Origin of the sequence: Enterococcus sp. MSG3290 (assembly GCF_050555565.1) — a bacterium.
Classification (GTDB): domain Bacteria; phylum Bacillota; class Bacilli; order Lactobacillales; family Enterococcaceae; genus Enterococcus_B; species Enterococcus_B faecium.
The window spans coordinates 230,686-435,000 of the sequence record NZ_CP187862.1 but is presented as its reverse complement, the minus strand read 5'-3'; the positions used below and the strand labels follow the sequence as shown (position 1 = coordinate 435,000).

Sequence of the window (204,315 nt, the reverse complement as noted above, 5' to 3'; positions counted from 1 at the left end):
ATCCCCGCACTTTTCAACGTACGTGGGTTCGGTCCTCCAGTGCGTTTTACCGCACCTTCAACCTGGACATGGGTAGATCACATGGTTTCGGGTCTACGACTACATACTCAAACGCCCTATTCAGACTCGCTTTCGCTGCGGCTCCGTCTCTTCAACTTAACCTCGCATGCAATCGTAACTCGCCGGTTCATTCTACAAAAGGCACGCCATCACCCATTAACGGGCTTTGACTTGTTGTAGGCACACGGTTTCAGGTTCTATTTCACTCCCCTTCCGGGGTGCTTTTCACCTTTCCCTCACGGTACTGGTTCACTATCGGTCACTAGGGAGTATTTAGCCTTGGGAGATGGTCCTCCCGGATTCCGACGGAATTTCTCGTGTTCCGCCGTACTCAGGATCCTCCTAGGTGTCTTCCACATTTCGTCTACGGGGTTTTTACCCTCTTTGACTGACTTTTCCAAGTCATTCGACTATCTGAAAGAACTACCATATTGGAGTCCTACAACCCCAACAAGCAAGCTTGCTGGTTTGGGCTTTTCCCGTTTCGCTCGCCGCTACTCAGGGAATCGAATTTTCTTTCTCTTCCTGCAGGTACTTAGATGTTTCAGTTCTCTGCGTCTACCTCGAATGTGCTATGTATTCACACAATCGTAACATCCTATTAAAGATGTTGGGTTCCCCCATTCGGAAATCTCTGGATCATAGCTTACGTACAGCTCCCCAAAGCATATCGGTGTTAGTCCCGTCCTTCATCGGCTCCTAGTGCCAAGGCATCCACCGTGCGCCCTTATTCACTTAACCTTATCAACCTTACGGTTGGGTTTTGATCCTTCTTCTAGCGATAGAAGTTAGATCAAGAAAATAAGCAATTGAACTTATTAAAAAACTCTATCCAGCTCACAAATCAGCCTGTACGGTAAAAAGATCGATCGTCTCATAAAATCAAAGATTTTATGGCCGTCCGCCTATTTTGCTTCAGGCTAAACAATTTGTTCAGCTTTCAAATTCAACGCGGTGTTCTCGGTTTGTATTACTTACATTTACTTCAAATATCCAGTTTTCAATGAACAAAAGTGTTTGAGAGTAAACCTCTCAAAACTGAACAAAGTAAAAACAAATTGTGTAGTCTCCGTAATATTCCTTAGAAAGGAGGTGATCCAGCCGCACCTTCCGATACGGCTACCTTGTTACGACTTCACCCCAATCATCTATCCCACCTTAGGCGGCTGGCTCCAAAAGGTTACCTCACCGACTTCGGGTGTTACAAACTCTCGTGGTGTGACGGGCGGTGTGTACAAGGCCCGGGAACGTATTCACCGCGGCGTGCTGATCCGCGATTACTAGCGATTCCGGCTTCATGCAGGCGAGTTGCAGCCTGCAATCCGAACTGAGAGAAGCTTTAAGAGATTAGCTTAGCCTCGCGACTTCGCAACTCGTTGTACTTCCCATTGTAGCACGTGTGTAGCCCAGGTCATAAGGGGCATGATGATTTGACGTCATCCCCACCTTCCTCCGGTTTGTCACCGGCAGTCTTGCTAGAGTGCCCAACTGAATGATGGCAACTAACAATAAGGGTTGCGCTCGTTGCGGGACTTAACCCAACATCTCACGACACGAGCTGACGACAACCATGCACCACCTGTCACTTTGCCCCCGAAGGGGAAGCTCTATCTCTAGAGTGGTCAAAGGATGTCAAGACCTGGTAAGGTTCTTCGCGTTGCTTCGAATTAAACCACATGCTCCACCGCTTGTGCGGGCCCCCGTCAATTCCTTTGAGTTTCAACCTTGCGGTCGTACTCCCCAGGCGGAGTGCTTAATGCGTTAGCTGCAGCACTGAAGGGCGGAAACCCTCCAACACTTAGCACTCATCGTTTACGGCGTGGACTACCAGGGTATCTAATCCTGTTTGCTCCCCACGCTTTCGAGCCTCAGCGTCAGTTACAGACCAGAGAGCCGCCTTCGCCACTGGTGTTCCTCCATATATCTACGCATTTCACCGCTACACATGGAATTCCACTCTCCTCTTCTGCACTCAAGTCTCCCAGTTTCCAATGACCCTCCCCGGTTGAGCCGGGGGCTTTCACATCAGACTTAAGAAACCGCCTGCGCTCGCTTTACGCCCAATAAATCCGGACAACGCTTGCCACCTACGTATTACCGCGGCTGCTGGCACGTAGTTAGCCGTGGCTTTCTGGTTAGATACCGTCAAGGGATGAACAGTTACTCTCATCCTTGTTCTTCTCTAACAACAGAGTTTTACGATCCGAAAACCTTCTTCACTCACGCGGCGTTGCTCGGTCAGACTTTCGTCCATTGCCGAAGATTCCCTACTGCTGCCTCCCGTAGGAGTTTGGGCCGTGTCTCAGTCCCAATGTGGCCGATCACCCTCTCAGGTCGGCTATGCATCGTGGCCTTGGTGAGCCGTTACCTCACCAACTAGCTAATGCACCGCGGGTCCATCCATCAGCGACACCCGAAAGCGCCTTTCAAATCAAAACCATGCGGTTTCGATTGTTATACGGTATTAGCACCTGTTTCCAAGTGTTATCCCCTTCTGATGGGCAGGTTACCCACGTGTTACTCACCCGTTCGCCACTCTTCTTTTTCCGGTGGAGCAAGCTCCGGTGGAAAAAGAAGCGTTCGACTTGCATGTATTAGGCACGCCGCCAGCGTTCGTCCTGAGCCAGGATCAAACTCTCATAAAAAGTTCGAACAATCTTGCGATTGTTAAGCTCAATTTGTTTGCTAGCATATTGCTTGCTTGTTAAAAATGTTTGTTGTCTTGAATTGAATCAAGACGCCCTACACATTTGGTTTGTCTTACTTTGTTCAGTTTTCAAAGGTCTACTTCATCAGGAGTGTTTCCCGATTCGTTTTTGGCTGCCGTAGCAACTTTTATATCATATCAGAGAGACAAGTAATTGTCAACTCTTTTTTAAAAGTTTTTTTGATTTCGTTTTTCGAAATCTTACAGCAACCCATTTATCATAACTTATCATTTGTTATTTGTCAAGAACTTTTTTGAAGTTTTTTTCGATAGAATCAAGCTTCGCAAGCGGTCCTTTTTTTAACGACTCAGTTATCTTATCATGTCATTTCTAACATGTCAACAACTATTTTATATGTTTTTTAAAATACTATTTTATTGCTTTGCTACTTAAAACAACAGAAATGAATATATCATGTAAATTTACACATGTCAATATATTTTTAACTCTATATCCCCACCTAGATTTGAATTTTGACCACATAAATTGAGCATGTCTCTATAGTAGAAAAATAAAGACAAAAAAAGAACACATAACACGCTTGATGCTAAGTGTTCGACTGTTACAACTGTATGGAATGCTCAGTGACTTGATTAAAACAGTTAAAGTCTATTTATTTAAGATAAGCTGTTCCATCAACTGCTCATTGTATCCAATAAATAGAACTTCATCGATAATAATCAAAGGACGTCTGAGGAGGTTGGTATGTTGTGTGCATAAAAAAATCAGTTGTTTTTTTTCTACACAGGAAAGGTCAATCGCAATGTTGTGAAAAGCCTCAGACCAAGTCGCAAATAGCTGTTCTGCTTGCACTTCTTCAAAACTGCATAATTCTTCTGCTTCTTCTGTACTTAGATCGCGTTCTTCTAAGTCAACAAATTGATAAGGCAATTGATGGTGTTCTAACCATTGTTTCGCCTTCAGACTTGTTACACAGTGCGCTGATCCATAGACTTTCACTTCCACGAAGGCTCCCTCCCTATGAATTTAAGATGTTATTGTTTTGTAAATAGATCAGATTTCTGGCAACACATCGAATTTCACGAGGGACAAATGACCGGATCTCATCTTCATTAAATCCGATTAGTATTCTTTTTTCATCAATCAAAATAGGTCGTCTCAATAATGAAGGATATTCTTTGAATAAGACGATCATTTGCTTTAAAGTTAATTCGTTAAAATCTATGCCCAGCTTTTCGTAAATTTTCGACCGAGTGGAAATAATATCTTGAACTCCTCCTTCAGTCGCTGCCAAGATCTTTTTGATCTCACTTTCTGTTAACGGTTCGGCAAAAATATTCTTCTCTTCAAATTCAAGTTGATTCGCTTGCAACCATGCTCTTGCTTTTCTACAGGAAGTACAGCTAGGCGAAGTATATACTTTTATCATTTTCTCACTCCTTTTTAATTATAATCCAATTCTACAGTAATTTCTTTTAAAATACCAATTATTAGCTAATAAAATATAAAAAAAAATCAAAATAACTGATTATTTACGTTTGAATAATGAGAATTATTCTATATATTCTCTATTTTGATAATAGTATTCTCATTTTCAAAATAAATAAGGGAGGTGTGACAAAATTCTTGTCACACCTCCTTTTTCCGAATAAACTGTGTTCCAGAAATAGCTTCTTCGAAAATAAGCTGAAATTTCACAAAAATTTGAGAAGCAATTTTCGTACATTCCTTCTTCTTTCTTGAAACTGACCACTTCTATCACTTTCCTTTTTTCACACGACTCCCGGTTTCTTTGATAAATCTCGATACTTTCAATTTTCTTGAATTTTTCATTTGAGGTACACATAGATACAGACGATTTCTTGCTCTAGTCATCGCAACATAAAATAGTCTTCGTTCTTCTTCTATCGTCGTCACTGGTTCTGCTTTTATTTCATTAAAGTCGATTACTTTCTTTTCTGTCGCTCCGTTATAAGGCAAACTTCCTTCGTTACAACCAATCAAAAAGACATTTCGGTAACTAAGACCTTTACTTTTGTGAATGCTCTGGATACATAGTGCATCAAGTTTTCCTTGTCTGTAAGCAATCAAGCGGGTTTTTAATTCTTTAGCTGTCGCTTGGGTTTCTTGCGATAAGGCTTGGAGTCTTCTGAAAGTAGCATGCTGCTTTACTTCTTCTCGTATCCATTCTTGATCACTCTGGTCGATTTCCTTAGCTATACGTGGCAGATGAAGATAGCTTTGAACAAGCGAATAGATTTCTTGATGCTGGTCTGTTTTACGCAACGCTTCCTCAAACTCTCGGATTTCTGCAGATTTCGATTTTAAATTGGGGCTTATCGACAAAATATAATCTGCAACGGCTATATTTTGATATTTAGGAGAAAAGTATTGATCGCATTCACTTTTTTTCAGGTAGCAGTCTGCCATCAGCTGCCGGAGCAATTGCTGGTAGGCCTGATTTTTCTTTTGCAGATTCAGTGCTGTTTGCCAATGAACAATTTTTTGATAGAAATGTTGGAAAGACTTGATACCAAAGATACCTTCATATGGACTATCTGCTTCCAGTACAAAAGGAATATTCGTTTTCAGCAGAGATTGGACAAGCTGCTGCGTTTGTGAAGCTGATCGGTATAATATGATTGATTCCTTATATTTCCCATTTTTTTGAATAAATGTCTGAATTTGTTTGATTAGCCACTGACTTTCTGCTTTAGTATCAGAAAACAAATAGGCTTCCATAACACCTGCTTCTTTTTGTGCTGGAATCATCGCCTTTGGTATCCGATCATTTTTATTATAGCTGATCAATCTATTTGCTCCTTGGACAATAGCTGCCCGAGAACGATAATTAGTTAATAAGAAAAGAGTTTTGGTAGGATATTCTTTTTCAAAGTTCTTGATGTATGCTGGCTCTGATCCTCTGAATCCATAGATACTCTGATCATCATCTCCAACAACAATCAACTTGATCCTGTTTTCCTTTGTCATCCGTTTCACGATTTCCCATTGAAGTGGATTAGTATCTTGAAATTCATCAATGAATAGATAATCATATTTTTGGCCGATATAATGCTGGATCTCCTCATTCTCCAAAGCGCTTTTCAGATTTTGGAGTACATCATTGAACTCTAGCAATTGCTGGCTTCTTTTTTGTTCTTGGAGTTCCGTGAGCAATCCATACAGTCGTTCTGATATCGGCTGTCGTGCATTCTTATCAATGGAATCATATTTTTCTTTAACTAACTGAACCATTTCTTCTACTGAAAGGTTCATATTCTGCCAATAGTCTAACCGAGAAGCAATCGTTTTTTCTCCATATTGATCAAATATATAAAGATTATATTTACGTATCAGCTGTTGCAAAACAGCATTCACTTTTTGTGCAGTATCCTTTGAAAAGTCTCCTTGTATTCCTTGCATTGCTACTTCAGGAAATTTTCGACAAATTTCATTGTATATCCTAAAAAAGATACTATGGAATGTTCCGATATGGACAGCGGTTTTTCTCTGGCTGAAATTATCTACTCGTTTTTTTAGTTCATTTGCAGCGTTCCTTGTAAAAGTGATCATTAGTATGCGTTCTTCGTCTACTTGTTTTTGCGTCATCAGATAAACAGCTTTTGCACAGATTGTTTGCGTTTTGCCGCTCCCAGCTCCTGCTATGATTCGAAGATGTTTCTTCATATCATATGTGATAGCTGCTTTTTGTTCTTGATTGAAGCGATTATAGGAACGTTTCTCCATCATTTTAAAGAAAGAGCTGTTTCCTTCACTTTCTTTTACTTGTACTTCTTCCTCAATAAGTCCGGGTGCTTCGCCATAAGCCGCTTCATAGGTAGCAATGATTTCTTCTTGTAGCCGAAAGACTTGTTGAAGCTTTTTATACTTGTTCTCCCAGCGTTTCAATTCTTTTTGTAATCGGAGAATTTCTTTTTCATTCAACTGATTGATTTCCTTCCCATCTTTCTTCTTTGAATTTGTTTATTTCAAGTTGGTTATTTAAAGTTTCGTTGTCTATTTTTTCTTTATACTAACAGACCTTTCTAAAAATGAAAATGGGAAGCGATATGATTTTAGTTTTCTGAAAATTTTTCCTTTTTTTCAATCGTTTATGCTAAGATAAGGAAGACAAAAATATTCATAAAAGGTGATGAAAAAAATGCAGACTTCCTTTCACGAGGGGCGTACAATAGGACTTTTGCTGACATTTATCGGAGGAGCCATGGACAGTTATACTTATATCCAATATGGTGCTTTTGCCTCTGCTCAAACTGGCAATATCATTCTATCGATCATCCAAGCATTTGACGGAGAATGGCTAAGTGTTGGTAAAAAAGTATTGTCTACCCTTTTCTTTTTCTTAGGGATTCTTCTAACAAAGTATCTAATTGATTATTTTAGAAAAAAAGAAAAACATTTCTGGCGCTTGTTTGTTCTATATTATGAAGCAGTGATTTTTTTCTTTGTTAGTTTGACACCCGTCCATGAGCATCCCGCATTAGTAACGATTTTGATTGCTTTTACTGCATCGATCCAGTGGGTAGCTTTTGATAAAATCAACGGGCGTGCCTACACTAATTTATTTACAACTGGAAATTTAAAAGGGGTAGCAACGAACTTATATGATTATTGTATTTCTAAAGAAAAAGCAGATTTTGATCGATTTTTCCACTATCTAAGTGTCGTTCTTGCCTTTATCGCAGGAGCTATTGTCCTTGTTTTCTGTCATCATCTGTTTGGCGCCCATTCGATTTTGATCGTTTCCATTTTATTTTTGATCATGGCCCTCACTCAGACATTTCATTTATGGCAATTTTATCATACGAATCGGTTCACTATTTGATCTCAATGAATCAAAAAAACTAAGCAAGATGCTGCTCACAGAGAAATATCTGCGAGTGAGCAATTTGCTTAGTTTTTATATTATTTAGTTGTAAAGATTCCCTTTGCTTTCGGGTTATTTGTAGTGTAGCGGATCGACTGGGCATCTGCCTCTTCTGTCATTTTCTTTGCCCGCATCTTGATTTCTTGTACGATTTGTTCTCCACATGCCGGATCGGCTACGAAATCATATTTGTCCCCATCGATCACTATTTTGGGACATATATCAAACTGTTCATACCACTCTTCGTATCGTCGATTGAGTTCTTTATAGTAGGAATAGAGTTCAGGATCTTGTTCTAGCTGTTCATATTCCCGGCCTCTTTTTTTGATTCTCGCTAACATAGTTTCAAAGGATACACGAATATAAACCAGTAGATCTGGTTTCTTTTGTGGCGAAATTTCTTCTAACTCCTTCAGCATCGTTTCTAAAAGACCTTCATACTGCTTTACTTCTACTTCAGAAACACGCCCTAAATCTGCATTCAAATGAAACAGCATACTATCTTCGTAGATGGAGCGGTCTAGTACGTTGTCATCATGGCTGAAAGCATCTTTGATTGCCAAAAAGCGTTTGTTCAAAAAGAAAATCTGTAATAAAAAAGTATACTTTTCTGGATTAGAATAAAATAGTGGCAATACTTCATTATCTTCCACGTTCTCATAAAAAGGTTTTGTTTCTAAATCTTGGGCAAGCATTTCAGTCAGTGTGCTTTTCCCTGCACCGATCGTTCCTGCAACAATGATCACAATTATCGGCATCCTTCCTGTAATAAAATCTGTTCTTCATTTTACTACTTCATTTATAGAAATAAAAGCCTTGACTTTATCTGCTCCTTAAAAGCTACTTCTCTAAAAGTAACCAAAAGTAACTCCTATTCATGAAAATAAAGGCTGTGACAAAAGTCTTGCCGCAGCCCTTTTTTCAAATAAACAGTATTCTCCTGCCAACACCTCGGTCACAAGGCAATATTCATAAAACATGAAAAGCTGTTTTTTAACATTATTCCTTGTAACTCAGAGCTAAACGGGAGACTCACAACCTCTTTATGCTCTCAACATTTTATCTGTTTTTATTCTTCTATTGTACTTGATTTGCGTACAACTAACTGCCAGTGCAGATTATGAGCGGTATCATTGTCTTCTACTGCGCATTTCATGACACGTATCATCACACTATTTTCATAGATTTTTTCTATTTTTCCTTTTATTGGTGATTCAAATAAATCAGATTTAAATGCATATGTTTCGCCGACTTCAAACAATTGTTCATTTTCCATAAGAATCCCTCCATCACCTTTTATAAGGTCAGTAATTTTTTTAACATAAATCACTCGAAAAAGCACAAACTTGTCATAAAAAGTACTTTTCGTATCAAAACTGTCACTTTTTTTGGTAAGGTTCTTGGAAAACGAAGATTTTTTTAGAAAATCATGACGGTTTTGATGTCAAAACCACTTTTTATGAAACAAAAGACGTTTTTTATTTTTTTTAGCATAAAATTTGTGGTGGAGGTACGTATGAGATGAAAGATAAAGTTGTGAACAAATTATTAGAAGCCTTATTCAGCGGAGACAAATCGGAAGAAGATATGGTGTATGTCCAAGTAAAATTTGCCTTAGAAGTTTTATTGAATAATCTTGGAAAACTAGCGGTCGTTCTAGTCTTTTCTCTGGTGACAGGCTCATGGGCGGAAACAGGAATCACCTTTCTTTCTTATATATGCATCCGCAGATATGCTTATGGATTGCATTCCGACTCTGAATTCGTTTGTCTGCTGTGGACACTACTTTATTTATGGGGCGTTCCCTTGGTGATGAAACATCTGCAATTGACTATCTCCTTCCCAATGATGGTCTTTTTGTTAATCAGCTGCTTTTTGTTACTGCTTCGCTATGGATCAAGAGGTACAGCAATCAATCCCATTGAACCCGAGAAACGTCCCCCATTATTAAAGAAGGCGATCAGCATGTTTCTAATTTTTTCTCTCATTACTTTATTTTTCTCAGCTTCTTACTTTTCTACCTATTTGCTACTTGGGATTGTTTTAGAAATAGCTACGTTGCTTCCTATTACAAACTACTTGATGAATTTTGGAGGAATCTTTCATGAAAAAAACAATCATTAAACAATTAACTAACTTATCTGACTTTTTTGTATCTGGCTGCTGCTTTGGTATGAGTTCTGAATTCAAAATCCCTGAAAAATTAAAAAAATAATACGCTAATTGTGCTATAATTTGGTAAAAATCAATGGGAGCTGTACTTTATGTTTTTATGGTCCATAGCGTTGCAATATTTGATTTACACAATTTGTATCTTATTGATTGACCATCACATCCGATACAAATATCTGTTTGCGGGAGTCATTCTGATTTCTTGTATTTTGATTGGATGGGTCTATTCGATTTTAGGGATTTTTACTGCTCTAATTGCTATAGGAATGCTGATGCTTACTTTTTTCTTCTTTTCGACTTCGCGTCAACAATTGGTTTACGCGCTTCCTTTTGGGTTATTGACGTCGCTTTTAGGAGATCACTTAACAAGCATCGGCGATTTTTTTGTTTTGAAATCTTCGGTTATTGAACCAGGAGATTCATTGCAGTATTTTCACATTGCCTTATCCGCTTTTTTATCTGCTTTATTAGCTTTTTGTTTTAAAAAATCGTTAGAGACTTGGTTTCACACTGTGGACCGCCGTATGATCGGTACGATCGGGACATTGATATTATTTACATACTATATCATTATTTTTTATACCCGTTTTTCTGGTGAAACACCTGATGTCTTAGCTTTGAATACGAGTTTTTTCATTCTATATCTGTGTGTTGGCCTGATCATCTTGGTTTATTATTGGAAAATCTCTAATAAGAAATTAGCTGATCAGTTATTAGAGCAACAAGTCAGGATGCAACAGGATTATATCAAAGATCTAGAAAAAAACTATCAAGACTTGAGAGAATTCAAACATGATTACCAAAATCTGCTTTTTTCTCTTCACAGCTATATTTCAGAAGGCGACTTAGAAGGATTACGGTCTTATTATGATCAAACGATATTACCTACACGCCAGATGATGAACCTTTTTCCGGCCAATCTAAGTATGTTGGATAATATGAAAGTTCCTGAGATCCGTAGTTTACTGTCATTAAAACTCATGATGGCACAGGAAAAAGGGTTGATCGTCCAGCTTCATTTTCCTGAGCCAATCGAACTGGATACGAAACATACGGTAAACCTTGTACGTATGCTTGGTATTATCTTGGACAATGCGATTGAAGGAGCTAGTGCTGCAAAGAAGAAAAAAATCGAATTGACCATACTCAAGAAGAATCATTCCGTGATGATTCGTGTGATCAATACAACAACAAATACATTACCGTTAAACCAGTTGAAACAAAAAGGGTTCTCAACAAAAACAAATCCAAAAAACGAAGGCCTTGGCTTGTTTATCTTGGATGAATTGACAAAGACCAATCCTTATCTTTTCCTTGAAACATCAATTGAAAACCAGCGTTTTTCTCAAACGATTTATATACAAATAAAATAAAGGAGTAATGATATGATTCCCATTTATATTTGTGAAGACGATCCAAAACAATTAGAAGTTTTATCAACGGTGATCAAAAATAGAATCATGATTGAAAACTTAGACAGTTATGTCCATATTTCTACCTCTGATCCGAAAGAACTTCTCAATGCAGCCAAGATCAGAACTTCTTCTTTTGGTATTTACTTTTTAGATATCGAACTAGAAGACAGTGAAATGGATGGTGTAGCGATCGGTAAATTGATCCGTGAATTAGATCCTTTAGGAAAAATAATCTATGTGACTTCCCATACGGAAATGTCGATGAAAATCTTAAAAAGCAACATTGAACCGACTGATTATATCGTCAAAGAAGATCTTTATGATTTAAAAGAAAATGTCGAGCATATCCTGAGCAAAATTTTCGAAGATTTTCAAATGTCCCAAATCCAAAAAGATATCTTCAAAATAGAGTTTAATGATGAGATCAAATTTTTACCGATCAAAGACATCCAATATTTTTCTACTTCGCTAGGAGCACCACATAAACTGGAAGTCCATTTGACTCATGCCCAATTACAATTCTATGAGAAGATCAAAGAAATCGAGAAAATGCATCGGAATTTTATCCGTTGTCATAAATCCTATGTTATCAATACACAAAATGTGCGGTCGATTAATAAAAAAACCAGAGAAGTCACGTTGGCAAACGGCGAGACTATCCCAGCCTCTATCCGTGGATTAAAGAAATTGATTTCATAAAAAGAACCGAATAGTTTGGACCGACTAAATGACCAGCCGATCCAAACTATTCGGTTCTTTTTTGCCTATCAGTGCAAAAGCATTTCCTGTGCAATTTCACGTCCATCCATTGTATCTGGATAAAATGTTGGCCAATTCTCCATTTCTTTCAGCAATGCTTCTTGACTTTCATTTCCTGCATATAAATGAAAATGTTCGGAGTCAGCCGGTGCAATCGTGTGATCACTGAATTGAATATATCTAAAAGCGCCACTTTCCTTATCTTCTGCTTCGAATAGATACCTTACGCCACGGTTTCCTGCCTCGTAGGTCAAGATTTCTTTCCCTACATAACGATAATTTGAACGTTTCGTTGTTCCATCCTTAAACGTAAATGCCATCTCTTTCTCACTGATCTTGATTGAAGCAATATCTGTTTGATAGCCCTTCGTATAATATTCTTTATATTCTTGTGCTGTCTTATCCTGATTCAATTTTTCTTTATATTCAAAAACAGGATCAAAAGTCCCATCTTCTACATACGTATCTACTGTTTGCCAAGTTCCTGCCCAATCTGAAAGAGAGCGATCTTGTACATCCTCGTCTTCAAAATAACCGTTGTAGACGCTCTTTTCTTTTTTGGGGGTCAAAGTATCTTCTAGCGGGTTTTCTGTCTCTGTCGTTTTTTTCAACGCTTCGAGGTTTGCTTCCATGATAGAAAGATAGTTTTCTCCATTTTCTATTTGTTCATTCGTCAATCCTTCCAAAGGATTCAATACTTCTAAAGATACACCTGCTTCGTTTGCTAACGTTCTGGCAATACTATCTTTGGCGTTTTCTTCAAAATAAATATAGTTGATTCCATGTTCTTTAACAAAGTGTTTCAGTTCAGCAATTCTCGCCGCAGACGGTTCTTCACTAGAAGAAAGACCAGCAATCGATACTTGATTCAATCCATATTCTAATGCCAGATAGTTGAATGCAGCATGTTGCGTGACAAAAGATCTTTGTTTTGCTTGCTTAAAGGTTTCTTGATAAAGCTGATGGAGTGCTTGAAGTTTCTCGGTATAGGCTGCTGCATTTTTTGTCCATACTTCCTGTTTTTCTGGGTAAGCTTCAATCAGCTGATCACGTATGTTTGCTACCTGCTTGATTGCTAAACTTGGAGCTAGCCATACATGTGGGTCTAGCTCATGTGTATGGCCTTCTTCCCCGTGTTCATGGTCATGATCATGTCCTTCTTCACTTCCCGGAAGTAAAAGCATACCTTCTGTCGCTTTTATCGTATGGACATTGCCTTCTTGTAATGTTTTTTGGATTGCGGGGACCCATGTTTCCATGTTTTCATCATTATAAACAAAGATATCTGTATCTTGGATCTTTGCCATGTCTTTAGCAGAAGGTTCATAATCGTGGGAATCAGTCCCTGCTGGAATCAATAACTCTACTTCTCCTTCATCCCCGACGATTGCTTTTGTAAAATCATACATAGGATAAAAGGTCGTCATCACGCTCAATTTTTCTTTACTGTCCTCGGCTTTCCCACTTGCCCCGCCGCAAGCAGTTAACATACCTGCTAAAACCAGCATGGCCAATATACCTATCAATCGTTTCATTTATGACACTCCTCTTCTCATCTTCTTTCATTTGAATGTTCCGATTCGCCTTTTACAAACCGTAATAGTTACGTTTTAGCAACAGGATTTAATTTATCATATGGTTAAAAGAACTGTCAAGCGTTTTCTTATTTTAATTGATGAGAAAGTTTATATGAATGATTGACGATATTTTTGCAATCAACCTCTATCATTTTCCTTTTATACCCGCTTTTGTCTATAATGAAGTTATAGATAAAGGAGGAAAAAGAGTGAAAAAAGAAACAGATACAACGAATCGTTTGATCCGCTTTTTAGGAGGAAAAACCTCTTACTATGTTTTAGGAATAGTTATCTTACTTGCGCTGATCATTTATTTTTTCCATCAGATCTCGTTTATATTCAAGCCTGTCGGAATCATTATCGCTACTATCTTGCCCCCATTATTGTTTGCACTGATCTTGTATTATCTTTTGGAACCAGTCATCAAACGTTTGAGCAAGCACCTTTCGAGGAACTTGTCAGTCATTATCGTTTATGTGATTATTTTATTTTTATTGGGGCTTGGAAGCGTATGGCTTGTTCCTTTTCTTGAAGAACAGGCAAAGACATTGATCAGTAGTTTGCCAGATTTGTTTCAAGATTTTCAAGAGAGTCTCCGACAATTTTTAGAGAAAACACCTTTTGCCGATTCATTTAATCAATTTTTCGCTTCTATTGACGACGTGACGTCTGATATAGCTGGATTTATTGGAAATTATTGGGAAAGTGGCGCACAACGGATCAGCAACATTTTTTCAACTGTTACAGCTATTTTTATTACTTTATTTACTGGTCCAATTGTCGCTTTTTTCCTTTTGAGAGATCCTCAAAAATTTTATCAGTCAGTTTTAGCGATTGTCCCACCAGCATTTCGTACAGATTTTAAAAATTTGACAAAGATTGCTAATCAACAATTGGGTTCATTTCTAAAGGGGCAAATCATTGCTTCATTTATCCTTGGAGCAGTCTACTGGGTTTGTTTCTTACTGATCGGATTAGAATTTGCTAGTGTTTTAGCTATTTCTGCTGGGTTGTTATGTATCATTCCATATATTGGGCCGTTTATCGCCTTCTTTCCAGGTTTGATCATTGCATTCCAAGACTCTACTTTTATGGCTGTCAAATTTGTCATTGTCTGGTTTGCCGTACAACTTCTCCACGGTGACTTGGTGATTCCTCGAGTAATGGGTGATCGTTTACAGATCCATCCGATTACGATCTTAATCGTTTTACTTGTCATGGGTGATCTAATGGGAATTGTGGGCGTTATTTTTGGTATTCCTATCTATACGTTAGTCAAATTACTCGTTACTTTTATTTTCCGTAAATTCAAACAACGCTACAATAAATTTTATGGCGATAAAGGAGAGTATGAAAACTCTTCATTTTCTGAAGAAGATTATTTTAAATAAAACACAAAACGTCGATCTTACGAGAATAGCTCGTAGGAACGACGTTTTGTGTTTTTGTTTTAATTTTTCAGCAAAGCAATTGCCTGGTATGGTTTTAGCTCCAGACTTTGATGAAGAACAGTATCGGAATAATTATCGATAAGAATATTGGCTTCTGTGAATCCTTCTGGGATGGTGATCCTTGTATCTTTATCATAGAAATTTGTTAATACAAGCAGCTGCTGTCCTTCAAATTGGCGAAGAAAGCCATAAACTTCCGGATGATTTGCTTCATAAGCATGATAATCTCCTTGTGCAACGATTGGATATGTTTTTCTCAGCCGAATCAATTTCTTGTAATAGGACAAAATAGAATCTTCAGAAGATAGTTCTTTTTCTACATTAATCTCTTCTAGCTTGCCTCCAACTTTTAACCAAGGTTTCCCTGTAGTAAATCCTGCTTGTTCTGTGTCTGACCATTGCATGGGTGTTCGAGAGTTATCGCGAGATTTTGCTTTGATCCGACGAAACGCTTCTTTTTCTGTGAATCCTTGTTCAAGGAGTAACTTATAAGCATTCAAACTTTCTACGTCAATATAGTCGGAAATCGATGAATAGTCTGGGTCGATCATGCCGATTTCTTCTCCCATATAAATATAGGGCGTCCCACGGTTCAAATGGATCATGGTTGCTAGCATCTCTGCTCCTTGTTTTCGATACTGATCGATAGCTACAAATCGATTGAGCGCACGTGGCTGATCATGATTATTAAAAAATAGAGCATTCCAGCCGTTACCCTCACTCATCTTTTCTCCCCATGTATGAAATAGTCGCTTTAATTCTGCAAAATCAAATGGAGGAGTAGACCATTTATTCCCATTTTCATAATCGACTTTCAAATGATGGAAATTAAAGACCATTGATAATTCTTCTCTACTAGGTTCTGTATACAAGATACAATTTTCGATCGTCGTAGAGCTCATTTCACCGACTGTGATGATAGTGGAATCCGTCCCAAACGTTGCTTGGTTCAATTCTTTTAGATACGTATGGGTGATTGGTTTGTCCGTATATTCAGGTTTGCCATCATTTTCTTTATTATTTTTCAATTGTTCGTCTTTACCGATAACATTGATAACATCGAAACGGAATCCTTTTACCCCTTTTTCCATCCAAAAACGAACAACTTTGAATAGTTCCTCTCTTACTGCTTGGTTCCGCCAGTTCAAGTCAGCTTGTGTCCGATCATATAAGTGCAAATAATATTTCCCCGTATCTCCAAATGGCGACCAAGCACTTCCACCAAATTTTGATACCCAATCCGTTGGCTCTTCTCTTAAAATGAAGAAGTCCTGATAATACTGGTCCCCTGCTAGTGCTTTTTTGAACCATTCATGTTCTGTCGAAACGTGATTCAGCACCATATCGAGCATGATTTCTATCCGGTATTTCTTTGCTTCGGCTATTAGCTGTTCGAATTCCTCCATCGTACCAAAGATAGGATCGATGGCTGTGTAATCAGAGATATCATAACCGTTGTCTTTTTGAGGGCTTGGATAAATAGGGTTTAGCCAAATCATGTCGATGCCTAGATCATTCAGATACGGGAGTTTTTCTTTGATTCCTTTTAAATCTCCAATTCCATCACCATTACTGTCTTTGTAAGATTTGGGATAGATTTGGTAAATGACTTTGTCTTTAAATGTCATGGATATTTACCTCCATTCAACTGATTTATTACCTACCGCAACTTATATATACAAGTTATCATTTATTATTATAACTGAACCGAAAGCGTTTGTAAAATTTATCTTTATACATTCTAAGAGGTCTGTTGCCCAATAAAAAACAAGAGATCAGACATGTATTTGTCTATCCTCTTGTTTAAAATAGCAAAATATTCTTGTTTCTTCTATAAATGGTGTTCAAAAGCTTTTATCTACGGCAATCAGTCTTCTCAAATGTAAAACATGAGGAGCTAATTTTATTTGAGTATTCTTTTTGCTCGATGCAGGACGGCTTTTTTACAACCTCTGATTCATGGTGTTCAATTAGCAGCTGTCCTTCGGTATTAGCTCAAAAAACGGCAAAATATGAGAAACTATTTTGCCGTTTGTTTCTCTAATACTCAGGTCAAACCGCTGATTTCACAACCTCTGTTTTTATTCATTCGATTTCAACGCATCAATCATATCGATATGCTTTAATTTGAAATGGGTAACAATCATCACAATAACCGTAAATACGATAGTTAATCCTGCTGATAAGACATAAGCCCACCATGTGATCACTAATGGAAAGATGACATTCTCCATAGACGCTTGTTGCAAGATGAAGTCAGTCAATATATATCCTACACCAAATCCTCCGATGATTCCTAAAAGAGTAAAGATGATATTTTCTCGAACAATGTACATCGTGACTTCTTTATCAAAAAATCCAAGGACTTTTATTGTAGATAATTCGCGTACACGCTCGGAAATATTGATATTAGTTAGATTATACAAGACGATAAAAGCCAGCAGTCCTGATAATACGACAAAGATTAAGACAACCGAGTCTAAGTTCGCCATTGATTCTTCTTGCGTTTCGATTTGTTTGGACATGAAAGACGTATTTGTCACAGCGTCTGTGGCAAGCAGTTTCTCGGAAAGCATTTCTTCTTCTTTTGTTGTCATCTTATCTGTACGCAGCAAAAATGCATTATCCATCATCGATTGATCAGTAACTGAAGCATAATATTCAGGGGACATATAAATAAAGCTACCTAGATAGTTTTTCACGATTTCTTTTACTTCGACTTTCCATTCTTTTTGATCTTCATCATAAAGCGAAATATGATCTCCTGTAGATAAGTCAAATAGTTCTGCTGCTTTTTGCGTAATAGCGATTCCTGTTTTAGGCAAGGAGCGTGGGTTCTCTTCAAGATCAGTTAAATGGATAAAACGATCCAAATCAGCTGTTTTACTTGGTACGATCACTGTCAGACTTTGCGAAGCATGTCCTTTTTTTCTCAATTCTACGGTTTGAGTATGAATAGCTAGGATCTCATTTACTTTTTCTTGCTTCTGCAGCATATCCGCTGCTTTTTGACGACTATCTTCCGTGGATGAATCCAATGTAACGATTGCTTGATAGTCAATGATCGGTCCAAATTGTTTGGCTGAGACAGAACTTAGAGAATCTTTCAATCCCACGCCTGCAACCATCAGCCCGGCACATCCAGCAATTCCGATAATCGCCATAAGCATTCTTGACTTATATCGGAAGAGATTTCGGTAACTGATTTTTTGATTAAAGCTAAGGCGTGACCACAGCGGAGTGATGTATTCAAGAAAAATGCGTTTCCCTGGCTTCGGTGCTTTCGGTTGAAGCAATGCAGCAGGCCGTTCTCTTAAATCTTTGAATAAAACGATCATTGCAGCGCCAAATGCGGCAATGAAGAATGCGGCAGCTGCTTGTAAAATCGGCGGCCAGTCATAAAAAATAAGCGCACTCCCAATATCATACCGCTCGTTAGACAGCTCAAAAATGATCCTTGGCAAAAGATTCGTTCCTAATATCGTTCCTAAAACAATGCCTATCCCTGAGGCTAGACTTGCATAGATTGCATATTTTTTTGCGATTTCAACTTTCGTATAACCTAACGCCTTTAATGTCCCGATTTCCCTGCGGTTTTCTTCTACCATACGTGTCATTGTCGTAAAGGTGATCAATGCGGCAATAAAGAAAAAGAAAACAGGAAAAACATTGGCAATCGCAGCGATACGATCAGACAGATCACCAAATTCTTGAAAACCGACATTTTCTGAACGTTCATTGTATAGGTATGATGGTTTAGTTAAATTTTCAATTTTTTCTGCATTTCGATTCAATTCTTCCTCTGCAGAGGCCAGTTCACGTTCTTTCTCAACTAATTGCCTTTCTTGTTCAGCAAGTTGAGCTTCTTGTTGAGATAATGTTTGAACAGCGATTGTTCGTTGCGCTTCAGGAAGCTGCTGGATAGTTGCTGACTGTTGCGCTAACTGTTTTTTAGCATCTTCTAACCGTGTTCTTGCTTGCGTTGTTTGTGCTTTGCCATCCGCTATTTTTTGCTGTGCCGGTTCTAATTCTTCGTTGGCCGATTTTTTCAGCTCTTCTAAGCGTTCTTCAGGGCGATCTTGTAAATACTTTTCTGCCTTTTCTTGATTTTGCTCCATTTTATCTTTGTAAGCTTTGCTGTACGTATTCAAATTCTTTACGTTTGTAAAATCAAGATATAAGACAGAATAAATATCTGTTTTAAAAACGGATTCAGGTAAATAGACAAAATAATCGACGCTACCATTTCCGACGTTCGCGTATCCTCTCTCCAAATTGTTGATGAACAATGGAGAACGGACAAAGCCCGTGATGGTATACTCTTTTTCTTTCAATTCATCTGAATCAATCTGATAAATATCACCGATTTTATACCCTTCATCTTCCGCTTTTTCATCCAATACAAGCTGGTTTGGTTTTTCCGGGAGTTTTCCATCAGTTAATTGTAGCTTGTTCTGCTTGTTATTTTTGTTATAAGAAAATATTTGAATCACTTCGTTTTTGCCAGTATTGGAATAATAGATCTGTTTTCCTGTTTCTACTTTTGCATCTGGGATCTTTTCTGCTTGAGCAATATCTTTTTGTGTCAAGCCACCAGTAGAAACGATTTGCAAATCAGAAAGTCCTGCTGTACCAACATAGTGATCCATCGTTTTTTGCATGACAGGTCCAGCAGTTTTGACACCTACAAATAAAAGTGTTCCTAGCATGACAATAAGGATGATTGCAATGAATCGTCCTTTAGATTGCCGAATTTCGCGAAAACCTGCTTTAAGATATGTTCTTGTTTTCATAAAATCCCCCTACCATACAATCTCATCAATGGATGAAGGATGATCATTTAATTCAACAGACCTTACTTTAGCATCATTAATGTGAATGACTCTATCAGCGATGGGCGCTAAAGCAGAATTATGTGTAATGATCAAAACGGTATTGCCGTGTTGTCTGCTAGCGTTTTGCAATAATTTCAATACTTGCTTGCCCGTTTCAAAATCCAGCGCGCCTGTCGGTTCATCACATAAAAGAAGTTTGGGATTTTTAGCTAGTGCACGAGCAATTGAAACCCTCTGCTGTTCGCCTCCTGATAATTGGGACGGAAAGTTATTCAATCGATGAGCTAGGCCCACTTGCCTCAATACCTCTACAGGATCAAGCGCATCAGGAGAAACTTCCGTTGCCAATTCCACATTTTCTTTTGCTGTTAGATTAGGAACAAGATTGTAGAATTGGAAAACGAACCCTACATCTGTTCGTCGGTAAGCAGTAAGCTGTTTATCTGAAAATTGCGCAATATCTGTGTCATCAATAATGATCTGACCTTCATCAGGCGTATCCATCCCACCTAAAATATTAAGAATCGTTGACTTTCCTGCTCCACTTGGACCAAGTATAATCACTAATTCGCCTTTTTCAATTGAAAAAGAAATATCGTCATTTGCTGTAATGGTCGTTTCTCCCATTTTGTATCGTTTGTATTCATTTTTTACTTCGACATACTTCACTCTGATTCCTCCATTTTCACGATATTTCTCGCTATATCTATGCATCGAATGCGTTTTCTCACACTTATTTATTTTACCACTGAATTTCTCTAGACTAAAGAAAGGAATCCTTTATTTAGTTGACAAATAAACGATTTATGATTTACTTACATAAAAAACATTGTTATTTGAAAGAAGGAACATCATGAATGATTTAAAGGAAAATATGATTTTTGATTTATCAAAAACTGCTTTTGTCGCGATCGACATGCAAAAAGGGATCGTAAATAACGGTACACTCTCTCCACACACTGCAGCATCTATTCTGACAAACAATGATTTGTTAGTAAGAACATTGAAACGTACCGCTGCCTTGAAAGTTTTAGTGAACGTAGACATCTCCACTTTCCCTTATTTGAGTCAACAAACTGATATGGGTGGAATGACTGCTTCTGTACCTCCAGAATTCACTGACTTGTTGTTGAAGGATTCCTTGAAAGATACAGATAATATGTTGACTATCACAAAATACAATCCAAGTGCCTTTTTTGGTACTTCTCTTGATCTTCAACTTCGCCGGCGTGGAATCGAAACTATCATTTTAAGCGGTGTAGCGACAACAAACGGTGTATATGCTACTGCATTAGATGCCTTTCAACATGGGTATCATGTCGTACTTGCTGAAGATGCTTGCAGTGATCGTGACAAAGAATCCCATCAATTGTTCATAAAAAAGATATTTCCGAAAACTGCACGAGTACGCTCAACGAAACAAATAATCGAAGCTATCCAACAAAGCAAATAAGTACTGGCACACGTGATTTCCATTTACTTCTTTTTGATTTCATGGGAAAATAACCACAGGATTTAGATAGGAGTATGAACATGGTGAAAAAAAAGATCACAATCAAAGAAGTCGCTAAACTTTCCGGCGTTTCAATCACAACTGTCTCCTTGATATTAAATGGAAATACGGAGAAATTCAGTCCGAAAACTGTTCAGAAAGTTTTAGCTGCCAAAGAAGAATTAGGCTATCAGCCTGACTATTTTGCTAGACAAATGATTACCAAGGAAACGAAAACAATTGGTGTACTCGTTCCTGATATCACGAATCCATTCTTCAGTACACTGATGCGAGGAATTGAGGATATCTTGTATAAGCAGAATTTCGTCACGATATTATGTAATGCTGATTCTGATCATCAAAAAGAAATCGAATATCTAGCCGAGCTCACACGTCGAGGTGTGGATGGATTCATTATCGCGACTTCTGCTGTCTCTACAGATGCAATCAACGAAAATTTGAAAAAACAAGGCCGGCCCTTCATTGTTTTGGATCAGAAAAAATCTGAAGGATTTAGTGATGCCGTACGAACAGACGATTTTCGCGGTGGTTACCTAGCGGGCATGCACTTGCTTAGTCTAGGTCATCAAACGATCGCCCTTGTCTATCCTGAAAATCCGCCGGAAAATGTCCACGCTCGGATTGAGGGGTTTAAATCTGCTCTTGATGTTTACCAAATCTCTCACGACCAACTGATCCTCTTACCTACACAGTTCTCAAAACAAGGTGGCTACCAAATCACAGCAGAACTTCTTGATTCTGCTGCAACTGGAGTGTTTGCTTTAAATGATGAATTAGCTTTTGGATTATATCGCGGATTAGAGGAATCTGGAAAAAGCATCCCTGAAGACTACAGCATTATTGGCTATGATAATATAGATATGTGCGAGTATATCAAGCCGAAACTGACAACGATCGCACAACCGATCTTCGAATTGGGACAAACATCTGCCAAATTATTGTTAGATCGGATCCAATTCCCAGAAAAAGAATGGGAAGAAAAAAGATTACCTGTACGATTAGAAAAAAGATTTTCAACTGCACCCTTGAAATAGCTTTCAAGGTGTGCTATATTTTTATCGAACTATTAAAACGTTTTACTAAAACGTTTTAAAAAATAATTTTTCCCATCAAAATAAATGAAATAGTTGGAGGTTTGTAAAATGAACACGGTTACAGTAATTGGAAGTATTAATATGGACACTACCCTTCGTTTAACCAACATGCCCAAGCCAGGCGAAACAATGCATGCGCATGAGATTTTTCACGCTGGCGGAGGTAAAGGTGCCAATCAAGCAGTGGCAGCCAAACGTTCAGGCGCACGGACATCTTTTATTGGAGGCGTTGGGGCTGACAGCGAAGGACAACAGTTATTAGATCTACTGACAAAAGAAAACATCGATACATCTGGGATAGCTGAAATCCAAGGCGCCACAACCGGACAAGCAATGATTATGGTAGACGCAGCAGGAGAAAATAGTATCTTGATCCATGCAGGTGCAAATAATGCTTTCCATGAACAAGAAGTCCTAAAAAACAAGCAACTGATTACAAACAGTGACTTTATTATTGCTCAGTTTGAAAGTAGCTTAGATGCGACGATCCTAGCTTTTTCTATTGCAAAAGACGCAGGAAAAACAACGATCCTGAATCCTGCACCAGCTCGTGAAACGATCCCTACTGAACTACTTGAAAAAACAGATATCATTATACCAAATGAAACAGAAACAGAAATCATTACAGGAATCAGAGTGACAGATCATAACAGTTTGGTCGCAGCAGCCGAAAAACTCCATGAATTAGGTATTGGAACAGTAATCATTACACTAGGCAGTGCCGGCGCTTTCTATCATACAGAAAAAGAACACGGTATCGTCCCTGCTTTTAAAGTGGATGCCGTTGACACAACAGCCGCAGGTGATACATTTATTGGCGCATTAAGCAGCACACTTCAGCCAGACCTTAGTAACTTGAAAGAAGCGATCCTTTATGGAAATCTAGCCTCTTCTGTTGCTGTGCAGTCTTATGGTGCGCAACCTTCTATCCCTTACCGCGAAGCTTTAGAACAATCAGCAGTCTAAAATTAACAATGAGAGGAAGAAACAAACATGAAAAAAGGAAAAGTAATCAATTCAGATATTTCACGAGTACTCGCACAAATGGGGCACTTTGATAAATTAAGTATCGGGGATGCAGGCATGCCTGTCCCCTTTGGTACTGAAAAAATAGATTTGGCTGTCTCAAACGGTCTTCCAAGCTTTTTATCTGTTTTAGAAAACGTTTTAGAAGAACTTGAGGTACAATCGATTGAATTGGCGGAAGAAATAAAGACAATGAACCCGGAAATATTGGAAAAAATCAAATTATTGTTACCAGATACACCGATTAGCTTTATCCCACATGAAGAAATGAAAAAAGAGTTGAATAACTGTCATGCATTTATTCGTACAGGCGAAATGACACCTTACGCCAATATTATATTAGTGAGTGGAGTGGTCTTCTAATGGAAACGACAATGAATCCTGAACAGATGGTACTGTCCGAGCAGATTCATATGCTGATTGAACAGTTGGGAGGAAAAGACAATATTGATTCTGTCCTTCCATGTGCGACTCGGCTTCGTATCAAATTGAAAAAACAGCCAGTAGCCAATGCAGAAAAATTAAAACAGCAAATCCCTTCCATTAAGTATTTCATTTTACTCGATAGATATGCAGAAATAATCATGGATCAGGGATTGGCTCCTGCTTACAAGGAATTAACGCGTCAAATCGATCATTCAGCTCCTAAAGAAAAGCTAAATCCGATCGAAAAACTATTTGGTTTGATATCGGAAATCTTTACGCCGATCATTCCGCTGTTTGCCGGTTCTGGTATATTAAAAGGTCTGGTTGTTTTAGCGACTACGATTGGCTGGCTTAGTGAAACAAGCGGAACTTATCATATTTTGTCTGCTGCGTCGAATGCCGTCTTTTATTTTCTGCCAATCTTTCTTGCTTTTTCTGCCGCCAAAACGTTTAAAGTGAATGGATATATTGCGGCTGTCATTGCTGCAGCACTGATTGAACCGAATCTGACCTCTTTACTTTCAGACAGTGGCAAAGCAGCTACTGATTTTCTGGGGATTCCTGTAGTACTGATGCAGTATACGTCTACTGTCATGCCGGCGATTTTAGGTATTTTCTTTTATTCTTTTGTTGAAAAATTCCTCAAAAAATATATTCGCGATAATATGCAATTAGTATTTGTACCTTTACTTTCATTAGTTATCACGGTTCCTTTGACGTTAATGGTATTCGGGCCTGCGGGTGTTTACCTTGGCGAAGGTTTAGCTGCCGCAATTACTTGGATGATGGATATTAACGGACCGATCAGCGGCGCAATCATCGCTGGTGGTTGGAATATTTTGGTAATATTTGGTATCCAATGGGCTGTAAACCCTGTCATGATCAGTAATATCTCTGCTTATGGGTTCGACCGAATCGTTCCGTTGACAGGAGCAGCCAATTTTGGAATGGCTGGTGCAGCTTTAGGTGTATTTCTACGAAGTAAACGTTCAAAAACTCGTTCGATCTCCGGTTCTGCTTTTGCTTCGATTTTACTTGCGGGAGTGACCGAACCAACTGTTTACGGAATTGCGATCCCATTGAAAAAACCATTTGTTGCTGCTTGCATTGGTGCAGCTGCTGGTGGAGCTGTAATGGGATTTGCCCAAGTGAAAGCGATCGCTTTTGTATTTGGTAGTCTGACCACATTGCCTGCATTCATTTCCGGTACTTTTTTCTGGTACTTAGCAGGACTGGCTGTTAGTCTAGTCGTAGCAATGATTACTACTCTCGTTAGCGGGTTTGATGAAGACCTAATGTCTTATGAATAGTTAATGAAAAAGACTGAAGTATGAGATGTTTATCACATATTTCAGTCTTTTTCTTTTTAGGATCATTATTTTTATAAATTTTTGTGATACTTTCCAAACTTTGGTATAATTTACATATGCATAACCATTTTTATCCCCACTTGTTTATCCCCAAACAAAGGTGGTCTATGCAATAAAATGAACGTCAAAGAAAAACGAATGAATGCTCGTTGCTTATTTACAAATTGTTTTATTTAGAATACACAGACAGATTTATGAAAAGAAAAAGCTTTTCGACACGATTATCTGTTCCAAAAAATGTCTAATGAATGCTGAATAAGACAGAAAATCAATGAAAGGAAAAGGACTAGTTTATTATGAAAAATAAAAAAACGATACGTTTGCTAGCTGCTACTTGGCTGATTGCTCCGTCTGTTTTGTCGACCAATACCGTATTTGCCGTAGATAATCAAATAGCTGATCAAACAGTCACAACAGATACGACTACATCCAGCTCAGCTACTAGTGAAACAACGGATTCTTTTACAGAAGACCCAACTGGAACAACTAACTCAACAACAGGATCGACCGAGCCAACTGAAATTGATCCGGCTGATCCATCAGAAAATGAAAAGCCAGCCGAGACATATTCCCTTACAATTGCTCCTTCTTTGATTGGTAAGATCCAACTGACTGCTTCGACAGCGGATTCCCCTGAACAGCAACCTTTGGATATTACGGAAAGTGGAACGGTAGAAGGTTTATTAGCGGAAACGAAGGTAACTTACACTATTACGCCAGCTGAAGGTGAACAAATTGCTTCAGTCGCTGTTAATGGTGCCAAAGAAGTAAATTATGATGCAAAGACCTTTACAGTAGGTACGAACAATTTATCTATTACTGCAGAATTTGAACCTGTACCGGATACTTCAACAGAGAAACCAACTGATCCTAGTGAAGAAGTCCCTAGTACACCAGATCCGGAAACGCCAAACAAACCAGATGTGGGTAATAACAACAATAATAATGGTTCAAATAATTCAAACAATAATAACAATAATTCGAACAGCGGGAATTCTTCGAATCAAACAAACCCATCTGGATCGAATAACAATGGAAATACTCAGAGAGAACCAAACCATCCAAACAATGGTTCATCAAATGGCGGAACGAACAATGCTTCATCTCGTCCAAATACAGCAAATCAAAGCGGTATAGAGAATCCATCTTCTGCTTCTTCTGATTTTGTTGTAAAATCACCAATTGATGCTGTATTGCCTACAAATACAACGAATGTCCAACAAGCAATCGTTCGAGAAGCATTCAAGCATCTTGGAAAACCATATGTATGGGGAGCAAAAGGTCCAAATACTTTTGACTGTTCTGGTTTGACTTATTACGTATATATGAAAGCAACCGGTCATTATATCGGTGGCTGGACAGGCGAACAGCAATATGCAGGTACACAGATTCCAGTAAGTCAGGCCCAACCTGGTGATCTCGTCTTCTGGGGACCTTCTTCTGGTGTTACCCACCACGTAGGTATCTATATTGGGAACGGACAATTTATCCATGCGCCTCAACCAGGAGATAAAGTTCGAGTAACTTCTATTTCAGATTTCACGCCTGATTTTGCTGTCCGAGTAAACTTAGCAGGTTTACCTGCTGCTTCAGGTTCGCTGACAGACGGCTCATCTATTTTAGATGGATTAGATGGCTCGTTCCATTTCAGTCAAAACCAAACAACTGATCAGTTCTTGAAAAAAATTGCAGATGATGCACAGGAAATCGGGCAAAAAGAAGGAATCTACGCATCAGTCATGATGGCTCAAGCTATCCTTGAAAGTGGATCTGGAAACAGCTTATTATCAAGCGAACCAAATCATAACCTTTTTGGTATCAAAGGATCATATAAAGGAAGCAGCGTGACCTTCAATACACTTGAACAAGATAGTTCCGGACAAAGCTACCAAATCCGCGCACAATTCCGTAAATATCCTTCTTACAAGGAAAGTTTGGAAGACTATGCCGACTTGATCAAAAATGGACTGACTGGCAATCCTGATTTCTACAAACCAACTTGGAAGTCGGAAACAAAAGACTACAAAGAAGCAACCAAATATTTGGAAGGACGTTATGCTACAGATCGCCAATATTCACAAAAATTGAACGCGATCATCGAAGCGTACGACCTGACAAAATATGATGAACCGAAAAAAGAAGCAGCAACAACTGAAGAAGCAAACGCTGAAATCCTCAATATGTCTAAGCGATTCGATGTGCCAATCAAATGGACAACAGATGGCGTGCCAATCACAGGATTAGAATTTTCAACGATAAAACGCGTCAACAACGCTTCTTCCATCTTCCGTGTCGCTTCAATCTGGGATTTGTGGAACAATTTTACGGCAAGACAGATACCAGAAACAACTACTCGTACAGTTAAAGCTGCAACTGTTCCTGTACTAACCTTGTTAAGTTTAGACAAATCATTCTGGCTTGATCTGCCTTTAAAGAAATAGAATAAATTAAAAAGGGGATGTGACACTGTCACACTCCCTTTTTAATTTATTCTATTTCTTTATATTTATTTTGTATTCCGTTACAAACTCGCGTACTTGGTTAGGTTCCAGAGTGACATCTCCAAAACTTTCAAGTCGCTCCGCTCCTGGCAGTTCTTGAGTCTCAAATGTGATACCGCCATGATTTACTAATTTATTCCCGCGCATTTCCGGTCCATCTTCTCCAAAATTTGCTGTAAAAATCACGATTCCTGAAGCATCTGTTTTTACTTGGATCGATACTTTTTCATCTGGGCTTGTCAATTCCGCAGCATTTAGTAAACCAGATTGTTTTTTCAACAAAAATGGATGATCGATACCGCCCACTATCATTGATTGGCGAAAATCACTGGCAAAGACCTCACCTAATTTTTTAGGACGTTGGAAGTCAAATGCTGTGCCACTTACTGAAACTACTTCTCCTGTAGGCGTTGTATCTTTATTGAGCGTAGCAAATAATCGGCTATTCAACCAAAGTATATGTTCGTCGATTGACTGTGCTGGATCACCGGTTAAATTGAAATAGACATGATTTGTAGGATTGAATACTGTTTTGCGGTCACTGATCCCTTGGACCGTCACTCGCCATGTATCATCGTTCGTCAGCGTATACCGTACTTCTACATCTAAAGTTCCAGGAAATCCGTTTTCCATGTCTGGGCTAGTCTGATAGAAAATAACCGATGCTTCGTTTTCACCATTGATGACTGTATAATGCCACTGCTTGGCTTCAAAGCTAGGTGCACCACCATGTAAACAATGACCAGTGTCCGGGTCTGTTTTTACTTCGAACGTTTCATCATCTAATTTGAATGTGCCATTCGTGATCCGTCCAGCCATACGTCCGATTGAAGCACCGATATAAGGGTCTTTTTCTAGATATTCTTTTGCTTCATCAAAACCTAAGATCAACTCTCGTTTTTCATTATCGATTATTGTTTGAAAATGAACAACCCGTGCCCCAAGATCACTGACAGACAAAGATGTCCCATTTTGATTCGTGATCGTAATCAAGTGATAGTTTTCGCCAAAATTTTGTTCATTGATTTCCATGTTCCTTGCACCCTCTTTTCTTTCATTTACACTGATTCCAGTATACATGGAAACCGTTTTCTTAACAGCTTATTCCGTGAGTAACGAGAAAAAATTTACTATATTCTAATAAAAGACCGCGAAAAAAGGTTGTGACAAAAATATTGTCACAACCTCTTTTTCCGAACAAACGGTGTTCAAAAGCTTGCATCTGCGGTAATAAGCCCAACCAAACGAAAAATATGAGGAGCTATTTTTGCTTGGCTGTTCTTATTACTTGATGCAGGACAGCTTTTTCACAATCTCTTTTTCAATACGATTCCAGTATATAACCATGTCGTCAGTACATAGTAGATGAAATACAATACGAAGAAGATCGTAAACGGAACCCAAATATCTTTGTATGGATTTTGCATGAATAGACCAAACATTTGTAATCCGAATAAGACATGGACTACACCTAAGATTCCTGGTGCTAAGAATAACACGCCTACTTCTCTACGGATCGATTGTTTAAGCAACCCGCGTCGTGTTCCTATCTTTTCAAGCATTTCATAACGAGCAATGTCACTCTTGCTTCCTGACAAGATCTTGAACATCAAACAGCTAGCAAGCATGGTCAAGAAAGCTAAACCTAGGAAGAATCCCATAAATTCAAAACCAGAGAATAGACCATTATACACTTCATACATTTCATATTTCTGGTTGCTGTACTCTACTTTTTGCAAAGATGGATTGTTCATTTTATTTTGAGCAACAAGTGTTTCGATTGGTTTCAGGTTTGCTTGGAAGTCTTTTACCTGAACTAGCTGTAAAGTGGAGTGTGGCAAGTTCAGTTGATCAAATTCTGATTGACTGACTACCTTGATTTCTTTTTCTTGCTGTTCCGGCAATTCATAGCTTCGAAGTTCCTCTTGTACAGTCAGTTCATTCATTTTTTCAGCAGGAACTTTTTCTTTCGTGATCTTCGGCGGTGTTCCATCTTCATGTTTTATCATGATCAATGGTTGAGCCGCAAATTCACTTGCATTATAGTAAATCGTTCCCGCATCTTCTTTTTGAGTATAAGAAGCAGAAAGTGTTGGTGAAAGTTCTTTGATTTTTTGCTGATCTTCTGCCCGAGGATTATTCATCACTAGATCATATCCAGAATTGTTTTCTGTCAAGTCTGCAATTTCATTTTTAAAACCTAATCCTACCGTCAAAGCGCCCAGTGCCAAGGCAAACAGCATAGCGACCATTGAGAGCATTTGTGTATATTCACGAATACGAAAGTTTAACTGTGACAATGTGAAATTGTTCAATTTTTTCAATGAAATCTGTTCTGATTTCTTTAGTAATGATAAAAAGAAAATGATCACAGAATGGAAAATGAAATAAGTTCCTAATACGATCGTAACTAAGGCTACTCCTATACCAAAGACTTGATAGGTCCCCACGTGTTTCATCATATAGTAACCGCAGCCTAGAAAAGCAATTCCCAGTACTACTTCAAGGAAAAACAAGAATTTATGCTGCTTGATTCTTGTTGGTGTCTGATCCGCACGAATCAATGCTAATATCGGTTTTTTGACAATCGAAAAAGCATTGACAACAGCAGCTAATAAAAACAAAACAGCAAAAAACAAAACAGTGATCAACAACCCGTGAATACTAAAAGGTGTAAAATGCGAAATATTGAGATCTAACTGATCCACTAATAATCGGTGGACGATACTTGTCAATCCTACACCGACAGCTGAACCCACTAAAGTAGCTGCGATCCCTACTAAGAATGTTTCAGAAAAAATCATCTGTGCGATTTTTCTGCCTTTTGCTCCTAGCATCATAAACATTGCATAGTCTTTTTGTCGCATCGTCATCAAAAAGGAATTTGCATATAAAATATAAACGAATGTGATGATCCCTAGTAAAACAGAACCGAATCGGAAAATGATAACTGTAGCCGCAACGATCGTATTACTTTTCAAAAAAGCTTCGTTGCTTGCCATTGATTCAAACATGTAAAAAATAGCAGATGCCATAACTAATCCTGAGAATAACACCAAGTAGTCTCTTAAACGGCTCTTGATCCCAGTAAGTGATAATTTCCAAAGCATAGTCAATCTCCCCCTACTGTTCCAAGTTTCCAAGAATAGATAGTATTTCTCGATAGAAGGAATCACGGCTTTGATCTCCACGTTTCACTTCTTGATGGATACCGCCATCCTTGATGAATAAAATACGTTGGCAATAACTTGCAGAAAACGGATCATGCGTCACAAGAAGAATCGATACATGATCTTTTGTATTCAATTCGTCCATCGTATCTAAAAGATCCCGGGCACTTTTGGAATCCAGCGCACCTGTAGGCTCATCCCCTAATAGAATCGTTGGTTGTGTGATCAATGCACGTGCGGCGGCGACCCGTTGTTTTTGTCCACCGGAAATCTCAGAAGGATAGCTTTCCAAAATATGAGAGATGGATAAACGTTCTGCAATTTTTTGGACACGTTGCTTGATTTCTTTTGGTCTGACGCCTTGTAAAGAAAGAGGAACAGCGATATTTTCTTGTGCTGTCAAGCTTTCTAATAAATTGAAATCTTGGAAAATAAAGCCAATCTCATTCGCACGAAAATCTGCTAGTTGATTTCCTTTTAATGTGGTCACATCTTTTTGATTGATTCGGATATGCCCATCTGTTGGTTTATCTAATGTGGATAAAATATTCAAAAGTGTCGATTTACCAGAACCAGAAGCGCCCATGATCCCAATAAATTCGCCTTTTTCTACATCGAAGCTGATGCCGCTTAATGCTTGCGTCTTTTTCTCATTGTTTTTTCCGTATACTTTTGTTACATTCTGTACTTCGACTATTTTGTTCATTTCTTTCCCTACCCTTTAATTAGTTTTTCCAGTGCTGTTTTCGGCACGTCTTTTTTTTCGACTTCTTCATACGAAGTGACACCTTTATTTTTGTTCCAGGTGATTTTTAAATATGCTCCTTTACGAAGCGGTCGAGTCAATTGTCCCTTGAAGTCCAGTTCTTTTTCCTTACCCTCTTTCGTATAGCCAGGCAGGATATATCTATAGTTGACTGTTTCTTGTCCAGAGTCTGACTTTGAAACTGTTTTTGTACCATCTGTCGTAATTTGTACATAGTATTCTTCTCCACCCATAACTACGTAATCTGCGATTTTCACCCCTGCAAGTACCACAACGATGAAAACAAGTAGACCGATCAGAAGTTTTTTCACTTTTTCCCCTTCTCTCTTACTTTATATACTGATTATAGAAAAAAGCGAACAATTCTGCCTTCGAATCAACTATCATTCTTCTTTCAATTTTGTCATTTTCTTTAAAACAACTAAAAAAAGAGTTCAAGACAATAATCCGTCCTAAACTCCTTCTTCCTATCTTACAAAAAGTATGTCACTTACGGTCTTTCATGTCGCCTGTATTGATAACAGGTTGCGTTCCTTTGTCTGTAATGATTGAGACAAGTAAATTATTGATCAATTGGACTTTCCGATCATCGGTGAAATTGATTTCTTGTCCATCTTCGATTTGCTCTAAGGCCATTTGAGTGATTGTGACAGCTCCTTCAACAATGGTTTGTCGAGCAGACAAAATGGCTTTTGCTTGTTGACGTTGGAGCATGGCACTAGCGATTTCTGTTGCATAGGCTAAATGGTTCAAGCGTGTTTCGATTACTTCGACACCTGCTACTGCTAAACGCTCTTGCAGCTCTTTTTGCAACTCGTCAGACACTGCCGTCGTGTTTCCTCGAAGCGTCAAATCATTCTCATTGAATGTATCATACGGGTATTGGCTAGCGATATGCCGAATGGCTGTCTCACTTTGGATTTCTACAAAATCTTGATAATACGCTACATCGAATAATGCCTTTGCTGTATCAACGACTTTAAAGACTACTACTGCTGAGATTTCGATGGGGTTTCCATCCAAATCATTGACTTTTAAAACAGAACTATTGAAATTCCGAACTTTCAACGAAACAGTCATTTTTTGTGCCAAAGGTATCGTAAGGAAAAAGCCATTTTCTCGAATCGTACCTAAATATTGTCCAAAAAACAAAATTACTTTTGCTTGATTAGGACTGACTACAGTTGCCGAACTTAACAACAATAACGTGATCAACCAAAGAAAAATACTTAAAAAAAGTGCCCAAACTTTCGCTTGCCACATGCCTAAATAGAAGAAAAACAATCCAACTAAAGCTAATACGACCAATCCGACAATCCCTGCATAACCATTGATATAAAATGCTCTTTTTTCTCTCATGCTACTTCCTGCGCTCCTTTATCCTTCAATAAATATCTAATGTTACTTTTTTAATTTTTTTTTCGAATACGCGCCATTACACCTTCTAGTTCTAACTCTTTGTCTTCAGTGATGTACCAACCGCTTGCCTGTGTCCCTCCGGCTGCCTGCGGTAAATAATCCAATTTTGTTCGAACCCAGTGCTTTTCTTCTGTAAAATAGTCTTCTACCAAGACCTCTAGATCCATCCCTGCTGAAAGAGGCAAATCTTCCCGAACAGATTTAAAGATAAATCGTTCCTTCTTCCCATCATACTTCAATATTCCTGTATCGATAATCGGTAAAGAATAATAATCCAGCTCTTTCTTCACCGTCAATAAATGTTTGAAAACTTCATGGTACACTTGCTCTAATTGGCGACCTTCTGAATTGTTCGGGTAATTAACCATCACTTTTTCTTTGTCTGGATCATAGAAGGTTTGGCTTAGTTGAGTGATATAAGTATGTAATCTTTCCATTTCTGTCTTTAACTTTTCTCTTTGACCTTCTTCTACCTTCATATACTCTTTCACCCTGTTTTCTTTTTAGATATTTTCTTTCTTATTTTACTATAGTTATGTGCGTTAAGCGATGAAAAACAGCAAAGATTGGAAGGATCTTTGCTGTTTTTTCTTAAAATATCCAGTTGAGTACAGGATCAATCTGTTTCATTGTCCTCTTGATCCGTCGTAATATTGATCGATGTGTCTTTAGCAGTGATCTTTAGCTTTTTCTGTCCTTGTTCTAACAAAGTATTTGTTATTGGCTGGTAGTCTTTTTCAATATAAGATTCACCAGACGTTTGGATAGTATAGCCACTGTTTTCCATCTCATGCAAAGATAAATTACCACCGTTTAGGATGACTTTTCCTTCTTTGCTGATCAAACTGTCTTCTAGATGGAAGTTGCTGTTTTCACCTGTGACGATCAAGTTATCCACATTGGCCTCATCTAGTCGAAGTGAGCCTAATTCATCTTTCGCAGTTATTGTTCCTCCTGTAAATTCATTGAACGATACCCAGCCATCATGTGTCTTAGTATTCACTTTTTTGATTGATACTTCGTTGATATCAATTGCACTATTATTCCCTTCGATTGTCAATTCAGATAATTCATGATCTGCAGGGACAACTATAGTGATTTGTGCACTTGTGTCTTCTAAACTAATGATTGCACCTGTTGATTTTTTGACTGCATTCACAGTCAACACGCCATTTGTCTCCTTTATTTCTGGCTTTTCTGTCTTATCATAAGTCGTTTTTATCTCAAAATCCAATCCGCGTATGACCGAAACTGTTTGATTTTCTGCATGGATGACGATTTTGTTTGCATCCTTGATTTTTTTTGTCTCAGTAACCATATCGATCAACCGAGGACCATTATCCCAAGTCAGACTTTTTTGAGCGCCTAATGTATAAGTTGCACCTGCTAGGAGGCCACCAGTAAGCATCAGACCAATACCGGTAATCAAAAAATGTTTCAATCTCAATTTATGTGTCCTCCTTCAAACGCCCGCTGAATGCAGATCTCTTTTTGTAATAAAACGTCGTCCCATCCATTTAACAAAGTTCATCATGACATAAAAAAGCCCTTTTGTTCCTTTCAGCAACAGTGGCGAAATAAATACTGCGCTTCCTGTGGCGAACAGACCGACACCGATAAAGAATAATCCACTCAGAATCGATTGTCCAAACACACTTATTCCTGAGATGATCATGAATAGGCCAACACCTAAGATACTGATACATAAAACATAGATACTAAAAATGAGCGCTAGTAAAGCAACCAATAGTCCCCCAATAACCAATATAAACCCCAGTGCTAGTGGAATGAGGACAGGAGAAGCAAATAAACCGATAATGATTAACCAAATCAGGCGAATTTGTCTTTTTGGATTTTTCACTAACTCGTTTTCTGCTTGTTCTTCTTCTGAAAAGTAACTGATTTTTAATTTTAAGGCAAACTGCTTTGGTGTACCATATTCATCAATGATCTGATCTAATGTTTTTCCAGAATCTAAAAAATATTCCTCATAATACTGGATCAAATCAAAACGATCGTCTTCAGGAATTTCTTGAAGATGATCCACAACTTCATTCAAATATTCATTCATTTGTGCTCTCCTCCAATAACCGGTCTAAAGAATCTCGAAAAACAATCCATTCATCAATAATTTCTTCTAAATGACGACTTCCCATTGGTGTCAACGAGTAATATCGACGGTTTCTGCCTTCAAAAGGTTCATCATAGGTCTCAAGATATCCTTCTTTTTTCAATCTTCTCAAAACCGGATATAGTGTAGATTCACTGACAGAGAGACTTTCTTGTACGATTTTTGTTAAGGCATACCCATACATATCTTCCTTGCTTAATGCTGCTAGCACAGTACCATCAAGAAGAACAGTTGGAATCTGGATGTGCATTACGTCACCTTCTATTCTCAAGTGTAATATTTTATTTCAATCTATATTATACAACATATAATATAGTTTCAAAATCAGTTTGTCAAATACAAAAAAACTGACTAAAAGATTTGATCCTTTTTAGTCAGCAAAAAAATGGCTTCTCTTTGATTTTTATTATAACAGTGGCATAATCCAATTTGTCCACATCCAGCTCAGTGGCATGATAACGATCATTGCAGGTATCATGTCAGCTACTGGGAACATTTTCACGTTGATCATTCTAAAACCGGTAGCGACCATCAAGAATCCGCCGCAAGCTTTAAAATCTAAGATCATGTCTGGTGTAGTCAATGGATAAATAAATTTTGCCAATAAGAACAAAATATAAAAAATAATGAATTGGGGAATTGCTATCACAGAAACGACATACCCTAAATTACACGCAAAAATAGCTGCTGTGAAAAAATCAAGGACAGATTTAGAAATCAAAATCGTACTGTCTCCAGTCATCCCAGAATCTAAGCTTCCATAAATCCCCGTACCACTTGCACAAAATAAAACAATGACCGTCACTAATGTGCTGATAAATTCATCGTGGGTCATACCAAGCTTTTCGCTAGGGAAGATTTTAGAAATAGGTACTTGCATCAACGCAGCACCCTTGTTTATCCCATTACCTAAATGAACAATCAGACCAATCGCTGTTCCTACCACCAAAGCAAAAATAACAGCTGGCATATTTTTCATTGGCGCAATGGAATAGATCCCCATCCCCATCGAACACACGCCAAAAACCATCGTCAGCTGTGCTTTAAAGTGTTCGCTTAATTTATTTCCTACTAATCCGCCAATTAGTCCGCCAAGCAAAACGGAACCTACATTGATCAAAACTCCAGTTGGCATCAAAAAACTCCTCTCTTTTTCTACGAAGCGAAAAAAATCAGAAAAATTTCTGTAATTATTGCTTTCGCTGCAAGAAAGATTGTACCAGACAGAGTAGGTTACACCAATTCATTTTTTGTGTTAAAGTATTCTTTATTGGAATAAGTAGGAGGAATATGATGGATATCCATAAATTTGAAGTTTTTCTTGATTTAGCCGAAACAATGAATTTCACCAAAACTGCTGAACGACAATTCACCACCCAAGGAAACATTTCTAAACAGATTCTTTCGTTAGAAACAGAATTAGACGTCAAATTATTCGAACGCGCCCATAGAAAAATCGAATTGACCGAAGCTGGAAGCTTATTGCTCCCATATGTAAAAAATGTCGTAGAACAATACCATGCTATGCAAGAAGTGCTTGAAACCTATACGAAAGACAACAATCTTTCATTAAATATCTTAACGATACCGACAATGATCAATTATAAAGGTTTTTCCAAAATCACCGAGTTTTTGAAACGCCATCCTGAATTTACGGTCCAGTTGAAAGAAGTGGAAAGTATCGAACTGACTTATGACGATACAAATGAACATAGTGATACGATCCACTTTGCCAGAAGCTTTCAGGCCCCACCAAGTTCGATTGAGTGGTTGCCTACTGAAACAGACGATTTTGTAGCAGTTCTACCTAAAAATCATCCTTTAGCTAGTAAAAAGAAATTGGATCTAAGCGAACTGAAAAAGGAGAATTTTTTGGTTCTTGGCCCTACTACGAACTTGTATCAACCTGTGCTGGACTTGTGTCGCGAAGCTGGATTTGAACCGAGAATCTCTTATAAAGGATCAAGGATCGACTTGATCATCAATATGATTGCAAATGACATGGGGATTGCTATTGTTATGGAAAAAACAGTCAAAAATCTGTTAAAAGAAAATACTGTGATCCTCCCCATCTCTCCAACAAAAGAAAGTTATCTCGCATTTACGCGTAAAATCGGTGAACATTCTTTGGCTTCAGACACATTTTGGGAGTATTTGAGACAAGAAGAGAACTAAGCCCTTCATTTTCTATCTATCCATCAAAAAAGAGAGCGACTCATGACTTTCGCTCTCTTTCTTGCATCATGTCCTTGTTTCAATGACACCTCTAACATTTCTCGTAGTTCAATAAGAAAGCAGCGATTTTTATGCCAAAAGAACCGTAAGAACATTTCCCTAATCACAAAAAAACGACTAAAAACCCCTAAAAACCTTCAATAGAATTTTTAGGGGTTTTATTCTTTTTCCTATTGTTTACTTAACCGTATCATTGCTGTCGTTCCTACTCCTTCGATACTACTATAATCAATACGTCCATCATGCAGTTCTAGAATTTTTTTAACCAGTGAAAGTCCTAGCCCATTCCCAGAAATTTGACGACTTGTATCTCCTTGATAAAATTTTTCAAACATTCGATCTCTGGTCTCTTCATTCATTCCTACACCTGAATCGGTCACTTCCAGTACAATCTCTGTGGCTGTCTCAAATAGTTTGATATGAATCTGTCCATTGATTTGATTGTACTTTATGGCGTTATCCATGATATTCAACCACACTTGGTACAAAAACTCTTCATTGCCTGTGTAATTTACTGCAGCAAGTTCGATATCCAATTCTAGCTGTTCTTTCTCCCATTTAGGCTGCAAAAAAACGATTACTTCTCGAATTTGTTCATCTAATCGGTACTCTTTCTTTTCCAGTTGGATACGCTGGTTTTCCAGTTTGTTCAATTTTAAGATGTTCTCTGTTAATTGTGAAAGCTGCGTGATACTTTCGATAATCCGATATAAAAATATTTGGCGTTCTTCGTCAGAGAGATTTGGGGCTTGTAACAATTGTACATATCCTTGGATCGTTGCTAATGGTGTTTTGAATTCATGGGATACACTGGACACAAAATCATTCCTCAATGTTTCGATACTATTGAGTTCTTGGACCATAACATTGAAATCTTTATACAGTTGCTGTACTTCTGCTACTTTCTGCTGTTCATCCATTCGAATCGAAAAATCTCCCGTTGCTACCAGACTCATATTTGTCCCTAGCGCACTGATTGGATGCAGGATACGCCGCCCAACAAAAATCGATATTCCTGTACCCACGACCATACTGAACCCCGCAAAGACGAATAACGGGTATAACGTTGGTTTTCCAGCCGATTCAGCAGGCGAGATAGAATGTCGAGACAATAAGAAAATAAAACCAAGAAAACACAGCAGTGTTACTAAGATCGAAATAAATACGATACTAGCAAAATAGATCCATAATTGTGAAAATAGCTTCTTTTTCATCTTTAAATAACCGCCTTATAGCCTAGTCCCCGTACTGTGATGATTTGAAAATCTTCTGTCTTTTCAAAACGGGTCCTTAAACGTTTGATATGTACATCGATCGTTCGTTCTTCTGTATTCGTGTCTAATCCCCAAATATCGTCCATCAACTGCTGGCGAGTGAAAATCTTGTTTGGATAAGACAGTAATTTATACAGAAGCAGAAATTCTTTTTGAGGCAGAATAAAAGAATGCTGATTTTGTACCACAGTATAAGTATCCAGCTCTAATTTTGTTTGCCCAATCGTCAAGATACTGCTGTAATTGATTTTTGAACGTCGAAGCAATGCTTCCACACGCAGGATCATTTCATTGACATCGATGGGTTTTGTCATATAGTCATCTGCACCTAATTTGAACCCACGTTTCTTGTCCTCGAAATCAGCCTTTGCTGTAATCATCAGAACTGGCATGTCGAATCTGGCGTTACGTAATGATCCTACCAAGTCATAGCCATCCATTTCAGGCATCATGACATCTGTAATGATCAATTCTATATGTGTCGCTTCTAGTTTTTTCAGCGCATCCTCTCCATTCAGTGCGGTGATGACTGAAAAGCCCGCTCGTTCCAACACAGAACGGTAAAGCAACTGTAATTGCGGATCATCTTCTACTACTAAAATACGATTCATTGATCTCCCTCTGTTTTTTGAAAAATTTCTAGATTTTTTCTTGTAGTTCATCTTCAGTTAACATTTATTTCGTATACTACGATCATTGTTCTGATATACTTATTAGTATACCGAATATTTCAATACGGGAGAAGGGTGATTATGCTTCAATTAAAAGATATAAAAAAATATTATAAAGTCGGCGAAACCACCACCAAAGCATTGGATGGTGTGTCTGTCGCTTTCAGACAAAAAGAATTCGTAGCGATTTTAGGTCCTAGTGGTTCTGGTAAAACGACTATGCTGAATGTGATTGGTGGACTAGATAATTATGATTCCGGTGATATGGTAATCAACGGAAAGTCTACTAAAGACTTTAAGGACAGTGACTGGGATGCCTACCGAAACAACTCTATCGGTTTCATTTTTCAAAGTTACAACTTGATTGGTCATCTAGGCATTATTGAAAACGTTGAACTTGGGATGACATTAAGTGGTGTTTCTAAAGACGAAAAACGAAAACGGGCAGAAGATGCATTGCACCGGGTCGGCTTGACAGATCATATGCATAAAAAGCCAAATCAGTTATCTGGTGGACAAATGCAGCGAGTGGCCATCGCTCGAGCACTAGCCAATGACCCAGATATCCTTTTGTGCGATGAACCAACCGGAGCGTTAGATACAGAAACAAGTATCCAGATCATGGAATTGATCCAAGAGTTATCGAAAGAAAAATTAGTGATCATGGTCACACATAATCCTGAATTGGCCCATCAATACGCAGATCGGATCATTGAATTTTCTGATGGTAAGATCTTAACAGATTCCCATCCTCACATCGAACGACCAAAAGATGATCAATTTAACTTACGCAGAACAAAGATGAGTTTTTGGACAGCGTTGAAGCTTTCCTTCAACAATATCCGAACAAAAAAAGGACGTACTTTCTTGACCTCCTTTGCTTCCAGTATTGGGATCATCGGAATCGCGATCGTTCTGTCCCTTTCTTCTGGATTCCAAAAACAAATCGATAACACGCAAGCTGAAACGATGGCGAAATTTCCGATTACTATTTCTAAGGTAACGACTAACCAGACTCGTGACGATGCCGGATTGGGTGCAAGCAAAGCGGATTATCCAGACAGCAAAACGATTACTGCAAAAGTCAGCGAAGAAGATAAAGCACAGCACACGAATAAGATTGATCAAACATACGTCGATTACGTAACAGACATCGATCCTAACTTAAGTAATAATATCGGATTTACCCGTACTACAGGAATCAATCTTTTACGTGATGTAAATGGCAAAGTACAGCCTGTCAGCTTCTCGAATCAAAATCCTGATACGGAATCTCTTTCTTTATCTAGTACGATGTCAGCAATGACAGGTGTGGGAGTGTCAAGTTTCCCTACACAGCTTGACACTAGCAAAGAAAACTTTTTAAAAGACAATTATTCTTTACTTGCCGGAAGTTATCCAGCCTCAGCAACAGATGTCGTGCTGATCGTAGACGGCAATAATAATACTAATATCAACGCATTGAAGAATCTTGGATTTGATGTGAAAGAAGACGAAAAACTTGATTTTGATGATATCGTTGGTACAACATTCAAATTAGTAAACAACAATACTTACTATACAAAACTTCCAACTGGGAATTTTATCCCTAATACAGATTATGATGCGATGTATCAGAATGCTTCTGATGAATTGAAGATCTCGGGGATCCTACGCGTGAAATCTTCTTCTACAATGAATCTCTTATCTCCAGGAATCGCTTATAGCGATCAATTAACGACTCAAATCGTCAACGAAAACAAAGAATCAGAAATCGTCAAAGCTCAAAGAGACAGTGATGTAAATGTCTTAACTACTGAAAAAGTTGACGAAAATGCCAAACAAACATTGCTTAGTTATTTAGGTGGAGACAGCTTGCCTTCAAGTATCATGATTTATCCGAACAATTTTGAAGACAAAGAAAAGATCTTGGATTATCTAGATGATTACAATAAAGGCAAATCAGATGAAGATAAAATCATTTATACTGATTTAGCTGGAACGATGACTGAACTGACTGGCGGATTGATGGATGCTATCACTTATGTCCTTATTGCTTTTGCAGGGATCTCTTTAGTAACAAGTATGATCATGATCAGTATCATTACTTATACATCTGTGATTGAACGGACAAAAGAAATCGGTGTACTAAAAGCTTTAGGTGCACGTAAAAAAGACATCACTCGCGTATTTGACGCAGAAACGTGTATTTTAGGTATTTCTTCTGGGATATTAGGTGTGTTTATTGCATGGCTAGCTACATTCCCTATCAATAGCATCTTATACAACATGACGGATCTAAAAAATGTTGCTCAACTAAATCCTGTCCATGCGATTATTCTAGTGATCGTCTCTACTATATTGACGATGCTTGGCGGTCATCTTCCTGCACGAATGGCAGCGAAAAAAGACGCCGCTATCGCTTTGCGTGCAGAATAAGGTTGTGACAACCACATTTAGATTTGAGTCATAAGAGCGCTGAAATAGTAGAAAACAGCAAGAAACGAGGAAGTAATATGTTCCTTGTTTCGCGCTGTTTTTTTTTAATTATTTTTTATAATTCTGGTATACTTTTCTTTCCTTTGTACCACAACTCTTCTGGCGTATACCTGTCTTTTCCATTTATGAATACTGTTCCATCTGCTTCAATCGTTACTTCAGTCCCAATCCACATATTACGAGAAAGTGCGAGAAGATTTTTTCTTTTTCCTCTTCCTTTTTTTCCAAATTGCAAGGCATCGGTTATCTCTTCTGTCCAATGAGATTTCACGTATTTTACTTCTCCGTTTTCAAATGTAACTTTCAAAATATTCGCTATATTTTCCACTTTTACTGCTTTAGGAAATGACTCCTCCATTTTTTCACTTTCCTTCTGTTAATTTTAAGTATACGCTTTCTTTTAGTGATAAGTATATCATAGTTTATTCTATTATCAAAAAAACGCATCCATTCCATTGTAGAATACTTTACCGAACAAGTTGAATTGTTTTCCTCTTTTTCACCTTTTACTATAGATAGGTAAAGACAACTAAGGAGGAATCTCTCATGACAGATCAACCGTATGATTTAAGAAAAGTCATCGAAGAACTAAAAACACTTCCAGGTCAATATCACGAAACAGATATTGAAATCGATCCTGAAGCAGAATTATCTGGTGTTTACCGTTATATCGGTGCTGGCGGTACAGTAAAACGTCCGACTCAAGAAGGACCAGCTATGACTTTCAACAATATCAAAGGTTTCCCCGGCACACGTGTGAACATCGGAACAATGGCCAGTCGTAAACGTGTAGGTGAAATTTTGCACCATGATTATCGAACACTTGGTCGTTTCTTGAAAGACGCTGTAGAAAATCCAATCAAACCTGTGAAAGTAGACAAAGCAGACGCTCCAGCACAAGAAGTCGTTCATCTATCTACCGATGCAGACTTCGATATTCGCAACATTTTGCCTGCACCTACAAATACTCCTGAAGATGCTGGTCCATACATCACAATGGGTGTAGTCTTAGGATCAGATCCAGAAAAAACAATGAGCGATGTAACGATCCATCGTATGGTTCTAGAAGATAAAGATACGATCGGTATGTACATCATGCCTGGTGGGCGCCACATTGGTCACTTCCAAAAACAATTCGAAGCCTTGAATAAACCAATGCCTATCACTATCAATATTGGTTTAGATCCAGCAATTGCCATTGGCACGACTTTCGAACCACCTACCACTCCACTTGGCTACAACGAACTATGGTGTGCAGGAGCTTTGCGTAACGAACCTATTCAAATCGTTGATGGTATAGCAGTCGATGAAGTGGGTATTGCTCGTGCTGAATTCATCATTGAAGCAGAAATCATGCCAAATGAAACAATGCAAGAAGATATCAACACGAACTCAGGAAAAGCAATGCCAGAATTTCCTGGCTATACTGGGGATGCTAATCCAGCTGTACAAGTAGTGAAAGTCAAAGCAGTTACTCACCGAAAAGACAATCCAATCATGCAAACAACGATTGGTCCCAGTGAAGAACACGTATCTATGGCCGGTATTCCTACAGAAGCAAGTATTCTTGCCTTGGTCGATAAAGCTATTCCAGGAAAAGTAGTAAATGTCTACAATCCTCCTGCAGGTGGTGGTAAATTGATGACCATCATGCAAATCCGTAAAGAAAACGAAGCGGATGAAGGTATTCAGCGTCAAGCAGCTATTCTTGCTTTATCAGCCTTCAAAGAATTGAAGACAGTCATTTTAGTCGATGAAGATGTTGATATTTTCGACATGAACGATGTAGTTTGGACTTTCAACACTCGCTTCCAAGGAGATAAAGATATCATCGTGATCCCAGGAATGAGGAACCATCCATTGGACCCATCAGAATTACCAGAATATAATCCTGGCTCTATTCGTTTCCGTGGGATGAGTGCAAAAACTATCTTTGACGGTACAGTTCCTTTCGATATGAAAGAACATTTTGTACGTGCAAAATTCCAAGAAGTAAAAGATTGGGAAAAATATTTGAAATAATGAATGATCTGCAACTGTTTTGACATCATAAAAAGGAGTGCGGAAAATGGAACAATTGGCACAACAGAAGAAAAAAATCGTGATTGGTGTAAGTGGCGCTTCAGGCACCATTTATGCCATCAACCTAGTGAAGAAACTAAAAGAATATCCGATGGTAGAAACACACGGAATCATCAGTCCATGGGCAAAACAGAACTTAAAGCTGGAATCCGACTTATCACTAAATGAATTCGAAAGCCTGTTTGATTACCATTATTCAAACAAAGATTTAGGTGCTGCTGTCGCCAGCGGATCATTTTTGACCGATGGAATGATCATCGTACCGGCAAGTATGAAAACAGTCGCAGGTATCTCTGTTGGTTTAGGCGACAATCTTATTGCACGTGCTGCTGATGTAACAATGAAGGAGCAACGAAAGTTAGTCATTGTTCCTCGTGAAACGCCATTAAATGCCATTCACTTGGAAAACTTGACTAAATTAGCACGACTAGGTGTGCAAATCATACCACCGATCCCTGCTTTTTATAATCAGCCTCAAACGATCCAAGATCTTGTTGATCACCATACAATGAAACTTTTGGATCAATTTGGGATTGTAAATGAGCACTCAAAACGTTGGCAAGGTGATTAATATGGAAAAAGAAACGATAGTTGAAGTAACCAAACTAGGTTTCACGATCCAAGCTGCTGTTAAAGTAATCGGTAAAGACTTATTGATCACTTTAACAGGCGGAGATACACCACATATCGGAACAGTCACTACATTTTCTCGTGATACAGAGATGCAAACTGTACGTTTCCCTAGCCACGATGGTCGGTTCCATAAAGACGATGTCTTAGCCGAAAAAATAGCTGTGATCATCAAAACTGCCGTTCCGGGAAGTTGTACGATCACTTCCGGTATCCATGTTGACCATATCTCCAATGCACAAATCAATGCCTCTTTTCCGATGTCAGAAGAGTTAGGTTACAAGATTTTAGATTGGTTGGAAAAAATAGATTTCCATATCAAAGAACCAGTTTATTATAAAGATGGTGAAAAACCATTATGAAAGAAGAGGTTGTGAAATCAGCGTTATGACCTGAGTATGAGAGAAAAAAATGGAAAAATAGCTTCTCATATTTTGCCGTTTTTGAGCTAATACCGAGGGACAGCTGATTGAACGCCGTTTATCAAGAGGTTGTGATAAAGCCGCTTCGTTTCGAGTAGTAAGAAAAATTTTGTAAACATGGGTTTCCACATTTTTGCATAAATTTGACTTACTACCGAGAAACTGGCTTTTGAACACCGTTTATCAAGAGGTTGTGACACGTCTTTTGTCACAACCTCTTTTATTTTTGCTTCACTGTAACTGCTACAATATCACCGATTTCTTTTCCGATGTTTTTACGAATATCTTTTCGTAGTCCAAGGATGTAGCAGACTGAACCATCTGGATTTTTCACGCCCATATTCACGATACTGCCTTCATACGGCACATTGTCAAAAGTTGCTTGGACTTTAACTCTTCCAGCACCGAATTCTTTTCTTATATCATACGGAAAAATAATATATGCCCCGCCCTTGCCGACTTCGGAAGCATAGATTTTTGATTCAAAAGAATAAATTTCCCTCATTTTATTTCTCCTATTTTTTACATCTAGTATAGCATAGCAAAAAAAAGAAGGAACTGTGACAAAAGTCTTGTCGCAGTTCCTTTTTTCGAATAAACGGTGTTCTCCTGCCAACTCCTCGGTCACAAGTCACAATAGTCAACAAACATGAGAAGCTGTTTTTTGAAATTGCTCCTTGTGACTCAGAGTTAAACGGCAGGCTCACAACCTCTTCCTTAAACGGTGTTCAAAAGCTTGCATCTACGGCACTAAGCCCAATCAGATGAAAAATATGGAGTGCTATTTTTATCTGATTGTTCTTACTGCTTGATGCAGAGCAGCTTTTTCACAACCTCCTACATGGTGTTCAAAATATTATTCGCCTTTTGCTTCTTTCACTAATTTTGCGAATGCTTGTTGTTGGAATTCAGCAGCTAAGGCTTTCGTACGTTGTTCTTGCTCTGCTTTGCTCATTTTTGGATTTTCAGTCATTGCTTTTACCATACCGTCTTGAACATAAGCTTTTGCTTCACTTTCCATCGTACTTTGCTGTTTCTTCACTAATTCAGCTAACTTGGCTGCTTGGTCCGTACTTAATTCTACCCATGTCTCTGGGATTTTGAATGTATTCACTCGGCTGTCATATTCGTGATTGTTATCAGCAATATTGAACCAGAATTTATACATATCGTTTTTGTATTCCCAATAAGTAGTTTTCGTCACTTTTTCAGCATCGCCGTCTGTCTTTTCTACTTTATTTGTTTCGTTATCCGTACCAGTTGCTTTTGGTTTTTCTTGTTTTTCATTTGTTCGGTAAAGATACACTTTTTCTTTTCCATTCCCTAAAGCTTTATACAAAAGCATATCTGCTCCTTGGGAATCAGCACTGGAAACAATTTTTTCTGTTTTTGTTTCCGTTACTTTTTCCATTCCAAAGTGATTGGACAAATTAGCGACGATCAAACTTAGTGAAGCGACGAAGATTAGTCCGAAAATCAAAGATAAAAAGGTTTGCCATGTTTTTTTAGCGAACACGTTCGTTAAAGCAAAAGCAAGCAAGCTGACAATCAAAACTCCAATAATCATGCATTATCCCCCGCTTTCGTTAGAACAGGTTCTTTTTTCTTCAATAAAAAGGCAATAATAAAGCCAAGGATCCCAAAGATGATCGCTACGATAAACGCGGCATGGTAACCTGACAGTGTGGCATTGATTGCCTGATCTTTATAAGCTAATGGTGTATTATCCAATACAGATTTGCTTGGGATATTTGCTTTTGTCACATTCGTCAACACACTGATCAAAATAGCTGTACCAATCGAGCTTGCGATTTGACGGAATGTATTATTTACCGCTGTCCCGTGACTGATCAAGTTATTTGGCAATGCATTCATACCAGAAGTCGTTACCGGCATCATGACCATGGAGATCCCAAACATACGGATCGCATAAAGGATCACGATATATAAAACTGGAGTCGTTTTTGTCAAGAAAGCAAATGGTGCAGTTGCGGCTGTCAAAATGAACATCCCTGTGATGGCTAAACGTTTCGCGCCATATTTATCGAAAATCGCACCCGTAACAGGCATCATAGCCCCCATGATCAATGCACCCGGCAACAACATCAAGCCAGAATGGAATGCTGATTCTCCACGAATATTTTGAATATACAATGGTACGACCATTTCTGCCCCTACCATCGCCATATTTGTTACACCAGCTAAAACAGCGGCAATCGTGAATGTAGATGATTTGAATACGCGAAGTTCCAAGAATGGATGTTCCAAATGTAATTGACGCCATGAGAACAAGGCGATGAAAATCACACCAACAACTAAGAAACCAATTACTTTCAAGCTTCCCCAGCCGTCATCTCCTACACTAGAAAATCCGTAAAGTAAACTACCGAATCCAATCGTTGATAAAATAGCGGATAAAATATCAATGCTAGGATTTGACAATGGAATAACACTTTTCATTAGGAAGAATGCTAAAACCAAGACAAGAACAACGATTGGCAGTACCATACCAAACAAGTCACGCCAATGGTAGTTATCAATGATATAACCAGATAATGTAGGGCCTAAAGCAGGAGCAAGTCCAATAACGATCCCTGACATCCCCATTGCTGATCCTCTTTTTTCTGGCGGGAAAATAGATAGCATGATATTTTGCAATAATGGCATCGATACTCCCACACCGCAAGCTTGGATCAAGCGACCGATTAGTAATGTACTAAAATTAGGTGCTGTAAAGCAAGTAATTGTTCCGATCAAAAAGATCGTCATGGCAGAAAGATATAAATTTCTTGAACTGAATTTATTGATCAGCCATGCTGTTATTGGGATCATGATCCCGTTGACTAGCAAGAAACCAGTCGTTAACCATTGCACATCAGACGCTGAAATATCGAAAGCTTTCATCAATGTAGGAAAAGCTGTCGTCAATAAGGTCTGATTCAAAACGGTACAAAATGTACCAATTAATAAGACAACAACTAAAAGTGTCCGATTATATGGTTTTCCGTAAATATCTACGGGTTGGTTGTTACTCATATTTCTCCTTCTTTCTGAATTTTTTCTGAAACTACTAGAATACTTTAGTCCTAAATTCGCTATTTGTCAACCTACTTGACACATAAGTTAATACGGATATAATTAAGGGAAGCAAGAGGACAAAAGGAGTGACAAAAATGGTTGGGGCTTCCCTTAAACGTTTGTTGGAAAATGATCAATTGGTTGTTGGCATCAGTGAATTAAGTGATATCGTAGGTGTGTCTCCACGTCAATTAAGGTATTGGGAACAAAAGGGATTCATTCGTTCGATCGAAGCTGATGCGAATTGTCCTAGAAAATATCGTTTACCTACAGTCATAAAAGTAGAACTGATCAAAAAATATTTAGATGACGGATTTACTTTGTCAAAAGCTGCAGAAAAGGCAGAAATCCGCCAAAAGAAAATGCACCATGTCCGTAAAGTTTTTTCAAAAGCAATCAAAGATATCGAATTGATCGACGAACGCTATACGATTTTACAAATCGGTAACTTCAAAGAAGAGAATGCTAAGATGTACATCATTCATGACAACGAGACAGACGAATTAACTTACAAGCTCCTTCCTGTCGATGAAAAAGCTGACTACGAACAGTTGTTAAAAGAACTCTAAACGCCACTAATCTCCTAAGTACCAAGCTTTTTAATAAGTAGATGCTACATAAATACTTGAAAAAAGACCTGTTTGAACATAAGAATATCCGAACGGTGATCTGCGTTTCTTTCATATAGAAAGGAATTCTCCATCACTGTTCGGATATTTTTTTATTTTTTTCGGTTACTTTCTTCTAATACATCTGTTAGCCAATTTGCATATTCTGTTTCCCGATTGATCGCATGCGCTAAAATCAGGTAGTGTCCGTAATTTTCATGTTTTTCTTTTTCAGTAGGAAAGATCGTTTTTTTTCGCTCTAATAGATGAAGTCGTTTTTCTTCATGAAGGTCACGCTGCTGCTGAATAATTTCTACTAATGCCGGATCATTCACGTCTTTGACGAAATACAATTTCAGAACAAATTCGTCTCGATTAACCGGTAGTTCATTGGTGGGTGTATGAATCCACTCTGCCAATTGTTCCTTCCCTTCTTCTGTTAATTCATAAACTTTCTTTTCCAATTTTTCACCTGTGATCTCTACTTGATGCTGAATGATTCCTTGCTCTTCCATTTTTGCAAGTTCAGGATAAATCTGACTATGTTTTGCTTGCCAAAATTCTCCTATTTCATTTTTGAACGATTGATTCAATTCATATCCTGTCATCTTCTTCTTACTTAATAACCCTAACAAAATATATCGAAGTGTATTTTTTCTTGCCATCAGTTTTCCCTCCTTGACAAATCTTTAAATCCATTCTATCATAAATGAGTAATCGAAAACATGTAGTTTATTACATGTTTTAATTTATAAGGAGATGCTTAAACATGAAAGAATTTAAAGAATTGGAAGATTTTATTGGAACTCACTTTATCTATACGTATGACAATGGTTGGGAATATGAATGGTATGCCAAAAATGACCATACTGTTGATTACCGTATCCATGGCGGAATGGTCAAAGGCCGTTGGGTAAAAGACCAAGAAGCTGATATCGTTAAATTGACGGACGGCGTATTCAAAATCACTTGGACAGAGCCAACAGGGACAGACGTGGCATTGGACTTTATGCCAAATGAAAAGAAACTTCACGGAATGATCTTTTTCCCTAAATGGGTTGAAGAACATCCAGAAATCACTGTTACTTTCCAAAACGAACATATCGCAGAAATGGAAGCAGCTCGTGAAAAATATGAAACTTATCCAAAATTACTTGTTCCTGAATTTGCTACGATCACTTATATGGGTGATGCAGGTATAGACAATGAAGATGTTATTAGCGAAGAACCATACGATGGAATGCCAGATGATATCCGTAGCGGAAAATACTTCGATGAAAATTATAAACGAGTAAAATAAGGTTGTGAAAGAGAGGTTGTGAAATCAGCGTTCTGACCTGAGTATTAGAGAAAGAAACGGAAAAATAGTTCCTCATGTTTTGCCGTTTTTTGAGCTAATACCGAGGGTCAGCTGATTGAACACCGTTTATCAAGAGGTTGTGAAATCAGCGTTATGCTTTGAGTAATAAGAACGCTAGTTAGAAAATAGCTTTTCATATTTTCTAGGCTAGTGGGCTTATTACCGAGAAGCAGCCGTTTGAACACCGTTTATCAAGAGGTTGTGAAATCAGCGTTTTGACCTGAGTATTAGAGAAACAAATGGAAAAATAGTTCCTCATATTTTGCCGTTTTTTGAGCTAATACCGAGGGTCAGCTGATTGAACACCGTTTATCAAAGATTGTAACAACTGCATATTCACACAGTTAAATTAGTGACTTCAAAATGAAATAATGCTCCCAGCAAAAAATTAGGCTGGGAGCATTATTTCGTTATTCTGTTCATCAAAAATCAGCGTTTTGATTCCATTTCATCACAAGTTCCTCCTCATTTACTGCTTCATCTTTTTGCTGTGTTTGAATTGTAAAACCTTGTGAAAGATAGAAATGAATAGCTGATTGATTTTTTTGATAGACTGTCAAAGTCAGTGTTTTATTGGTTTCTTTTATTTTTTTCATTAGTTGCGTACCGATTCTTTGTTGCCGGTATTCCCTTTTCACAAAGATTCCTGCGATAAACTGATCAATCACCCCAGCAAAACCAATAATTTCTTGATCTATTTCTGCTAAGTAAATCACTGCATCTGGTAAAGCTTTCCTAACAGATTCTACTTGATTCTCCCAATAAGTTGATGGAATGAATTCATGAGAATCCAAGTTAGCATGCAGCCAAATCGATAGAACAGATTCCAGTTCTTTGGCAGACAATTTTGTTGTTGTGCGGATCATTTTTTCTCTCCTTACTTATTCATTGATTTTAAAATAAAAACCATTTTTTTGAAGCTCTTTTACAAGTTTTCGCCCCTCAAAAAAGTATATCTTCTCTTGTTTTACTTTTCTAATACCAAAAGAAACAGCAACTTTAGGATCATCAGCTGAAACGATTCGATAAGTTCCACCAGGCAATTGATCCAGCTTGACTTTCCCATGATGGTCGCTTTGTACTGAAAACGGCACACCATTTCTAGTAAGTGTTTTTTTCTTATGTTTCAAAATGAATGAACTACCATTTACCGGTTTCCCTGACGAATCACTAATAATAAATGAAAAATCAAGCACTTTTTTACTTAATCTATACTGATAGATTAGTCGTCCGATAAACACTAACAGTATGACTACAGCTATTATCGTTCCTGCAAGAATAAACCATTGCCGCATGGTTCTTTCCTGATTTCCTTTTCCTTCTTCTTTTTTTACCGATTCGTTATAAGGAATCCGATGTCCTGTCACTAGCAAACGATGCGTGTTGATCATATACGGCGTACATGTAAGCAAGGTAACTAAGTCTTCTCCTTCTGAAATCGTTAGAACAGACGTGTCATCTGGCAGTACCACTTGTATATTTTTAACTTGATAAGCCAATTTCTCCCCCAAAACAGTCAAAATAAACGTGTCTCCGTTTTCTAAACGATCTAATTCGGTAAATAACCGTCGATTAGGTAAACCGCTGTGAGCAGAGATCACTGAATGCGTCGAATTTCCACCAAGCGGGAAAGAGGTTCCTTGCAAGACGCCTGCTCCATTTTCAAGGATCCTACCATTGAGCCGATCATAAAGTGAAATATTTAATTGGATCTTAGGTATATTGATACTTCCGATCAGCCATTCCTCTAATTGGCTGGATGTTGTACTTTCATTTCTGTTCTTTTCATTGAAAGGATCAGTACCAGGATTGAATCCTTGGTCAGTTAATCGTTGGTTTTTCTCCTCCATTTTCTTTCGCTGCACTTCAATTTCAGCTGCGGTCCGTTTTTGTACTTGTTCGATACGTTTTTGATCAATAAAACTATTTAAAGAATCCACATAAAATGGATATAAAGCGATCAGTAACCCTACGACGATACATATTAATAAAAACAAACGAAACAAAAGTCGACGAGACTGTTTTTGCTTACTCTGCTTCACATGTGTCCTCCCTTGCAAGTTTTTTTGTTCTTTCTTTTATTATATGGGTTCAGGAAAAAAATAGAAAATGAAAGCCGATGAGGTTGTGAAAAAGCTGTCCTGCATCAAGTAATAAGTACAGCCCAAAAAAATAGCTACTCATATTTTTTGTTGGGTTGGGCTTATTACTTGATGCAAGCTTTTGAACACCGTTTAAGGAAGAGGTTGTGAAAACTGCGTTATGCTTTGAGTAATAAGAGCGCTAGTCAGAAAATAGCTTCTCATATTTTCTAGGCTAGTGAGCTTATTACCGAGAAGTAGCTGATTGAACACCATTTAAGGAAGAGGTTGTGAAAACTGCGTTATGCTTTGAGTAATAAGAGCGCTAGTCAGAAAATAGCTTCTCATATTTTCTAGGCTAGTGAGCTTATTACCGAGAAGCAGCTGATTGAACACCATTTAAGGAAGAGGTTGTGAAAACTGTGTTATGTTTTGAGTAATAAGAGCGCTAGTCAGAAAATAGCTTTTCATATTTTCTAGGCTAGTGAGCTTATTACCGAGAAGCAGCTGATTGAACACCGTTTACCGAGAGGTCATGAAAAAGCTACTTTGTTTCGAGTATTAAGAAAAATTCTGTTTCAAAACAAGGAGATGCAACAAAACTTATGTCGCATCCTCTCTCCTTAGAACTTTCACTTATGTTTTTCTTGTAAAATTCATAAATATTTTCATGAATTTTCTAATTTCTTGCCTACCTCTCGCATAGGATATATGATGAATTTATCTAAAGTTTGCAAAGGAGTTCGACAATTGAAAAAATATGGCCCATTTTTAGCAATTTTTTTCATTGCTTTGGCATTTCTCATGCCTCATTTATTCACACATAAACTAATTTTGGGTGCTGATGCCCCATTCCATTACAATCGGTTCTATGATGCCGCGCAACAAATTAAATATGGGGATTTCCATTATTTTCCTTCCCTTTATGGATTCCAGCAAAGTGGCAGGATCGTGAATGCCGTTTACGGCCCATTTTTCGCTTATTTACAAGGATTGATCGTGTTGCTTGCAGGTAGCTGGTTTCATTATCAGATTCTTTCAAATTTCATTCTTTATCTTATTTCAGGATTTTCTATGCTGATTTTACTGAGATATGTCAATGTTCGAAATTGGGTAAGTGTACCAGTAGCCGTTTTATTCATGAGTACGTATTCTATTCAATACTGGTCTATCAACCAAGGATTCACTAGCTGGGGGACTTGTTTTTATCCTTTATGTATGATCCCTATTGCTGATTTCGTCCTTCATAAAAAGTTCCCTGTTATCAAAGTCGCTGTCTCAGTGGGACTTATGACACAGATCCATTTACTGTCTTCGATCATGTTAGCTTTGATGTATATCCCTTTTTATCTTTATTACTTTTTTAACCAGACTGAAAAAGGAAAAGCACTGCTTCAACTGATTAAGTCGGTCTTGCTTTATTTTGTTCTGACAGTAAATATTTGGGCAGGATTAGCTATTGTTTACAGTGGGAATAAGATTCTTCCTCCCTTTGTTAACAGAGAAATGAGTCAAAAGGCGATAGATCTGGATGGCAGTTATTGGCTCCATTACCCTAAGGCCTTTCCTATATTGATATTATCAGGTTTTTTGCTTTTTATTTTCTTTCAACAAAAGAACACCTTATTCCAAAAAATCGTGTTGTACACAAGTCTTGTTTTCTTTTTTCTTTCTACTAGCTTGATTCCATGGACGACATTGATCGAAAAAAATGTGCCTTTTATTAGTTTGATCCAGTTTCCATTTCGATTTTTCGTGCCATTTACGCTATTGCTTCTACTTTACCTTGCCCTTTCACTGAACCAGTGGTCTGAACAAAAGTGGTTCCGTCTTTTAAGTATATTTGGCATTCTTATTTTTTCAGCACAGACGATCCAGAACTTATACCAGCATCTGGAAAAGTGGGAAAATGAAACATTTGTCAGTCGACATACTTATCTATTCGATACGCCGGAAGAAGCAAGGAAAACATTCTTCAGCAAAGATATGTCTACCAGCTTGTTCGTTTTCCAAAAAACCACACCTGACTATCTGCCAATCTATAAGGAGACAAAAGACAATAAATACGACCGGTATAACGAAGAAATACTAGAAAACGAAACAACTTTTATAAAAACACATCCAGGCGGTCTTTTGACAATCAAGTGGAAAAACACTGGGGACAAAACTGTTCATATCCCTGTTATCGTCTACGATCGGACTGTGCTACAGCAAAATGGAAAAACATTGACTGATTATGAAGTAACAGATATCGGGACCCCAATCGTGAAGCAGCAAAAAGGAATCAACGAGCTCACGCTTCATTATCAAACGCCAATCTATTTCTATTTCATTCTTTCTCTTACTTTGATTGGCTGGTTTACCTTGCTATGTTTATTTATTTATCATAGATACAAGCTTTTACGTGCTTAGGCAAAAGGGATAAATACATCCGATCAAAAAACTCTCCAAACGGTATAATCGTTTGGAGAGTTTTATTTTAATCAGTTTTTTTATGTTATATGTTATATTTTTTATTCGTTCACATCTAATTCGATTTCCACCCCGTAGTGATCACTGATGATTGGACTATCGATCCCATCAAAAATCCGTTGATATTTTTTAACCTGCATTCCTTCAGGGACGAAAATAAAATCTATACGCAATTTTTCTGTATTTTGTTCCCAACCATCGATTTTCTTTTCCACAGTAGCTGCTTTTCCTTTTTCATTCGCGACAACATACGAATCTTGAAGAAGAAGGCAACTTTCTCTTACAGTATAATAACCTTGAGAGTCTACTGGATTATTGAAATCACCTAGGAAAAAAAGTGGTACGCGAGTTTCCAAAAAGTAGTTTTCCAAGTTTTTCCACTCAAAATAAAAGCCACTTTTTTTATCTGTCCACCAAGAAAAGTGGCAGCTCGAGACAAAAATGTCCTGATCATCTATCTTTGTTTTCCCAATCAAGATCTTGCGTGTCTGATAATCTTCTTTCTTTTGAGATTGGGAGACGGTAAGGACCTGACTTTCCAATGTTTTTTTCGTAAGCAGTGCATTTCCTTCTTCATATTTATCATAACCGATGTGGCTCATTTCCCAACTCCAAAAATACTCTTTTCCGTGTTCCTTTAAAAGCTGAACTAAACGGTAGGCAAAATTATCTTTACGGATAGGTACTTGATTCTTTACCGGACAGAACTTCATTAGCTTCGCAGGTTCTACTTCTTCAGATTCCAGTAATTGGTTGATTTCTTGTAAAGCAATCACTTCATAATCTTCTAACAGGATCTTATCTGCTAATTCTTGCAATTTTTTCTCTGGTTCTGGCTCAAGCCAGCTATGCGTGTTGAGTGTCATGAATTTCATTGGTTTTCTCCTTGTCTTCATTTCGAAACAAAAGGGTTGTGACAAAATTTTTGTCACAACCTCTCCAGCAAATAGTGTTCTCCTGCTAACTCCTCAGTAATAAGCTCAATGGACCAGGAGCTATTTTTTGTTTGGCTGTTTTTATCACTTGGTGCAGGGCAGCTTTTTCACGACCTCTCCACTAAACAGTATTCAAACTGCTGCTTCTCGGTAATAAGCTCACTAGCCTAGAAAATATGAAAAGCTATTTTCTGACTAGCGCTCTTATTACTCAATGCATAACGCAGTTTTCACAACCTCTCGATAAATGGTGTTCAAAAGCTTGCATCTGCGGTAATAAGCCCAACCAAACGAAAAATAGGAGGAGCTATTTTTGTTTGGCTGTTCTTATTACTTGATGCAGGACAGCTTTTTCACAACCTCTCGATAAATGGTGTTCAATCAGCTGACCTTCGGTATTAGTTCAAAAAACGGCAAAATACGAGGAGCTGTTTTTTCGTTTTGTTTCTCTAATACTCAGGTCAGGACAATGATTTCACAACCTCACCTTACATTTTAATGGAGCCGATCACTTTACCAGCTGTCACTGTACCTAATTGCTTGATCACTACTTCTTCTACTTTATCGTTTGTAAATACAATCATGATCGTTGGATCTTTTTCTTCGTTTTGGATCACCTCAAGATCCATCTCAGCTAATTTCGTTCCTGTTCCTACTTCTTGGCCTTCTTTGACAGCAATCTCAAAAGCTAGCTGATTCATTTGGACTGTATCGATACCCATATGGATCAAAACTTCGATACCATCTTTCGTCTCCAGCCCAATTGCATGTTTGCTTGGGAAAATACTTGTCACTTTTCCAGCGATCGGCGCAACAACTTCTCTTGATGTTGGAATAACAGCAAAGCCGTCACCCATCATTTTTTGTGAGAATACCGGATCTTTTACTTCAGATAAAGGAATCACTTCTCCAGAAGCTGCGGAAACTAGTTCTTGTTCTATACCTAAGTATTGCTTACTATCTGCTTGTCTATTTCCTGTAGAAACCATTTCTGGCTCTGGAATCTCTGCTCCTGATTGCAGCAGATCTTCGATATCTGATTTCAAGACATCTGCTTTTGGTCCATAAACTGCTTGGACTCCATTGTCTTTGACGATCAATCCCATCGCCCCTGCTCGTTTCCAGGCTTCTTCAGTCCCTACTTTTTCTCGATCATTTACACTTACGCGTAACCGAGTCATACAAGCATCGACATCTTTGATATTTTCTTTTCCTCCCAGCAAATGAATGATCTGGACCACTTGCTGATCTGCTGTTCCTGTTCCGCTGTTAGATACAACGGTTTCTTCACTGTCATTGTCGTAATTTCCGTTACGTCCCGGTGTAGCAAAGTTGAATTTTTTGATCAAGAAATTTGCTAAGAAATACGTAACAACACCAAAAGCGATCACACACAACACGAAGTTGATAAGATCTCCACCTAAACCCGCTTTGATAGCTAACGGTGTCCGAGTCAGCAATTCGATATTCCCAAATGAATGGACCCGCAATGGCAAGATATCTGCCATCGCAAATGCAGCCCCTTGGATCACTGAATAAATGACATATAATGGCACAGCAGCAAACATAAACATGAACTCCAATGGTTCTGTTACACCTGTTAGAAAGACAGCCAACGCTGCTGAAAAATACATTGATTTATATCTTGCTTTCTTATCAGGATCGACATTACGATACATCGCAAAAGCCATTCCCATCAAGATACCTGAAGAACCAATCATTTGTCCTACTTTGAAACGAGCCGGCGTCCAGTTATGCAACACAAACTCATATTGCGACATATCCCCTGCACCTTTAAGATTCACTAAATCAGTGGCCCAAGCCAACCATAACGGATCTTGCCCAAATACTTGTGTCCCCGCCTGTGCGCCTGATAAAATCTCATACGATCCGCCAAGCTGTGTATAGTTGATAGGAATCGTCAGCATATGATGCAATCCAAATGGCAATAGTAAACGTTCTAATGTTCCAAATAAAAACGGTGCTAGAATCGGTGCGCTTTCTTGTGATTCTGCGATCCATAAACCAAAATTATTGATTCCAGCCTGTACGTTTGGCCACACCACAGCAAGAATCAATGCCACGATTGTTGACCATAAGATAACAACAAACGGAACAAAGCGCTTTCCATTGAAAAATGACAAAGCATCCGGCAATTTTCTATAATTATAGTACTTATTATAAGCCATTGCCCCGACAAATCCAGCGATGATCCCTACGAATACTCCCATATTCAAAGCTGGTGCTTCCAATACACTTGTAAAAAATCCTTTAACCATGATCTTCGTACCGAACAGAGTGTGGGTAAATGCATCTTCATTCGCAAGCATGTCACTTGTGACACCAAAGATAGCCCCAGTGATCCGATTGATCAAAATAAATGAGATCCCAGCTGCAAATGCTCCGCCTGCTCTTTCTTTTGCCCAACTTCCTCCTATTGCTAAAGCAAATAAAATATGAAGATTACCAATAATTGCCCAACCAATATTTTCAATTACTCCGCCCGTTGTGACAAGCGGCGTCCAATCAGGATTGATCAAGGGAATTGATTTCCCTATACTGATCATCAACCCAGCTGCCGGCATAACTGCTACCACAACCATTAAAGCCTTTCCAAATTTTTGCCAAAACTCAAAACTAAATATCTTTTTCATTCCGTTTAGCTCCTTTACGCAATCGGTTTCGTTAAACGTATTATAGCGTGCGTTTTCTTTTTTGTAAATGCTTTATTTTTTATTTTTCTGTCTATACCATTCTAGAAAACCTATAATGCGTGTGTTCCCTTCTATAATTTTCTCCTAAAAATTTATTTTTTTATGCTTTTTTCTATGAAATATTTTCTTTTGTCTATTGACTTGTGCAATCGGTTGCGTTTATTATGAACGTATAAAACAGCTCATTAGGAGGAGAAAAATGAAACAGATCAAACGACTATTTGCTATTGATCCATGGAAAATCAGCACGACACAATTAGATAAAAAAAATCTTCGACTGCAAGAATCTTTAACAAGTATTGGAAACGGTTATATGGGGATGCGCGGGAACTTTGAAGAAACTTACTCAGGGGACCACCATCAAGGTACTTATTTGGCGGGTGTCTGGTATCCCGATAAGACACGTGTCGGCTGGTGGAAAAATGGTTATCCAGAATACTTTGGAAAAGTGATCAACGCCTTGAACTTTATCGCGATAGATATTTCGATCAACGATCAGCTGATCGACTTGGCTTCTTTGGAACCAGAAGACTTTTACTGGGAATTAGATATGAAAAATGGTGTATTATCTCGTACATTCACAATCACTACTTCTACTAATAAAGTACGCATTTCCTTCGAACGTTTTCTGAGCATTGTCAAAAAAGAATCAGCTTATATCTATTTAACTATAGAAATGCTTGAAGGTAGCGGAACAGTCAAACTCGTATCAAAATTGGATGGAAATGTTCAAAACGAAGACAGCAACTATGATGAACATTTTTGGAATGAGATTGATCGTGGAACTATAGAAGAAATCGGCTATTTGACGACTAAAACTATTCCAAACAACTTTGGGATTGAACAATTTACTGTTACTGCAGCAATGCGCCATTTCGTTAATGGAAAATCAGTCATCCCTGACTATCACGAAGATACTTTAGCATTACATGGTTGCTTGTCTGCAGAATTATCTCAAGGTGAGACATGGTCAGTGGAAAAAGAAATTATCGTTCTTACTAGTAGAGATATTCCAGAAGCGCAGCAAGCAGAAAAAGCTGTATCAGAATTAACGAACCAGACAAACAATTATATCCAAGCAAAAGAAGAGCAAACAGCGGCTTGGGCAGAACGATGGAAGCTTGCCGATGTGGTCATCGAAGGAGACGAAGAAGCACAACAAGGTATTCGATTCAATTTGTTCCAACTATTCTCTACTTACTACGGCGAAGATGAACGATTGAATATCGGCCCCAAAGGATTCACAGGAGAAAAATACGGCGGAGCCACTTACTGGGATACAGAAGCGTATGCTGTCCCTCTTTATCTTGCTTTAGCCAAACCTGAAGTAACTAAGAATCTGCTGAAATATCGGCATAATCAACTGCCGCAAGCAATCCACAACGCTCAGCAACAAGGATTAAAAGGCGCGCTTTATCCTATGGTCACCTTCACTGGTGTCGAATGCCATAACGAGTGGGAAATCACATTCGAGGAGATTCACCGAAATGGCGCGATTGCCTATGCAATCTACAATTATACGAATTACACCGGCGATACGGAATATTTGAAAAATGAAGGACTGGAAGTTTTAGCAGAAATAGCACGCTTCTGGGCAGACCGTGTCCATTTTTCAAAACGAGCAAATAAATACATGATCCACGGTGTGACCGGCCCAAACGAATATGAGAACAATATCAATAACAATTGGTATACAAATACGATCGCAGCTTGGGTCTTGCGTTACACGCGAGAAAATTATTTAACTTATCAAAAAGAAGCTGCTATCACTATCAGCGAAGAAGAACTAGCCAAATGGAAAGATATCGCAGAGAACATGTACTTCCCAGTTGACGAAGAATTAGGAATCTTTGTCCAGCATGACACATTCTTAGATAAAGATCTCATGCCTGTATCCGATATTCCCACAAGCGATCTTCCTCTGAATCAGCATTGGTCTTGGGACAAAATCCTTAGATCTTGCTTCATCAAGCAGGCAGATGTACTACAGGGGATTTATTTCTTCAATGATACTTTTACAAAAGAAGAAAAGCAAAAAAACTTTGATTTCTATGAACCAATGACTGTCCATGAGTCTTCCCTTTCGCCAAGTATCCATTCGATTTTAGCAGCAGAATTAGGAATGGAAAGCAAAGCTGTAGAAATGTACCAGCGAACAGCTCGCTTGGATTTGGATAATTACAATAACGACACAGAAGACGGCTTGCACATCACTTCCATGACTGGTAGCTGGTTGTCGATTGTCCAAGGATTTGCTCAAATGAAAACTGCCCATGATCAGTTGAGATTCGCACCATTTCTGCCAAAAACTTGGAAAGCTTATTCTTTCCATATCAATTATCGCGGACGTTTATTGTTCATCTCAGTCACAGATGAACAAGTTACTTTCGAGTTATTAGAAGGTTCTCCTCTAGAAATTTACGTCTATGAACAGTCTTATTCTTTAGCGGATCGTCTAGAAATAACGCTAAGAAAGGAGGAAGCAAATGTTTAAAGGGGTATTGTTTGATTTAGACGGTGTCATTACCGATACTGCTGAATTCCATTATCGTGCTTGGCGAAAGCTTGGTCAGGAAATCGGCATTACGATCGACCGCACATTCAACGAACAGCTAAAAGGCGTCAGCCGAGAAGACTCACTCTCTTTGCTTTTAGCTTATGGCGGAAAAGAACACTCTTTTTCAAAGGAAGAATTTGCAGAATTAGCGAAAAGAAAAAACGATTATTATTTAGAGATGATCCAGACGATCGAACCAAAAGATGTCTTCCCCGGGGTCGTGCCTTTACTGGATTCTTTAAAAGAAGAAAAAATCAAGATTGCTCTTGCTTCTGCAAGTAAAAATGGGCCTTTCCTACTTGAAAAAATGGGTCTTACACCTTACTTTGATGCTATTGCCGACCCGGCAGAAGCAACAAACGGAAAACCTGCGCCAGATATCTTCCTCCTTGCAGCAAAAGCTGTCGGACTAAAAGCAGAAGAATGTATCGGGATCGAAGACGCGCAAGCCGGTATCCAAGCCATCCTCTCAAGTGGCGCTCAACCAATTGGCGTGGGACGTGCTGAAGACCTTGGAGAGGAGATCCCGCTTGTCCCTGATACGACTTTTCTTACGATCGATTACTTGAAAGAAAAGTGGCATGACCATGGATAATCCAGAAATCTCCGTCGTACCAGTTCCAGAGACTGAAATAAAGAAAATCACATTGAAGAACGACTACTTAGAAGTCGTTCTTCTCAATTACGGTGCCCGCCTGCACCAAATCTTCGCACCAGACAAAGAAGGAAAATCAGAAAATGTTTTATTGTCTTACGATCGTTTCGAAGATGTTCTAACAGACAAAAGCTTTTTTGGAGCAACTGTCGGACCTGTAGCCGGAAGGATCCGGGATGCTTCTTGGGGTGAGCATAGATTGGAGAAAAACTGCGGATCACACCATATCCACGGTGGCACGAAAGGCTGGTCTTTCCAATTTTGGGAAGTAGAAGTTTTCAAAACTCCATCATCAATAGGTGTGGTCTTTTACTTAAAAGATGAATTTTCTACCTATCCAGGACCAATCACTGCTACGATCACTTACCGTTTAACAAAAAACGAATTAGAGATGACAACCTCTGCTAGTAGCCTTGTTGAAACCATCTGCAATCCGACCAACCATGCCTACTTCAACCTTTCAGGAAATGGAACAAGAGACATCTATGAACATCAGTTAACGGTCTTTTTAGATGGTGTGCTTGAATTAGATCAAGAAAAACTGCCTACTGGAAATTGGACAAAAAAAGAAGAACTGCCAATCGACTTTAGAAAATCCCCAACACTGCAAGAGATCCTTGCATGTTATCCAGATGGACTAGATGATGTATTTCTTTTGCATCATCCTAGGCTTTCCAAAACTTCCTTACAATTATTCGAGAAGCATTCTGGTCGCCAAATGACTATAGCAACTTCTAATAAAAGTATGGTATTATTTTCTACGACTGGATTCGAAGCTGATTTCTCTGTCAATGGAAAACAGATGCATTCAAACTACGGATTAGCAATCGAACCGCAAGAAATCCCTGATATCGTTCATTTCCCCAACTTTGGATCGATCAACCTCCATCCTGGTCAAGAACGGATCAGTCAGACGATTTATCGGTTCTCTGCACAATAACAAGAGAAAGGTGTTTTTATCATGGCTATTACCGTAAAAGATGTGGCGAAAAAAGCCGGTGTTGCCACCTCGACCGTCTCTCGTGTCATCAACGATCATCCTAGTATTTCCGAGACAACAAAGAAGAAAGTCCGAAAAATTATGGATGAACTAGGTTATGTTCCTAACATGACTGCCCGCAATCTAGGAAAACGCATTTCCAGTGCCATCGGCGTGATCTTACCCCCTCTTGATTCAAAAGAGCGGATCGGTAACCCATTTTATCTTGAGATCATGGAAGCAATCAACGAAGAAGCGCGGAATTATGATATGACTACAGCAATCGCTACTGCTAAAAATTTTGAATTGCTGTTAGAGAACGTCCAGCGTATGCATTTACAAAAACAAGTAGATGGTTTTATTCTAGTGTATTCAGATAGTCAAGATCCTGTCATTGATTATTTATACCAAAACCACATCCCTTTCACTTTGATCGGACAGCCTTATCATCATGAGAACGAAATCGTGTATGTAGATAACGATAACCAGCTTCTAGGTAAACAAGCAACAGAATTTTTGATCCAGAATGGACATAAGAATATCCTGTTTGTGACAAACACGACTCATGAAAGTTTGTATTTCGAACGATATTTCGGTTATCAAAAAGCAATGATGATGGCTGGTCTTCCTGCGTTATCCAGTGTAGTACTAGAGCATCCGGAAGATTATCTGTCCTTTGAGAAAACGTTGAAAGAAAACGAAGCCACAGCATTGGTGGTCATTGACGATATCTTCGCCCTTCGCACGATGCAGTTGGCGCAAATGTACGGCTATGTCATTCCAGAGACACTCTCCGTCATTAGCTTCAACAACTCGATCTTCTCAACATTAACACACCCTTACCTTACAAGTATCGATATCGATATCTCCGAATTAGGACGTGTCGCTATGCAAAAGCTGCGCGAATTGATCCATGAAGAATTGAGCAGTGGCGTACGTTTGGTCATCCCTCATCGCTTGATCAAAAGAGAGACAGTCGTTCCTTTAGAAAACCCATACTAAATAGCTGACTCACTAAATACGCTGACCATTTATCCTATGGTCAGCTTTTTATGTAAAAGAAGATACTACTTCTAACACATTGTTTATCTGTAAAAAAGAGCGTGGGACAAAAGTAAAGAACACTTTTGTCTCACGCTCTAAACACGTATAAACGGCGGAAGCAGAAGCAACTCCTTCGGAAATAAGCTGAAATTCACAAAAATTTAAAAAGCAATTTTCTTGAGTTTCTTCTTATTTCTTGGAGTTAAACGCTTCTGTCCCAGCCTCTTTTTTCCTTCCTTCAATTTTTTACACGTCGACGATTCAATAAAAAACCGCCTAATATTGTAAAGACAGGTGCAAGAATCGAGAAAAAGGCGAATGGCAAGTAATGCAACGCGCTAACTTTCATCGTTCCCATAATGAATGTGCCGCTGACTCCCCACGGTACGAGAGAATTGACGGTCGCACCTGAATCCGCTAGTGTTCGTGTCAAATAGGTTTTTGATAAGCCAACGTCATCAAAAGAACGCTTGAATGTTTCTCCTGGAAGAATGATGGACAGATACTGTTCTCCAACGATCAGATTGATTCCGATACAGCTCAAGGCAGTAAACCCGACTAAACGAGAAGGTCGGTCCATCTTTTCTTTTAATTCTTGAACGATGGTATCAACGATCAGATATTTGATCAGTAACCCACCTAATGCCAATGCAAGTAAAATCAAACTAGCAGAACCTAACATACTCATGATCCCGCCTCGAGAAAGCAGTTCATCTAGCTTTGGATCAGGTGTATTTGCGACATAACCATTCATCAAGATGTCTGCTGCTTTTCCGACCGTCAAACTTTTCTCATGGATAAAAGAAAGAACGAGAGCAGCTGTTGATCCCGCTAGTAATGTAGGGATAGCCGGAATTTTTTTGATTGCCCCCCCAAATAAAATAACTAGTGGAATCAATGTCCAAGGAGAGATCCAAAAGCTCGCTTTCATGTTTTGGATCATTTCATTGATACTAGCTAGATCGGCTGAATGACTGTTATGTCCTAATATCGTATAAAAAATCAACGAAAGGACGAATGCTGGGAAATCCGTATAACGCATACCAGCGATATGTTCGAATAGATTAACTCCTCCAATACCCGCTGCCAAGTTGGTCGTATCTGATAAAGGCGAGCAGTTATTCCCTAAAAAGGCACCGGAAACGACTGCGCCTGTAGTCATTGCATCATTGAATCCAAGTAAATGACCGATCCCCAAAAAAGCAATTCCAATCGTCGAAATCGTTGTAAATGAACTGCCGACAGTCACTCCGACAATTGCACAAACAAGAAATGCTGTCGGTAAAAAGAAACGCACAGAAACAAGTTTAAATCCATAAACCATAATCGTAGGGATGGTTCCAGATAAAATCCATGAAGCAACTAAGACACCAATCAAAAGAAAAATCAGGATTGGAATGATCCCTGGAGTGATTCCTTTGATGATCCCGTCATGGATCTCATCCCATGTGAACTTTTTAAATCTGCCATAAAACAACAAACACATGAAAGCTGCAAGGATCGGGATATGTGGCGAGAGCTGGAATCCGATGATCAGTACTCCTAGGAGTGCCAACAACACGATCAATACAGCGATACTTTCTTTTAAAGAAATATTTTTATTCATCGTCGATCTCCTATTTCAAATGAAAAGGCCCTGCCATGAAAAAACTATTCACTTGGCAGGACCTCCTACTAAATCAGCGACAAAACGTCGGCTGAAAGACTTATTTTTTTATTTTTCTTCTAAACTTTTTTCTACCTCAATCCCCCAAGAATCTTTCTTGAAGTGATTGATGATCAATGGAATAACGAACATGACCACTGTGATAGCTGCTACTAATAATGCATCACTCAATGTCGCTGTACCTAATGTAGCAAATACGACAACGATGATAGAGAAGATCAGCATGCAGCTGACTACCCAAGCTAATCCGTTTCCGTTTTTACCAATTCGGTAAGGACGTTCGAATTCTGGATGTTTCTTACGCATTTTAAGCAATGAAACAGCAATCAAAATGTACACGATACAATAAATAACAGTTGTAGCATTTGTAAGTGTCAAGAATACAGCACTTACGTCATCCATTACACCATAAAGCAAAGCAAATAATGAAATAACGATTGATTGTGTTAGAACGACATTTCTAGATACGCCGTATTTGTTTTCTTTATGGAATCCGAATTTTGGTGGAAGGAATCCTTCACGAGCTACTTGGATGATTGTTTTTGATGGTCCAGTAACCCAAGCTGATAATTGTAAAAGCACACCAATAAATACCATGAAGCTGAAGATATTTCCGATCACTTCTGGTAAGCCTAGGATTTGACAGTCAATCAAGATAGGCTGCGTGATATTTGCTAATTCCATTTTTCCATCTGGTACGACATTTGCTACAAGCATCGCATTGATGACATTCAATAAAACTAATCCGATCAAAGCGATAAATACGCCTTTTGTATAATTTTTTGTTGCGTCTTTCAAACGAGGCATGTAAACAGAACTCATTTCGATCCCAACAAAAATAAATGTGATACCAGCTAAGTATTTCAATGAATCAATATGTTCCAAGTCAGGGAAAGCTTTTGACCATGAAAAGTCACCTAGATAGCCGTTTGAGACTAGTCCGACTTTGAAGGCTGCCAAAACACCTAAAACGAACATGATGACTACTGGGATATATACCCCTAGCCATACACCGATGTTCCCGCCGACTTTTGCCATATCGAATTTCAAGTTCAAGATCGTGATGATCCAGTAGATAACTAAAATACAACCTAAAACGAACCAATGATTATTGCCAAGTTCTACATTACCAAATGTGTTTCCTAACAATGGTCCTAAAGTAGAAGCGACCATTACCATACCTGGGAACATTTGCACCCATAATAGCCATGCAACGACAAATCCCCATTTGCTGCCCAGTGCTGTTTTTACCCATAACTGAGGACCGCCTTCTTGAGGAAGCATCGTTGAAAGCTCACCGGAAACCATTGATATCGGACCGGCAAAAAACAAAACTGCAAAAATTGAATAAAAAATCAATGTCCAACCGACTGCGGCTAACGTAGGAATACTCCGAACCGTTGCACACAGTGCCATTGTCAGACCGATAAAGGTCCCAAGACCCATTTTACTTACTTCAGATTTACTCACCGTTGACACTCTCCTTGATTTTTTGGATAAAATAACGGTGTCTTTGAAGTAGTTTCAGCAATAAACGAAACAATTCAGCGAATATTTGAGGGGATTCTTTGAGTCTATTGCTTGAAGGGTTTCTTCAAAGACAACCTCAAAACAAAGGGATCGAAGAGCTTAGGTCTCCCCTTGCTCTTCAGATCCAAACATGCGTCAGAAACAGTTAGTATTCAAGCTGTTTTCTAACATGATTACCTTGCTTATTTTGCTTCGCTTGCCAATAATTGGTCTGCGTAGATTTTTTCCAATTTTTCTTGAAGAGCTGCTTTGATTTTTTCAGCATATTCTTCAAAGTGTTCTTCTTTGTTCATGTATGGTGTCATTACGCTGGCACGCAATACAGTTACTTTTCCGGCACGGTTCCATTCTTCATCTGAGAATCCTAGTTGGTTCACAAATTGTAATGGGCTGTTGCCATAGTCTGGGATAGCAAAGTCAGTATGTGAAGTTAAGAACTCATTACCGTAAATGCTTCCTTTCACGTATGAAGAATAATCATATACGTCATGGTTCAATTTATTCATTGCAACTAAGTCATCGTTGCCTTTTTCTTTGAATACATAGTCTACCATATTGAAATCTGGATAAGTTAATGGATGAACTTCGATTTCTTTGTCTCCTACTTTAAATGACAAGTCATTCAAGAAGTTGTAGAAACGATGTGCACCTTCGATTGATGCACCCATTAATTTACCATATCCTGTGACATTCAAAGGTAAGACATGGTGTGCTGCCCAAACGCTGGCTGCTGTTGCCCCTGCTTTTGAACCTTCCAAGATATAAGCCCCAAGTAATGCTGGGATATCTGCGCCTTTTTCAAATACATATGTCGCAAAGTAAGAGATAACGTCTCTCATGCGGATATCTTTGATGACGATACCACCGGCAGAATATGGAACATAGCCCATTTTATGTGGATCGATCGTTACAGATTCTGCTTCTTCGATTGCTTTATATGCACTGTGTACTTCTTCTAAGATATAATCTTTGTTTTCTGTAAAGACATTGTATTTGTAATGAACATCTTTTAAATCTTCAAATGGAATGAAGTTGTTGTCTTCGTCTAAGAAAATCGCACGGCCGTATCCGCCATAAGCAGCATCTACGTGTAAGTAGAAGTAAATACCGTCTTTTTCTAACACGCGACGCAATGCAACGATTTTATCGATACCGTCGATTGCTCCTTCTTCTGTTGATCCTACAACACCGACTACACCTAGGATTGGTGTTTTTTCAGCTGCTAGACCACGAACGATTTTTTCAAGTTCGTTGATGTCCATGCGATAGTTGTGGTCAACTGGCACTGGAATCACTTGGTCTAAACCGATACCGATGATGTCGGCAGCTTTTAGCCATGAATAGTGTTTAGTTTGTGGAACCAACCATTTTCCTAATTTTTCTAAATGTTTTCCGCTACGTGCTGAGTGAGCTTTGATTTCGTCGATTTTTTCTGGGACGCTGTCTAACAGATTCATGATTTCTTCTGTTGACAAGTTCATTAATTCCCAATCGCTTTTTCCAGCAACTAGTTCAGGTGTCACTTCTTTCATTGCAAGCGGCAATGATTTGATGTTGCGGGCATACCAAAGTCCTTCTAAGTTTGCTAAAGAACCATCAGCAACGATGTGGCCCCAGCCATCTTTATAGCTCATTAATTTTGCAAATTCCATTCCTACTTCTTCTTCCATTTGGCTTGTTGCAGGAGAAGATTCATAGGCAACGTTATTACCATTCCATAGCATAGCAAAATTGTACGCTAGTAAAGATGGCATCAATGTTTCAGAGTTCATATGACCCCAGTAACGTCCGGCATTATGCCAAGGAACGGAATGGGTACGCATCCGCGCTGAAATTTCTGATAGAACATCCTTTGTTTTATTCACAGTGTGTTCAAAACTAGCACTGCTTTTTTCTTCTGGCGTAATAATAGGCATGTCTTGAGGCATGTAGTTTTGACGCCAGCCTAAATGTTCATCCACCAATTCATTCAACAAAGCTTTATAGATTTGGCCGTTCTCAGCTTTGTCCCCAATGAATAGGGCATTTAGGTTTAGATCTTTCGACAATGATTCACTCATAGTGAAACCCTCCTAAAAAAATATTTAAATTTTGTCGAGCCCTACATTACACCTGTTCTTCTATTCTGTAAACTAAGTTTTGGCCTGCTTTTTAATCATATTTTAATATGTATCAATTATCCGAATTGTTCACACTTTTGAAATAATTAAAAAAAACGAGGGAATTTACAAATGTAAACTCCCTCGCAAAGATTGTATTAACGACAACCAGCGTTCTATTTTAGGATGGGTTTCAAAATTGGAATGTTGTAATAGTATTTCCCTTTTTCAAGGTAAAAACTTACTAAATTCTAATCAATTACTTTGGCCAAAAAGTAATTTTTCTTACCTTTTCGAATAACCACAAACTTACCATCGAATTCATCGGATGGATTTATGACAAAATTTAAATCGGTAACGCGGTCACCGTTAATACTTATAGCTCCGTTTGAAACATCTTCACGTGCTTGACGCTTAGATGGTTCAATTTTTGTGGAAACAAGCAGTTCCACGATATTTTCAGGTGTGCTTGAAATTTCAACGTTCGGCATTTTACCGAATCCTTGCGCGATTTCTTCCGCATTTAGTTCTTTAATATTTCCAGAGAACAATGCTTGCGTTATTTTTTGCGCTTCTTTCAAGTCTTCTTCACTATGCACAAATCTTGTAACTTCTTCTGCCAAACGGCGTTGTGCTTCACGTTTCTCAGGTTCTGTCTCTACTTTTTTCGCTAAGTCTTCGATTTCTTCTTGAGACAAGAAAGTAAAGAATTTCAAGTATTTCACTACATCGCGATCATCTTGATTCAACCAGAATTGGTAGAACTCAAATGGTGAAGTTTTCTTCGGATCAAGCCAAACGGCACCGCCTGCAGTTTTTCCGAATTTCGTTCCGTCAGCCTTCAGCATCAATGGGATCGTTAAACCGAACGCTTCTGCTTCTGGTCCTTCTAATTTTCGGATTAGGTCTAATCCAGCTGTGATATTTCCCCATTGGTCTGCTCCACCGATTTGCAATTGCACATCGTATGTTTTATGCAGATGCAAAAAGTCGATAGATTGCAGGATTTGGTAAGTAAACTCTGTAAATGAGATTCCTACTTCCAAACGGCTGGCAACGATATCTTTTGCTAACATCGTGTTGATGTTGAAGTTTTTACCGTAGTCTCTCAAAAATTCAAGTAAAGAGATTTTTGACAACCAGTCGTAGTTGTTCACAAATGTGATATTTGCATCTTTACCAAACAATTTTCTCATTTGATTGGAAAGTGCGTCCACGTTATGTTGCACTTGTTCCATCGTTTGCAACACACGTTCTGTTTTGCGGCCGCTTGGGTCGCCGATCGTTCCTGTTCCGCCGCCAATCAGAATATATGGATGATGGCCTGCCAATTGGAATCTTTTCATCATCATAAATGGAATCAAATGTCCGATATGCATCGAATCACCAGTTGGATCAACGCCGCAATAAAGTGAAATGCTCTTTTCTTCAACGAGCTCGCGAAGTCTTTCTTCGTTTGTTTGCTGATTAATGGCGTCGCGCCAAGTTAATTCATCAATAATATTCATTTTACTGACCTCCGTGTAGTTTTTTTATGAAAGCAGGAACCTGCTAGCATGTGTAATTAATTATTTCTTCAGGATAGGATAGGAAATAAAAAAAGTCCCTTGGCATATAAGCCAAGGGACGAAATCTCGCGGTACCACCCAATTTGTATGTCTAGATATCCAACATACCTCTCGAACATTTAACGCTGTCGCGTGGCAATCACTGCCAAAGACTCCTGAAATGTAATTCGCTTTAAAGCATGTACTGGTTTGCAGCGACCACCAGCTTTCTGAAACATTGGCTTTAACAACTACTTCGTTTCGATCTTCGTCTTGTTATTATTAATATGTGTCTATCATAGAGCGCAACTTTTTCTTTGTCAACAGAAAAAGGATATTTTTTTTAAATTCCTCATTTTTTCTTTTTTGAATCCGCTCTAATTCCGAACATTTTATTTTCAATTATTGTTAAAAGAAATAACTTTTTCTGTATTTTTTCTGCAATTTATCGAGAAGTCACTTTACTTTGCCTCTTATTCTTTCTTCGTTACAATAAGGAATGGGACAAGTAAAAAAATGAAAAAGCAAGGGACGAGGTATATGGAAAAAAAGCAAAAAATTATTTTAGGAGCCACTTCTGCTTTAACTATCGTTATTTTAATTCTAAGTTTGTTTTTTGTCATCCGATCATCTACAAAAAAAGAACCAATCATTCCTGAAAAAAAAATAACAGAAAAAGCTAAAGAACCGACAGATGATAAGCAACAACTAGTTACTCAAGCAAAAAATCTGGCTCAAAGCTACGATTATGACCAAGCGATTGCGTTATTGGAAAAAGATAGTAAGAACGGATCTACTGAAACACAACAGCTTCTTCAAACACTAAAAAAGGAGAAAGAACAACTGATCGACTGGTCTGATCCTACTCAGATCTCTCATGTTTTTTTCCATAGCTTGATCGTGGACCCGCAAAAAGCCTTCCACTCTCAACAGGCACAAGGATACAAAGATTATATGGTGACTGTTGAAGAATTCAACCGTTCGATCGAACAACTTTATCAAAATGATTTTGTTTTAGTTAATTTGAATGATTTGATCCAAAAAGACGAACAAGGAAATCTTTCCTTTAACGGGCTTGCGCTACCTGAAGGAAAAAAACCATTGGTTCTTTCACAAGATGATGTCAGCTATTATGAATATATGGATAATTCCGGTTTTCCTAGCCGATTGGTCGTATCAAATAACAATGAAATCAAAAATGTCTATAAAGAGAAAGATAAAGAAGAAATCGGTGACTTTGACATGGTTCCTCTGATCGATGCCTTTGTCAAGAAACATCCTGATTTTTCTTATCGAGGCGCAAAAGGTACCTTGGCCCTGACAGGTTACAACGGAGTTTTAGGTTATCGAACATCAAAATCTCAATATGGAGACAATGAAAAAACAAAAAAAGAGATTAAAGAAGCTAAAAAAGTGGCGGAACAGTTGAAGAAAGACGGCTGGAGCTTTGCTTCCCATACATGGGGTCACTTGAATATGACTCAAGCTTCACTAGAAGATGTAAAAAAAGACAATGAATTGTGGCAGCAAGAAGTTGCACCTATCCTAGGAAAAACAAATATTCTGATTTATCCATTTGGTGCAGACATCAGCGACTGGCAGCCTTATTCAGCAGAAAATCAAAAATTTGCTTACTTGAAGAGTCAAGGTTTCGATATTTTCTGTAATGTCGATGCTTCTACACCAGCTTGGGGACAATTAGGTACGGATTTCTATCGAAATGCTCGGATCAATATCGATGGCATTCGTTTTCAATCTGATTTAGACGGAAAAAATCCTATTCTTGATCCATTCATCAATGTCCATGATGTCTATGACAAAGAAGCACGCGAATCTGCTTGATTTTACGTCATTTATGAACCAAAAAAGCCGAACTGACATTTTATCGTCAGTTTCGGCTTTTTTATGCTTTATTTCTTCTTCGGTGCGATTCCCTTGATCAGGACTTCTGTCCATTCTGCTGTATATGGAAGCAGTTTTGCGTATATCTCCGGCTTAGAAATTCCTTCTACCATTGCTTGAAAATAGAGGATCAAGAACTCATCCGAATATTTCAAATCCACTTTTCCTTCTTTCCGCCCTCGATGGAAAAGATCAAGCATGATACTGAAACTTTCTTGCGTATACGCATCCATCGCGTCAGAAAATTCTTTTTTTTCTTTTTTTGTATAGTATGTCATCAAATCGATATAAAATTGTTTGTTCACTCGATTGAGATAACGGATTTTGTTTTCACTCATGGCAATCAGTGTTTCTTCAAATGGAAGATTTTCCGCAATCAACGCTTTCGCTTCTTGCCCTAAATCATTCATAAATGCAAAAAATACTTCATAAATCAGCCCTTCCTTGCTGCCAAAATATTTAAAAATCGTCGCTTTACTTACCTGAGCGTTCTCAGCTACCTTATCCATTGTCACTCCAGCGGTTCCTATGTCTGTGTTCATCAAGTCAAAAGCTGCTTGTAAAATCTCTTTCTTTTTCTCTTGTGCTCTCTTTTCAAAACCGTTCATTTGTAGAGCCTCCCGTAATTTTAAACTTTTATAATATATATAGTTCAAATTTATTCTGAGGTTTATTATAACTATCTATTGAGAAAGTATCAAGCTAGCAATTCCTTGTTTATGAATTCATTGACAGAAATTTATAAAAAGAATATTATGTACTAAAATAATAAAAAAAGTTTTATAAAAAGGTATAAAACCTTTTTATTAAACTATTTAATCTTGTTTAGTATATATTTTTAGAAAAAGGAGTGGGGTTTTTATGGCAGAAATCGTCAAAGTCACACATTTGAAAAAGAGCTTTGGTCGTTTCGAAGCTTTAAAAGATGTCTCTTTCACCGTACATTCAGGTGAAGTCGTTGGATTTATCGGACCAAATGGTTCTGGAAAATCCACGACGATTCGGACACTTTTAGGGATTATAAAAAAAGACGGCGGAACGGCAACGATTTTTGGGCAAGATGTATGGGAAGATAGTTTATCTATCCATGAACGTCTTTCTTATGTTCCAGGCGATATCTCTTTGTGGGGAAATTTGACTGGAGGAGCGATCATCGATCTCTTCATGAAGCTTCATGGAAAAGGGAGTGCTCAAAAAAAAGATGAACTGATTCAACGTTTCTCTCTTGATCCTAAGAAAAAAGCAAAAAACTATTCAAAAGGAAATCGCCAAAAAGTGGGCTTGATTGCTGCTTTGGCTGTTGATTCGGATCTCTATTTATTTGATGAGCCTACTTCTGGTTTAGATCCTTTGATGGAAACGATTTTCCAAGAAGAAGTTGAAAAATTGAAAGAACAGGGCAAATCCATCCTACTTTCTTCTCATATTCTCAGTGAAGTCGAGCGACTAGCGGATAAAGTCGTGATCATACGCGAAGGAACAGTCGTAGAAGAAGGAACACTCGATGAATTGCGTCATTTGACTCGTTCGACCATCACTATAGAAACAGAAGCAGAGAATAGTCACTTAGCACAATTGAACGGTGTCCATGACTTTGTGCAAAAAGGTCACCTCGCTCAATTTGCTGCTGATAACGAAGCTTTCGATGTGATTTTAGCTGAAGCGTCCAAATTAGGTGTGAAAAAATTTGAATCTATTCCACCGACTCTTGAGGATTTATTCATGAGACATTATGAAGGATGAGGAGGAAGCGAAATGACTGATAAATTTTCACGCTGGTCCACCCTTTTTTCTCAAAACCTTAGCCGTGACTGGAAAAAGATCCTGATATGGCTAGTCGGTGTCACTGCTTTTTCTGGTGGTTTTGTCCCTGCGTTTGAAGAATTGACTTCCGGACAAGGATTAGCTGGATTATACGAAACCTTGCAAAACCCGGCAATGATTGCAATGGTCGGACCAACTCCAGCTTCGAATGCTGCTGAGTATACTTTAGGAGCGATGTATGCAAATGAAATGTTGCTTTTTTGCAGTTTGTTTGCTGCTGTGATCTCTGTTTTACACGTGGTGAGCCAAACGAGAAAAAAAGAAGAACTTGGTCTGATTGAACTTATTCGTTCCTTTCGAGTCGGACGTCAAGCAAACTCTTTAGCTGTCATCGCTGAAAGTATTCTGATCAATTTGCTTTTAGCAATATCGATCAGCTGTACGATGATTTTTTTCCAAGCAGATTCGATCACTGCAGAAGGTGCTTGGCTTTTTGGGCTATCTGTAGGTAGTATGGGGATTTTGGGGAGTGCCGTTGCACTGTTTGCTGCACAACTGATGCCAAGTTCAGCCAGTTCGAATGGTCTGTCTTTAGCGTTTTTAGGTGGACTTTACCTTCTACGAGCAATAACAGATGTAGCTGATTCCTCCCTTTCGATGTGGAATCCTTTAGGCTGGTCTTATTTGACCTATCCATTTACAACTAACAACTGGATTCCTTTGCTTTATTTGTTTTTGTTCAGTCTAATCTTGATAATCAGTTCATTTGTTTTAGAGGAACATCGAGATTTGAACACCGGCTATATCCCCGAACGTGAAGGAAAACCGTATGCTAAACGTTCTCTTTTATCCTTGCGTGGTTTATTATTCTATCTAAATAAAGGGATGACAATCAGTTGGCTTATCACTTTTGGTTTGATGGGGGCGGCATACGGCTCTATCTACGGGAATATGCAACAGTTTTTAGAAAGTAACGACTTAATGAAACAGATGTTTATCCAATCTGGCGTCTCAATTGAAAAAAACTTTACAAGCACGATCATGGTCGTCTTGATTTGTCTAGCTGCTATTTTACCAATTGCTAGCATCAATCGTTTATTTACAGAAGAAACCCACGGACGTATGAATCAGCTGTTCGCAACAAAAATTTCTAGGAACCAACTTTATTGGACCAATATGTTACTAGCTATTCTATTTGCTATATTGGCAATCCTGATTAGTTCTGGTGCACTAGGGCTTTCTGCTTTGGCTTCGATGAAGGATGCGAAAGACATGGATCTATTGATGTTTCTTAAAGCCGGGTTCAATTTCCTGCCTGCCGTTTTAGTGTTTATCGGAATTAGTGGCTTTCTATTCGGATGGCTTCCTCGAATGGGTAAACTTGCTTATATCTACTTAGCTTACTCCTTTGTACTCAATTACTTTGGCGGAATTTTGGATTTACCAGAATGGTTTTCCAAAACAGCTGTCCCTAGCTGGGTTCCACGGATGCCAAACGATTCTTTTGATCTTTCCGTGTTCCTTACGTTATCATGTATCATCCTTGCACTGTTCGTCCTTGGTTCTATTGGTTATAGGCGAAGAGACTTACTAGAAGGATAATAAAAAAGCATGTACAATTTCATGCTAGCCTCCAAATCTGGGTCAAAAATCCAACATTTGGAGGTCATTTTTTTATTTACAAGTCTTCTAACTGCTCTTTATCAATGATCCAGACTTCTCGATTCTTTCTTTTTACATAACCATTCTCCTCTAATAATTTAAATTTTCTAGATAAAGTTTCGGGGGTCGTACCGATAAATGCAGCAAGTTCTTTCATTTTCATTGGCAGGAAAAAGTGATCCTTCCCTGTCGCTTTAGCTAAGTCAAGCAGATAGACAGCGACTCGTTCTTCTACTTTTTCCATCATCAAAAAAGTTGTCTGCTGCTGTACTTTTGTTAATTTCTCAACGTTGATTGCTAAAAGTTTCAGACTAAGGGCGGGATAATGCAGTAAGAGTTCCGAGAAATCTTTTTGTCTCAATATGCAAATTTCCGTTTTTTCTAGTGCTTCGCCAAATAAAGACTCATTTGGAACGCCTAGCAACTGGCTCTCTCCCTCATATCCGCCCGGCTCTATTACTCGTAAAAGCTGTTCCTTTCCGCTAGCAGATAATTGATACACTTTCATACTGCCGGAGGCCACGATCACTAATTGAGGTTCTCCATTCGGCGCAAGAATCTGTTCTCCTTTTTCCACATAGTGATGTTTGACAAGTGCGTGTACTTTTTCTTGATCTTGCTGTACTAAGTGATTGAACAAAGGAACAAATGAAACACATAAATGATCATGACTCATAATCTCTCCTCCTTCTAAACAGCTATTTCTAATAAAGAAACATAACTTCCCTTATTCCAACTGATAATTTTCTTTTATCATAGCATAAACGTCAAGCGAACCAGATACCAGCAAATAGAGTGGATTTCTTTTTGTCCCTTGCTTTATTTTCCTTCTTTGGAGACCTTAAGTAATTGATTCCTATCAATTTTTTAAATATTTACTTTTTGAATAATCAAAAACAAACCTTCACTCGCAAGCCGAGAGTAAGGTTTGTTTTTCGCATTGCTTATTTCGTGTTGTCTATTGAAATTTTTCCGCACCTAGCTTTTGATATAGTGGTGCTAGTTCTTGTAAGGTTTCAGCGGTTATTTGCTCAACGTGTTCGATTTCTTGCGGATAGAAGAATAGTTTACCCATTTGAAAGGTTCGGTCTCTCATCGCTTTTTTCAACTCTTCTTGTTTCTTTGTATCGGACAAATAGTCAGACAAAGCTAAGTGGTCGTCAAGTTCATGTTCTGGTTGCGGCCATATGTAATAATCCTTGATATCGACTGTTTTGCTCCACTCTTTCAGTATCGCAAGCAACTGGTTATACGCTACAATGCTACCATATCGTTCTTCGCTTTTATAATGTTGGTACATCAAATAGATTTGGTATTGTTTTTGATTCAACAAAACTGCTAGACAGGCATTCTCGTCTTGACGAGATTCGCTTCGGTACGCGCTCCAAAAATGACTGCGTAAATTCCAGCCATTCGTCCAGCTTTCGATTTTAGGTTTGCTCATGCCGTACATATCAGGCAAAAGTGCAGCTGTCTGGAGCTGGATCTCTTTCCATTTTTGCCAGTGTTCTTTATATTCTTTCTTGATTTGTTCGATCTTATCTGTTGGATGGCTCTCTTTGAGCTGTTTGAATGCGTAGATTGGTCGATCAAACAACTGATAATCTGATTTTCCAAGTTCCATTGTTTCGCCTCTTTCCGTTATCTTTTGTATTCTACCTGAATTTTGCGATATGGACAAATAGAGGTTGTGAAAAAGCTGTTCTGTATCAAGTCATAAGAACAGCCAAACAAAAAACTGCGATGAGCATCACCGCAGTTTTATTGAACTTAAGGTTGATTGATCACATCTAAAAGCGTTGAAAATAAAATGGCACTAGAAGCAGCTCCTGGGTCGATATGTCCGATTGCACGCTCTCCTAGATAGGAAGCTCGTCCTTTTTTAGCTACCAAGTCTTTGGTGTGTTCTTTTGCCTGGTCAATGATTTCTTTTGTTAAATTCCCTGCTTTCAACGCCTCTGTAACTGGTAGCCAAACATCTAACATCGTTTTATCGTCAGCTTCTGCCTTTCCTCGGCTTTGAATACCCGCTGTTCCCTGCTCGATCACTTCTCCTAATTTTTCTTGAGAATCAATAGAATCGACCTCTTTTGTCGCTTTCATCATGTTCATGAATGCAGATCCGTATAACGGACCAGAAGCACCACCGACTTTCGATATCATCGCCATAGAAAATACTTTGAATGTATCGCTGATTGTTTCAGGATGATCGGCTTGAAAAGCTTCTTCATAAGCTGAAACTCCTCTTCCCATGTTATTTCCGTGGTCTCCATCGCCAATCGGGGTATCTAGATCACTGAGATATTGTTTGTTCTGATTGATTGCCTCTGCAAATTGCGTGAGCCATTCTTGGATTTCTTGAACGGTTAGTTTCATATTATCACCCTTTTATCTTGAGATTTTTTACCATGAAATCGTCTGTACATTGCTTTCTAAAGAATCTTTCCATTGTGTCTCCGTCAAGTCGAGCAGTGTCAGAGAAAGACCTTGCATGTCTAGTGAAGTCATGAAATTACCGACTTTTCGGAAAACTACATTGACTCCTCTTTCTTCCAACAAAGCTAAAACATCATTCATGAACACGAACTGTTCCATCAAAGGCGTCCCGCCCATTCCGTTGACTAGTACACCTGCTTCTTTTGGCAAATTCGAGTAATCATCTAAAATCTTAGTAACAAGTTCCTTTGCCAGTACTTTAGAAGGCTGCATCTTTTCTCGACGATAGCCTGGCTCACCGTGGATACCAACACCATACTCGATCTCATCTTCTCCTAGTTCGAATCCTGGTTTCCCTACTTCTGGTACAGTTGCTGCTCGAAGCGCTACACCGATCGTCTTAGTTGCCTGTACGACCTTTTCTCCCAGTTCTTTCAACTCTGCTAGGGAAGCACCGTTTCTTGCTGCATCGCCCACGATTTTGTGTACAAGAACAGTACCTGCGACTCCGCGTTTTCCGGCAGTATACGTACTATTTTCAACGGCGATATCATCATCTACGATCACACTTTCTACTTCAATATCGTCCATAGCAGCTAATTCCTTTGCCATATCGAAGTTCAATGCATCCCCTGTATAATTCTTAACGATCAGCAAAACTCCTTTTCCACTATCCGCTTCCTTGATAGCCGTTTGAATCTGATCTGGAGTTGGAGAAGTAAACACATCACCAAGCACTGCTGCACTTAACATCCCTTCCCCTACAAACCCGGCATGGGATGGTTCATGTCCGCTTCCTCCACCAGAAACCAAACCAACTTGTTCCGCTTTCTGATTCTTGGCTACAACACGGGAAGATTCTACACGATGAACAAGTTCTGGATAGCTTTTTACTAATCCTTCCAGCATTTCTTCGACAATATTGCTTGGATCATTCATGATTTTTTTCAATTTATTCCCATCCTTTCTTTCCGGCATTTTGTGCTTCTGTTAAGATTTGCTGAGTATCATCTGTTATACCAGCAGTGATGGCTGCTGCAAAAGCTCCTTCCACTAAAGGCGCATCCACCAGATGATAACGTTGCTGCTGTTCTTCTTCCAACATGTCTTTTGCCAGTTCCGAATTCAATACCGCGCTGCCGATATCCGCAAAAACAAAATAACTAGCTGCATCACTTGATTCATTGACAGCTTCTACGATTTTCATCGGGTCTGATCCGATCTCGCCATTTATTCCGCCGAGAGAAAAAATTTGCACCTCTTCGGATTTTTGCATCTGCTCAATCATTTCTTTAATACCATCTGTTACTTTTTGACTATGAGAAATAAGCAAAATACTTTTTTTCACAAGAATCTTCCTTTCTTTTACATAGTTGCTAACGATTGGTTTCGCTTTCATTAATGAACAATTCAAGTATATAATAAATTTCTAATTTTGGGAAAATATGTGTAGTGCTTCTTGAAGTTTGTTATACTTTAATTAAAAGAGAGGAGTGATCGAATGATTACAACAACAACGAACAGTGTAGAGGGAAAAGCCGTAGTAGCTTATAAAGGGATCGTTTTTGGTGAGGTCATTACTGGGATCCATGCATTTAAAGACTTGGAGGCGGGGTTGCGAAATATCTTTGGCGGCCGCTCAAAAAGCTATGAAAACGAACTAATGGGTGCAAGAGAAGAAGCACTTGCCGAAATGGCCGAACGTGCAAAAGCATTAGGAGCTGATGCGATCATTGGCGTAAAAATGGACTATGAAGTATTAGGCAGCGACAATGGCATGCTGATGGTCACATGTAGTGGAACAGCTGTCTCCACGAGATAAGTAGGGGACAGCTGTTTTAATAACTAAAGAGAGATGGGACATGTAGTGGCACTCAAGAATTAGATTTTTCAGTCTAACTTCGAGGTACTCTACCTTCCCATCCTCTCTTTTTTATTTCTTTTTGCGGATGATTCCGTAAGCTGCTGCGACTAACACACCCGCCCCTGCTAAGGAATAACTGACAGAAGCTGTTTTTTCATTTGTTTTTGGCAAAGTCTGACTTGTTGATTTGGATGGCTCTGTCGTTTGCTGAACTGTTTCTGTCGTGCTTCCAGAGGTCACTGATTTTTCTCCTGCCGAATGCAAAATATCTTTTATTCGTTGGAAACTAGCTGCTAAGTCAGCTTTTTTTGCTTCAAAATCATTAGCAACTGTTTGCGCTTCGCTGATCTTTCCATGGATCGCTTGACTGGCCGCTGTGATATCCGCTTGAGTTTGACTTAGCTTTCCAGAAGCTGTTTGAGCAACCTGATCTAATTGTTGATTGAATTCTTTTGCTTGTTGGATCTTCCCGTCAAGATCTGTTTGGACAGCTTCCGCTTTTGCTTTCGCTTCAGCAAGCTTTTTCTCAAGTTGTGCACGGTCATTTCCCGCTTTATTTTTAAGATCAGCTAAATCTTGATCGATTGCTGCTTGGTCTTCTTTCAATTTGTTTTTTGCAGCCTCTAATGCTTCTTCGAGTTCTTTTCTTTTATTTTCCAAGTCTTGCAAATGATCGATTGGGTCAGAAGAGGTAGAACTATTCGTTGATGTATCTTCTGAAGACGAAATCGTTTCTCCTGAATTATCTGTCGGTACATTGGAAGTCATTTCTGTTTCCGAGGCACCGTTCTCAGCACCAGAAGAGCTTATAGTTGTTGAAGGCTCTGTTTGAGCAGGTTCAGAAGTTTCTGCAAAAGCTGTGTGTCCGAAGAAGAAAATACCGGAAACAGCAATCGGCCAGATTAACGGCTTCATTCTTTTTTTCATCACTTTTCCCATCCTTACTACTTTTTAACTAATTTCTTATTATAAGCAAAAATGTCTGGAAGAACCATAAACACAACAGGCTGTTTGTCTAAAAAACGGTGCATCTTTTATTTTTTTGTACGTTCCGGACTTTTCCATGTCCCGCTTCCATAACCTAAAATCGTTTTGACTGCTGGAATGAAAGTCGTCACGATCGTTATCGCGTTCACTATCCAGAACAAAAGCATATATAGTGGTGCGAAAAGAAGGTATTTCAATTTTCTTCGTCGATCATCTACAATCAGCGAAGCTAGCAACTGGAAAAATCCTGCGACCATTTCAAAGCAGATGAACACAAAACTGAATGTAAAAGTAATATAAATCTGTTCGTAGTTTCCTTGATATACATAATGCCCGATTAATCCAGCAAAAAGAACTACGGAAATACAAAAGAATATTGACCAGACAATACTCAATGTTTGATCAATGAAGATGATCGTTCTTCCAATATGTTTAAAAGGATGGAGCATCACTTTTTTGAAATTCGTCAGCCAGACTTCTGTTCCACCTTTTGCCCAACGTTTTCTTTGTCGATATAGCATCTTCAACGTCACAGGTACTTCCATGAAAAAGATAATCTCAGGAGCAAAAACAGATAACCAGTCATTTAACTGATGATCCCAAGCAATACTGATGTCTTCCGTCGCTCGATCTTGTCTGAATCCGCCCACATCGATCAAGGCTTCTTTTCGATACATCGTATTTGCTCCACTGTACGCATAAAGACCACCGAAAACAGCTGACTGTGTTCGTTTAATGATGCCCACGATACTTGAGAATTCAACCGTTTGAGATTTTGCAATCAATTTGGTACGATTTTGGACATCCATATTTGCAGTGACCGCAGCAATATGTCTTGCACCAGGGCGAATGAAATAATTCACATACCTAATCAGTGCATCTGGCTCCGGTACCGTGTCTGCATCATTGCTTAAAATCAATTTCCCTTTTGCAAAGGCAAGTCCGATATTAAACGCGTGGGCTTTCCCTTTATTTTTTTCGATCCGAACCACACGAAGATTAGCATATTTTTTCATCAATCTGGCTAATATTTCTGGTGTTTGGTCCGTTGAACCATCGTCTGTCACTAATACCTCATAGTTGTGATAATTCAATTTCGTCATCAAATACTCGATTGTATCTTCGATCACAATTTCTTCATTATGGGCTGGCACCATGATCGTGATGAACGGTTCGACACTCAAGGGAACATCTACCCATTCTTTTTGCTTATGTTTGTATAAAAACACATAACACCAGACACCAATAAACCATACAAATCCGCCTAAAATCGGATAAGAAACGAGAAAAAAATACATAATAGACAAACAAGTATCTAAGAATAAATTACCTGTATGGGTGATTGAGATCATTTCAGTTCCACCCCATTTTCTTTATACAAATCTGCAATGAATGTCGTATCTAGATTTTTCTCTTCGGAGACAGAATAAAAACGGACCGTTTCTCTCTCTTCTTTTGTTCCAAAACGTTCCGTATACACTTCTTCAAGTAATTCTTGTCTTTTTTTCAATTTTTCATCTTCATATTCAAAAGATTTATTTACTTTTTTGTATAGATTTCGATTGTTCCACCTAGTCAATACAAATGAGGTAATCAGGAAACTGAAAAAAATCAATACAAAAAAGCCGATTAAGAAATACAGCATTTTCTTTTCTGATAAAAAAGCGTACAAGGAAAAATCCTTGGCTCTTTCTGGTCTCGTTAATGGGAAAAACACCCATATAAAAGGAAGAACAACGATCATCCATCCTAAAAGAGCCACTAACGTTTGCCAAATCTTTAACCAGTAATTACCTTTTGAAAAATACTTATCTTTCACCAAAATTGATGCAACTTCTTCTCTTGTTACTTTTTTCATATCCTCACCTCACGTTTTTTTGTTACGACGTAGGAGTTTACCATACATTTCATTTCTTTTCACATAAAGTGTTCCTAAATTTTTCCTAAGAAAAAGAACAAAACATTTCTCATCAGCAAATGAAAAATATTTTGTTCTTTTTATCAGTTGTTCTTTTTATTTTTTATCTCTTAATTATGTTGCTCTTTCCAATACGACAATGCTTTTCATTCCTCTAGATATCGCCGTGTACATTTGTCTGCGTCTTCTTTGCTCATCTCCATCGTTTTCAAATGGATATAAGATTACATGATCAAATTCCAGTCCTTTTGCTAGACTCAAAGGAATGATTTGGCAGTTTTCTAATCCATATGAATTTTTTTTAATCGATTCTTGTAGCGTTTGGGTTTCCTCTTCTGTTTGGGTGATAACTGCCGCTTTTTCTCCTTTTAGAGAAACCAAAATCTCAGCTAGTATTTTCAACAATTCTTCAGAGGATCGAAAAGAGCGGTATTCGGGTTCTTTTCCTTGCGGTCGGATCGATACGATGTCGATCTTCTCTTGATCCACAGCATAGGTTTTGAAAAGCTCTGTGATTGCTCCGCTAGAACGGTAACTATTTCTAAGATCATACCGATGGATCGGCAGATGGTAGTCGTCGAAACAACGCATAATATCAGCAAAAGTAGTGGAAGAATTAAAGATTGCCTGATTCTCGTCACCTACTAAAGTAAAGTGAGTTTTTGGAAATAATTCGATCAATAGACCTAATTGTGCCAGGGTATAATCTTGTACTTCATCAATCAATAGATAGCGAAATGCTGGTACATTTACCTTTTCAACAAGTAAATGACGAATAGCTAATATAATGACTGCTTCATCAACAGTACGTGTGGGTTGCCAAGCATAAGCTGAGCCATATCGTTTTTCATAAATTCTTTCAAACAACTGATGCTCATCCACCCATGCCATTTCTTCGATTTGTCTGGTTATTTTTCGATATTTTTTTTGTAAAAGTTTCCTTGCATAAGCTGCAATACTTTGTTCCGAATCATCAGAAATCAATTTACCGAATAATTCCAACTGCCTATCTTCTGTCAACGAGAGTACCTGATTCTGCACAGCAGGACTTTTTGCTTGTTTCAAAAGATGATTCTTCCATTCGCTCATCAGTGCCTTTTTCGTTGCTTGAAGCCTATCGATCAATTTAGGATGAGCAGGAACTTTCTCATATATTTTTTCGATCGTTTTTTTAGAAAGGACTGTTTTTCCATTTTTAGTAAGTCCACGGATAAAATTCGGATGATCTAAAAACAAAGGATCTGATTGTTTTAGATTATCGATAAACTTTTTGCTACGCAAACGTTCTGTCTGCTCCGATACATTTTCTCCCGTGATACGTTTGAAATAAGCCTCTTCACCTTCTATTTCCTCTGCTGAAAGCTGTGAAACCAGCTGTATGATGGTTAGATTCAGTGGATTTCTTTCACCTAATGATGGTAGGACATTCGAAATATAGTCGATAAACCGATGATTAGGTGATAGAATCAGCAAGTCATCAGATGTCATCGTATCTCGATATAAATAGAGCAGATACGCAATACGCTGCATGATAGCAGAGGTTTTACCACTTCCTGCTACGCCATTTACCAAGATATTTTGACTTTTCACATCCCGAATGATTGTGTTTTGTTCCGATTGGATCGTAGCTGTGATAGCCTTCATTTCATTGGTCTCATCTTGGCCTAAGACTTCTAATAATACGTCATCTTGAATAGCTACAGACGTATCAAAAAACTTGATCAAACGATCTCTTTTCAAAATAAATTGTCGTCTTTCTTTAATAACCGTATCGATTTTATTTTGACGAACCGTATAAGAAGATGGACCAATCATGTTATTGTAAAAAAGTTCGGCAATTGGTGAACGCCAATCATAAACAAGATTTTCATCTGCATCATCTGTGAAATTTGCTGTACCGATATAAAAGGATTCTTTTGGCTCATTATCCAGAAAGTCTACAACGACTTTTCCAAAGTAGGGACTTTTCAATAAACGTTCGATCTTTGCTAGCTGATTTTCTGCGTTTTTCTGTTTGATATTCATCTGATCGATTTCTCTATTTTTCATTTCAATCATCGAAAAAGTATCCAGGTTATCTAAGTAACTGTCAAAATTCAATCGAAGCTCGCCAGCCATTTCTTTCAGCGACTGGTTTCCTTCTATTTTTGCCGTATCCATCGATTCACGCAGTTCGTTTTTTTTATCAATTAGCTTTTGATACACGTTCTTCAGATATGCTTCTTCTAACTGCTTTTGTGTGTTGACCATACACATTCTCCTCTTTTTTTAAAGTGGTGGAACCGATTAGTTTACCTCTTTTAAGAGTCGAATGCAAGCTTTTTAACGAGTATCATTTGTTAGAATATATCAGTTCTTCAGGTCGGACAGTTTGATATAAAGAAAATGCACCATCAAGGTTTTTTGCGTGGTAGCCAGACTGCTTCAAGATTCTTTCCGCTAGATAGCTACGTAATCCGCTATGACAGCTGACGATATATTCTTGTTGGCTGTCTAATTCATTTAATCGGTCCCGAAGTTCATTCAAAGGGATATGTTTGGCTTCCTTGAATTTGCCCTTTTCCAATTCTTCTGCTGTTCGCACATCTAATAAAATTTTTCCTTTTGCTAGTTCTGTCGGCAATTCATGCCATTGTACGGTTTCACTAAGCCCTTCTGCAATGTTCATTGCTGCATATCCTAGCATGTTTACTGGATCTTTGGCTGAGCCAAATGGCGGTGCATACGTCAATTCTAATTCCGGTAAATCGAAGATCGTCAAATGCCCTTTGATTGCTGTTGCTAAAATATCGATCCGTTTATCCACACCTTTTGCCCCAACACCTTGTGCACCATAAATCTCGCCAGTCTCTGGATGGAAGATCAACTTCAGTAAAATATCTGTTGCTTCTGGATAATAGCTTGCATGATCTTTTCCTGATACATGAATGACTTCAAAAGACAGTTCGTTTTCTTTGGCTGTTCTTTCACTTAAACCGGTGGATGCGGCAGTCATTCCAAACGTTCGTATAATTGCTGTTCCAATACCGCCTTGATTTCTTCGAGAAATTCCGGAAATCGTGTCCGCAACTTGTCTACCTTGACGATTGGCTGGTGAAGCAAGAGAAATAAGTGCATCTTTTCCAGTGATTTGCTGTTTTACAACGATAGCATCCCCCACCGCATAAATATCAGGAATATTCGTTTGATATCGTTCGTCTACTAGGATACCCCCGCGTATACCCAATTCGATTCCAGCAGTCACTGCTAGCTGGTTATCAGGACGAACACCAATGGATAAAATAACTAAATCAGCAGGGATGGTACGCCCATCATCCAGTCGCAATCGTTTCCCGTGGTCTTCAAATCCAGCGACAGCATGAGAAGTAATCACTTCTACTCCTTGATGAGACAATTCTTTTTCTATAAAAGCTGCCATTTCTTCATCCAGTGTTGGAAGAATATGTGGTGCTTGTTCGATCACCATGACTTCTAAACCTCTTCTTTTTAGGTTTTCTGCCATTTCCAATCCGATGAATCCTGCACCAACGATCACGGCACGCTTTGGCTGTTTTTCTAATGCATGCATCACTTTATCGATATCTGGTACATTTCTAATAGAAAAAACATTGTCGGCTTCTGTTATCCCTGGAATCGATGGAACAACTGGTTTTGCACCAGGAGATAAAACCAATGCATCGTACTGTTCAATGTGTTTTTGACCCTCATGTACGACTTCTACCGTTTTGTTTTCGGGAAAGATGGCTGTCACTTCATGATTTGGACGCACATCTAAACAAAAACGAGCGGATAATGATTCTGGCGTTTGGACAAGAAGATTTTCCCGTTCACTGATTTCTCCCGAAAGATAATAAGGCAAGCCGCAATTTGCAAAAGAAACATACGGTCCTTTTTCAAAAACAACGATTTCTGCATCTTCCATTAATCGGCGAAGCCGTGTAGCAGCAGACATTCCACCTGCTACACCTCCGACAATAACGATTTTCATCTTATTTCCCTCCTACTGTTCGATCAAACCATTGATTCATGCCACCACGTACATTCACTACATCATAACCAGATTTCTTTAATTCTTTAGCTGCTTGTTTACTCCTCATCCCTGATTGACAAATCACATAGACGGTCTTTTCTTTGTCTCCATCATATCTGTTTATACTTTGTAATGGAACATTTTTAGCTCCTTTTATATGCCCGCCCCGGTATTCTGCAGGTGTTCTAACATCAAGTAACGCTGGATTTTCCAAAAGCTTTTCCTTTAATTCTGGGACTGTTATCGATTTTATTGATTGAAATAGCAAATTCATTTTCTGCACCTCATTTACATTTTTATAAATACCTCATGGGGTATATTAAACAGGAGCTTTATTAATATGTCAACCAGAATGACTCTTCATTTTTTTCACTACTTTTTATATTTGCATAAAATACCGATAAGGGGTATTATCTAATTATAAAAATAGAGGAGAATGTGTTATGGAGATTGATAATAAAAATATCCTGAACCGTTTGAAACGTACAGAGGGACAAATTCGTGGTATCCAAAAAATGATCGAAGACGAAAAAGAATGTATGGATGTCATCACTCAATTAAGCGCTGTTCGTTCTAGTATTGATCGCGTAATGGGCATGATCGTTGCAGATAATCTGAAAAATTGCTTTGAGAAACCTGATAGTAATCCAGAAGAACAAGCGGCTAAACTAGAACAAGCGATCAAGATGATTATTAAAAAGTAAAGGAATGATTTCAATGAAAGTCGTTTTCCATATTGATGAATTAGAAAAATGGTCAGAAACAGGGAAAAACGTAAAAAACCTGATAAAAGCTTCTCCAGAAACGACGATTGTCGTATCTGTAAATGGCATCGCGATTACCGGTTATCTAGACTCTGCCAATGCAGAATTCTTAGATTTGCAAGGAGTCGTTTTTCACGCTTGCGCCAATGCTATGCGTGCTAATCATATTTCAGAAAGTTCTTTACCTGAACAAGTAATCGTTGTACCAGCAGGTGTCCTTGATTTAGTTGAACTGCAATCCCAAGGTTATGCTTATATCAAGCCTTAGTCAGTAGAGGTTGCGACAGAAGTGATCAGCTTCAAGAAATAAGAAGGAATTTACGAAAATTGCTTCTCATATTTTTGTGAAATTTCGGCTTATTTTTCGAAGAAGCTACTTCTGGAAAACCGTGAATCAAAGGTTGTGAAAAAGCTGTCCTGCATCAAGTAATAAGAACAGCCAAACAAAAATAGCTTCTCATATTTTTCGTTTGGTTGGGCTTATTACCGCAGATGCAAGCTTTTGAACACCGTTTAAGGAAGAGGTTGTGAAATCAGCGGTTTGACCTAAGTATTAGAGAAAAAAACGGGAAAATAGCTCCTCATATTTTGCCGTTTTTTGAGCTAATACCGAAGGTCAGCTGATTGAACACCGTTTAAGGAAGAGATTGTGAAAAAGTCGCTTAGTTTCGAGTATTAAGAAAAATTTTGTGAAAATGGCTTTCTACATTTTTGCATAAATTTGGCTTAATACCGAGAAACTGGCTTTTGAATACCGTTTAAGGAAGAGGTTGTAAAATCAGCGGTTTGACCTGAGTATTAGAGAAACAAACGGAAAAATAGCTGCTCATATTTTGCCGTTTTTTGAGTTAATACCGAAGGTTAGCTGATTGAACACCGTTTACCAAGAGGTTGTGAGCCTACCATTTAACTCCGAATCACAAGAAATAATTTCAAAAATAACTTCTCCTGTTTTTGGTTTGGTTGGCTTATTATCGAGAAGTAGCTACTGGGAGTCTATTTATCAAAAAAAGGAGTGCGACATAGGTCACACCCCTTTTTTATTTTCTTTGAAACATCTTTCGGTACTCGACAGCATACAAGACAAAAGATTGTAAAAGACCGTAAGTGATGACGACAAAAATGACTCTCACCCACAGCGTTGGTAATTCTGGGAAAAGCAGCAAAAGGATCATGCCAACATAGATGACAGCAGTCGCTACTTTGCCATACCACTTCGCTCCACTTAATTTGATATTTTTAGATAGCCCGATTAATCCAGCTACAAACATAAAGCCTTCTTTTATCAAGAATAGACCAAACAACAGCCAAAGCCACGGTCGATACCATGCCATAGACAAAATCAGAAAAAGTTGTGTCAATTTATCTGCAAACGGATCAAGCACCTTCCCTAAGTCTGTTACCTGATTATATCTCCGAGCAATGACCCCATCTAGATAATCAGACAAACCTGAGACAACAATGACCGCTCCTGCTATATAAAATGACTGTCTCAGCACAAAATAAAGATAAATCGGCAGCAAAAAAATACGGAATATCGATAAAAGATTCGGAATCGTTTGTATTTCTTTACGCCAGTCTGTGCTTAATTTCATTTTATCGCCCCACCTCCTCAGCACTCTTTTCTTTTTATTTTAGCTTACACGGGGAATAAAACCAATGATTTCACTGTTTTTATTTTTCTTTACAGCCACTGATATTATGAGCTAATTTGAGATAATCACTTGCTGTTTTCATCGTTTACTCTTCTTTCTTCCTGTCGTTTGCGCATTTCTTTTACTAGTACTTTATGAGCTTTTTTTGATCCTCGCTCTAGGTCACGCTGCCGTTTACGTGTTTTATAATCGATAAACAGACTGTCTAAATCGTAACCTGTCGGGTACAGATCTTCTGCTGAACACACCAGACGAACACGCTGACGAGGCACGTGGATTATTTTTTTGTCTAAATATACATCAATCGTATCTTCACCTATATCTTCATAAACTAACGCTTCTTTTTGGTATTCATTGACAAATATCCGATCACCTTTTGCAAAGAGCTGGCGTTCTTTTTTATTGCCCTTCCTATTTGTAACTGCTGTCTTAGGAAGAAATTCTTTTTTCTGTGTCCGATAGGCTTTTTCCGCCAAGTAACGCTCTGCTTGATGGATCAATTTCATCGACATATCCATTTTATGAGCAATCCACAAAGCTTGGCTTTCTCCTGTTTCTCCAACCCGCAACTGATATTTAGGACGAAGTGCTTCCCGATCGAAAGCCATAGCAGCCGGCACAAAATCTTCATGATCTCCGGCGAATTTCTTGATTTCTCCATAATGGGTCGTGGCAATGATCAATGCCCCTTGCTCATACATAGATTCCATGATTGCGATCGCTAGTGCAGCCCCTTCATTTGGCTCTGTTCCACTGCCAATCTCATCTAAAAGTACCAACGTATTCCTTTTTATCTTTTTCAAAATAGCAGCGATGTTTTGCATATGACCAGAAAATGTACTCAACGCATTTTCTAAATTTTGGTGGTCACCGACATCGACGAAAATCTCATCAAAGACAGCAAGCTCTGTCCCTTCTTTTGCCGGAACTTGCATACCGAACATCGCCATCAAAGTCAATAAACCGACTGTCTTCAACACGACTGTTTTGCCTCCGGCATTTGCTCCGGTGATAATCAAGCCTCGATAGTCTTTACCGATTTCAACATCCAATGGTACCGCATGCTCAGGTAAAAATGGATGTCTGCCTTGCTTGATAATGATATGTTCCGATTTATTGATTCTAGGTGTGATTCCATTGATTTCTCGGCTAAATTTTGCCCGAGCAAAGATGATATCTAACACCGTGATCGTTTCGATCAATAAATCGATCACTTCTTCGTTTTCTGCGATAGCACCAGTCAATGCCGCCAGGACTTGATATTCTTCACTGATTTCTTCAGCTTTTAACAACTGATAGTGTTCATTCAATTTAGAAATCACAGTTGGTTCAATAAAAACCGTCGTTCTTTTATTTGATTCATCGATAATCGTTCCATCTATTTTATTTTTATAGCTGGCTTTGATAGGAATCGTATAGTATTCGCCTTTTTGAACAATCATTGCTTCTTGGATCATTTCTTTGTTTTTCGGATGACGCAAGAATTTCAGCAATTTTGACTGGATTTCTTTTTCGATTAGTTGCAAATGTTTGCGTACTTTACGCAAATTACGTGACGCGTCGTCACTGACTTTATTATTTTTTATTTTCTGGTCAATCAACTCTTCTACATTTATCAAATCAGGAAGATGTTTGCTATAAGCAAACAACAAGGGTGTCTGGTATTGATTCTTATCAAAAAACTTTGTGATCATTCGACTGCTTCTAAGAAAATCCGCATATTCGATCAAATCGGTTGGCTGCAGAATCAACCCTTTTTTGACTTGTTCTGTCAGTGCATCGATCCTCGGCAACCCCATAAATGGAACATGCTGACTGCTTTCTAAGATCAAGCGTGCTTCTCTTGTTTCTTCTTGACGATCCAAGACAGTTTGTAGGTTTGTCGAGACCGTCATATCGCTGATTCGTTTTTTGCTATAGTTTCCAATCGCTCTTGCTTGAATTTCCTTTTTGATCCGATCAAATTGTAATTGCCTAATCATTTCGTTGTCCATATTCTCTCCTTTTCTTGAAGAGATACCTGTCCCAAAATAAATAAGGGCCTAGAAAATAAATAAAGGGATAGAACACAGCTTAAAAAAGTCGTGTCCTATCCTCATTAGAATACAAAGATATTGTTTTCCTGACAGGTACCGTTTCATAAGCACACCAAATAAACCTTGTTTACTGGCTATTCGACTTACTGATTAGATACCAGCTACACTCACAAAACATACCCCATTCTTCTAGGTCTTATTTATTTTCCACTTAACTATAGCAAGACACATTTTGGTTGTCAAACCTTAGAATAAAACCGTGCAAAAAAAGGAACTGTGACAAAAGTCGTGTCAAAGTCCCTCTTTCCGAATAAACGGTGTTCTCCTGCCAACTCCTCGGTCACAAGTCACAATATTCATCAAACATGAGAAGCTGTTTTTTGAAATTGCTCCTTATGACTCGGAGCTGAATGGCAGGCTTACGACCTCTTTCTTAAACGCTGTTCTATCAGCTGCCCCTCGGTATTAGCTCAAAAATCGGCAAAATATGAGAAGCTATTTTTGTTTGGCTATTCTTATTACTTGATGCAGGGCAGTTTTTTCACAACCTCTGATTCACGGTGTTCCAGAAGTAGCTTCTTCGAAAAATAAGCTGAGATTTCACAAAAATTTGAGAAGCAATTTTCGTAAATTCCTTCTTATTTCTTGAAGATGACCACTTCTGTCATAACCTCTTTTATAGATTTACACCATTAATGAATAGACACCTACCGCGATAATTGCTCCGATCATTGGACCTGCGATTGGTACCCATGAATATGCCCAATCTGAAGTTCCTTTATTAGCTATTGGCAATACCGCATGAGCTAATCGAGGACCAAAGTCCCGAGCAGGGTTGATTGCATATCCTGTTGGTCCTCCTAATGAAAGACCGATGGCTAAGATCAATCCACCTACAGCGAATACGTTCGTTCCAGGTGCAAATTCGTTTTGTCCAAAAGCTAGCAACCCAAGAACTAATACAAATGTACCAATTAATTCTGTGATTACATTTGCTGGATAATTCCGTATAGCAGGACCTGTTGCAAACGTGCCTAGAATCGCACTTTCATCTTTCGTTGCATTCCAATGTGGCAAATAAGAAAGCCAAACAAGAATGGCCCCTGCAAAAGCTCCTAAAACTTGCGCAATGATGAAAGGAACGACAAGATTCCAACTAATTGCCCCTGTCATCGCCATAGCTAGAGAGACTGCAGGATTCAAATGAGCTGGGCCCATGAATCCAGAAATATAGACAGCCATTGTTACAGCGAGTCCCCAACCAAATGCGATGACAATCCAGCCAGAAGCCTGTGCTTTACTTTTGTTTAAATTCACAGCCGCACACACACCATCTCCAAGCAAAACTAGGATCAGTGTCCCAATAAACTCCCCCATGATTTGAGTCATATCACTGTTCATTTATTTCTCCCCCTTTAGTTCCCGCAGATCTGATTCTGCAATCAATGCTTCTAAACGTTTAGTCTGTTGCGCCTTCTCCTCTTCTGTCCACCCAAAATACCCAGCAATTGCATCGATCACAGGTTGCTTGATCTCATCCAGCTGATCTCGTTCAAACAACAGATGATTTGTACGACGAATGAGATAATCGCCTGGGGCCAAAACCATTTCTTCTTCTAAACCATAACGTAACCGAGCTGACTCAGCGAGACTCAAACCAGGATAAGGTGCCATTTCTTTTGCTAATTCAAAGATACGTCGGGCATTAGTCCCGTAAAAATCAGCGATATAAGTAGCGTCTTCTTCCTCTAAGCCGGCTGCTACTCCTTCTTTTGCCAATTCTGTTACTGTTTCTTCTAATTTCGTTGGATCGAAGTTTCCACCTGAAATCTGATATTTTTTAGAATCGATTTCTTTCGTCTCTATTCCGTATTCTTCTTTTAATAATTGGCGTATCAATCGCAAAGCTCCTTCTGCCATCTTACGGTAATCGGTGATTTTCCCGCCAGATAAAGTCAGCAAACCATCTGGTTCTCTTTCTAAAGAACTACCTCTGGAAATCGTAGAAGGTGCTTTTTCATCACGGCTGTTTTCCAAATGGTTCAACACGTCTTCTACTTCAGCACGAGAAACTTTGTTTTCCTTATATTCACTTACTGTATCGACAACTTTATTGAAGCTCTTGTCTGAAATCGATCCATTATCTCCACCATTGTAATCAGAACCAGAATTACCAATCAACAGTGGACGAAGTCCTGCCCAGCTTGCTTCGATATCATTCAATGTGATATTTGCTTCTGGATAGCGATGATTGATCACATCCAATAGATAATCTACATCTTCTTGTGTGACTTTCGGATCCGTAAAATCTCCTTGGTAATCCGTATCTGTCGTACCAAAGTAAGTCTTGTTTTCTCTTGGAATAGCAAAAACCATCCGCCCATCTTGCTTTCCTGTATCGAAGTATGTGGGTTGCGGTACAGGCAGTTTTTTCGCATCTACAACTAAATGGATCCCTTTAGTTGGACGCATTTTAGGAGAGACTGGACGCGTAAAATTCAAGTTTCGTACTTTATCTACCCAAGGACCACTCGTATTGATCACTAATTTTGCTTTGATTTCGATCACTTCATCTGTCAGCAGGTCACGAGCTTTGACGCCAACGATTTGATCGCCATCATATAAAAAGCCAACCGCTTTCATTTTACTTACTAGATAAGCCCCATCTTCGGCAGCCTTTTTGATATTATCAATCACTAAACGGGCATCATTGTTGCGGAAATCTAGATAGACACCCGCACCTTTTAGCCCTTCTTTTTTCAAAAACGGTTCTCTTTCCAATACTTCTTCTGGTGTCAGCGTATAATTCTCATATTTGGTTCCTGTCACATTTGCCAGTTTGTCATAAAGGTCCATTGCTACTTTGACCGAGAACATATTGAAGGTTGTTGCTCCTTCGCCCTCATAGATTGGCAAAAGCATTGGATCTGGTTTTGGGATGTGTGGGGCAATACTTTGTACGACTGCACGTTCACCAACTGTGTCAGCTACTACTTCCACATCAAATGTCTTCAGATAACGAATACCGCCATGAACAAGTTTGGTCGAGCGAGAGGAAGTCCCTTCTGCAAAATCCTGCATTTCGATCAATCCTGTTTTGATTCCTGATGCTGCTGACTGGACTGCCACACCGGCACCAGTGATTCCGCCACCGATGATCAACAGATCCAATTCTTCTTGCTGCATTTTTTGAATGCTATCTTGTCTTGTCTTGTTTGAAAACATATGGATTTCCTCCTTATTCAAATGCTTGGGTAGCTTTTACTGCTTTTTTCCAACCGTTGTAAAGTTTTTCTCGGCGCTCTTCCTCCATTTGAACTTCAAATAGCTTGCCAGCTTCATAAAATTCGCGGATCTCGTCTGTATCTTTCCAATAACCGACAGCTAATCCTGCTAAAAATGCTGCCCCTAGTGCTGTTGTTTCCAAGTTTTCTGCTCGTTGGATCGGTACATTCAAGATATCTGTTTGGAATTGCATCAGATATTCATTATTTGCTGCACCGCCATCCACTTTCAATACAGGAATCTTGATTCCAGTGTCATCTTGCATCGTATCGATGATATCTCTCACTTGATAGGCAATCGACTGCAAAGTAGCTTTAATGATATCTTCTTTTGTCGTTCCACGTGTCAAACCAAACATAGCCCCTCGTGCTGCCTGATCCCAATAAGGAGCACCCAGTCCAACAAATGCAGGAACAACATAGACCTCATCTTCGCTTGTAGAGCGTTTCGCTGCGTCTTCTGAATCGCTAGCTTTTTGCAACATTTGAAGTCCATCTCTCAGCCATTGAATCGAAGAACCAGCCACAAAAATACTTCCTTCTAAAGCATAGTAAACCTTTCCATTTATGCCGTAACCAATTGTCGTCAATAAATTATTTTTGGATAATTGCGGTTTTTCACCGGTATTCATGACAATAAATGAACCTGTACCATAAGTATTCTTGACCATGCCTGGTTCGAATGCCATTTGTCCGAATAATGCGGCTTGCTGGTCTCCTGCCATCCCTGAAATTGGTGCTTCGCTTCCATAAAAATGATAACCTTGCGTATAACCATAAACTTCTGAGTTAGAAGTGACTTTTGGTAACATCACTCGAGGAATATTTAGTAAATCTAAAATCTCCTGATCCCAATCTAGCTGATGGATATTGAACAACATCGTCCGACTGGCATTCGAGTAATCAGTAACATGTGCTTGTCCATCGGTCAGTTTCCATACTAACCAAGAATCGATCGTTCCAAACATTAACTCGCCTTTTTCAGCGCGTTCTTGCGCACCTTCTACATGATCAAGAATCCAGCGAATCTTCGTTGCTGAGAAATAGGCATCGATCACTAGCCCTGTTTTTTCGTGGAAAAATTCTTGATAGCCTTCATTTTTTAAGTTATCTGCAATTCCAGCTGATTGTCTGGATTGCCAAACAACTGCATGATAGATTGGACGTCCTGTATCTTTTTCCCAGATTACTGTTGTTTCACGCTGGTTCGTTATGCCAATCCCAGCAATTTGGTTTGGTTTGATCCCTGATTCGATGAACGCTCCGGCAATAACTGACTGTACAGAATTCCAGATTTCATTTGCATCATGTTCAACCCAGCTTTCTTGCGGGAAATATTGCGTGAACTCTTTTTGAGAACTGCCGATATGTCTTCCTTTCTTGTCAAAGATAATTGCTCGTGAGCTAGTTGTACCTTGGTCAATCGCCATGATATACGTTGGTTCTGTCATTGTGATTCCCTCCATTATATGCAAACGCTTTCTTTAACTACTCTTATCATACTACTGTTTTAAAAAAAGAAACTGTCAAAATTTTATTCTTTTTTTCTTTTTTTGACAGTTTTTTATTATGAAGCTATTTTTTAATCAATTCTTTTCTTTTTTCAGCGTCTCTATTCTTCTTTTCAATCGAATAATGTCGTAAGGTGACGCAAATTCTGACAGATAATATTCACACTGTTTTTTGTTTCTCTGGCAAAATGTGATCACCAAATCATATTCTTTACCTTCTTCATAACTTCCAATCTCAATACCGCCGATTCCCCTCAGTTCTCTGATCAGATATTGTTGAAAAGCAATACGATAAATCGGCAGACTTTCTAAATCGATTCCAATCACTACTGGTTTTGCAATATAAAAATCGATCATCAAAAGAACATTGGCATACTGGATCATCAGGTAACTAAGCTCACTGTCTTCAGCTCTTTTCCTCGGCAATTGCTGCACCGCTGTTTCCTGTAATTTCGCCAGTAACTGTGTTAAGGAATGCCCGAGCATTTTCTGCTGCTGTTCCAAAAGCCGATCACGCTCATAGACTTCGATCTTTCCAACAAAGAAAAACCATTCATTGTTGATCTGGGAAATTTGGTAGCCTACTGCCTTTTCTTCTTTGATTTTCAAACGACGAGGACGATAATGCCATAACATCGTTTCCCGAATGTAAGTATCTAAAACAGCGGTTGGTAACTTTTTGCTCCGTGTCAAATCATACTGATAAAATATTTCTTCGTCTACTATCGAAAAAGAAACAAAAAAGCTGTAAAACATCATTGTTTCGTATACATTCAGTTCTGCTGCTGTTCGACTAAGATGCATCACGATGATTGGATCGATTGCTTGATAAAGCCGGTCCGACTGATAGAGTAATTTCTTTTCTTTCAAAGTTGCGTACGTACTTTTTTCATTCAATAGTCTTTTTTTCGTAATCCCGAGCCAGCAAGCAATCTGTGCTTCTGCTGATGCCGTAAACGTTGTTTCTAATACACGGTCCAATCCTAGAATGAACGGTCTTTTTTCTGGTGTATTTTGCAAAAAAAGCGGTCGCTGATCTTCCGGGATATATTGGAATAGTTCATAATAAAAATATCGTATCTGTAGCTCTTCTCCGTATAATTGACCGTTTTTGATTTGTAATCCAAATTCCTCTAAGAGCTGGTTCAATTCTTTGATCTTTCGAAAAACAGAAGACTCACTGATATTAAACGCTGTCGCTAATCGAACGATGGATACTTGCTGATGTTCTAATAAATAGACGAGCATCTTAAACTTCAAGCTTTCCTGCAATAAAAACAATAGAATTTTTTCCAAACTTACATCTTCGTCCAACACAAGCAGCGCCTGATACTCATTTCGCTGTACTTCTACTTTTTTTTCCATCATTCGGCCAATCAATTCAATATCTTCCAAATATTGATCAAACGAGGCTTTTGACAGTTGGACATGCTCTCTCAAACCATTGATAGAGGCTGTTCCTCCTTGCAGAACAAGGTTTCGCAAAATCAGGATCTGTAACTGCTCTTTTCTTTCTAATAATGCTTCAATCTTCATAGGCAGTATTCGCCACCTTTGACCACACCATATCTGGCACACGGTATTCTGGCTGGAAAAATAGCTCATGTTCTTCTAACTGTTCAAACGTCCATCCTTCTTCTACTGCAATTGTCAGTTGGTCAAGAAGGTGGAACATCTCTTTTTTGCTTTGGAGCTGTGCTCCAAGAATCTTTTTTTCAGAATCAAATAGAAATTTGAGTTTAACTTTGCTTTGATTTATTGCTGTAAGCTTGTATTCTACGTATCCTGTTTCAATTTTTTGGGGATAAAAAATGCTCTCTTCTTCTGTCAAACCTACGCTTCCTAAGAAATAGCCAAACCACTGATTGCCGACTGGACGATAGGTTCCCTGATCCTTTGTCTGTGAGCCACTAATTGTCTTGCTGACATTTCGTGCTGTACGGACAGCGTTATTTACTAGAGAAACATACATTTTTTCATTTGTTGGACGAAAAGTTACTTGGATCGCATCGCCAATCGCATAGACGTCTTTTTGAGACGTTTGCAAGTAGTCATCTACCCAGATCGTTCCATCATCATTCAATGTTAATTGTTCTTCCCACATCTGATTGTCGGGGCGAGAATGATTAGCCAGCAAAACAAGATCATAGTTCTCCTTTCTTTTTTCCGTCTCTACAATAGCGGTTTCATTTTCGGTCAAAGACACAACTTGTTCTTCTAAAAAAAGTGAAAGCCCTTGATTTTTCATTTCCTTTACTAACGGTTCTGTCATTTCAGGATCTAGATAACGAAAAAGAATTGACTTTCGGCTTTCGTAAAGATGGATTTGTTTTTTTCTTGATGCCAACCCTTCAGCTATTTCGATTCCTGCTTGTCCTGCACCAATAATTGCAATTTTCTTTGCATTCATGATCTTTTGCTGAAGAGCCGTTACGTTTTGTATCTTTTTAACTGGGTGAATAAGCGTTGATTCTGCAGAAATATTTCGAAACTTTTGATTTGAACCAGTCGCTAGAATCAAACGATCAAAATCCAATTTTTTTCCTCCTGCTAAAACGACTTTTTTTTCTTTCAATCCTATTACTGTCTTTTCTGTGTAAACATGGATTCGATAGCGGTCAGTCAGTTCTTCTTTCGTGATCCAAGAAAGTTGTTTTTCACTGGTAACCTTTCCTTTTAATATCAAATTGAACCCGCTGGGAATCCATCCTAACTTCGATTGCTTTTCAATCAAATATATTTCACTTGTTGGCATCAATTGGCGAAGATAAATAGCCGCATGAATCCCTGCAAACGACCCGCCGACAATTACAATGTTCATCTGCATTCCTCTTTCTTATAAGGTGTTCTACTGCTAACTTCTCAATCAGAAAACACAGTATTCATAACTCGCTTTCAACCTTATGATACATAGCGATGCAGCAGAATCAACCCTCTCCATCATACCGTGTTCTAGGTCTGCTTCTCAATAATATACTAGTGGACCTAATTGAAGAGTATCATTTCTGAAGAGATGTTTCAAAAAATGTACTCTTATAAAAGAAAAAAACTCGCCTTTTACGTACCTCTGTCCAAATAGGAAACAGAAAAGAACGAAAAGACGAGTTTTAGTGTGTGTAATGTAATAGTTAGAATAGACACATCATTTTTATGCTAACAATTTTTAATTCTTTAATGCTTCAACAACTGCTTCGCCTAATTGATGAGCAGATTGAGGATTTTGCCCTGTAAGAAGCCGCCCATCAATGTGAACCACTTCTGAAAAAGCTCCACCAGACTGATAGTTTGCTCCTTTTTCTTTCAAAGCATCTTCTGCTAAGAATGGTACTTCATTCGTTGTACCATTTGCTTCCTCTTCTTCATTACTGAACCCAGTCACTGTACGTCCAGCTAAAATAGATTTTCCAGACTCATCTGTAACTGGCAACAATCCTACAACACCGTGACAAACAGCTGAGACCAGCCCTTCATTTCGATAGATTTGTGAAGCGACTTTCCCAAGATCTATTGCTTCTGGAAAATCCCACATTGTTCCGTGGCCACCAGCATAATAAACCGCTGCATAATCATTTGCATCCACATCATCAGGACGTAAGGTATTTCCCAAGGCCCGATTTCTGAAATCTTCATCTTTATAATAGGCCCAATCGATTTCATCCATATTCAAAACACTTTGCGGTTCTAAAGGTACATATCCGCCTTTAGGACTGACAAAATCTGCATCGATCCCATTTTTTACTAATACATCATAAAAATGAGTCAGTTCACTTAACCACAAACCTGTAGGACGCTCGATCTTTTCGTACTTTTCTACATTTGTTAATACGATCAATACTTTCATTTTCCCATCCTCTTTCTATAAAAATTGCGTTATTGATAACGTGCTTTCAAGAAATTATATAATGGGCTTGGCAAATAAAGCTCTTTATATGCTTCTTCAAAAGGTTTCGTTACAAATTCATCCTCACGGTTTTCCAATAATTTCTCTGCCCAGTCAGGATCGACGATCATTTGCTGTCCAATTGCTGCAAGTTCTGCATATTTCAGTACTTGCTCTACGTCTTTGCGAGTACGGATGCCTCCGACACCAATTAAAGGGATCTTTCCTTGGATCGTGTCATGGACAGCTTCAAGAATCGACTGATCGCTGTATTTATCAGAACGGGCTCTTCGATCATACGCATTTAATGAAACATGCAGATAATCTAATTTTGTCTCACGTAATCGTTCAAGAAGCCAGATCGTGTCTTCAAAACGGATACCTGGTGTTTCATATTCTTCTGGCGAGAAACGATCCCCTACGATGAATGGTTTTTTTGCATATTTTTCAACCGTTGAGAAAACCGTTGTTAATAATTCGTCAATAAAACGATAGCGATTTTCTAAGCTACCGCCCCATTGATCCTCTCGTCTATTCGAATGCGGAGAGAAAAATTGTTGGATCAAATACGTATTTGCTCCATGCAACTCGATACCATCAAATCCTGATTCAATCGCTCTGCGTGTGGCTTCGCCAAATGCTTGGATTGTTTCTTTGATTTCATTTTCACTTAATGCTCGCGGTGTTTCTGCATCAGGTCGTTCCGCTGCAACTGCACTTGCAGATACAGGCTGTTCTCCTGATAGAGTAGCTCGACTAGTCATTCGTCCACCGTGGAAAATTTGAACAATCGCTTTTGCACCTTCTCCTTGGATTGCTTTAGCTAGTTCACTTAACCGAGGAATCATTTCATCGTGAGCGATGCTCAGTTCACCTGGCCAGCCTTTTCCGATATCTTGGACATTTGCAGCACCAGTAATAACAGCACCAAGTCCTTTAGAACGTTGTTTATAATAAGTGATCTCATCTTCGGTGATCACTCCATTGAAGAAGCTGAGTTGTGTCGTCATAGGCGACAGCATCAATCGGTTCTTCAATTGAACTCCTGAAGGTAAAGTAATTGATTGATCAAATTGTGACATTGTCATTCCTCCCATAATTCGCTCTGATTAACCTATCGAGAATCATCTATCATTAAACCACTCGATTAGTTGTACATGCAACTAATTTGCTTAAAAAATTTTATTTTTTTTGTAACTTATCTGTTGCATCATTCATTGTCTGGGCTAATTCTTTACTTGCTTCATTTCCCAAAACTGCTTTGTATGACTGATGAAGTTCTTCCCAGCTACCATCGACTTCCTTAGCAAATTGGCGTCCTTGTTCTGTAAGATAAACTAATGACAAGCGACCTTCGCTAACTGTTTTGACGTATCCTTTATATTCTAATTTTTCAACAAAACGAGCAATCGTTGATGGGGCGGAATAGAGCATTTGTGCAATATCTTTTTGTGGTATTCCGTCTTTTTCTTTTAATATCAATAAAATAAAACCATAAGTTGGTGCCAGACCTGTCCTTCTAAACGCTTCATCAGCTAATTTATTCAACATGCGATCTAGCTTTTTCACGCTAAAGAAAAGACATTCATCTAACGCTTTTTCAATTGGCTTTTCCATTTCATCCCCTCCATTGGCGTACATATCATAGTATGATTTTTATTTTTTGTCAAAAAACACGGAATAATGTCCGCCTCCTCTGTCTAGATTTGAAAAAAAGAAGTAGCCATCTTCAAAGAATTTCGGCTTGTTTTCGACAAAACTCCTTCTGGAACACCGTGAATCAGAGGTTGTGAAAAAGTCGTTTAGTTTTGAGTATGAAGAAAAATTTTGTGAAAATGGCTTTCCACATTTTTGCATAAATTTGGCTTAATACCGAAAAACTGGCTTTTGAACACCGTTTATATCAGAGGTTGTGAAAAAGCCGTCCTGCATCAAGTAATAAGAACAGCCAAACAAAAATAGTTCCTCATATTTTGTCGTTTTTTGAGCTAATGCCGATGGTCAGCTGATTGTACACCGTTTATTGAGAGGTCGTGAGCCTGCCGTTGAACTCCGAGTCACAAGGAGCAATTTCAAAAAACAGCTTCTCATGTTTTATGACTATGGTGACTTGTGATCGAGGAGTTGGCAGGAGAATACTGTTTATTCGTAAAGAAGGGGCTGTGACAAGACTTTTGTCACAGTCCCTTATTTCCTTTTATTATAGGATTTCGCCATTTGATTGGATGACTTGTCTGTACCAATCAAATGATTTTTTCTTTAACCGTTTCTTTGTGCCATTCCCTTCGTCATCTTGATCAACATAGATATATCCATAACGTTTTGACATTTGTGAAGTAGAAGCGCTGACGATATCAATGCAGCCCCACGACGTATAACCAAATAAATCTACTCCATCTTCGATAGCTTCCTTCATCTGCTCAATATGCTGCTTCAAATAGTCAATGCGGTAATCGTCTTGAACGGTTCCATCTTCTTCTACTTTGTCTATAGCTCCGAGTCCGTTTTCAGCTATGAACAGTGGTTTTTGATACCTATCATATAATTGATTCAAAGCAATTCTCAAACCCTTAGGATCAATCTGCCAGCCCCATTCACTTGATGGAAGATACGGATTTTTAATTCCTCCAGTTATTAAGTTTCCTTGGACCCCTTCCAAATTTTCTGGATGAGCACTGACTGCACTAGACATGTAGTAGCTAAAAGAAACAAAATCAACAGGGTAGGCTGCTAAGATTTCTTCATCACCTACTTCTATTTTTAAGTTGACACCTTTTTCTTCAAACATTCGTTGCGTATACGCTGGATAATATCCTCTTGCTTGAACATCACTAAAGAACAAAGAAGTTCTTTGCTGCTCAATTGTTTTTTGAATATCATCCGGATCACAAGAATACGGAACAAGAAGCTGATAGCTGATCATACAACCGACTTGTGAACCTTTGATAATTTCATGACAAGCTTTTGTAGCTAAAGCACTTGCTATAAACTGATGGTGTGCACCTTGGTATTTCGCTTGTTCCAAATGGGGATGGTTTTCTTCAATTACTCCTACGCTAACAAAAGGGTGATGTTTTACACAGTTGATCTCATTGAAAGTCATCCAATATTTTACTTTATTTTTATAGCGTTTGAATACTGTTTCAGCGAAACGAACGTAAAACTGAATAAGCTTTCGATTAGGCCATCCACCATATTCTGTAACCAAATATAACGGCATTTCATAATGGGAAAGAGAAACGACTGGCTCAATCCCATATTTTAGACATTCGTCAAACACTTGATCATAAAAAAATAATCCCGCTTCATTGGGTGTTTCTTCATCACCATGAGGAAAAATTCTTGTCCATGCGATAGACATCCGATAGCATTTAAAACCCATTTCAGCAAATAAACGGATGTCTTCTTTAAAGTGATGATAGAAATCATTTCCGTGTCTTTTAGGATAATAATACTTGCTGTTGGGATCCTGCGCCGCTTTTACTTGCTGATGCGTCATCATATGCCATTGATCTGTCCATTTTTCTTTAGGTAAATCGCTGTCGAATGTATACACATCAGACACAGATAATCCTTTTTCATCTACATCCCATGCACCTTCACATTGATTGGCCGCTGTCGCTCCGCCCCATAAAAATCCTTCTGGAAATTTTTTCATATCGATCCCCCTAAACTTGCTAGTTTTCTTGTTTGATTATTTTTCTTATGACTAGTAATGATATTTTTGAATCTACTACTATTTGTAACAATAACCATTGTGGTCGGATCATATCCCTCTTTGATTAATTCTTGCAAATCTACTTCCATCAATAAATCGCCTTTACGTACTTTTTTTCCATCAGATACTGCACTTTGAAAGTATTTGCCATTTAAATTCACTGTATCAATACCGATATGGATCAGTATCTCTGCTCCTTCTTCACTGACTACCCCAATTGCATGTTTCGTTGGAAAAACTGTTGAAACTTCCCCGTTTACAGGACTGTAGATTTTTCCGTCCGTTGGAATGATCGCAAACCCTTCTCCTAAAGATCCACTAGCAAATGTTGGATCGTTTACTTCAGATAAATCAATTATTTCACCTGCTGCAGGAGTACTTAACACTATATCCTTTGAGGATTCTTCTTCGATTTCATCCTTGTAGCCGAAAAGAAAAGTTAGCATACAGGAACTGATCATCGCTAAGAAATAACTAGCAACTAGCCAAACAAATCCTTCACCAATATAAATCGGGAAAGACAAAATACTTCTTGTAGCAACTGCCAAAGCACCGGCTCCTGCGGCACCAGCTACTCCACCAAATATAGCTCCACATATACAAGCAATGTAAAATGGTCGTTTATATTTAAGAGTCACACCATAAACAGCAGGTTCAGTGATTCCAAATAATGCTGTGATAAATGCAGATAAAGATAAACTTTTTACTTTCTTATTTTTCGTTTTCAAAAATACCCCAAGTACTGCTCCTGCTTGCGCAGCTACGGCAGTCATACATGCTGGACCTAGCGTATCACGACCGTAGAAAGAAAGATTGTTGGTCATTACTGGTACAAGTCCCCAATGTAACCCAAAAATCACTAACACTTGCCAAAATCCGCCGATAACAGCACCAGATAAAACAGGGCTAAAGTTATAAACAGCTAAATATCCAGCTGCAATCAGCTGACTTGCATAATCTGCAATTGGACCTACAACTAATAAAGTAATTGGGACCATCACGATGATACAAATGAATGGTGTCAATAAATTTCGAATACTTTCGTGCAAGCTTTTGCGAATCTTAGGCTCAATATAAGAAAGAACCCATACAGCTAAAATTGCTGGAATAACCGTACTTGTATACCTTGCTAGAATCACGGGCATCCCTAGAAATCGCAAGGTTATGCTATCACTATATGCACTGACAATCGTAGGATAAACGAGAGCTGCTGCAATAACCATAGCGATGAAACGATCTGTATTGAACTTTTTTGCAGCAGTATATGCCAAAAATATAGGCAAGAAATAGAAAAATGCATCAGCTGCTGCATTCAAAATGATATAAGTTCCTGATTCAGTAGTTAATAAATTCAAACTCGTACATAAGGCGAGTACTCCTTTGATCAAACCACTTCCTGCCAAGACGCCTAAAGTCGGGGCAAAAACAGCGGCGATCATGTCTATAAAAGAGTTTAAAATGCCTTTTTTCTCAGTTCCTCTCTTTCCACTAGATGCATCATCTTCTAGTTTCATTTGTTTGGATAATACGTCATACACTTCATTTACTGCATTTCCTACTACGACTTGAAACATTCCTCCAGCTTCGACTACAGTGATCACACCTTCTAGTTGCTCTACCTTCTCCTTATCTGCCTTCTTATTATCTTTTAGGGTAAAGCGTAACCTTGTTGCACAATGGTAAACATTGCTGACATTTTCTTCGCCTCCGACAAATCGGACAATATCTTTCGCTAATTGTGAATAGTCCATTTTTCCTTCCCCCTTGTTAATTAATGCCGTAGCAATCCTTCTTACAAGATAAGTATAGTTCTTAGAAAACGGTTTCTCCATTCAATTAGTACCCCTTCTAATAGCGAACGAAACTGTACAATAGTGTGTATGGTTTACTTAGCCGAGCAAATCACTCACTGCTTGAAAGAAAACAAGTATATCGTTTCTCTTATAGTCAAAGGAGACAAAAAAAACACGCTTGATCTTCCTTTGCTGATATATAAGTGGTATCTCAAGCTGATACTCTGTGATTTTTGTTTCTACTTGGCTTTTGATAAGACAGCACAACAAAGTCTCGGCATTTAACGGAAGCATAACTAGGTCAGAACTAGGAGAGATTAGTTGCTGAATGGAATCTATCTTTTTATGGATTTTTATTTGATTTTCTTCTTTGTAGTAATGATCAAGCAGTTTTGTTTTCTTTTTTTCTTCAACTATGGTCAGCTTTTCACGCAAAATCTGATAAATCTCCGAAGATTCAAACTCATCTAGAACACTAGGTAGATAAATCAAATCATCCCACTCAAAAATAAGCTCTTGCTCAGTAGTCAAAATTGCATCATATTCCGTTATTTTGTTTGATTGATTTTTGAAAAGATACACTGGTTCTATCCGGCATTCTTTGATCCACATGTTCATACTTTGTTGAATCTGTTTTTTTAGTGTATTCAAAATACTAATTGGCTGGTTACTAACAATCAGTATCTCCCCTTGTTTTCGAAAAGGATTCAACGCTTCGGCAAGATACAAAACCAAATAAGCGCTTTCAGCTAAATTGGGACGTAATTGAAAATGTATTGGGAAGAAACGCCGAATTAAATAAATTTCTAAAGGATAACGGGAGATGATCTTTTGTACAAAATGATTCATGGTATTATGTCCGGCATCCATCCTCGTTTTCATTTGTTTGATATGGGTTAGCAAAAATTCTGTTTCATGGAACAATAACGAAACAGGAAGATCTAAAAAACGAATAATCGTTTGCTCAAATGCTCTTAGATTCTTCTCTATTTCTTTGTTTTTTTCATCATTAATCATCAAATAATTTAACTCTAATAGTCGATTTTCAATTGCTTGTTTTTCTTGATTGGAAAAAGAATAGGGTAGTTCTGATGATAACTTTTTTGTGAGGGTCTCTACCATCGGAATAAATAATGTATACCTGTTTGTTTTTTCTAAAAGTTCTTCTCTTCGAAGAATGGTCAAAACGAGATACCGAGAAAATCGTATGAAGTCCTCTCCTGAAACAATATAATTATATGATATAAGAACCTCTTTTAATGTCTTTTGGACAGTCGGCATGATATTGGAAAAAATTGTACTGATTTGTTGAGGCAACCTTGCGTGTTGGATCACCGTTTCTGTTCCAACAAGAGATAAGAAAATTCTTTTTGAATTTTCTTCAGCAACGATTTTTAGTCCTTTTGTCGACGAAACTTCCAGTTCTAATTTAGGATTGCGCTCGATCCAACGCAAAATCGTTTTTATTTGTAATGATACGGCTGTTTTTGAAAGAAAGAAAATGTCTGCTATCTTTTGCATACTGACATACCCTTTTTGAAACAATAAGTACGTCACAATAGTTGAAGCTCGGAAATCCATGCTGGAATAGATTTTATGTTTCGTCACCTCTTGTATGATTTGCTGTTTAGTTTCAGATTCAATTGATTCTAAAAAATAACCTGAACGTTTATTTGACTGGATAATGATTTTCTTCTCGTAGATAGCAAGCATATTTTTGATTTCAGTTTGGATCGTTTTCTTGTTGGTACCTAAAGCTTCAGCTAATTCTTCGCTTGTTATCCAATGATTCTTATTTCTTAATACTACAAGAATTTGGAGTTGTCGTTTATTTAAGTCCATTTGCTTACACCTCCTCTTTGTTATAAACATACAGGAAAAACCTCTCAAATGACAATAGTCACTTGCAGAGGTTTAAAAATCATTTGAAGAAAGATCTATATTCAAGGTTTTTACCATTAGATTGGATAATTTGTTTATAATATTCAAAACTATCTTTTTTCAATCTTCTAAAGCTTCCGCTCCCATCATTTTGTCTATCCACATAAATAAAGCCATATCGCTTCCTCATTTCCCCTGTTCCTGCCGATACGATATCGATTGGTCCCCACCATAAGTAACCAATGATTTGGCAACCATCTTTTATTGCCTCAGCAATTTCCTGAAGATGTATTTTTAGATACTCACAACGTTTTGGATCGTGGATTCGATTCAATTCATCTGGTGCTTCATCTAGTCCAATGCCATTTTCAACTATGAATAATGGTAATTCATAACGGTCTGTCAATTCATTCATGACATAACGAAACCCTAGAGGATCAATTGGCCAACTCCAAGGTTCGGGAGATTTTTCCTTCAAAAAGGGATTATCGAAACCATTTGCTCCGCCAGTATCTACGCGCATTTCTGCTTCTTTTTTATAGACAGCGCTACGATAATAACTAAATGCAATATAATCTGCCGTGTTAGCTTGCAAGCACTGTTCGTCTCCATCTAACATTACTGGTGCACAGTCTTCTTCCTTCCATGTCCTGTAAATATAAGCTGGATAATGCCCTCGGCACATGACATCGGAGAAAAACCATGAATTGCGTTTAAATTGCAGTGAACCAAATACATTCTCTGGATCACAGTCATATGCATAAGTCGCTAATGCAGAAAAGCTACACATAATACCCATCTTAGCATTTGGATCGATTTTCTTTAATAATTGAGTAGCACGGGCGTTCGCTAGAAACATATGATGACAGGCTTGATAAATCTCTTTTTTTGTTAGTGTAGCAATGGGTTCAAGTTTATCTCTAGCAGGGAATGTAACCAATCCAGCAGCTGCATAAGGCATACGAAAAGCATTATTGATCTCATTAAAGGTCATCCAATATTTCACTTTCCCTTGGTAGCGTTCAAAGACGGTCTGCGCATAAAATTCAAAAAAGTCGATTAATTTTCGATTTTGCCACCCCCCATACTCTCCTACCAATGCTAAGGGGGTTTCATAATGACTAAGAGTAATTACTGGCTCGATATCATATCGATTTAATGTATTGATTAGTCTGTCATAAAATACGAGACCAGCCTCATTTGGCTTCTGTTCGTCTCCTCTTGGAAATATTCGTGCCCATGAGATGCTTGTTCGAAAAGCTTTTAAACCTAACTCCTTCAGTAAACGAATATCCTCTTCAAATCGATGATAAAAATCAATCGCTTCATGAGAAAGATAATGGAGTGATTCGTCTAAAGCAATCTCCCAAATCTTTTTTCCTTCATTCCACTGAATACTAGGATGCTGGTTCATGATCCCGATAAGCGTATCTGTCACATTAGGTAATTTGCCGTCTTCCAACCATGCACCTTCACATTGATTAGCAGCTACTGCTCCGCCCCATAAAAAATTTTCTGGAAATATTTCCTGATCCATAACTATCTCTCCTCGCTATCAACAATTTCTTACTTGAAGTATAGCTCGATTCATCAAAACAAGATATTCTAACTATTTCGGCAGAAGAGAAGAAAAAAATTGAATGCTACTCTTCATTTTTAATATTTATATATAACAAATACATAAGACGATCCCCGAAAGAAAACACTCGTTAACCATCTAAGCAAACGATTTATTTTACTTCCACCACAAATGCTTCATATGGTCGTAACTCGACTTTGCCGTCTGGTAACTGTTTCAGAGGATAATTTGACACAATAATCCTTAAAGCTTCACGTGGAACAGTGAACACCTGTTTTTCACTGGACATATTGCAAACAACGAGCCATCGCTGATCTTCATATATGCGAGAATAGGCAAAGACATGCTCTGGCGTCTCTTCTACTAATTCATAGTCTCCCCAGACGATGATGTCATGTTTTCTACGCAAATCGATCAATTTCTTGTACATATAAAAAACAGAATCTTGATCTGCTAACGCTTCTTCTGCATTGATTTCTTTATAATTTGGATTGACTCGAAGCCATGGAATTCCAGTAGTAAACCCAGCATGTTCACGGGCGTTCCATTGCATAGGCGTCCTAGCATTGTCTCTTCCTTTCGCATTGATTGATTCCAAGATTTCCTCTTTTGTAAATCCAGAAGAAATCCTTTCGTTATACATATTGATTGTCTCAATATCTTTTGCTTCCGCGATATCATCGATTGGGCAATTCGTCATGCCTAACTCTTCTCCTTGATAGATATAAGGGGTGCCTTTCATCATATGGAGCAAGATAGCAAACATCTTGGCACTTTCTTTTCGATACACATCGTCATTTCCCCAACGAGAAACAATTCGCGGAAGATCGTGATTATTCCAAAATAAACTATTCCATCCTTCATCACCTAAAGATGTTTGCCATTTGGATAATACTTTTTTCAGTTCAGAGATACTCAAGGGTTTCAAATCCCATTTGTCTTTGTCTTCTTGCTGATCTAATCCTATGTGTTCGAATTGGAAGACCATGGATAATTCATTTCTTTTAGGATTGGAATAAAGTTTAGCGATTTCGGTAGTTGCTCCCCATGTTTCGCCAACAGTCATCAGATTTTTGTCACCAAAAGTTGCTTGATTCATTTCCTGAAGATACTCATGCAGTTTAGGTCCATTACTTGTGATTTCTTTATCCGGTTCTTTGCCAATCATATCGATCACGTCCATACGAAAGCCACCAATACCTTTATCGATCCAGAAATTCATCATTTGATAAATCTCTTGGCGAACCTGTTTATTTTTCCAATTCAAATCAGGTTGACGCTTGCTATACAAGTGCAGAAAATATTGCCCCGTTTTTTCATCCAACTGCCAAGCAGAACCACTGAATATTGAGCGCAATCTATTAGGCTCTTTTCCATTGACCGGATCACGCCAAATATAATAGTCCCGATAAGGATTTTCTTTATTTTTACGGGCCTCAATGAACCACGGATGTTCATCAGAAGTATGATTCACCACCAGATCCATGATGATACGGATATTTCTTTTCTTTGCTTCTTCAATCAGTTCTTCCATTTCTTCCATCGTACCGAATTCTGCCATGATTGCTTGATAATTACTGATATCATACCCATTGTCATCATTCGGAGACTCGTATACTGGAGAAAGCCAAATTGCATCAATACCTAAATACGCCAGATAATCCAACCTGGAAATAATCCCCCGCAAATCTCCAATACCATCTTGATTTGAATCTTGAAAACTTCTTGGATAGATTTGATAAACAACTGAATGGTGCCACCATTTTTGTTCCATGATTTTCCTCCTATAAATGGATGTTTCTATTTTTTGCTTAATCATTTATTTTAGTCTCTCTCACTAAAAATTGTAACGCTTTCAAATAGCTATTGCACCTTGTTATCGGTAACAGAATAAAACAAAAAAACAGCTGAGGAAATTTCCTCAACTGTTTTTTGAAAGGATTGATTTATGCAGGGAAGAATGCTGATTTCACAACTTCTTTATAAACGGTGTTCACTCAGCTGTCCCTTGGTATTAGCTCAAAAAACGGCAAAATATGAGGAACTATTTTTTCTCTAATACTCAGGCCAGAACACTGATTTCACAACCTCTTTATAAACGGTGTTCACTCAGCTGTCCCTCGGTATTAGCTCAAAAAACGGCAAAATATGAGGAACTATTTTTTCTCTAATACTCAGGCCAGAACACTGATTTCACAACCTCTTTATTTCACATTCAATATCCACATGAATCCCACGAATACAAAGAACAGACCATACATGATTGGAGATACTTCTTTTCCTCTTTTAGCTGCTAACATGGTAATTGGATAGAAGATAAAACCTAATGCAATCCCATCTGAAATACTATAAGTCAAAGGCATGCCGATCAAGATCAAGAATGAAGGGATCGCAATCTCTAATTTTCCCCATTCGATTTGTCGCAAAGATTGTGCCATCAATACTCCTACCATAATCAATGCTGGTGCAGTTACTTGTGAAGTAACAACTGATAGTAATGGAGAAAAGAACAAGCCTAACAAGAAGAAAATCCCTGTAGTAATAGCTGTGATACCTGAACGTCCTCCAACGGCGATACCAGCTGATGATTCTACAAATGCACCAACAGGAGAAGTACCTAATAAGGAACCCGCAAGCATAGCTGTTGAATCAGAAGCTAAAGCTTTCCCTACGCGAGGCATCTTGTTGTCTTTCATGAAACCTGCTTGATTTGCTAATCCAACTAAAGTTCCTGCTGTATCAAAGAAAGTCACAAGCAAGAATGTCAGCACTACGACCCACATTTGAAGAGAATTGATGTCCCCTACATGTTTTAATGCAACTAAAAATGTTGGTTTCAAACTTGGTGCTGCGGCAACAATTTCAGAAGGCATTGGAATCAAACCTGTGACCAGACCTAAAATCGTTGTAGCTGCCATCCCGATGAAGATGCCACCTGGTACACGCCGAACAAGCAAGATAGCAGTTACGACTAATCCAAAAATCGTCAACCAAGTAGAACCAACGTTGAGTGATCCTAATCCTACTAATGTAGATTCATTCGAAACGATGATCCCACCTTCGCTCAGACCAAGGAAAGCAATAAATAGACCGATACCGCCAGAAATCGCATATTTCAAATCTGCTGGGATCGCATCAATGATCATTTCCCGCAGCTTGAAGATTGTGATCAAAATAAAAATCAAAGAAGCAACGAATACGCCGGCTAATGCTGTTTCCCATGGAATCCCCATTCCTAAACAAACAGAATAAGCAAAAAAAGCATTGATCCCAAGAGCAGGTGCCGTTCCAATTGGATAACGGGCTAATACCCCCATTAAAATACAGCCGATCGCACTGGCTAATGCAGTCGCAGTAAACACTGCTCCTTCATCCATTCCAGAAGCACCTAATACAGTTGGATTTACAAATAAGATATAAGCCATCGAGATAAATGTTGTAAATCCTGCCAGTACCTCACGTTTTACCGTGGTGTTCAATTTTTCTATTTCGAAGTAGGAAAGTATTTTTTCCTTCATCTTCCATCCCCCTAAATCCGAACATTATAAATAAAGTCCGTTAAAATTTCGATTTATTAATAAAACAACGTGTTTTATCATATACTAAAACAAAACATAAGTAAACAAAAAATTCGGATTTTAAGCAAAATCCGAACGTTCCATCTGATTAAATCCCTTTATCTCAAAGTTCATGAACATTCACTTTGGATTACAAGAATTTCTTTATTGTGTTAATAAAGTTTCTTCATTCTAGTCTCAAAAATCAATAGTGTGATTTGATTTTACCATTTCGTTTCTGTTCTTCTTTGATCAATTCTTTTGTATCGACAGGATTCAGATTATTTAGTCCGCCAAAACCTGTATCGACCATTTTTCCCCAGCCTTTTGTCTTCTTTTTTCCTGATTTGAGATTCTTTGCTCGAAGCTTCTCACTATGTTTTGCTCGCCGATACTTCAAATAACCTTCTAATCTTCCCATTAGATCCACTGTTTTTCCTCCTTTTTATTCAATCAGACGACTCAGCTTTTCCTATAACAAAATAATTGCCTTCAGGGTCCGAAAAATTGAAAGTCAAGACGCCATTGTTGTCTGTGATTTCTCCTGGTTCTTCCATGTTCTCGTAGATAGTTTCAAATTCATCCGTAAAAAATACTAAAGAAGGCGGTGGTCCTAATACCTCTGGTGAAAACTTCTGCACAAATACTTTTGGGAATACGCCTAATTCTAATTCTTTTGAGATGCTGAGTACAATACTCTTAAATTCTTCTGGCAATTCGATTGTTTCAGAAATTTCTGCACCAATTTTTTCTACAAAGAATCGGCAAATCATCTCTACGTCATTGACATAAAGCATCACACGTGTTTTTTGTATCATCATTTGACCCTTCTTTCTATTTGATTTTCTTTCCTGTCTATAAACTGATTCCATTATATCACGAAAGCGCAAACACCTTGTGTTTGATACTATTCAAGAAAAATAAAGCAATAGTTTCTAGGATTGCTTTCCTCCACAAACTTTTTTTACAAAAAAAAAACGGCAATGAATGCCGCTCTTCTTTTTTCGATTCTTTTATAATTCTGCTTCTGATTCATCTTTGGTTAGTGTGTGTCTGACACTAGTTACGCCAAATGTTTGATCGATTTTTTCCTTCAACGCTTCGATTGCCTGTGCGCCACGTGCCGCTTGTTCAGCATTGATGGATTCAATGACCAGCACCGCTGCTTGTGTTTCTTCCGTCAGCATCGTTCTTTGGGCTTCACGCCAGTTGAGACAGCGACAGATCGCTCCTTGTTCATCATAGTAGATGATTTCTTCCGGAAGTGCCGGAGCATCGGAATCTGCACCTAAAGGCAGGAATGATTCGCCACCTTGGGCTTTTCCTAAATGCAGATTTCCTGCGATCTTTTCGATATCTTCTCCGCCGCAAGGTACGCCAAAAGACAAGGAAATACTATTATAGATATCTACAAGCGGATTGATTGGGAAAAATTCCCGTTCTTGATTTGCACGTTTCAGTAAAGCTTCAATAGAAGAACGTGCACCTTTTTTAGTCTTGAATGTGGTAAATGCCTGACGCCACTGAGCAATGACTTCGTTTTGGCTGAATGTTTCTTCTGTAAGGTAATTTCTTGCTTCTTTTGCTGCCTCATTCAATAATTGATGATACGTTTCTTCACTTTCTTTTGTTACGTGGTTATCGATACCATTTACGGATAAGATTTCGATGGTTGCTTCAGGAAATACTTCCCAGAAATTTGTATCCACTATTACTTTTTTCATATGTTCACACCTCTTGATTAGAATAATTGCTTGATGAATAGATAGTCTGTTTGGGGATCATCTCCCATATAAAAAACATGTTCGCTGTATTTGATAAATCCTTTTTTACGATAAAAAGCGAGCGCAACATCGTTGTGTTCCCAAACACCGAGCCAAATGGCTGTTTTTTGCTTTTCTTTTGCTTTTTCAATAGCTGTATCTAGTAAAAATGTACCGATACCTTGATGTTTAAATTTTTTTCGTACATAGATTCGCTCGATTTCTAAAAAATGATCAGCCATTTCCTCAGATTGACTCGTTCCTGTATTTAGTTTCAGGTAACCCGCAGGCTCTTGATCGATACTCACTAGGAAAAAATCGGTTTCTTTATCTTTTAGCTCTTCTGTAAGTTTTTCTAGTGCATAAGCTTGTGTCAAGTAATCAGCTAAATGCTCCGGTGAATTATCTTTTCCAAATGTATCTGTAAATGTTTCGATACTAATTTGTTGTAGTAAGTCTACATCTGAAGACGTCATTTTTCGAATTTCGTATTTATTCACGGCTTCTTCCTTTCAATAGATCCTTTTATTGCCTTTTTTGACAAAATTCCAATCTTCGCTAACATTCTTGCATACTTTATTTAAAAGATATTCCAATTGTTTTGCTTCTTCGTCAGAAAGACCATTTAATGCGACTGCATTGGAGTAGTTGTTTTCTCGAATGATGAAAGGATAGATTTCTGCTCCTTTCTTAGTCGGATAGAGTTTCTTGATTTTTTTATTTTCTTTATCTTCCAAACGTTCGATCATCCCATTGGATTCTAATTTCTTGATTGCTCGGGCAGTCGTTGTACGATCTACTTTGATCATTTCTGCTAGTTTTTCTTGGATGATTCCAGGATTTTCGCAAATACGTACTAAATAAAGATACTGTCCTCTTGTTAAATCGACTTCTTTGAATTCGATATTGCTAATAGAATCTAGCGCTCGGGCAATCATTCCGATGTCTCGAAGGATTTCAGCCATTTCATCCCACCTTTATTTTGTTTGTAAGACTAGTTTACCTCTTTTTGTTGCAAATGCAACTATTTTCAATAAAAAAATCAAGTTCTTTTTTAATAACTAGTAAAGTATATTCTTTTCTTCTTTTACGAAAAAGCTCAATCACAATAGATCTGGTTTTTGTTTTCTAAAATAAGTAACTGTTTCTTCGTTGTTCGCTTTTCTGATAGCTTTGGCAACTCTTCTATACTAAAAAATCCCATGTTGGAAGTTTCATTATTCTCAATAAACTTGGCCTCTTCACCGTGGATCGCACAAGCAAAAACAAGTTTATAATACTGAAAAAGCTGTGGAATATCTTTTTGTTTATTCGTATCAAAAACTGCTCGCAACTGAGTAGTTTCTACTGTTAATCCTGTTTCTTCATAGACTTCTTTACGCACATTTTCTTCAGGAGACAATCCTATTTCAGCAAATCCACCAGGAAGTGACCATTCTTTCGTCCGTTTATCTTCGATTAGTAGGACCTTGCCATCTTTTTTGATATAGGCACGAACATCTACTTTTGGTGTTGGATGTCCTTCTCCAATCGTTGTGAGCGCTTTTATTTCTTCGAAAGTTTCTTTTCCTATTTCACTGATCAATTCCAATGAAATCGTCCGGATCTCCTCAAAACGCTCTTTATCAAATACATCTTTTCCATAATATAGACCAGCTTGAGAAAGTGCGAGTAGTCTTTTGTATTGAGCCAACTTCTTGTTCATTCTCTTCCCTTCTTTTTTAGCAAATGTATGACTATGTAATCAAGTATAGAAGACTAGTTTAATTACGGCAAATAAATATAATGAAATCTGCAATAAATAAAAGAATGTTAAAAAACTCGAGAACAAAAGACATTCGACTTCTCTGGGGCTGTGAATAAATGGCGTTCAAAAGCTTGCATCTGCGGTAATAAGCCCAACCAAACGAAAAATATGACGAGCTATTCTTGTTTGGCTGTTCTTATTAATTGAGGCAGGACAGCTTTTTCACAACCTCCCCACTAAACGGTGTTCAATCAGCTGATGCTCGGTATTCACTAAAAAAACGGCAAAATATGAGGAGCTATTTTGCCGTTTTTTTCTATAATACTCATATTAAAACACTGACTTCACAACCTCTTCCTTAAACGGTGTTCTCCTGCCAACTCCTCGGTCACAAGTTACAATATTCATCAAACATGAGAAGCTGTTTCTTGAAGTTGCTCCTTGTGACTCGGAGCTGAACGGTAGGCTCACGATCTCTCGGTAAACGGTGTTCTCCTACCAACTCCTCGGTCACAAGTCACAATATTCATCAAACATGAGAAGCTGTTTCTTGAAGTTGCTCCTTGTGACTCGGAGCTGAACGACAGGCTCACGACCTCTCGGTAAACGGCGTTCAAAAGCCAATTTTTCGATATTAAGCCATTTCTTTGTTACTTATTGTCATTGATTTCTTTTTCTAATTTATCCAATAGTGGAGTGTAATCCACTTGAGTATAGTCTGTTACATCAAATTCATATAGTGTTCCTAACTGGAATTTGTCATATTTTCGGTCGGCGATGATCTTTTTGAATGCTTCTTTCGTAATATGATTGGTCCCTTTCGTTCGATCTTCCAATACGTCACCATAGTGATAATGATCCATGATATAGCTCAAATGACGATCTGATTCACGATCACGTTTGTACCGACGTTGCCATAACACTTCAAAGTCTGCTGTTAGGCGAATCGTGATCACCTGATATCCGTATCTATCTGCTAATTCTTGGAGTCGTGCTTTTTGCTTATCACTAAAAGGATACTCGGACACAATCACTTTCTTTCCTGCTTCCATATACAAATCAAGTGCTTTGTAATAGAAAGGATAAACTTTCGTCCTTTCTTGTTCCGCCCGTTCTTCCAAATTGTTAAACCCGATGGATTCTGCATAGTATTCCTTGATTTCATCGAGCGTGATGGCATACATATCTGGAAATCGTTCCCGTAGTTTATTCATAAGATATGTTTTTCCTGTACCAGGACTACCAGCCAGAAGAATGAAATACTTTTTCATCTCATTTATTTCCTAAGTTAATTGGACTTTCCAAGTTCATAAACAGTCCAATCTTATGCTTGACAATTTCTTTTACTGCTTTATTTGCTGGAATCACATTATGGCGAAGAGACTTGTTGATTTCTGTTTCACTAAAGGTTTCTTTAGCTACTTTCGTCCAGTTGACTAAAAGCTCCGTTCCAACATTGAATTTGCGGATCCCGTTATTGATCAATTCAGGATAATCTTCTTCTTTCACACCTGTTCCTCCATGGATAACTAGGGGGACATCAACTACTGCATCGATTTCTTTCAGCAAGGGAATGTTTACTTCTGTTTTTGATTTGAATTGTCCATGATTCGTACCGATAGCAATAGCTAATGCATCCACGCCTGTAGCTTCTACAAATTTCACTGCGTCTTCCGGTCTTGTATATACCTTGTCATTTTCAGCGACATGGATTCCTTCTTCTGTACCGCCGATTGTTCCAAGTTCTCCTTCTACGGAAACACCGTGCGCATGGGCATATTCTACTACTGCTTTTGTCTTCAGGATATTTTCTTTGAAAGGCAGATGGGACCCATCATACATGACAGAAGTATATCCGCTGTCGATTGCTTCTTTGATATCATCAAAGTCTCGAGCGTGGTCTAAGTGCAAGACTGCATCAACCATTTCTTCTTCTGCAATAGCTGTCATTACATTGACTAACACATGCATGCCGATATATTTAGCGGTATCGACACTTGTTTGAATAATGATTGGCGAACCCATTTCTTTTGCTGCGCCTAGCATAGCAGGAAGCATTTCTAGGTTATGCGTATTAAAAGCTCCAACTGTAAAATTCAACTCTTCTGCTGTTTTTGTTACTTCTTTCAATGTTGTATACATCTTTTATTGCCACCTTATCTTTTTATTTGTTTCCTTTGATCGTTACTTGTTTTGCAATTTGTCGCATCTCATCCATTTTGCCCATGTAGTAATCGATCCCTTGATCATCACCAGCACGAGCAGCATCTGCACGCTTCTGGTTATAGAGGCTCATCAGTTTTTTATACCCATCTCCGATCGTCTGTTTATTTTCCAAGCTCTTTTCTAAATATTGGATGGCTTGATCGTTCTCATACAATTCAGAAAATTTAAGTCCAACTTGTTCATAAAGTTCCGCTAATTTATGCCTATCTTGGGTAGTGGAAATCTCTTGTTTCAATTGTGTGATCTCTGATTGAATCTTTTCGGTCGCTTCTGGCGATAGGGCTTTTTCTTCTTTTGCCAGAACTTTTTTCGGTTCTTTTTCTTTTTTCTTAAAAAATCCAAACATCATTTTCCCTACTTTCAATTAAAATGCTTTCAAAACTGGGCTTAAGATCCAGGCATATAAGAGTGCTGCGGCTACTGTATCTACATCGGTTGCTGTAGCATTGATGAATCCCATCGAATTAAAGATCGTTACTAGCAAAGCGGGCAATAATGTAATAAAGAAACCATGAGCAATACCGCCAATGATCGCTCCTCGGCGTCCGCCAACTGCGTTGCCAAATATCCCTGCTGTCCCTCCGGCAAAGAAATTGGTTAGCATACCAGGTAAAATCATCGCTAAGCCGAACATGGGCAAAGTAAACATGGCAATAATCGTACCAATCGTTGTCGTAATGAAACCTAAAATGACGGCATTTGGGCTATAAGGAAAGAAAACTGGACAATCTAAGGCAGGGATCGCATCAGGAACTAATTTCATAGCTATCCCTCGAAATGCCGGCACGATTTCACCTAACAGTAGACGTACACCAGCTAGCAATACATACACACCCACTACGAATTGGATGGCTTGTAAAAAGGCAAACATGATATAGTTTTGATCTCCTGATAATTCAGAAGCGAATGGTTCGCCTGCAAATAAAACAGTGATGATATATAGCGGGACCATCACGACCATGACAGACAAATAAGTATCTTGCAGAAATTCGAAATGTGTCGGCAACTTGATATCTTCGATCGACTTTTTATTTTCACCTTTCTCACCAAAAAGCTTAGCAACACCGGCTTCAAATAAGTACCCGATCGTACAAAAATGACCTAAAGCAATATCATTTGATCCAGTGATTTTACGAATGATCGGTTGCGCTACTGCCGGCATAGCAATGGCGAAACAAGCTCCGATAAAACCACCGACCAAGATCAATATGATCCCTCGCAGACCGGCAAAATAGCCAAAGACTGTGGTCATCGTTGCCATCCATAAAATTGCTTGACCAGTTAAAAAAATGTACTTCCATTTTGTGAAACGAGCCAAAATAATATTGAATACAAAAATGGCTAAGAATGTCAGTGCAATATCTCTACCTAAACCCAAATCATTCATTGCTTGACCATTGATAGATTCAATAGAAGGGATGATCCCTTGCATATGAAATCCTTCAGTAAAGATTTTCCCGAAATAAGTTAAACTTCCAACGATGATGCTCGAACCAGCACTCAACACTTGAAATCCTAGGAGTGTCTTTAACGTGCCAGAGATGACTTGTCCTGCTGATTTCTTCTGCAGTAGTAGACCCAACATAGCAATCAATGCAATGGTGATCGATGCCTGAGTCAAAATATTTTCGATGATAAAATTGATAACGCCCATGTTTTTACCCTCTTTTCTTTTTGTATTTAGATAACTCCCTTATCTTGCAGAACTGGGGTGATTTTTTCTTCAATTTCATTTTTTGAAACAATATTTTTCAAATAGATCATCGCCGTTTTAGGATCAACTGCGAACTTTTCGAACTGCGAACGAAAATTTTCTGCTGTGATGATCACATCTGGTTTCATGGAAACTGCGGAAGAAATATCACAATGGTCCAGTTTGGCTTCTACTCCTAATTTGTTCAAAACATCCTCAGCAGACATCTGTGCTGCAAAACTACTTCCTAAACCTGCACCGCATACGAATAAAATGTTCAATTTGTTCATCTTTGTTCTCCCCCGTATCATTTATTATTTCTCAACTACTGAAAAAAGCAGTTGTTTGAAATCTTCGATATTTGTGCATTCAATCAATCGATCCAACTTCTCTTCGTTGTTGATCAATTCAATTAGTTCTTTCATGATGTTCAGATGCGAGTAGGAGTCTACTGCTGCCAAACAAAAAATAATCTTTACTGGATCCATTTCAGGATTACCGAAATCGATTGGTTGCTCAATCGTAGCTACGCTGACTCCTAATTTATTGACCCCATCTTCTGGTCGGGCATGGGCTAGTGCCATGTGTTTGCCAATCACGATATACGGTCCGTATTCATTCACTGCACGAATCATCGCTTCGACATAGCGCTCTTCGACAATGTTTTCTTTAACCAATGGTCTAGCAGCTAGTTCAATCGATTCCTCCCAAGTAGTGGCTTTTTCTTTGATCATGATATTGCTGTCCGTCAAAATATCTTTTAACATAGGCTGGATCTCCCTTTTGTTGATTTCTAAATTGTTTGTTTCGAATAATTTTTCTAACTTGCCATAGATGATTCGATCTACTCGGCCACCACTTTCTTTCATGACATCTATTATTTGAGTGAATAACTCCGTCGATTCATGACTGTTAGGCTCTAACCGCTGTAGTTCTTCATTTCTTTTCAAAAAGTCTTCTATAACCAAGATATTCGTCTCAGTTAAAATCGGATCGACAACTAAAAGCGGCTTATTTCGATAATTCAATTGAAAGGTGCTGAAAACCAGATTGACATCCAATTTATCTACTAATTCGATTTCTTTTGAACTTAAAACTGCAGTAATCTCGATCTGAGGAAACTTTTCTTTCAGATTCTCTGCTAACAGATTTCCAGTAGCCATCCCATGGTTACAGACAACGACTGATTTATAAACATAATTCAAGTCTCGCTTGATTACACTGGCGATCGTCGAAAAGTGGATGACAAGAAAAGCTATCTCGTCTTCCAGTATCTTGCCACCAATTACTTCTTCGATCGTAGGAACAAAATGAGTGACTGCGCGGTAGATTGGGAAATAATTTGTTCGGATGTTTTCTTTCAATGGATTCATGACTTGGATATGATTCTTGATTCTTACAATCAGTGCAGCCATGTGCTTATAGAGATTTTCGAATAAAGCTTCTTCCTTTAGATGGAAAGGTATGTGTGTCTCGTTCTCTACAAATTGGATCAATTGGATCGTTAGTAATTGAGCTTGTACCCACTCGATTGAATTGGAGATATCTCTAGCATTGAACGTCTCAATAGTGAAACGAAGATAATTTCTTTCTACTTGCGGGACATTGTCCAATTGAAATTCCTCGATCATGTGGTCAATAAATGCAGAAAAGCTACTGTCTTTTATTTCTGTATTTTTCCAATTAATGGCAGAGATAAATTCATGTTTCCTGATTCGCTGGATCCAGATCAATGTAAAAAGCAGGATTTGTTTTTTATAAATATCATCTTCTTGTTTCAACAACTTATTGGAATAGATCTCCTGTATTTTTTTGATTTCCACCAAAGGAAAATAATGGAGAAAGATTTTTTGAGCCGGTGTTAATTGTGCATCTTGATTCATAAAGAAGTTGGTCATTCCCAGATTCTGATTGATAAAATCATAGATCATCGTACGGATAGATCGTTCTGAACCTTTATAAACCAGTCCTTGCTTTCCATAACTGACGATCTCTATCCCATAACTGACCAGTGTTGCTCGTAACCGTCTCATATCTTCATCTAATGTACTTTTAGAGATTTGAAATTCTTCTTCTTTTTTGTTTAGATGGATCGGGATTCGGCTGTAAGCAACGGCTAAAACTAGATCAAAAATACGTTCGCGCCGATTCAAAAAGCCGTCTTTCACATCTTTTATTTCAGTTTCTAATCGAGCTTGCTTTTCCTTTTCCAGCTTCAACAAAAAACCTTTGTTGCGAATTGTACGGATCTCCGGAAGCTTTTTACTGCTCAACCAGATATTCGCTTCAAGAACTTCCTGACGGATCGTCCGCTGACTGACATTGAACTCACTTGCTAGATGTTTTGCTTTTACTGGATATTGGGCTGTCATGATTCTGTGAAGTATTTCAATTGTTCTTGTTTTCATAGAAATGATCTCCTTCTGATTTCAAGTATATGGTTCCGCTTACATAATAAAAAGTAGATATTTCTGCCACTTGAAGTGGAAAGAAAGTAAGCAAAGCAAACAAAAAATAAGCCATATGCTTTTTCATCTTCTCAACGAAAAAGACATACGCCTATTATTACAAAAATTTTGCCCATCCATACAAAAAAGAGGTTGTGAAAAAGCTGTCCTGCATCAAGTAATAAGAACAACTAAACTAAAATAGTGCTTCCTATTTTTTGTTTGGTTGTTCTTATTATCGCAGATGCAAGCTTTTGAACACCATTTAGTGGAGAGGTTGTGACAGAGATGTTCAGCCTTGAGCGATAAGAAGCGATTTTGAAAAATCGCTTCCCATATTTTACAAAATCGTGCCTTATTGCCGATAGGCTATCTCTGGCACACCGTTTATTCAGAAAAAGGAGCTGCGACAAGGCTTTTGTCACAACTCCGTTCATAAATATTTCCTGTCAATCCAGCATAATCGGTTGAATAAAATCGGCTTGCCATCTTTTTTCTTTCTCAGAAAAATCAAAATACCATATCTGAGAAAAATACTGTCGTTGTGTCTTACTTCCTGAGATCAATCGCCCATCTTTTCGATCGACTGAATAATCACAGCATCTGAAATCAATTCGGATGGCAAAACTATTTTCGTGGATCTGTCGATAATTTCCTACTTCCTGAATAGTTATTTTTTTAGTATGATTTCTTACACCGTCTGCTTTGTTTTTTTGCAGAACTTTCTGATGTTCGGCAAACAGCTTGTCTGTATAACAGCTTCTGGCTTTTTCAGGAGTTTCTTCTTCCCAAGCGGATTGGATCTTCATGAATATCTTTTGGATTTCCAGAAACTGTGCTTTCTTTTCTTTAGCCGTTCCTGACATGCGGGACAATATCTCCGCTTTCAGCCTTTTCTTTTGTCTTTTATTCTTGACGATAGAAAAAGCAGAAACCCCTCCTACTGACAAAACAGCTAATGCAAGAAATCCCGTTTGCTCATAACTAGAAGGACCTGTACTTGGACCATAATACCCATAAGAATCTCTGCCGTAAGAACGACTGCCAAAATAACTGCCCCATATGAACGACCACCAAATGAACCTCTGCCCGAACTTCGACCGCTAGATGTACCTCCACCATGACCACCCGCGACAGCGAATCCTTGGGTCGGCAGAGCAAACAAACATAGGCCCACTAACAAAATGATTGCTAAATAATTGATTTTTTTCATTGTCTTCCTCGTTATCTTTTATTACAAAAAACTATTTTTATGATAGCCTTGCTAAAAGGAAGAGTCAATAACCAGATGCATAAACTGTTTTTTTAGCAATTTTGTCTTATTTAGTCATTGAGTAATATCGGACAGATGTATGTGTCGGCAGTCCATAATTCCTCTATCTTCAGCATGAACAAGCTGGCAGACAAGAGATCTGCGCTTCCTCCAGGAGAGATTTGGTTTTCCTGACAAAAGTGCAACAGTGCTGTAAATGGACGATTTGGTAAAGCACTTTGACTAGCAGCATGAGCAAGTTTTTGCATTTCCACTAACGTTTTCTGATCACTGCGATGCAATACGCATGTGTCATCTAGCGAACTCATCAAAACTAACAACATATGCATTTGTTTCTGTACATATGAATCATTATCTAGCTCCTTAGCTGCTTGGATTGCAAGCCTGATATGCGGATACCCTAATATCGCTTCTTCATATGCACCATTTACGCCATATTTTTGCTTCACCGTATGACCATGAGTGGTTTTTTTATGACGATATTTTGTATCAGGAAAAGCAGCAAGCTTGCTGACATCATCAAGTATTTTCGATAAAGAAAAAGGCTGTTCCATACTGATTTTTTGTGCAATGACACTGATCAATAGCCCCATTGCCCAAATCGCTCCTTTATGGGTATTGATGCCATTTGTAGCAATCAGCATTGCCTTTTCCGCTTTTCGCCCAATCTCAGCAATCTTTTCTCTTAACTCCTGATCAATAACATGATGCCATGCTATTTGAGCCATTTCTTCAAAAAAAGGAGTTAGCGTCTTAGCAGACTTAAGAAATAAAGCATAGTCCATATCGGAATGTGCACCCGCATCCAGTGCATCCACTAATCCAGGTTTTGGACTTAATGTTACTTCTGCGATCAATGCTTCCTCTACCAACGCAGCGAGTTGCTGAGTCACTGCTTTTTTTCGTTCGTCATTTATCATGACACTCACTCCTTCTTCCTACTATTACTTGCTGAAACCTTTTTTGATAGCTACCCAAATGATATGAAGTAACCAGCTTAAAGCAAATGCACAACTTGCCGTCATTAGATAAGCTACAAGAATCATGACTCCTGAAGGTAACTGCAGCCAACTATCTTTAAACAATAATAACAGTACTTGGAAAACAAATACATTGGCTAAATACGTACGATAAGCATAAACAGACAACCATTTGAACAATGGCAATTTTGGCGAATCGTTTACAATCATTTTGGAAGCGCCTATGAAGACAGCAAAGATGATGACTAAACTGTATAAACTTTGGATCGTATTCAAGTAAGGTGCATTCGCAAAGCTCAAGTCTCCTGGATGTGCGAGCAATGAACGGACAGAAAAGAACGCAATAACTAAGGCAACAGGTAAGAAAAGATAACGTACTCTGTCCAAATATTGATAGACTTTTTCGTGATAAACAAATGCGGCTACCCCATAAATCCCATAAATCATGAAACTAGCAACAAACCGATCTAATAAGTACCAGCTATCATGATAAGGCCCAGTCAATACTTGTGTTTGATAGAACAGATACCATGCGACATATAAAATCGTTGAACCAATCAATACTGGCCATACATATTTTTTATTAGCAAATACTTTGTAACCGAGCCAAACAAAAAACGGCATGAACAATTGGATCTGCAGCATCATAACGGTATACCATAAATGAGGCGCTCCATCACCTGTGACATATTTCAGTAAAAAGCTTGCAGTATCCGTATACGGAGTTTGTTGTTGGACTGCTGGAAATAGCCAAAGATAAGCCGTCGTCCATAGAAGATACGGAACGACTAGTTCAAAAAACTTTTCTTTCAAAAATTCCCAATAAGACAAATGCTGACTTGTTTTTACCATATTATAAACAATTGCAAAAATAAACATTGGTGCTGTGTATTTAACGATGACGTAAAAGGTACCAAGAAAAGCTGTATTTGTTGCGCTGTGGCTGTTTGCCAAAGCAAAGCTCAATATCGTTTGCATCATAACAGCCGTTACAGCTGATACTTTCTGGAAGTCACTTACGTTGATTTTGATTTTTTTGTTTTCAAACATCTCTTTCTCTCTCTTTTTCTTTATTACCAAAGTTCTTTGGTTAATTTAGGTCCTTCGACTGTTTTCAATAGAATTTTTTTCTCTGGCTCTCTCAAATACTCTTTTAGTGAAAAACCGCCTTGCCGAGTCACTACTTGGGTATCGAATTGCTCAAAAAAAGCAGGATGCGATTGAATTACCTGAATTGGCAATTCAATCGGTGAATTTGCGTACAGCAGCAAATCAAAATCACTGGTTTCTTTTACTGCCGGAATCCCAGTCGATAATTCAAATCCTAAGCTGCCGCCGATTCCCCATTTACATCCTGATAATATGTTTCTAGCAGCATGAAATTGCTGATAAACAGGATAATCCATGATTTTCTCTTGTCTATACGATTCTTGTTCGATGATGTCCCACGGATGAATGACTTGTTTGACGGCATGTTTTGAGATTTCTGTTGCCCATCTCTGATTGCGGGCAGGTCCACGTAAACCAATCGGTAGTATTTCTGCGTGATCCGTCGACGCACGACGAACTGTTCCGAACATCTTTTCAGTTAGAACGACCCATTCAGGCAAGGTGAACCCTTCTATTTCATGTTTATCAAAAAGGACAATATCATGTGCTTGAATCATTTTTTATGCATCCCATTCTTCGTCCATTTTGGCACGGACTTTATTTGTTTCGACACGTCCGAATGTTTTGGCTGTTTCGTTTGTGTATCGATTTGTCAGCATCGTGTCATTTGTATTGCGGACATCTTGAATGGCTTCATTGATTGCTTCGATGACTTTGCTGACATTTTGTTCTGAAGCAGCTTGGTCGGTGATATCTTCTAGGAAATGATAGATCGCTCCTAGTTTTGTATAATTATTGATATCGTAAGCGATAGCTGGAACTTTTTCAGCAGCTGCTTCGATTTCAGCAACCGAACGTTTTGTCACACGTGCAGCACTTTCTTTAGACATCGCTTGGACGGTAATTTCTTTATTGTTTAAAGCAATCAAGCGGCTTGATTGTAATCCATGTGCTAAAAATGCACCTGAAATAGCATTTCCTGCAATCAATCCAATAACTGGATGTCCAGCTTGACGGAGTTTTGCATAAGCAGCAGCACTATTAGCCAAAGCCACATGGATACCGATCAATTCTTCGTTATAGCCGTATGCTTGGCTTGGTACATCGATCACAACGATGATTGGCCGTTTCACTTTTTTGTCTTTATCTTCTTCGTAAACGTGATCCAAAATTTGTCCCATGCGGAAACCTTCAACTAAACCAACTTCACCGTTTCGTACACGGTACATCGGGTTTTTAGGATCAGGTACGATTGATGTCACGATGGCTTCTTCTATGAATTTACTTGATTTACCATAATACACAGTACTAATAGAAGAAGTTGGATTTTTCATGCCAGTTAGTGCCGCAAACCAATCGTAACCAACACTTGCTGCAGCTGGTTCATTTCCTTCTGCTACTTCTGGTAAGTCAATTGATTTTGCTTGATGGTTAGCAATTGCTTCATTGTAATCGTCAATGGCCATTGGTTTTGAAAGATCTAAAGAATCAAGTAATGATAAATAAAATGCTGAGCTTTCACTGCGATGCGTGTCTTTTCGTTCGTCCATTGCTGCGATGACAGCAGCTTTGATTGCTTCTACACTATCAGTCACTAATTCATCAATGATTTTTGATTCTACCCGTTGACGAGATCCTAATGTATTCCAAATCAAGTCTTTATCACTAGAATCAAATTCTCGAACGCCTGCTTCTTGTTCAATAACTTCTGGTCCATTCAAACCGACTCTCGCTTTTTTTGTTGCGATTAAATAACTCATTAATGCTGAAGTAATCGACATACCGCCAAATGATCCTACACGTCCTGGAATCAAACCGATGACTGGTACATATTGTTTTAGAGCAATGATTACATTTCCGATTTCTGAAATAGATAACAGTCCGTAGTTTGCTTCTTGCAAACGAACACCACCTGTATCTAGTACAATTACTGGAAAGATCTCATTTCCTTTTTTATTTTCTTCTAACACATGTTCAAGTGCAGCAACGATTTTTGCACCGGAAACTTCACCGATACCGCCACCTTGGAATTTTCCTTCCATAGCGATTACTACTGCTTGTTTGCCATTGATCGTTCCACGGCTGACAACGATCCCGTCATCACTTTCAGGGACGATTCCTTGTGCTGGTAAACTTGGCGCGATGATTTGATCGAATGGGCCAATCAATTCACGTCCATTGTCAAGTAGAGCATTCACTCGTTCTCTGGCATTTAATTCTACAAAACTATTTTTCATCTGAAAGTTCCTCCATTGCTTGCGTCAATCGCAGGTACACAACTCCTGGTGTAGCACCGAAGTCATTGATAACGATATCTGCTGAAATTGGATAACGATCAAAAAATCTCGTTAATACATTGTTCCATACTTCGCCGAAGCCATCGCTTCCTGTACAGATTTTTACAGTAGATTCTGTTTTTTCTGTTGGAAACATTAAGATTTCCAAATCTCCTGAACCGACCACTCCTACATGGATTTTCTTATTGATCGGCTGTTTCGTTGGATATTTATAAGCTAATTGTTCCATGGATCTCTCCCCTTTTTGTAAAACAGAGCATACACGTTCTGCTTATTCGTCTTTCTTCTTCCATCTGGGTAAATGGCGACAAAAGGTTTTTCTCGCCAATTTTATGACCAAGTTCTGAATTTCATTGGTGGTTCATACAGGCCATCTGACCATTCGATCAAATCATCGATTGTTTGTGCAGCTAATAATGAACGTTTCGCTTCACTGCGTTTGATACCTAGATCTTCTGGTAATTTCACGATGCCGGCTTCACGCAAGCTATCTAGTGATTCTTTCGTGCTAGTCATTCCAAGAGGTGTAACACCGCCAATTGCTGCAATTGCTGCTTGACGTTCTTCTTTTGTTTTTGCTTTGTACAAATAAGCAATTCCTTCTTCTGTCACGATATGGGTAGTATCTTCGCTATAGATCATCACTGGTGCATTGGCTAAGCCTGCCTGTTTTTGAACAGCTAATGCATCTAATTCTTCGACAAAGACTGGTTTTTTATTTGAACCATATGTTTCAACCATTTGAACAACTAATTTTTGTCCTTTACCTAATGGATCATCATTGTCGCGAAGTGATTGCCATGCTGGTGTAGAATGACGACGACCGCCAGGATTATGTCCCATGTTAGGCGCTCCACCAAAACCAGATAAACGTCCTTTTGTTACGGTAGAAGAATTTCCTTCGTAATCTAATTGCAAGGTTGAACCGATAAACATATCGATTGCATATTGTCCAGCTGCTTGTGATAATGTTCGGTTACTGCGCATCGTGCCGTCTTTACCGACAAAAAAGACATCTGGGCGAGCAGCAATATATTTTTCCATACCAACTTCGCCACCAAAACTATGGATGCTTTCAACCCAACCTGATTCGATGGCTGGAATCATCGTTGGATGTGGGTTCAATACCCAGTTCTTCGCGATTTTCCCTTTCAACCCTAGTGATTCGCCATAAGTTGGCAGTAACAATTCGATAGCTGCTGTATTGAATCCAATACCGTGATTCAAAGATTGTACGCCGTGTTCTGCGTAGATTCCTTTGATTGCCATCATTGCCATTAGAATTTGCAATTCTGTGATGTTTTGAGGATCTCGTGTGAATAAAGCTTCTAATTGATAAGGTTTATCTGCTTTCACGACAACGTCTACCCAGTCACCAGGGATATCTACACGTGGTAAAGAATCGACAACTTCGTTGACTTGAACGATCACGATACCATCTTTGAAAGCTGCAGCTTCGATGATTGTTGGTGTTTCTTCCGTATTGAAACCTGTGTACAAGTTGCCGTCTTTATCTGCTTTATCTGCAGCTACTAAAACAACATTTGGAATCAAATCGATGAATAAGCGTCCATAAAGTTCCAAATAAGTATGGATATCACCTAATTTCATTGTGCCGTCTTCAATCATTTGGGCGACACGCAAGCTTTGTGCACCAGCATAAGAGAAATCGATCTTGCTTGCGATTCCTTTTTCAAAAATATTCAAATGTTCTGGTCGTGAGATACTAGACATGATCAAATGCAGATCATTCACTTTTTCTGCATCTACTTTTTCAAGACTTTCTGAAAGAAAACTTGCTTGTTTTTGATTGTCGCCTTCTAATACAACTTTGTCGCCGGGAGCAATCAGTTTTTCCATTACTTCTACGATTTTTTCAGTTTCTACATACTTGCCATTGAGCAAGTTGCTGATTTTTTCCAATCGCTGCGCTTTTTTTTCGCGTTTAGAAGCCCAGTTGCGGTTTGGTTTTTCCATAATTAGTCATCTCCATTTTTGATATAGAAACGTGGCGTCATCAATACCATGTTGGTCTAGATTGATCGTACGGATCCCTTTATCTACACCAAATTTTGTATGAATCAGCTTTGTCAAAGTATTGCCGGGGGGAAATTCAATCGTCAGATCCATTCCTAATTCTTTTGCCAAGTCCATCATTTGGTTCCACTGCACAGGGAAAGCTAGATTTTCCAACAAATCTTTACGAATCTCTTCTGCGTCCTGAGTGGCTCTTCCATCCGTATTTTTTATATACAAACATCTAGCATCAGATAGATGGACAGACTGCATATACGGCTTGAATTTCTTGACCGTATCATTCATCAAGAGACAGTGAGATGGCACAGGAACTTTCAGCAGCTTCGCTGTTTGCGCTTGGTGCCGTTTGGCTTCTGCCAACGTAACGGATAAACCTTCGATACTCCCAGATAACGTATGTTGCATCGGACAATTTTCATTTGACAGATAAACTGGATGGTCAGGATCAAATGTTTTGGCTACCATTTCCTCTGCTTCGCTTCTCGTCACACCTACTACTACGCCCATTGCATAACCGCTTGGATAAGCTTCTTTCATCAAGACTGCCCGGTGATAGACTAGTTCCGCTGCATTCTCAAATGTCAAAGATCGACAAGCAACAGCTGCACAAAAAGCACCGATCGAATGTCCTGCTGCAATATCAGGCTGAATACCGTTTTTTTCCATTTCATCTAAATAAAATACTGCTTTTGTCAGTAATGCTAGCTGGATAAAAACCGTATCTTGATAGTTTTCTTCTTTATCAACTAACCGATACCCCGTCACATTTTCTAAACGTTCCATATACGCTTCAGGGATATCTGCTAACATCCCTAACTTCTGACTGCCTTGTCCAGGAAATAAGAAACCTGTACTCATGAGCCTCGCCTCCTTAGCACTTACTTTTTCCACTGCTATCTTAGTCAATTTCTGCTATAATAAAAAATGCCAAAAAAAGAAAAAACCATAACAAAAAGGTATGGATAGGATGGATAATTATGAAATTGCTTCATCTGCAGTATTTTAAAAAAGTATTCGAAACAAAAAATGTTACCCAAGCAGCCAAAGAATTATTTATTTCTCAACCTGCCTTGAGCCGTGCGATCAAACATTTGGAAAACGAATTAGGGATCCCTTTGTTTTACCATAGCGGCAGAAACATTGAGACGACCGTTTATGCAGAAGAATTTTATCCATATGCAGTCAAGACATTAGACACATTAGAAGAAGGAATCAAATTATTGTCTTCGGTCAATGAGAAGATCGTTACTTCCGTCATATTGTATTTAGAGGTAGCCTCTGTTTCTATTCCGAACTTGGTCCGAATTTTTATGGAAAAGCATCCTGATATCCAATTAACGATCATGCAACATCATTTACCAGATGATATTACCGATCCTGTACTGTACATCACTTCGGAGATGAAGCCTGGCATGACCAATATTCCTATCATGAAAGAACCTGTTTATGTCGCCATTCCTAAGAAACATCCTCTTGCGAAAAAAGAACATCTGCAATTAGAAGATATCCAACGCACCCCCATCTTGATGCTGTCAAAGAGCAACGCCTTCCGTCATACACTGGATGCAGCACTTGAAGCGAAAAGTATCGAATTGACGATCAGTTCGACGACAGATGATCCTGCGACATTACGTTCTATTGTCAAGCAAGGATTAGCTGTTAGCTTTTTCCCAAAAGTTTCTTGGTCTTACGATAAAAATGATCCTTTCGTCTTGCGGGAAATCAAAGATTTGCCCTTGACACGAACAATTTATTTATCTTCTAGCTTCACAGAAGATCATCCTTTGATCAAAATGATTGCAAAAACGATGCGGGAATTTTATTTAGGAAAATAAAAAAAAGAGCTGGGACAAAATTCTTGTCGCAGCTCTTTTTTCGAACAAACGGTGTTCCAGAAGTAATTTCTTAGAAAATAAGCCGAAATTTCCCAAAAATTTGAGAAGCAATTTTCGTAAATTCCTTCTTATTTCTTGAAGCTAAACATTTCTGTTACAATCTCTTCTCTATTTTTCCTAGAATTCATTGCGTTGATTGGAAACTTCCATCAATCAAATCTGCTAGTTCATCTAGCTTTTCTATTTTACGTAGATCAACAGAGATCCAATGTTCTTTATTCATGTGATAGGCTGGAAAATACCCCTCTTTTCCTCGCAAAATTCCGCCAAGTTCAGGATCGACCTTCAAATCAAGAATATCGATGATCCTATGGTCACTTGCATCATCATAGATTTTTTCTTCTGGAACAGACATCAGGACCCCAAACCATTTTTTGCTTTTTTGATGTCTGAATACGCAATAATTAGGAAATTTTTTAAAAATATATTCTGGAGACAAATTGTATGTTTCATTGATGTGATCGATTAGTTCTTTTTTCGTTAGCATCTGCTTCCATCTCTTTCTTATTGATTCGCTTTATTCAAAGATACCACGTAAGAATAGAAAAATGAATACAAGTAGCTGCTAATCAAATACTTCGATATTTTTCTTTTTTATCAACTCTTAAATGTTCAATCCGCCTGTGTTGGTCTTGCTATCATCTACTATTAAAATGTTGATTATTGTTTGCCCACCTATTTTTTTATTTTAGTGGTATCATTTTTCAAGTTCATGATGAAATTCTTATCATCAGTAAATGCTCCATAAAAATAAACACTGATTGAAAAATCAGTTGAAACTTGACCACCGTTTATTTTCTCCGTATTCTTAGAATAGAAGGGAGTCTGATTTATGTATTCACTAATGAAAAAAATCATTACCGAAAAAGATATTCGACGTCATGTTTCTTTAGTAGAACAATTGCTGAATCATACAAAGATAACCGTAAATGAATTAGCTGAAATCATAGGGACAACCGAACGAACGATTTTTTCTGACCTTCAATCTATTCGCTCTCAGCTGCCCGAAGGCTGGGACATCATCAGCAATCAAGCAGGAATCAGTTTGCAAAACCAGCAAAATTTATTGACAAATGACCTTTGGGAGATTTTTTTCAAACAATCAGTCAGTGTCGAACTATTGAAAAGTCTGCTTTTTACAAAAAAAGTTGCTGTCCCTGATTTTCTAGCCGACCATGGGCTTTCTTATGGGACATTGAAAAGACATGTGACTAAAATCAATCAGCGTTTAGCAAGTTACGACTTGCAGATCGATTTGACGAAATATACAGCTTGTATTCTTGGAAAAGAGCGTGCGATTCGTACTTTCTATCATCGATTGCTGATTCCTTTCACTCATAACAACTATTTTTTCGAGGATTATTCGATCCATGAATCCCATTATTTTCAATTTTTAAGAAACCTCAGTCAAACTGAACTAGCTGTTGAAACAGAAGAGATTTTCGGAACATGTTGGTTCTTTATCAATACGATCCGTATAAAAGCGAATTGCCGATTAGATTCTTCTATCCATATCAACAGCACACTCGCCTCCCTGTATGACTCTGCATTGAAAAAATTGTATTTAACGGAAGGTATTTATCTTAAAGACACTGAGCTTTCTTTTGCTTCTTTCTGCTTTTTGGAAAGTTGGAATTACAACAATAACTATGGACAAGAAACCGCTCGCTGCCTGCATCATTCTCCATTTTTAGAGGTCCTCGAAACGTTTGTAGAGGAACTAGCTTCAGAGCTGTCTCTTGATCAACTAAAAAAAACATCTCTGACTGATAACTTGGCTCTCCTCGTATTAAAATATCATGAATCGCCGATACTGATTGAACCTTTGGAACGCCAATACCATCGTTTTTTAGAGACGTATGATCAGCAATATGCACACTTATATCAGCAGAAAGAGAATTTACTGAACGATCTAAAAAAAGAAATGGAAATCAATGAACCAAATTACTTTCTTCAACTCTTGTCTTTACTGATTCAACAAACGATTTTTTCTATCAAACCGAATTTGTTCAATGTCTATTTTATTTTCCAAGGAGAACCTTCATGGAAGGCGTTCTTGCAGCAGGAATTAAAAGATTACTTGGGAAAACGTGTCTGCTTCTTACCTATCGAACTAACCGATCTTTCCACTACTTCTTTCGAAAAAACAGATATCTTGATTTCCAATTTCCCGCTGGATTCTCTAGATATCCCTATTGTATACATTTCTTCTATTCCAACGAAAAATGAGCTCAATCGTTTGACTGAACTCACTTTCAAAACTTTTTTATAGTAACGGCTAGCGACTGAATTCTCTAGCTGTTTTTTCTTTTTTACGAAACAGTTTATTCATGATCCCTTTTTCTATTTCTACAACTAAGAATAGAAGAATCACATTTGCCCCAATCAATAACTGTTGTGTCATCGTTAAACTTACTGTACCGATTAGCTGCTGGCCGACTGGTAGAAAAATAACCATCCCTTGCAGTAAAGCAAGGATACCTAATGAAAGAAAAAGCGATTTGTTTTGCAAAAGACCTTGGTTCAATGACGGCTTGGACAACTCTCTGCAATTGATCATGTAAACAGCTTGAGCTAAGACGATATTTTGCAGAAGAATGGTTTGCTGTAAGCTTTGCCCTTCAAATTGCATAGCCAATAAATAGGCAGGAACCATGATCAGTAGTGCGACATAGATGATCCGAAACAAATGATAACCTGATAGGATTCCTTGCTTTGGATCTCTTGGTGGACGCTTCATGATTTCTGGATCTGGCGACTCGAACCCTAATGCATAAGATAAAGTAATTGTCGTTACCATATTGACCCATAAAATCTGTACTGGGGACAAAGGTAGCGGCCGATTCAGTATCAGCGCCCAAATCAAGATCAATCCTTGAGCTAACGCAGTTGGTAAGAAGAAATTGATGGTCTTTTGCAAGTTATCCAAAATGCGTCGACCTTCTTTTACGGCTTTTGCGATCGTATGGAAATTATCATCTCCTAAAACCATATCAGCTGCCTGTTTGCTTACTTCACTACCTTTGATTCCCATAGCGATTCCTATATCGGCTCTTTTCAAAGCAGGTGCATCATTTACGCCGTCTCCGGTCATTCCGACGATTTCTCCATTTTTCTGCAAAGCTTTCACGATTCGCAGTTTGTGTTCTGGCGTCGTTCGAGCAAAGACATCGACTATTGGCACTTGCTGAATCAACTCTTCATCAGACATAAGATCCAGATCGATCCCTTCTAAAACTTTGGCAGTATGTTTTAAGCCAATTTGTTCCGCAATCGCTTTTGCTGTGTCTTTGTGATCCCCTGTAATCATTTTCACTGAGATCCCTGCTTGTTGACATTCCTTTACAGCTTTGACTGCACTTTCTTTTGGCGGATCGATCAATCCGGCGATCCCTGCAAAAGTTAATTGGGTTAAAGTCTCATGCGTGAGTTCCTGTTTCGAATCTACTTTTTTATAAGCAAATCCTAAAACACGCTGACCTTTTCTCGCAAATTCTGCAGCTGTCTGACTCCATGCTTCTTGTTCTGCAGAAGAAAGAGTTGATTTAGCAAATAATACTTCTGGTGCACCTTTGACGTAAATCACCGCTCCTTTTTCCTCCGCATGCATCGTTGCCATATATTTGTATTCAGAACTGAACGGAATCTTTGCTTCTATTTTTTTCAAAGGCAGATTGGCTGTTTCTGTGTGTCGAATCAGCGCAACTTCTGTCGGATTGCCACTTAAATTTTCTGATTTCTGTTCTTCTTTTGTTTTTAATTCCTGACAGTTTTTCATAATGGACAACACGCAGGCTTCTTCTTTTGCAGCTACATCCACAACTGTCATTTCATTTTTTGTCAATGTTCCTGTCTTATCTGAACAGATCACTGTCATAGAACCTAATGTTTCTACCGAAGGAAGTCCTTTGATGATCGCCTTTTCTTTTGCCATTTCATGTACTCCAACGGATAGGATCATGGTCAAAACAGCTGGCAATCCTTCGGGTACCATTGACACCACCAAAGCAATCATAGCCGAAAGAAGGATATGCCAATCCATACCATATCGAAATGTCGTAAAAATAACTAAGAATAGGCTCAAACAAAGAATGCCTTGAAAAATTTGTTTGTTTAATCGGTTGATTTTTTTAATCAGAGGCGTCGTTTGTTGTTCGACCGATTGCAATGCTTGATTGATTTTACCGATTTCTGTCGTGTTTCCTGTTTCTACAACGACACCGACTGCAGAACCAGATTGTACAAGCGTTCCTGAAAAAGCCATATTTTTCTGGTCGCCGATCGATTCTTCTTCTGTCAAAACGGCATGACTTTTTTCAGATGCTTCTGATTCTCCCGTCAAAATCGATTCTTCCACTAATAAATCATGTGCTTCGATTAATCGGATATCTGCTGGAACGACATCTCCGGCACGTAAGACAATGACATCTCCTTTTACCAGTTCTTTCGCAGGGATTTTTTCTTGCATCCCGTTTGATAGTACTATCGCTTCTTGTCCCATCAGCTGCTTCAAACCATTCAATGATTCTTCCGCTTTTCTTTCTTGCCAGTAACTAACGAGTCCATTGACGATCACTACGAATAAAATAATACTTCCTTCAATATATTCACTAGAAGCAAATTTCAAAAAAGAGGCAATGATCAACACGATCATCAGCAGATCAGTAAAGTGCTTTGCTATTTTTTTCCATCGTTTTGTCTGCTGCCTTGCTTTTATTTCATTATATCCTTGATCAGTCAGGCGTTTCTGTCGTTCTTCTTGCGACAAGCCTTCTGTTGATGTTTGATAGTTTTTCAATACATCTTCTACCGTCAATCTGTACCAGTTCATCCTATCCCCTCCTGTTTAATTGATACTGTTATTATACGCAGGGAAGTTTTTTCAGGCGTATCGATTATTTCAGGGGGGTCTGAAATAATTCGTTTTGCAAAATGTATCTGGGCCTAACTGATATTTCTATTGCTTATTCTTTTATATACAAAATTTAAGAATACAAACCAGATAACCAATAAAAAAGGAATAAAGCGTGTCGTGCTTTCGAATAACAAGCTGAAAGCAATTGAAGTAAAAAACACCAACAAAGCAAGATCTTTATATCTTTGTGTAGTGTTCCGTTTCTTTTCTTTAATAAATTGAACATGTGCACACAAGATCGAAGACCACACAAATAGAAAACAACTCGTTGTCATGCCTGCCAAAAGCTGAAAAAACAATCGACTATCAGCTACAAAAAAATGTAGACAAAGACCGGCAAAAAATAACATTCCTGTAATTAAAATACCGTGTAAAGGTACGCCTTTCTTAGAAAGCGCACAAAACCAATGGGGCAAACTTTTTTCTTTTGCTGTTTGATATAAAATCCTGCTAGTACTGTAGACTGCACTATTTGCTGAGGACAAAGAAGCAACCAAAATCATTAGATTGACAATTGCTGCTCCGCTTTGGCAATGGATCACTTGCAGCATAGTCACTAAAGGACTTTCTTTTAAATCTAAACAATGCCATGGAACAACAAATAAAATCGACAAAATCGTTCCTATATAGAAAAAGAGAATACGCCAAGGCAGACAGTTGATTGCTTTTTTCAAATTCTTTTGCGGATCACTTGTCTCGCCAACGGTTAAGCCGATCATTTCAATTCCAGCAAAACTGAATAAAACCATAGGAAATGAGACTACCATTCCAGCAAAGCCAAACGGTAGTAATTCATCGATCTGTCCAAAATTTTCTTTGATTCCGATAGACTGGGTATGAAAATCTGAGACACTCAATCCTATACCCAATAAGATAAAAAGGAAAATCCCCAAGATCTTGATGATTGAGAAAAAAGATTCCAATTCACCAAACCACTTGACTGCAACAAGGTTGACTGCCATTAAGATCATTAGTGCGCTACCTCCGCTTATCAAAGCTGGTACATGCACAAACCAGAAATGGATATACAATCCTATTGCTGTTAATTCCGCAAGTCCAGCTCCAAGCCAGCAAAGCCAATAAGTCCAATTGACAAAAAATGCCCACTTTTTGCCTAAATAATAGTCAACGAAATCACTGATAGAGTTAAATGTACTATTTGCTAAAAATAAATCACCCATGGCCCGCATCAAACCATAAATAGCCAAACCGCATATCAAATAAACGAGAATAACAGCTGGCCCTGCTGATGCAATTGCCTTTGCTGAACCTAAAAATAATCCTGTTCCAATTGCGCCACCTAATGCGATTAACTGGATATTTCGATTAGTTAGAGTCCGTTTCATTGCCGGTTTTTCCATCAAGTTCACCTTTTTCTTTTTCAAGCAGCATGGCGACTTCCTGTTCCCAAGAAGGTTTCTTTATTTTTTCAATACAGAGTGGTACTACAAACAAAATGACACTGATGGCTGTGACTGCAATTAGATTGATCCATGTTCCAGCTTTCATCGTCAGTCCGACAGAAAATCCGATTGCCGCAAATAAAACAATAACGACAGTCCAAACTCCAAGATTGCTCTTTTTCTCTTTTTTTCCAATTCTAAATGGTCGATTCAACTTTGCATGTGTATAACGCAATCTCAAAACTGCGATCCCCATGATGACATAGACGATACAGTAGATAACAGTAGTTGAATTTACGAGCATCAAAAATGCTTGATTGACGCCAGGAATCAGCAAATAAAAAAGTGCAAAGATTGAGATAATGACAGACTGAGTCAAAATAACGGATTTGGATACGTCAAATTGATTCGTCTTCCAAAAATTGAATTTTGGTGGATACGCACCTTTTCTAGCACTTTCTGTCACTGTCTTTGCTGGTCCTGAGGCCCAAGCAGATAATTGGACTGCTACACCAATGAAGACAAGTAAACTAAACAGATTCACAATAAGATGTGGCAAACCAAGAATTTGGCAATAAATCGAAATAGATTGCGCGATATTATTCAATTCCATTTGTCCTTTTGGTACGACATTTGCTACAACTAAAGCATTCAAAATATTGACGAAAAATATAAAAATTAACGCGGCAAATACTCCGCGAATATACGTTTTAACTGGATTTTTCAACCGAGTGATATACACAGAGGACATTTCGATACCAGTAAAAATAAACATGATCGGCGCAAAATAAACAAATGAGGATGCAGTCGTAGTATCTGGTATTAATTTGTCCCATGAAAAACTGCCTAATGTTCCGGTTGGTACGATCCCAACTTTGATCCACGCAGCAAACCCTAATAAGAGCATCATCGTCAAAGGCACGTACAATCCTAACCAAACACCGACTTTTCCGCCGATTTTTGCCATATCAAATTTCAAATTCAAAAAAGTGATGATCCAATAAACGACTAAAATGACAACTAATGTAAATTTGCTGTTCAAACCAAGCGGCACATTATCGATAATATTACCAAACAACGGAGCGAGTGCTGAAGCGACCATCACCATCCCAGGAAACATTTGGACCCATAACAGCCATGAGACAACGAATCCCCATTTTTTTCCCAGAGCATTCGATACCCAAAGTTCTGGACCACCTTTTTGGGGAAACATTCCGACAAATTCACCAGAGATTAATGAGATTGGAAAAGCGTACAATAATACTGCAACCAGCATGTAAAAAATCATCGTCCAGCTCGTTGCTGCTACATCTGGAATATTTCGTACACTTGCTACAAGGGCGCAGGTCATTCCGATAAAGGTCATGGTCGTGATTTGCTTTGATGAACCAGTATCTTTCATCTTTATTCCTTCTTTCAATAGCGACATATGTTTTTGTTTTCTTTTATTTTTGTTCAAGAACAGAAATGACAAGGTTTCATCGATTCAGTACAAAACCCAGTATCACCGAAACATCCATTGAACGATCTTAGTGAACTGGGTTTGATACATGAAGCGAACGATCCAACTTATAGAACGTTTTATAAAAAAGAATATCTTGGCGAGGAATATATGAAAAACAGGGGGAAATACAATTGTTTTGATGAAGCAAATAATTGTCTGTTCTCCATATGTCTCTTGTTATTCTTTCACACAAAAATCAGTTCTATTGGATGATTTCGTTTAGTTTCTTTTCCATTGCTTTGGCGATTTCTTTTGTATAAAAATTGAAAATTCGATCATCATTCAAATAAGGAGTCATGATAGCCGCACGTAGCAGAGTGATTTTCTGTTCTTTTTTCCATTCTTCTTTCGTTAGACCCATTCTTTCAACAAAACGAATCGGAGAATCACCGTAATCTTCTTGTGTAAATGTAGTATGAGAAGTAATAAACCGTTCACCATAAACATCGCCATCCATATAAGAAGACCGATCGAACATTTTTTCATTTAATTCATTGATAGCGTTCAAATCTGTACAGCCTTGTTCTTTGAATACCCAATTGACCATATTAAAATCAGGATGATTCAATGGATAGACTTCGATTGTTTTTCCTTTAACAGTAAAAGTCAGATGATCGAGAAATTCTCTGAATCTTTGAGCTGCCTCGATTGAAGCCCCAATCAATTGACCATATCCGGTCACATTCAATGGCAATACACGATGTGCTGTCCAGACGGCGGCGGCGGTTGCTCCAGCTTTTGATCCTTCCAAAATATAAGCTCCTAACATATCTGGAGCCTTTACTGATTTTTCAAACACATATGGCGCGAAATAAGAAATGATATTTCTCATATTTTTGTGTTTGATTACGATTCCTCCAGCAGCATAAGGGACATAGCCCATCTTATGAGGATCTATCGTGACAGAATCCGCTTCTGAAATAGCTCTGAACCCTTCATATACCTCTTTGTCAATCGTTACGCAGTGGTGGAAAACATGATGTTCTTCAAAGAATTCAGCTAAGGAAGCATACGGCACAAATTCTCCTGCTTCGTTTAGAAACAGTGAACGCGCATAGCCGCCATATGCGGCATCAACATGTAAATAGAAATAGATCCCTTCATCTTTTAACCTTTCTCTTAATTGGACGATTTTATCTACACTGTCTACTTGACCTTCTTCTGTCGTTCCTACGACAGCAACCACACCTAGAATTGGGATTTTTTGTTCAGCTAATTCACGAATTGTTTTTTCCAAAGCATTAATATCCATTCGATAATCCTCTTGAACTGGGATAGCAACCATCTGATCTAAGCCTACTCCGCAAATATCTAACGCCTTCATCCAAGAATAGTGTTTTGTTTGAGGGACCAGCCATTTCCCTAATCTTTGGATATTTTTTCCGCTACGGGAAGAAGCTGCTTTGACCTCATCCATTTCTTCGTCCGTAAAGCTTTCGGTCATTTCCAAAATTTCTTCAACAGATAAATTCAAAAGTTCCCACTCAGACATTTTTTTCACTTTTTCAGGCAGCACTTCCTTGACAGCTAAAGGAATCGATTTGATGCAGCGGGCGTACCATAATCCTTCAAGATTAGCAATAGAACCATCTGCTGCAATGTGTCCCCATCCGTCTGTCATATTGAATAATGAAGCAAAATCCTGTCCTACTTCTGCTTCCATTTGCGAAGTTGCCATAGAAGATTCCAATGCAACATTATTTGGGTTCCACAGCATCGCATAGTTGTAAGCTAATAAAGCAGGCATCAATGTTTCAGCATTCATTTGTCCCCAGTAACGGCCTGCTGAATGCCATGGGATCGATCCTGCGCGTAATCGCTGACTGACTTCATCCAAGACCTCTATCATATGGTCGCGGGTGGCTAGATAATCTGGAGTGAGCTTATCTCCTTCGCTAATTGCAGGCATATCTGAAGGAATATAATTTTCCCTCCATCCAAGATGTTCATCTACCATCTTGTTCAACAACATTTTATAAACTGGTCCATTTTCAGCTTTGTCGCCTATAAAGACGGCCTTGATATCCATATCTTTCATTTTTCTTCCCTCCATATTTTGTTGGTCAATGTCTCGCAGATACATGTGTTTATCTGTAACACCTCTTCACTATAGCGCCAAAAATGAGAAATTTTTTTTTATAACATCAAATCCACGTAGATTTTTACAAACAAAAATAAATAAAGTCGGATTTTTCTGATAATTCAACGCAAAAAAACGAACAATTTTTCAATAAATCAGTGTTCTAAAATAGATAACCTAAAAAAAGCGAACAAACAAATAAAATGACTGTCCTTCATTCACTAAACATATTTTTATTTTTTTATATTGTTAAAAATTCACAATTTATTTTTTAATAGAATTATCTGTTTTCCAAATTTTATAACATAAAAAACCTTTTTTAACGGCATTTATATGCTTTTTCAGAAATTAACTGATGATTTCAAAAAGAAAACATGTCATAATATTTCCCATATTGTGCAAAAAAATACAAGGCGGAGGCTCTACTATGATTGAAGAATATATTGAGAAAAATATTTTAAGACAGCTGTTTTTATGTGGGCAATTCTATGTAAATAAAGAAGTCAATCTAGAAAAGCTCTCCAATCTCCTGCATGTTTGCAAAACCACTTTGCTCAATGATATCAATAACATAAAAAAAGAATTTGAAGAACAGATCGCTTATACACATCGGGAAAAGGACCGTTACACTTTATATTTTTCAGAACATATACCTCGATGCAAGATCATGCAGCAATTGTCTCAAAATTCGTTGTTTTTAAAAACTTGTCTGCTTTATTTGGAAGAAGATGAACCTGATTATCTTCAATTAACTGAATGTGAATTCATCTCTGTCAGCAAAGCTTATTCATTAAAAAAACAAGTATTAGCTTATTTTAATGACTGCGGGATCGAAATCGACCGCTACTCCCCTCGATTCACTGAAATGGAAAGACGTCTGCTGCTTCTTAATGTGTCGTATCGTTTAGGCGGTTTTAATTCTTGGGAGCTACCTGAATCGTTTTTTGAACGTGCCGATCGTTTCATTGAATCCGTAACGGAAAATAGTGGTAGATTTTATGATAAAGAAAATAAAGAAATCTTATCGATTGGTTTTGCTATCAGTTTCCTACGCCAGCAAGTGTGTGCTGTGACAATAGATTCAAAATTTATCGAAGAAATCAAAAAACGTCCTATTTACAATTATGTCGAATCAGCATGGGAAAACACTGATTTCCAAACCTATTATAAAAAAGAAGAATTCGCCTTTATTTTGACACTATTCAATCTTTGTAATTATGGTTTCCATTCTTATCAGTTGATTGCGGAAGACTTTCAACAGCTACACCAAGTGTTTATTGACAATACTCCCGAAATAAAAGAACTAGTTGCTACCTTTGAATCTCACTTCAATCAAGAATTATTCGGAAACCAACCGTTCGAACGTGCGCTGATTCATCTGATGCGTTCGGCTTGGGATAACTATCAATTATTCATGCCAGAAAAATTTTATCTTTTAAATGAGGAACAGACAAATTTATATAAAGAAGTCCAGACAATTTTTTCCAGCTGGGCCAGCCAGTTACCTTATGATCTACGGTTGAACCCTAATTGCATGCGGGCTTTTGTGATCGAATTGAGCGGAATTCTCCGTCTGACAAAAGAACATCTGACTATCTATATCGTCACAAATTCGGATGTTCATTATCTGATTTATCGGGAAGCCTTGGAAGCTGTAACTACTTTCGATTTTCAAGTTGCACCAACAATTTATTCAAGTATATCTGATATAAAGAAGTATGCGCAGCAGTCCTCAAATCGGGTATTATGTGAACGTACATTATATACACCAGATGCGGTCCAATATGAAAATATTATTCCTATTTCGATCAATACGATCGATCGAGCTATCATTTCAGCTGTGCAAAACAAATAAGGGGCTGTGACAAAAATCATGTCACAGCCTCTTATTTGTTGAAGATGCCCATTTCTGTAACAATCTCTTGATACACGTCAGGCTCACAACCTCACTTATTTTGGACATCTACGGGTCCGATCTCTTTATTTAAAAAATAAGAAATGATGGTTCGGATAACTACCAACGCCGCTAGTTGGAAAATATCCTGCAAGGTAGGTTTGATAATCGATTCGATGATCCCAGCTGAAACAAGAATTTCCAAACTTAGAAGTATATATCCTCCCAACATCTTTTTAATAGCATTGTTCTCGCTGACTCGGTCGTTTTGCACTTTTGTATGGACAAATAAATATTTCAAAAAATCCTTGATTGATAGACAAACACCCCAAACCAATAAACAGATAGCAAAGATATCAAGTCCCAGTACAAGTTTTTCAAAATATGGAAGAAGAAACTGCATCAACTCTGTCGTCATCCTACCTCTCCTCTTCTTTGTTTTTCTTTGTCTTCTATTTCCTGATTCAAGAAATAAGAAATGACTGTTCGAATGATAATAATAAGTGCAAGCTTCAAAATATCTGTCCAAGTCGGCTTGATAACTGACTCGATGATATCAGCAACGACTAGTACTTCCAAGCTTAACAAAATATAACTTGCTAGCAGTTTTCTTGTATCTGCATTACGAGTATTACGTTCTGCATAGTTTTTCTTGACATGAGACCAATCAAAAAGTTTGAATAGAACAAGAACGATCCCGACAATTAAGATACCGATAGAACAAATATTTAAAATAGCAATGATCCATTCTAGAAATTCAATTAAATTTGAGCGAAACATATACGCTACCTACTTTCTTTTAATTTGTTCCTATTCTTTTATTGTAAAAGAAAGTTACCTTGTTCGTCTATTTAAAAGTTGTTCTAATGATAACGGTTCGCTTAAATTTTTCTTTTTCACTCTCCCATTTTTCTCCCCCCATCCATAAATCGTGGAAGTATCCAAAACAACGTAGCAAGTTAAAATAAGGCTTAGTCCGTCATCAGCTTTTCAAAGAAGCACTGTCTCGGTGCTTTTTTTGTACCCAAATTTCTAAAAATAGAACCATACACCTCCTCAAATCTTTTCTTCTTACCTACCCTATTTTTATTTACAGGAAAATCAGACACTTCTTCTTTTTTGTCAAAATTTCCTTTTTCTTCTCGTCCTATCATTTGGCATTCTAATAAAAACGAACTATCCTTGGATATAGAAAGAGAAAACAAGGAGGCGTTTTTCATGAGTAAAAAATTAATCAAAGTCGGCATCGGTTTAGGTTTGCTTGCCCTTGGCGCTGCATATCTAGGAAAAAAGACAGGACTATTCGAAGATGACAGTCATTTATATGATGAATTCGAATCAATCTAGCATCCTATTTAGTTGAATCACTACGGACATACTTGGAAGACATTGGAGGAATCACAATGAGAAAAAGTAAAGCAATAATGATTGGTGCCGGTATTGCCAATATGGCAGCGGCTGTTTATTTGATTCAAGAAGGCAAATGGAAAGGGGATCAGATCACCTTTTATTCATTGGATGATCACGGTTCAAATGATGGTGCACCGACCGACACTGTAGTGGATGAATATTGGAATAAAAACCATCCATTAGAAAACCAAAAAGGCTATATTGCTCGAGGCGGTCGCATGCTTAATTACCGTACCTATGTAGATTTGATGGATCTGTTAAGTCGAATACCTTCTGTTACTGAGCCAGGGATGACTGCTGAAGAAGATACGAGAGATTTTGATGCAAAACACCGAACCTTTGACAAAGCACGTTTGATGGAAGGTGGCAAAGGAATCATTGATGGCGGAAAACTGGGATTCAATAATAAAGACCGTATTCTTCTGACTAAACTGATTGCTATGCCTGATTCAGAAGAAGAAAAACTAGACAATATCACTATCGAAGAATATTTCAAAGATGATCCACACTTTTTTGAAACAAACTTCTGGTTTATGTGGGAAACAACATTTGCTTTCAGAACACGTAGTTCTGCTCAAGAATTGCGTCGCTATATGCATCAAATGATTTATGAATTCACTCAAATCGAACATCTAGTGGGCGTCAATCGAACACGTTACAATCAATACGAAAGTATTATGCTTCCTTTGATCGAGTACTTGAAAGAACAAGGATGCAAAATCATTTTGAACCGCCGTGTCACTGACTGGGAATTCAAAGAAACACCGATGCAAGATGAAATCACTGTGACTGGTTTGAAAATGACCAATACACTGACTCAAGAAGAAGAACACGTTGTGGTCGATGAAGATACAGCAGTTATTTTCACTAATGGGTCCATTACAGATTCAGCTACTTTAGGAGATTACGAAACACCAGCTGTAGAAAATATGGATTATGGTGCAGCTTCTAGTCTCTGGAAAAAAGCCAGTGAACGTTTCTACAACTTGGGAAATCCTGACAAATTCTTTGCTGATCGAGATGCAAGCGAATGGGTCAGCTTTACCCTGACGACGAAAAACCATTTGTTGTTGAATGAAATCACCCGTATCACGACTCAAGAACCAGGAAATGCCTTGAATTCATTTATTTCAACCACACCGATCACGCCGTTAGGCCAAAAAGATGTCAATATGTCTATCGTCGTGCATCATCAACCGCATTTTACGTCTCAGAAACCAAATGAAACAGTTATTTGGGGTTATTTCCTTTATCCAAGACGACGTGGCGAATTTGTGGATAAACAGTATATTAAAATGAATGGAAAAGAAATGCTAGAAGAACTGATTGGACAACTTTCAAAAGTAGATCCTGGACCAGTGAATATTCGTGAAAAAGAAACAGAAATTTTCGACAGCGTAATAAATAATATCCCTGTCTATATGCCTTATGCTTCCGCGTTGTTCAATAATCGTGCCAAAAGCGATCGACCAAAAGTCATTCCTAAACATTCGACCAATCTGGCCTTTACAGGAGAATTTGTCGAGCAGCCTTATCAGATGATCTTTACTGAACAAAGTGCTGTACGTTCTGGAGAAATCGCTGCTTTCCATTTTGCGGGTATCCCTATGTCCCGTCTTGTCAAAACACCGCGTTACGACAAAGATATTCCTACTCTAGCTCGTGCCGCAAAAAAAATGTTTGAATAACCAAGAGGTTGTGAAAAAGCTGTCCTGCATCAAGTAATAAGAACAACCAGGCTAAAACTGCTTCTTATGTTTTTGATTTGGTTGGACTTATTACCGCAGATGCAAGCTTTTGAACACCGTTTACCAAGAGGTTGTGAAAAAGCTGTCCTGCATCAAGTAATAAGAACAGCCAAGCTAAAACAGCTTCTTATGTTTTTGACTTGGTTGGACTTATTACCGCAGATGCAAGCTTTTGAACACCGTTTACCAAGAGGTTGTGAAAAAGCTGTCCTGCATCAAGTAATAAGAACAGCCAAGCTAAAACAGCTTCTTATGTTTTTGACTTGGTTGGACTTATTACCGCAGATGCAAGCTTTTGAACACCGTTTACCAAGAGGTTATGAAAAAGCTGCCCTGCATCAAGTAATAAGAACAACCAGGCTAAAACAGCTTCTTATGTTTTTGATTTGGTTGGACTTATTACCGCAGATGCAAGCTTTTGAACACCGTTTACCAAGAGGTTATGAAAAAGGCGTTTAGTTTCGAGTATGAAGAAAAATTTTGTGAAAATGGTTCCTCACGTTTTTGCATAAATTTGACTTAATACCGAGAAACTGATCCCTTCTGTCATAACCTCTTTTTATTTATGTCTGTTTCTTTTTGAAAACAACCATTTTTTCAACGTTTACTCTCTTGCCAATCCAACATCATCTAACGGATACAACTATTTCAATGATTACCATTACACTAAAAAATCGGAAACACACCTCTCCGAACACAAATACATAAGACTATAGAATGTTTCATTTAAGAAAAAAAGCGTTTCATTATCAAAAAGGTAAGATCTCCTTTAAAATGAAATTATCTGTAGTACTAATAATGCAGACAATTTTATGAATCTGAAAGGAGCATCTCCAATGAAAGCAGTCACTTGGCAAGGAAATCAGAAAATGGAAATCAGAAACGTAGATGATCCAAAAATATTAGAACCAACAGATGCAATCATCCGTATCACAGCAACAGCCATTTGCGGCTCCGATCTGCATCTTTACCATCATGGTGAAGCAGTTTTGGAAAAAGGGTATGTTGTAGGACACGAACCAATGGGGATCGTTGAAGAAGTGGGATCTCAAGTTCAAACATTGAAAAAAGGGCAACGTGTGGTTATCCCTTTTAATATTAGTTGTGGTCATTGTCATTTCTGCCTGAATCACATGGAAAGCCAATGTGATGAATCAAATCCAGATCAGTTATATGGCGGGCTTTTCGGATTTGGCAAGTTGAACGGTAATCATTGGGGTGGTCAAGCGGAGTATCTAAGAGTTCCTTATGCAGACTCTACTTCATTTGTTGTACCAGATAATGATCTTCCTGATGAAAAAGTTTTATTTCTATCAGATATTTTGCCCACAGCTTATTGGAGCGTTGAAAACGCAGGAGTAAAAAAAGGCGATACAGTTGTGATTCTAGGTTCTGGTCCAGTCGGTCTATTCGCTCAAAAATTCGCTGTTATGGCTGGAGCAGAGCGCGTAATCGCAGTAGATCCAGTACAGCACCGTCTAGATAAAGCGGCTAATTACAATGGGGTTGAAACTTATTTCTTAGAAGACACGGCACAAGCTGGAACAGAATTGTATGAACTGGCTAAAGGTGGCGCAGATGTCATTATCGATTGTGTAGGAATGGACGGATTAGAGCCTGTCAAAGAAAAAGCGAAAAATTTAGTAAGCTTACAAAGCGGCACAATCTCTCCATTACAGATGGCATCGCAAGCTGTCAAAAAATTTGGAACAGTCCAAGTAACTGGTGTTTATATGACTCCAGCTTCTTCTTACCCGCTGCAAGAATTTTTTATGCGGGATATCGCTGTCAAGCATGGACAGGCACCAATTATCCATCTAATGCCAAAAATTTACGAAATGATTGCAGAAGGACTATTCGATCCTACACAAATCATTACTCATTCGCTGCCACTATCAGAAGCAGCACAAGCATATGAGATATTTGACAAAAAAGAAGATAAAAATATAAAAGTTGTTTTGAAACCTTGAATTCAGTAAAAAATACAGGTGATTTTCTTTATGCCCAAAATCAAACGAAATACCCATGAGATCGAAATAGGAAAAGAAGAAGATATCGAAATACGAGGACGTCGCTTCCGCTTCTATTTCCAAAATCGTTACACATTGATCTCACTGGCTGTCGATTTATTAACCGGGATTTTCTATATTTTTGGAAGCCTTGCTTCCTTAACTAAAATCCCCGATCGATATGGCACCTATTTTTATTTGGCTGGTGCTATTTTCTTGACGATTCGTCCTATTCTCAGAATCGTAAGGAACATTTTTATTTACGACGAAAAAAAAGCAATGAAGAGAACAAGCAAAAAAAAAGAGGCATGAGAATTTTTCAAATCTCATGCCTCTTTTTTCACCCTATCGTATCACTTTGATACAGACGAGCGGTCGTCCCACTTTCTTCCTTGACCATTGTCAAAAATGTCCACTCGTATCGTTCATAAAACGTGGTATGATCTGTAATTAAGTAAAGTTTTTCGTACCCAAGTTGATGCATTTCTTTTCTGATTTCCGCTAATATCCGCTTGGCTATCCCCTGCTTACGCTTTTCCGGTTCAACAAACAGGGCACAAAGATTTGGTGTCAAATCAGGGCGGTTATGGAAGTCGTTTTCAATAACGCCCGCTCCTCCGACGATGGTTTCTTTTTCATCTAAGACCACATACCATTGAGGAATACTTTCCTTATTAGCGATTCCAGTACGAATACTTTCCTCATACACAACAGCAGGAACTCCCCATTTTGATGAAAACCACTTCGCACTTTGTTTTACTAATTCTGGGTGTTCTCTTAATTTGATCCAGTTATATGTAACCAATGTTTAAACCTCCGACTAAAATAAAACGTTTACAAAAATTATACAAGTCTTTATGAAAATTAGCAATGACAACAATAGTGATGTAAAAAAAACGGAAAACAATCACTTGTTCTCCGTTTTTTGATTAATCAAGCATCTAAAGCTTCTTTTCTTCTTTCTTGGATCGTAGCTACCTTGACGAACGGTAGATAGATCAAAATAGAAAGAACCAAATTGACAGCGGCTAGTACACCACCTGCAATACTTTTTGTTGCCAATACACCGCCAATAATTGGTGGAGTTACCCATGGAGGCATAACGGTAGCTGCTGGCACTAAACCTGTAGAAGTCGCAAAGTAAGCAACACTAACTAAGACCATTGGTGTCAAAATAAATGGAATGAACATGATCGGGTTCAACACGATAGGTAACCCAAACATCGTTGGTTCATTAATATTGAAGACACCTGGCGCAATCGACAAGTTTGTTACAACCATATATGGTTTGTTTTTACGTCCTACTAAATAAATAGCTAACAGTAAACCTAAAGTTGCACCTGTTCCTCCTAAGTTGACAAAGCTGTCAAAGAAAGGTTTGTTCACGATAAACGGTGCGCTATGTCCAGCTGCGATTGCATTAACGTTTGCTTCAATGGCTGGCGCATTGATTGTTTGCATCAAAGGATCGACCATATTCGCTCCGTGTAAACCAAAGAACCATAAGAATGGTGTGATAAATGCAAGCAGTAAGGCAGATGGATAAGAGTTTGCAAGTCCCATAAATGGTTCTTGGACCACTGTATAGAAAGAACCTACGATATCATCAACACCGAATGCAGCAAAAATTGCAGCAACTAAAGCAAACGCAGAGATAGTGATCATTGCTGGTAGTAATGAAGCAAATGCTTTTGCAACTGCCGGTGGCACACCATCAGGCATTTTGATGATCAATTTTTCATTTCCGCTTAAACGTACAAAGATTTCTGTTGAAATAATCCCAACAATAATAGCAATAAACAAACCGTTTGAGCTCATACCTAATGCTCCGCCTAAAGCGAAGAAAGAGCCTAAAGAAATCACACCTGCGGAAACACCGTCTTTTCGGTAGCCGTTAGCTAAATGATAAGCAAGCAAGAAAGCAATCAAGACAGAAAGAATGGCAAATGTACCGTTCCAAGCAGCAGCCCCGAATCCTTTCCATGATTCACCACCAAAAATTGAGTTCATCAATTCTTGGAACCCGGGAATCGGTAAGTTATTGATCATTACTGCTAATGCTCCTAAGATCATTAACGGCATACTCACCATAAATGAGTCCCGAATCGCAACTAAATGCCGTTGTGCACCAATTTTTGATGCTACAGGTATAAAATGTTTCTCCATAAATGCAACAAATTTATCCATAAATCTTCCCTCTTTTCTTTACTGTAGATTACGCGTTCAATCGACGATACAGATCAATGATCTCTTTTGCTAAATCTGTAAAAGCTATAGATGTCATCAGATGATCTTGACTGTGGACCGTCAAAAGCGTGACTTCAACGTGATTTCCTTGTGCTTCTTGTGTCAGCATCTCTGTTTGAGAGTGATGTGCTTGGACTAAAGATTCCTCTGCATCTTTGATTTTTTCATCTGCTAAAGTGAAATCACCTTTTTTCGCAGCAGCAATCGCTTCCATTGCATCGCTTTTTGCATTTCCGCCAAACATGATCAGACCCATGATGGCTTCTAGATTTTTTTGATCTTCCATTTATTGTATCCTCCGATAATTTTTATTATTTGTTTATTAGTTTTTCTGCTTGGTCGAGTACTTTTTCACCATTCATCATGCCATAGTCAGCCATATTGATTACATCTAAAGGAATGCCTTTAGGTGCTAGCTTTTCAGCAAATTGATTTTGCATAAAGCGTACTTGCGGTCCTAAAAGTAAAACGTCTACATTTTTAGATTCTAGTTGATTATCCGCATCTGAAGCAGATACAGCAAAGATGTCTGCTTCCATTCCTTTTGCTTCTGCTGCCTTTTGCATTTTTGTGACTAGGAGACTTGTACTCATTCCAGCTGAACATACAAGCATGATTGTTTTCTTTTCCATTTTAAACACGTTCCTTTCTATACTTACACTTGTATATAAGCAAGTAGCGTGCCAACTTTAAAAGCGCTTTAAAAAGTTGATATCATCACATTTAAGGTCTATACCAAGTTGCATACACACTAAAAAAGAAAGCGCACACTAAACACACAAATTAATTTTTATTACCTTTTTTCTTTTAACGTGCACAAAAAAAGTTGTGACACAAAACTTGTCACAACTTTTTTCAAATAAACGGTATTCAAAAGCTTGCATCTGCGGTAATAAGTCCAACCAAGTTAAAAACATAAGATGTTGTTTTTACTTTGCTATTCTTATTACTTGATGCAGGACAGCTTTTTCACAACCTCTCAATAAACGGTGTTCAATCAGCTGACCCTGGGTATTAGCTCAAAACGCTGGATTCACAACCTCTTTTATTTCAAATAACCAGTAAATACAATGAACATCTACAAAAAACTTCTATTTATTTATAGATTTCGTCAGGCAAATCCAATTCTCTCTTATCAATCAAAGTCTGATACCACGAAGCAGATTTTTTCAATGTTCTGCTTCGTTCATCGTTCAATTCGATTCGAACTAATCCATATCGATTCTTAAATGCATTCATTGGTGACACACAGTCAGTGAATGCCCATAACATATAGCCTTCGCAATTTGCGCCTTCTTCTGTTGCTTTGATCAAGTAATGCAAATGCTGTCCGATAAATTCGATACGGTAATCATCTTGCACGATTCCTTTCTCATCCATATACTGTTCTTCATATTCTCTTCCCATACCGTTTTCTGTTATCAGCCAAGGGATATTATGATAATTTTCTTTTAGATACATGGCTATATCATACATGATTTTCGGATAGATTTCCCATCCCCTGGAATTATTCATTTTCTTCCCAGGTAAATCAAAGACTTCATAATATCGTTCAGGATGGAAAGGTGTCTCTTCATTCCATTGATAACGAGGGGCGCGAACGCGTTTAGGATAATATTGATTGATTCCAAGGAAATCTACTGTATGATGCTGAATCGTTTCTAAATCCTCTGTTGTAGGATCGAAATAAATCGATTGTTTTTGACACAACTCCAGGAACTCTTCTGTGTAGTATCCTTTTACCATCGGATCAAAAAATACTCGATTATAAAACAAATCATACATATAAGCAGCTTTTTGGTCTTCTGGAGAATTAGATCGAGCATAGACCATTTCAGGATTTAAAATACAGCCAATCCTTCCACCGTAATTTCCGCTGCGGTAAATCTCTACTGCTTTAGCCGTTGCTAAAACTTTATGATAATTCCACATCATCCACTTTTTTGTGTTTTGTTCATGCGGCCAGCGAACAGCATCCAAATAGCAACGCGTTTGGGGAACGATTGGTTCGTTGAATGTAAACCAGTTTTTTACCCTATCACCGTAACGATCAAAGGCAATTTGAGCATACTTAGCATAAAAATCAACTACTTTTCTTGAAGACCAGCCATCATATTTTTCCAAAAGAAAAGCTGGGACTTCATAATGTTCCAAACAAATCATCGGTTCTACGTCTGCTTCGATCAAAGAGTCGATCATTTCACTTATATGCTGAGCATATTCTTCATCTACTATACAGTTCTCATAATCAGTAAAAAAACGAGCCCAATTGATAGAAGTCCGATAATGTGTCAGATGGATGGATTTCATCAGATCCACATCCTGCTGGTATTGTTCCATAAAATTAGTTGCTACGGCTGGGCCATACCCATTATGCCAAACAAAATGTTCATTTTTATACCAGCTATCTATAAACGAATCCTGTCCTTCTTTTTTTCCTTTCCAACCTTCCGTTTGCCAAGCAGAAGATGCAGCACCAAGAATAAAATTTTTTGGAATAGTAATTTTCATGATTTCCTCCTGTTTTTTAGACCCCATCATTTTCCACACGATTTGCTACTTTTACGAATGGCAGATAGATCAAAATAGAAACAATAATACAAACAAGTTGCGTAATAACTGCACCGATATTTCCTGCTGTTGCTAGATAAGCATTGACGATCGGCGGCATTGGCCAAGGGACCATTACAACTGCTTTCGCCGCAAATCCTAAAGCGGTTGCAAAATAACCAATCGTTCCTGTGATAAGAGGCGTTAAGATAAACGGAATAGCTAAAATTGGATTCAGCATGATCGGCATACCAAAAATAACTGGTTCATTGATGTTGAAGATCCCAGGAGCAAGGGATAACTTGGTGATTTGTTTCATATCTTCCCGTTTTCCAACTAACAATACTGCAATCAGTAAACCGATCGTGACTCCAGACCCACCCATACTCATATACATATCCCAAAATGGCATAGTAATAATGTTCGGTACTTCTTTTCCAGCTTCAAAAGCTTCCGTATTTACAGCAATTGCCGCTAAAAGCAACGGTTCCCGTATCGGCTTCACCATTTGATTTCCATGGATACCAATCACCCAAAAGACTTGCGCAATAAACATCAATAGCAAAATACCCGGTAACCCTTGTACGACACCTTCTAATGGTCGTTGTACGACATTGTAAATGATATCATAAAGGTACATTCCTGTAAGTTCTTTGATGATAAATCCCGCAGCCGCGATACCCGATACAGTCAGAATCGTCGGGAATAAAGCAGAAAAACTAGCAGAAACATTCGTTGGCACGGTATCAGGCATTCTCAGCTGTAGTTTCTTCTGTTTCCTCAACCAGCAATAAAGTTCAATAGAAAGGATGGAGACCAACATTCCCAAAAATAACCCTTTCGTGTCTGTATATTGTTTAGCCAATACGTTTTCTACTATAACAGTCTGATTTTCATTCACTAATTCATAAACAGTTGGATTAACAGATAAATAAGACATCACTGCGATGATACCAGGGAATACACCATCCACTTTATTCAGCTTGGCTAATTCGATCCCTATCAGAAAAACAGCATAGATGGTCAAGAAACTTAGTGTGACATAGCTGATGGCAGATGCGATAGGCTTTAATTCTTCTAAAAAACGCAAGAAACTTATCTGTGCTAAGCCATTTTCCGAGTCAAAGACCATTGCTGAAAACAATGTGCCAAAAGCACCCGTAATAATTACCGGAATCAATGCAGCAAATGCGTTTTTTATCACCATGATATACCTTAAATTATTGATTCTCGTTGCCACGTTCCCTAAAACATTGGCTAATTTATCCATAAAACTCATTCCAGATCCCCTCATTCCTGCTTCTTCTCCTTGACGTCATCTCTTTTTGTCTATTAGTCAGCGCTTACATTTCGATGAACAGAAACTATTTACTCCTCTTTTTTACCAAATATAAAACAAAAATTCATCTGATGTATTTATCATAAAATACATCAGATGAACTGTCAATTAGTTTCTTTTTCTCCTATTATTTTCTGTAATTCTCTCCGATTTATTGCCATATGGACAGTCATTGCATCAAACGCAGCAAGTGCATTCCGCCTTTCGATGGCCTGAACGATCTCTGTATGAATATCGATCGTCTCGATTTTCAGATGCTGGATATCATAATTTTTATTAAACAAAGCAATTGATTCATTAATGATTGGGATAATATGCAGCAAGGCTACGTTTCCGCTAGCTTCTGCAATCATCGTATGAAAATCGATGTCTAATTGAACATGTTCTTGTGTGCCTTCTCGAAAAGAAGTTTCAATCTTTTGCGTTAATTTTTTCATTTGGACGATTTGATTCTTCGTTGCATATTCCGCTGCCAAACCTGCCATCTTAGGCTCCAATAAATATCTCAGTTCAAATAAGTCTCGTATCATCCGATCCTGATCTTCAATCAAAGAAAAACCGAGTGGGTCATTGGCAATCCCTCGCTTATCACTGACAAATGTCCCCGCTCCTTGCCGAACTTCAAGGATATTCCTGGAAGCTAGAGCCCGCACAGCTTCTCGCACCGTGCTTCGCCCCACCTCTAAATAATCGGACAATTCATATTCATTCGGCAGTTTATCTCCTACTTGCAACTGCATTTCCTTTAAATATCTAAGGATCTTGTCAGTAGTTACTTCTACTAGGGTTTTATTTTCTTCCAAACCACATACCTCCTTTTCATCTGATGTATTTTTTCGTAATTATTATAACACGTTTGAATCATCTGATGATTTTTTGTATACAAAATTGATTAATCCGTTCATAGACATACAAACGAAGAAGATATTTACCATAAAAAAGACTAGGATAAAATTCACTCCTAGCCTTCGATCATTTTTATTTTGAACGACAAAAAATATGATGTTCAATAACAGACGATCTTCATTCGATTCTTGATGTCATCTTTTGTTTTTTTTAATATATGGATAAAAAGTTTGATTACATCGTTTCTATTCTAGAATTTGGTCGATTCTCAATTCTTCTTCTGGGGAGAAATCTAAATTATCCATCATTCGAACACTTTCTTGTAACTGACTTAACCGACTTGCTCCGACCAGTACACTTGTAACAGATTTTTGTCGCAAATTCCATGCAAGGGCCATTTGCGCTAATGATTGTCCTCGTGATACGGCGATTGTTTGCAGTGCTTTGATTTTTTCCAGAGTTGATCCAACTTGTTCTTCTGAAAGGAATGGTATTTCCTTACGATGTGCTCTAGAATCTTCAGGAATACCATGTAGATAACGATTTGTCAGCAACCCTTGAGCAAGCGGACTGAACGTGATTGCCCCTAGCCCTTCTTCTTCTAATACTGGAGATAGATCGTCTTCTAGTAGCGCACGAGAAAACATATTGTAGCGCATCTGATGAATAATGAACGGTGCTTCCTTTCTTTTTAAAATTTCAGTCATTTTTTTTGTATCTTCTCCATTATAGTTGGATATACCAATATATAATGCTTTTCCTTGTCTTACAAGTTGCATCAACGCTTCTGCTGTTTCTTCCAAAGGTGTATCAGGGTCTGGGCGATGATGATAGAAGATGTCAACATAATCTAGCCCCATTCTTTGGAGACTTTGGTCACAACTTGAAATGATGGATTTACGAGAGCCCCATTCCCCATATGGCCCTTCCCACATATGATAACCTGCTTTGCTAGAAATAATCAGTTCATCACGGTAGGCTTGAAAATCTTCTCTAAAAATACGCCCAAAGTTTTTCTCTGCAGCTCCAGCAGGGCCTCCATAATTATTCGCAAGGTCGAAATGGGTAATTCCCATGTCGAATGCGCCTCTTAAAATCTCTCTTTGATTATGGATAGGATCATAATCACCAAAATTTTGCCATAATCCGAGAGATAAAATCGGTAATTTCAAACCTGAATGACCGGATTTACGATATTCCATTTTTTCATAACGTGCACTATCTGCAATATACAATTTTTCTCCTCCTCATCAAATCTTTTTAAAACGCTTTCTTATTTTCTATTTTTAGTTTACTACATTTTAAAGAAAAGGAGTTACTCAAAATGATTTTTTCGTATATTTTTTTGCCATTTGTTTTTTACTCGTTGATAGATCAGAAATTGATTACGTGCTTGCTGGATTTTTTTATAACGTTTCGGTTGTTTTTTGTAAAATTGCTGATGATAGTTTTCTGCTGGCCAAAACGTACCGGCTGGTTCGATTTTTGTGACGATTGGTTGGTGGAAAGTTCCTGAACTGTCTAGTTTCTGTTTTGATTGTTCCGCTAATTCTTTTTGTCGTTCGTCTTGATAAAAAATCACTGGACGATATTGCTTCCCTCTATCTTGAAATTGTCCAAATGTATCTGTGGGATCAGTAATTTGCCAATAGATTGTCAGCAACTCGCTATAACTTATTTCTCTTGTGTCATAAATGATCTCCACAGCTTCCACATGACCTGTGTAACCACCACTTACTTGATCATAATTTGGTTTTTCAACATGTCCGCCCGTGTATCCTGACAAAACAGATAGGATCCCTTTTTTCGATTCAAACGGCTCGACCATACACCAGAAACATCCCCCTGCAAATACTGCACGTTCTTGATAGTCAGCATCTTGCATGGCATGCTTGGAAAAGTCATATTTTTGCTCCTTATCAACTCCTTCCGTAATCAATAAATAAAAGTCCATTACATCAGGCGTCAGATTCATTCGGATAGCTAATGGACGTAGTGTTGCTTCTAGTTTTGATAACTGTTCTTTAACGGATATATTTTCTCTTATGTCATTCTTTGTCTGAATCAATACTTTTCGTTCCCAATCTCGTGTATTCGGATTCAAAATCAGATTATAAAGTGTTTGAATGAATATTTGTTCCTCATCCATAGATTCTCCTCCTTTCCGAAGAAGACAAGCTAGTGACTTTAGCTGTAATTTATCATAAAGTGAGGAAATAAGCGATTACTTCATCCCCTACAGATTTTTCGTATAAAAAAGAGAGAATCCTTATCGACAGATTCTCCTTTTTAATCAATTTATTTTATAAATGAAAAGTTAATTTACCTTTTATGGAAAACTATTTTAAAAAATAAACATAAATATGCAGTTAATGTAACAAGATAAGAAATAATAGTCGTTACTGTATAATTTGTGCTTACTTTAATATCAGCAACTCCTTTGACTCCGCTTATTTGTACCAATCCATTAGCATTCACCTGCTCCTTTACAGGTTGATGATTTATTTCTACATTCGTTCCTAAATAAGCATATACAGGAAGTGTGATTACTTGGCTCTTCTCATTAGTTACTCTATATATGATAGAACTACCAGTTGTTTTATAAGGAAGGTTTACCCATTGACTGCCAATCTTTGCTTCGTGTTTTATTATATGCTCCTTATTCTCCAATGAAGCGATAGGAGAATAATCATATAAAAAATAATCCATTCCTTTAGTGGTATACGCCTCTACTGTTTCTTTGTTTACAACAATATGTCCCGGCTGAGAAATTATTTTTTGATTGAAATTTTTTTTACTAGAAACAGTTAAAGTGATTAATAACAAAACAGTCATAAATAAATAAAATAGTTCTCTTGTCTTATTGTATCTTCTATTTTTGAAAAATATCATCGTTAATATCAGAGAAGAGAATATTATTTGCAAGCTTAAGATCCGCCAAGGAAATTGTAACAATTTGGCTGGCGTATTTTGCAGAAGATACCATGGCACCAAACTAGTTGTAGCTAGCCAAGTCAAACACGTACCATAATAAATCTTTTTTTCTATGTTTGTTAATTTTTTAAATAAAATCAGGGGAATACATAAAGATAACAGACCAACTAGTCCCATTGAGTAAGTAGTTAAGTCGTTGTTCATAGCTTCAGTCAGACTATCGAACACATTAGATGCATGAGCATATAAATTTGTCACGCTAGGTTTGTTGATTTTTTGGTAGAGCATTTGTTCAAACATCGGATACCAAAAAGCACTCGTCAGAACCAATGTCATTCCTGCCGCACTAAATAATTTTTTAAATATAGCAATAAAATCTGCATTCTTGAAACCTTTAGAAACCAACCGAATAAAAATAAAAATGATAATTAATGCTGTACTCATTAATGTTGATAGTACATGGCTGTACACTAGCAAACTCATACTCAATGCTAGCTTTACAGACGGATACTTTTCTTCTTTTCCAGAGATGATTTGATAAGCATAAAATAATACAGGGATAACAAGTGTTATTGCGATAGCTTCGGCAATTGCGGAACGATAGTAGATGTCTACTGTCCGATAAGCAGAGAAAATATAGAGACAACTAAATAAAAATGCCGCTTTTTTTTGTTTTAAAAACCGCTCGCCATAATGATAAGCTACGAGTGTTGTACACAAGTTCAATAACCAAACGTAAATAATATAGCTTACAATCAAATTTTTTGTCATCCAATATAACATTACAGCTGGAAAAAAAGTCAGAAAGGGATAAAAATAATTTACACCATATCCAGTATAATTGAATGTCTCATAATTAATCGGACTGGTAAAAATAGTCGATAACCCCTTGATTCGAGATAAGTGAAAAGAAAGATCTCCAGTGGTATAAATACTCTGTGTATTTTTGAAAAAGATGAAAGAATATATACTACTAACTATAATTAATCCACTCAATATTACTACTTTTTTATTTATTTTCATTCTTCTTGTTTATCTCCTTTTTAGTCACATATCGAGAATCTTTCAACTTATTAGGTGCAAATCTGTTTTGAAGGGACTGTGTATTTCTTGATAATTCATCTGCTGCAACATAGGATACCAAAAATAGCTAGTTAATGCACAAGTCAAAAAAACAGCCTTTACTAAATTCACGACCACAAATTTTATATCGTTTTTTATTTGCTTGCTTAAAAACAAACGAACTATAATCATACAAGCAATCAATGCACTACATAATAGTGTAGTTAAGACATGAGTATACACAAGTAGACTTATACTGACAGATAAAGCGATGACTTTTTTTCTCTATTGAATATCAATCCATAAGCATAATATAAAACAGCTGGGATAATCGTAAGAGCGATTACTTCTGCAATTGCGGATCGATAATAGATATCAACTGTTCGATAAGTTGCAAAAGTATATAAACAACTAAATAAAAAAGCAGCATCTATCTTTTTAAAAAACTTTTCTCCATAATAAAAACTAATCAGAATCGTACAAATATTTAATAACCAAATATATAGAACATAACTTAATATTAAGTTATTTGAAATTCCATAAAAAACGACTGCAGGAATTATTGTAAGAAAAGGATAAAAATAGTTCAGTCCATCTCCATAATTGTTAAATGTTGTATAGTTGATTGGCCCTTCAAAAATAGAAGATAACCCTTTGATTCGTGAAAGATGAAAAGATAAATCACCTGTTGTATAAATTTCTTGAGCATTTCTCATAAAATTTACTGAATATAAAGTACTAAGTAAGATAAGAACTACTAAAAGAAATGCTTTTTTACTTATTTTCATAGATTTGTTGTTCTCCTTTTTTAATTCTATTTTCAGTATACTAGAATTGTCTTTTTTTAATAAGCTTTGCGTTAAATTTTTCATAGCACTAGTATGATATACTAGAAAAGAATCAATTTTTATTACTTTTAAATAGGAGAAAAAAATGAAAAAAAACAAAAACCAAATAATAGATATCATTTTTATGTTATTTCTAAGTTTTGCTTACGTCATCCCTCTATTCATGTCTAAGGGAATCTATCATAGTGTCAATCAGGATACTTACTTTCATTTATCTCGAATCATAGGACTAGATAATGTATGGAGTTCTCCAGTAAACTTCAATAACTTCGATCATCATGGAACAATGATGAATATTTTTTATCCATGGCTTACTCTTTATCCAGCTTTTTTATTTTATAAAATGATGGGAAATCTTGTTTTAGGTTATAATATCTACTATTTTTTTATCACTTTTTTAACAATGGTCGTTTCTTATTTTTCTATGAAACAAATAAAAAACAATCGTTATATTTCGCTGTTATTTTCGATTATTTATACATTTTCCGCCTATCGTGCCATTGACATATTCCATCGTGCTTCATTGGGAGAAGCTGTCGCTTTAACATTTTTGCCTTTGATACTAATGGGGTGTTACGAAATTTATATTAGAGATTACCAAAAATGGTACTGGTTGTCTATTGGCATGACGCTAGTAGTGTATACTCATTTACTTTCTGTCGCTATGGTTTCTGTATTTATTGGAGGAACGTTGTTTCTTTCTTTTTATTTTTGGGACCAAAAAATCGCTAGACTCTTAAGTCTTTTAAAAGCTACCGCCCTCACCTTTTTTTTAAGTGCGGGATTCTTAATTCCTTTTATTCAACAATCTAGAGCACAAGAATTGAAAGTCCCACTGGGAAAAGAATTAAGTGGTATGGCTCCTAGTGATATGCTGACACATATTTTAAATAATAACTATAACAACTATACTATTGGATTATTCTTATTTCTCGGATTGATTGGTGCTTTTATTTTTATAAAAAAATTAACTGCTGATGATTTATTTATTTTCTTTCTTGGTGTATTTGTTCTTTTTTGTTCAACCAATTTATTTCCTTGGCAACTTTTTAACCATACACCAGTTAAGAGTCTACAATTTGTCTGGCGGTTAAATGGTTTTTCTTCTTTATTTATAGCCTATACGATGAGTATAGTGATTTATTATATTTTTTCTACTAAAAATAATTCATGGAAAATAATGGTCTTTACGTTTCTTGCACTAATATTGCATCTCTCAGGAGTAAGCAATTCTATCCATGCTAACAAAGATTCATTAACACTTATAGCACCTGAAGACGCTGTTGCTATAGCTGAAAATTACAATCATACTGATTATGCAAACAAAGAGTCAATCTATCATCCTGATATGATTAATAATGATCAATATTTACTAGGTAACCAGGAAATAAATCCAACAACTCATTTTATGAGTAACAAACTTACAATTGAATTAGATAATTCGAATAATAAAAATACTGTCTTGATGACACCTATTTATCGTTATAAAGGGCAAGTGGCTTCTATTAATGGCAAACTAGTACAAACAAAATTATCTAAGTTTGGCACAACTGAATTAACTATTCCTCCAGGTATAAATAAAGTCGTTATTACTTATCAGTACACAAAACTAGCAATTGCTTCAAGATATTTATCTATCGTTACTTTGATTTTATTTTTACTTTATCGATTTACTTTTTCTAAACAAAAACAACCGAGAAGAGAAGTACAACATTCTCACTAGATTTTTATTTAAGAAAGACTTTTTAGCTGTACACATAAACAGGCTAAAAAGTCTTTTTTTATATTTCTTTAATTTGCTTCATACATTATTTAACATCGATATTTATACTGTGAAACATGCGTTTCATCCATTATCAAAGTATTTTTATCGATAATAAACTTCATCCAAAAACAGACCTTGTGCAGGGACGGTTTCTCCTGCATGTTGCCGCACTTTGCTTTCAAATATTTCATCGATTGTTTCTATCGGCATGGCACCTGTGCCGATTTCTAGTAATGTCCCCATGATAATCCGCACCATTTTATATAAGAATCCGTCTCCGACAAAAGTAAAATGAAGCATTTCTCCCTTTCGTTCGATAGATAATTCATCAATCGTACGCACTGTGGATTTTTTTGATTTTTTCAATGCAGAAAAACCAATGAAATCATGTGTACCCACTAATTTTTCGCAAGCTGCATTCAGCTTGTCCATATCCAACTCTTGAGGGAAATAAAAGCTGTGGTTTCGCTCAAATGCTGAAGGAATCACGTTGTTCCAAACATAATAGCTGTATTTTTTGCCCACCGCATTATATCTTGAATGGAAGCGCTCAGGCATTTCTTCGATTCTTTTGATGACAATATCCCGCGGAAGGTAACGATTCATAAAGTCGATCATTTCTGCCAGTCCAATTTCTGTGTTTGTTTTAAAATTTGCTACTTGTCCTCGCGCATGGGTGCCAGCATCTGTTCTTCCTGATCCAATAATTTCTATCTCTTCATTTGTCATCTGATGCAATACTTTTTCGATTTTTCCTTGAATGGTTTTATCGTCATCTCCAAGTCTTTGCCATCCTGAATATCTTTTTCCGTCATATTCGATTGTCAACTTGATGTTTCTCATATTTTAGTGGCTCCTCTGTCTTCCATTTGGTCTTCTCTCTACCTTTTTAAGATTGTAGCACAAAATATAGCTCCTTGCTTCTCTAAGACAGAAGCTATACAAGAAAACTGTGGAAATATATATTTCAGAAAAACAAAAAACAGCCACCGGATGAAGTATCCGCTGACTGTTCAATTTGACGGCTCAAGTTTTACTGTTTGAGATGCAAGATACTCAACCAGGCAATGGGCACATAATTAAAGAAAAAACTGATTCTTTGGCAAAAACCTATTTTATTCAGTAATGGCCAAGAATTTATAGAAGGAATTCTTGCCAGTCCATAAATCGCCGCAAAAAGCAAACTGATCACAGACAGTCCAAGGTATAAGTGGCTTACGTCCATTTGCCCATTTTTTCGATAGATCAAGAAAAGAAGAACTGGAAACAATAAAAAACCACTGTAACCTAAACCTGATCCGATATTATGGACCCATGTCGAGACATTCCACGAAGATTCATGGGTATTGATACTGAACAAACCTGTAAAGATACAATCACCTATACCATAGAACGCGATGGCTGCTGTAACTAGGGTAGCTAACACACGAGATGTACTTACAAATGCAGCATACAATGCAGGCAATGACAGGATGAAAAAGATCCCTGAAACCACAGACCAAATAAGAAACGCTTTTCTTACAGGACTGGAAACCTCTCCAAATACACTGATCACGCTCTTCATTTGATCTAATTCAGGATAATACAATCCTAATACGTACGGAGTCAAAAAATCACTCAGCACGCCTAATAATAAAAAGAAAAAACCAAATTTACGTAAAAAATCCATGATACGCCTCCAATAACAATTACCTATGCTTTTAATTGTTATTATAAACGACTTTATCTTGATTTAACAGAAACCTCTATTTACACGAACATCTATATAACTCATTAAAAACTCGAATCATTTTAAAAATACTAAATATCTAACGTTCAACGTTCACTTAATCCATCTAAACAATCTTTCAATTTGATTTTTTCCCCACTTCTTTTACGCGCGCCTAGCTCTCCTATTGCAGTAAACAACAGATCACTTGACGAATTTAAGGCAGTTTCCATTGAATCCTGGATAACACCGATAATAAATCCAATACCAACGATTTGCATCGCGACATCATTAGAGATACCAAACAAACTACATGCTAATGGAATCAATAACAGTGAACCGCCCGCAACACCTGAAGCTCCACAAGCAGCTAAAGCAGACAAAATACATAAAAGGACTTTCAAAACAAATGGTGCTTCAATCCCTAAAGAATGTACAGCAGTCAACGTCATCAAGGAAATGGTAATCGCGGCACCGCCCATATTGATCGTAGCACCTAACGGGATCGATATGGAATAAGACTCTTTTGTCAATTTCAATCTTTCAGCCAACATCATGTTTATCGGGATATTTGCGGCAGAACTTCGGGTAAAGAAAGCGGGAAGTGCGCTTTCTTTCAAACAAAAGAAAATCAATGGATAGGGATTTTCTTTAATAAACAAAAACGTGAGGAATGGGTACACAACTAATGCGACAAACAGCATCGTACCGATCAAAACAAGTAAAAGCTGCAGATACTCTGCCAATCCAGCGATTCCAGTCGTAGCAATTGATTGATAAACCAATCCTAAAATCCCTATCGGAGCAAATGCAATAATCACTTGTACGACTTGTGACAACGCTATAGATATCTGATCCACCAACTCTTTTGTCGATTCTGAACGTGCTCGAAAAGCTAGTCCCAACAATACAGCCCAGAATAAAACGCCAAGGTAATTCGCATCAATAAGAGATTGAACAGGATTTTGTGTGACATTCGTCAACATAGTAGATAAAACACTTTCCAAACTTTGCGGTGCTTTTTCAGATACTGTTTCTTGTAAAGTAATAGGAACAGTAAAAATTGAACTTACAATAACTGCTACAAGTGCAGAAAGCAATGTTCCCACTAAATATAAGATCAAAATAGGCTTCACAAATGTCTTATTCCCAATTTTATGCTTGGCAATTGACGCCATCGTCAAGAAAAAAACTAGAAGAGGCGCAATTGCTTTCAAGCAACTGACAAACAACGTTCCCAATATTGAAATAAATGTCCATGTGGGGAAAAAGATACCAAACAATATTCCGACTAAAATACCAACAACAATACGTTGAACTAACGACATATCCAAAAACTTCTCTAACAAATGACCACCCTTTCACAATTTTAACAATCATTGTATCATTTTATGCAAAGAAACTAAAGGTATAATTTTCTAAAAATTCTAACAATACAAACAACCATTTCTTGCTAATTTTGTACTTTTTCTGTCTACACGTTGTTTTTTGAGATATTCTAAGTTAGGATGTTATTAATGGGCAACTTATCAGGAAACGTTTTCTTATGTTTTTGTCCAATTTTTTTGTGAGGTGTTTATTCTTGAAAAAAATAAAGAAGGAGAGTTATGGCTTCCTGACAATCTTTGTCGCTTGTATAATGATGGTTTTACAGCGTATATTGATTTCAGCAGTCACTATTCCTACATATGCAACAAACCCTGGTCGATTCTACATCTATACATTTTTACAAACTTCCGTTGTTATTGGTACAAATTTGATCCCACTTTACATGGGTTACCAATATCAAAAAATCGCCCGTTTAAAAGTTTTACATTATTTAAGTCGTTTTGCCTTTATATTCCTAATAGCCACACTAGTATGCAATATCTTTTTTTACGTACAAGCTGGCAGCTTGAATATTCGTGATTATTGGCTTATCCTAACACCTATCAGTCAGAATTACTTTACTTATGCTGTTTCTTGTACTTTGCTTTTTTGTAGTATTCCTTATACAGTTGGATTTTTAAATAAATTATCAAAAACAACAATTAAATATCTACTATTATTTTTAACAATTGGATTAGTTGGCTGCTCTACTCTATTTAATAAAGACCCGTTTGCATTACAGAATGGACAGAGTATTTTATGGATTTTTTATTTATTTTTAATGGGTTATGGTTTGAAAGAATGGAACTGGAAAGAAAAGGTCCGCTATAAGCTTCCTCAAGTATTTATCAGCTTGATTGTTTTATTCGGTTTGATTATTTTGATGACACAAATTTCACTCATCATCAGAGGAAATACAGATACAGCGCTGAGGTTTTCTAAACCATATTCTCTCTTCGCAATGTATTATACTTTCTCTTCGTTTTTATTTTTAGAAATGCTATCTGATAAATTAGGTATAAAAGGAAGAGGAAATTTTCTTGCTGTATTTTTGATTGTCACTCAAGTTATATGTAATTTCCCTTTAGTTTCTTATCGCGTATCTACATTTATGAAACGTGAATTTCCAAACTCAGGGAAGGCATGGCTGATAAATATCGGGCAGTTTTTTATTTACTATTTATTAGCAGTGTCCCTCCTAGTTATCTTTTTATTTTATATACAAAAAATTCGTTTCATTCATCGTTTTATCGAATACTTCGCTTTTGATTCGATTGAACAACTAACTCAGCGTTGGAAAAAAAGAATTCATTGGCTTTTTGTTTATAAAAGTTATTTTTTAGTTGGAGCATTTTTTTACTGCTTTACCTTCGTGCAGATTTTCGTTTTAGAACCAAAAGAAGGTTGGAAAGAAACTATCCAGGTTGCCTTAAAAATATTTACTCAGCGACAAGCACCCATGATCCTGACAATCATCATTATTATGGGATTTTTCTTCTTACTATTGTTGATTTCCAATCGTTTTTGGTACGCCTTGACTGCTACCTTGATCATTAACTTACTGCTCACTATTTCGACAGTAATCAAAATGGAAATGCGGGAAGAGCCTGTCTTTCCTTCAGATTTAAAAATGCTGACCGGATTGTCAGAACTATTATCGATGGTTAGCCCAGTCTTATTAATCGTGGGCGGATTGATCCTTCTCCTATTATTGATTACTAGTATTATTGTACAACGTAGACTACAAAAACAGTATTCCTTGAAGATTCATTGGAAACGTCGATTTATCAGTATCGCTGTATTATTAGGATGTTTTTCGGGTGTCTTTTTCATTAATCATAAAAATTCGCCTTCTTTCTTGCTGTTTAATTTATTTAAAGTAAACAAGACTTTCTTTAACCAGCAAGGCGCCGTAAAAGATAACGGACCAGTCATTCAATTCCTAAACAATATCGACATTAAAATCATGGAAGAACCTGCTGGCTATTCGAAAGAAAAAATTAATGGAATAATGAAAAAGTACAACACAAAGGCAGATGAAATCAACCAAACAAGAAGTGACTGGTTAAACAATCAGACGATCGTTCTCAATTTAAGTGAAAGCTTCAGTGATCCTGCACGTGTCCCTAATCTGACAGTACCTACAGACCCTATTCCTTACATCAAAAGCATTATAACAGAAGGAACAGGAGGATTGATGTTATCCGTCGGTTATGGTGGCGGAACAGCTAACATGGAATGGGAAGGACTGACAGGCTTGAGTATCAGTAACCTGTCTGCTTCGTTAGTTACACCTTATACCCAGCTAGTGGAGCGTCAGAAAATAAGTCCAAATATTACCGATCTATTCGATGAAAAAATAGCCATCCATCCTTTTACAGCTGCTCTTTATCGCAGAAAACAAGTGTTTGATAAATTTGGTTTTGACAGGTTCTATTATTTAGACAGTCCGGATAAATTAACTTATACGGATAAAATAGAACAAAGCCCACGCATATCGGATGATTCAGCATACAAAGAAACCTTGAAAGCTTTACAAAGCAATACAGAAACGTCGCAATTCATCCAATTATCCACTATGCAAAACCATATGCCTTATGATGATTACTATAGTGAATTGAACTACACTGCTGAAGGAACTGCTGTCATTCCTAATAGAAGAAAAGAATTACAAACTTATATGCAAGGCCTTCACTATACCGATACAGCAGTAAAAAAATTCATCCAAGAAATCGACAAAATCGATAAACCGATTACCTTTGTTTTTTATGGTGACCATTTACCCGCAATCTATAGTGGGAATGATTCGAAAAAATATGGATTAGAACAGCACCAGACAGATTATTTCATTTATAGCAACAAGTATAGTCGTGAACAAGCAGCTACGTTAAATAAAGAAGTTGTTGCTCCTAATAACTTTGGTGCTATGGCTCTTGAGCATGCGAATATCAAAGTAACTCCTTACTATGCGTTGTTGACAGAAGTATCTAATCATCTACCTGCATTAACAATTGATCCTACAGAAAGCTTGTCTAATCGTTTTAATGGAAAACAGGTCTTTGTTACAGAGGATAGTCAAATTATCCAAGAAAAAAATTTAACTGAGAAACAAAAAGAAATTCTAGAAGATTATCGTCTGATACAATATGATCTTGTTGCAGGTAACCAGTACAGTGCAACATGGGCGACACAAAAAATAAAAGACTAACAAATAAACTGAGCAAGGGGTTGTGATAAAAGACATGTCACAACCCCTTGTTTATCTCATTAATTTGCTTGTCCATAAACGATTTGATTAAAGCCATTTTTCAATTCATTATTCGCTGTCTCGTTAAAGTAAAGATAATTATCGGGATTCCCCTGATTTTGTTGTGTCACCAATACTTTTGGCTGATTTTGCTGAAACCCGAATAGATAGACGTGCTTTTTCAGATATGGTTCTGTCTCTGCATCGGAATAGACGGCTGTGATTTGATAATCTGCTTGACCTGTCCCACTTTCTGACCATTCTGCAGAAACAGGCACTCCACCAATAGCCATCTTCCACTCCCCGTTCAAAATAGCTTGAGGGACTTTAAGACCATATAAGTCCACACTCATTTGATTCGTATAGCTTTTGTATTGTTGTCCCATTGTTTGGCCCCATGTAGCCATAAATGCCTCTAATTGTGCGGATTTGTCTGCATTCCACAGTATTTGTTCGACTTGTTCGCTGCTTTCTGAAGATGAAGCCTCTACAGAAGAACTTGAAGTAGATGTTTGAGTTGTTTCAGTCGTTTTGGAAGACTCTGACGAAGTAGAGGTATCTGCTGTTTCCGTACTTGCTGCAGTTGGCTTGCTCTCTGTGCTAGTTGTTGTAGTAGTTGCAATTGTTGCTTTCGCTGTTTCTTTTGTTGATTCTTTTTTCGATTCATTCCCGTTGGTACAACCAGCTAACAAAAAAGCTAGACCAATTGTTACTAAAATCCTTTTTTTCAATTAAAAAACTCCTTTCGATTACTCCCACTTCTTTATTCTATCAAATAAGCAATGTGATTTTATTGATTTTTTGTATTTTCTCATCCATCTTTTAAACCTTTTAAAAACTAAGAAGCACCCGCTGATGTCTTATAGACAACTTCAGCGGATGCTTCTTTTTATTTTATTTTTAAGACAAAACTTCGTGTTTTTTTCCTGTTTTTCTCACGCTTTATATTTGTATTTGAAGAAACATAGACTTTTAGTCATCATCGTCTTCCTCATCCAAATCTTGTCGGACAGTTTTTCCTTGGAGTCTTTGTACTTGGTAGATGATTTCTTTATTGAAACTTAAAAGTTCAACGAGTAATTGTTGCAAGCCATATTTTTCTTCTTTTTCAGCTAACTTGATTGCCCGTGTGATAAACATATTTTGGAAATCAAAATCTTTTGCAAAGTTTTCCAACATTGTTGAGGCTGGTAAATATTTGTTTTGACCGTGTTCGTAAATTTTTCCATAACGCATGACTTCTTCTAAAGTAGACGGAACGATTTCATTATCAATCACTAACTCATGAGAGATTTTATTGAACCATCTCGCTTCTTGATCAGCATATTCTGAAAAAAGGGTACTTAATTCTTGCGAAGATGTACCCAAAACATACAATTGTGCTTGGATCAATTTCATTTCTTCTAATTTAAAATTTGCTAATACATGCCCCACCATGGCGCCAGCAGTTGGTTTATGATGGTCGATATCTGCTTGTTTTGTTTCTTGAGCAAATTTTTCTTCCACTATATTCATTGATTTACGCCTCTTTTACTTTTGCTGATTGGACTTCATAACCTAATTTTTCCACAACTGCAGCTAATTGTTCAGGGTGGACTTCATCTGGATCAAAGTTTGCTTTGATTTTGCTCGCATTAAACAAAACTTTCGTATTGCTTACCCCAGGCTGTTGAGAAACCGCATGTTCGATTTTTTGCATACAGCTTGGACAAGCTAGTGTATCTAATTGCATAATAATTTTTTTCATCGTAGTTCTTCCTTCCTTTTTCTTGATAGTCTTATTCTAGATTACAGCTTCCATAAAAAAATTGATTCTTATCAAGTTTTACGATTTTTCTTCTTTGCTTTCGTGTCCAAAATACAATAAACGCATCGCGTTAAAGATAACGATCAAGATACTAGCTTCGTGAACGAACATCCCACTAGCCATGTAAATAAACCCGGCAAATAAGCCGATGAGTAAAAATAAGACGACACCAATGGCAATCACTACATTTTCACGGGTATTTAAAACAGTTTTCTTAGCCAAGCGGTAGGCATGAACCAACGATTCAAAATTAGATTGCATCAAGACAACGTCACTCGTTTCGATAGCAACATCCGTTCCTGATCCCATAGCAATCCCGATATCAGCCGCAGCCAAAGAGGGAGAATCATTGATTCCATCTCCAATAAAAGCAACGCGCAATCCTTGTTCTTGGTATTTTTTCACAAATTGAACCTTTTCGTCTGGTAATAATTCAGCATGGACTTCATCAATGCCTAACATATCAGCTACATAATCAGCAGTCATCTGATTATCACCTGTCAGCATCACTAACTGTTTTGCTCCTGCTTGTTTCAACTTAGCTAATTGTTCAGCGACTTCTGGTCGAATCACATCTGACACACCTATGATTTGAGTGATTTTTTTGTCGATTGCTACAATAATGACCGAGCTGCCTGTTTGTTGTAATTGATGTAAATCTTGTACTTGCTTTGGTGTGAGAGAAAGTTTGTGAGCGGCAATCAATTTGGTGTTGCCCGCACAAACTGTATGACCATCAATCTCAGCTGTGATTCCTTGTCCCTTGATTGTCTGATTATCTTTGACTGCTAATTGTTGAAAATCAATGTCTTTCTCCTGAGCATAATGGATCACGGCGCGCCCCAGAGGATGATCGGATAACGTTTCTAATCGAGCCACTAAAGCTAAGCTGTCCCCTTCATCCTCTGTATAGTTCTTGATAGTGGATACAGCAGTAGTTCCTTTGGTCAATGTACCAGTTTTATCAAAGACAAAAGTATCGATTTTGGAAAAAGTATCCATTGCTTCACCGCCTTTGACTAAGATGCCCCGTTTCGCTCCATTACCGATTCCTGCTACATTCGAAACAGGCGCACCAATGACTAAAGCGCCAGGACAACCAAGAACCAAAACAGTGATTGCTAAACGAAAATCACGACTAATCAGACCAACAACCAACGCAATAAGTAAAACGGTTGGAGTATAATACTGAGAAAATCGATCAATGAATTTTTCCGCATGGGATTTGGTATCTTGTGCTTCTTCTACTAATTCGATAATTTTGGCAAAGGTCGTATCATCTCCGACCTTAGTTGCTTCAATCGTCACGTAGCCATCTGCTAAAATCGTTCCAGAGAAGACTTCATCTCCACTGATTTTGACGACTTGTCGTGATTCACCAGTCACTGCGGCTTCATCCGCATACCCTTTCCCGTCAATGACTCGTCCGTCCACAGGAATAGCTCCACCAGTTTTTACTAAGACGATATCGCCTTCTTCCACGTCATCGATTTCCACTTCTTCAGTCGTTCCATCTTCTTGGACAACACTAGCAGTAGATGGGGCCATCTCGGTCAAAGCCTTGATTGACTCCCGCGTTTTGGTCAATGTTTTTTGTTCCAGATAGCTACCAAACAAAAACAAGAATGTAACGATAGCTGACTCCTTGTATTCTCCGATCATAAAGGCACCAAGCACAGCAATAGTAACGAGTAAATCAATTGAGATAACTTTGACTTTCACTGCCTGATACGCATGGATCATAATAGGTATGACCGCAATAATAGAAGCTATGGCTAGAGCAATGTTATAGAACAAGACAAAACCAGTAAATTTTCCGATAAAACCAAAAATAATCAACACAGCTGATAAGGCGGTGATATGATTTCGATGCTCTTGGATCCACTTTTGTAATTTCATCTTTCTCCCTCTTTTCCTTTCATTCTTACGAGACTAAGTATAGAGACTTATCCATCATAAAAAATTGACCACTATCAAGTTTAGTCAAAAAGGCGGTTTTCTTTTGGTAGAATACACTACAAAAAATAGTTAGCAAGAAGACTCACTAAAAGTGATCTTGCCAACTATTGTCGTTTCTATCAAAATTTTCATTGAATGATTTTCCTGTACAGCATACATCGGAGATCTATTTCTTTATCTAAGATTTTTATCTTGCTAATTTTTTCCTTTAGTCTTTCAAATCCACGTCGTTCATAGAATTGATACGTACAGCCACTATCTGTAAAAAGGAATATTTCTTTTCCTTTCTCTCTTTTTTCAAATTCTGTTAGCAACTTGGTACCGATGCCTTTTATTTTCAAATCAGGATTTGCAGCTAAAAAAATGATCTCTCCATCTGGTGAATGCTTCTTTAAATATGCTGCAAGCATTTGTTCATTTGCTGTCTCGTAAGCTCCTTTACTTTCTTTAGCAAATATATTTTGTAAAAAATCGAATATCTTAACATATATTTGCTGTCCAAAAGAACGATGTTTCTTTTTTTCTCCTTTTATCTCCGCCAGCAAAATACCTGCCAACTCGTCCTCTGCATACAAAGCAAGAATTTGAGTTGCTCGATTCAACTCCATATACAAAAAATATCTTCCGTAAAGATTCAGCAGAAGTTCATTTTCCATATATCTCTCAAAGTTCATTCCTTCAACAGCAAAATAGATCGCTTTTTTGTAATCTTTCTTTTCTAAGGGTTTAAAAGTTAGTTTCATCATTTCGCCTCCTCAACTTCAATGATTGTGTTATACTTACATTATAATAGACACAGTGTCTACTATCTATAATCAATCATCTATAAGATTGTCGATTAAGCGACAGCTTTGCTTTGATATGTCGGATAAGGAGATAGGTAAATGAAAAAGACAGATAGACGCGTCAAAAAAACAGAAAAAGCTTTGGCTGAAGCACTATCCACATTATTAGTAAATAAAAAGATTCAAGCAATCACTATACGCGAACTAACAGAAACGGCAGATGTACATCGTTCGACTTTTTATACACATTATAAAGATATCTATGATCTATATGATCAATTAGAAAGCAACTTTTTTCGGGATCTAAATGAAATTCTCTCTTATGATCCAGCCCATAGCTATGAGGAACTATACACTCGCTTGATTGACTATGTTTACGCAAATACTTTTTTATATCGCTTATTTATCCTCAACCATGGTGATATTTCGTTTCAGAAGAAAGTTAAACAAGTTATTGAAGAAAACTATCTGAACATATGGCTATATGAAGACAAGAAAACGATTATCACAGAAGAAATGAGATTCTTCACTACGTACCACGTCCAAGGATGTCTATCTGTTCTCAATCGATGGGTAGAAAGCAATTACAAGTACTCCAAAAAAGAATTATTAGAACTCTTACAGAAACTGAATGATCACATAGAGAAAATCATGCCTTGAATAAAAAAAGGCTGTGACAAAAATCTTGTCGCAGCCACTTTTTCCGGTAAAAATAGATGAAAAAGTTCTTGAAAAACTATGCTGTTTTTCGAATTTTTTTATAGGAGTGAAATATATTTAGTTGCTTCCACCATACAAATTTTGTAACAAAAATAATGATTGTACACTATTACTTAATTATCTTTTGATGGCTTCAATTAACCAACTGCCATCGATGATTGTTTTCGAGTTTACTTTAAATTCTTTTGAGAATCTATAATTGATAGTTGAAGGAATCTGGGCTTTTATCATCGTTTTTTCTTGCGTTTTTTCCCATCCTATTCCAATTTCTCCATGAATCGTTCTTAAAGTCCCTTCTGCAAATTCTATATCGTCAGGAATATAAGGATCAATTAATAAATCAGTAGACTCTTGTGTCTCTTGATCAAATTTGATTCCCAATAAAGTAGAGATAAACCATTGACTGTATGATGTGAACATAGCATGATTTAAAGAAGATCCATTCATTTTTTTAAAATACTCGCCCAACGCTCCACTATTATTAGATACCATAGAATAAAAACTTGGATAATTTTTCCTTGTGAGCCATTGATAAATTAAATCTTGATCATCTAGAATTTCATATGACCACGCCATGCCAAAAATCCCCATCTTAAAGACACCATCATCTTCCCTAATTTGATTTTTGAATTTTTGTAATAATTCTGGGAATTCTTTATCTAATCCAGCTTTGAGAGAAAAAATATAGCTTGATTGGCTGCCACCTTGAAAATAACCTTTAGAATTGTAATATTCCTTTATTAGTTTTTCTTTTACATACCTAATTTTTTCTTCTAACTTTTCTGTTTCAAAGCTCATTCCTTTAGTAAACACAGCTAATTTTTGATAGCTTTGCAATACTATTAAATACATTGCTGCTGAACAAAATTCTTTATCTGGCGGTGTTTCTTTGTTATTAATAAGAACAGTATCTACAGAACCCCAATCACCCAAACAACAATACTTAATGTACTCATAATCAAATTTCAAAAGATAATTCAGATGTCTATTCAAAGATACTGAAATTCTTTTGTCCTCAATAATGGACATTCCATAATATTTCATATATTTTAAGACAATGACTGGAAGCACTAATTGCCATCCTAACGAACCAGCGTTATTACTAGGTCCAAACGTCTGGATACCCATAAATGGAGCAGTTTGTGTTATTCCTCCTTCAAGGGTTTGATCGAAAATAAAATCAAGCAACACTTTTTTCAATAATTGTTCCGAATCAAATGAATAAATTTGAGATTCTATTAATGCGACAATATCTCCACCATATCCTAGTCTTTCACGAGCACAATCTTCATAATATGAACGGATATTATTTCTTTTGGTTTGAATCGCAATACGTTGAAGATCATTCAACAACTGATTAGAAGTATTGAATTCACTTGTTATTGTAAGATCAGCATAAGTATCAAATGCATGTAAATCATTGATATCAAAAATAGCGCATTCTCCCTCAACTTTCATATATCGAAATGAGTGATAAACATACATGTTTTCAAATGTCGTTTTACCGTCCCCACATAGAAACTGATCTTCCTGTATGACTGTATCTGATTCATTAATCCCCTGTTCCGGATCATTGATTCCATATATGCTTGTAGTTGTGGTAGAATAGTCCAATTCGGTTTGCGAATCATTGAGGCTCTCAGCATAATTAATTTTTATATTTTGTTTTTTTGAAGAAATAGTTAAAGAAATCTGCCCTGAAATAATTTTTCCAAAATCAATCAAATAACCATATTTCGTTTTCTTTATTACATTTGGTTTTCTTTTTTTCAATCTTTTCGTTTTTGGTATAGTACTTGGCACAAGTTTTCCAGCTGGACCAACGATTTCCGTTACCCTCATATTTACTCGAGTAGATGAATCAGGATTACTTTCCTCATTTTCAACAAACGAAACTCTTTCGCCAATATAAATATTGTCGAATAGAATTTCCCCTCCTTCAGCTAACCAATCATGATTACTCTCAACAATATTTCTTTGTTTGCCATTCGCCAATTCGCTGATTGAACAAATGAGCATTGGCTTACCAATGGAAAGGCGATGTCTCATATTGTATTTCCCTAATAATTTCAACGGGGCAGGATTGTACCAGCCATTTGCCAATTCTACTATAATTTCATTTGAACCTTCTTCCACAAAAGGATTAAGCTTATAAGTATCATAATACACTTGTTTACCATAGTTTGTTACATCTGAATTCAAATAGTAATCGTCTATTCTTTTCCCATTGATATAAGTTGTATAGTATCCTAATCCACAAATATCTAAAAATAAATCTTTCTCTAGTCTCTCAACTATAAATGATTTTTTTAGAATAATAGAAGGTCGATCTCTGTAATACATATTTTCTTTCTCAATAGGATGATCTTGTCTTGTAATCCAATGTGCGTTCTTCAAATTAGGGTTTGCGGAATAAAACGTTGTATGAAATTCCTGTATACTTTCTTCCCCTTCTATAATGATATGAAGTAAGTACTTTTTTCTTTGATCAGAAATAGTTGGAAATTTCACGTTGCTATATTTTTTATTTCCTATCTCTTGTTTGAGAACGATATCTTGATCTTCGTTCATAATATATAACTGGGCTTTTTTTTGAATTATGTTTATTCGAGACCAATTTATTATAATCGATTCTTCTACATCCACAGCATAATTAGTATACTTTCCATTTATTATTATTAAATCGGTACAATTTTCCATAACGCCTCCACATTATTCAATGACTTAAGAATTTTCTATGCAGATAATTACGCTAGAATTCCTATTATTGATAAAAAGATTCCAATTACCATAATCGAAACGATGATTGCTACAGCATTTTTTGCATTTCTTTTTTTAAGTAAATAATAGACAAGCAACGTGATAAGCAATGGAAAGAAATTAGGCATGATACCATCTAACATTTCTTGGATCTTTATGGTAGATTCTCCAACCGTATATTCGATAGGAATATTAATTTTCACAGTACTTACGATAAGAGAACCAACTACCATCATTCCGACCACATTTCCCATAGTAGCCAACCGTTTTAACATTTTATTGCCGTTTTCTCCTGTTAACAACGCCGATCCTTTTTCATACCCCATAAAAATTCCTTTATATTTTAAAGGCCAAATAGTCAAACTGAACAGAATGAAGAAAAGGATAGGACCGATTGGATTCCCTTCAATTGCTAGCCCTGAAGCAATACTCATGTATATAGGAACTACTGTCATTGCTAACAAGCTGTCACCTAAACCAGCAAAAGGCCCCATCAATCCAGTTTTCACAGCAATAACAGACTCTTTTTGATCCTCTGGTGTTTGTTCCTCCATAGCCATTGTTATTCCTAAAATCGGACCGTATACATAGGGATTAGTATTGAAAAACTCTAAATGTCGCTTAATTGCAGCTACCCGTTCCTCCTTTGGTTTATCCCCATATATTTTTTTCAAAGTCGGTACTATTGAATAATATGCACCTAATGCTTGCATTCGTTCAAAGTTACTTGTAGCCATTAATAATTGAGAACGAAAGAATGCTTTTGTTAAATCTTGTTTTGTCATCTTTGATTGCTCATTTTCTATAATCATAAATCGTATACCTCCTCAATAGCTTCTGAATCATCATTTTTATTTGTGATAATTTCATTAGACGTTATACTAACATTTTGTGTTGCGTCCTCCCGATTTATCATTAGATCATACAAACCAGCTAAGCAAACTCCTATGATCGAGATAGCGATTGTTCCTAAATTCAAATATGCTGCAAATACAAAGCCAAGAAGCAAAAAAATCCACATATTTTTACCTAACATCATCATCAACAACATACCCATACCAACAGCTGGTATAATGCCTGCAGATACAGTTAGTCCGTCAAAAATTTGTTCCGGCACAAAATCCAAAACTGATTGTACTGCTGGTCCGCCAAAATATGCCGCTAGAAAGACAGGAACTGAACCAGCAATAAAACTTAATGGGATTCCTAAATAGTTATATCGTGCAACTTTGTCAAAATCCCCACTTTCCACTGCTTTCTCTGCTTTATGAAGAAAAACGATATTGACCGTATTCGTTAACATGATGATTTGCTGACACAACAATGCTGTTGGTACGGCTACTGCCAACCCTGTCGCTAAACCACCGCCTGTCATAATGGCAATTGCCACGCCAATTATCGCTCCTGTTGCTTCATTAGGTGGGATATATGCGCCGATTGCTGCATTTGCCAGCCACATCATTTGAAGTGTACCACTAATTACCAAACCTGTAGTGATGTCTCCCATTATCACTCCTGCAACTGATCCAGCTAAAATTGCTTTTGGCGTTCCAGTCCACAGCGTCCTTTCATCAACAGTACAAATCCCAGCCCACACTGCTAACAATATGCATTGTATTAACATTTATTATCCCTCTCCTTCTATCAATTCTGATATATGGATTTCTTTATCTGATGGAATCATTTGAACGGATACTTTGACACCTTTGTTGCTAATATTGACAAGTGCTTGTTTTTCTCTCTCATCTAAAGAAATAGCCCGTGTGTACCTTGTACGAGTAGAGGTAAATTTCATGCCGCCAAGATTTAAATAATTAAACTGGACCCCTCCATCTAACAACGTCTCTACATCTACAGGATTCGTTAATAATAATAAGGTTTTTCTTTTAATTGCAGTTTTTTGATAGATTTCTGCAAACTGTTCTACCCCGAATGTTCTTACAATGACATCTTGAGGTGCCATCATATCGAAAACTGATTTTTGAACAGGGTCATTTGTTATCGAATCATTAACAATCAAGATTTGTTCAATTCCTTTTTGTTTTACCCAAGTTGTGACGACTTGGCCATGTATTAGACGATCATCAATACGAATCAATTCAATTGCCATCTACAATCCCTCCGCTTTTTCGATTATTGGTTTTGGTGTTTCTATCTGTTTCCAACTATAAGACATTAATTCATTCATTTTCTCCATCACGTACTCAGGTGCCTTTTCTCTAAAATTAGACAATTCAAGCAGAATCCCTAGATTGAATCCTGCAAAAGCATAGTAATCCTTTCTTTGGTATTTCATTAAAATCATCGCGGCTGCATTACTAGGTGTTCCTCCAAAAATGTCACATATAATAAGCAGTCCATTAGTCGTATCAAGTTCTTCTATTTTCTCTTCAATTTTAATTACAAAATCAGCTAAGCTCATTCCTGGAAATAATGAAACCACACGTGCATTACTAAAATCACCTTGTATCATTTCTAAACTATTTAGTGCTTCTTTAGCAAAAAAACCATGACTTGCTAAAATAACTCCCATCTTCTTATTCATCAAATGCCTCCCTTCAATAAAAAACAAAGCAAAACTCGTGCCATTTTTTAACTTATTGAAATCTAGGCAATTCTAAAAAGAAAAAATGCACATGTAATACGCATAATAAAAATATTGGACTATCACGTACGTAATGATACAGATAAATACACAAAAAACATCTTTTCTAACTAAGATTTAATAAAATTGGTATAAATAGTCGGCTGCTATCTTCAAAAGCCACTCTCAGCTTTTTCCATAAGTATTTAAGTGTATTGATTTTTATATTAAAGCGCTTTATATTAGTGGGAGGAGGTGTTTTATGAAACGAATAGACAAGGTGCACCATTACTGCACCGCTTACACAGAAAGCCTTTCAAAAAAGATTTTATTAAATGATACAGATATTGGTATAACCGCAAAAGAAGTGTCTTTGGAATTAGATATTTTAAGAAATAATGCTTCTTCGGATCTAAACAAACTCATGAGGCAGGACAAATTATTAAAACTATCAGGAAAACCAACCAGATTTCTATGTAAAAAAATACTCTGTCAAAGACTAAACCTTCGTTATATAGGAGAGACAGAAATAAATTCCATACAAGAACTCATAAAAGATAACTACTCCTCTAAAAAAATTCATCCTTTTGATTCGTTGATCGGTGCAAATAAAAGTTTACAACCAGTTATTCAATTAGCAGAGGCAGCAATCACTTATCCTCCAAGAGGATTACATATGATGATTTTTGGAGAATCAGGGACTGGCAAAAGCTTGTTAGCTGAAAAAATATTTGATTATGGAAAACAAGAAAATATTTTCAACGAAAAAGCAAATTTTTCTGTTCTTAATTGCGCCGACTATGCAAGCAATCCGCAATTATTGCTAAGTCACTTATTTGGAAATGTCAAAGGAGCGTACACTGGAGCAGATGCCGATAGAGTAGGATTGATAGAAGCTGCTAATGGAGGAATTTTGTTTCTTGATGAAGTCCATCGCTTGCCTCCAGAAGGACAGGAGATGCTTTTTCAATTTATCGATAAAAATCAGTTCTATAAACTAGGTGATTCTGTCAATAAGCGCTACGCTTCAACATTGCTGATCACGGCAACTACAGAGCCTCCGAATTCAGCATTATTAGAAACATTTAAGCGTAGAATCCCTGTCATGATCCAACTTCCAAACTTTCAAGAAAGAAGCATTGCCGAAAGATTGGATCTCATATCATTCTTATATAACAAAGAAACAGAAAAAATTGGTTCTCAAATAATCGTACAGCCAGATGCGATTCAAGCATTGTTGGCTTATACCCCGCTCGGAAACATCGGTCAATTGAAAAGTGACATTCAATTATCTGTAGCTCGTGCTCTATTAGAAAAGAAAAAAAACAATTCAAAAGAAGTTCTGATTACGCAAGACTTCTTTCCACCTACAGTTTTATCATCCTTAATAAAAATAAATCTAGCTGACAAAAAAGAAATCGAAACGATTGTTGGCGTAAAGCCATTTGTTTTTGATACCACATTGGATGAAGACAGAAAAACAATCGCCAGCTATGATTTTGTAAATTTTTTTACTAAGAATTATTCCAATAGCCCCCGTTCAATTACACAAGCATTTAATGATTATTCACAAGAAATCGCTAAAGAGCGATTGCGAAATGATCATTTCACCTTTTTATTGAACGATGATATAAAAAGCATTGTCTTATTAATATCAGATATTTTATATAACACCTTAGGCATCATCCTAGATAAAAATGTCAGTACTGCTTTTGCTTTATATATTCACAGCCACACTCAACAAAACGATATATTTTTCAGCCAGATCAAAACAACAGAGAAGCTACCTGCTAATGTTATGCAAGTTACACGTAAAATCGTCAAGCAGTTAGAACAAAAAAAGAAGATCATTTTTTCTCAAAATGAAATCCATTCATTGAGTCTTATCGTTTCTTCCATAGTAGAAAATAAAACAAATAGTAAAAATGTCAGTATTCTTGTATGTGCCCACGGCGAGCGCGTCGCATCTGAAATTGCACATACTGTGAATAGTCTTCTTTCCAAAGAAATTATTGTCCCTGTTGACATGCCTTTACACAGTACACCAAAGCAAACTTATGATGCCATAAAAAAAACGATAGCTGACTTTGAATCGACAGAAATCATCATTTTTGCTGATATGGGATCTTTAGTAAATTTTGAATCTAATTTAAGAAAAGAAACCCAAAAAAGCATTTTTATCATTGAACGAATTGATACATTGATAATATTAGAAGCTGCTAAAAATACAGAATTTTTATCTATGGGACTACAATCTACTATCAATAATATTTTAGACATTGATAATCGTAGAAATACTTTACTTAATAATAAAATAGTTTCCAAATTCAATAAGAGAAAAAGCAAAATCATCTACACAGTTTGTCAAACTGGAGAAGGAACCGCCCGATTTTTAGAAGAAAACATTAAATCATTATTGAAAGAATTAAAAATATTTGATGTTGATGTTCAATCAATCAGCGGTCATAACGGAACTTCAATACGAGAAACCATGCTACGTTCTAAAGATATAGAAATCATAGCAATCGTCGGGACTGTAAATCCAAAAATCAGCTATGCTCCTTTTGTTTCTCTAGAAGAAATTGTTCTTCATGATGGGTTAGATAAGGTACTTTGTCATCTTACGACTGAAGAACAACAATCAAAAAAGGGCAGCAGCCACTCATTCACAAGAAATATCGTTTTTGATATGGGAATTGAAGCAGTGGACAAATACCTCTACTTATTAGCTGGGAATAAGATCCAAAAAAGCTTAATGGATTTTATCGAAGAATTGGAATGTACTTTCCACAAAAAATTCACTTATTCCATTCTTTTAAAACTTTTGATTCACACAGCGTGTCTAATTGAGCGTACATTGATAAACGGTCATGAACTTAAAATTATATCAGAAGATGACACAAGGCCTTCTCATGAACCAATTTTTCATGTAAAAAAGGCCTTCAAAAATATTGAAACAGAATTTGGGATCACTGTTTCTTATGATGAATGTTTCTTTATCTATGATATTATTGCATCTAAATAATCCTTCGGTTTATGTAAACGAGTATTTTTTAAACTTATTGTTTAAGAGTGATAATATTTCACCTTAACAATTAAAGGGAGACAATTAAAAGTTTGTCCCCCTTTTTGCTGACTATTTTCAATATTAGTTAAGAAGAACCGTATCCTTCTCGTATCACAATTGAAGCTTATTTATTATAATTTTTTCAATGGTATTCTCGTTTATGATAAGGTTTTAGGTATCAAGAGTGCATGAAATTTATAATTCACTTGGATGTTGAAATATAGATATTTTGTTTTCTCAACTTATTTAGTCAACCTATCTTTCTATTTTAATCCTGTTCATTACTATCACATTGTTAGATAATCAAGTACTTCTGTTCCTTCATCATTCTCCCAAATTATTTAATGAAGATTTTTTGAGTAAAAATCACTCATTATCCCTAAAAAAATAAAAATCAGATTTTCGTGCAAATCCCCTGAGATGTCTCTATTAAACTTCTACATGATACCACATCATACCAGTATCAACTTGGGTTTTATCCTCTATATAAATGATATATCCATAATGTCTTCACCGTCTGTATTATTGGAAGTCTTGAAACTTTATAGTTGGCTAAACGAAGATAAGCACATCAATGCCTAAAGAATGGAAGCCTGTGTTTTTAGGCTGGAATGGGGCTTGATTTGATTAGTGGATTGGTGACTAAATATGCTCCTATACAATGAAATATCCATTAAAATGATTTTAAAGATTCTTTGCTGCAACCCTTTGAAACTGGTATGTTCTGCTGAATTATCAAGTCGTTCGCTTTGTGATCAAAAATAGTTGCTTTTATGGATTCTGTTGGTTGATTATATGGTCATTGTTGCGCTAAGTTTATCTGTATATCATAAAACGTTGTCTAACGAGAATTGATTTCTCATTTGCCAACGTTTTTTCTTTGCCCGTAAGGTCGATAATTTTATAGACGTCGTGCAAATCCTTGAGCGCTTATTGAACTCAAAGGCTAGCTTAATAGGATCGGGATTTGGTTTGCAATGTTGTTGCAATTTTCATTTAGATATAAGAAAACCATTTCACGTTTAGCTTGATTGCTAGTTGTGAAATAGCTTTTTTGCAATCATTCAAGTTTGCCACCATTGCTTTAAATCATTTAAGCATACCTCATCCCCACGTACGGAAACTTCTATATTATCAATACCAACAACTGAAGTTTCCCATAACATTCGGCTTGCCGAACTTCCTTCTATCTTACCTATACTCGCTATATAATTTCGATGATAAACGATGATGCGAGCCAATGTAATAGTAATGAACCAATTGTTATCTTGATGATTAAATTTGGTTATATTGGTGTTTTTCATTTCTTGATTAAAATTCAAGCCTAGAACTCGTTCCTGCCTTTTAAGACAAATAATTCCTTTTAATGTGAAAGGCATACATCCTAGATATACGAACAGTCCCAAGAAAAGAAAAACCCTTGAAGATTCTATTAGGATTTCAAATACAGGCCAATCAGTCCATCCATAGTCCCTAATTTGAACATAGTTCATCAGTAAAAACATGGATATTGAAAATACTGCTACTATCCAAAACATTTCTCTCATTGCACGGGTGTAGAGTCTCCAGATTGTAATGTTTTTTTTTTGATTAATCTTTTTATTTATCATGGCGATGGACACATCCCCTCATTATCAAATTGAAGCCATTCTGTAATTGTTGATTGGATTTCTCTAATCAAGCTATAAATAGAATCATGAATCTCTCCTCTTCAAATCGCATCGGCGAACCTAACTCATCTAACAAATATGAATTATTATCAGCTGAAAGTAAACCAAAATCATAAGTGTAAGAAGTGGTTACGCCATCTTCATTTCTTTGAAGTAAATTATGATAATCTCTTGTGAGGTCTAATACATCGTCAATTTGCTTTGTCGGATTGAGATCTAAATCACCGATCTGGTTACCAACCCGCTTGTTTAAGCCATTATACTTATACACATTTGAAAGTTTTGATTCATAATTAATGGCTTTTTCAAGACGGTTCATTGGGTTAAACTCATACGAATTTATCACATTCCCATTCTTCATGATCTGTGTCAAATTACCTCTTTGATCATATGAATATGACTTCCCATCTGTGCTTGAAATAAGCTGATTTATACTGTTGTAAATATAATGTGTTTCAACTCCATTTTCAACCATTGACAGTCTGTTTCCAAAGTTATCGTAACTGTAATTGCGAAGTGGGGTGCCGTCTTTCATAACTTCCGTCAATCGATTTAATTGATCATATGCATACGTATATGCCCCATGATCTACGTCTAAAGCAGTACGCATTTTTTCAATGCTTGTTTTATTGCCTAGTACATCATAACCATACATATACTTATCCAAAATTTGAGCTTGCTTAAAATGGGCTAACTCACTAAGCTGTCCTAATTCGTTAAATTGATATTGTGTCTTCACCCCATTGGCAAATGACTTTTCAACAAGTCTACTGAAACTGTCGTTAGGATAAACGACTTGATTCTTATTTGACAGAGAGACCCTTGAATGAGTGTCCCATAAAGCGAAGCTACTTCATCTGATCTCTAATTTTGTCAGGAATCATAATAACTTCCGGCTTTAAATCTATAGGGGCCACTTGCTCATCAATACATTCATCCCAGTACTCTAAATGTTTCTTGTCAATCCAATGCGCTGATTCTTCTACCGCTTGACCATCCTCTTCCTGAATCGAATACCAATATAAATATTCTTCTCCGTCCACTGTTTCTCTAAAGATCGTCTCTACATACATTTTCTCCTTTTCTAATGTAAGCAGTGTTTCTTCCATATGAACATTCAAGAATGACAACCATTCATCCACAGTTTTTGTCTTTCCTTTTTTCACTTTAAAGCGGGTTAATTCTGTTTGGATCATAGCAGTGCCTCCTTCATTTTTTATAAACAAATCGAATAACTATTTCATTGAACTATCTACATCATAACAGAGATTCATTTATAGAAAAAACCCCTTAATAAATTAGCACACTAAAAGCTTCATATGGGAGTAAACTGTTAGTAATTTTCTATTTGTAATTTTGGATCAAGACTTGTTTGATCCGATACTTACCGAGTGGAAAAGTAGTCTTTTGATCAGAAAAGTTAACTACAACTAGTATTTTTGGTTTTTAAAACTGCGCAGACATGCTAAAACATTCGGTTCTTCTGTCTCAATGGCTTGATATTTCCTTAAACATTTCATTTAATTGAAACTTACTTAATGTTTACTCGGTTTCGTAATTAAACCCCTGCTAGTTGTCTTCAATCATCTTTATTATTGACCATCATCAATCGTTGTTACAAAATATTTTTCGTACTAGACACGTTTAGCGTATAAAAATAGTTATCTTGAAAATAAAAATAGCCCAACCATCTAGTTAGATTGGGCCTTGTGTCGTTTATAGTTGTCTTCCAGAACTAGTTCGTTCTCCATTCTTGCTTTTTTATTTCTGGTGCTTCAATTTCTCCTTCGTATAATGAAGCCCCATGGGTCTCAATAACATGTTTGTACCAGTAAAAGCTATCCTTTTTAAACCGATCATAGGTTCCGTTCCCTTCATCATCTGCGTCTACATAGATAAATCCGTAACGTTTTGACATTTGAGAAGTCGACGCACTCACTAAGTCAATACATCCCCAAGTAGTATAACCCATTACTTCAACGCCTTCTTTGATTGCTTCATTGACCGCTTTAAAATGGTCTTCAAAATACTTCACACGATAATCATCATGAATTTTCCCTTCCATAAACTCATCAAAAGCACCAATTCCGCTTTCAACAATAAACAGAGGCATCCTGTAGCGATCATACATGTCGATTAATGCAATTTTCAAACCTGTTGGATCTACTTGCCAACCCCAATCACTTGTATCAAGATAAGGGTTCTTCACACTGGTGACTAGATTACCACCCACTTTTTCCCGACTTTCTTCATCTTCTGTTTTAATCATAGACATATAATAGCTAAAAGAGACAAAATCAACTGTGTGTTGATGAATGATTTCCTCATCTCCTTCTAACATTTCAATAGTAAAATTATTCTCTTTCCAATAGTTTTTAACAAAAGTCGGATACTTTCCAAAAACTTGTACATCAGAAAAAAAATAGTTTTCCCGATTATGTTGTTGTGCTAGCATCACATCCACTGGATTTGATGTTAAGGGATAGGCTAATGCTCTTGTTATCATGCACCCTACCTTTGCATCAGGAATAATTTGATGAGCATATTTAGTCGCTAAGGAGCTAGCTACAAATTGGTGATGTAGTGCCTGATAAATGGCCTCTTCTGCCTCTTTTTTTGTTGCATACTTTTCTTCTACCACTCCCATCGTAGTGAATGGGTGTCTAAAGACGCTATCGATTTCATTGAAAGTTAGCCAATAGGTCACATAGTGTCCGAAATTTTCAAAACAAGTTTTACTAAATCGAACAAACATGTCAATCACTTCTCTGGAAACCCAGCCGTCATATTCATTTACTAAGTATAATGGCATTTCATAGTGAGATAATGTGACTAGAGGTTCAATCCCATTTTTCTTCATCTCTTTGAATAAACTCACGTAAAAATCGATTCCAGTTTGATTTGGTTTACTTTCAATGCCATTGGGATATAATCTTGTCCATGCGATAGACACCCTTAAGCATTTCAGTCCCATTTCTTTAAATAATGCCAAGTCTTCTTTGTAACGATGATAAAAATCTATTCCACGTCTTTTCGGAAATAACTTGTCGTTTTTTGACTTCATGGCTTCTTCGATTTGTTTAGGAGACACGTGCCATTGACTGACATAATCTGTAATATCTACATCGGGTTTGTACATCGCGACATCTGCCACCGACATACCCTTTCCATCAACATTCCAAGCCCCTTCTACTTGATTTGCTGCAATTGCACCGCCCCAAAGAAAGTTCTTAGGAAAATAGCTTTTATTCATTCGATTACCTCTTTCAGATTATTATTTTTATGCTAAAATTTCTGCTTGACCCGTTTTTTTACCAGTGAAAGTTTGGATGATTTTCCCATTGGAGTCGAACATATCTACCTCGTTTAGATCATTCAAATTGGTTAATACTATTACCGTGGTTGGATCATAACCTTCAGACTGGATGCCTTCAATATCAAAGCTTCCGATCTTTTGTCCCTTTTGGATATCGTCTCCTGCTTCGATAACTATGTCAAAATATTTCCCATTCAATTCAACGGTGTTGATTCCAATATGAATCAGTACTTCTACCCCAGATTTTGACTTCAAGCCAATCGCATGTTTTGTAGGAAAAACCGCTTCGACCTTTCCACTGAATGGTGCTTTAATTACTCCATCGGTTGGGATTACAGCGAATCCGTCACCCATTGTTTTTTCTGAAAAAACTGGATCGTTGACTTTTTCTAACGCGATTACTTCCCCATTTAAGGGTACACTTATTTCATTTACCTGTTCTTCTATTTCTTCATTACTCGATGAAGATTCTTCTCCCAATCCAAAAGCGAAAGTTAAAATTGCTGAAAGGAAGAAAGCAAGAGCAATTCCGATGAGATAATAGACAAAAGTATCACCTAAAAAGGCTGGTAACGTTGTTAACGCTGGAAAAACATAGACAATCGCTTTTGTCTGCATTGCTCCCATGAAAGCTCCAGCAATCCCACCTGCGATTGTTTGGGCAATCAATGGTTTTTTATATTTTACCGACAAGCCATAGACGATTGGTTCTGTTATCCCACCAAGTAAAGCAGGTACAATCGCAGATAGGGAGAGCACTTTAACGTTTTTATCTTTACTTCTTAAAAATACACCTAACGCAACACCTGCACTTGCAAAAGTTGCAGCCGCAACCATCGGTCGAATAACGTCATAGCCATAGACGGCAAGATTATTGATCATGATTGGCACAACGCCCCAATGAATACCAATCATTACCAAGAAAGTCCATCCTGCACCAATGATTAAACCAGCCAATAACCCACTACGGTCACTGATAAAGTTCATAGCGCTTCCAATTCCATCCCCTAACGAAACGCCAATTGGTCCAACAACCAACACTGTTAGAGGAACCATAATAAGAAGAGCAACCATTGGCAACAAGAAAATTTCTAGACTCTTTGGAATCACTCGCTTTAGCTGGGTTTCTAACTTTGAATAGAGGTAAATGGAAATAATCGCTGGAATGACTGTTCCAGAATAGCCCATTAATATTGCTGGAATACCTAAGAAGTCAACCGTTACCCCATTTTCTGTGACTAATGCAGTGAAATTAGGCTCCAAAAGTGCTGCTACAATTGCTAATGAAATAAATTGATTTGCTCTAAACACTCTGGCTGCACTAAAGGCCAGAAATAATGGTAAGAAGAAGAAAACACTGTTGCCTGCTGCTGAAAGAATCTTATAGGTACTTCCATCTGCTGACATAAAATTATATGTTGTTAAAACTACTAGTAAGGCCTTAATCATTCCTGCACCAGCTAAAGGCATAATAATCGGATTAAAAATTGAAGACAACGTATTAAAGAAGCGGATAAAGATATTTCCTGATTTATTATCCTCTAACACTTCCGATTCGTCTGATCCCAGGGCACTTTTAATGTCATAGTTAGCCATGATCGTTTTATAGACATCTTCCACTTCGTTTCCAATAACTACTTGGTATTGATTATTTGCTTCGACTACGGACAATACGCCGGGAATCTTCTTTATTTCATCGGTATTTTTTTGTGCAATGTTTTCATCTTTTAACTTAAATCTCAATCTAGTGATACAGTGATAAAGACTAATAATATTTTCTGTTCCACCAACATGATCAATAATTCTTTTGGAAAGAGCATCATAATTTTTATCCATTTTCACAACTCCTATCAATTTTTTTTATGTTTGCTATAATACATGTGTAATATACAATTTTTTCAACATATTAAATGAAAATTTCGTTTTTTGGAAACTCTCTCAAAGATAGGAGTTCGTATTTATGGGACCTTTAATTATTAGACTACTAACCATTCTTAACAATGAAATAACGTCTTCTACCTACTATCATATCGCTCAAACACTTTTGAATAACTATAGTATTATTGACAAATCAAGTATCTCTGATGTAGCTACCATATGTAATGTCTCTAAATCAACGATTTCAAAATTTGCTCGTTCGATCGGGTTTGAAGATTATTACGAATTAAAAAAATCCTCCACCTTTGCTGAAAATAAATACCATTTCGACTTAAACTACATTTCAAATATTATTAATCCAATTGAAAAAAATGGTTATGATGACTACTTAGATGCAATTATTAAAGATATTAGTGCTTTCAAACAGCAAAGCAGCATGAGAAGTATTAATGAGCTGGCAAAATGTCTGACTATTTATGATAAAGTAGGTGCTTTTGGACTGTTATTCTCCGAATCAGCAGCCATTGATTTTCAATACAAATTGGCTTATGCGGGAAAGTTTATTATTACTTATCAAAGCGATCTCAAACAAATCGAATTCATTGAACAAGCCGATGAAGAGACCTTATTGGTTATTTTTTCTAATTCAGGCGGATTTTTGCAAAGGCAACAACTCAGGGATGATGTGCCATACAGAAATGTATTTGAAAATACGAAAGCCAAGATTTTTGTTATCACAGCAAATGAAGAGGTTCGTAACTATCGTTTCGTACATGATATTATTCTCTTTCCTCACGAGACCATTTTTCAAACCCATTCTTTTATCTATCAAATCATTATGGACATCATCGTTAGTAAATATCGACATTATCTTAAACATCCGTCAATATCTACCGAACAATAATAAAAAAGACTGTTGCTATGGCAAAGCCTCCAGAACTGATAACTTTATGATGGCTTTTCCATCATAAAGTTATCAGTTCTGGAGGTATAATTCTTATATTAAGAAGGAAAGGATAAAATCATCAACAGAAATCATTGACTTATTATTTTACTAGAACCTTCGAATTAAGGTTAATAAAGATATGTTGAAAGAACTATAGACAGCAAATATCCCTAGCAATGCTTTTTCCAAATCATTTCTTCTTTCTGTTTGTAAATTTCATTAATATCTATTACCTATAAGATTTTTTTCTTAAAATATCAATTATAAGTAAGCTTTATTATTAAAGTTTTTCCTTAATACTATTTTAATTTTAAGTTATAGTTGAAACACCGTTCTAATTATTAATATAAGCAATTGCACTCCCACTACCAAATTTGATATCTGGCAAAGATCGTTTATATAAATTAAGTTCTCGCAAAGTATCATCTCTTTTAGATAATGCCTGAAACGCATAGCGTGTTCGGCCATTTTCAAACTTCTTCGATTCCGAATATTGAGAAGAAACTTTATACGCAGCAACAACCGCGTTGTCTGCTCCTGTATTAACAGCTATGACATAGCGAATTAGATGTATTTTATCACGACCAATTACCCAGTTACCTAGCGTACGAGATTTTAAATTATTATCATCACGAAAACTGTCGTCAATCGGATATTCTTTTGACTCATCTTTACAAAGATTAAAAGCATCTCTCACTTTTACTGCTAAAATCAACTCATTCGTCGCTATTTCATTTATAGGCACTGGTTGGAAGCCGTATCGTTCTTCTATCTCTTCAACTAACATTGCCTTAGAACCATGTCCTTTTACTAAATTTGTCAATGAAAGTCCTTGTATCAGTTGAGCATAATTGATCAACGCATTCTCACTGGCATAAGCCTCGCTCTCAGTTAAACCATAGCTAAGTATGTAACTTAGTATTTGTAGATTCATTCTGTTTATTTCTTGGATGGTTTTTATTTTCAATGTACTAGATGTTTCATTTTCTTCAAGTAAATCTGATTTTCTTAGCGTACTCAGTGCCGCTTGACGATGGGCAAAAATACGATTTCCTTTTCCTTTCCCAATATAAAAAGTCTGATTGTTTCTAGGATCAACCAAACAATAGACATAGTAAGGATGTTTCTCGTCTTTTTGCAACTCGGCTAGAGTAGACGCAGAAAAATGGTTAAGTTCGCTCATTTGTTACTCCCCTTTTTTACTGTTTTTTTCCCTGTCTCTAAAAAATATCATCATTTATGATACGGAGCTGCGTATCATGAGTGATGATATTTATAACTCACTAAATATTGAAGTATATTCTGTTTTCCCAACTTATTTAGCCAAATTGTTTACTGAAGATTTTTTGAGTAAAATTTCTATAATTCCTACTTATTGAAAAGTAGTTTGTAGTGCTGCTTCTCCCTCTCTAAGTGATATATCTTGTTGTACCAATCAAATTCACCTCATCATTAATAAATTACTTTTAGGCTAATTTATTACAACTTATAGGTTGAAGCTGTAACCAATTTATAGTCATATTATATTTTTATCATCCAGTTTATTGAATTCTTCTCGTTTACCTCAATTCATTTTCAAGTGGAATCAGCTCATCATCTAACATTTTGCGCCATGCTTGCTTCATTTCTTGTGGGTATTTAAATGGCTTCGCTTCTGGATGTTTAGCTTTATATCCTTCGTAATCCTTACTGTTGATAATTGCTTTCATATTAGGAATTGGATCTTCACCTGGCATATATTGCAGATTAGAAGCATGTAATTTTTTCTCAGAAACAAACCACTCATTGGAAAAGACATGAATCAAATCATCACTTACTTGTGTAAAATAGCGACGTTTAATGACAAAGATATCTTCATTGCTATCTAGTGTACCTTCATTTCTTTGTGCTTAGATTCAAAGATAATTTTCTCAATAAAGATTTTTGATTCCAGTAAGATTCCTTTACTCCTTTTACAACATAGCGTTGTCCTTTGTTTTGAAACATCTTCTTCCCCTCTTTGCCATTAAAAATAGCCCAATTCTCTATAAAGAAGATTAAGCTTCATTATTATAATATAAAGTTTAAATTTGGTTTATTACTTACTTTTTCTTATTCTCTAGTAAGCTAATATTGAAAAAAATGTAATCAGATCATTATTTTTATATGTTGTAACTTCCTGATAAGAAAACTAATTAAAAGAAAGAGGTAACTACATAAACTAATTAAAAAAGCTAACTTCATAGTTGGAGGATAAATGGAAGAAACTTCAATGATTGTTTCTCCTTGTGTTCCTTCAATCGACACTAGTCCTTCACTATTATCAATCTCTCTTTTTTGTCCATTTACTTTTGCGACTGTCCCCCAATAATCAAATACAGGAAGCGTTATTTTTTGTCCTTTAGATTCATGTACTGTATAGACTATTTTCGAATCCATCACTTGATAAGGCATAGTATGCCATTCCTTGCCAATTCTTACTTCATGATTCTGCAAATGTTCTTTGTATTGTAATGCTTCCGTGGGTGCATAGTCATAAAGTCCTCCGGGAAGGAGTGTCGTGTAACGAATAAGATTTTCTTGATTCATTACCAAGTGATCTCTCTGAGTGACAACTTTATGTTCATAGTTTGCTTTTGTTGCAGCAGATACAGCCAACAGTAATAAAACAATTGTCGTTATATTAACTACTTTTCTTTGCTTAGCTGATGTGCTCTTCATGAAAACGAACGATAAAATCAACGAGCCAAAGAGTACTTGAAATCCTAAGATTCGCCAAGGAAATTGAATCATTTGAATGGGTGTATTTTGTAATAAAGACCATGGAAAAAATTTGGTGGATAAGAGCCAAGAGACTACCGCACTAAGGTAAATCACTTTTTCTTTGCGATTAAATCCTTTAAAAAAGAAGAGTGGACAGATCAAAGAAATAATACCAATGATTCCTACCGTAAAGGTTGTCAGGTCATTATTCATCGCACCAATCAAACTATCCGAGACATTTAATGCTTGGTGTTGTAAGGTCGTTTTATCTGGCTCATTAATCGATTGAACCATGATTTGTCGGAACATCGGATACCAAAAGTATGCTGTTAAAAGAATCGTCATTCCTACTGCCTTTGACAACTCCACAATCAACCGGATGCTTTCTTTTTTTCTTGTTTCACTTACTACAAAGCCACCTAAGACTAGTAAGCCAACGGCTATTACACTCATAAAAGTGGAAAGAACATGTGTATAAATGAGTAAGCTCATACTGACTGCTAATGGAATTGCACATGGCTTTTTCTCATAAATCAGTGCGTAAGCATAATACATAACTATCGGTATAACCGTAAGTGCAATCGCTTCAGCAATAGCAGAACGATGATAAATATCAATCGTGCGGTACCCATAAAATGTATATAAACAGCTAAATATAAAAGCCGCATCGATTCTTTTTAAAAATTTTAGTCCATAATGAAACATCAGCATGATAGTACAAACATTCAATAGCCAAACATATAAGATATAACTAACGATTAAATTATTACTTATCCAATAAAAAATGACTGCCGGAAAAAAGGTCAAGTAGGGATAAAAATAATTCACTCCGCTCCCATAATGATTAAACGTCGTAAAATTGATTGGACCAGAAAAAATTGAAGATAACCCTTTGACTCTAGCAAAATGGAAGGCAATATCCCCCGATGTAGAAATAGTATGAACATTTCTAAAATAATTGATTGAATAAAGTCCAGCAATAATTGCTAGGAGAATGGACAATATTATTTTTTTCTTTACTTGCATTACTTAATTATATACTCCTTTCATGGATTGCTTTATCTAGTATAACTTAAATTTTAAATAAATCGTTATTTATTTTTACTCTCACTTAAAAAAGCACTAAAATTATAAGAGAGGGAGGTAATGGTCTGAACACCAAGAATTGTTCCAACATCGAATTGCTTAACTAATGAGTTCAAAGCTTAATTATGTGGCTCTTATATTTACCGAGCGTGGATTGCGATCTCTTTAGCGAAACAAACATCTTTCATAAAAAAACAGCCATATCCGCTTTCTTGGATATGACTATTTACTACTACTTTACTATCTTTCATTCTTCTTGTCTCACTTATGATAAGGCGCCCCCGCATTGATCCGGAAGGCACGGTAGATTTGCTCGACAAGGATCAGACGCATCAATTGATGTGGATACGTCATTTTTCCAAAAGAGATCTGAGCATTGCTTCTTTTCATGACGGCTTCGCTGAGTCCTAAAGAGCCGCCGATAACAAAAACAAGGTGGCTTTTTCCTTGGATACCTAATTGGTCGATTTGTTTAGCAAAAGATTCACTTGTAGGATTTTTCCCTTCAATTGCTAAGGCATAGACGTATTCTTGTTCTTTGATTTTCGCTAAGATCCGTTCCCCTTCTTTTTCTTTTACTTGTCTCATTTGCGCTTCGCTTAAATTCTCCGGGGCTTTTTCGTCAGGAACTTCGATCAATTCGATTTTTGCATAGGCATTCAGCCGTTTGACATACTCATTGATACCTTGGATCAGGTATTTTTCTTTTAATTTTCCTACTGAGATAATTTTGATATTCATGTTTTCTCTCCTTTGGTCTTCATGCTCACTTTGTTTATTATAATCAATTTTTTCGTCTATATGTTTATTTTGGCTATTTTTGTTAAAAAGATTTCCCCAACAGTTATGCACAACATCCACAGGTTTATCCACAGAAAACAGTGTTATTTTACCTTGTTTCATCACATTCATTAGGCAAACATACGTTTTATAAGAATTTATCCACTTTATACACAGGCTGTGGATATGTTTTATCCCTTATTTTTCCAATCCTATCCGCGTAGTTTTACACAGTATCTGTGGAAAAAGAAAATCAAATATTTTCATCTGAAAACAATGATTTTTCCTAAAGTTTTTCATAAAAAGTTCACAGTCTCAAAGTAGACTAAAGTCAACAAATAAGACTATACTAACAGTAGATAAATGAATGTAATTGGAGGAGGAACACATGGATAGAAAAAATGTGACACCAAAGATGAAAAAAAGTAAAAATAATAGCCTCTGGCGTAAGTTAGGTCTGGGGCTTGTTGGAGGGATCGTTGGAGGACTACTGACAGCTGGCATTTTTTATGCAGCGATGGGCACTGGCAACAATAGTTCTACTGCTACAAGCGGCAATCAGAATTCTGCCGGTGAAACAGTTGTGGAAAATGTCAAAGTCAATGTAGATTCTGATATCACCAAAGCGGTAGATAAAGTTCAAGACGCTGTCGTTTCTGTTATCAACTTACAAAGTCAAAACCAATCAAGCGGTTTTGGCGGACTATTCGGGCAGCAAGAAGAAAGTAGCAGCTCAGATGATAGTAATTTGGAAGCTTATAGTGAAGGAAGCGGCGTGATCTACAAAAAAGACGGGAATACTGCTTATGTAGTCACGAATAATCACGTAGTAGATGGCCAGCAAGGTCTTGAAGTCTTGATGAAAGACGGTACGAAGGTAAAAGCTGAATTAGTTGGAACAGATGCTTATTCAGATTTAGCGGTGTTGAAGATCAATTCAGACAAAGTCGAAACAGTTGCCTCTTTTGGTGACTCAAGTGCTCTGAAGGTTGGTGAGCCTGCGATTGCGATTGGTTCCCCACTAGGATCTGAATATGCAAATTCTGTCACTTCAGGAATCATTTCTTCCTTGAACCGACAAGTAACAAGTACAAATGAATCGAACGAAACAGTCAATATCAATGCGATCCAAACAGATGCAGCAATCAACCCTGGAAATTCTGGTGGTCCTTTAGTGAATATCGAAGGACAAGTTATCGGTATCAACTCAAGTAAGATCGCAAGTACTTCTGAATCTACTTCTAATGTAAGCGTAGAAGGAATGGGATTTGCTATTCCAAGTAACGATGTAGTGAATATCATCAATCAACTGGAAAAAGACGGAAAAGTGACACGTCCAGCTCTAGGTATCACAATGGTCGACTTATCTGCCGTTTCTACTCAGCAACAAGAACAAATCTTGAAGATTCCTTCATCTGTAACTAACGGTGTCATCGTGACAAATGTCCAAACAGCTACACCGGCTGAAAAAGCTGGATTGAAACAATACGACGTCATTACTAAGATCGATGACAAAGAAGTTTCTTCTGGTGTAGAACTTCAATCTGCTTTGTATAAGAAAAAAGTGGGAGATTCTGTCAAAATCACTTACTATGAAGGCTCGAAAGAAAAAACAACTACTGTTGAATTGACGATCGATCAATCGGCATTAAAACAAAATCAAAATAGTGAAAATTAATAAAAAAGAGGTTGTGACAAAGACTTGTCACAACCTCTTTATTTTGGAAATGCTTCTCCGACTACGGCATCCTCAGGCAATACTAAGATTCCTTTTTTTGCTGGAGCATTTGGCAAATGCAATTCACGAGCGGAACAGATCATTCCATAGCTATCTACCCCTCGCAAAGTTCCTGGCCAGATCATCATTCCATCTGGCATCATAGCTCCTGGTTTTGCAACGACAACTTTTTGTCCAGCTTCGATATTGGGTGCACCGCAAACGATTTGCAATACTGCACCATTGTCTACTTCTGTCTCAGTAATCGATAAATGGTCAGAATCAGGATGTGGGACGCATGTTTTTACGTACCCGACAACGATCTTCGGTTCATGATCAGCTTCAAGCTGTTCTTCGAATCCTGCTTCTTTGATCAATCGATTCAATTTCGCTAATTCTTCATCTGTTAAGCTTACTTGGCCGTTCCCTTCGATTGTTAGATGATCGGAGATATGGAAAAAGTTCCAAGCAACAACTTGACCTTGTTCATCTTTGATCCGAGCAACATTCCATTTGCGTTCAACGGTGTTTTCTGTTCCTTTATCGTCGGCTATGATAACCATCAAGGTGTCTCCGACGTGTGCTTTGTTATAAGCAAAAATCATGTTCTTTCCTCCATTATCCTTTGCTGAGATTTATCTTAACAAAAAATTGCATTCACTGCATGAGATTTTTTTCATGCTTTATTTCCTAGTTTTCACAAAATAGAAGAGGTTGTGACAGAAGTGGTCAGCTTTAAGAAATAAGAAGGAATTTACGAAAATTGCTTCTCGAATTTTTGTGAAATTTCGGCTTATTTTTCGAAGAAGCTACTTCTGGAACACCGTGTATCAGAGGTTGTGAAAAAGCTGCCCTGCATCAAGTAATAAGAACAGTCAAATAAAAATAGCTCCTCCTATTTTGCCGTTTTTTGAGCTAATACCGAAGGTCAGCTGATTGAACACCGTTTACCAAGAGGTCGTGAGCCTGCCGTTTAACTCCGAGTCACAAGGAGCAATTTCAAAAAACAGCTTCTCATGTTTGTTGACTATTGTGACTTGTGACCGAGGAGTTGGTAGGAGAACACCATTTATTCGTAACAAGGGACTGTGACAAGACTTTTGTCACAGTCCCTTTACTGTTTTAGTTAATTGATTAAAAAGGTCGTACAAGTTCCACTTGCTTAATTACTTGGCTGTTCTTCTTCGTCAGAAACGATCAAGACATCACAAGGTGAATGACGTATCACGTAGCTGGCTACACTTCCTGTCATAAAGCGTTCGACTGCATTTAGACCTGACTGCCCAACCATGATTAGATCGATCTCATATTTTTTTGGCAATTTGACTGCCATGGATTCACGAACAGAACCATATGCAATAATTCCTTCTATATTTGTGTAATCAACAGATTTCCCATATTCTTTACATTCTTCGATCATTTCCTTGGCTGTTTCAGTTTGCTGATCGACTAGATTTTGATCAATAGGTGCATAGCCCATAAAGTTATAAAATTGCTGATCGATTACGTTTGCTACATATACTTTCCCATTATTACGGCGAGCCACTTCTACCGCTTTTTTGAAAGCAGCAAGTGCTTGTTCACTACCGTCGATACCTACTAAAATATTCTTATATTCTTGATTCATCTTGACCCCTCCTAACAGATGTCAGCCTTTTGTTACACTTTCTAGGAACGATTCGATTTCCTGTTTTGTTTTACGATCTTTATTCACTAGACGACCTAATTCTTTTCCGTCTTGGATCACGACAAAACTTGGGATACCAAAAATGTTCCATTCAGCGGCTACATCTATGTACTTGTCACGGTCTACTTCAATAAATTGCCAATCAGAAAAGTCATTTTCAATTTCAGGCATTTGCGGTTTGATAAAACGGCAGTCTCCGCACCAGCCGGCAGTAAAGAAAAATACACTCTTTCCAGTTTCTACGTAGCCTGCTAATTCTTCTAAACTATTTGGGATAATCATTCTTTGTCCTCTACTTTCTGTTTATGTATTTTTCAATTAAATTATACACCTTTCTTTCGAACTAACAAACATTGATCCTCTTTTTATAAAAAAATTCTGGCAAAAGCAATCTTTTGCCAGATTTTATAGTTTCACTATCGCATTATTTTCCGTATACGATCGTATTCACTGTTGATTTATCCAAACCTTTCAGTGTTTGAATCAACATTTCTCGTGCAGCTTCAAAATCGCGAATACTGAACATCGTTTGATGCGTATGGATATAACGTCCCACTACGCCAATCACTGTACTTGGGATTCCTTCGTTTTGTGTATGAGCAGCACCTGCATCTGTACCGCCTTTTGAAACAAAGTATTGATAAGGGATATTGTTTGTTTCAGCGATATCCAGCAAGTACTCGCGCAAACGAGGAAGCATGATCAAACCTGGATCTTGGATACGCATCAATGTACCTTCTCCTAAATGTCCGAATGTGCCATTTTTCGTCACTGTATCATCTGCTGCAGAGCAGTCTACTGCAAAGAACAGATCTGGCTTGAATTTATTGACAGAAGCTTTAGAACCACGCAAGCCTACTTCTTCCTGGACATTCGCGCCTGCAATCAATGTATGACCTAATGTTTCATTTTGCAACGCTTCTAAAGCTTCTAATACCATTGTACAGCCATAGCGGTTGTCCCATGATTTGCTGATGATATTCTTTCCGTTGGCTGTTTTGATCGTTTCAGCGTAAGGAACGATTGTGTCTCCTGGAAGGACACCGTAACTCATTGCCTCTTCTCTTGATTCAAACCCAGCATCGAACAAAATATCGGTTACTTCTACTGATTTTTGTCCGCTTGTTCCTCGCAATAAATGCGGGGGAACGGAAGAAGAAATACATGGATAATTCTTACCAGTAGAGGTTTTAAGTGTAAAACGCTGTGCAGAAACAACGTAAGGATTCCAGCCGCCTAGAGGTACGACTTTAAAAAGCCCGTTTTCTTGGATTTGTGTCAGCATGAATCCGACTTCATCCATATGTGCTGCGACCATTACACGGGGTGCATCCGCTTCTTCATGATGGCGCAGACCAAAAATGCCACCCAAACCATCTAACTGTAACTCATCTACCAGCGGTTCCATATGACTTTCCATATAAGCGCGAACATCTTGTTCAAAACCGCTTGTTCCTTGTAATTCTGTTAACTCTTTGATTCGTTGAAATGTTTTTTCTTCCATATGCTATTCGTCTAAATTTCAGACTAAACTCCTCTCAGACTTATATTGATCTGCGGATAAAATATGATTTTTTCTGCAGACCGATCGTATTTATTATAGCTTATTTTTTCTGGTAGCGGTTATTTATTTCAAAGAAAATATGAGAGTGTGGTAAAATAAGCACAAGGAGTAACAAGTGAGAAGAAGGAGGTATGTCCACATGTATGAAGAAAGCGAACTAAGCTATTTTAAAGGCGGGTTAGCAGTTGGAATCGGTCTAGGATTATTGAGCGGGGTAGCTTCAACGATTTGGTATCATCGCAAAAAAGTATTGTCAGCAGACCAAGTACTTGAAAATATCAAGTCATCTTTTCTAAAAGAAGGTGCAATCGAAGGTTCTTGGATCTCTTTTGAAAAGGAACCTATTAGGAAATTCGCCGTTCGGTCGAGTGCTTATCGGGGAGGTCTTTCTCGGATAGAAGATGGCGAAACTGTTTATTATGAATTTTTAGCAGATGCTCATACAGGAACCGTATTAGAAATTTCAAGAAAAAAAGGTGCAACAGATTAATACGTCAAAAAAGTGAGAGAACGAATACGCACCCACTATTCAAAAGAGAGGTATCATGTCCTTCTTTTGTAGTGGGTGGTTTTTTAGATAGAGCTTTCCAAACATATATTCCAGTATTTTCTTTTTAAATAAATGATATTTAGCGGGAAAAACTAGCATTTCCTTTGATTATGAGGTATTTTTAATTTAGCTTTTGTTTTCTATAGTTAAGGAGAGTGAAAAATGGAACAACAAGAAAAAATTGCTGTTCTGATTCCTTGTTACAATGAGGAAGCAACAATTTCAACAGTCATTGCAGACTTTAAACGAGAATTACCAGAAGCAGATATTTATGTCTATGATAATAATTCGACCGATCGAACATACGAATTGGCCGTTCAAGGTGGAGCAATCGTAAAAAAAGAACCTCGTCAAGGAAAAGGAAATGTGATCCGCCAAATGTTCTTTGATATCGATGCCGACTATTATTTAATGGTAGATGGCGATGATACTTATCCTGCAGAAGCTGTACATGGTTTGCTCGAGAAATTACGTTCTGGTGAAGCAGATATGGTCATTGGTGATCGCCTATCAAATGGAACCTACTTTGATGAGAATAAGAGACCTTTCCACGATTTTGGAAATAACCTTGTTAGAAATACAATTACTAGAATGTATAAAACAAAAATTCTTGATGTCATGACCGGCTATCGAGGATTCAATCGTATCTTTGTCAAAAGTTTTCCTATTATGAGTTCTGGTTTTCAAATCGAAACGGAATTGACGATCCATGCTTTAGATAAAAAATTCAAGTTCGTTGAGATCCCAATCGATTATCGTGATCGTCCTGAAGGCAGCGAATCAAAATTGAATACATTCTCTGACGGATTCAAAGTGATCATGATGATTATTAAAATGTTTAAAGATTATAAGCCTTTGCTTTTCTTTGGGATTTGGACCATCTTCTTCTTTTTATTTGGATTGGTCACGGGGATTCCTGTGATTCGCGAATATATGCTGACAAGCTTTATTACACGCATCCCTTCTGCGATTTTAAGTACTGGATTGATGACTTTAGCACTTCTTTCATTAGTAACAGGGTTGATTTTGGATACAGTCGTCACGAACGCTAAGAAAGAATATGAATTGAATCTATATCATGTTTATCATGAATACCACAGTAGAAAGTAAAAAAAGGATCAAGACTGCAAAAATAATTTGCAATTCTTGATCCTCTTTTTAATTAATTATTTCGCCAAACGATAGATGGCATCTGCATAGATTGCTGTTGCTCTGAACAAGTCATCAAGACTCATAAATTCGTTTGCTTGATGCATTGTATCAGTATATCCTGGGAACATCGCTCCATAAGCAACGCCACGTTTCAACAAACGTCCGTAAGTTCCGCCACCGATGATTTGTTCGTAGCCTTTTTCTCCAGTGTGGTCTTCATAGACTTGCAATAATGTAGCCACCAATGGATCATCCATTGGTACGTAATGTGGTTCCATTACGCGAGCACCTCGAGTAACTGTTGCGCCTTCTTGCCCCACTGTTTGTTCGATGTCACTTTGCAATCCGTCTACTGTTACACCTTTTGGAAAACGGAAATTCATATTGATGAAGTTCGCTTCCTCTGTACCATTTTCTTCAAAAGCAAATAGTCCAGCATTCATTGTCAATTTGCCCATTTTTTCATCTTCATAAGCGACTCCTAGTTTTTCTCCATAAAAATCTTCATGGACATAAGCAGCTGCTACATGGATAAATTGTTTAGCAGATCCTAGGAATTCATAGTTATCTAAGAACAATGCCAAGAAAGAACCTGCATTGATACCAGATTGTGGGCTTGCACCATGTGCGCCTTTACCAACTAATTCGATTTTTACATACGTATTGTCCGCTTCAATCGTTCCGCTTACTGGATTTGCTTCGATGAATTGGTAAAATGCTTCTTCCATCGCGATAGCTGCATCTGCACTTGGTACTTGAAGTGCTGCAGTTGCTGTTCCTGGCACCATATTTTCGCGAAGTCCGGAAACAAAAGATTTCAAGACATAATCTCCTGCATTGTCGCCTTTGAAGCGTAAAGCTAAAGAAACATTTCCTTTTTCACCATTGATGATCGGGAATTCAGCATCTGGTGAGAAACCAAAATCTGGTTCTTCTTCATGTTCGAAATAATAAGCCATATCGCCCCAGCCGCTTTCTTCATCGCTGCCGACTACGAAGCGAACTTTTTTCGATAGTTTCAAGTCAAGTTCTTTAATGATCTTCATCGCATAGTAAGCTGCCATACTTGGACCTTTGTCATCGCTTGATCCGCGTGCAAAGATCTTTCCATCCTTGATTACTGGTTCATAAGGATCTGTGTCCCAGCCATCTCCTGCAGGAACGACATCCATGTGTCCAAATATCCCTAGCGTTTCGTCTCCTTCGCCAAGATCAATATGCCCTGCATAGTTATCGACATTTTTTATTTTAAATCCATCACGTTCGCCATAAGCTAACATATGTTTCAATGCGTCGCGAGGTCCAGGTCCAAATGGTGCATCTGGTGTTACTTTTGAGTCATCGCGCTCGCTGTTGACACGTAAAAGATTTTTCAAGTCTTCAAGCAAGTCTTCTTTACGTGCTTCTACTTCTTTTTGCCAATCAATTGTCATAAAGTTAATCCTCCACTTATTTAAGTCTTCGTGTTCATGATACCACAAATTACAGAAAAAAATAGTTCAAAAAATCTGACAATTCCTTTTCTTATCTGTTTTTCTCTAAAAAAAATATACGCTATAATGAGTAAAAGGAGGTTTTTCGATGCTGATAAACGAACAACTAGTGAAAAGAGTCATCACACCTCGTCCAAAAATTTCACATAAAGGAACATTTGGACGTATCGTTTTGATTGGCGGCAATGAACAATATGGCGGAGCAATCATTATGAGTGCTTTAGCTGCCGTACACACTGGAGCGGGTCTCACGACTGTAGTAACTGATGAAAAAAATCGGAGTGCTCTTCACAGCCATCTGCCAGAAGCAATGATTGTAGATTGGACGGATACTGACCAGTTTCTTTCCGTAATAAAGCAAGCAGATGTACTCTTGATTGGTCCCGGATTGGGTACTTCTTCTAAGAGTTTGGAACGTTTCAAACAAGTACTAGAAAACCAATCAAAAGAACAATGGCTGGTGATTGATGGCTCTGCTTTAAGTTTACTTGCTGCTAATCATCTTTTGCTACCCTATCCCGAACAAACTGTACTTACACCTCATCAAATGGAGTGGCAACGGTTGAGTTCTCTACCGATACAAGAACAACGGGATGAAGAAAACAAAAAGAAGCAACAGGAAATCGGTGCTGTGCTCGTTTTGAAAAGTCATGAGACAAAAATTTATGGTCACCAGCACTTCTACACCAATCCTTTAGGTTCTGCTGCTATGGCAACAGGCGGCATGGGTGACACTTTAGCTGGGATGATCACAGGATTTTTAGCCCAGTTTCCTCAAAATGACCAAACGATTGCAGCAGCTGTTTATCTTCATAGTTTCATTGGAGACCAGCTGGCAAAAGAACAATATATTGTTTTGCCGACACAAATCAGCGAAGCACTTCCGAAATGGATGAATTATTTTTGTAAAAAATCAATGGAAAACGAGGCATGAGTCATGGAGAAATTTACAGGTTATGTGCGAGAACCTTTTTATTATGAAACAGATCAAATGGGGATTATTCATCACAGCAATTATATCCGCTGGTTTGAAGAGGCTCGGGTAGCCTTATTGGTACATCTAGGGTTTCCCTATAAAAAAATCGAAGAATCTGGGATCATCATCCCCGTTCTGGAAGTAAATTGCA

The 204,315-nt window shown here is 37.6% G+C and carries 173 protein-coding genes, 2 rRNA genes, 3 pseudogenes and 1 other annotated feature (2 of these 179 cut by a window edge); of the genes and pseudogenes, 47 read left to right on the top strand and 131 right to left on the bottom strand.

The genetic code is table 11. The annotated features are described in order from the left end of the window. The 5 genes from IGL31_RS02010 to IGL31_RS01990 form a co-directional block, all read right to left on the bottom strand. Nucleotides 1-801: ribosomal RNA gene (locus IGL31_RS02010) — 23S ribosomal RNA — on the bottom strand (it extends 2,114 nt beyond the left edge of the window). A 344-nt stretch (nt 802-1,145) separates the two neighbouring features. Next, a 16S ribosomal RNA gene (locus tag IGL31_RS02005) occupies nt 1,146-2,705 on the bottom strand. Together the 16S and 23S rRNA genes form the textbook arrangement of a ribosomal RNA operon. A gap of 672 nt (nt 2,706-3,377) precedes the next feature. Further along, a complete protein-coding gene (locus IGL31_RS02000) occupies nt 3,378-3,734 on the bottom strand; it encodes a Spx/MgsR family RNA polymerase-binding regulatory protein (protein WP_002297829.1) in 357 nt (118 codons plus the stop codon). A 13-nt stretch (nt 3,735-3,747) separates the two neighbouring features. Then, on the bottom strand, nt 3,748-4,158 hold the full coding sequence (locus tag IGL31_RS01995) for a Spx/MgsR family RNA polymerase-binding regulatory protein (RefSeq protein WP_002286258.1): 411 nt from the start codon (nt 4,156-4,158) through the stop codon (nt 3,748-3,750). A 329-nt stretch (nt 4,159-4,487) separates the two neighbouring features. Beyond that, complete coding sequence (locus IGL31_RS01990) at nt 4,488-6,674, bottom strand: ATP-dependent helicase (protein ID WP_002286261.1); 2,187 nt, start codon at nt 6,672-6,674, stop codon at nt 4,488-4,490. A 217-nt stretch (nt 6,675-6,891) separates the two neighbouring features. Here IGL31_RS01990 and IGL31_RS01985 point away from each other — a divergent pair, with 217 nt between their 5' ends. Then, complete coding sequence (locus tag IGL31_RS01985) at nt 6,892-7,575, top strand: YoaK family protein (protein WP_002286265.1); 684 nt, start codon at nt 6,892-6,894, stop codon at nt 7,573-7,575. An 80-nt stretch (nt 7,576-7,655) separates the two neighbouring features. Here the strand turns inward: IGL31_RS01985 and IGL31_RS01980 are convergent, their stop codons facing one another. Continuing rightward, nucleotides 7,656-8,375, bottom strand: coding sequence for a deoxynucleoside kinase (locus IGL31_RS01980; RefSeq protein ID WP_002321450.1), 720 nt, complete (start codon nt 8,373-8,375; stop codon nt 7,656-7,658). A 311-nt stretch (nt 8,376-8,686) separates the two neighbouring features. Further along, nucleotides 8,687-8,893, bottom strand: a complete 207-nt coding sequence (locus tag IGL31_RS01975) for a hypothetical protein (protein WP_002286271.1) — start codon at nt 8,891-8,893, stop codon at nt 8,687-8,689. Between the two features lie 245 nt (nt 8,894-9,138). On the opposite strand from IGL31_RS01975, the gene IGL31_RS01970 reads away from it, so the two are divergent. From IGL31_RS01970 to IGL31_RS01960, 3 genes are all read left to right on the top strand, one after another. Beyond that, nucleotides 9,139-9,741 carry an accessory gene regulator B family protein gene (locus IGL31_RS01970; protein ID WP_002296063.1) on the top strand — a complete coding sequence of 201 codons (603 nt, stop codon included), beginning with the start codon at nt 9,139-9,141 and terminating at the stop codon, nt 9,739-9,741. Between the two features lie 140 nt (nt 9,742-9,881). Continuing rightward, nucleotides 9,882-11,162 carry a sensor histidine kinase gene (locus IGL31_RS01965; protein ID WP_002319561.1) on the top strand — a complete coding sequence of 427 codons (1,281 nt, stop codon included), beginning with the start codon at nt 9,882-9,884 and terminating at the stop codon, nt 11,160-11,162. Nucleotides 11,163-11,174: 12 nt separating this feature from the next. Beyond that, the gene (locus IGL31_RS01960; RefSeq protein WP_086299880.1) at nt 11,175-11,903 is read left to right on the top strand and encodes a LytR/AlgR family response regulator transcription factor; all 729 of its coding nucleotides are present in this window, start codon (nt 11,175-11,177) and stop codon (nt 11,901-11,903) included. Between the two features lie 68 nt (nt 11,904-11,971). Here the strand turns inward: IGL31_RS01960 and IGL31_RS01955 are convergent, their stop codons facing one another. Further along, nucleotides 11,972-13,498, bottom strand: a complete 1,527-nt coding sequence (locus IGL31_RS01955; protein ID WP_002349849.1) for a zinc ABC transporter substrate-binding protein AdcA — start codon at nt 13,496-13,498, stop codon at nt 11,972-11,974. Nucleotides 13,499-13,656: 158 nt separating this feature from the next. On the opposite strand from IGL31_RS01955, the gene IGL31_RS01950 reads away from it, so the two are divergent. Beyond that, entirely contained in the window at nt 13,657-14,931 is a 1,275-nt protein-coding gene (locus tag IGL31_RS01950; protein WP_002298490.1) for an AI-2E family transporter, read from the top strand. Between the two features lie 59 nt (nt 14,932-14,990). Here IGL31_RS01950 and treC read toward each other — a convergent pair whose 3' ends face one another. The 3 genes from treC to IGL31_RS01935 all read right to left on the bottom strand — a co-directional run bounded on the left by treC (nt 14,991) and on the right by IGL31_RS01935 (nt 20,495). Then, nucleotides 14,991-16,619, bottom strand: coding sequence for an alpha,alpha-phosphotrehalase (treC, locus tag IGL31_RS01945; protein WP_086299881.1), 1,629 nt, complete (start codon nt 16,617-16,619; stop codon nt 14,991-14,993). Between the two features lie 453 nt (nt 16,620-17,072). Beyond that, complete coding sequence (locus IGL31_RS01940; protein ID WP_086299882.1) at nt 17,073-19,784, bottom strand: FtsX-like permease family protein; 2,712 nt, start codon at nt 19,782-19,784, stop codon at nt 17,073-17,075. A gap of 9 nt (nt 19,785-19,793) precedes the next feature. After that, complete coding sequence (locus IGL31_RS01935) at nt 19,794-20,495, bottom strand: ABC transporter ATP-binding protein (protein WP_002296067.1); 702 nt, start codon at nt 20,493-20,495, stop codon at nt 19,794-19,796. A gap of 184 nt (nt 20,496-20,679) precedes the next feature. Here IGL31_RS01935 and IGL31_RS01930 point away from each other — a divergent pair, with 184 nt between their 5' ends. From IGL31_RS01930 to IGL31_RS01905, 6 genes are all read left to right on the top strand, one after another. Next, nucleotides 20,680-21,279, top strand: coding sequence for a cysteine hydrolase (locus IGL31_RS01930; RefSeq protein ID WP_002339575.1), 600 nt, complete (start codon nt 20,680-20,682; stop codon nt 21,277-21,279). Nucleotides 21,280-21,359: 80 nt separating this feature from the next. Then, on the top strand, nt 21,360-22,373 hold the full coding sequence (gene rbsR / locus IGL31_RS01925) for a ribose utilization transcriptional repressor RbsR (protein ID WP_002298484.1): 1,014 nt from the start codon (nt 21,360-21,362) through the stop codon (nt 22,371-22,373). A gap of 108 nt (nt 22,374-22,481) precedes the next feature. Beyond that, a complete protein-coding gene (rbsK, locus tag IGL31_RS01920; protein WP_002286294.1) occupies nt 22,482-23,399 on the top strand; it encodes a ribokinase in 918 nt (305 codons plus the stop codon). A gap of 27 nt (nt 23,400-23,426) precedes the next feature. Then, on the top strand, nt 23,427-23,822 hold the full coding sequence (rbsD, locus tag IGL31_RS01915) for a D-ribose pyranase (protein ID WP_086299883.1): 396 nt from the start codon (nt 23,427-23,429) through the stop codon (nt 23,820-23,822). Continuing rightward, nucleotides 23,822-25,195, top strand: coding sequence for a PTS transporter subunit EIIC (locus IGL31_RS01910; protein ID WP_002325300.1), 1,374 nt, complete (start codon nt 23,822-23,824; stop codon nt 25,193-25,195). The genes rbsD and IGL31_RS01910 overlap by 1 nt, the downstream gene beginning before the upstream one ends. 356 nt (nt 25,196-25,551) lie before the next feature. Further along, nucleotides 25,552-27,696 (top strand): glucosaminidase domain-containing protein, encoded by a 2,145-nt coding sequence (locus tag IGL31_RS01905; protein WP_086299884.1) that lies wholly within the window; start codon nt 25,552-25,554, stop codon nt 27,694-27,696. 51 nt (nt 27,697-27,747) lie between these two features. Here IGL31_RS01905 and IGL31_RS01900 read toward each other — a convergent pair whose 3' ends face one another. The 10 genes from IGL31_RS01900 to IGL31_RS01855 all read right to left on the bottom strand — a co-directional run bounded on the left by IGL31_RS01900 (nt 27,748) and on the right by IGL31_RS01855 (nt 36,377). Next, a complete protein-coding gene (locus IGL31_RS01900; RefSeq protein WP_002286298.1) occupies nt 27,748-28,788 on the bottom strand; it encodes an aldose epimerase family protein in 1,041 nt (346 codons plus the stop codon). Between the two features lie 275 nt (nt 28,789-29,063). Then, nucleotides 29,064-30,866 (bottom strand): FtsX-like permease family protein, encoded by a 1,803-nt coding sequence (locus IGL31_RS01895; protein WP_086299885.1) that lies wholly within the window; start codon nt 30,864-30,866, stop codon nt 29,064-29,066. Nucleotides 30,867-30,879: 13 nt separating this feature from the next. Further along, nucleotides 30,880-31,632, bottom strand: a complete 753-nt coding sequence (locus tag IGL31_RS01890) for an ABC transporter ATP-binding protein (RefSeq protein ID WP_002286304.1) — start codon at nt 31,630-31,632, stop codon at nt 30,880-30,882. An 8-nt stretch (nt 31,633-31,640) separates the two neighbouring features. Beyond that, the gene (locus IGL31_RS01885) at nt 31,641-32,003 is read right to left on the bottom strand and encodes a YxeA family protein (protein WP_002286306.1); all 363 of its coding nucleotides are present in this window, start codon (nt 32,001-32,003) and stop codon (nt 31,641-31,643) included. A 175-nt stretch (nt 32,004-32,178) separates the two neighbouring features. Next, nucleotides 32,179-33,051, bottom strand: a complete 873-nt coding sequence (locus IGL31_RS01880; protein WP_002286307.1) for an SPFH domain-containing protein — start codon at nt 33,049-33,051, stop codon at nt 32,179-32,181. Nucleotides 33,052-33,101: 50 nt separating this feature from the next. Continuing rightward, nucleotides 33,102-33,590, bottom strand: a complete 489-nt coding sequence (locus IGL31_RS01875; protein WP_002286309.1) for a DUF5348 domain-containing protein — start codon at nt 33,588-33,590, stop codon at nt 33,102-33,104. Between the two features lie 137 nt (nt 33,591-33,727). After that, complete coding sequence (locus IGL31_RS01870) at nt 33,728-34,519, bottom strand: DUF4097 family beta strand repeat-containing protein (RefSeq protein ID WP_086299998.1); 792 nt, start codon at nt 34,517-34,519, stop codon at nt 33,728-33,730. A 54-nt stretch (nt 34,520-34,573) separates the two neighbouring features. Continuing rightward, nucleotides 34,574-35,182 (bottom strand): DUF1700 domain-containing protein, encoded by a 609-nt coding sequence (locus IGL31_RS01865; protein WP_002286313.1) that lies wholly within the window; start codon nt 35,180-35,182, stop codon nt 34,574-34,576. Continuing rightward, complete coding sequence (locus tag IGL31_RS01860; protein WP_002286315.1) at nt 35,175-35,492, bottom strand: PadR family transcriptional regulator; 318 nt, start codon at nt 35,490-35,492, stop codon at nt 35,175-35,177. The genes IGL31_RS01865 and IGL31_RS01860 overlap by 8 nt, the downstream gene beginning before the upstream one ends. Nucleotides 35,493-35,648: 156 nt before the next feature. Continuing rightward, entirely contained in the window at nt 35,649-36,377 is a 729-nt protein-coding gene (locus IGL31_RS01855) for a DUF554 domain-containing protein (protein WP_086299886.1), read from the bottom strand. 158 nt (nt 36,378-36,535) lie between these two features. On the opposite strand from IGL31_RS01855, the gene IGL31_RS01850 reads away from it, so the two are divergent. Next, nucleotides 36,536-37,417, top strand: coding sequence for a LysR family transcriptional regulator (locus tag IGL31_RS01850; RefSeq protein ID WP_086299887.1), 882 nt, complete (start codon nt 36,536-36,538; stop codon nt 37,415-37,417). A gap of 230 nt (nt 37,418-37,647) precedes the next feature. Here the strand turns inward: IGL31_RS01850 and IGL31_RS01845 are convergent, their stop codons facing one another. Further along, nucleotides 37,648-38,691 carry a HAMP domain-containing sensor histidine kinase gene (locus tag IGL31_RS01845; protein ID WP_002294614.1) on the bottom strand — a complete coding sequence of 348 codons (1,044 nt, stop codon included), beginning with the start codon at nt 38,689-38,691 and terminating at the stop codon, nt 37,648-37,650. Between the two features lie 2 nt (nt 38,692-38,693). Beyond that, entirely contained in the window at nt 38,694-39,362 is a 669-nt protein-coding gene (locus tag IGL31_RS01840; protein ID WP_002297412.1) for a response regulator transcription factor, read from the bottom strand. Between the two features lie 141 nt (nt 39,363-39,503). Between IGL31_RS01840 and IGL31_RS01835 the strand changes: the two genes are divergently transcribed. Then, nucleotides 39,504-41,840 carry an ATP-binding cassette domain-containing protein gene (locus IGL31_RS01835; RefSeq protein ID WP_002297413.1) on the top strand — a complete coding sequence of 779 codons (2,337 nt, stop codon included), beginning with the start codon at nt 39,504-39,506 and terminating at the stop codon, nt 41,838-41,840. Nucleotides 41,841-41,955: 115 nt separating this feature from the next. Here IGL31_RS01835 and IGL31_RS01830 read toward each other — a convergent pair whose 3' ends face one another. Further along, nucleotides 41,956-42,258, bottom strand: a complete 303-nt coding sequence (locus tag IGL31_RS01830; RefSeq protein ID WP_002286327.1) for a hypothetical protein — start codon at nt 42,256-42,258, stop codon at nt 41,956-41,958. Between the two features lie 188 nt (nt 42,259-42,446). Between IGL31_RS01830 and IGL31_RS01825 the strand changes: the two genes are divergently transcribed. From IGL31_RS01825 to IGL31_RS01815, 3 genes are read left to right on the top strand one after another with little or no spacing between them, the layout of a single operon-like run. Further along, nucleotides 42,447-43,922 carry a UbiD family decarboxylase gene (locus IGL31_RS01825; RefSeq protein WP_002319200.1) on the top strand — a complete coding sequence of 492 codons (1,476 nt, stop codon included), beginning with the start codon at nt 42,447-42,449 and terminating at the stop codon, nt 43,920-43,922. Between the two features lie 46 nt (nt 43,923-43,968). Continuing rightward, nucleotides 43,969-44,553, top strand: a complete 585-nt coding sequence (locus IGL31_RS01820; protein WP_086299888.1) for a UbiX family flavin prenyltransferase — start codon at nt 43,969-43,971, stop codon at nt 44,551-44,553. Nucleotide 44,554: 1 nt separating this feature from the next. Beyond that, nucleotides 44,555-44,974 carry a hypothetical protein gene (locus tag IGL31_RS01815; protein WP_002286333.1) on the top strand — a complete coding sequence of 140 codons (420 nt, stop codon included), beginning with the start codon at nt 44,555-44,557 and terminating at the stop codon, nt 44,972-44,974. 280 nt (nt 44,975-45,254) lie between these two features. Here the strand turns inward: IGL31_RS01815 and IGL31_RS01810 are convergent, their stop codons facing one another. From IGL31_RS01810 to IGL31_RS01800, 3 genes are all read right to left on the bottom strand, one after another. Beyond that, entirely contained in the window at nt 45,255-45,539 is a 285-nt protein-coding gene (locus IGL31_RS01810) for a DUF1905 domain-containing protein (RefSeq protein WP_002286335.1), read from the bottom strand. A gap of 351 nt (nt 45,540-45,890) precedes the next feature. Continuing rightward, entirely contained in the window at nt 45,891-46,601 is a 711-nt protein-coding gene (locus IGL31_RS01805; RefSeq protein WP_002286342.1) for a DUF4811 domain-containing protein, read from the bottom strand. Next, nucleotides 46,598-48,070, bottom strand: coding sequence for an MDR family MFS transporter (locus IGL31_RS01800; RefSeq protein WP_002293204.1), 1,473 nt, complete (start codon nt 48,068-48,070; stop codon nt 46,598-46,600). The genes IGL31_RS01805 and IGL31_RS01800 overlap by 4 nt, the downstream gene beginning before the upstream one ends. Before the next feature lie 137 nt (nt 48,071-48,207). Here IGL31_RS01800 and IGL31_RS01795 point away from each other — a divergent pair, with 137 nt between their 5' ends. Beyond that, nucleotides 48,208-48,681, top strand: coding sequence for a MerR family transcriptional regulator (locus IGL31_RS01795; protein ID WP_002286344.1), 474 nt, complete (start codon nt 48,208-48,210; stop codon nt 48,679-48,681). A gap of 152 nt (nt 48,682-48,833) precedes the next feature. On the opposite strand, the gene IGL31_RS01790 is transcribed toward IGL31_RS01795, so the two are convergent. Then, a complete protein-coding gene (locus IGL31_RS01790) occupies nt 48,834-49,385 on the bottom strand; it encodes a PadR family transcriptional regulator (protein ID WP_002286354.1) in 552 nt (183 codons plus the stop codon). Between the two features lie 104 nt (nt 49,386-49,489). On the opposite strand from IGL31_RS01790, the gene IGL31_RS01785 reads away from it, so the two are divergent. Beyond that, nucleotides 49,490-50,020 (top strand): phenolic acid decarboxylase, encoded by a 531-nt coding sequence (locus IGL31_RS01785; protein ID WP_002286355.1) that lies wholly within the window; start codon nt 49,490-49,492, stop codon nt 50,018-50,020. A gap of 482 nt (nt 50,021-50,502) precedes the next feature. Here IGL31_RS01785 and IGL31_RS01780 read toward each other — a convergent pair whose 3' ends face one another. Both IGL31_RS01780 and IGL31_RS01775 read right to left on the bottom strand, forming a co-directional pair. Further along, nucleotides 50,503-50,946 carry a GNAT family N-acetyltransferase gene (locus IGL31_RS01780; protein WP_002286361.1) on the bottom strand — a complete coding sequence of 148 codons (444 nt, stop codon included), beginning with the start codon at nt 50,944-50,946 and terminating at the stop codon, nt 50,503-50,505. A gap of 15 nt (nt 50,947-50,961) precedes the next feature. After that, the gene (locus tag IGL31_RS01775) at nt 50,962-52,122 is read right to left on the bottom strand and encodes a class C sortase (RefSeq protein ID WP_002286364.1); all 1,161 of its coding nucleotides are present in this window, start codon (nt 52,120-52,122) and stop codon (nt 50,962-50,964) included. Between the two features lie 750 nt (nt 52,123-52,872). On the opposite strand from IGL31_RS01775, the gene IGL31_RS01770 reads away from it, so the two are divergent. Then, a complete protein-coding gene (locus IGL31_RS01770) occupies nt 52,873-54,573 on the top strand; it encodes a hypothetical protein (RefSeq protein WP_086299889.1) in 1,701 nt (566 codons plus the stop codon). 101 nt (nt 54,574-54,674) lie between these two features. On the opposite strand, the gene IGL31_RS01765 is transcribed toward IGL31_RS01770, so the two are convergent. Both IGL31_RS01765 and IGL31_RS01760 read right to left on the bottom strand, forming a co-directional pair. Then, entirely contained in the window at nt 54,675-55,508 is an 834-nt protein-coding gene (locus tag IGL31_RS01765; protein ID WP_002297417.1) for an endonuclease/exonuclease/phosphatase family protein, read from the bottom strand. 548 nt (nt 55,509-56,056) lie between these two features. Continuing rightward, nucleotides 56,057-58,222, bottom strand: a complete 2,166-nt coding sequence (locus tag IGL31_RS01760; protein ID WP_086299890.1) for a PTS transporter subunit IIBC — start codon at nt 58,220-58,222, stop codon at nt 56,057-56,059. A gap of 259 nt (nt 58,223-58,481) precedes the next feature. Between IGL31_RS01760 and IGL31_RS01755 the strand changes: the two genes are divergently transcribed. From IGL31_RS01755 to IGL31_RS01740, 4 genes are read left to right on the top strand one after another with little or no spacing between them, the layout of a single operon-like run. Further along, nucleotides 58,482-60,776, top strand: a complete 2,295-nt coding sequence (locus IGL31_RS01755; protein WP_002286373.1) for a glycoside hydrolase family 65 protein — start codon at nt 58,482-58,484, stop codon at nt 60,774-60,776. Then, nucleotides 60,769-61,434, top strand: coding sequence for a beta-phosphoglucomutase (gene pgmB, locus IGL31_RS01750; protein ID WP_002307916.1), 666 nt, complete (start codon nt 60,769-60,771; stop codon nt 61,432-61,434). The genes IGL31_RS01755 and pgmB overlap by 8 nt, the downstream gene beginning before the upstream one ends. After that, entirely contained in the window at nt 61,427-62,434 is a 1,008-nt protein-coding gene (locus IGL31_RS01745) for an aldose epimerase family protein (protein WP_010731081.1), read from the top strand. Before pgmB ends, IGL31_RS01745 begins: the two co-directional genes overlap by 8 nt. 21 nt (nt 62,435-62,455) lie before the next feature. After that, nucleotides 62,456-63,475: a LacI family DNA-binding transcriptional regulator gene (locus tag IGL31_RS01740; protein WP_002294628.1), complete on the top strand. Its 1,020-nt coding sequence runs from the start codon at nt 62,456-62,458 to the stop codon at nt 63,473-63,475. A 280-nt stretch (nt 63,476-63,755) separates the two neighbouring features. Here the strand turns inward: IGL31_RS01740 and nhaC are convergent, their stop codons facing one another. The 4 genes from nhaC to tyrS form a co-directional block, all read right to left on the bottom strand. Further along, a complete protein-coding gene (gene nhaC, locus IGL31_RS01735; protein ID WP_002286385.1) occupies nt 63,756-65,123 on the bottom strand; it encodes a Na+/H+ antiporter NhaC in 1,368 nt (455 codons plus the stop codon). A gap of 108 nt (nt 65,124-65,231) precedes the next feature. Continuing rightward, the gene (gene tyrP, locus IGL31_RS01730; RefSeq protein WP_002316652.1) at nt 65,232-66,629 is read right to left on the bottom strand and encodes a tyrosine-tyramine antiporter; all 1,398 of its coding nucleotides are present in this window, start codon (nt 66,627-66,629) and stop codon (nt 65,232-65,234) included. 266 nt (nt 66,630-66,895) lie between these two features. Then, nucleotides 66,896-68,773: a tyrosine decarboxylase gene (gene tdc, locus IGL31_RS01725; RefSeq protein ID WP_002286400.1), complete on the bottom strand. Its 1,878-nt coding sequence runs from the start codon at nt 68,771-68,773 to the stop codon at nt 66,896-66,898. Nucleotides 68,774-69,063: 290 nt separating this feature from the next. Continuing rightward, nucleotides 69,064-70,320, bottom strand: a complete 1,257-nt coding sequence (gene tyrS / locus IGL31_RS01720) for a tyrosine--tRNA ligase (RefSeq protein ID WP_002286405.1) — start codon at nt 70,318-70,320, stop codon at nt 69,064-69,066. A gap of 111 nt (nt 70,321-70,431) precedes the next feature. Beyond that, nucleotides 70,432-70,637: a binding site (T-box leader), on the bottom strand. 262 nt (nt 70,638-70,899) lie between these two features. Between tyrS and IGL31_RS01715 the strand changes: the two genes are divergently transcribed. Next, nucleotides 70,900-72,201, top strand: a complete 1,302-nt coding sequence (locus tag IGL31_RS01715; protein ID WP_002296829.1) for a polysaccharide deacetylase family protein — start codon at nt 70,900-70,902, stop codon at nt 72,199-72,201. Nucleotides 72,202-72,269: 68 nt separating this feature from the next. Here the strand turns inward: IGL31_RS01715 and IGL31_RS01710 are convergent, their stop codons facing one another. After that, a complete protein-coding gene (locus IGL31_RS01710; protein ID WP_002294634.1) occupies nt 72,270-72,869 on the bottom strand; it encodes a TetR/AcrR family transcriptional regulator in 600 nt (199 codons plus the stop codon). A 253-nt stretch (nt 72,870-73,122) separates the two neighbouring features. Here IGL31_RS01710 and IGL31_RS01705 point away from each other — a divergent pair, with 253 nt between their 5' ends. Together IGL31_RS01705 and IGL31_RS01700 are read left to right on the top strand one after the other, a co-directional pair. After that, a complete protein-coding gene (locus tag IGL31_RS01705) occupies nt 73,123-74,004 on the top strand; it encodes an ABC transporter ATP-binding protein (protein ID WP_002294635.1) in 882 nt (293 codons plus the stop codon). Between the two features lie 12 nt (nt 74,005-74,016). Then, entirely contained in the window at nt 74,017-75,627 is a 1,611-nt protein-coding gene (locus IGL31_RS01700; RefSeq protein WP_086299891.1) for an ABC transporter permease, read from the top strand. Nucleotides 75,628-75,703: 76 nt separating this feature from the next. Here the strand turns inward: IGL31_RS01700 and IGL31_RS01695 are convergent, their stop codons facing one another. The 5 genes from IGL31_RS01695 to dhaM form a co-directional block, all read right to left on the bottom strand. Beyond that, complete coding sequence (locus IGL31_RS01695; protein WP_002289290.1) at nt 75,704-76,363, bottom strand: Crp/Fnr family transcriptional regulator; 660 nt, start codon at nt 76,361-76,363, stop codon at nt 75,704-75,706. Nucleotides 76,364-76,645: 282 nt separating this feature from the next. Then, on the bottom strand, nt 76,646-77,311 hold the full coding sequence (locus IGL31_RS01690) for a glucose-6-phosphate 1-dehydrogenase family protein (protein ID WP_086299892.1): 666 nt from the start codon (nt 77,309-77,311) through the stop codon (nt 76,646-76,648). A 146-nt stretch (nt 77,312-77,457) separates the two neighbouring features. Then, complete coding sequence (gene dhaL, locus IGL31_RS01685) at nt 77,458-78,063, bottom strand: dihydroxyacetone kinase subunit DhaL (protein ID WP_002307910.1); 606 nt, start codon at nt 78,061-78,063, stop codon at nt 77,458-77,460. 27 nt (nt 78,064-78,090) lie between these two features. Continuing rightward, the gene (gene dhaK / locus IGL31_RS01680) at nt 78,091-79,101 is read right to left on the bottom strand and encodes a dihydroxyacetone kinase subunit DhaK (protein WP_179189382.1); all 1,011 of its coding nucleotides are present in this window, start codon (nt 79,099-79,101) and stop codon (nt 78,091-78,093) included. After that, on the bottom strand, nt 79,076-79,471 hold the full coding sequence (gene dhaM, locus IGL31_RS01675; protein WP_002304157.1) for a dihydroxyacetone kinase phosphoryl donor subunit DhaM: 396 nt from the start codon (nt 79,469-79,471) through the stop codon (nt 79,076-79,078). Before dhaM ends, dhaK begins: the two co-directional genes overlap by 26 nt. 153 nt (nt 79,472-79,624) lie before the next feature. Between dhaM and IGL31_RS01670 the strand changes: the two genes are divergently transcribed. Then, nucleotides 79,625-79,945: a heavy metal-binding domain-containing protein gene (locus IGL31_RS01670; RefSeq protein ID WP_002289297.1), complete on the top strand. Its 321-nt coding sequence runs from the start codon at nt 79,625-79,627 to the stop codon at nt 79,943-79,945. Nucleotides 79,946-80,056: 111 nt separating this feature from the next. Here IGL31_RS01670 and IGL31_RS01665 read toward each other — a convergent pair whose 3' ends face one another. From IGL31_RS01665 to IGL31_RS01640, 6 genes are all read right to left on the bottom strand, one after another. Continuing rightward, nucleotides 80,057-80,914 (bottom strand): LPXTG cell wall anchor domain-containing protein, encoded by an 858-nt coding sequence (locus tag IGL31_RS01665; RefSeq protein WP_240186776.1) that lies wholly within the window; start codon nt 80,912-80,914, stop codon nt 80,057-80,059. A gap of 107 nt (nt 80,915-81,021) precedes the next feature. Next, a complete protein-coding gene (locus IGL31_RS01660) occupies nt 81,022-82,326 on the bottom strand; it encodes a glycosyltransferase family 2 protein (protein ID WP_002294643.1) in 1,305 nt (434 codons plus the stop codon). Then, nucleotides 82,323-82,832, bottom strand: coding sequence for a hypothetical protein (locus IGL31_RS01655; protein ID WP_002294644.1), 510 nt, complete (start codon nt 82,830-82,832; stop codon nt 82,323-82,325). The genes IGL31_RS01660 and IGL31_RS01655 overlap by 4 nt, the downstream gene beginning before the upstream one ends. A 174-nt stretch (nt 82,833-83,006) precedes the next feature. Further along, nucleotides 83,007-85,142, bottom strand: coding sequence for a HelD family protein (locus IGL31_RS01650; protein ID WP_086299895.1), 2,136 nt, complete (start codon nt 85,140-85,142; stop codon nt 83,007-83,009). 82 nt (nt 85,143-85,224) lie between these two features. Beyond that, nucleotides 85,225-86,880: an FAD-dependent oxidoreductase gene (locus tag IGL31_RS01645; RefSeq protein WP_086299896.1), complete on the bottom strand. Its 1,656-nt coding sequence runs from the start codon at nt 86,878-86,880 to the stop codon at nt 85,225-85,227. Between the two features lies 1 nt (nt 86,881). Further along, on the bottom strand, nt 86,882-87,196 hold the full coding sequence (locus IGL31_RS01640) for a rhodanese-like domain-containing protein (protein ID WP_002294651.1): 315 nt from the start codon (nt 87,194-87,196) through the stop codon (nt 86,882-86,884). Nucleotides 87,197-87,365: 169 nt separating this feature from the next. Here IGL31_RS01640 and IGL31_RS01635 point away from each other — a divergent pair, with 169 nt between their 5' ends. Both IGL31_RS01635 and IGL31_RS01630 read left to right on the top strand, forming a co-directional pair. After that, nucleotides 87,366-87,626, top strand: a complete 261-nt coding sequence (locus tag IGL31_RS01635) for a metal-sensitive transcriptional regulator (RefSeq protein WP_002294653.1) — start codon at nt 87,366-87,368, stop codon at nt 87,624-87,626. A 13-nt stretch (nt 87,627-87,639) separates the two neighbouring features. Further along, complete coding sequence (locus IGL31_RS01630) at nt 87,640-87,954, top strand: DsrE family protein (protein WP_002321527.1); 315 nt, start codon at nt 87,640-87,642, stop codon at nt 87,952-87,954. Nucleotides 87,955-88,726: 772 nt separating this feature from the next. Here IGL31_RS01630 and IGL31_RS01625 read toward each other — a convergent pair. From IGL31_RS01625 to IGL31_RS01450, 36 genes and pseudogenes are all read right to left on the bottom strand, one after another. Beyond that, a complete protein-coding gene (locus IGL31_RS01625; RefSeq protein ID WP_086299897.1) occupies nt 88,727-89,281 on the bottom strand; it encodes a CDP-alcohol phosphatidyltransferase family protein in 555 nt (184 codons plus the stop codon). 125 nt (nt 89,282-89,406) lie between these two features. Continuing rightward, nucleotides 89,407-91,335: an endonuclease MutS2 gene (locus tag IGL31_RS01620; protein ID WP_086299898.1), complete on the bottom strand. Its 1,929-nt coding sequence runs from the start codon at nt 91,333-91,335 to the stop codon at nt 89,407-89,409. A 726-nt stretch (nt 91,336-92,061) separates the two neighbouring features. After that, entirely contained in the window at nt 92,062-92,778 is a 717-nt protein-coding gene (locus tag IGL31_RS01615) for an MIP/aquaporin family protein (protein ID WP_002292560.1), read from the bottom strand. Continuing rightward, complete coding sequence (glpO, locus tag IGL31_RS01610; RefSeq protein WP_002328301.1) at nt 92,779-94,602, bottom strand: type 1 glycerol-3-phosphate oxidase; 1,824 nt, start codon at nt 94,600-94,602, stop codon at nt 92,779-92,781. A 13-nt stretch (nt 94,603-94,615) separates the two neighbouring features. After that, nucleotides 94,616-96,112, bottom strand: a complete 1,497-nt coding sequence (glpK, locus tag IGL31_RS01605; protein ID WP_002325279.1) for a glycerol kinase GlpK — start codon at nt 96,110-96,112, stop codon at nt 94,616-94,618. 135 nt (nt 96,113-96,247) lie between these two features. Then, nucleotides 96,248-97,708, bottom strand: a complete 1,461-nt coding sequence (locus tag IGL31_RS01600; protein WP_002296783.1) for a helix-turn-helix domain-containing protein — start codon at nt 97,706-97,708, stop codon at nt 96,248-96,250. Then, nucleotides 97,698-98,993 carry an FAD-dependent oxidoreductase gene (locus IGL31_RS01595; protein WP_002319530.1) on the bottom strand — a complete coding sequence of 432 codons (1,296 nt, stop codon included), beginning with the start codon at nt 98,991-98,993 and terminating at the stop codon, nt 97,698-97,700. The genes IGL31_RS01600 and IGL31_RS01595 overlap by 11 nt, the downstream gene beginning before the upstream one ends. Nucleotides 98,994-99,335: 342 nt before the next feature. Further along, nucleotides 99,336-100,013, bottom strand: coding sequence for a type 1 glutamine amidotransferase domain-containing protein (locus IGL31_RS01590; RefSeq protein ID WP_002319529.1), 678 nt, complete (start codon nt 100,011-100,013; stop codon nt 99,336-99,338). A 29-nt stretch (nt 100,014-100,042) separates the two neighbouring features. Further along, the gene (locus tag IGL31_RS01585; RefSeq protein ID WP_086299899.1) at nt 100,043-101,134 is read right to left on the bottom strand and encodes an NADH-dependent flavin oxidoreductase; all 1,092 of its coding nucleotides are present in this window, start codon (nt 101,132-101,134) and stop codon (nt 100,043-100,045) included. A gap of 100 nt (nt 101,135-101,234) precedes the next feature. Then, nucleotides 101,235-101,669: a MarR family winged helix-turn-helix transcriptional regulator gene (locus IGL31_RS01580; RefSeq protein WP_002294674.1), complete on the bottom strand. Its 435-nt coding sequence runs from the start codon at nt 101,667-101,669 to the stop codon at nt 101,235-101,237. 583 nt (nt 101,670-102,252) lie between these two features. After that, nucleotides 102,253-103,710, bottom strand: a complete 1,458-nt coding sequence (locus tag IGL31_RS01575; RefSeq protein ID WP_002300024.1) for a glycoside hydrolase family 1 protein — start codon at nt 103,708-103,710, stop codon at nt 102,253-102,255. After that, on the bottom strand, nt 103,707-105,602 hold the full coding sequence (locus IGL31_RS01570) for a beta-glucoside-specific PTS transporter subunit IIABC (protein ID WP_002307894.1): 1,896 nt from the start codon (nt 105,600-105,602) through the stop codon (nt 103,707-103,709). Before IGL31_RS01570 ends, IGL31_RS01575 begins: the two co-directional genes overlap by 4 nt. Before the next feature lie 57 nt (nt 105,603-105,659). Continuing rightward, nucleotides 105,660-107,435 carry an HTH domain-containing protein gene (locus tag IGL31_RS01565; RefSeq protein WP_086299900.1) on the bottom strand — a complete coding sequence of 592 codons (1,776 nt, stop codon included), beginning with the start codon at nt 107,433-107,435 and terminating at the stop codon, nt 105,660-105,662. 49 nt (nt 107,436-107,484) lie between these two features. Beyond that, on the bottom strand, nt 107,485-108,981 hold the full coding sequence (locus tag IGL31_RS01560; protein WP_086299901.1) for a glycoside hydrolase family 1 protein: 1,497 nt from the start codon (nt 108,979-108,981) through the stop codon (nt 107,485-107,487). Between the two features lie 193 nt (nt 108,982-109,174). Then, nucleotides 109,175-110,797 (bottom strand): glycoside hydrolase family 13 protein, encoded by a 1,623-nt coding sequence (locus tag IGL31_RS01555; protein ID WP_086299902.1) that lies wholly within the window; start codon nt 110,795-110,797, stop codon nt 109,175-109,177. A 430-nt stretch (nt 110,798-111,227) separates the two neighbouring features. After that, entirely contained in the window at nt 111,228-112,541 is a 1,314-nt protein-coding gene (locus IGL31_RS01550; RefSeq protein ID WP_002307889.1) for an NCS2 family permease, read from the bottom strand. A 244-nt stretch (nt 112,542-112,785) separates the two neighbouring features. Continuing rightward, nucleotides 112,786-113,010, bottom strand: coding sequence for a hypothetical protein (locus IGL31_RS01545; protein ID WP_002338567.1), 225 nt, complete (start codon nt 113,008-113,010; stop codon nt 112,786-112,788). Between the two features lie 19 nt (nt 113,011-113,029). Then, nucleotides 113,030-113,452, bottom strand: a complete 423-nt coding sequence (locus IGL31_RS01540; RefSeq protein ID WP_179189383.1) for a VOC family protein — start codon at nt 113,450-113,452, stop codon at nt 113,030-113,032. Nucleotides 113,453-113,593: 141 nt separating this feature from the next. Continuing rightward, complete coding sequence (locus IGL31_RS01535) at nt 113,594-114,304, bottom strand: B3/B4 domain-containing protein (RefSeq protein ID WP_002296773.1); 711 nt, start codon at nt 114,302-114,304, stop codon at nt 113,594-113,596. A gap of 17 nt (nt 114,305-114,321) precedes the next feature. Continuing rightward, nucleotides 114,322-114,819 (bottom strand): GNAT family N-acetyltransferase, encoded by a 498-nt coding sequence (locus IGL31_RS01530; protein WP_086300000.1) that lies wholly within the window; start codon nt 114,817-114,819, stop codon nt 114,322-114,324. A gap of 36 nt (nt 114,820-114,855) precedes the next feature. Continuing rightward, entirely contained in the window at nt 114,856-115,308 is a 453-nt protein-coding gene (locus IGL31_RS01525) for a MarR family winged helix-turn-helix transcriptional regulator (protein WP_002294693.1), read from the bottom strand. A 134-nt stretch (nt 115,309-115,442) separates the two neighbouring features. After that, a complete protein-coding gene (locus tag IGL31_RS01520; RefSeq protein WP_002294695.1) occupies nt 115,443-116,048 on the bottom strand; it encodes an NUDIX hydrolase in 606 nt (201 codons plus the stop codon). 692 nt (nt 116,049-116,740) lie between these two features. Further along, nucleotides 116,741-117,361, bottom strand: a complete 621-nt coding sequence (locus tag IGL31_RS01515; RefSeq protein ID WP_002294697.1) for an AAA family ATPase — start codon at nt 117,359-117,361, stop codon at nt 116,741-116,743. 1 nt (nt 117,362) lies between these two features. Next, nucleotides 117,363-118,232 (bottom strand): class II fructose-bisphosphate aldolase, encoded by an 870-nt coding sequence (locus IGL31_RS01510; RefSeq protein ID WP_002298926.1) that lies wholly within the window; start codon nt 118,230-118,232, stop codon nt 117,363-117,365. A 22-nt stretch (nt 118,233-118,254) separates the two neighbouring features. Continuing rightward, complete coding sequence (locus IGL31_RS01505; RefSeq protein WP_002307887.1) at nt 118,255-118,662, bottom strand: hypothetical protein; 408 nt, start codon at nt 118,660-118,662, stop codon at nt 118,255-118,257. Nucleotides 118,663-118,680: 18 nt separating this feature from the next. Then, nucleotides 118,681-119,970, bottom strand: a complete 1,290-nt coding sequence (locus IGL31_RS01500) for a PTS sugar transporter subunit IIC (RefSeq protein ID WP_086299903.1) — start codon at nt 119,968-119,970, stop codon at nt 118,681-118,683. Between the two features lie 26 nt (nt 119,971-119,996). Further along, a complete protein-coding gene (locus IGL31_RS01495; RefSeq protein ID WP_002287534.1) occupies nt 119,997-120,299 on the bottom strand; it encodes a PTS sugar transporter subunit IIB in 303 nt (100 codons plus the stop codon). Between the two features lie 24 nt (nt 120,300-120,323). Further along, complete coding sequence (locus tag IGL31_RS01490) at nt 120,324-122,417, bottom strand: BglG family transcription antiterminator (protein WP_086299904.1); 2,094 nt, start codon at nt 122,415-122,417, stop codon at nt 120,324-120,326. A gap of 488 nt (nt 122,418-122,905) precedes the next feature. Next, nucleotides 122,906-123,669: pseudogene (locus IGL31_RS01485) on the bottom strand (TIM44-like domain-containing protein). A gap of 110 nt (nt 123,670-123,779) precedes the next feature. Beyond that, a complete protein-coding gene (gene mdcB, locus IGL31_RS01480) occupies nt 123,780-124,649 on the bottom strand; it encodes a triphosphoribosyl-dephospho-CoA synthase MdcB (RefSeq protein WP_081156512.1) in 870 nt (289 codons plus the stop codon). Between the two features lie 24 nt (nt 124,650-124,673). Further along, nucleotides 124,674-125,759, bottom strand: a complete 1,086-nt coding sequence (locus IGL31_RS01475) for an acyltransferase family protein (protein WP_002325260.1) — start codon at nt 125,757-125,759, stop codon at nt 124,674-124,676. A 23-nt stretch (nt 125,760-125,782) separates the two neighbouring features. Continuing rightward, nucleotides 125,783-126,376: a malonate decarboxylase holo-ACP synthase gene (locus IGL31_RS01470; RefSeq protein ID WP_002327514.1), complete on the bottom strand. Its 594-nt coding sequence runs from the start codon at nt 126,374-126,376 to the stop codon at nt 125,783-125,785. 3 nt (nt 126,377-126,379) lie between these two features. Beyond that, nucleotides 126,380-128,056 (bottom strand): biotin-independent malonate decarboxylase subunit beta, encoded by a 1,677-nt coding sequence (gene mdcD, locus IGL31_RS01465; RefSeq protein WP_010728047.1) that lies wholly within the window; start codon nt 128,054-128,056, stop codon nt 126,380-126,382. Beyond that, nucleotides 128,046-128,345, bottom strand: a complete 300-nt coding sequence (locus tag IGL31_RS01460; protein WP_002287548.1) for a malonate decarboxylase subunit delta — start codon at nt 128,343-128,345, stop codon at nt 128,046-128,048. Before IGL31_RS01460 ends, mdcD begins: the two co-directional genes overlap by 11 nt. A gap of 101 nt (nt 128,346-128,446) precedes the next feature. Continuing rightward, nucleotides 128,447-130,093 carry a malonate decarboxylase subunit alpha gene (gene mdcA, locus IGL31_RS01455; RefSeq protein WP_002325258.1) on the bottom strand — a complete coding sequence of 549 codons (1,647 nt, stop codon included), beginning with the start codon at nt 130,091-130,093 and terminating at the stop codon, nt 128,447-128,449. Between the two features lie 6 nt (nt 130,094-130,099). After that, nucleotides 130,100-131,011 (bottom strand): ACP S-malonyltransferase, encoded by a 912-nt coding sequence (locus tag IGL31_RS01450; protein WP_061573528.1) that lies wholly within the window; start codon nt 131,009-131,011, stop codon nt 130,100-130,102. A 119-nt stretch (nt 131,012-131,130) separates the two neighbouring features. Here IGL31_RS01450 and IGL31_RS01445 point away from each other — a divergent pair, with 119 nt between their 5' ends. Then, nucleotides 131,131-131,988 (top strand): LysR family transcriptional regulator, encoded by an 858-nt coding sequence (locus IGL31_RS01445; RefSeq protein WP_086299905.1) that lies wholly within the window; start codon nt 131,131-131,133, stop codon nt 131,986-131,988. Between the two features lie 184 nt (nt 131,989-132,172). Here the strand turns inward: IGL31_RS01445 and IGL31_RS01440 are convergent, their stop codons facing one another. Further along, the gene (locus IGL31_RS01440; RefSeq protein WP_002349830.1) at nt 132,173-132,535 is read right to left on the bottom strand and encodes an MmcQ/YjbR family DNA-binding protein; all 363 of its coding nucleotides are present in this window, start codon (nt 132,533-132,535) and stop codon (nt 132,173-132,175) included. A gap of 188 nt (nt 132,536-132,723) precedes the next feature. Next, the gene (locus IGL31_RS01435) at nt 132,724-132,906 is read right to left on the bottom strand and encodes a hypothetical protein (RefSeq protein ID WP_002349831.1); all 183 of its coding nucleotides are present in this window, start codon (nt 132,904-132,906) and stop codon (nt 132,724-132,726) included. On the opposite strand from IGL31_RS01435, the gene IGL31_RS01430 reads away from it, so the two are divergent. Next, the gene (locus tag IGL31_RS01430) at nt 132,881-134,320 is read left to right on the top strand and encodes a helix-turn-helix domain-containing protein (RefSeq protein ID WP_086299906.1); all 1,440 of its coding nucleotides are present in this window, start codon (nt 132,881-132,883) and stop codon (nt 134,318-134,320) included. The genes IGL31_RS01435 and IGL31_RS01430 overlap by 26 nt on opposite strands. Before the next feature lie 6 nt (nt 134,321-134,326). Here the strand turns inward: IGL31_RS01430 and IGL31_RS01425 are convergent, their stop codons facing one another. The 4 genes from IGL31_RS01425 to tdc (IGL31_RS01410) all read right to left on the bottom strand — a co-directional run bounded on the left by IGL31_RS01425 (nt 134,327) and on the right by tdc (IGL31_RS01410) (nt 141,908). Further along, on the bottom strand, nt 134,327-136,879 hold the full coding sequence (locus tag IGL31_RS01425; RefSeq protein WP_086299907.1) for an HAD-IC family P-type ATPase: 2,553 nt from the start codon (nt 136,877-136,879) through the stop codon (nt 134,327-134,329). 113 nt (nt 136,880-136,992) lie between these two features. Beyond that, nucleotides 136,993-138,324 (bottom strand): amino acid permease, encoded by a 1,332-nt coding sequence (locus IGL31_RS01420; protein ID WP_002325254.1) that lies wholly within the window; start codon nt 138,322-138,324, stop codon nt 136,993-136,995. Continuing rightward, entirely contained in the window at nt 138,290-139,768 is a 1,479-nt protein-coding gene (locus IGL31_RS01415; RefSeq protein WP_086299908.1) for an amino acid permease, read from the bottom strand. Before IGL31_RS01415 ends, IGL31_RS01420 begins: the two co-directional genes overlap by 35 nt. Nucleotides 139,769-140,072: 304 nt before the next feature. Beyond that, the gene (tdc, locus tag IGL31_RS01410) at nt 140,073-141,908 is read right to left on the bottom strand and encodes a tyrosine decarboxylase (RefSeq protein WP_002338578.1); all 1,836 of its coding nucleotides are present in this window, start codon (nt 141,906-141,908) and stop codon (nt 140,073-140,075) included. Between the two features lie 469 nt (nt 141,909-142,377). Between tdc (IGL31_RS01410) and IGL31_RS01405 the strand changes: the two genes are divergently transcribed. Beyond that, nucleotides 142,378-143,805, top strand: coding sequence for a helix-turn-helix domain-containing protein (locus IGL31_RS01405; RefSeq protein WP_086299909.1), 1,428 nt, complete (start codon nt 142,378-142,380; stop codon nt 143,803-143,805). 91 nt (nt 143,806-143,896) lie between these two features. Here the strand turns inward: IGL31_RS01405 and IGL31_RS01400 are convergent, their stop codons facing one another. The 3 genes from IGL31_RS01400 to IGL31_RS01390 form a co-directional block, all read right to left on the bottom strand. Next, nucleotides 143,897-144,262, bottom strand: a complete 366-nt coding sequence (locus IGL31_RS01400; RefSeq protein ID WP_002307868.1) for a DUF1622 domain-containing protein — start codon at nt 144,260-144,262, stop codon at nt 143,897-143,899. Then, nucleotides 144,259-144,624 (bottom strand): DUF1622 domain-containing protein, encoded by a 366-nt coding sequence (locus tag IGL31_RS01395; RefSeq protein ID WP_002287567.1) that lies wholly within the window; start codon nt 144,622-144,624, stop codon nt 144,259-144,261. Before IGL31_RS01395 ends, IGL31_RS01400 begins: the two co-directional genes overlap by 4 nt. A 191-nt stretch (nt 144,625-144,815) precedes the next feature. Further along, nucleotides 144,816-145,064, bottom strand: coding sequence for a hypothetical protein (locus tag IGL31_RS01390; protein WP_002321251.1), 249 nt, complete (start codon nt 145,062-145,064; stop codon nt 144,816-144,818). On the opposite strand from IGL31_RS01390, the gene IGL31_RS01385 reads away from it, so the two are divergent. The 5 genes from IGL31_RS01385 (at nt 145,063) to IGL31_RS01365 (ending at nt 149,323) form a co-directional block, all read left to right on the top strand. Then, nucleotides 145,063-145,191, top strand: a complete 129-nt coding sequence (locus IGL31_RS01385) for a hypothetical protein (protein ID WP_002287569.1) — start codon at nt 145,063-145,065, stop codon at nt 145,189-145,191. The genes IGL31_RS01390 and IGL31_RS01385 overlap by 2 nt on opposite strands. A 56-nt stretch (nt 145,192-145,247) precedes the next feature. Next, nucleotides 145,248-146,942 (top strand): oleate hydratase, encoded by a 1,695-nt coding sequence (locus IGL31_RS01380; RefSeq protein WP_002299871.1) that lies wholly within the window; start codon nt 145,248-145,250, stop codon nt 146,940-146,942. Nucleotides 146,943-147,008: 66 nt separating this feature from the next. Further along, the gene (locus tag IGL31_RS01375) at nt 147,009-147,461 is read left to right on the top strand and encodes a hypothetical protein (RefSeq protein WP_430619595.1); all 453 of its coding nucleotides are present in this window, start codon (nt 147,009-147,011) and stop codon (nt 147,459-147,461) included. A gap of 377 nt (nt 147,462-147,838) precedes the next feature. Next, the gene (locus IGL31_RS01370) at nt 147,839-148,972 is read left to right on the top strand and encodes an alcohol dehydrogenase catalytic domain-containing protein (protein WP_086299910.1); all 1,134 of its coding nucleotides are present in this window, start codon (nt 147,839-147,841) and stop codon (nt 148,970-148,972) included. A gap of 30 nt (nt 148,973-149,002) precedes the next feature. Beyond that, on the top strand, nt 149,003-149,323 hold the full coding sequence (locus tag IGL31_RS01365; RefSeq protein WP_002287574.1) for a YrhK family protein: 321 nt from the start codon (nt 149,003-149,005) through the stop codon (nt 149,321-149,323). Nucleotides 149,324-149,351: 28 nt separating this feature from the next. Here the strand turns inward: IGL31_RS01365 and IGL31_RS01360 are convergent, their stop codons facing one another. From IGL31_RS01360 to IGL31_RS01310, 11 genes and pseudogenes are all read right to left on the bottom strand, one after another. Next, the gene (locus IGL31_RS01360; RefSeq protein WP_002299899.1) at nt 149,352-149,816 is read right to left on the bottom strand and encodes a GNAT family N-acetyltransferase; all 465 of its coding nucleotides are present in this window, start codon (nt 149,814-149,816) and stop codon (nt 149,352-149,354) included. Nucleotides 149,817-149,944: 128 nt separating this feature from the next. After that, nucleotides 149,945-151,198 (bottom strand): PTS sugar transporter subunit IIC, encoded by a 1,254-nt coding sequence (locus tag IGL31_RS01355; protein ID WP_002287577.1) that lies wholly within the window; start codon nt 151,196-151,198, stop codon nt 149,945-149,947. Nucleotides 151,199-151,226: 28 nt separating this feature from the next. Next, complete coding sequence (locus IGL31_RS01350) at nt 151,227-151,544, bottom strand: PTS lactose/cellobiose transporter subunit IIA (RefSeq protein WP_002287579.1); 318 nt, start codon at nt 151,542-151,544, stop codon at nt 151,227-151,229. A 25-nt stretch (nt 151,545-151,569) separates the two neighbouring features. Next, a complete protein-coding gene (locus IGL31_RS01345) occupies nt 151,570-151,890 on the bottom strand; it encodes a PTS sugar transporter subunit IIB (RefSeq protein ID WP_002287582.1) in 321 nt (106 codons plus the stop codon). Nucleotides 151,891-152,353: 463 nt separating this feature from the next. Beyond that, nucleotides 152,354-153,769: a glycoside hydrolase family 1 protein gene (locus IGL31_RS01340; RefSeq protein WP_086299911.1), complete on the bottom strand. Its 1,416-nt coding sequence runs from the start codon at nt 153,767-153,769 to the stop codon at nt 152,354-152,356. Between the two features lie 16 nt (nt 153,770-153,785). Continuing rightward, nucleotides 153,786-155,102 carry a PTS sugar transporter subunit IIC gene (locus tag IGL31_RS01335; RefSeq protein WP_002307860.1) on the bottom strand — a complete coding sequence of 439 codons (1,317 nt, stop codon included), beginning with the start codon at nt 155,100-155,102 and terminating at the stop codon, nt 153,786-153,788. Between the two features lie 149 nt (nt 155,103-155,251). After that, nucleotides 155,252-155,950, bottom strand: coding sequence for a FadR/GntR family transcriptional regulator (locus IGL31_RS01330; RefSeq protein WP_002287585.1), 699 nt, complete (start codon nt 155,948-155,950; stop codon nt 155,252-155,254). A gap of 288 nt (nt 155,951-156,238) precedes the next feature. Further along, complete coding sequence (locus IGL31_RS01325) at nt 156,239-157,195, bottom strand: aldo/keto reductase (protein ID WP_002321245.1); 957 nt, start codon at nt 157,193-157,195, stop codon at nt 156,239-156,241. 113 nt (nt 157,196-157,308) lie between these two features. Further along, nucleotides 157,309-158,142, bottom strand: a complete 834-nt coding sequence (gene msrA / locus IGL31_RS01320; RefSeq protein ID WP_086299912.1) for a peptide-methionine (S)-S-oxide reductase MsrA — start codon at nt 158,140-158,142, stop codon at nt 157,309-157,311. Between the two features lie 173 nt (nt 158,143-158,315). Beyond that, on the bottom strand, nt 158,316-159,950 hold the full coding sequence (locus IGL31_RS01315) for a 6-pyruvoyl-tetrahydropterin synthase-related protein (RefSeq protein ID WP_002326423.1): 1,635 nt from the start codon (nt 159,948-159,950) through the stop codon (nt 158,316-158,318). Nucleotides 159,951-160,001: 51 nt separating this feature from the next. Then, nucleotides 160,002-160,777 (bottom strand): annotated as a pseudogene (locus IGL31_RS01310) (cell surface protein); the annotation flags it as partial. 145 nt (nt 160,778-160,922) lie between these two features. Here IGL31_RS01310 and IGL31_RS01305 point away from each other — a divergent pair. Further along, complete coding sequence (locus IGL31_RS01305; RefSeq protein ID WP_086299913.1) at nt 160,923-162,560, top strand: hypothetical protein; 1,638 nt, start codon at nt 160,923-160,925, stop codon at nt 162,558-162,560. A 144-nt stretch (nt 162,561-162,704) separates the two neighbouring features. On the opposite strand, the gene truA is transcribed toward IGL31_RS01305, so the two are convergent. The 3 genes from truA to sstT all read right to left on the bottom strand — a co-directional run bounded on the left by truA (nt 162,705) and on the right by sstT (nt 165,638). Then, nucleotides 162,705-163,445, bottom strand: a complete 741-nt coding sequence (gene truA, locus IGL31_RS01300; protein WP_002294728.1) for a tRNA pseudouridine(38-40) synthase TruA — start codon at nt 163,443-163,445, stop codon at nt 162,705-162,707. A 190-nt stretch (nt 163,446-163,635) separates the two neighbouring features. Further along, complete coding sequence (locus IGL31_RS01295; protein WP_002294730.1) at nt 163,636-164,271, bottom strand: DUF998 domain-containing protein; 636 nt, start codon at nt 164,269-164,271, stop codon at nt 163,636-163,638. Between the two features lie 146 nt (nt 164,272-164,417). Then, entirely contained in the window at nt 164,418-165,638 is a 1,221-nt protein-coding gene (gene sstT, locus IGL31_RS01290) for a serine/threonine transporter SstT (RefSeq protein ID WP_002317132.1), read from the bottom strand. Between the two features lie 254 nt (nt 165,639-165,892). Between sstT and IGL31_RS01285 the strand changes: the two genes are divergently transcribed. Further along, a complete protein-coding gene (locus IGL31_RS01285) occupies nt 165,893-168,886 on the top strand; it encodes an LTA synthase family protein (protein ID WP_306297572.1) in 2,994 nt (997 codons plus the stop codon). A gap of 59 nt (nt 168,887-168,945) precedes the next feature. Here the strand turns inward: IGL31_RS01285 and IGL31_RS01280 are convergent, their stop codons facing one another. From IGL31_RS01280 to IGL31_RS01260, 5 genes are all read right to left on the bottom strand, one after another. Next, on the bottom strand, nt 168,946-169,656 hold the full coding sequence (locus IGL31_RS01280) for a DUF4767 domain-containing protein (RefSeq protein WP_002328329.1): 711 nt from the start codon (nt 169,654-169,656) through the stop codon (nt 168,946-168,948). A gap of 241 nt (nt 169,657-169,897) precedes the next feature. Further along, nucleotides 169,898-170,440 (bottom strand): ferritin-like domain-containing protein, encoded by a 543-nt coding sequence (locus IGL31_RS01275; protein ID WP_002298699.1) that lies wholly within the window; start codon nt 170,438-170,440, stop codon nt 169,898-169,900. A gap of 4 nt (nt 170,441-170,444) precedes the next feature. Further along, nucleotides 170,445-170,672 (bottom strand): heavy-metal-associated domain-containing protein, encoded by a 228-nt coding sequence (locus IGL31_RS01270; RefSeq protein WP_002294740.1) that lies wholly within the window; start codon nt 170,670-170,672, stop codon nt 170,445-170,447. A 78-nt stretch (nt 170,673-170,750) separates the two neighbouring features. Then, on the bottom strand, nt 170,751-172,631 hold the full coding sequence (locus IGL31_RS01265; protein ID WP_002294742.1) for a heavy metal translocating P-type ATPase: 1,881 nt from the start codon (nt 172,629-172,631) through the stop codon (nt 170,751-170,753). 188 nt (nt 172,632-172,819) lie between these two features. Further along, nucleotides 172,820-173,434, bottom strand: coding sequence for a GNAT family N-acetyltransferase (locus IGL31_RS01260; RefSeq protein ID WP_002324335.1), 615 nt, complete (start codon nt 173,432-173,434; stop codon nt 172,820-172,822). Nucleotides 173,435-173,575: 141 nt separating this feature from the next. Between IGL31_RS01260 and IGL31_RS01255 the strand changes: the two genes are divergently transcribed. Further along, nucleotides 173,576-174,136 (top strand): TetR/AcrR family transcriptional regulator, encoded by a 561-nt coding sequence (locus IGL31_RS01255; protein ID WP_002294749.1) that lies wholly within the window; start codon nt 173,576-173,578, stop codon nt 174,134-174,136. Between the two features lie 177 nt (nt 174,137-174,313). On the opposite strand, the gene IGL31_RS01250 is transcribed toward IGL31_RS01255, so the two are convergent. From IGL31_RS01250 to IGL31_RS01230, 5 genes are read right to left on the bottom strand one after another with little or no spacing between them, the layout of a single operon-like run. After that, on the bottom strand, nt 174,314-176,896 hold the full coding sequence (locus IGL31_RS01250; RefSeq protein ID WP_086299914.1) for a family 78 glycoside hydrolase catalytic domain: 2,583 nt from the start codon (nt 176,894-176,896) through the stop codon (nt 174,314-174,316). 47 nt (nt 176,897-176,943) lie between these two features. Next, nucleotides 176,944-177,768 (bottom strand): PTS system mannose/fructose/sorbose family transporter subunit IID, encoded by an 825-nt coding sequence (locus tag IGL31_RS01245; RefSeq protein WP_002307836.1) that lies wholly within the window; start codon nt 177,766-177,768, stop codon nt 176,944-176,946. Continuing rightward, nucleotides 177,765-178,580, bottom strand: a complete 816-nt coding sequence (locus IGL31_RS01240) for a PTS mannose/fructose/sorbose/N-acetylgalactosamine transporter subunit IIC (protein ID WP_086299915.1) — start codon at nt 178,578-178,580, stop codon at nt 177,765-177,767. The genes IGL31_RS01245 and IGL31_RS01240 overlap by 4 nt, the downstream gene beginning before the upstream one ends. A gap of 3 nt (nt 178,581-178,583) precedes the next feature. Then, nucleotides 178,584-179,066 carry a PTS system mannose/fructose/N-acetylgalactosamine-transporter subunit IIB gene (locus tag IGL31_RS01235; protein WP_086299916.1) on the bottom strand — a complete coding sequence of 161 codons (483 nt, stop codon included), beginning with the start codon at nt 179,064-179,066 and terminating at the stop codon, nt 178,584-178,586. Further along, a complete protein-coding gene (locus tag IGL31_RS01230) occupies nt 179,067-179,501 on the bottom strand; it encodes a PTS sugar transporter subunit IIA (protein ID WP_002338593.1) in 435 nt (144 codons plus the stop codon). Between the two features lie 301 nt (nt 179,502-179,802). Here IGL31_RS01230 and IGL31_RS01225 point away from each other — a divergent pair, with 301 nt between their 5' ends. Further along, nucleotides 179,803-182,565 carry a sigma 54-interacting transcriptional regulator gene (locus tag IGL31_RS01225; RefSeq protein WP_086299917.1) on the top strand — a complete coding sequence of 921 codons (2,763 nt, stop codon included), beginning with the start codon at nt 179,803-179,805 and terminating at the stop codon, nt 182,563-182,565. A gap of 1,106 nt (nt 182,566-183,671) precedes the next feature. Here the strand turns inward: IGL31_RS01225 and IGL31_RS01220 are convergent. The 5 genes from IGL31_RS01220 to IGL31_RS01200 all read right to left on the bottom strand — a co-directional run bounded on the left by IGL31_RS01220 (nt 183,672) and on the right by IGL31_RS01200 (nt 189,429). Further along, complete coding sequence (locus IGL31_RS01220) at nt 183,672-184,217, bottom strand: hypothetical protein (protein WP_086299918.1); 546 nt, start codon at nt 184,215-184,217, stop codon at nt 183,672-183,674. Between the two features lie 67 nt (nt 184,218-184,284). Beyond that, nucleotides 184,285-185,016, bottom strand: coding sequence for an RHS repeat domain-containing protein (locus IGL31_RS01215; protein ID WP_143351558.1), 732 nt, complete (start codon nt 185,014-185,016; stop codon nt 184,285-184,287). Between the two features lie 109 nt (nt 185,017-185,125). Further along, the gene (locus IGL31_RS01210) at nt 185,126-185,473 is read right to left on the bottom strand and encodes a DUF6176 family protein (RefSeq protein WP_010728041.1); all 348 of its coding nucleotides are present in this window, start codon (nt 185,471-185,473) and stop codon (nt 185,126-185,128) included. Nucleotides 185,474-186,012: 539 nt separating this feature from the next. Continuing rightward, entirely contained in the window at nt 186,013-187,530 is a 1,518-nt protein-coding gene (locus IGL31_RS01205) for a glycoside hydrolase family 1 protein (RefSeq protein ID WP_086299920.1), read from the bottom strand. Nucleotides 187,531-187,557: 27 nt separating this feature from the next. After that, a complete protein-coding gene (locus tag IGL31_RS01200; RefSeq protein ID WP_010777026.1) occupies nt 187,558-189,429 on the bottom strand; it encodes a beta-glucoside-specific PTS transporter subunit IIABC in 1,872 nt (623 codons plus the stop codon). Nucleotides 189,430-189,553: 124 nt separating this feature from the next. On the opposite strand from IGL31_RS01200, the gene IGL31_RS01195 reads away from it, so the two are divergent. After that, nucleotides 189,554-190,375, top strand: coding sequence for a MurR/RpiR family transcriptional regulator (locus IGL31_RS01195; RefSeq protein ID WP_002349745.1), 822 nt, complete (start codon nt 189,554-189,556; stop codon nt 190,373-190,375). 376 nt (nt 190,376-190,751) lie between these two features. On the opposite strand, the gene IGL31_RS01190 is transcribed toward IGL31_RS01195, so the two are convergent. The 4 genes and pseudogenes from IGL31_RS01190 to rlmH all read right to left on the bottom strand — a co-directional run bounded on the left by IGL31_RS01190 (nt 190,752) and on the right by rlmH (nt 194,986). Beyond that, complete coding sequence (locus IGL31_RS01190) at nt 190,752-191,600, bottom strand: LEM-3-like GIY-YIG domain-containing protein (protein ID WP_086299921.1); 849 nt, start codon at nt 191,598-191,600, stop codon at nt 190,752-190,754. Between the two features lie 376 nt (nt 191,601-191,976). Beyond that, a pseudogene (locus IGL31_RS01185) lies at nt 191,977-192,291 on the bottom strand (hypothetical protein); the annotation flags it as partial. A gap of 253 nt (nt 192,292-192,544) precedes the next feature. Further along, entirely contained in the window at nt 192,545-194,185 is a 1,641-nt protein-coding gene (locus IGL31_RS01180; protein ID WP_002351320.1) for a membrane protein, read from the bottom strand. A gap of 321 nt (nt 194,186-194,506) precedes the next feature. Next, nucleotides 194,507-194,986 (bottom strand): 23S rRNA (pseudouridine(1915)-N(3))-methyltransferase RlmH, encoded by a 480-nt coding sequence (rlmH, locus tag IGL31_RS01175; RefSeq protein WP_002287841.1) that lies wholly within the window; start codon nt 194,984-194,986, stop codon nt 194,507-194,509. A gap of 427 nt (nt 194,987-195,413) precedes the next feature. Between rlmH and IGL31_RS01170 the strand changes: the two genes are divergently transcribed. After that, the gene (locus tag IGL31_RS01170) at nt 195,414-196,703 is read left to right on the top strand and encodes a S1C family serine protease (RefSeq protein WP_002294152.1); all 1,290 of its coding nucleotides are present in this window, start codon (nt 195,414-195,416) and stop codon (nt 196,701-196,703) included. A 38-nt stretch (nt 196,704-196,741) separates the two neighbouring features. Here the strand turns inward: IGL31_RS01170 and ytpR are convergent, their stop codons facing one another. From ytpR to pepA, 4 genes are all read right to left on the bottom strand, one after another. After that, nucleotides 196,742-197,347, bottom strand: coding sequence for a YtpR family tRNA-binding protein (gene ytpR, locus IGL31_RS01165; protein WP_002325235.1), 606 nt, complete (start codon nt 197,345-197,347; stop codon nt 196,742-196,744). Nucleotides 197,348-197,904: 557 nt separating this feature from the next. Beyond that, entirely contained in the window at nt 197,905-198,369 is a 465-nt protein-coding gene (locus tag IGL31_RS01160) for a universal stress protein (protein WP_002287838.1), read from the bottom strand. Between the two features lie 21 nt (nt 198,370-198,390). Beyond that, nucleotides 198,391-198,711 carry a thioredoxin family protein gene (locus IGL31_RS01155; RefSeq protein ID WP_002287837.1) on the bottom strand — a complete coding sequence of 107 codons (321 nt, stop codon included), beginning with the start codon at nt 198,709-198,711 and terminating at the stop codon, nt 198,391-198,393. 142 nt (nt 198,712-198,853) lie between these two features. After that, nucleotides 198,854-199,933, bottom strand: coding sequence for a glutamyl aminopeptidase (gene pepA, locus IGL31_RS01150; protein WP_002294156.1), 1,080 nt, complete (start codon nt 199,931-199,933; stop codon nt 198,854-198,856). A gap of 199 nt (nt 199,934-200,132) precedes the next feature. Between pepA and IGL31_RS01145 the strand changes: the two genes are divergently transcribed. Then, nucleotides 200,133-200,483 carry a PepSY domain-containing protein gene (locus tag IGL31_RS01145; protein WP_002289862.1) on the top strand — a complete coding sequence of 117 codons (351 nt, stop codon included), beginning with the start codon at nt 200,133-200,135 and terminating at the stop codon, nt 200,481-200,483. Between the two features lie 222 nt (nt 200,484-200,705). Beyond that, nucleotides 200,706-201,653, top strand: a complete 948-nt coding sequence (locus IGL31_RS01140; RefSeq protein ID WP_002289860.1) for a glycosyltransferase family 2 protein — start codon at nt 200,706-200,708, stop codon at nt 201,651-201,653. A gap of 56 nt (nt 201,654-201,709) precedes the next feature. Here the strand turns inward: IGL31_RS01140 and pepV are convergent, their stop codons facing one another. Then, on the bottom strand, nt 201,710-203,128 hold the full coding sequence (pepV, locus tag IGL31_RS01135; protein ID WP_086299922.1) for a dipeptidase PepV: 1,419 nt from the start codon (nt 203,126-203,128) through the stop codon (nt 201,710-201,712). Nucleotides 203,129-203,276: 148 nt separating this feature from the next. Here pepV and IGL31_RS01130 point away from each other — a divergent pair, with 148 nt between their 5' ends. Continuing rightward, entirely contained in the window at nt 203,277-204,122 is an 846-nt protein-coding gene (locus tag IGL31_RS01130) for an NAD(P)H-hydrate dehydratase (RefSeq protein WP_002307435.1), read from the top strand. A 3-nt stretch (nt 204,123-204,125) separates the two neighbouring features. Further along, nucleotides 204,126-204,315, top strand: the 5' end (the start) of a protein-coding gene (locus tag IGL31_RS01125) for an acyl-CoA thioesterase (RefSeq protein ID WP_002289317.1). The gene runs 251 nt beyond the window's last position; 190 of the gene's 441 nt are visible here — the first part of the coding sequence; it begins with the start codon at nt 204,126-204,128; its stop codon lies beyond the right edge, outside the window.

What these genes read in the sequence shown, in the direction of transcription:
- IGL31_RS01715 (WP_002296829.1), top strand. Translation starts at nt 70,900, where the DNA reads ATGGAAAAAAAGCAAAAAATTATTTTAGGAGCCACTTCTGCTTTAACT.
- tyrS (WP_002286405.1), bottom strand. Translation starts at nt 70,320, where the DNA reads ATGAATATTATTGATGAATTAACTTGGCGCGACGCCATTAATCAGCAA.
- treC (WP_086299881.1), bottom strand. Translation starts at nt 16,619, where the DNA reads ATGACATTTAAAGACAAAGTCATTTACCAAATCTATCCCAAATCTTAC.
- IGL31_RS01245 (WP_002307836.1), bottom strand. Translation starts at nt 177,768, where the DNA reads ATGATTATAGAAAATGAGCAATCAAAGATGACAAAACAAGATTTAACA.
- pepA (WP_002294156.1), bottom strand. Translation starts at nt 199,933, where the DNA reads ATGGAAGAAAAAACATTTCAACGAATCAAAGAGTTAACAGAATTACAA.
- IGL31_RS01260 (WP_002324335.1), bottom strand. Translation starts at nt 173,434, where the DNA reads ATGAAACTAACTTTTAAACCCTTAGAAAAGAAAGATTACAAAAAAGCG.
- IGL31_RS01240 (WP_086299915.1), bottom strand. Translation starts at nt 178,580, where the DNA reads ATGTTAATACAATGCATATTGTTAGCAGTGTGGGCTGGGATTTGTACT.
- IGL31_RS01490 (WP_086299904.1), bottom strand. Translation starts at nt 122,417, where the DNA reads ATGAAAACAAGAACAATTGAAATACTTCACAGAATCATGACAGCCCAA.
- IGL31_RS01475 (WP_002325260.1), bottom strand. Translation starts at nt 125,759, where the DNA reads ATGTTTGAAAACAAAAAAATCAAAATCAACGTAAGTGACTTCCAGAAA.
- IGL31_RS01615 (WP_002292560.1), bottom strand. Translation starts at nt 92,778, where the DNA reads ATGAACAGTGATATGACTCAAATCATGGGGGAGTTTATTGGGACACTG.
- IGL31_RS01435 (WP_002349831.1), bottom strand. Translation starts at nt 132,906, where the DNA reads ATGATTTTTTTCATTAGTGAATACATAAATCAGACTCCCTTCTATTCT.
- IGL31_RS01855 (WP_086299886.1), bottom strand. Translation starts at nt 36,377, where the DNA reads ATGCCAACTGGAGTTTTGATCAATGTAGGTTCCGTTTTGCTTGGCGGA.
- IGL31_RS01205 (WP_086299920.1), bottom strand. Translation starts at nt 187,530, where the DNA reads ATGAATAAAAGCTATTTTCCTAAGAACTTTCTTTGGGGCGGTGCAATT.
- IGL31_RS01670 (WP_002289297.1), top strand. Translation starts at nt 79,625, where the DNA reads ATGATTACAACAACAACGAACAGTGTAGAGGGAAAAGCCGTAGTAGCT.
- IGL31_RS01420 (WP_002325254.1), bottom strand. Translation starts at nt 138,324, where the DNA reads ATGGAAAAACCGGCAATGAAACGGACTCTAACTAATCGAAATATCCAG.
- IGL31_RS01870 (WP_086299998.1), bottom strand. Translation starts at nt 34,519, where the DNA reads ATGCTTACTGGTGGCCTCCTAGCAGGTGCAACTTATACATTAGGCGCT.
- IGL31_RS01395 (WP_002287567.1), bottom strand. Translation starts at nt 144,624, where the DNA reads ATGTTTCGCTCAAATTTAATTGAATTTCTAGAATGGATCATTGCTATT.
- IGL31_RS01835 (WP_002297413.1), top strand. Translation starts at nt 39,504, where the DNA reads ATGCTTCAATTAAAAGATATAAAAAAATATTATAAAGTCGGCGAAACC.
- IGL31_RS01425 (WP_086299907.1), bottom strand. Translation starts at nt 136,879, where the DNA reads ATGAACTGGTACAGATTGACGGTAGAAGATGTATTGAAAAACTATCAA.
- IGL31_RS01995 (WP_002286258.1), bottom strand. Translation starts at nt 4,158, where the DNA reads ATGATAAAAGTATATACTTCGCCTAGCTGTACTTCCTGTAGAAAAGCA.
- IGL31_RS01140 (WP_002289860.1), top strand. Translation starts at nt 200,706, where the DNA reads ATGGAACAACAAGAAAAAATTGCTGTTCTGATTCCTTGTTACAATGAG.
- glpO (WP_002328301.1), bottom strand. Translation starts at nt 94,602, where the DNA reads ATGTTTTCAAACAAGACAAGACAAGATAGCATTCAAAAAATGCAGCAA.
- IGL31_RS01335 (WP_002307860.1), bottom strand. Translation starts at nt 155,102, where the DNA reads ATGAGGGGATCTGGAATGAGTTTTATGGATAAATTAGCCAATGTTTTA.
- glpK (WP_002325279.1), bottom strand. Translation starts at nt 96,112, where the DNA reads ATGACAGAACCAACGTATATCATGGCGATTGACCAAGGTACAACTAGC.
- sstT (WP_002317132.1), bottom strand. Translation starts at nt 165,638, where the DNA reads ATGTCGTTAGTTCAACGTATTGTTGTTGGTATTTTAGTCGGAATATTG.
- IGL31_RS01535 (WP_002296773.1), bottom strand. Translation starts at nt 114,304, where the DNA reads ATGAAAAAAGTAATAGTGGATACAAATTTCTGGGAAGTATTTCCTGAA.
- dhaK (WP_179189382.1), bottom strand. Translation starts at nt 79,101, where the DNA reads ATGCCGGAAAGAAAGGATGGGAATAAATTGAAAAAAATCATGAATGAT.
- IGL31_RS01430 (WP_086299906.1), top strand. Translation starts at nt 132,881, where the DNA reads ATGTATTCACTAATGAAAAAAATCATTACCGAAAAAGATATTCGACGT.
- IGL31_RS01890 (WP_002286304.1), bottom strand. Translation starts at nt 31,632, where the DNA reads ATGAACAAAATAGTCGAAGTACAGAATGTAACAAAAGTATACGGAAAA.
- IGL31_RS01795 (WP_002286344.1), top strand. Translation starts at nt 48,208, where the DNA reads ATGGTTGGGGCTTCCCTTAAACGTTTGTTGGAAAATGATCAATTGGTT.
- IGL31_RS01645 (WP_086299896.1), bottom strand. Translation starts at nt 86,880, where the DNA reads ATGAAAATCGTTATTGTCGGAGGTGTAGCAGGTGGAATGTCTGCTGCT.
- IGL31_RS01230 (WP_002338593.1), bottom strand. Translation starts at nt 179,501, where the DNA reads ATGAATAAGAAGATGGGAGTTATTTTAGCAAGTCATGGTTTTTTTGCT.
- IGL31_RS01830 (WP_002286327.1), bottom strand. Translation starts at nt 42,258, where the DNA reads ATGGAGGAGTCATTTCCTAAAGCAGTAAAAGTGGAAAATATAGCGAAT.
- IGL31_RS01340 (WP_086299911.1), bottom strand. Translation starts at nt 153,769, where the DNA reads ATGAAAATTACTATTCCAAAAAATTTTATTCTTGGTGCTGCATCTTCT.
- IGL31_RS01865 (WP_002286313.1), bottom strand. Translation starts at nt 35,182, where the DNA reads ATGAATGAATATTTGAATGAAGTTGTGGATCATCTTCAAGAAATTCCT.
- IGL31_RS01595 (WP_002319530.1), bottom strand. Translation starts at nt 98,993, where the DNA reads ATGAACATTGTAATTGTCGGCGGGTCGTTTGCAGGGATTCATGCGGCT.
- IGL31_RS01660 (WP_002294643.1), bottom strand. Translation starts at nt 82,326, where the DNA reads ATGATCTCAATCACCCATACAGGTAATTTATTCTTAGATACTTGTTTG.
- IGL31_RS01590 (WP_002319529.1), bottom strand. Translation starts at nt 100,013, where the DNA reads ATGAAAGTATTGATCGTATTAACAAATGTAGAAAAGTACGAAAAGATC.
- IGL31_RS01400 (WP_002307868.1), bottom strand. Translation starts at nt 144,262, where the DNA reads ATGACGACAGAGTTGATGCAGTTTCTTCTTCCATATTTTGAAAAACTT.
- IGL31_RS01570 (WP_002307894.1), bottom strand. Translation starts at nt 105,602, where the DNA reads ATGGAGAAACCGTTTTCTAAGAACTATACTTATCTTGTAAGAAGGATT.
- rbsD (WP_086299883.1), top strand. Translation starts at nt 23,427, where the DNA reads ATGAAAAAAGGAAAAGTAATCAATTCAGATATTTCACGAGTACTCGCA.
- IGL31_RS01155 (WP_002287837.1), bottom strand. Translation starts at nt 198,711, where the DNA reads ATGATTATCCCAAATAGTTTAGAAGAATTAGCAGGCTACGTAGAAACT.
- IGL31_RS01565 (WP_086299900.1), bottom strand. Translation starts at nt 107,435, where the DNA reads ATGTTTATAACAAAGAGGAGGTGTAAGCAAATGGACTTAAATAAACGA.
- ytpR (WP_002325235.1), bottom strand. Translation starts at nt 197,347, where the DNA reads ATGATTTTTGCTTATAACAAAGCACACGTCGGAGACACCTTGATGGTT.
- IGL31_RS01650 (WP_086299895.1), bottom strand. Translation starts at nt 85,142, where the DNA reads ATGGTCAACACACAAAAGCAGTTAGAAGAAGCATATCTGAAGAACGTG.
- msrA (WP_086299912.1), bottom strand. Translation starts at nt 158,142, where the DNA reads ATGGATGAGGAACAAATATTCATTCAAACACTTTATAATCTGATTTTG.
- IGL31_RS01880 (WP_002286307.1), bottom strand. Translation starts at nt 33,051, where the DNA reads ATGAGAGAAAAAAGAGCATTTTATATCAATGGTTATGCAGGGATTGTC.
- IGL31_RS01950 (WP_002298490.1), top strand. Translation starts at nt 13,657, where the DNA reads ATGATTGACGATATTTTTGCAATCAACCTCTATCATTTTCCTTTTATA.
- IGL31_RS01970 (WP_002296063.1), top strand. Translation starts at nt 9,139, where the DNA reads ATGAAAGATAAAGTTGTGAACAAATTATTAGAAGCCTTATTCAGCGGA.
- IGL31_RS01235 (WP_086299916.1), bottom strand. Translation starts at nt 179,066, where the DNA reads ATGGCAATTGAATTGATTCGTATTGATGATCGTCTAATACATGGCCAA.
- IGL31_RS01265 (WP_002294742.1), bottom strand. Translation starts at nt 172,631, where the DNA reads ATGAAATTACAAAAGTGGATCCAAGAGCATCGAAATCATATCACCGCC.
- IGL31_RS01530 (WP_086300000.1), bottom strand. Translation starts at nt 114,819, where the DNA reads ATGACGTCTTCAGATGTAGACTTACTACAACAAATTAGTATCGAAACA.
- IGL31_RS01405 (WP_086299909.1), top strand. Translation starts at nt 142,378, where the DNA reads ATGATTGAAGAATATATTGAGAAAAATATTTTAAGACAGCTGTTTTTA.
- IGL31_RS01275 (WP_002298699.1), bottom strand. Translation starts at nt 170,440, where the DNA reads ATGAATATAGTGGAAGAAAAATTTGCTCAAGAAACAAAACAAGCAGAT.
- IGL31_RS01495 (WP_002287534.1), bottom strand. Translation starts at nt 120,299, where the DNA reads ATGAACAAATTGAACATTTTATTCGTATGCGGTGCAGGTTTAGGAAGT.
- IGL31_RS01295 (WP_002294730.1), bottom strand. Translation starts at nt 164,271, where the DNA reads ATGGATTTTTTACGTAAATTTGGTTTTTTCTTTTTATTATTAGGCGTG.
- IGL31_RS01665 (WP_240186776.1), bottom strand. Translation starts at nt 80,914, where the DNA reads ATGAAAAAAAGAATGAAGCCGTTAATCTGGCCGATTGCTGTTTCCGGT.
- IGL31_RS01655 (WP_002294644.1), bottom strand. Translation starts at nt 82,832, where the DNA reads ATGAAAAAAGTAACAAGAGAAGAAGTTGCATCAATTTTGGTGAAAGAT.
- IGL31_RS01515 (WP_002294697.1), bottom strand. Translation starts at nt 117,361, where the DNA reads ATGAAAAAGTATTTCATTCTTCTGGCTGGTAGTCCTGGTACAGGAAAA.
- IGL31_RS01365 (WP_002287574.1), top strand. Translation starts at nt 149,003, where the DNA reads ATGCCCAAAATCAAACGAAATACCCATGAGATCGAAATAGGAAAAGAA.
- IGL31_RS01965 (WP_002319561.1), top strand. Translation starts at nt 9,882, where the DNA reads ATGTTTTTATGGTCCATAGCGTTGCAATATTTGATTTACACAATTTGT.
- IGL31_RS01895 (WP_086299885.1), bottom strand. Translation starts at nt 30,866, where the DNA reads ATGCTTTGGAAATTATCACTTACTGGGATCAAGAGCCGTTTAAGAGAC.
- IGL31_RS01875 (WP_002286309.1), bottom strand. Translation starts at nt 33,590, where the DNA reads ATGAAGGTAGAAGAAGGTCAAAGAGAAAAGTTAAAGACAGAAATGGAA.
- IGL31_RS01190 (WP_086299921.1), bottom strand. Translation starts at nt 191,600, where the DNA reads ATGAGCGAACTTAACCATTTTTCTGCGTCTACTCTAGCCGAGTTGCAA.
- IGL31_RS01510 (WP_002298926.1), bottom strand. Translation starts at nt 118,232, where the DNA reads ATGTATACAACATTGAAAGAAGTAACAAAAACAGCAGAAGAGTTGAAT.
- IGL31_RS01385 (WP_002287569.1), top strand. Translation starts at nt 145,063, where the DNA reads ATGAGTAAAAAATTAATCAAAGTCGGCATCGGTTTAGGTTTGCTTGCC.
- IGL31_RS01705 (WP_002294635.1), top strand. Translation starts at nt 73,123, where the DNA reads ATGGCAGAAATCGTCAAAGTCACACATTTGAAAAAGAGCTTTGGTCGT.
- IGL31_RS01325 (WP_002321245.1), bottom strand. Translation starts at nt 157,195, where the DNA reads ATGGAATATCGTAAATCCGGTCATTCAGGTTTGAAATTACCGATTTTA.
- IGL31_RS01700 (WP_086299891.1), top strand. Translation starts at nt 74,017, where the DNA reads ATGACTGATAAATTTTCACGCTGGTCCACCCTTTTTTCTCAAAACCTT.
- nhaC (WP_002286385.1), bottom strand. Translation starts at nt 65,123, where the DNA reads ATGAATAAAAATATTTCTTTAAAAGAAAGTATCGCTGTATTGATCGTG.
- IGL31_RS01145 (WP_002289862.1), top strand. Translation starts at nt 200,133, where the DNA reads ATGTATGAAGAAAGCGAACTAAGCTATTTTAAAGGCGGGTTAGCAGTT.
- IGL31_RS01225 (WP_086299917.1), top strand. Translation starts at nt 179,803, where the DNA reads ATGAAACGAATAGACAAGGTGCACCATTACTGCACCGCTTACACAGAA.
- IGL31_RS01815 (WP_002286333.1), top strand. Translation starts at nt 44,555, where the DNA reads ATGGAAAAAGAAACGATAGTTGAAGTAACCAAACTAGGTTTCACGATC.
- IGL31_RS01380 (WP_002299871.1), top strand. Translation starts at nt 145,248, where the DNA reads ATGAGAAAAAGTAAAGCAATAATGATTGGTGCCGGTATTGCCAATATG.
- IGL31_RS01460 (WP_002287548.1), bottom strand. Translation starts at nt 128,345, where the DNA reads ATGGAACAATTAGCTTATAAATATCCAACGAAACAGCCGATCAATAAG.
- IGL31_RS01975 (WP_002286271.1), bottom strand. Translation starts at nt 8,893, where the DNA reads ATGGAAAATGAACAATTGTTTGAAGTCGGCGAAACATATGCATTTAAA.
- IGL31_RS01200 (WP_010777026.1), bottom strand. Translation starts at nt 189,429, where the DNA reads ATGGATAAAAATTATGATGCTCTTTCCAAAAGAATTATTGATCATGTT.
- IGL31_RS01860 (WP_002286315.1), bottom strand. Translation starts at nt 35,492, where the DNA reads ATGCACATCCAGATTCCAACTGTTCTTCTTGATGGTACTGTGCTAGCA.
- rbsR (WP_002298484.1), top strand. Translation starts at nt 21,360, where the DNA reads ATGGTGAAAAAAAAGATCACAATCAAAGAAGTCGCTAAACTTTCCGGC.
- IGL31_RS01905 (WP_086299884.1), top strand. Translation starts at nt 25,552, where the DNA reads ATGAAAAATAAAAAAACGATACGTTTGCTAGCTGCTACTTGGCTGATT.
- IGL31_RS01810 (WP_002286335.1), bottom strand. Translation starts at nt 45,539, where the DNA reads ATGAGGGAAATTTATTCTTTTGAATCAAAAATCTATGCTTCCGAAGTC.
- IGL31_RS01580 (WP_002294674.1), bottom strand. Translation starts at nt 101,669, where the DNA reads ATGGAAAAGCCAATTGAAAAAGCGTTAGATGAATGTCTTTTCTTTAGC.
- mdcA (WP_002325258.1), bottom strand. Translation starts at nt 130,093, where the DNA reads ATGGAAAAACCAAACCGCAACTGGGCTTCTAAACGCGAAAAAAAAGCG.
- IGL31_RS01805 (WP_002286342.1), bottom strand. Translation starts at nt 46,601, where the DNA reads ATGATTATTGGAGTTTTGATTGTCAGCTTGCTTGCTTTTGCTTTAACG.
- IGL31_RS01600 (WP_002296783.1), bottom strand. Translation starts at nt 97,708, where the DNA reads ATGAAGATTGAAGCATTATTAGAAAGAAAAGAGCAGTTACAGATCCTG.
- IGL31_RS01250 (WP_086299914.1), bottom strand. Translation starts at nt 176,896, where the DNA reads ATGGAAAATTGTACCGATTTAATAATAATAAATGGAAAGTATACTAAT.
- IGL31_RS01985 (WP_002286265.1), top strand. Translation starts at nt 6,892, where the DNA reads ATGCAGACTTCCTTTCACGAGGGGCGTACAATAGGACTTTTGCTGACA.
- IGL31_RS01745 (WP_010731081.1), top strand. Translation starts at nt 61,427, where the DNA reads ATGGATAATCCAGAAATCTCCGTCGTACCAGTTCCAGAGACTGAAATA.
- IGL31_RS01710 (WP_002294634.1), bottom strand. Translation starts at nt 72,869, where the DNA reads ATGAACGGTTTTGAAAAGAGAGCACAAGAGAAAAAGAAAGAGATTTTA.
- IGL31_RS01255 (WP_002294749.1), top strand. Translation starts at nt 173,576, where the DNA reads ATGAAAAAGACAGATAGACGCGTCAAAAAAACAGAAAAAGCTTTGGCT.
- IGL31_RS01785 (WP_002286355.1), top strand. Translation starts at nt 49,490, where the DNA reads ATGAAAGAATTTAAAGAATTGGAAGATTTTATTGGAACTCACTTTATC.
- IGL31_RS01445 (WP_086299905.1), top strand. Translation starts at nt 131,131, where the DNA reads ATGAAATTGCTTCATCTGCAGTATTTTAAAAAAGTATTCGAAACAAAA.
- rlmH (WP_002287841.1), bottom strand. Translation starts at nt 194,986, where the DNA reads ATGAATATCAAAATTATCTCAGTAGGAAAATTAAAAGAAAAATACCTG.
- IGL31_RS01415 (WP_086299908.1), bottom strand. Translation starts at nt 139,768, where the DNA reads ATGAAAGATACTGGTTCATCAAAGCAAATCACGACCATGACCTTTATC.
- IGL31_RS01555 (WP_086299902.1), bottom strand. Translation starts at nt 110,797, where the DNA reads ATGGAACAAAAATGGTGGCACCATTCAGTTGTTTATCAAATCTATCCA.
- IGL31_RS01845 (WP_002294614.1), bottom strand. Translation starts at nt 38,691, where the DNA reads ATGAAAAAGAAGCTATTTTCACAATTATGGATCTATTTTGCTAGTATC.
- IGL31_RS01630 (WP_002321527.1), top strand. Translation starts at nt 87,640, where the DNA reads ATGAAAGTCGTTTTCCATATTGATGAATTAGAAAAATGGTCAGAAACA.
- IGL31_RS01780 (WP_002286361.1), bottom strand. Translation starts at nt 50,946, where the DNA reads ATGATCCGCACAACAACAAAATTGTCTGCCAAAGAACTGGAATCTGTT.
- tdc (WP_002286400.1), bottom strand. Translation starts at nt 68,773, where the DNA reads ATGAGTGAATCATTGTCGAAAGATCTAAACCTAAATGCCCTATTCATT.
- IGL31_RS01350 (WP_002287579.1), bottom strand. Translation starts at nt 151,544, where the DNA reads ATGGAAGATCAAAAAAATCTAGAAGCCATCATGGGTCTGATCATGTTT.
- IGL31_RS01760 (WP_086299890.1), bottom strand. Translation starts at nt 58,222, where the DNA reads ATGAAAAAGATATTTAGTTTTGAGTTTTGGCAAAAATTTGGAAAGGCT.
- IGL31_RS01910 (WP_002325300.1), top strand. Translation starts at nt 23,822, where the DNA reads ATGGAAACGACAATGAATCCTGAACAGATGGTACTGTCCGAGCAGATT.
- IGL31_RS01620 (WP_086299898.1), bottom strand. Translation starts at nt 91,335, where the DNA reads ATGGACAACGAAATGATTAGGCAATTACAATTTGATCGGATCAAAAAG.
- IGL31_RS01440 (WP_002349830.1), bottom strand. Translation starts at nt 132,535, where the DNA reads ATGCTAACGAAAAAAGAACTAATCGATCACATCAATGAAACATACAAT.
- IGL31_RS01930 (WP_002339575.1), top strand. Translation starts at nt 20,680, where the DNA reads ATGAATGATTTAAAGGAAAATATGATTTTTGATTTATCAAAAACTGCT.
- IGL31_RS01840 (WP_002297412.1), bottom strand. Translation starts at nt 39,362, where the DNA reads ATGAATCGTATTTTAGTAGTAGAAGATGATCCGCAATTACAGTTGCTT.
- IGL31_RS01640 (WP_002294651.1), bottom strand. Translation starts at nt 87,196, where the DNA reads ATGAATTTGCTATTTCAATCAATAAAATCGATAACAGTCCCAGAATTA.
- IGL31_RS01585 (WP_086299899.1), bottom strand. Translation starts at nt 101,134, where the DNA reads ATGTCACAATTTGATCAATCAATTACTTTACCTTCAGGAGTTCAATTG.
- IGL31_RS01450 (WP_061573528.1), bottom strand. Translation starts at nt 131,011, where the DNA reads ATGAGTACAGGTTTCTTATTTCCTGGACAAGGCAGTCAGAAGTTAGGG.
- IGL31_RS01690 (WP_086299892.1), bottom strand. Translation starts at nt 77,311, where the DNA reads ATGGAACTTGGAAAATCAGATTATCAGTTGTTTGATCGACCAATCTAC.
- IGL31_RS01210 (WP_010728041.1), bottom strand. Translation starts at nt 185,473, where the DNA reads ATGATCCAAACAGAATTAACCCGCTTTAAAGTGAAAAAAGGAAAGACA.
- IGL31_RS01625 (WP_086299897.1), bottom strand. Translation starts at nt 89,281, where the DNA reads ATGAAATTAAGCACAGACTGGCGTAAAGAAATACAAACGATTCCGAAT.
- IGL31_RS01180 (WP_002351320.1), bottom strand. Translation starts at nt 194,185, where the DNA reads ATGCAAGTAAAGAAAAAAATAATATTGTCCATTCTCCTAGCAATTATT.
- IGL31_RS01540 (WP_179189383.1), bottom strand. Translation starts at nt 113,452, where the DNA reads ATGGAATCAGTTTATAGACAGGAAAGAAAATCAAATAGAAAGAAGGGT.
- IGL31_RS01820 (WP_086299888.1), top strand. Translation starts at nt 43,969, where the DNA reads ATGGAACAATTGGCACAACAGAAGAAAAAAATCGTGATTGGTGTAAGT.
- IGL31_RS01980 (WP_002321450.1), bottom strand. Translation starts at nt 8,375, where the DNA reads ATGCCGATAATTGTGATCATTGTTGCAGGAACGATCGGTGCAGGGAAA.
- IGL31_RS01520 (WP_002294695.1), bottom strand. Translation starts at nt 116,048, where the DNA reads ATGAACAAGAAGTTGGCTCAATACAAAAGACTACTCGCACTTTCTCAA.
- tdc (WP_002338578.1), bottom strand. Translation starts at nt 141,908, where the DNA reads ATGAAAGATATGGATATCAAGGCCGTCTTTATAGGCGACAAAGCTGAA.
- IGL31_RS01825 (WP_002319200.1), top strand. Translation starts at nt 42,447, where the DNA reads ATGACAGATCAACCGTATGATTTAAGAAAAGTCATCGAAGAACTAAAA.
- pepV (WP_086299922.1), bottom strand. Translation starts at nt 203,128, where the DNA reads ATGACAATTGATTGGCAAAAAGAAGTAGAAGCACGTAAAGAAGACTTG.
- IGL31_RS01130 (WP_002307435.1), top strand. Translation starts at nt 203,277, where the DNA reads ATGCTGATAAACGAACAACTAGTGAAAAGAGTCATCACACCTCGTCCA.
- IGL31_RS01550 (WP_002307889.1), bottom strand. Translation starts at nt 112,541, where the DNA reads ATGAAGGAAAAAATACTTTCCTACTTCGAAATAGAAAAATTGAACACC.
- IGL31_RS01695 (WP_002289290.1), bottom strand. Translation starts at nt 76,363, where the DNA reads ATGAGTCATGATCATTTATGTGTTTCATTTGTTCCTTTGTTCAATCAC.
- tyrP (WP_002316652.1), bottom strand. Translation starts at nt 66,629, where the DNA reads ATGGGTCTTGGGACCTTTATCGGTCTGACAATGGCACTGTGTGCAACG.
- truA (WP_002294728.1), bottom strand. Translation starts at nt 163,445, where the DNA reads ATGAGAAACATCAAGTTGACAATCGAATATGACGGAAAAAGATATTCA.
- IGL31_RS01160 (WP_002287838.1), bottom strand. Translation starts at nt 198,369, where the DNA reads ATGAATCAAGAATATAAGAATATTTTAGTAGGTATCGACGGTAGTGAA.
- IGL31_RS01355 (WP_002287577.1), bottom strand. Translation starts at nt 151,198, where the DNA reads ATGGATAAATTTGTTGCATTTATGGAGAAACATTTTATACCTGTAGCA.
- IGL31_RS01345 (WP_002287582.1), bottom strand. Translation starts at nt 151,890, where the DNA reads ATGGAAAAGAAAACAATCATGCTTGTATGTTCAGCTGGAATGAGTACA.
- IGL31_RS01470 (WP_002327514.1), bottom strand. Translation starts at nt 126,376, where the DNA reads ATGATTCAAGCACATGATATTGTCCTTTTTGATAAACATGAAATAGAA.
- IGL31_RS01375 (WP_430619595.1), top strand. Translation starts at nt 147,009, where the DNA reads ATGTTTTTGATTTGGTTGGACTTATTACCGCAGATGCAAGCTTTTGAA.
- IGL31_RS01940 (WP_086299882.1), bottom strand. Translation starts at nt 19,784, where the DNA reads ATGAAAACAAGAACATATCTTAAAGCAGGTTTTCGCGAAATTCGGCAA.
- IGL31_RS01635 (WP_002294653.1), top strand. Translation starts at nt 87,366, where the DNA reads ATGGAGATTGATAATAAAAATATCCTGAACCGTTTGAAACGTACAGAG.
- pgmB (WP_002307916.1), top strand. Translation starts at nt 60,769, where the DNA reads ATGTTTAAAGGGGTATTGTTTGATTTAGACGGTGTCATTACCGATACT.
- IGL31_RS01315 (WP_002326423.1), bottom strand. Translation starts at nt 159,950, where the DNA reads ATGAAAATAAATAAAAAAGTAGTAATATTGAGTGGATTAATTATAGTT.
- IGL31_RS01195 (WP_002349745.1), top strand. Translation starts at nt 189,554, where the DNA reads ATGGGACCTTTAATTATTAGACTACTAACCATTCTTAACAATGAAATA.
- IGL31_RS01800 (WP_002293204.1), bottom strand. Translation starts at nt 48,070, where the DNA reads ATGAGTAACAACCAACCCGTAGATATTTACGGAAAACCATATAATCGG.
- IGL31_RS01765 (WP_002297417.1), bottom strand. Translation starts at nt 55,508, where the DNA reads ATGAAATTCATGACACTCAACACGCATAGCTGGCTTGAGCCAGAACCA.
- IGL31_RS01740 (WP_002294628.1), top strand. Translation starts at nt 62,456, where the DNA reads ATGGCTATTACCGTAAAAGATGTGGCGAAAAAAGCCGGTGTTGCCACC.
- IGL31_RS01505 (WP_002307887.1), bottom strand. Translation starts at nt 118,662, where the DNA reads ATGTTTGGATTTTTTAAGAAAAAAGAAAAAGAACCGAAAAAAGTTCTG.
- mdcD (WP_010728047.1), bottom strand. Translation starts at nt 128,056, where the DNA reads ATGAAAAATAGTTTTGTAGAATTAAATGCCAGAGAACGAGTGAATGCT.
- IGL31_RS01170 (WP_002294152.1), top strand. Translation starts at nt 195,414, where the DNA reads ATGGATAGAAAAAATGTGACACCAAAGATGAAAAAAAGTAAAAATAAT.
- IGL31_RS01370 (WP_086299910.1), top strand. Translation starts at nt 147,839, where the DNA reads ATGAAAGCAGTCACTTGGCAAGGAAATCAGAAAATGGAAATCAGAAAC.
- mdcB (WP_081156512.1), bottom strand. Translation starts at nt 124,649, where the DNA reads ATGATAAATGACGAACGAAAAAAAGCAGTGACTCAGCAACTCGCTGCG.
- IGL31_RS01850 (WP_086299887.1), top strand. Translation starts at nt 36,536, where the DNA reads ATGGATATCCATAAATTTGAAGTTTTTCTTGATTTAGCCGAAACAATG.
- IGL31_RS01960 (WP_086299880.1), top strand. Translation starts at nt 11,175, where the DNA reads ATGATTCCCATTTATATTTGTGAAGACGATCCAAAACAATTAGAAGTT.
- IGL31_RS01270 (WP_002294740.1), bottom strand. Translation starts at nt 170,672, where the DNA reads ATGAAAAAAATTATTATGCAATTAGATACACTAGCTTGTCCAAGCTGT.
- IGL31_RS01390 (WP_002321251.1), bottom strand. Translation starts at nt 145,064, where the DNA reads ATGAAAAACGCCTCCTTGTTTTCTCTTTCTATATCCAAGGATAGTTCG.
- IGL31_RS01900 (WP_002286298.1), bottom strand. Translation starts at nt 28,788, where the DNA reads ATGGAAATCAATGAACAAAATTTTGGCGAAAACTATCACTTGATTACG.
- IGL31_RS01770 (WP_086299889.1), top strand. Translation starts at nt 52,873, where the DNA reads ATGATGAATTTATCTAAAGTTTGCAAAGGAGTTCGACAATTGAAAAAA.
- IGL31_RS01500 (WP_086299903.1), bottom strand. Translation starts at nt 119,970, where the DNA reads ATGGGCGTTATCAATTTTATCATCGAAAATATTTTGACTCAGGCATCG.
- rbsK (WP_002286294.1), top strand. Translation starts at nt 22,482, where the DNA reads ATGAACACGGTTACAGTAATTGGAAGTATTAATATGGACACTACCCTT.
- IGL31_RS01790 (WP_002286354.1), bottom strand. Translation starts at nt 49,385, where the DNA reads ATGGCAAGAAAAAATACACTTCGATATATTTTGTTAGGGTTATTAAGT.
- IGL31_RS01755 (WP_002286373.1), top strand. Translation starts at nt 58,482, where the DNA reads ATGAAACAGATCAAACGACTATTTGCTATTGATCCATGGAAAATCAGC.
- IGL31_RS01305 (WP_086299913.1), top strand. Translation starts at nt 160,923, where the DNA reads ATGAAAAAAAACAAAAACCAAATAATAGATATCATTTTTATGTTATTT.
- IGL31_RS01955 (WP_002349849.1), bottom strand. Translation starts at nt 13,498, where the DNA reads ATGAAACGATTGATAGGTATATTGGCCATGCTGGTTTTAGCAGGTATG.
- IGL31_RS01560 (WP_086299901.1), bottom strand. Translation starts at nt 108,981, where the DNA reads ATGGATCAGGAAATATTTCCAGAAAATTTTTTATGGGGCGGAGCAGTA.
- IGL31_RS01525 (WP_002294693.1), bottom strand. Translation starts at nt 115,308, where the DNA reads ATGGCTGAAATCCTTCGAGACATCGGAATGATTGCCCGAGCGCTAGAT.
- IGL31_RS01575 (WP_002300024.1), bottom strand. Translation starts at nt 103,710, where the DNA reads ATGAAAAAATTTCCAGAAGGATTTTTATGGGGCGGAGCGACAGCGGCC.
- dhaL (WP_002307910.1), bottom strand. Translation starts at nt 78,063, where the DNA reads ATGAAACTAACCGTTCAAGAAATCCAAGAATGGCTCACGCAATTTGCA.
- IGL31_RS01220 (WP_086299918.1), bottom strand. Translation starts at nt 184,217, where the DNA reads ATGATAAATAAAAAGATTAATCAAAAAAAAAACATTACAATCTGGAGA.